Source organism: Streptomyces sp. DT2A-34, from assembly GCF_030499515.1.
Taxonomy (GTDB): Bacteria; Actinomycetota; Actinomycetes; order Streptomycetales; family Streptomycetaceae; genus Streptomyces.
This window is the reverse complement of sequence record NZ_JASTWJ010000001.1, coordinates 112,160-340,275: the sequence shown is the minus strand read 5'-3', so window position 1 is coordinate 340,275 and position 228,116 is coordinate 112,160. Positions and strand designations below refer to the sequence as shown.

The following is a 228,116-nucleotide window of genomic DNA, read 5'->3' as shown; positions in this document are numbered from 1 at the left end:
AGCACGCCGACCAGTGCCGCCACCCACCAGGCGGTCATGCCGCGCCAGTTCCAGCCGTGCGCGAACCAGTAACGGCCGCCGCGCTGACGGCGGTTGAAGACCTGCAGGGCGTCGGGGTCGTACCAGCCGCGCCGGGTCCAGTAGCCCAGCATCATCACGACCATCCACGGCGTGGTGCAGGTGATGATCATGGTGGCGAAGGTCGAGATCGACTGCACCAGGTCGAGTCCGAACCGCCCGACGAAGATGAACGCGATCGACAACGCGCCGACCAGCAGCGTCGCCTGCACCCGGGACAGCCGCGGGAACACCGAGGAGAAGTCGAGCCCGGTCCCGTACAGCGCGGTCGTCCCCGTCGCCATACCGCCGACCAGCGCCAGCAGACACACCGGCAGGAAGTACCAGCCCGGTGAGATCGCCAGCAGCCCGCCCACGAAGTCGGGCGCCGCCGGATCGACGTAGTCCGGGACCTTCGTGGCGATGATGCTCGCGGTCGCCAGGCCGAAGACGAACGGCAGCAGCGTCGCGAGCTGCGACAGGAACGCGGCGCCGATCACCTTGCGGCGCGGGGTGCTCGCCGGGATGTAGCGCGACCAGTCGCCGAGGAACGCCCCGAACGAGACGGGGTTGGACAGCACGATCAGGGCCGCGCCGATGAACGACGGCCAGAACAGCGACCGGGTGGCCGCGTCCGCGGAGTCCGTGAAGACGCCCGCGTACGACGGGTCGAAGTCGCCGGCGAACGCGATCGCGCCGACCAGGAAAAGCACGCTCGCCGAGGGCACGGCGATCTTGTTGACGAACAGCATGAAGCGGAAGCCGTACACGCACACCGCGAGGACCAGGCCCGCGAACAGGGCGTACGCCACGACGTACGACAGCGCACCGCGCTGCAGGCCGAAGAGCCGGTGTGCGCCGCCGACCAGGGCGTCGCCTGAGCTCCACACCGAGAGGGAGAAGAACGCGACCGCCGTCAGCAGGGACAGGAAGGAGCCGACCACGCGGCCGTGGACGCCGAGGTGCGCCGAGGACGAGACGGCGTTGTTGGTGCCGTTGACCGGTCCGAACACCGCCATCGGGCACAGGATCAGCGCGCCCGCGACGACCCCGAGGAGCGTGGCCGCGAGGCCCTGCCAGAAGGAGAGGCCGAACAGGATGGGGAAGGCGCCGAGCACGCAGGTGGAGAAGGTGTTGGCGCCGCCGAACGCGAGGCGGAACAGATCGAGCGGGGTCGCGGTGCGCTCGGCGTCCGGGATGCGGTCGACGCCGTGGGTCTCGACCTCGGTCAAGGAGGGAGTGGGGGAGGAGGGTTCGGAGAACGAAGCCTGGGGTGACTGCGGTGACTGCGGTGACTGCGGTGACTGCGGGGGCAAGGGGGCTCCAGCGTGGGCGGGGCGGTGGAGCGCGTTGTGGCGCGGCGGGGCCGACGGCCGGTGTCTGCCGCTGGGGTGTGCGGGCAGCGAGGATGCCGTCCTCTCGGGGGTCTGCAGACGGTATGGCGCAGCGCAGGATCCGCACCAGAGGACGGTTCATCCCTCTTCGGTGCTGTCAGTGGACGAATCCTCCATCAGTCGGTGTCCGTGGGTGTGCCCTCCCGCTCCGTGTCCGGCCCCTGTGCCCGCACCCGCTGGACGTTCTCCAGGGACTCGCGCAGCTCGGTGAGCCAGTCGTCCGTGTGCCGCTGGACCAGCCGTACGCACCAGGCGAGGGCGTCACTGCGGCTGCGGGCGACCCCGCCGGCGATCAGGGTGTCGAGGACTTGCCGTTCGGGCTGACGCAGCCGGGTCATCACCGGGGCGGCGATGTGGGTGAACAGGGCGCGCTCGCCGTCGCACTCCACTCCCCAGGAGACCTTCCGGCGGAACCGGTGCTCCGCCTCGCGGGCCACCCCGATCCGGGTCTCCCGGGTGCGCTCCCGGAACTCCTGGATCCGGCCCTCCACGGCCGCCTCCCGTTCGGCGGCCGAGACGTTCTCGGCCAGGTGGGGTGCGGGGATGCGGCCGATCACGGTGATCTCCTCGCGGTCGACCGTCACCTCGGCCAGGTCCTCGAAGAGGTCGTCGGGCAGACGGCCGGCGAACCAGCCGCGCAGCTTCTCTCGTTGTTCGTTGGTAATCATGTAATGACGATTACTCCGCCCGTCCACGAACACAAGGGACAGCGGCCGAGTAAGCCGAGAGCTCAACCGGAGGGCCCAACCGGAATGTTTCAGGCCTATTGCTGAGCGTGCGGTATCCGGCCACTCGGCGACTTGGAACGATCAAGAGCCGCCAAGTTCCGGCATTGGAACGTTCGAAGTCCGTTACTTCACGCCACTGATTCAATACGCAAGGTTACTGAAACCCGTGGTGTCGATGTGAGTTTCGGCGGCGGAGTCGGCAGACTCCCGCTCGTCGCTCCGGCACCGATCGCGCCGGAGCCGGCACACCCTCAACTCGAGCGGAAGGATGCACACAATGCGGAACACCGCGCGCTGGGCAGCGACCCTCGGCCTCACGGCCACCGCCGTCTGCGGACCCCTCACCGGGTCCGCCCTGGCCACCCCGGACGCCGCCCCCGCCTCGCTCTACGCACCCTCGGCCCTGGTGCTCACCGTGGCCCACGGTGACAGCGCCACCATGACCACCCCGGTGCGCGCGGTCACCCTGAGCTGTTCCCCGACGCCCTCGGGCACCCATCCCGACTCCGCCTCGGCCTGTGCCGAACTGCGCGGTGTGGGCGGGAACTTCGAGGCCCTGACGGCCCGGGACGGCATGCTGTGCACCAAGCAGTACGACCCCGTGATCGTCACCGTCGACGGTGTGTGGCAGGGCAAGCGGGTCTCCTATGAGCGCACCTTCGCCAACGAGTGCGTGAAGGGCTCGTACACCACGAGTCTCTTCGCGTTCTAAAGGACCGGGATCGCACGGTCCCCGTGCAGTTCGGCAAAGGCTCGCGGATGGGGAGTACGAGCCGTGCCGAGGGGCCCTCTGCGATCTCGCATCGGGGGTCGGCCGGGCGGAGTGGGGCCGCCCGGCCGACACCTCGGACCGCTACGAGGTCACCCGCTTTCCCCGGGGATCCGCGGCAAGGGCGCGAAACGGCCCAGCAGGCCCGCGCCGTGCAGCAGCCGCCGGATCCGCGGCGCGTCGGAGACGACCCGGAGACGGCCGCCACGGTCCCTGGCCCGCCTCTCGGCCCGGCACAGGACACGCAGTCCCGAGCAGTCGAGGAAGTCGACCCGCCGCAGATCGACCACCACGTCCGACTCCGGCCTCGCCGTCGCCGCGTCCAGATGCTCGGCGAGAAGCGCCGCCGTCGCCAGATCGATCTCACCCACGACCTCGACCACGGTGAACGGGCCGCATCTGCGCGTGCGGGCATGGGCGTTCGCCGGGGGCGGCACGGACCGGAAGGGGGCCGCGGCCATGTCCTCGGTCGGATGGGGGGCGCGGTCGTCGGCGTCCGGCGTCATGTCCGCTCCACCTCGGAAAAGGGCGCATTCGATCAGGGTTGTTACCCGGGGGCGAGGGTGGGCATCCCTGCGGCGCCACGCGCAAGATCTGGTTCACTCGACCTGGTGAATGTCACTTGCGGCGGTTGACTCTTCCCCTGTGTTGTCGATCGCGGATCGACGGCTTTGCTTGGCCACTATGAGTGACCAAGCGGGTACGGGGTACTCGGCGGTGCTGTGGAGGAACATCTTGTTTCGCCGGTCAACTCGCACAACGAGTGGGACCCGCTGGAGGAAATCGTCGTCGGGCGTCTCGACCGCGCGACGATCCCGTCCCGTCATCCGGTCGTGGCCTGCAACGTCCCGACATGGACGGGGCGGTTGCTGGGGCTGGCAGGCGGCTTCAGGTATCCGCGCGTGCTGATCGAGCGGGCACAGGACGAACTCGAACAGTTCATCGCTCTCCTGCGGTCCCTCGACGTCACGGTCAGGCGCCCCGACCCGGTCGACCACAGGCAACGCTTCGGTACCCCGCACTGGTCGTCGCGCGGTTTCTGCAACACCTGTCCGCGTGACAGCCTGCTCGTGATCGGCGACGAGATCATCGAGACCCCGATGGCATGGCCGTGCCGGTATTTCGAGACCCACTCCTATCGCCCGATCCTCAAGGACTACTTCCGGCGCGGCGCGCGCTGGACGGCGGCGCCGAAGCCGCAGCTCACCGACGAGCTGTTCGAGCCGGGTTTCCGTGCGCCCGAGCCCGGCGAGCCCATGCGCTACATCCTCACCGAGTTCGAGCCGGTCTTCGATGCCGCGGATTTCGTGCGCGCCGGTCGCGATCTGTTCGTCACGCGGAGCAATGTCACGAATCGGACGGGCATCGAGTGGTTGCGCCGCCATCTCGGGGCCGGCTACCGCATCCACGAGATCGAGAGCCGCTGCCGCACGCCCATGCACATCGACACGACCTTCGTCCTGCTCGCACCCGGCAAGGTGCTGGTCAATCCCGAGTACGTCGACGTCGACCGCCTGCCCGACGTCCTGAGGTCCTGGGACGTCCTGGTCGCTCCCGAGCCCGATCCGATCGACGACCGGGTGCTCAGGGTCACCTCGATGTGCGGCAAATGGCTCAGCATGAACGTGCTGATGGTCGACGAGAAACGAGTGATCGCCGAGCGCCACCACACCGGCATGCTGCGCGCGCTCGAACAGTGGGGCTTCGAGCCGATCCCGTGCGACCTGCTGCACTACGCGCCGTTCGGCGGCTCGTTCCACTGCGCGACGCTCGACATCCGGCGCCGCGGCACGCTCGAGTCGTACTTCGACTGACCGGCTCACTGATCGACCTGATCGACCGGCTCACCGATCCTTGGACCGGTCGCGGTGGCTGGTGTCGCACCACGGGTAGCGGCGGCTGCGGCGGCAGGTGCACAGGGCGACGCGGAAGCGGTCGGACGTGACGATCGTGCCGTCCTCCAGCTCCACCTCCACCGGGCCCTCCACCAAGAGGGGACCCTGGCGCTGGACCTTGATGCGGCGCGGTTCGTCAGACGGGGAGTTCGGCACGGACGACCACCAGTTCCTCCCTGTGGTCCGGGGCGCTCAGCAGGCCGCGCTCTCGCAGCCAGCTCTCCCGCGACCGCAGCACGGGGCCGAACGGGATCACCCGACGCCGCGTCACGGATGCCTTCAGCCCTGCCCCGCGCAGGTGCGTCAGGGTCCGGCCGGGGCAGCTGAGCGCCGAGTGCACGACGAGGAGAACGCCGCCGGGGCGCAGCAGGGCCGGGGCCTCCCGGCAGATCCGGTCGAGGAGGAGCCGTCCGTCCTGGCCCGCGTCCCAGGACCGGGCCGCACCGTGCGGGGCGCGTCCCGTGTCCGGCGCGGGTACGTACGGCGGATTGGCCAGGATGAGGTCGAACGACTGCCCCCGCACCGGGGCGAAGAGGTTGCCGTGCCGGATGCGGACATCGAGCCCGGCCAGCCGGGTGTTCAGCCGCGCCGCGCACACCGCCCGCCAGGACACGTCCACCGCGGTCACCTGCGTGCCGCGTCGAGCGGCTTCGATCGCCAGCGCGCCCGAACCGGTCCCCACGTCGAGGACGTGCGCACCGTCGGGCAGCGGCTCGTCGTGCAGGGCGCCGACGAGCAGGGCGGTGTCTTCCTGAGGGGCGTAGACGCCCGGAGGCACCAGTGTCTTCACCGGCCCCGGGTACCCCGGCATTCACAAAGTAAGGGGTATTTCGGACCGCGGGGGCGTGCGCAGCGACGACCGGCCCGCGCGCCAGGAGCCGAGCAGCCGGTCGGCGAGGCGGTCCTCCAGATATCCGGTGACGTCGATGCCGAAGGCGACGTCCGGGGCGAGGTGCGGCTCCTCGGCGAGCAGGCCGCCGATGACGTCATGGCGTACGACCTGCTCGTGCACCGCGTCCGCCTCGACATGCTCGTCGTAGAAGTGCTCGGCGGCGGGCCCGGCACCCGTGCGGCGCATCGCCTCGGCCAGGCGCCGTGAGGCCGGTGACGAGGTGATCTCGACCGCCGCGAAATGGCCGACGAGAGCTCCGCGCAGCGCCCGGTGCAGGCCGAGCAGGGACATCAGATTGACCGTGGCCAGGGCCTCCGCGGTCGCCGTGTCGAGATAGCGCCCGTATGTCGTGTCCAGGTCGAGGTCCGTCATCAGGTCGGCGAAGAGGCGCGCGTGGACGCGTTCGGGCCGGCCGCCGCCGTACTCGTCGAACTCCACCGCCGCCATGCCCGACTTGGCCCTGCCCCACAGCCGGGGCAGCACCCAGGCGTGCGGGTCCGCCTCCTTGAGGTGGTACAGGGAGCGCTGGGCCGCGTACTCGCGCACGTGCCACAACTCGCCCTCGGCGCACAGGAAGTGACTGACTCCCGTGCCGTCGACGGGTTCCACGAGGAGGTCGGCCAGCGCGTCCTCGACGCTGTCGTGAGCGGGCACGTCCGCGCGCAGCGCGGTCAGGAAGCGGTGTTCCAGCGCGGCGCGGACGCGCAGCAGGTCCGGGTCCCACTCGAGGGACTCGGGAACGCCGGCGAAACCGCGGTAGTGCAGTTCGTAGCAGAGGTAGAGGGCCAGCTGAAGGTCGTCGCCGTAGACGGCCGCGCCCGCGACATCCCGGTGCCGGGGCGGCGGGCCCGCACCCCGCAGATACTCCTCGACGGCAGCGGAGACGGGGCCCCGCGCCGTCGGCAGCGGGGGCCCTTCGCCGCCATGCGCCGGGCGGAGGTCGTGTGTCATGACCGCCGAGTACCCGTGGGGCGCCGGGCCACCCGCCCCGGTCACTCGCCCTCGGACTCCTCCTGGGCGCGCGTGTTGGGGGTGATGGCATCGCCGGCCTCGCCCCTGCGGCGGCGCTGCTCGGCGGAGTCCCGGGTGCGGTGCTCGGCGTCGGCGATCTCGTCGATGACCTCTTCGAACGCCGTCTCGGGGTGCTCCTCGTGCTCCTTGTGCTCCTTCTTGCCGTCGGTCACGGGGTCTCCTTCCGTCGTCGGGCGGTTGCGTGCCGTGGGCCCTTCGTGCGGTCAGCTGGTCGCGGGCGCGCTCGCGATCCGCAGGGGCACCGGGTCGGACGGAACGGCCTCGTCGTTGAGGCGGCTGATCTCCGCCCACCAGGACGCGCCGTCCTCGATGTGCCGCAGCATGATCCCTTCGCGGATCGCCCACGGACAGATCGTCACCGTACTGAGGCCGGTCAGCTTCATCGCCGTGTGCGCGACCACCGCGCCGGCCAGGCTCTGGGCGGCGCGCGGTGCGGAGATGCCGGGCAGCAGGGCGCGCTCGGCGGCGGGCAGCACGGCCAGGCGCCCGATGGCCTCACGCAGTTCCGAACGCGCCAACTGCCGTTCCATGAACGGCCCGTGCCGACCCGGTGCGGCCCCGCACAGGCGGCCCAGCTGCTGGAACGTACGCGAGGTGGCGGTCGCCGTGTGCGGCCCCTCCCAGCGGATCCGGGCCGCGACGTCCCGCAGCTGATGGCGGACCTTGCGGCGCAGCGCCCGCACCTGGCGCGTCGCCGGCGGGTCCTCGTCGGCGAAGAACTCATGGGTCAGCCGTGCCGCGCCGAGCGGCAGCGACGCCACGAAGTCCGGTAACCGGCCACGACCGAAGGCCACTTCGAGCGAGCCGCCGCCGATGTCCAGCAGGGCGAGCGGCCCCGACCGCCAGCCCATCCACCGCCGCGCCCCGAGGAAGGTGAGCTCGGCCTCGACCTCGCCCGGCAGGATGCACAGACTCACCCCCGTCCGCGTGCGCACGGTACGCACCACCTCCTGGCGGTTCGGCGCGCCGCGCACCACGGCGGTCGCGAAGGCCAGGGGAGCGGTGGCGCCCCATCTGGTCGCGGTCCGGCTCGCGGCGGCGACCGCGCCGACCAATTGCTCGACCGCCTCCTCGGGGATGCTGTCCCCGGGCCTGACCTGCTGGGACAGCCGCAGCCGCCATTTCTCGGTGTGAACGGGCAGCGGTACCCCGTCCTCCGCATCGGCCACCACCAGTCGGACCGTGTTCGAGCCTGCATCCACGACGCTGATTCGCATGCGTCGCCAGTACCCGTTTCAGGGCGGGAGCAATGGGGGCGCACAGGAGCGGGGCTTTACATTCCTTGACTGGAATATAACCGCAGAGGCATATTGGAGCCATGTCCGACGCCTCGCTCTGGAGCGCCCTCGCCGATCCCCACCGGCGGGCCATCGTCGCGCTCCTGCTGGAGCGGCCGCGGCCCGTCGGGGAGATCGTGGAGGCATGCGGGCTGAGCCAGCCGAGTACGTCGAAGCATCTGAAGGTGCTCCGGGAGGCGGGTCTGGTGCGGGTGCGGCAGGATGCCCAGCGCCGCGTCTACGCCCTCGATCCCGCCCCGATCGCCGAACTCGACGCCTGGCTGGCCCCGTACCGCGAGCTCTGGAACCGCAGCCTGGACGCCCTGGGCCGCCGACTCGACGAGATGTCGGACGACACGGCGCACACCCCGAGGAATCCACCACGAAGGACTGATCCACCATGACCGCCGACCTCACCGGCACCTTTCTGACCCTGGACGACGGCCGCCCGGCCGTCCGCTTCAGCCGTACCTACGACCATCCCGTCGAGCGCGTCTGGCGGTTCCTGACCGACGCCGACGAACTGGCCCACTGGTTCCCGTCCCGCGCCGAGATCGAGCTGCGCCCCGGCGGCACCATCAGGTTCAGCGGCGACCCGAACATGGAGGACTCCACGGGCCGGGTGATCGCCGTCGACGAGCCCCGGCACCTGTCCTTCGAGTGGGGCGGCGACGAACTGCACTTCGACCTGGAGGCCCTGGACGACGGGCGCACCCGCTTCACCCTCACCAACATCCTCGTCGCCGAGAACACCGCCGCCCGCAACAGCGCCGGCTGGGAGGTCTGCCTGGCCGCCCTCGACGCGCACGTGCGCGGGGAGCGCTTCGAGGGAGCGCACGCCGGGGCCGACGCGCCGTGGAAGGAGTTCTACGACGGCTATGTATCCGCCGACGTCCCCTCCGGCGCCCCGGTCCCGGGCTTGGACGCCTGAGCGCGATCAGTTCGTCCCGGCGGCTGCGCAACTGCTCCCGGCGCTCGGGATGCTCAGCTCCGTGAGGTAGTCGTCCACGGCGTCACGGGTGCAGTCGCTGCGCCGGTAGACGCTGTGTCCCGCGCCCTCGTACGGCAGCAGGACGGTCGTACCCCTGGTCTGCCGGTGGACATTGGCCGCCCATGTGAAGTGGTTCGCCGGGTCGTGCCGTGAGTGCAGCATGAGGATCTTGGGTGCCTTGGTGATGCGCAGACGGTGCTGCGGGTTGTTCACCTCGTCGGGCCAGCCGATGCACCCCGCCACCGCGGGGTGCACGCGCGGTGAACCGCGCATGTGCGGCGCGGCCGCCGACTCGGCCCGGGTCAGCTCGGCGTACTCCTGGTGGTCCTTCGCCCGGATGCGCCAGTCCTGGCAGAAGACCGCGTAGAACGGCTCCGCCGTCGTCTGCTGGTCCGCTTCCCGCGGCAGCGGCGACCGGTCCTGCCGGGGTTGCTCGGACCGCTGCCGTGCGTCCGGTTCCTGTGCGTCGAGGCCTGCCACATAGGTGGCCAGCTCGTCCCAGCGCGGGCCGTAGAACTTCATGAAGACGTCGAACGCGATCTTGTGCGCGGTCAGGAACCGCTCCGGACTCTCCGGATCGCGTATCTCCCCCCGGTCCGCCCTGGCGAGCAGGCGGTCCCATACGGCGGTGACGTCCCGGCCGTGCAGGGCGCAGGAGCTGGTGCGGTCGCACCACTTCACGAACTGGTGGAACGAGTCCTCGGCGGCGGCCGCGGAGGAGACGAGGAACTCGCGGGCGCCGAGGCTGTGGTCGATGTTCGCGGTGAGGGCCATGGTCCGGATGCGGTCGCCGTACTCCTCCGCGTACTGCTCGCCGATCAGCGTGCCGTAGGAGTGGCCGAAGTAGTTGATCTTCTCCTCGCCCAGCGCCCCACGGAGCGCGTCCATGTCCCGGACGACGCTCAAGGTGTCGGCGTGGTCGAAGAGCGGACCGGTGTGCCGCCGGCAGTCCTCGCGCAACGCGCGGTTGAACTCGGCGAGTCGATCGAACTCCGCCTGGTCGCGGGGGTAGACCGACGGCTGTTGGCGCAGCAGTTCGGTGGAGCACTTCACCGGATGGCTGGCGCCGACGCCCCGGGGGTCGAACCCGACGATGTCGAACCGCTCCTGGATGTCGGGACCGAAGTGGGACTTGGCGTCCGCCACGGCGAAGTTCACACCCGAGGCGCCCGGCCCGCCCGGGTTGACCAACAGCACCCCGACGCGGCGATCCGGATCGGTCGCCTTGCGACGGCCCACCGCGAGATCGAACGTCTCGCCCGACGGGCGTGCCCAGTCGACAGGCAGGCGCAGGGTCCCGCACTCCGCCGTGGCGTCCTGGGCGCATGGTTTCCAGTCGATCGCCTTCTGTGTTGTCGAGTTGCTGTCATGACTGCTGGAGTGCGCCGACGCCGCGCCCGGCATCGACACCCCGGCGAGTAATCCGGCGGTGAGCGCTGCGGTGAGCGCTCTGATGATCGGCCGCATGAAGTCCTTCCCGAGCGTCCTGCGAAACGGATCACGGGGGAGACCCGCAAGATCGAAGGTGGCAGTGATCCGACCGAGGTCACAACCGAACAGGACGGGAATCAGGGAAGGCACCGGGTCGCGGTCAGGGTCGGTCTCAGGGCCACGCCTCGGGGGTTGCCCCCCGAATCCCTGAGCCGACCCCGGACTTGATCCGGCGCCGCACGCACGCCATCCGGCACCGCACTCACGCCATCTGGCGTCGCACCAGCTCGTGCAGCCGTCCGTTCGTGTCCGCGAGGAGCTGCGCGGGCGGGCCCTGCTGAGCCACCTTGCCGTCCTCCATCACGATCACGCGGTCGGCGTCCAGCACCGTCGACAGGCGGTGCGCGATGACGATGCGGGTGGCGTTGAGGGCCTTGGTGGACTCGATGACCGTGCGCTGTGTCTCGTTGTCGAGGGCGCTGGTCGCCTCGTCGAAGAAGAGGATGCGCGGGCGGCGGATCAACGCCTGGGCGATCATCAGGCGCTGGCGCTGGCCGCCGGAGATCGCGCCGCTGCCCGAGACGATCGTGTGCAGCCCCATCGGCATCCGCTTGATGTCCTCGGCGAGCCCCGCCATCTCGGCCGCCGCCATAGCCTCCTCCGGCGTGTACGGCTCGGTACCGCAGATGACGTCCAGGATGGACCCGGTGAACGGCTGCGCGTGCTGGAGCACGACCCCGCACTGACGGCGCACGGCCGACTGGTCCAGCGCCGACAGGTCCTGGCCGTCGTAGAGCACGCTGCCGGACACCGGCTTGTCGAAGCCGATCAGCAGCCTGAGCAGCGTCGACTTGCCGCAGCCGCTGGGGCCGACGATCGCCACGAACTCGCCCGGGCGTACGTCGAAGGACACGTCGTCGAGGATCAGGGGACCGTCGTCGGAGTACCGGAAGGACAGCCGACGCGCCTCGATCGCCCCGGTCAGCGGGCCCGGGCGGGTGCTCGCCGTGCGCACCTCGGGCGTCGCGTCCAGCACCGGCTTGATCTCCTCGAACAGCGGCAGCGCGGCCACCACCGACACGAACGAGCCGGTCAGCTGGGTGACCGAGGTCAGCAGCATCGTCACCGAGGTGTTGAAGGTGAGGAACGCGGCCGCCGACATCGACCCGCGTGCCGGACCCGCCAGCAGCATGAACATCAGCAGCGTGCACACCGGCAGGTACACCGCGCCCATCACGGTGGTGAGGTTCTTGATCCGCCCCACCTTCTGCTGGAGCTCACGGCTGCGCGCGAACCGGTCCGCCCAGGCCGCGTACGCGTAGTTCTCGGCCGCCGCAACGCGCAGCTTCGGCAGCCCGCGCAGCGTCTGGAACGCCTGGTTGTTCAGCTTGTTGCTCAGCACCACCAGCCGTCGCTGCCAGCGCACCTGCCACAGCCCGAGCCCCAGGAACACGGCCGCGATGACGACGAGCATGCCGATCGCCGCCATCGCCATCGGCACGCTGTACCAGAACAGCAGCGCCAGGTTCATCGCGCCCACCGTCACCGACGACGCGACGACGGGGCCGACTCCCGCCATCAGCCGGCGGATCGCGCTGATGCCCATGGCCTGGCTCGCCAGTTCGCCGGTCGAGCGCTCGGTGAAGAACTTCGTGGGCAGCCGCAGCAGCCGGTCCCACAGGGCCGGTTGGAGCGTCGCCTCGATACGGCCCTCAAGGCGCAGGATCGTCAGGTTCTGCAGCAGCATGAACGCCGCCGCCACAACGCTGCTGATCATCACGGCCAGACAGAACTGCACGATCAGCCCGGTCTGGGCCTTCGGCACGAACTCGCCGAGAATCTTGCCCGTCGCGATCGGCACCAGCGCCCCGATCGCCACCGTCACCAGGCCGCTGATCAGCAGGTTCGTCAGGTCACCGCCGGTGCCTCGCATGCTGAACCGCAGGAGCCTGAGCGGGCTCGGCGCGCGGTCGGGCAGCGGCCGGTAGAACATCACGGCACGCGGCTCGAACTCCTCCGCGTTGGCCTTCTCGACCGGCGTCTCACGGCCGGTCGCCGGATGGACGGCGACATAGCCACCACGCCGCCACAGCAGTGCCACCGGCGCACCGGACAGCGCCCGGTGACCGACGAGCGGGCCGATGTTGTCCCGCCACCACCGCCCGTCCAGGCGTACGGCCCGGGCACGGACGCGCGACGCGATGGCCACCCGCTCGACCGGGTCGAGCCGGTCGCTCTCGGTGCCGCTCTGCGCGGGCTCGGCCAGCGTGATCCCGGCCGCCTCGGCGACCAGCTTGCAGGCCGCGTAGCTGGCGTCCGCGTCGGCGGCCGTCGTGCGCTTCTCGCCGCGCTTGCCGATGGACGCCAGCAGCGTCCGGTCGGCCTGGGCGCGCACCGCCTCGCCGGCCTTGATGCCCTCGGCCGTGCGCGTCTCGTGGGTGCGCTCCAGCTGCTCGATCCAGCGGTCGAGGGTGGTCAGCAGGCGGTACTGCTGGTCGACCATGGACTGCCAGACCGCCGGGTCCATCAGCAGGTCGGCGGCGGCTTCCGCGCCGTACAGCGAGCCGTACTGCACACTGCCGGGCGGCACCTGCATCCAGAAGACGTCGTCGTCGGTCACCTCGGCAGCGCGCTCGGTGGCCATCGGTGCCTGGAAGAGAATGGAGAGGCTGCGGCCGACGCCGAGCGCGAGGGCGTATTCCAGGGGGCTCGTCGTCGGCGGGACGTACTGCGGGTTGCCGTACTCGTCGTACGACCATGTCTGGGTGTTGGCGGGCTGGTACAGCTCGCGCAGCCCGATGCGGTGCACGACGCAGTCCCTGAGCGGGCGGGCCACCAGTGTGTGGTGCGGTCCCGGGACCGGGCCGAGCAGCAGCGAGCCCGCCTCCAGGCGGCCGAGGTGGTGCCAGTGGCCCTGCTGTCCGGCGTCGACCGCGAACAGGTCCACGGCGCCGGACGCGACCAGCCACAGCACCTGCGGGCCTTCGAGGTCGAGGCGGTTGAAGCCGGCGCAGTCGATGCGCGTGCCCATCTGACCGAGCGCGTGGAGAACGAGGTCGCCCTCGTGGACGGAGGTCATCTCACCGCTCCTTGACCAGTGCCGCGTACGCGCCGCCGCGCGCGACGAGGTCCTCGTGCCGCCCGCGTTCGACGATCGTGCCGTGCTGGAGTACGACGATCTCGTCGCTGTCGCGCACGGTGCTGAGCCGGTGGGCGATCACCACACAGGCACAGCCGCGCTTGCGCAGGTTGTCCATCACGACCTGCTCGGTCTCGGCGTCCAGCGCGCTGGTCACCTCGTCAAGGACCAGAATGCTGGGGCGACGAACCAAGGCCCGCGCGATCTCCAGGCGCTGGCGCTGGCCGCCGGAGAAGTTGCGGCCGTCCTGCTCGACCTTGCTGTGGATGCCCCCCGGGCGGCGCATGATCACGTCGTACAGGGCCGCGTCGCGCAGGGCGTCCACCACCGCGTCGTCCGGGATCGACGGGTCCCACAGCGCCACGTTGTCGCGGACCGTGCCCTCGAAGAGGAACACCTCCTGGTCGACGAAGGAGACGGAGGCGGCGAGCGCGCCGCGCGGGATGTCCTCGATGCGCTGGTCGTCGATGCGGATGACGCCCTCCCAGGGGGCGTACAGGCCCGAGATCAGCCGGGAGACCGTCGACTTGCCGCTGCCGGAGCCACCGACCAGGGCCACCTGCCGGCCCGGGCCGACCGTCAGGTCGAAGCCGGTGAGCAGGGGCTTGTCGAGCGGGCTGTAGCCGAAGGTGATGTTCTGCAGCTCGACGTGGCCGTTGAGCCGGCGCGTCGAGTCGCCGGCGCCGGGACGGCCGTAGAGCGGGTCCGCCTCGAAGTTCTCCACGTCCTTCAGGCGGGCCACGTCGGCGGCGAAGTCCTGGATGCGGCCCGCGACGCCGTTGAGACGGGTGATCGGGGCGGTGAAGCGGGTGACCAGGGCCTGGAAGGCGACCAGCAGGCCGACGGATATGCCGCCCTCGACCGCCCGCATACCGCCGATCCAGAGGATCAGCGCGCTGTTGAGCGTCGCGAGCGTGGGCGCCACCACGCCCAGCCAGGCGCTCGGCACGCCGAGGCGCTGCTGCTCCTCCAGCGTGGTGGCGTGCTGTCCGGCCCACTTGCGGAAGTAGCCGTCCTCGCCGCCGGTCGCCTTCATCGTCTCGATCAGCTGGAGGCCGGTGTAGGCGGTGTTGGTGAGCCGGGCGTTGTCCGCGCGCAGCTTGGCGGTGCGGGTGGCGCGCAGGCGGATGACGACTCGCATGGCGACGACGTTCAGCAGGGCGACGCCGATGCCGACGAAGGTGAGCTGGGGGTCGTAGGTGTAGAGGAGGAGCGCGTAGAGCACGACGACCACCGCGTCCACGCCCGCCGCCGCGAGGTCGCGGGCCAGGGTCTCGGCCACCGCGTCGTTCGACTGGAGGCGCTGCACCAGGTCGGCCGGGCTGCGCTGGGAGAAGAACGTCACCGGCAGCCGCAGCAGATGCCGCAGGAAGCGGGCGCTGGAGAGGGTGGAGGAGATGATGCGGCCGCGCAGCAGGTTCGCCTGTTGCAGCCAGGTCAGTACGAGGGTGAGCGCGACGCAGGTCCCCATGGACGCGAACAGCACGCTCAGCAGCGAGGTCTGGTTTCCGATCAGGAACTCGTCGATGTAGGTGCGGCTCAGTGCGGGCACCGCCGCGCCGACCACCACCAGCAGCAGGCTCGCCAGGACGGCGGCGGGCATCGTGCCCGCGGTGCCGCGCAGCCGGGCCGGCATCGCGCCGAGCACGCCCGGCTTGCGGCCGCCCTTGCTGAAGTCCTCGCCGGGCTCCATCACCAGGACGACGCCGGTGAAGCTGCCGTCGAAGTCCTCCATGGGCACGAAACGGCGGCCCTTGGCGGGGTCGTTGATGTACACGCCCCGGCGGCCGAAGCGGCGGCCCATGCCGTCGTAGACGACGTAGTGGTTGAACTCCCAGAACAGGACGGCCGGCGTCTTCACCTCGGCGAGGGCGGCCGTGTCCATCTGCATGCCCTTGGCGGTCAGCCCGTAGCTGCGGGCCGCCTTGAGCAGGTTGCTGGCGCGCGAGCCGTCGCGGGAGACGCCGCACGCGATGCGCAGCTCCTCCAGCGGGACGTGGCGGCCGTAGTGGCCCAGCACCATCGCGAGGGAGGCGGCGCCGCACTCCACGGCCTCCATCTGGAGCACGGTGGGCGTGCGGACGGTCTTCGAGCGCCCCTTGGGCACGGGGCGCTTCGGCGGGGCGGCGCGGCGCCTGCTGCGCGTCTCCTGTGCGGCGCTCACGGCAGCAGCCAGTCGACGGGGCGCTGGTCGGCCAGCCGGATCGAGGCCTCGGCCATGGTCATGGAGGTGAGGGAGAACGGCGGCCCGTCCGCGGACGACCACTTGTAGCCGCTCTTGGTGCTCGACTCCTTGTCCAGCGTCACCAGTACCGCGACCGGCCTGCCGTCCTTGGTGAACTGCTCGCCCAGCTGGTTGTCGCCGAGGAACGCGGCGATCTGCTGCGCCGACTGCGCGGAGCGGTCCACCGACTTCACATGGCCGCGCAGGACGCCGTACTCCTGGGTGGGCACCGAGGAGACGGTGAGGTCCACGGCGGCCTTGTCGGGAATGGAGGCCGCGTTCTCGGCGGGGACGTACACCGTGGCGTACAGCGGGTCCTTGGTGTGGGCGACCTTCTCCACGGCGGCGACGTTCGCGCCGGTCGAGATGATCTGGCCGATGGTGGCGGCGAGCGCGGTGACCCGGCCCGCGGCGACCGTACGCACCACCGTGTCGCCCTTGGCCGTACGGACCTTCAGTACGGGGGAGTTCGCCGGAAGCCGCTGGCCCTGCTCGGCGAGGACCGCGGTGACCTGGCCGGCGACCGGGCTCTGCAGGACGTAGCTGCCCTGCCCGTGGGTGAGGATGGCGGGCGCGCCGACCGTGGAGGCGACCGAACCGGTCACCGCCCACACGGACGCGGCGGCCATGACGACCACCGTCACGGAGAGCACCAGCCAGCCCTGGGGGCGGGCGAAGCGCACCGGAAGGTCGAGCTCCTCCGGCGACTGGAGCTTGGCGAGGGCCTGTTGGCGGAACTGCACGGGACTTTCCCTCACCTGAGGATGAGCGGAGACCGGCTCGCGAGGGCCGGTCGTGGTGCGGGTGGTGCCGGTCTTTGTTTACGGCACCCGAAGAGCCCGGAGCCGGGGAACGGCTCCGGGACTCAGCGGTACAAAAGGCGCGATCAGAGACCGGCGACCAGGCCCGAGACGGGGGCGGTGTTCAGGCCGGTGACACCCTCCACGGTGCCGACGACCGTGTCGACCAGGCCGGAGACCGGGGCGATGCCGTTGACAGCGTCGAGGGCACCGTTCACGGCGTTGACCTGCAGGCCGCCGGAGACGTTGTCGAGCTCGGCGTCGGAGATCTCGACGGTCGCAACCTGGGGGGTGGAGTTCATGATGGAACTTCCCTTCCTAATGGGTATTTCACAAGGGGGAGCGGCCCCCTCTGGGGACAGATGACGGCCGCGACCGCAGGCACCCGGCGCCCGTTTCCGAAAAGCCGTTCACGGCCCCTGCGGTGCGATGGATCAAAGCACGCTGCGGGTACGGGCTTCCAATCAAACTCCGGCCTCACCAGGGAACTTTGATCTAAGCGGTATCGATCCGTGCAGATGTGGGCACGTCTTGTCGGCGACTTCTTCACATGCGTCACAGCATCGGCTCGGGCGAGCTGTTGCGTCCGCCCCGCGACGGCCCGGCCGATGCCATGGTGAATCCGACACTCCCGCCCCAAGGGGGTGGCCGCCGGTAGCGCCTTGTGCAGAACCTCGGCGCCCGGTGACTTCGTTGAGTATTGAATGTGCAGATTCCCTGAAGCCGGGATTCCGATCGGTGTTCACGACAGACCGCTACCGACCGGTAGCGGATCGTGTCAGCCCATTAGTGCGTAGACCGTGCTCGCTCGGGCCGCGATGTTCCCCGACCCCTCGTCGGTCAGCGTGATGTCGGCGAACGCCATACGACGGCCCAGCTTGGTGACGACCGCTTCGATCAGGACATCCGAACCGATCACGGCGCGCTGGAAGGACGTCGACTGCTGCACCGTCGTCATCGGCCCGTACGCCCCGCGCGCCGCCGACACCGCGATCACGGTGGCGGTGTCGGCGGCGGCCATCAGCGCCTGCCCGGACAGCGCGCCGCCCTCCCGGGCCAGCCCGTCCGACCAGGGCATTCGCAGGATCGCGCGGCGCTCCTCCACCGCCTCGACGGACAGGCCCAGTTGAACCACCCAGGGGGCGAAGTTGGCGGAGAGGATCTTGTCGGCTTCGGCGGTGGTCATCGTCATATGGGGGATTGTTCCCGCCGCCGGTGCCGCGGGCGCGGTCCTTGGCCGATTCGGTGTTTCGAGCGGGGCGCGCGCAAACGGAGTTGAACGCCCCGTGCGACCCGTGCGTACCAACTGCCAACCAGGCGCCCCGAAAAGCCGCCGGAACGAACGGCGGCACAGACCCCGTCCCCCAGGAGGTCGAGAAGTTTGAGTCACAAGCGAATTCCGAAGCGCAAGGCCGCGATAGCCGCGGGCAGCGTGGTGGCGCTCGGAGCGGCCGCAATTCTGTTGCCGAACGCCAACGCGTCGCAGGACGGTGCGTCGGACGCGGCCGCGGCCCCCAAGACCCTGAAGGCGGCGGACGCCTCGGATCTCGCCTCGCAGCTCGCGGGCCTGCTCGGCGACGCCTTCGCCGGTTCGTACTACGACTCCGAGAGCCAGCAGCTCGTGGTCAACGTCATCCCCGGCGACAACAACAACGTGATCGTCCAGGCGAAGAAGGCCGGCGCGAAGATCCGCGAGGTCGAGAACAGCCTGTCCGAGCTCGAGTCCGGCGCGCAGACCCTGAAGTCCGAGGCGACCATCCCGGGCACGGCCTGGGCGGTCGACCCCAGAACGAACAAGATCCTCGTCACCGCCGACAGCACCGTCACCGGCGACAACTGGGACCAGCTGGAGTCGACCGTCGAGAGCCTCGGCTCGGGCATGGCGACCATCAAGAAGTCGGCCGGCACGTTCAAGACGTTCCTCTCCGGCGGCGACGCCATCTTCGCCGGCGGCTCACGCTGCTCCACGGGCTTCAACGTCACCGCGGGCGACGGTTCTCCCGCCTTCCTGACCGCCGGCCACTGCACGCTCGCCGGCAATGAATGGTCGGACGCCGAGGGCGGTCAGCCGATCGCCACCGTCGACCAGTCCACCTTCCCCGGCGACGGCGACTTCGCCCTGGTCAAGTACGACGACCCGGCGACCGAGGCGCCGAGCGAGGTCAACCTCGGCGACCAGACCCTCGCGATCAGCCAGGCCGCGGAGGCCGAGGTCGGCCTCCAGGTGTTCCGGATGGGCAGCACCACCGGGCTGAGCGACGGTCAGGTCCTCGGGCTCGACGCCACCGTGAACTACCCGGAGGGCACGGTCACCGGGCTCATCCAGACCGACGTCTGCGCCGAGCCCGGCGACAGCGGCGGCTCCCTGTTCACCCAGGACGGCCTGGCGATCGGCCTCACCTCCGGCGGCAGCGGTGACTGCACCGTCGGCGGTGAGACGTTCTTCCAGCCGGTGACCACCGCCCTGGAGGCGGTCGGCGCGACCCTCGGCGACGCCGCGGGCGGCGCGGGCGCTGGTGAGGGGGCTGGAGCCGGTGAAGAGGTCGGAGCCGGTGAGGAGGCCGGTGCCGGCGAGGAAGCGGGCGCGGGTGAGGAGGCCGGTGCCGGCGAGGAAGCGGGCGCGGGTGAGGAGGCCGGTGCCGGTGAGGAAGCGGGCGCCGGTGAAGAGGCCGGAGCCGGTGAAGAGGTCGGCGGTGAGGAAGCCGGTGCCGGTGAAGAGGTCGGCAACGGCAACGCCGACGGCACGGGCAACGGCCTCGGCGAGATCGTCGGCAACGGCGTGGGGAACTGACGCCCCGGCACCGACGCACGGATCCGAGTGATCCGGACGCGAACGTGGTCCGGCCCTCCGGCGGGAGGGCCGGACCGCTGCGTCTGCGGGCCGTCGGCCTCGCGCCCGCACCAGCCGGGTCGTCAGCCCCGCGCCCGCAACAGCAGCAGCGCCACGTCGTCGACCCGCTCCCGCACCGACGCGGCATGCTGGATCAGCAGATCGGCCAGCTCGTCCAAGGGCTGCTCCCCGGCCTCGGTGAGCACGTGGCCGAGATCGGCGAGCGCGTCCTCGATGTCGACGCCGGGGGACTCGATCAGTCCGTCGGTGTAGAGGACGAGCACACAGCCCGGCGCGAGGTCGACCTCCGTCGTCGGATAGGTGGGCGAGCCGTCGATGCCCAGCAGCGGGCCACCGGCGAGGTCGAGCACCCGCACCCGTCCGTCCGGCCGTCTCAGCAGCGGCGGCGGATGCCCGGCGCGGGCCATCACCGCCCGCCCGTGTTCCGGGTCGAGCCGCAGGTACAGGCAGCTGGCGAACAGGTCGGAACCGAGGTCGAGCAGCAGCCGGTTGGTGCTGCGCATGACCTCCTCGGGCACCTGACCGACGGTCGTGTACGCACGTACGGCGGTGCGGATCTGGCCCATCAGACCGGCGGCGGTGACGTTGTGGCCCTGCACGTCCCCGATCACCGCCGCCGCCGTCAGGCCCTGCTCCGTCGGCACCAGGTCGTAGAAGTCGCCGCCGATCTCCATGCCCTGCATGGCGGGCAGATAGCGCGCGGCCGCTTCGATGCCGGGCAGCGTCGGCAGCGAATGGGGGAGCAGGGCGGCCTGCAGGCCGTGCGCCAGCTGGTTCTTGGCGTCGTAGAGCTGGGCCCGCTCCAGCGCCTGCGCGATCAGCCCGCCCAGACTGGTCAGCACCGCCCGCTCGTCCGCCGGGAACGGATGCGGCTCGGCGTAGGCGAGCACACAGGTGCCGACCGGCCGGCCGGACGCGATCAGCGGCAGATACGCCCAGGCCGCGAAGCCGTCGGGAGTCGCGTGCCGCACCGGATACAGGCGCTCCAGCTGCTGCTGCGACTCGAAGAACGCGGGCACCCCGGTGCTCAGGGCGTGAGTGCCCGGGGTCTGCTGGGTCAGCGGCATTCCGTCGAACCGCTCCACGATCTGCGGATCCGGATAGCCGCGGTGACCGAGCACATGCAGCCGGCCCGCCCGCGAGCCCAGCACGACCAGCGCCTGGCTGCCGACGGCCGGCGCGATCTCGTCCGCGACCAGCTGCACCACGTCCTGCACGCCCGCCGCCTCGGTGAGCGCACCGGCCAGGTTCAGCACCTGGGTGATGGTCACCAGCCGGGCCGGCGCATCGCCGGGCTGTGGCCCGCTGCGGCCCATCTCGGCCACCGCGCGGGCCCTGCTGATCCGTATGCTCAGGCCGGTCGTGCTCGGATACATGCGGAAGGACAGCCAGTCGCCGGGCGGGCGCAGCGCCACGAACGACGTGGTCTGCTGGCTCATCAGCGCGGCCCGGTAACGGTCCTCGTACACGGGGTCGTTGAGCCAGGGCACCGAGGCCCACAGCTGGTTGCCGAGCAGCCGGTTGGCCGGGACGCCGATCAGCTCGGCCGCCGCCGGGTTGGCGAAGCTGATCCGGCCGTGCAGATCGAGCGAGCACAGCCCGTACGGCAGCCGCGACACCATCCGCGCCGCCTCGACCGTGCCGAGCGTGCCGGCCGCGCCGCCGAACGCCGGCCCGGCGAGCAGGTCGGGCTCGGGCAGCGGCGGGCGGCTGTCCTCCTTGGCGCGCTCCAGCCGCACCGCGAGGCGCCGGCAGGCCGCCGTCAGATGTTCCTGCTCCCGCTCCGACAGCTCCGGAGAATGCGAACCGGGCCAGGTCACGAAGATCGCGCCGTAGACCGTGGTCCCGGTGGCCACGGGCAGCGCGGCCAGCGCGAACGGATAGGGCAGCACCACGGCGATACGCGGATACCGGGCCGCCATGTCCTCCTCGCCCCCGACCCACACCAGCCGCCGCTCACGCACCGCCTCCGCGACCGGGATCGGCGCGCTCAGCCCGACCCGCTCCCACGGCGCCGCGAACGCCCGGGGCAGCCCCGCCATCACCGCCATCTCCAGTACGGGCTCGTCGGGCGCCGGCAGGTACACCGCACCGGAGTGCGCGTGCACCTCGTCCATCATCGACGCCAGCGCCAGGGACAGCAGCGGTCGGCCGACCCGCGTCCTCGCGGCCGCCGGCGCCTGGGCGGACGTCTGCCCGTCGGACACGCCGATCACCTCCTCGCACGGGCGCGCCCCGGAGGCGACCCGAGCCGCTCACGCGCGCCGGGCCCCAGGGCTCAAATCTCCTCCCTCGCGGCCCTTCGCGCACGGCGAGCGCCCGGCTGCCCCCCGGCGGCACCGGCGCGGGACCGTACACGGGCACACGGGTACCCCCGGCAGGGCGAGATCCGCCGCATACCCCCTCGGCCTTGGGGCATGCCCCGCAGTCGAAGCGCGGGGCAGCGGACGGGCGCCCCGCGTGCGCCCCCGCGCACCCTGATGGCCGGTTCTTCGTGCCCGGTGGTGGTGCCGAACACGAACAATGGGGCACGCGCTCCTCACCACGGAACCGGTGCACGGCGAGTTGAAGGGACGGGCAGTGATTCGGGTGCTTCTTGTGCACGACACGTGTCTGGTCAGATCGGTCCTGGCGGAGTGGCTGCGCAAAGAACCCGACCTCGGGGTGTTCGACACCTCGTGGCAGAGCGCACCCGGCCGTCTGCGGTCCCTGCGGCCGGACGTCTGCGCGGCCGACCTCGACTGCTCGGACGCCTACGGCATCCCGCCGCTGGGCGACCTCCGCACACGCGAGGCGGGCCGCACACCGCCCCCGCTCCTCGTGCTGGCCAGCGCGCACCGGCCGGGGCTGCTGAAGCGGGCCGCCGAGGCCGGGGCGCTCGGCTACGTGGACAAGGAGGGCTCGCCCGAGCAGCTCGTGCACGGGATCCGGAGGGTCGCGGAGGGAAAACGTTTCGTCGACGACTCGCTGGGCTTCGGTTTCCTCAAGGCCGCCGAGATGCCGCTGACCCGTCGGGAACTGAGCGTGTTATCCCTCGCCGCCGAGGGAGCCTCGGTGGCGGAGATCGCGGGGAGCCTGCATCTGTCCCACGGGACCGTGCGCAACTACATGGCGGCCATCACCCGCAAGACCGGGGCCCGCAATCGGATCGACGCGATCCGGATCTCGCAGGGCGAGGGATGGCTCTGACGGCTCGGGCGTCCAGCTGCCCACGAGAGCGCGGTACGACGCCGAGCGGCACACGAGTTCGTCGTGGGTGCCGTACGCCGTGTGCCGGCCGTCCATGACGAGTACGCGGTCGGCGCGGCGGGCCGAGCTGATGCGGTGCGCGACGACCACCAGGGTGCCGCCCGGCCGCTCGGCGAAGGCCCGTTCCGCGCGCTCCTCGGCCCGCGCGTCCAGGTGGCAGGTCGCCTCGTCGAGCAGGGCGAGCGGGGCGTGGGAGAGATAGGCCCTGGTCAGGGCGATGAGCTGCCGTTCGCCCGCGGAGAGCGCCGCCGGATCCACCGCCGCGGTGGGCCCGCCGAGCGCCTCGAACAGCGGCAGGAGCCCCACGGCCTCGGCCGCGGCGACCAACTCCGCCTCGGGCACGGGGTCCGGCCGCAGATGCCCGAGGTTCTCGGCGAGCGTGCCGGTGAACACGTACGCCTCCTGTGGGATGAGCACCCGCAGCGCGGCAGCCTCGGGCCCCGGCACCGGGTGCCCGCAGAGCCGGACGGTGCCACGACCCGGCTCCAGCAACCCGGCGACCAGCGCGGCGAGTGTGGACTTCCCGATACCGCTCGGTCCGACGACGGCCAGGTGAGCACCGGGCAGGAGGGTGAGGTCCAGATCGTCGATCACGGGGGTCGCGTCGGGGCCGTAGGCGAAGGTGACGGAGCGGAGGGAGAGGACGGGTGGGCCGGAGGGTGCTTCGGCGGGGTGGGTGGGGGGCGCGGTGGTTCCGTCGGCGGGGCGTGTACGGGGCGCCGAATCCGGGTCGGCCTCGGCCCTGGTCCCAGTCCCGGCCCCCGCTCCGGAGGAGGTTTCGCGGGTCAGGCGGCGCAGTACCACCGCCAGGCGTGAGCCGCTGGTGCCCAGGCCGTGGACCAGGTTGTGCAGGGCGGGCAGCAGGGACTGGGTGACGTAGGCGAGGGCGCCCACCAGGGCGCCGGGGGTGACGCCGTGGTCGAGGAGCCAGGGTGCGCAGGCGAGGAGCAGCACGATCGGGAGTTGGCCGCCGAGCGCGAGCGAGGCCACGCGCAGGACACCCCAGCGGGCGAGGGAGCGGGCGGCCCGGAACTCGGCGTCGACACGGCTTCCCGTGGCGGCGGCGACCCGTTCCTCCGCACCGGCCGCCGTGATGTCCCGCAGTCCCGGGCAGACGGCGCCGAGCCGGTCGGCCAGCGCCTCGTCGGCGACGAGGAACGCCTCCTGGCGGCGGGCCAGCGGTCGCAGCGTCGCCGCGAACAGGCCGAGACCCGCGGCGAGCGGAGGCCCGACGACCAGCAGGAGCAGCGGGTCGAGCGACACCAGTCCCGCGACGGCGCCGGCCGCGGTGAACACGAACGAACGCGACACCATCACCAGCCCGGCGAAGGTGTCCCGCGCGATCTCGACCTGCTGTGTCAGCCCGGACAGCGCCCCGGCGTCCGCCTCCCGCACGCCGCGTGAGACGACCCGTGCGACCAGCCGGTCCCGGAGCGGTTCGACCAGCGCGGCGACCGCGCCGTACACCCGTACGGTGCCGTACGCCCCGACGAGCACGCCGAGTCCGGCCACGCCCAGCCAGGCGAGCCCGATCCCGGGACGCCCGGCCAGAAACCCGTCGTCCAGGGCGCGGGCGAGCGCGTACCCGGTGAGGAAGGTCTGCCCGGTCTCCAGAACGGACCAGCCGGCCAGCCGCACCACGACCCGCCACCGGTCCCGCAGGAAGCGCAGGCCGCGCCGGTGGACGCCCTCGGTCATGGCCGCTCCCCATCCGCGAACTTCCCATCCGCGAACCCTCCGTTCGCGACCCCTCCGTTCGCGACCCCTCCGTCCGCGACCCCTCCGTCCGCGACCCCTCCGTCCGCGAACACCGCCCGGTACTCGGGGATCCGCCACAGCCGCTCGTGTGGCCCCACCGCCCGCACCCGCCCCCCGTCCAGCCAGGCCACCGCGTCCGCGCGGGCGGCCGTGGCGGCGCGGTGGGCGATCAGGAGCCGGGTGCCGGCGTGCGGGCCGCCGTCGACCAGGGCCGCGGTGATGCGCGCCTCGGTCACCGTGTCGAGGCTGGAGAGGGCGTCGTCGAGAATCAGCAGACGGCCGCCGTGGGCGAACGCCCGGGCGAGGCCGAGGCGTTGGGACTCCCCGCCGGAGCGCGGGGCGTCGGCGACGGCGGTGGCGTAACCCCGGGGGAGGCGGCGCACGAAGTCGTCCGCGTGGGCCGTACGGGACGCCTCCCGGATGCGGGCGGGGGAGGGGGACGACAGGGCGAGACCGATCTCCTCCTCGACCGTGCCGCCCAGCAGGGCGGGGCGCTCGAAGGCGTGACCGACGGCCCGGCGCAGTGCGCCGTGGGTGAGTGCGCGCAACGGCACCCCGTCGAGCAGCACCTCTCCGGCGTCCGGCTCGGCCAGCCGCCCGGCGACCGCGGCGAGCAGCGACTTGCCCGCGCCCGACCGGCCCACCACGGCGAGCGTCGTGCCGCCGGGCACCACGAGGTCGACGCCGTCGAGCACGGCACGCCCACCGCGCCGGGCGGTCACCCCGCGCAGTTCCAGCCGGCCCGGGCCGGGCGGGAGCGAGCGGTCTCCGTAGCCGGGAGCCGGTTCGGCGAGCACCTCGCCGAGGCGGGCGGTCGCCGCTCGGGCCCGCGCCAGGCCCGCGAGATGGCCGACCAGCACGCCGACGCCGGTGGCGAGGACCGCGTACCGGGAGGCCGCGAGCACCTCGCCCACCGTCAGCCGGTGGCCGGCGAGCAGGACCCCGGCCACGGCGACGACGCCGAGTTGGAGCAGCGGGGCCACGGCGACGGACCGGCCCGCGGCCCGCCCCTGCACCCGCCACATACGGTGCCCGGCGTCGGACAGTTCGGGCAACGGCCGCAGGATCCGTGCCGTCTCCCGGTCGGCCGTACCCGCCGCCTCGATGGTGCGATGGCCTCCGACGGCTTCCGAGAGGGCCTGCGCCATCCGGCCCTGGGCCTGCTGGTAGCGCGTCACGCATTCCCTGGTGTCGCGGGCGAAGGCGCGCAGCAGCAGGGCCAGCACCGGTGCTCCGGCCAGCAGCACGGCCGCGAGCCACGGGTCGATCAGAGCGAGGGCCACCACGGCCCCGACAGGTCCGGCGAGCGCGGCGAGCAGAGCGGCCCGGGCGGTCGGTGCCGTGCCGGCCTGGGCGGCGTTGCCGACGAGGCGGGCGACGAGGTCTCCGGGTCCGAAGCGTGCGGCGGCGCGCGGGCCGACGGCCAGGACATGCCCGGTCAGACGTCGGCGCAGCCAGGCGGTGGTGCGGGCGTCCACCGTGCCGCCCAGCACGGTCTCGCAGGCGTCGAGCAGGGCGAGCAGTACGACGATCGCGGCGCAGTACAGCACCCAGCGGGTCGCCGGGGCCCGCGTCAGCAGCAGGTCGAGGGTGTGCCCCAGCGCGGCGGGCAGCAGCAGACCGGCGCCGGTGGCGGCCGTGCTCACCAGGCACAGGACCAGACAGCGGGCGGGGGCCGGACCGAGCGGCCCGGGCAGCGTCCTGATGGCTTGTGTCATGGGGCTGCACCCCTCACCCCTCGGTGTGTGCAGAAACCGTGTGCAGAGCCGTGTGCAGAACGGTGTCCAGGACGGTGTGCAGGACCCCGGGCGGTCCTTCCCTCGCGGGAGCGGACCGCCCGGAGTCATGGGCGCACGGTGATCGTCAGAGACAGAGCGTCAGGCTCGCCGCGCTGACGCAGGACAGCAGACTGAGCGTGCTGGCGCCGCCGCCGCCCGTGTGCTCCTCGGACTCCATCGCCTGCAGGTCGAGAAGTGCCATGTCGCCTTCCTTCCTATCGGTGTCGTCCACTCGTGGGGACGGGGTTGGGTCACGGCTCCGTCAAGTCGCGGAACCGCGTATGTGGGGCCGCCCGAGCGGCGGCAGGAACGGCAGGTGAGCGGTGGCCGGATCGCCGGGGGCCGCGTGGGCCGCGCCGAGCGCGAGCAGGCACCCTGCCGTTCCGGTGCCCAGGTCCATCGACAGCCGCATCATCTGGTGGCCGGGGAAGGCCAGTTGGCCCTGGTAGTCCATCGAGAACCAGCCGAGCCCGTCGATCTGCTCGGCGAGCCGCTTCCCGCTCGCGCCGGGCGTGTCCGTGCGGGCGAGGTGCAGGATCATCCCGGCGCGGCCCTGGAAGAGGCCGGGCTGTACGTAGAAGCGGCTGGTGGCGGCGGTCAGTATCCCGGCGCGGGCCCGCTCGAATTCCCCGTCGGTGTCGGCGCCGTGGGCGAGGTAGTCGTCCAGGACCATCCCGATGCCCGCGCTCCCGTCACCGAGGTACGGCAGCGTCCGCCAGCCCTCGTCGACCTCCAGCGAGCCGGTCGGGTGCGTCATGCAGCAGTCCAGGTCCCGGCGCAGCGCCACTTCGGCGGCCTTCAACAGCAGGGGCTCACCGGTGCGTTCGTACTGCCGCAGCAGGAAGAGCGCGGGACCGCTCGCCCCTCGCAGCAGCCCGGCCCGGCGTCGCTTCGGGGTCTCCGGAAGGGGCTGCGCGAGTCGACTTACGAGGATGTCGGCGACCTCGGCGGCACGGCCGCGCAGCTCCGACTCGCCGGTCGTGCGGGCCAGTTCGCCGAGGACCAGCCCGAGTCCGGCCAGTCCGCCGTGCAGGTCGGAGGAGAGGTTCTGCCACCGTTCCGCGAGGACGCGCTCGACCAGGTCGAGGGCGCGCTGGCGGTGACCGAGCCGGTCCAGGACGTGGGCGACGCCCGCGAGACCGTCGTACAGCCCCAGCGGTGTGCCCGTCGGCGGCGGCGCGGTCCGGGCCAGCAGCCAGCGCTCGCCCTCCTCGTACCGCTCGGCGCCGACCGAGTCCAGCGCGTACAGCACCCCGGCCGCGCCGTGCGCGAGCCCGAGGCCGCCGCCGTCGTTGAACTGCGTGATGTCGCCGGGGAAGAGCCGGTCGTCGCGCTCCGGGGTCGCCGAGGCGAGCAGCGCCTTGACCATGGAGTCGCGGCTGTACGGCCAGTCGCCCGGTTCGACGAAGGAAGGCGCGCGCACGGCGGTGTCCCGGGTGATCTCCGCGACCGCCTCGTCGAGGAACTCCTTCGGTACGTCCGGGAACTGACGGAGGATCACCTCCGCCAGGTGGGCCGCCTTCCCCCGGTCCACCACGAACAACGTGGTGACCGGCAGGAACAGGGCGAGCCGCAGACAGGCCAGCGCGTAGCGGTCGACGTCGATGCCCTTGCGGTCCGGCGGGGCGAAGAAGCCGGGGTGGGCGACCACCTGCCGGCCGTTCTCCTCGACCGGCGCCGCCGCCTCGAAGTCGAGCAGGGACACCGACTCCTCGTCGGGGCCGACCATGATGTTGAAGACGTGCAGGTCGTTGAAGACGATCCCGCGCGCGTGCACCGCCTCCACCGCCCGCTCCACCGCCCCGTGGATGCGCACCGCCCACGCCGTGTACTCGGCCACCGCCTTCGGGTCGGGGTCCGGGGTGAGCAGCGGATGCCGCTCGGCGAAGAACGAGTTCAGCGGGCGCCCCTCCAGGAAGTCCATGACGAGGAACCGGTGGTCGCCGAGCGTGAACCAGTCCCGCACCTCCGGCACCACGCCCGTCCCCGCCACCTGCTCCAGGGCCGCCTTCTCCCGCTCCAGCCGCGCGATCGCGTCCGCCCCGTCGGCGGCCAGCCCCGCGTGCGGACGCCCCTCCTTCAACACGACCTTGCGCCCGTCCCGCGTGTCGGTGCCCGCGTACACCCCGCCGCCGTTGGAGAAGTGCAGCGCCTTCTCGATGCGGTACGGCAGCTCGCCCACCGTCGTGGTGTTGCGTGCCGTCAGATGCGGCTCCAGGAAGGCCGGCAGCGTCACCCACTCGGGCACCTGGAAGGACGGCGCCCGCCGGTCCGGCACCCGCTTGCCCTCGCCGTCCACCACCGCCGGCACGAGCGAGCCGCGCTCGTCGACGACGAAGGTGCGGGCGAAAGCGCCGTAGCGGACGTAGAGCGGGCCGTCGTACCACCGCAGATCGGTGAGGATGTACGGCCCCTCGAAGCCCTCCAGGAGCTTGCCGAGTTCGCGCAGCACGACGTGCAGCTGCTCCTCGTCGGCCGGGTAGATCGTGACGAACTTGCCGCTGGTGTCGCGGGCCGCGTACTTGGTGTTGCGCAGATGCAGCAGATGCGGACCGGGCACGAACTTGAACGGGATGCGCCGGGGCACGCAGTAGTCCCACACGATCGCGGCGACCCGCTCCGCGCCCGCCCGGGTGGCCGAGGCATGGATCTTCCAGCCCTGGGCCGGGCCCGGCACCGGCGCCCCGTCCGCGTCGAGCGGCGTGAGCGTCAGCCAGTCACCGATGCGCGCCGCGTCCCAGCCCTCCGGCACCTCGCGCCGGGCCGTCTCGTAGCCGAGCCCGGTGCCCGGCGTCTCCGCCGGCATGCGTTCAGGCGTCTCGTAGAAGTGCCGGTCGGCGAGCGCGTACACCTCGTACCGCTTGTCCATGCGTCCCCCTCCGTGGCCCGACGCCGAGACTTCCAGCGGCCGGGCGGGCACGGACAGTCATGCCTGTCACGAGATCACCGTGCGGAACGCATGCGTCAAGAACTGTTCGGAGGATTTCGAGCGCCGCCCTCGTCGACGCTTCATCGAACGGTCACAGGGGCTGCGCAGGTGTCTCATAAGCGCTGTAATGGCGGACGTGGTCAATGAGGGCGCCGCGGGACGCAGGACGAGGAGTCTGCGCGCCGAAGGTGCCCTGAAGGCGCTTGCCGTCGAGCCGGACTCGCCCGAGCGGCTGCGCCGGGTCCTGGAGCAGGCGCTCGTCTTCAGCGGGGCCGCCTTCGCCGCCGTGTACACGCCGAGCGAGGACGGCGAGCTGCTGTGCCTGATCGAGTCCGTGGGCGTGCCCCGGACCCTGTACGGACTGCGCGACGGCTACGCCCCGGCCGGACGGTCCCCGGTCGCCGACGCCCACCGCACCGGCCGCTCCGTCTGGCTCACCCCGGAGGAGGTCGCCGACTCCGCGGCGTCGCGACGGGCGCCGTCACGGGACTTCCACCTGGCCGTCCTGCCCGCTCACGGCGACGACGGCGGCGGCTGTGTGCTGGCCGTGAGCGAGAGCCCGGGCGGCTTCGACACCGAGGACCGCGTGTGCCTGGAGCTGGTCGCCGAGGCCGTCGCCTTTCCCGCCCTGCCCGCGGTCGCCGAGGGCGGCGAGCTGCAGGCCGGCGCGTTCAGCCTCGCCATGGACAGCGGCCGCGTCGAGGTCGGCGACGACATCCTGGAGCTGTTCGGCCTCGGCCCGGCGGACTTCGACGGCAAGGTCGAGACCCTGCTGGGCCTGACCGTCCCGGAGGACCTGCCGTCGCTGATGTCCGTCGTCGAGGCCGGCCACATGTCCATCGGAGAACGTGAGCTGGAGTTCCGGGTCCTGCAGCCCACCGGACCGCCCAAGTGGCTCAGGCTGCGCGGCCGGCTCCTGCCCGGCGGCGAGGGCAACCCGGCCCGCCTCGTCGGCACCGTCGCCGACACCTCCACCCTGCGCGCCGAGGTCACCGACGTGGCCCGCGTCCAGCGTCTGGCCGCCGCCCTCGCCACCGCGGGCACCGTCCGCGACGTCAGCCACGCCGTGGTCACCGCCCTGCGGAGGCCGCTGCGCGCCGACCGCATCGCACTCGCCGAGCTGGAGAACGACCGTCTCGTCGTCACCGTCCTGGACCCGCCCGAACCCGAGTCGTGGCCGGAGCTGTGGCGCCTGGAGTGGCGTGGCGAATGGCCCGACGCGCCCGTGCGCGCCATGCCCACCCTCGCCGCCGCCCTGCGCGAGGGCCGCGCCCAGATCTGGCCCGCCGGCAGCCCGCTGGAGCCCGCCCTCGCCGATGTCGGCCCGGGCGGCCTGGCCGTACTGCCGCTGCCCGCCGGGGGCCGCATGGCCGGCGCCTGTCTGATCGGCTGGGACGCCCCGCACGACTTCGGCCCCGACGAACGCGCCCTGCTCACCGCCTCCGCCGGCCTCGCCGGCCAGGCCCTGTCGCGCGCCCACGCCTTCGACGCCGAACACGAACTCGTCGGCATGCTCCAGCGCCAGCTGCTGCCGCGCCGCCTGCCCCGGCTGCCCGGCGCGGAGGCCGTCGCCCGCTATCTGCCGACGACGGCCGGCCTGGAGGTCGGCGGCGACTGGTACGACGTGATCCCACTGCCCGACAACCACGTGGCCCTCGTCATCGGCGACGTCCAGGGCCACAGCGCGGCCGCCGCCACCCTCATGGGCCAGATGCGCACCGCCCTGCGCGCCTACGCCGTCGAAGGGCACCCGCCGGACGTGGTGGTCCACCACGCCAACCGCCTCCTCATGGACATGGAGACCGACCTCTTCGCCACCTGCGCCTACGTCGACGTCGACCTGGAGGAGGGCTCCGCCTGGTGCGTGCGCGCCGGTCACCCACCGCCGGTGCTGCGCCACCCCGACGGCAGCACGGAGATCGCCGAGGCGGAGGGCGGACCCCCGCTCGGCGTGATGCGGCAGGCCGACTTCCCGATGAGCCCGCTCAGCCTCCGGCCCGGCACCGTGGTCGCCCTCACCACCGACGGCCTCGTCGAGTCCCCCGACACCGACATCGACGCCGGAATGGACCGGCTCGCACACGAACTCGCCCGCTCCGACCCCGCCCACCTCGGCCTCGTCGCCGACGCCCTGCTCCTGGGCGCGCGCCGCAGCGACGACATCGCCCTGCTCCTCATGCGCTACGACGGCATGGCCGTACGCCCGCTGCGCGAGAGCTGGACGGTCTGGCGTGTCCCGCAGGCCGTCGGCCACGCCCGCCGCTTCACCCGGCGCACCCTGCGCACCTGGGGCCTGCCGCCGCAGGACATGGACGCCGCTCTGCTCGTCGTCTCGGAACTCGTCACCAACGCACTCGTGCACACCGACGGCCGGGTCCGCCTCGACCTCACCCTCGTCAACCGCCGGCTGCGCGTGGCGGTCGCCGACGCCTCGCCGCGCACGCCGGTCAAACCGTCCGGCATCAGCTGGGAGGCCACCGGCGGCCGCGGCATCCTCCTGGTCGAGGCCATGTCGGCGACATGGGGAACGGTGCCGGTCAGTGGCGGAAAACAGGTGTGGAGCGAGATCGCCCTGGGCGGGTGAGGCCGGATTCCGGTACACGCCCGGCAGCCCGGCAGTTGCGAACAAGCCAACCCCGGCACCGTCAAATCGGCGGAATCGGGGCTAAGGTGAAGCAGATGAAGGCTCTCGTGCTGTCCGGTGGCGCCGGTACGCGCTTGAGGCCGATCACGCACACTTCGGCCAAACAGCTCGTGCCGGTGGCCAACAAGGCCGTGCTCTTCTACGGGCTGGAATCCATCGCCGCGTCCGGCATCACCGACGTCGGCCTGATCGTCGGTGACACCGCCGAGGAGATCCAGGACGCGGTCGGTGACGGTTCCAAGTTCGGTCTGGAGATCACCTACATCCCTCAGGAACGGCCGCTGGGACTGGCCCACGCCGTCCTCATCGCCCGCGACTACCTCGACGACGACGACTTCGTGATGTACCTCGGCGACAACTTCATCGTCGGTGGAATCACCGACCTCGTCGGGGAGTTCCGCACCCACCGCCCCGACGCCCAGATCCTGCTCACCCGCGTCCAGGACCCGCGCTCCTTCGGCGTCGCCGAACTCGACGACGCGGGACAGGTGATCGGCCTGGAGGAGAAACCGGAGCACCCCAAGAGCGACCTCGCCCTGGTCGGCGTCTATCTGTTCACGCCGGTGATCCATGACGCGGTCCGTGCCATCACGCCGTCCTGGCGCGGCGAGTTGGAGATCACCCACGCCATCCAGCACCTGATCGACGCCCGTGCCGACGTGCGCTGCACGGTCATCAAGGGCTACTGGAAGGACACCGGCAACGTCGCCGACATGCTGGAGGTCAACCGGACCGTCCTGGAGGGCCTCCCGCGCCGCATAGACGGTGACGTCGACGACGTGTCGGAGACCGTCGGACGCGTGGTCGTCGAGGAGGGCGCCCGCATCGTCAACTCGCGCATCGTCGGCCCCGCCGTCGTCGGCACCGGCACCGTCGTCGAGGACTCCTACGTCGGCCCCTTCACCTCCATCGCGGAGAACTGCCGTATCACCGACAGCGAGTTGGAGTTCTCCATCGTGCTGCGGGACTCCTCCATCGACGGGGTCGGCCGGATCGAGTCCTCCCTCATCGGCCGGCACGTCGAGGTCACCCCCGCGCCCAGCGTTCCCAGCGCCCACCGACTCGTCCTCGGAGACCACAGCAAGGTGCAGATCCACACATGAACCTTCTCGTCACCGGCGCCGCCGGCTTCATCGGCTCGACCTACGTCCGCACGCTGCTCGCCCGCGACGCCCCCGCCGCGCCCGACGCGCCCCGGATCACGGTGCTGGACAAGCTGACCTACGCCGGCACCCTGGACAACCTCGAACTCGACCACCCCCGGCTGGAGTTCGTGCACGGCGACATCCGGGACGCCGAGCTGGTCGACAAGCTGATGGCCGAGGCGGACGAGGTGGTGCACTTCGCCGCCGAGTCCCATGTGGACCGTTCGATCGCCGGCGCCGACGACTTCGTCCTCACCAACGTGGTCGGCACCCAGACCCTGCTGGACGCGGCCCTGCGCCACCGCGTCGAACCCTTCGTGCACATCTCGACGGACGAGGTCTACGGCTCCGTCGAGACGGGTTCGGCCACGGAGGAGGACCCCCTGCGCCCCAGCTCGCCGTACTCCGCCTCGAAGGCCTCCTCCGACCTGCTCGCCCTCGCCCACCACCGCACCCACGGCCTGGACGTGCGCGTCACCCGCTGCTCCAACAACTACGGACCGCACCAGTTCCCCGAGAAGGTCGTCCCGCTGTTCGTCACCAACCTCCTCGACGGCGAGCAGGTCCCGCTCTACGGCGAAGGCCTCAACGTCCGCGACTGGCTGCACGTCGACGACCACTGCCACGGCGTCGAACTCGTCCGCACCCAGGGCCGCCCCGGCGAGGTCTACAACATCGGCGGCGGCACCGAGTTGAGCAACAGGGATCTCACCGCCCTGCTGCTGAAGGCCTGCGGCGCCGACTGGGACCGGGTCGAGCACGTGGCGGACCGCAAGGGCCACGACCTGCGCTACTCCGTCGACTGGGCCAAGGCCCGCACCGAACTCGGCTACCGGCCCCGCCACGACTTCGCGTCGGGCCTCGCCGACACCGTCGCCTGGTACCGCGACCACCGCGCCTGGTGGGAACCGCTCAAGCGCCGCGCCGGTGAGGAGCACGGATGAGGTGGCTGGTCACCGGCGCCGGCGGCATGCTGGGCCGCGACGTGGTCGAGGAACTCCGCACGCGCGGTGAGCAGGTGACCGGCCTCGACCACCGTGCCCTCGACGTCACCAGCCCCGACGCCGTCGACCGCGCCCTCGCCGCGCACCGCCCCGACGTGGTCGTCAACTGCGCCGCCTACACATCCGTCGACGACGCCGAGAAGGACGAGGAACGGGCCCTGCGCGTCAACGGCGACGGCCCGGGCCTCCTGGCCCACACCTGCACCACGTACGAGGCCCGCCTGATCCAGGTCTCCACCGACTACGTCTTCGCCGGCGACGCCCGAACCCCCTACGCGGAGAACCATCCCACCGCCCCGAACACCGCCTACGGCCGCACCAAACTCGCAGGCGAGCGGGCCGTGCGGGACGAACTCCCCGGTGCGAGCGCCATCGTGCGCACCGCCTGGCTGTACGGCGTCCACGGCCGCAGTTTCGTCCGTACGATGATCGAGCTCGAGGCGAGCCGGGACACCGTCGACGTCGTGAACGACCAGCGCGGCCAGCCCACCTGGAGCGCCGACGTCGCCGCGCTCATCGCCGGCCTCGGCCCGCGCGTCGGCGTCGACGCCACCGGCATCGTCCACGCCACCAACTCCGGCGAGGCCACCTGGTACGACCTGGCCCGCGAGGTGTTCCGGCTCCTCGGCGCCGATCCCGACCGGGTGCGCCCCGTCACCGGCGAGGCCATTCCCAGGCCCGCGCCCCGCCCCGCGTACAGCGTCCTCGCGCAGGGTCGCCGACAGCGGCTCGGCCTCGCGCGAGCGCGCGACTGGCGCACCGCCCTGCACGAAGCACTGCCCCGGATCCGCAAGGAGACCCTTCGTGAAACGCCATGAGTTCCTGAAGGAGCTGCACAAGGTCAGCGGCAACCGCAACTACCTGGAGATCGGCGTCAACGACGGCCGCAGCCTCAGACTCTCCCGCGTTCCCACCATCGCCGTCGACCCCGCCTTCAAGGTCGTCACGGAGATCCGCTGCGACGTCCACCTGGTCAAGGCCACCAGCGACGACTTCTTCGCCCGTGACAACCCGCTGATCCACCTCAAGGGCGGCCGTCATCCCCTGCGCAACCTGGGCCGCGGGCGCAGTCCGCTGGGGTATTGGCGGCGTACCGTCCTCGACCTGTCGTTCATCGACGGCATGCACCTGTTCGAGTACGCGCTGCGGGACTTCATGAACGTCGAGCGGCACTCCGACTGGACCAGCGTGATCGTCTTCGACGACATGCTGCCGCGCAACGTCGACGAGGCGGCGCGGGACCGGCACACCGGGGCGTGGACCGGTGACGTGTACAAGATCGCCGAGGTTCTCGGGCGGTATCGCCCTGATCTGGTGACGGTTCTTGTGGACACCCGGCCGACCGGGCAGCTCGTGGTGTTCGGCGCGGATCCCCGCAACAGGGTGTTGCGTGATCGGTACGACGAGATCGTTGCCGAGTATGACGTTCCCGATCCGCAGAAGGTCCCCGAGACGATCCTGGACCGGGCGGGGGCGGTGGCGCCCGAGACGCTGGTCGGGGCGGGTTTCTGGCGGGCGCTGGCGCGGGCCCGCAGGTTGGGCGTGCGGCGTTCGCGGGGGTGGGAGCCGTTGCGTGCGGCGATTGAACGGGTTGCCGGCGGCAGCTGAACGGTTCGCCGGTAGTGCCGGGATCCGTCGTCGTTCGTCAGCGGCTGCGTCGTGGCTGGTCGCGCCCACGCGGCGGAGCCGCATGTGAGACAGCCCCGCGCCCCTGCAGGGCGCCGCAAGCCGCGTACGACGGCAGCAGCCCCGTCCTCTCCGCCTCGGCCAGCGTCGGCGCCTGTGCGTCCTTGGGGGACAGGACCGGCGGGATGTCCTCGGGCCAGGCGATGTCCAGCTCGGGGTCGAGCGGGTGGACGCCGTGCTCGCGCTCGGGGGCGTAGCCCGTCGAGCACAGATAGACCACGGTGGCGTCGTCGGTGAGTGCCATGAAGGCATGCCCGAGGCCCTCCGAGAGGAACACGGCGTGCCGACTGTCGTCGTCGAGGCGCACGGCCTCCCACCGGCCGAAGGCGGGGGAGCCGACGCGGATGTCGACCACCACGTCGAGGACGGCGCCGCGCACACAGGTGACGTACTTGGCCTGCCCGGGCGGCACGTCGGAGAAGTGGACCCCTCTCAGGACGCCCCGGCGGGAGACCGAGCAGTTGGCCTGCGCCAGGGACAGGTCGGAGCCGGTGGCCTCGCGGAACTCCTCGCCCCGGTACCACTCGTGGAAACTGCCCCGGACGTCCGGGAACACCTTGGGCTCTAGCGCCCAGGCGCCTTCGATGCCGAGGGGTCGCATGCCGTCCGTCACCTCCTGCGGGCCCTGACGCGGGCCGCCGCCCGTCGCAGGGCCGTACCGAGAGTGCGTCGTACCCTGCGGGCGAACCGTCGTACGGCACCCGGGCGTGGAGTCCGCACCACCTGGACGCCGTCGGCCCCGGCGCGCAGCGCGAACGGCAGCGTCAGGAACCGCGGCCCGGGAGCCCCGAGCGCCGTCCGCCAGGTCCTGCCCCGCAGATCGCCGACGGGCAGGACGGCCTCCAGCAGCGCCCCGGACCCCTGGGGGGACAGCGTGGCGGGGGCGTGGTGGGCGGCGCCGGACGAGGTGAGCCGGAGCGACACCTCGGTGCCGTGGTCGGGGACGTACAGCGGGAGCGGTGCGCGCAGCCGGTCGCCCGAGACCGTGACGTCGGCCGGAGCGAGGGCGCCGAGGCCGACGCGGTGGGTCGCGCGGTCCACGTCCAGGGCGAGGTTCGCGTGCGGTGCGGTCCAGTACGGCAGGACCACGTGGTCGCCGACGACACCGGCGTGCGGGGCGGGGCGGTCCCCGTGCGGGGCGGGGCCCAGGCGGCACTCCTTGGTCCAGCCGCCCAGCTTGACGCGGACGATGGCGTCCCACGGACCGTCGCCCGCGAGCGTGCCGGGATCGACGGCGGCGGTCGCGCGCAGCACCAGCCGGACCAGGCCGTCGTCGCCGGCCGGCACCTCTTCCCGGGTGAACTCCACCGGCTGGAAGTACTGGGCGCCACTGGAACGCTCGCGCAGCAGCAGGTCCGCGGTGGCCTTGCCGAACCGGGCCACGGTGTCGGCGCCCACCCGGGCGACGGCCGCCGCCAGGTCCCCGGGCGGGCCGTCGAGTGGCGTACGGGCCGGGTCGGCGGCGAAGGCCATCGGCTCACCGGCGGACGCGTACTCGGCCGAGAAACCGACCCGCAGCGTGCCGTCCTGCCACGCCACACGCTCGGGGACGGCCGTGAGGGCGATGCCGGCCTCCCACTCGGCGAAGGCCTCGACATCGTCGTACCGGTCCGCCACGATCAGCGCGGCGACGACCTGCTGCGTCGGCTGCAGCCCGGCCGCGACACCGGGACCGAAACGCTCCACGACGACCTGGCGGATCTCCTCGAACAGCTCCCGGCGGTAGTCCGCCGGCAGGGCGAGGAAGCGCCGCCCGCGCAGCCGCTCGACCATCTCCACCCGCAGCCAGCGGCGGAACAGCCGGTCGCGCGGCGGGCCCGGCTCGGTGTGGCGCTCGACGACGTCCAGGGCCTCCCGCAGGTTCTTGAAGTAGCCGTCCGGATCGAAGCGCTGGAAGCCGGCGTTCGAGGCGTCGTCCCGGCGGACGTGGTAGTAGCAGACGTAGTCGCTGAGCACGGAGACGTTGCTCGCGCGCAGGTAGGCCTCGGTGACGAAGACGTGGTCCTCGAGGCGCCTTCTGCCCTCGGGGAAGCGCAGGCCGATGTCGTCGAGGAAGGCGCGGCGGAACATCTTGTGCGGGGTGAGGCTGTCGATCAGTGGCGCGTTCTCGACGGTGGCGCGGGGGTGGTCCCGGCGGAACAGCTCCACCGGGACCGCGCGGCCCTTGCCGGCCATCTTGCCGACCACGACGTCGGCGCCGTTGGCGACGCCATAGGCGTACATCCGCTGCAGGGCCTCGTCGCCGAGGTGGTCGTCGTGGTCCACGAACATCACGTACTCGCCCCGGGCGGCGGCGATGCCGACGTTGCGGGGCTTGCCCGACCAGCCGGAGTTCGGCTGGTGAACGACGGTCACCCGGGGGTCCGCGGCGGCGAGCGCGTCGAGCCGGGCGGGGGTGTCGTCGGTGGAACCGTCGTCGACGAAGATCACTTCGTACTCGTCCGGCGGCAGCGACTGTCTGAGCAGCGAGGCGATACACTCCTCGACATAGACCCCGGGGTTGTACACGGGAACGACCACGCTGACCTTGACCGGCATCGGGCTCCGAGCCCCCCTGAGGGTCGCTGGGCGTTTGCGTCGGATTACGGCGCTCGTGGCCAAATGCTAACCCTGTCACTGGATTTGTCCACCGATCAACCACAACGACCACGCGTGCGGAACCGGCCAGAAGATCGCGTACGCCGGTAACCTGACGGTGTGCGCCTGCTGCTGATGTCCGACACCCACCTGCCCAAGCGCGCCAAGGCACTGCCCGATCCGCTGCTCGCCGAACTCCCGCGCGCCGACGTCGTGTTCCACGCCGGGGACTGGGTGGACGCGGCCACGCTCGACCTGCTGGAGAGCCGCTGCGCCCGGCTCGTCGGCGTGCACGGCAACAACGACGGACCGGATCTGCGCGCCAGGCTGCCCGAGGTGGCGTACGTCGAGCTCGGTGGCCTGCGCTTCGGCGTGGTCCACGAGACCGGCCCCGCGAAGGGCCGCGAGGTGCGCTGCGCCGCCCGCTTCCCCGACCTCGACGTCCTGGTCTTCGGGCACAGCCACATCCCCTGGGACACCACCGCACCGACCGGCCTGCGGCTGCTCAACCCCGGCTCGCCGACCGACCGCCGCCGCCGGCCCCACTGCACCTACATGACCGCCACCGTGGCCGAGGGCCGCCTCACGGACGTGGAACTGCACCGGCTGCCCCCGCGCTGACGGCCGACGTCAAAAGGGGCCGCGCCTCAAAAGGAGCCGCGCCTCAAAGAGAACCGGGCCGCTCCTGCTTGGGGGAGCGGCCCGGTGACTGCTATGCGCTGTCATGGACCTCCTTCCCGCTCAGAGGCGTTGTTCCGGGGGCACGTATGCCTCCGTTGTGCCGTGACTACCCCGTCGCGCCCGTTTTACACCTATTGGTTTCGAGCCATCTGCGTGGCTCGTGCGGTGCCCTGCCCCCGCGTCTCCCGGCCGCTCGCGACCAGCACCATGCGGCGCATGGCTGGCTTCCTTCCTCATGCTCCCCGCGGGCGGACTCGCGCCCCGTGCGGATGGATGGCGCCGGCGGTCGCCGTCAGCGGGGCGCCGCTGCCGCCCCAGCGCAGCGCGACGATCTCGGCGGCGACGGACACGGCGACCTCCTCGGGCGTACGGGCCCCGAGGTCGAGCCCGACCGGAGAGCGCAGCCGGGCCAACTCGCCCTCGCCGAGCCCGGCTTCGGCCAGCCGCCGCATCCGGTTGTCGTGCGTGCGGCGGCTGCCCATCGCCCCGATGTACGCGGCCGGGCGGCGCAGTGCCTCCTCCAGCAGCGGTACGTCGAACTTCGGGTCGTGGGTGAGCACGCAGATCACGGTGCGCTCGTCGGTGTCGGTGCCGCTCAGGTAGCGGTGCGGCCAGTCCACGATCACCTCGACGCCCTCCGGGAAGCGTTTCGGCGTGGCGAAGACCGGGCGCGCGTCGCAGACCGTGACCCGGTAGCCGAGGAAGTCGCCGATGCGGGCGACCGCGGCGGCGTAGTCGATCGCGCCGAAGACCAGCATGCGGGGCGGCGGCGCGAAGGAGTGCAGGAAGACGGTGACCGCGTCCTCGCGGCGCTCGCCGTGCGGGCCGTAGTGTCTGAGGCCCGTGGCGCCGAGAGCGAGTTCGCCGCGGGCGTCGGCGGTGACCGCCGTGTCCAGGCCGGACGTGCCGAGCGTCCCGGCGACCCGGTCCGGCCACACCGCGAGCGTCGCTCCGCGCGGCGCGGGTCCGTCGGTCACCGTCGCCACGGTCACCGGCCGGCCCGCCGCGACCGACTCCGCGACCTCGCCGAAGGACGGATCCGACACGGCCGTCACGGCACGGACCAGCAACGTGATCTCGCCGCCGCAGGTGAGCCCCACCGCGAACGCGTCCTCGTCGCTGTACCCGAAGGTCTCCAGCCGCGCCTCGCCGCCGGCCACGACCTCCTGCGCGAGTTCGAAGACGGCCCCCTCGACACAGCCGCCGGACACACTGCCCACCACCTCGTCGCCGGGGCCCACCGCCATGGCGGCCCCGGGATCGCGCGGGGCGCTGCGGCTGGTGGCGACCACCGTGGCGAGCCCGAACGGCGCCCGGGCCGCGTACCAGCCGCCGATCACCGGGAGAATGTCGCGCATACTCGCGGGTACCTCCTCGTGAGCTTGACGGGCGGGCCTCTGACCAGGGGTTCGGCTGGTCAGGGGAAGCGGTCGTGGCGGTACTGATGGCGCTGATGACGCCCGCCCACGAGGCCATCGTTATCAAGGCCGACAAGAGAGTGCTCGTCGATCATGCATCCACCGTGGCCCTCGCGGGACCAGCCGCACGACGTGGGGGACGGCCCGCCACCAGTGACGGACGCGCGCTGTCCGTAACCAGGAGGGGCGAGAGGCACATCACCCGTGCCGGGTTGACCGGCCTCTGAAATGGCCTGGTGAACAACTCCGCGGCCCGTGATCGTGGTACGGACCGCCGACTCCCCGGGCTCACACGGAGCCGAACAGAACGCGGGAGCCCGGCACACCGACGCGCATATCGTGCCTGTGCCTCGTCCTGAGCGACACGCCTGCCGAAACGCCTGCCAACACCTTCCCGCCGAGAGACCGACGCAGGCACCGCAAGCCTCGAACAGAACAGCATCGGCACCGGTCTGCGCCGGGCCCTCGTCCTCGCCGTGGCCACGCCCGTCGCCTCGGCCGCGCTGGTGGGTCCGGCCGCCTTCGCCGCCGACAAGGGCGTCGGGGCGGCGGCCGGGACCGACGCCCTGGACGCCGCCGACCAGCGGATGGCCACGGACCTGGAGACCCGCGTACTCGACCAGCGGCTGGGTTCGAACGTGAGCGGTGTGGTCCTCGACGCGGACTCGGACACCGCCATCTGGAACCACAACGCAGCCACCGCGCTGATGCCGGCGTCCAATGCCAAGCTGGCCACGCCGACCGCCGCGCTGACGGTGCTCGTCCCGCGCCACCGGTTCACCACCAAGGTCGTCTACGGCAACGGCACCCCGACCCTCGTCGGCGGCGGCGACCGCACCCTGACCACCGCCGACCTCGCCGACCTGGCGAAGACCGTGGTCGCCGGACTGGAGGCCGCGGGCCCGACCACGGTGAAGGTCGCCGTCGACGGCAGTCTCTTCCCCGAGCCGACCCTGGCCCACGGCTGGAACGACGGCTACTACCCCGACACGATCAGCCCGGTCCGTGCGCTGGTCGTCGATGGGCCCCGCGTCCAGGACACGTCGATCGACGCCGGGCAGGTCTTCGCCGAGCAGCTCGCCGCGAACGGTGTCGCGGTCACCGGGGAGGTCACCCGTGCCACCGCGAGCCGTAGGGACGTGCCGGTGGCACGCCACAGGTCGGCGCCGCTGTCGGACGTCGTCCACACGATGCTCAAGCACAGCGACAACAACATCGCCGAGACCCGGCGAGTGCTACGGCAGCTGTTTGTTGAGCGTTAATCCATTGCCTGAGCGGGGCTGGTCCTGCTGGACTGCCGGTCCCGACGTCACGCACAGAGGAGCAGCCATGCGCACTGCGTTCATGTCCCCCCAGGAAGGAACGACCCCCTCATCGAAGGACATGACGCTTCGTGCACTTGCTCAACCTCGGGATCCTCGCCCATGTCGACGCCGGTAAGACCAGCCTGACCGAACGCCTGCTGCACACCGCAGGCGTGATCGACGAGATCGGCAGCGTCGACGCCGGGAACACGCAGACCGATTCCCTCGCGCTGGAGCGGCAGCGCGGCATCACCATCAAGTCCGCCGTCGTCTCCTTCGCGCTGGACGACGTGACGTGCTGGTCGTCTCGGCCGTCGAGGGCGTGCAGCCGCAGACCCGCGTCCTGATGCGCACACTGCAACGGCTGCGCATCCCCACCCTCGTCTTCGTCAACAAGATCGACCGACGCGGCGCGCGGTACGACGCCGTCCTGCGGGCCGTCTCGCAACGGCTGACGGCAGCCGTCGTACCCATGGGCACGGCCTCCGCACTCGGCACCCGGGACGCGCGCTTCCTGCCCGGCCTCGGCCCGTCCGCGCTCGACGTCCTCGCCGACCTCGACGACGACCTGCTGACCGCCTACGTCGAGGACACGGTCTCCTACGACCGCCTCCACGCCGCCCTCGTCGACCGGACCCGGCAGGCCCTCGTCCATCCGGTGTACTTCGGCTCCGCCGTCACCGGCGCCGGCGTCGACGCGCTGATCGACGGCATCAGGGAGCTGCTGCCCGCCGCCGGCGGTGACCCCGACGGACCGGTCTCGGGGACCGTCTTCAAGGTGGAGCGGGGCCCGGCGGGGGAGAAGGTCGCGTACGCGCGGATGTTCTCGGGCACCCTGCGCGCCCGCGACCGGATCCGCTTCGGCGCGCCCGGCGAATCGAGCGACGCCGGCGACCTCGGCGACACCCGCGCCGAGGGCCGGATCACCGCGATCAGCGTCTTCGACCAGGGCACGGACGTCCGGGAGGATCTGGTGGCAGCGGGCCGGATCGCCAAGCTGTGGGGGCTGACCGACATCAAAATCGGCGACGTCATCGGCGAACCCCGCAAGTCGCACGGGCACTTCTTCGCCCCGCCCACCCTCGAAACCGTCGTCGTCCCGGGCCGCGGAGCGGACCGGCGGGCCCTGCACCGCGCACTCACCCGGCTCGCCGAACAGGACCCGCTGATCGACCTGCGCCACGACGAGGTACGGCAGGAGACGTTCGTCTCCCTCTACGGCGAGGTGCAGAAGGAGGTCATCCAGGCCACGCTCGCCGACGAGTTCGGCCTCGACGTCACCTTCCGCGAGACGACACCGCTGTGCGTCGAGCGGCCGGTCGGCTCGGGTGCGGCCGTCGAGTTCAACAAGAAGGACGGCAACCCCTTCCTCGCGACGATCGGCCTGCGCGTCGGCCCCGCCCCGGTCGGATCCGGCGTGTCCTTCCGGCTGGAGGTGGAGCTCGGCTCCATGCCGTACGCCTTCTTCAAGGCCGTCGAGGACACCGTCCGCGAGACACTCGGCCAGGGCCTGCACGGCTGGCAGGTCCCCGACTGCACCGTCACCATGACCCACTGCGGCTACTCGCCCCGGCAGAGCCACGCCCACCAGGGCTTCGACAAGAGCATGTCCAGCACCGGCTACGACTTCCGCGGCCTGACCCCGCTGGTCCTGACCGAGGCCCTGCGCCGGGCGGGCACCGAGGTGCACGAGCCGATGCACGGCTTCCGCATCGAGGCCCCGACCGACACCCTGGCCGCCCTGCTGCCGGTGCTGACCAGGCTGCGCGCGGTGCCGCAGAGCACGCGGACCCGCGGCGCCTTCTGCTCGCTGGAGGGCTCGGTGCCCGCGGCCCACGTGCACGAACTGGAGCAGCACCTACCGGGGCTCACGCGCGGTGAGGGCGAGCTGGAGAGCGCCTTCGACCACTACGCGCCCGCCCCACGCGGCACGCTCCCGGAGCGCCGCCGCACCGACCTTAACCCGCTGAACCGCAAGGAGTACCTGCTGAACCTGACGCGCAGGGTCGGGAGTTGAACAGCTGTCACGAGGGCGCGGCGCGCGGTGTCCGGTGGTGACGGCGACGCGCCGGCGGCGGCCGATCGGGGGCTCGACGCGGCGCGAGACCGTTCGATCCGCCCGGCGAGGGATGAGGCCGGCGTGATGGCCGAGACTGAACTTACTCCAGAGTCAGGGGTGTTGACTGTGTCCTGAAATCACCGGACTGTAGTGGACATGCCGAATATCCGGACGCGTCTGATCGTTGTCCTGGTCGTCCTCTTCGGATCCCTGACGGTGGCGGGCCCCACTCCCGCCACCGCCGCCACCCTCCCCGACTCCCTCTGGTTCGACGAAACGCCCCTCACCGTCCAGAACGGCCGCTTCACCGACGGAAACGGCCGCGAGGTGGTACTGCGCGGCTACAACGTCTCCGGCGAGACCAAGCTGGCCGAGAACAAGGGCCTGCCCTTCGCCTCGGTCGCCGACGCCAAGAAGTCCGCGACCGCGCTGCGCGCCCTCGGCGGCGGCAACTCGATCCGCTTCCTGCTGTCCTGGGCCTACGCGGAACCCGTACGCGGCCAGGTGGACACCACGTACCTGGCAGCCGCCACCGCCCAGATGCGCGCCTTCCTCGACGCGGGCATCCGCGTCTACCCCGACTTCCACCAGGACCTCTACTCCCGCCACCTGTTCGATCCGGACAGCTGGTACACGGGCGACGGCGCCCCCAAGTGGGCCGTGGACCTGGGGAACTATCCGGACGAGAACTGCGGGATCTGCCTGTTCTGGGGCCAGAACATCACCCAGAACGAGGCCGTGAAGCAGGCGTCGTACGACTTCTGGCACAACGAGTACGGCCTCCAGGACGCCTTCCTGGCCACCGCCCAGAAGACGATGGCGTACGTCAAACAGAACGTCTCCGCGGCCGAGTTCGCGGGTGTCGTCGGCTTCGACCCGTACAACGAACCGCACGCGGGCGTCTACGACTCCGGCCAGACCAGCCGCACCTGGGAACGCGACGTGCTGTGGCCGTTCTACGAGAGGTTCCGGTCCCGCATGGACGCGGCCGGCTGGCAGGACAAGCCGCTCTTCGCGGAGCCGAACCTCTTCTGGAACGCCAACATCGACTTCCAGAAGCAGGAAGGCGGACTGCTGGACTCGGGCACGCTAGGGCCGCGATACGTCTTCAACACCCACTTCTACGACCAGAAGGCCATCTCGGGGGTCTTCATGTGGGGCAAGGCGGCCGACGGCCAGTACGCCGGCGACTTCGGCACGGTCCGCGACCGCGCCTCGGCCACGAACACGCCCGCGATCATCAGCGAGTTCGGCCACCCATTGGCCGGGTCGGTCTCCGACAAGGCGCCGACCGTCCTCAAGGCGATGTACCAGGCCCTCGACTCCCGCGTCCCGGGCGCGAGTTGGTGGTCGAACCCGGCCGGATCCGGCCCGGTGCTCTCCGGTTCGCAGTGGCAGTGGGACATCTACAACGGGCGCCACCACGAGCTGATGAACGACAACCCCGACAAGGTCCTCACCGCCGGTGACGCCTGGAACGACGAGGACCTGTCCGCCGTACGCCTCGACGACTCGGGAACACCGGTGCTGCGGCAGGACGCCCGGCTGCTGGACCGCCTCTACCCGAGCGCCACGTCCGGGACCACGGTCGCCTTCACCTACGAGGACCGCTCGCGGGACGGCGACACGACCCTGACCTGGAACCCGGTGCCCAGCTCACTGCCGAACGTGGCGCAGCTGGTGGGATCGGGACAGTACGGACTGCTGCTGTGGCGCTCCAACAGCGGCACGGCGCCGACCGAGCTGCACCTCCCGGCGTCCTTCCCGACCGGGTCCACCACCGTGGTCTCCGACCTGGGCACGGCGTACGCGCCGCCGGCGTACACCTCGACGACCCCGATCGGCGTGGCCGCGGAACCGGGCGGCACGGGCAGCCGCCGTCTGCTGCTCACCGACTCGGATTCCGGCGCCCTGCACTACGCGCTGGTGACGAACGGGGCGAGCACTCCCTCGACCGCCCTGCTGAACGCCGCCCGGGCCGAGCTCTCCGCGTGGGCCGCGCGGACCGTCGGATAGGAGCCGTACAGGACACGCCGTTTGACCCTCCCCTTACGTCAGGCTGCACCCTGTAGCCCGACGAAAGGGCAGGTGAATGAGCTACTCCGTGGGGCAGGTCTCGGCCTTCGCCGGGGTGACCGTGCGCACGCTGCACCACTACGACCGGGCGGGACTGCTCTCGCCCAGTGGCCGCAGCGGCGCCGGTTACCGGCTGTACAGCGAGGCCGACCTGGCCCGACTCCAGCAGATCCTCTTCTACCGGGAACTCGGCTTCTCGCTCGACGAGATCCTCGCCGACCCGCAGGCGAACCCGCTGGAGCATCTCCAGGCACGGCTGCGGCAGTTGAGCGAGGAGATCGGCCGGCTCCAGCGGCTGGCCGAGGTCGCCGAGCAGGCCATCGAGGTCCAGCGGACGGGCGTGCAGCTGACCCCCGCCGAACGCTTCGAGGTCTTCGGCGAGATCGGCTTCGACCTGAGCTACGCCACCGAGGCGCAGCTCAAGTGGCAGGACTCGGCGGGGCAGAAGGAGTCGATGGCGCGCGCCGCCGCCCACACCAAGGAGGACTGGCGGCAGCTCATGGGCGAGGCCGCCGCCTGGCGCGGAGAGCTGCTCGCGGCCTTCGACGAAGGCGAGCCCAGCGACGGCGAGCGCGTCATGGACCTCGCGGAGGAGCACCGGCTGCACATCGCCCGCTGGTTCACCACCTGTCCGCCGGACATGCACCGGCGTATCGCGGACGACTTCGCCGCCGACCCGCGCGCCTTCGCGCTCGTCGTACCGCCGTCGCAGCAGCGGCCGGGCCTTGCCGCCTACCTCTGCAAGGCCGTCCACGCGAACGCGGCCCGCCGGGCGGACCGTGAGGAGGACAGATGAGGATCCTGATCACCGCCGCCGGATCACGCGGCGACGTCGCGCCGTACACCGGGCTGGGGGCAGGTCTGCGCGACGCCGGGCACGACGTCGCCCTCGCCACGACCGACGCCTTCGCGCCCCTGGTACGCGAGGCCGGCCTGGAGTTCAGGAGTCTGCCCACCCGCCCGCCATCCCCGGGCGGCGTCGAGAACAGACGCGAACTGCTGCGCACCGCGGCCGCGTTCGTCACCGAGCTCGGCCGGGGATTCGCCGACGTGGCGGACCAGGGCACGGACCTGCTCCTGCTGTCGGCCACCACCGCACCGCTGGGCCGGCACCTGGCCGAGGCCACGGGCATCCCGGCGGTCGGCGCCTACCTCCAACCCACCGCCCCGACCGGCGACTTCCCGCCCAACGTCATGGGAACCCGCTCCCTGGGCCGCCTCGGCAACCGCGCCGCCGGACGCTTCGCGCTGCGCATGGCCGACCGCGTCTACGCCGAGGCCGTCACCGAGTTGCGCCGCCGCCTCGACCTGCCCCCGCTCCGCCCCTCCGAGATGCGCCGACGGCAGGAGCGGGCGAACTGGCCCGTCCTGCACGGCTTCAGCACGTCGCTGGTGCCGCGTCCGTCCGACTGGCGCGCGGGACTCGACATCGTCGGCACGTGGTGGCCGTACGTCGGCCCGGACCGGCGACTGCCCCCGGATCTGGAGGAGTTCCTCGCGGCCGGGGCGCGCCCGGTGTTCATCGGCTTCGGCAGCATGGCGGGCGGCGACGGTGAGCGGCTGAGCGAGATCGCCGTCGAGGCGCTGCGCCGCGCCGGGCTGCGCGGGATCCTCCAGGCGGGCAACGCCGGACTCGCGGCTGCCGGCGACGACGTCCTGACGATCGGTGACGTACCGCACGAGCTGCTGTTCCCCAGGGTGGCCGCGGCGGTCCATCACGCCGGGGCGGGCACCGCGGCGGCGGCTCTGCGCGCCGGGGTCCCCGCCGTCCCCGTGCCGGTGACGGCGGACCAGCCGTTCTGGGCCGGGCGGCTGGCCGCGATCGGGGCGGCCACCGACCCGATCCCCTTCGCCTCCCTCACCGCCGAACGGCTCGCCGACGCGCTCGGTCGGGCCGTACGGCGGCAGACGTACACCCGGGCCGCCTCGGTCGCCGCGCGGCACATGGCGACCGAGGACGGGGTGGGTGCGGTGCTCAAGGTCCTGGGCTGATCTCGAAGGCGCCGGTTCCTGATCCGATCAGCCGGTCGGCGGGCTGGCCCAGTCGGCCGGTACATGGGCCAGCCGGACCCGCTGCGGGTGGTCGCCGACCGGTACGGACACCTGCTTCCTGCCGGTGGCGAAGTCGATGGCCGTGACCTGGTCGGTGCCGCTCTCGGAGACCACGCAGGACTTGCCGTCACCGCTGACGGTGGCCCAGTAGGGCTTGGAGGCGGTGACGAGCGGGCCCTCCTGGAGGGTGGTGCGGTTGACCACGGTCGCGTAGTCGTCCATCGTGCCCGCGACGCACAGCTTGCTGCCGTCGGGGCTCATCGAAAGGCCGTGGTGGCGCGAGTCGTTGACGAAGGTGGTGCGGTCGTCGCTGGTCGCCGGGTTCTTCGGCAGGGTCTTGGTACGGGTGATCTTGTCGGTGGCCAGGTCGTACTCGAAGAAGCCGTTGAAGAACGACACCTGGAAGTACAGCTTCGACTCGTCCGGCGAGAACACCGCCGGCCGGACCGCGTCGGAGTAGTCCGTCAGGCCGATCGCGTCCAGGGCCGGGCGCATGTCGATGACCTTGACCTGCTGGTACGTGGTCGCGTCGACGACGGTGACGCGCCGGTCGCCCTTCGTCCAGTCCAGCCACGGGGCGTCGGTCTGTGTGTTCACGTCGCCGATCGCCATGTTGTAGATGTACTTGCCGTCCTGGGTGAAGATGTTCTCGTGCGGTTTGTCGCCGGTGGCGAACTTGCCCAACTCCTTGCCGGAGTCGATGTCCAGCACGTGCACGGTGTTGGAGGTCGAGGCCGACACCGCGACCCGTTTGCCGTCGGGGGAGACCGCCATGTGGTCGGCGCGGTAACCGGACACGGCGAAGCGCCAGTTGATGTCACCGGTGGCCAGGTCGATGGAGACCACGTCGGCGAAGCTCGGCCGGGAGACGACCATCGACGTGCCGTCCGGCGTGGAGTACATGTCGTCGACGAACTGGTCATGGCCCTCGCCGACGCTGTTGCGGATCGCCATGAAGTAGATCCACTTGATCGGATCGGCGTTGATCTCCGCCATCCGCTCGTCCTTGTCGGGGATGACGTCGATACGGCCGATCCTCGCGAAGTCGCCGGAGGACTTGATGACATCGGCGGTGCCGTCCCAGTTGTTGCCGACGAACAGCACCTCCCGCAGGGCGGCGGAGTCGGCTGCGGCCGTTGCGGCGGTCGCGGGAGCGGTCACGGTCAGGGCGAGGGCGGCGGCTACGGAGCACAGGTGCCTGGGTCTGATGGCAGGCATGACTGCTCTCTTCCTCTGAGGTGGGCGTCCGGAGTGGGGCATGCCAAGAACGGGATGGTGAATCTGAACACAGGTGCTTTCAGAATCAACTTACTGAAAAGTAAGGAGGGGGTGCCCTTCTCCACAAGACTGCGTACACGACAAAATTGGCCGTCGGGTCGGCGAAGCGGTGGGAGGACAGCGTGGCGGGCAGGCTCAAGGCGCCCACCGGTCGCTACGGCGGCAAGTCGGCCGAGGAGCGGCAGGCCGAGCGGCGGCGCCGCTTCCTCGACGCCGCGCTCCAACTGTTCGGCGACAGCCCCGGTTACCGGGGCACCACGGTCGCGGCGCTGAGCGAGGCCGCGGGCCTGTCGACGCGTCAGTTCTACGAGGAGTTCCGCACGCTGGAGGACGTCCTGGCGGCCCTGCACCTCCAGGTCAACGCGTGGGCGGAGGAGGCCGTGCTGGCCGCGGTGGCCGGCGCGGGGAACCTGCCGCTCGCCGAACGCGCCACCGAGATCTTCCGCGCGTACGCCGCGAACGTCACCTCCGACCCGCGCCGCATCCGCATCACCTTCGTCGAGATCATCGGCGTCAGCCCCCGCCTGGAGGAACAGCGCCTCGCCCGGCGGGCCCGCTGGGTCGACCTCGTCTGCGCCGAGGCGGCGTCCGCCGTCACCCGAGGCGAGGCGGCGCCCCGCGACTACCGCCTCGCCGCGACCGCGTTCATCGGCAGCGTCAACGGGCTGCTGCACGACTGGACGGCGGGCTGGGTGGACGCGACCCTCGACGAGGTCGTCGACGAACTCGTCCGCCTCCTCCTCGGCATCCTCCAGCCGGCCGACGCACGGCTTGCCGGGCCCTGACGCGGGGTCTCGACGGCTTCGAGGTCCTTGGCGAGGTGGACGTCGGCCCGGCGCTCGCCCGGTCCGAGCGCGCTCAGCCCTGGAGGCGGTTCACCGCATCGAGGACCGGAGCCACGCCGTCCTCGGCGTCCAGTCGGTCGGCCAGGGCCCGGGCGCGACGGCCGTAGGACGGATCACCGGTCGCCTGCCGCAGGGCGGCCGCCAGCGCCTCGGCCGTGAAGTTCCGCAGCGGCACAGCGCGGGGCGCCACGCCGAGCGCGACCAGGCGAGCGGCCCAGAAGCCCTCGTCGAACTGGACCGGTACCGGAACGGCCGGCACCCCGGCGCGCAGCCCGGCGCCGGTCGTGCCCGCCCCGCAGTGGTGGACCACGGCGGCCATCCGCGGGAACAGCGCGGAGTGCGGCACCTCGCCGATGGTCAGTACGTCGTCCCCGGCGGCATCGAGGCCACCCCAGCCCCGCTGGATCACCCCGCGCAGCCCGGCCCCGCGCAGGGCGCCCACGACCTCGGCGCTCAGCCGCGCCGGATCCGGGACGGTCGCGCTGCCCAGGCCCACGAAGACGGGCGGCGGACCCGCGTCCAGGAAGTCCCGTAGCTCGGGCGGGAGTTGGGCCTCGCCGTCGTACGGCCACCAGTAACCCGCCACCTCCAGGTCCGGACGCCAGTCGCGCGGCCGGGGCACCACCAGGGGGCTGAAGCCGTGGAGCACGCGGCTCGCTCGGGTGCGGCGCGCCCTGTCGGGCGGGAGCCCCAGGCGTGCCCGTACGTCCGGTACGGCCGCCGAGAAGACCCGCTCGATGGCCAGGTTCACGCCGTGCCCGGCTACCCGGTTCCCGACGGCTCCCCAGGAGCGGCCCCCGAGCATCGGCGGACCGAACTCCCGGGTGCGGGCGAGTGGTTGCAGGGGGAGGTCGATGCTGGGCAGCGACAGGCCCTCGGCGATGGCCTGCCCGAGCGGTGCGGTGGAGCCCGCCAGGAGCAGGAGGTCGCTGGCCCGGGCGGCGGCCAGCAGGTCGTCCGTCATTCGATCGGCCAGGGTCCGCGCCATCCCCACCACGCGCACGAGCTTGCCGACGCCGGTCGCACTCCGATGCAGCCTCCGGCCACGCGCCGACTCCAACTCCGCCCGTGGATCCAGCGGCATCGGATGGAAGCGCACGCCCGACCCGGCGACCAGCCGCTCGAAGCAGCCGTGCGTGACCAGGGTGACCTCGTGTCCGGCCCGGGCCAGGGCGTGCCCGAGTCCGGTATAGGGGGCCACATCGCCCCGGGAGCCCGCCGTCATGATGGCTACGCGCACGTCGGCCAGTATGGCGGCGCCCGACGCGGCGGGGGAACGACCCGTGGGCGAGGGTGATTTGAGGTCCGTCCCATCCGTTGACTTCCCCCTCACCTGGCTCTACTTTCAGCGCGACGCGTTCGATCTTCCGACTGATATTCGGTATGTCGAACCTTCTGGGTGATCTTCCCGCGCTAAGGAGCCGCATGTACCCCCCGCCCCGAACCCATCTCGTCCGCCGCTGCAGATCCGCCGTCGCGCGCGTCCTCGTCCTGGCGCTCGCCGCCACGGCCGCGCTCCTGTTCGCCGGGACCGCACCCGCCCAAGCCGTGACGAGCCGTCAGATACCGGTGCCCACCGCCCCCATGGGCTGGGCGTCCTGGAACGCCTTCGCCGCGAAGGTCGACTACAACGTCATCAAGCAGCAGGTCGACGCGTTCGTGGCGGCGGGTCTGCCCGAGGCCGGCTACGAGTACATCAACATCGACGAGGGCTGGTGGCAGGGCACCCGCGACAGCGCCGGCAACATCACCGTCGACGAGGCGGAGTGGCCCGGCGGCATGAAGGCCATCGCCGACTACATCCACAGCAAGGGTCTGAAGGCCGGTATCTACACCGACGCCGGCAAGGACGGCTGCGGCTACTACTTCCCGACCGGCCGCCCCGCCGCGCCCGGCTCCGGCAGCGAGGGCCACTACGAGCAGGACATGCTGGCCTTCTCCCAGTGGGGCTTCGACTTCGTGAAGGTCGACTGGTGCGGCGGTGACGCCAAGGGCCTCGACCCGAAGACGACCTACCAGGCGATCAGCGACGCCGTCACCAGGGCGACCGCGACGACCGGCCGCCCGCTCGCCCTGTCCCTGTGCAACTGGGGCTACTCCAACCCCTGGAACTGGGCCCCCGGCATGGGCCCGATGTGGCGGACCAACACGGACATCTTCTTTCACGGCGGCACACCGTCGTACAGCAACGTCCTGACCGCCTTCGACCGCAACATCCACCCCACGGCCCAGCACACCGGCTACTACAACGACCCCGACATGATGGTCGTCGGCATGAACGGCCTGACCGCCGCCCAGAGCCGCTCCCACATGAACCTGTGGGCGATCTCCGGCGCCCCGCTGCTCGCCGGTCTCGACCTCACCACCCTCACCACCGAGACGACGAACATCCTCACCAACCCCAAGGTCATCGCCGTCGACCAGGACCCGCGCGGCCTCCAGGGTGTGAAGGTCGCCGAGGACACCTCCGGTCTCCAGGTGTACGGCAAGGTCCTCGCCGGCACCGGAAACCGTGCCGTCGTCCTCCTCAACCGCACGTCCACCACGCAGAACATGACCGTCCGCTGGTCCGACCTGGGCCTGACGAACGCCTCCGCGACCGTCCGTGACCTGTGGGCCCGCCAGAACGTCGCCACGACCGGCACGAGTTACACCACCAGCGTGCCGGCGAACAGCTCCGTCATGCTCACGGTCACCGGGGGCACCGAGCAGTCGGCGAGCACGTACAACGGCACGGCGAGCTTCTCCGGCGTGGTCGCCGGAAGCGCCGGTCTGAAGACGGTCGACGTCTCCTACACCAACAACACCTCCACCGCCCGGACCGCCACCCTCACCGTCAACGGCCAGACCTCCACCAAGGTCTCCTTCCCGCCGACCGGCTCCAGCGCCGGCAACATCTCCGTCAACGTCTCCCTCGTCAAGGGCAGCACCAACACGATCTCCTTCTCCGGCGCCCCGACCCTCGACGGCATCGTCGTACGGCCGCTGCCGGGCAAGAACGGCACCCTCGTCACCGGCACCCAGTCCGGCCGTTGCGCCGACATCAACGACAACACCATCACCAACGGCACCGACGCCCAGCTGTGGGACTGCACCGGCGGCCAGAACCAGGTCTGGCAGTACAGCAGCACCCGCAAGCAACTGGTGGTGTACGGCAACAAGTGCCTCGACGCCTACAACCGAGGTACCACCAACGGCACCCGGGTTGTCATCTGGGACTGCAACGGCCAGAGCAACCAGCAGTGGAACATCAACAGCGACGGCACCCTCACCAACGTCAACGCCGGGCTCTGCCTGGACGCGTACGGCGCGGCCACGGCCAACGGCGCGAAGCTGGTGCTCTGGGCATGCAACGGCCAGAGCAACCAGAAGTGGACGGTGTCGTAGCGCGGGCCTAGGCGAGGCACACGACGAGGGCACCGAAAGCCAAGGCGCAGGTCAGCAGCCAGCCGGCCAGCAGACGGCGCCGCAGGTCGCGGTATCTCGCCTCGTACTCGTCCCGCAGCCTTCCGGCACACGCCGCCGTGTGCTGCCAGGAGGCGCGGGCGAGTACGAGGTATTCCGCCTCGAATCGCCGCTCCAGCTCGGTCCGCTGACGGTCCGTCAGCCCCTGCAGCGGGGCGCTGAACCGTGCGGCAGCCGTACGGCCTTCCTCGCGGGTCGCGGCGAGCAGCAGATGCCCCTCGATGTCGTTCAGGAATTCGTCCGTGATGCTCACAGAGCCGTCAACTCCTTCTCCGGTGCGGGAGCGTGCCGCAGGTCGAACGCCGGGGATTCGGACCGAATACGGGGCAGCGTCAGGAAGTTGTGGCGCGGGGGAGGGCATGACGTCGCCCATTCCAACGAGCGGCCGTATCCCCACGGGTCGTCGGACTCGACCTTCTCGCCGTACTTCGCGGTCTTCCAGACGTTGTAGAAGAACGGCAGGAGCGACGCGCCGAGCACGAACGAGAAGACGGTCGACAGGGTGTTGAGCGTCGTGAGTCCTTCCACTGCCAGATAGTCGGGAATCCGGCGCTGCATTCCGTTCACGCCCAGCCAGTGCTGGACCAGGAAGGTGCCGTGGAAGCCGATGAACAGCGTCCAGAAGGTCACCTTGCCGAGGCGCTCGTCGAGCATCCTGCCGGTGAACTTCGGCCACCAGAAGTGGAACCCGGCGAACATCGCGAACACCACCGTGCCGAAGATGACGTAGTGGAAGTGCGCCACCACGAAATAGGTGTCGGACGTCGGGAAGTCCAGCGGCGGTGAGGCGAGCATGACGCCGGTCAGACCGCCGAAGACGAAGGTGACCAGGAATCCAAAGGCCCAGAGCATGGGTGTTTCAAAACTCAGGGAACCGTTCCACATGGTGCCGATCCAGTTGAAGAACTTCACGCCCGTTGGTACGGCGATGAGGAACGTCATGAAGGAGAAGAACGGCAGCAGCACACCGCCGGTGACGTACATGTGGTGCGCCCACACCGTCACGGACAGACCCGCGATCGCGATGGTCGCCGCGATCAGACCCATGTAGCCGAACATCGGCTTGCGGGAGAAGACCGGGATGACCTCGGAGATGATGCCGAAGAACGGCAGGGCGATGATGTACACCTCTGGATGGCCGAAGAACCAGAAGAGGTGTTGCCACAGCAACGCCCCGCCGTTGGCGGAGTCGAAGACGTGGGCGCCGAACTTGCGGTCCGCCTCCAGCGCGAACAGCGCGGCCGCCAGGACCGGGAAGGCCAGCAGGACCAGCACCGCGGTCAGCAGCACGTTCCACACGAAGATCGGCACGCGGAACATGGTCATGCCCGGTGCGCGCATGCAGATGATCGTGGTGATGAAGTTGACCGAGCCGAGGATGGTGCCGAAGCCGGAGAAGGCCAGACCCATGATCCACAAGTCGGCGCCGATACCCGGGCTGCGGACCGCGTCCGACAGCGGGGAGTAGGCGAACCAGCCGAAGTCGGCCGCACCCTGCGGGGTGAGGAAGCCGCCGACGGCGATGAGCGAGCCGAACAGGTACAGCCAGTAGGCGAACATGTTCAGCCGGGGGAACGCCACGTCCGGCGCGCCGATCTGCAGCGGCATGATCCAGTTCGCGAAGCCGGCGAACAGCGGCGTCGCGAACATCAGCAGCATGATCGTGCCGTGCATCGTGAACGCCTGGTTGAACTGCGTGTTCGACATGATCTGCAGGCCCGGACGGGCCAGCTCGGCGCGCATGAGCAGCGCCATCACGCCACCTACGCAGAAGAACGCGAACGACGTGACCAGATAGAGCGTTCCGATTGTTTTGTGATCGGTGGTCGTCAGCCACTTGAGGTGCCTCATGCCCCGCCTGTGTCCGCGCCCCGCCCGGCCGTCACACTTCAGGGACGCGACGAGCATCACGCAAACAGCTGTGACGATCCCCAGGGTGCCGGACACGAACGGAACATGAGCAACGACGACAACTTCGCCGCTGCCTATCGCGAGCACTACTGGGCGGTCAGCCGCTATGTCGCGCGGCGACTGGACGGGCGTACGAGCGACGTCGAGGAAGTGGTGGCGGAGGTGTTCACCGTCGCCTGGCGCCGCCGGGCCGACCTCCCGCCGGCACCGCTGCCCTGGCTGTACGGCGTGGCACGCAACTGCCTGGCCAACGCGGTACGCGGCCAGGGGCGCAGACGGCGGCTGGTCGACCGGCTGGGCAACGACGACACGGCACACGGGCGGCACATCGAGGCGGGCCCGGACGCGGAGGCCCCCGGCGCCTGGGTGCACGACGCGCTCGCCCGGCTCTCCCCGGCCGACCAGGAGGTGCTGCGGCTGACGGCATGGGAGGAACTCGGCATCGACGAGGTCGCCGTCGCCCTCGGCTGCGGCACGAGGGCGGCGTCGATGCGACTGCACCGGGCCCGGCGCCGACTGCGAGCCGAGATCGACCGTATGTGCCCTCCGACCGCGTCCAAGGAACGAAGCCATGGCTGACGAACTCGAACTGCTGCGCCGCGCCAACCCCGTACCGGTCGACGGTCCGCACTTCGGCGACGGCCCCCTCGACCAGCACGCCGAGCGGCGGCTCGACCGGCTGATGCGGGAGCGGAGCACCCGCCGCCCGCGGCCGGTCTGGGGACTGGCGGCCGTGGCCGTCGTCGCCGCGCTCGTGTCGGCTCTGCTGTTCACCGGCCGGACGACCGCCCCGGCGGTCGCCGCACCCCGCCCGCTGCTCGTGCAGGCCGACTCCACCCCCGTAACCCTGAAAACCCTGGCCGAGCGGGCACAGGCGGCGGCGGCCGGCGGTTCGCCGAAGCTCCGCAAGGGCACGCACGTGCAGTCGTGGAGCATGGGCATGAGCGACGACAAGCCGCCGATCACGCTTCCCGAGGAGCGCATCGTGCGGTGGAAGGCCGACGACAGCCACACGGAACTCGTCGTGGCGACCGACCCGCGGCACCCGGGCCGGCCGGTCCTCGGCGGCGACGGGCAACTCGTCGAGGACGGCCACGTCCTCAGCAGGCAGACATACCCGCCGAGTTGGAGCGACGCCCCGCCCGAGTCCCGGCCGCCGCACGACGCCGTACGGCTGCACGACTACCTCGAAGAAGCGGAGCGCGCCTACCTGTCGGACCACAGCAAGCCGCTGAACACCTCCGAACTCCTCGACGCCACGAAGATCCTGCTGGACCACTGGACCCTCGGCGCCCGCGAGTCCGCCGCGCTGGCCCGGCTCCTCGCGGACGCCGAGGGGCTGCGGCCCGTGGGGCAGGTGACGGACCGGCTCGGGCGGCGCGGACAGGCGTACGTGTACGACCGGTCCGCCACCCGCGAGATGCTGATCATGGACCCGGCCACCGGCGCCGTACTCGGGCTGGAGACCACCTTCACGAAGGCGGAGCCGGAGTACGGCGTCAAGGCCGGCGACGTGATGTCGTACAGCGCCTGGATGCGCTGACCGGGAGCAGCACACCCCCTTGAGGGAAGCGGTCCCTCAAGGGAAGCGGTTCGAGGCTGTCAGCCAGGCCAGGCGCCCGTCAGGCGGCGGGTGGCGGTGGCGCCCGCGCGGTCCACGGCGGCCTTGACGCCCGCGAAGATGGCGCCCTGGAGGGTCGCGGCCGTGAGGATCTCCTGCCAGGTGCGGTCCTCGTCGGTGGCGTCCGGGGCGTCCTTCTCGTGGCCGAGCATCTTCCAGGTCTGCTTGAAGGCCGCGCCGGCCAGCATGCCGCTGACGGCGCCGAGGGCGAGGCCCACGGGCTTGTATGCGATCTTGGAGGTCTTCATCGGTGGGCTCCCGCATGGCGACGGCGTGCCAGCAGGACGGCACCGCCCACAGCCGCCGTCCCGGCCAGCAGTGCCCCGCGGTGCTGCCGAGCGGTCCGCAGGCCGCGGTCGGTCCGCTGCCGTATCGGTTCGGGTGTCCTGTCCTGCACCATGTGGCCGGCCCTGCTCGCGGTGTCCCGGACGCGGTGCGCGGCCCGGTCGGCCGTGTCCTGTACCGGAGGCGGCACCTTCTCCCGGACGCGCCGTGCGACCTCGGCGGTCGCACGGCCGACCTGCTCCCTGGCCTCGTGGGCCCTGTCCTGGGCGCGGCTCTTGACGTCGGCCCGGGTGGCGAGCTCCTCCACGGTCCGGCCCAGTTCCTCGCGGGTCTGATCGATCTGCTCGCGCAGCTCGTCGGGACCCTTGCCGGAACCGGACGTCGCGTCACTGGTCATCGCTGTGCCCTTTCCTTGATCTCGGCCAGGTCGGCCCTGACGCTGTCCATGGTCTGCTCGGGGGCGGGCGGGGTGGCCGTGCGGACCTTCGCCCTGCCGACGGCCGCCATCAGCGCGGCGACGACGAGCAGGCCCCCGGTGATGATCAGCCCGGCGGCCCACACCGGCAGCGGCACGGCCAGGGCCGCGATCGCGGTGGCGACCATCGCCTGCAGGGCGAGGAAGCCGACCAGTCCGGCGCCGCCGAACATGCCGCCGCCCATGCCGAGGCGCTTGCCCTTCTGCGTCATCTCCGCCTGCGCCAGCCGCATCTCGGCCCGGACCAGGTCGCTCAGCTCCTGGGTGGCCTCCTGGACCAGTTCGCCGACCGAGGCGTCGGAGCGGGAGTGGTACCGCGGGTGCGTGGTGGTCACGAGGGTCACCTTCTTCCCCTGCGTTGCGGTTCGCGGATGGGACTGTGGCGCCGGGTACCCGGGCGTCGGCCTGACGTACCGCGGTTCGCCGTCATGGACCGCGCAGGCGTCGCCGGTCCTGTTCGTCCCATTTGCGGGTGTCACGTGGCGGTGTGTAGGGCTCCTCGTCGGGTGGGTGACCGCCGGCGATCGCGCGCTGCCGTACGGCCTCCGCGTCGAACTCCAGACCGAGCAGGATGGCCAGGTTGCCGACCCACAGCCAGATCAGGAAGACGATCACGCCCGCCATGGTGCCGTAGGTCCTGTTGTACGAGGCGAAGTTGGCGACGTAGAACGCGAAGCCCGCCGAGGCGATCATCCAGATCAGCAGGGCGAGGAAACTGCCCGGAGTGATCCACCGGAAGCCGCGCACCCTGGCGTTGGGAGCCGCCCAGTACAGGATCGCGATCATGGTGGTCACCAGAACGGCCAGGACGGGCCACTTGGCGATGGACCAGACCGTCAGGGCCGTGTCGCCGATGCCCAGCGTGGTGCCGACCTGGCGGGCCAGGGCGCCGGTGAAGACGACGATCAGCGCGCTGATCACGGCCAGCACCATGAGGGCGACGGTCAGCGCGAGCCGGATCGGGAGGATCTTCCACACCGGGCGCCCCTCGGGCATGTCGTAGACCGCGTTGGAGGTGCGGATGAAGGCCGCGACATAGCCGGAGGCCGACCACACCGCCAGGACGAGGCCGACGACGGCCATGAGGGAGCCGAGGCCGCCGTTGCCCTGCAACTGCTCGACCGCGGTGGTGAGGATGTCCCGGGCCGAGCCGGGTGCGAGCTGGTTGATGTTCTCCAGGACCTTGTCGGAGGCCGACCTGCCGACCAGCCCGAGCAGGGACACCAGCACCAGCAGGGCCGGGAAGAGGGAGAGCACGCTGTAGTAGGTCAGTGCCGCCGCGCGGTCTGTCAGCTCGTCGTCCTTGAACTCCCGCATGGTGCCCTTCAGCGCCGCCCCCCACGATCGACCGGTCAGCTCGGTCGGGGTGTCGGGCGCCTCCCGCTCCACCTGTGGATCGGGCCCGAAGTGCTCCTGGGAGGTGTCAGCGCCGGTTGCGCCCTGTCCTGCCCGGTCGGGGGCCGGTGGGGGAGGCGGACTGCGTCGCGCGCGGTGATCCTTGTGCCTGGATTTGAGAAGCCGAGTCATGCTCCCCCGGGTATCCCGGCCCGGCTCGGCTCAAGCGCCACCACGCAAGTGCGCAGCGAGGAAAACCCCGAGACGGCTCCGGTACCCACTGTTGCCGTCGCTGCTCCCGGCGGCCGGAAACGGACCGCCGGTGTGCGCTTCCTGCGTTGCTGGTCGGGCTCCGCACCACCGACCTCGACGAGGCCGGCCCTGACACCGAACAGCTGGACGCCTGGCGGGAGTTGGGCCTGCCCATGGCCGAGAAGGTCCAGGTCGGCAACGAACCGACCTGGACCTTCGGTGATTCCGTTCCGGCTCTTCTCCTACTCGTCCCACGCCTCGATCAGGATCTGCCGGGAGATCTTGCCGTCGCGCAACGTGATCATCGACTCGGACAGGACGCGCACCCCGTCCGCGTACTCACAGGACTCGCTGTAGGCCGCGCGGTCACCCTGGATCACGCATCCCTCCAGCTTGTGCGTCATGTCGCGGCTGTAGACGTCGCTCAGCATGTCGGCGATCTCGCCTCGGCCGTGCAGAACCTTGGGGCGGCTGGGCTGGGCGTTGCGGTTCACGACGCGCAGCTCCGCGTCGTCCGCGTACAGCGACAGAAGCGTCTCCGGGGTCTGTCCCTCTATGCCCCGGCGCAGAGTTTCGGTGTCGAACGACGGGCTGGCGGCTGTGCCCATGGTGGCCTCCTCCGAGGCCCGCGGCAGGACGAGGTGCGGACCGCGAGGGCCTCTCCCTCGAGACTCCTCCGCCCCGCCGGACTCGGCAAGCGCAGCCGCGGCGGTGCGCCTGACGGGTGAGCGGCGCCGGGCGGCCGTGTCCGGCGACGGCCCGTCGCGTTGCACAAGGCATGATCTCAACACGACGTATCGTCGCCGCCGTTGGCCTGGCCGCCGGTATCACCGGACTCACCGTGCCGATGGCGAACGCGGCCGACGTGAACGCCCCCAAGGCGGCCGCCCCCAAGGCCGGCTCGCTGAACCCGGTAGCCACGCTCGACTCGCTCGCCACGACCGGCATCCCCGAGGAGCACAAGCACCGGGTCCCGCGGGTCACCCAGCACCTGGGCCACCTCAACCACCTCAACGGCCTGAAGCAGCTCCCCTAGGTCACCCGACCCACAGCGAGGGCCGCCCGGAACGCGCCGGGCGGCCCTTGCTGTGCGCCGAGAGTGACGCGCCGACTACCCGGCGCTGTCCAGGAAGTGGAAGCCCGGCCTGGGGTGCATCAGGAAGTCGTGGTGGGAGATGTTCCAGGCGTAGGCCCCCGCCAGCGAGAACGCCACCCGGTCCCCGGCCCTCAGCCCGGGCGCGGGCACATGGCGGGCCAGCAGGTCCTTCGGCGTGCACAGCTGACCGGCGAGGGTGATCTGCTCGCCGTCGGCGGACGGACGCGGCCACGGGTGCGGCCAGGCGTCCACCGGCAGGACGGAACAGGGCTGGTCGTGGCCCTTCGTCGCGGGGGTCCGCAGATGATGCGTGCCGCCCCGCACCACGCCGAACTCCTCGCCGTGGCTGTGCTTCACGTCCAGCACCTCGGTGGCGTACCAGCCGCAGTACGCCGTCAGCGCCCGACCCGGCTCGATGCGCAGGGTCAGCCCCGGGTGCGCCTCGCTCAGCCGGGCGAGCCCCTTGCCGTACGCGGCCCAGTCGAACCGGCGCCGCGGGTCGGCGTAGTCGACGTGCATGCCGCCGCCCACGTTCACCTCGGCGAGCGGCGCGCCCAGGCCCGTCGCCCACGTCACGATCGACTCGGCCACCGCGATCTGCTCGGCCGCCTCCAGGCCGCTGGCCAAGTGGGCGTGGATGCCGCGCAGTTCGAGGTGCGGATACGTGCCGTCGGTGAGGGCGCGTACGACCTCGCCGGCCTGGGCGGGGTCCATCCCGAACGGTGTCGGACGCCCGCCCATGGCCAGCGAGCTGCCCGCCAACGACCCGTCCGCCACCGGCAGGTTGACCCGGGGCAGCACCGCCACCCGCCGGCCCGGCGCGTACGTCCGGGCCGACTCGGCCAGCATGCGCAGTTCGTACGCGCTCTCGACGTGGAAGCGCTCGACTCCCGTCTCCAGTGCGGCCGTCACCTCGGCCGGCGTCTTGCCGGGGCCGCCGAAGGCGAGCGGGCGGCCCGGCACCGCCTTCGCGACATGGGCGAGTTCGCCGCCCGAGGAGACCTCGTAGCCGTCGACATACGGACCGAGCGCGGCGAGGATCTCCGGCTCCGGGTTGGCCTTGGCCGCGTAGTACAGCTCCACCCGCTCGGGCAGGGCGTCCCGTACGGCGGCGGCATGCGCGCGCAGGGCCGCCAAGTCGTAGACGTAGGCGGGGAGTTCGCAGGACGGCAGGGACAGGACGCGGTCGCGGACCGCGGGCGTGGGCTCGGTCATCGGGCGGCACTCCCGTTCCTGTCGCGCAGGATGTCCTCGGCGAGGGGGGACGGCAACCGGACGTAACCGGCCTCGCGGTCGGCCTTGCGCTCCCAGCGGGTGAGCAGGTTGGCCTTGGCGGGCAACGGCACCCCGGCGAGCAGAGCGGCGAGACGGGGAGGGCAGCCGTCCCGGTCGGCGTACGTACGGAGCGTTTCGCGCACCCGTGCCCACAGGGCGGCCTCCGCCTCCGGGTGCAGGTCGGCGAGGGCGGCGAGCAGCTCGGCGATGTGGTTGACCAGCAGGCAGTAGACGACCCGGTCCCAGCCGCGCTGTGCGTCGTACGTCATCGGACCGGCGACCTCGGGCGGCAGCGCGGCGAGGGTCTCTCCGTGGTGGTCGGGGACGAGCTTGGTGCCCTCCAGGTCGCGGAAGAGGACCTGGGCCGGCATGCCGTCGCCGTCGACGCAGATCAGGACGTTCTGCAGGTGCGGCTCCAGGACCAGGCCGTGGTCGAAGTAGGCGGCCATGACCGGCGGGACGAGCAGGTTCAGGTACGCCGACCACCAGTCGAGGGCGGTACGGGAGTCCGCGCCCTGGAGGAGGCGGGAGATGTGCGCCGCGCCGGTCGGGTACTCGTCGGCCACCGCCGCCGCCAGCAGGGGAGTGGTGCCCGGCGCGAGGCGCTGCGGCAGGCCCTCGCGGACGATGACGCCGAAGCCCTCGAACAGCGCGCGGTCCGGCGTGCCGTCCGGGCCGGGAAGGGCGAGCGTACGGTAGGCGGGCTCGCGGAGCACCGCGCTGCCGGGGAAACGCTCGGCCAGGTCGGCGAGCGCCGGGGCCAGGACGCGGGTGAGGGCGACGGCGCCCGACAGCTCGTACGTGCTGTTCTTGCGCAGGCAGTTGGTGATCCGCACGTTCAGACTGAACTTCAGGAACGTCTCGCCGTCGTACAGGGTGCGGACCGAGGCGGTCGCGGCGAAGGGCCGTCCGCCCGGGCCGAGGTCGAGGACGTCGCCGCGGTCGAGGGCCGCGCGCAGCAACGGGTGCTCGCTGAGCGTCTCGTACTGCCAGGGGTGGGCGGGCAGCAGACGGTAGCCGTCGGGGATGTCGGTGCGCTGCCCGTCCAGCGGGGCGACGGCCGAGGCCTCGACGTACTCCTCGGCGATCAGGTCGGCGCGCACGGCGAGGTGGCGCAGCGGGAAGGCGGCCGCGACCTCCGGGGCGTACGCGGACCAGGCGCGCGGGTCGCCGGTGCGGGCCTTGGGCGTGGGGTGGAAGCGGTGGCCGAACAGGAGGGACTGCTCGGAGGCGAGATAGGCCGGGAGCGGGGCGAGCCGGTCGGCCGAGGGCGCTGCCGCTCGCCGGTCGGCCAGCGCGGTCGCCACGGCTTCGTGGCTGGAGGCGATCTGCTCCAGGAACTCCTCGTTGCGCACGCCCGTACGCAGCGACAGCTCGTCGTGCGTGTACTCGGCCAGACGCCGCCAGTCCACCTCCGTCCAGTCGCCGTCGCGCTGTTCGCTCACCGGGCCGGTGAAGCGGTGCGCCCCGAGGAGCGAGGACCGGCGCAGGGCGACGCGCAGGAGGACCCCGCGGCGGGGCAGGCGCAGCAGCAGGTCGCCGTCGGTGACGACCGTCTGGTGTTCGGGGCCGGACACCTCGCGCAGCAGGCAGTTGAGCAGGGTGTGGGTCACCGCTTCGTCGGCGGTGGGGAGTTCGGTGGTGGGGAGCGAGGCGGTGAGGGAGGGCATCAGCGGCTCCGGCGGGTGCGGTGGTTCAGTGTGGGGAGAAGGGTGGCGACGACGGTGAGGGCGGCAGCGGCGCCGCCGGTCAGCACGGGGGCGGTCGGTCCGAAGCGGGCGCTGCCCACCGCCGCGGCCACGCCGGCGGCGACCGCGCCGGCCTTGGAGAAGAACTCCAGCGACCCGAACATCCCGCCCGGCGCACGGCCCCTGGCGCAGTCGGCGGCCAGCACCGACAGACACACCAGACCGAGGGTGAGCCCCGCGCCCAGCAGCAGGCGTACGGCGATCAGCGTGGTCAGGGAACCGGCGACGCCGTGCCCGGCGAGCCCGAGCGCGATACAGGCGAAGCCGAGCGCGATCCCGGCCCGCGGCCGGTCGTGGAACGCGGCGTGCACCGCCAGCGCCGCCACCAGATAGACCAGGTGGGGCAGGGCGAACAGCACACCGGACAGCGCCGGCGAGGTCCCCGGCAGCCGGTCGTCGACGAGCGCGATCAGATAGGGGAAGGAGATGACGGTGGAGAACACGAAGGCGAACTCCAGCGCGTACAGCGCCCTGAGCGAGACCACCGAAGGCGTGTCGTCGGCCGTCTCCGGCTTGGTCCGAAGCTGCTCGACGGGCTGTGGTTCGGGCAGCGCCGCGAGCAACAGGGCGGCCGTGAGGGGCAGTACGGCGAGCAGGGCGTACTGCCGGTGCGGGGAGAGCCAGCCGGACAGCGAGCCGACCACGATCGGCGCGACCACCAGCGCGGCACGGGCGCTGCCCTGCATCAGGGTGAGCGCCCTGGACAGCGCCGGGCCCTGAAGAGCGGCGCCCAGATAGCCGTTGGACGCGGCGAACGTGCCGCCCAGGATGCCCTGGAGCACCAGCGCCACCGTGAACGTGGCCAGCGAGTCCGCCCAGCCCGCGAGCAGGAAGGACACGGCGAGCCCCAACTGGGCGCGCAGCAGCAGCCGTTTGCGGCCGAACCGGTCCGCGAGCCGCCCCCACAGCGGGGCGCCGAGCGCACCGAACACGGTCGGCACGATGTAGAGCACCCCCGCCCAGCGGGCACCGTGGTCCCCCAGCTCCGGCAGGATCTCGGTGAGATACGGCGGCAGGCCGAGCGCCGCGAACGACGCCACGAAGTAGCAGCCGGCCACCGCTTGCACATGCCCGCGTCCGAACCCGGTGCGCGGCATACGCAGAGCCTCCACGGTCATGCCGGACCACCGCCGGGCAGAAGGTAGTTGGGTCCGGTCGTGTAGTGCTTGTTGATGTCGGCGGCGCCCGAACGCTCCTTGGACAGCAGCGTCCCAGCCGTCACCATCGCCTTCACCGGCAGCCGCGGCGCGTCCAGCACGCGGGCCCGCAGGACGGCCCCGGCGTCGCCGCCGAGCCGGTCCACCGCCTCCGTCAGCCGGTCACGGATGAGGTCGAGGAGGGCCCGGCGGTGCTCGGTGAGCCCGAACGCGTAGGCGCCCGCGCACAGATGGACCGTGATGGTGGCGAACACGTCGGCGACCGGCCCGTCGTCCGTACCGAAGATCCGCGCGTCGTCGAAGCCCCACGGCCCGGGGAGCACGGCGGCCAGCCGCTCGGTGTTGATGCGCGGCCCGTCGTTGTCCTTGAACAGCAGCCGCAGATTCCCCGGCCGCAGCACCACCGAGATGTTCTGCTGGTGCGACTCCAGCGCGATGCCGTACCCGAACAACGTGGTCTGCCAGTCGAACAGCAGCGTGAGAAGGGCGTCCAGCAGGGCGAGCGGGTCGCCGCCGTAGAAGCGGTCGGAGAGATGGCCGACGACCGGCCGCCCGTCGGGCGCCTCGGCGAGCAGGGCCGCCAGCGGTACGACCACCGAGTCGTCGAGTCCGGCCGGGTAGCGGCGGCACAGGACCGCCAGCAGCTCGTGACCGGCGTGCGCGTACGTCGTCTCGTCGGCGTGCAGGATGGTCTCCCGGAAGCGGGGCTCACGGGCGATCACCGCTTCCAGGAGCCGCTGCCCCGCCGCGCCGTCGACCAGCGTGCCGGGCTTGACGGTCCGCTTGTTGCGCAGGCCCAACGTCGCGGTCGCCAGGGGGAGTTTGAGGTGCAGGGCGGGATCCCCGACCGTGGCGACGGTGCGCATCGACAGGGTCGGTACGACGTCCAGGTGGGCCCGGTCGGCGAGTACCGCGCCGTCCGGGAGGCCAGCGGCCGAGAGCGCGTCGACGGTCAACGGATGGACGGGCAGGGTCACATGGGTGTCCCGCATCTCGGGCAGTCCGAGTGTCTCCGGCGTGGGCCAGTCCTGCGGGAGGGCGCCGGCCAGGGTGACCGTCTCCCGGGGCACCGCGAGCCACCGCAGCGGGAAACGCGGATGGAACTCGGGGGCATAGGCTCGCAGTTGATCATCCGTCAGCCCGGAGCGGCCGCGCGCGGTCGGATAGACGGGATGGTCGAGGCGGGCGGCGAGGGTCTCGTACGCCAGCGAGCCGTCGAGGCCGGTCCCGTCCCCGAGCTTCGCCAGGACCTCCGTCCGTGTCGCCGCGTGCAGCCGCATCGTGGCCAGCGTCTGCCGGCACTCCTCGGCGAAGGCGTCGAAGCCGTCCTGGTCCTCCGGCTCGGCCAGCGCACGCAGCGCGCTCAGCACGGTGTCGTACGACGTCAGCTCGGCGCCGTCCGACTCACGCACGAGGAGCGGCAGCCGGGCGGCGTACTCGCACTGGTAGCCGTTCTCGGCGACGGGCAGCAACAGGGCGTCGTCGCGTCCGGCGGCCAGCCGTATCCAGGGGCCGTCCGGGCGCTGCGTCAGCGTGCCCTTCGTGCGCAGCCCGACCACGTCCTCGCGCAGCAGTGCGCTGAGCACCCGCGTCAGCAGCTCTGCCTCGCAGGTGTCCGTCAGGGGCGGTGCGCTCACGGCTGGATCTCCCAGCGCCGCTCGGCCAGGAAGTCGGCCACCATCCGGTCCACGGTCGGCTGGTCGGTGCCGGTGGCCCGCAGGACGCCGAGGTAGTCGCGGTTGGTCCCGTACAGCTCGTGCTCCTCGCCCACCGCACGCAGCGGACGGTACGTCAGATGTACGCCGTCGACGTCGAGATCCGTGGCCTCGGGGGCGCCGACCAGCGTGCCGGCGCGGTCGGCGCACGGGTACTCCAGACGGGCGGCGCCGTCGCGGCGGGCGGCCAGGTCGGCCGGGAGGGGCTCGCCGAGATGGGTGCGCAGGATGTGCTCGAAGAGCGGGATCTCCAGCAGCCGGGCCAGCAGCAGATCGCACTGGTCGCCGATGGCACGGTAGTTGACCTCGATGATCCGCGCCCGCCCGTCGTGCACCACGAACTCGGTGTGGCAGGCCCCGAACCCGACGCCCAGCGCGTCCAGTTGCTCCAGGACCTGCGCGACGACCGGCTCGGGGTGGGCGGGAACGAAGGCGAGGCGCTCCTCGATGAAGTACGGCGGCGGCGACAGCTCGGTGTGGAAGCCGCCCAGCACATGGCGGACGCTGCCGTCGCCGAGGGTCTCCAGGGTGAACAGGTCGCCCGGGAGGTACTCCTCGACGACCAGCACGGCACCCGGGCGGCGCTCCAGGATCTCCTTGGTGCGCGTCACCAGTTCCTCGGGGCCGCCGACGAGGACGACATCCTCGCTGGCCACGCCCTCACGCGGCTTGACCACACAGGGGTACGGCGCGTCGCCGGGCGCGGCCGGTTCGGTCAGCTCGGCCGACCACACGGTGTCCACGCCGGCCGCGGCGAGCCGGCGGCGCATCTCGGCCTTGTCCTTGCAACGCAGGGTGGCCCGCCAGTCCTTGCCGGGGAGGCCGAAGTAGGCGGCGGCCAGGGCGGCCTGGGTCTGGAGGTGGTCGCTGTTGGTGAAGACCGCGTCGGGGCGATGGTGCGTCGAGATCCGGGTGATCACGGCCCGGAAGTCTCGGACGTCGCACTCCATGATCTCGACGTCCGGGTAGACACGGCGGTGGGCCTCGGGCTGGTCCGTGAGGACGGTGACGTCCAGACCGAGCCGGGCCGCGGCGGGCAGGAAGCCCTCGGTGACGGAGTCGGTCGGATTGAGCGCGAGCAGGTACAGGCGCATGGCAGAGGAACAACTTCCGCTAGCGGGTGGGGGGTTGGGGCGGGCCGGGCCGGTCGGGCGCGGCCCGCCCCGAAGGTTCGGCGACCGGTTACTTCGCCGGGAGCTCCACGCCGGTGGCCTTCGCCACGTCCTTGAGCATCTCCTCGGCGGCCTGGACGCCGATGCCGGACATCCACGTCTCGTCCGGCACCTCGAAGACCTTGCCGTCCTTCACGGCCGGGAGGTCCTTCCACACCGGATTGGAGACGACCTGCTTCTTCTGGGTCTTGTCCTCGGCGTCGGCGGCCGTGACGAAGATCAGGTCGGCGTCGGCCTGGTCGATCTCCTCGGGGCTGACGTCCTTCATCGTGACCTCGGGGTCGCTGGAGATCTGCGACTTGGGCCGCTGGAAGCCGATGTCGTTCAGGACGACACCGCTGTAGGAGTTGGTCTGGTACAGACGGGTCGGACCGGCGATGAAGCGGACCACGGACACGGTCGGCATGGTGCCCCCGTCCTTCTTCTCGATGGCCGCACCGAGCGCCTTGGCCTGCGTCTCGTACTCCTTCAGCTTGGCCGCGGCCTCCTTCTCCAGACCCAGCGCCTCGGCGTGGACCTTCAGGTTCTCCTTCCAGACACCGCCGGTGGTCTCGGTGAAGACGGTCGGCGCGATGGCGCTGAGCTTGTCGTAGACCTTCTCGTGCCGGACCTTGGAGGACAGGATCAGATCGGGCTTCAGCGAGGCGATCTTCTCCAGGTTGGGCTCCAGGAGCGGGCCGACGTCGACGGTGTTCTTGAGCTCGCCGTCCAGGTAGGTCGGGAAGCCGCCCGAAGTCTTGAAGTGCGGGGCGACCGCACCGACCGGGTCGATGCCGAGCAGGGTGACGTCGTCCAGCTCACCGGTGTCGAGCACGACGACCCGCTTCGGCTGGGACGGGATCTTCACGTCGCCCATCACGGTCTTCAGCGTGCGCGGGAAGGCGGAGCTGTCATTGGCGGCCTTGGCCGTGCCGCTGTCCTTGGAGGAGTCCTCGCTGCCACAGGCGGCCAGGACGGCCGTGCCGAGCACGACGGAGAGCAGCACGGCGATCAGCCGGCCGATTCCGCGCAGGGGAGATCGCATGAACATGGGTCCTTCTGTGAGTGGGGACTGATCAGGCAGTGGCGGCGGAGTGCCGCACCGCGCTGCTCTTGGGGACGACCAGCGGGGTGCCGGTCTCCGGGTCGGGGATCACCCGGCAGTCCACGTCGAACACGGACTTGACCAGCTCCGCGTCGAGGATGTCGGCCGGGGCGCCGGCGGCGGCGAGGCGGCCGTCCTTGAGGACCACCATGTGGTCCGCGTAGCGGGCGGCCTGTCCGAGGTCGTGCAGCACCATCACCACGGTGCGGCCGGCCTCGGCGTGCAGGGCGGCGACCAGGTCGAGGACGTCGAGCTGGTGCCGCAGGTCGAGGAAGGTCGTCGGCTCGTCGAGCAGCAGCAGCTCGGTGTCCTGCGCCAACGCCAGCGCGATCCAGGCGCGTTGACGCTGACCGCCGGAGAGCTGGTCCACGGGGTGGTCGCGCAGGACCGCGGTGCCGGTACGCTCCAGGGCCTCGTCGACGGCCTTCTGGTCGGCGGCCGACCAGGGGCTCAGCAGCCGCTGATGGGGATAGCGGCCGAGCCGTACGAGCGCCTCGACGGTGATCGCCTCGGGGGTCACCGGCTGCTGCGGCAGCAGGCCCATGCGGCGGGCGAGGGAACGGGCGGACATGTGGTGGATGTCGGCGCCGTCGAGCGCCACGGTGCCGGCGGCCGGGGCGAGGAGTCGGCTGAGCCCCCTCAACAGGGTGGACTTACCGCAGGCGTTGGGGCCGACGATCGCCGTGACGGCGCCACCCGGCAGGGTCAGGTCGAGACCGCCGACCACGGTCCGGTCGCCGTAGCGCAGATCGAGGCCCTGCGTGGAGAGCTGGTTGGCGGGGGCGGGCATGTGCGGCTCCTGAAGACCGGTGGAGGGCGGCGGGGCGGGTTCGTGCCGGGCGCCGGTCATCGGTGACTCCTCTGGACGGGCGAGCTCTGGCGCAGCATCAGCACCAGCAGCCAGGGCGCGCCGAGCGTGGCGGTGACCGCGCCGACCGGCAGCCCCTCGATCGGCAGCAGGTGCTGCACGACCAGGTCGGAGGCGAGCAGCAGCACCGCCCCGGTGAGCCCGGCGAGGGCGAGGGACGCGGCGGTCGGCGGCCCGGTGACGAACCGCACGATGTGCGGCACGGCGAGCGCGACGAACGTCACCGGCCCGGCGAGCGCGGCCGCCAGCGACGCCAACGCGACGGCGACGAGCAGCAGTTGGAGGCGGGTCCTGGACGTGCGAAGACCGAGCGCGCCCGCCGAGTCGTCCCCGAGGTCGAGCACCGCCAGCTGCCGGTGCATCACCAGCGCGGCGGCGAGCGCGAGCAGCATGGCGCCGCCCGCTCCCCACACCTCCGTCCACGTCCGCCCGTACACCGAACCGGTCGTCCACTGCAGTGCCGACCCGGCGAGCTCGGCCGGGAAGCGCACGATCATCAGGTTCACGGCGGCGGCGAGGCCCGCCTGCACGGCGAGCCCGGTGAGCACCAGCCGGGTCACAGCGAGCCCCGAGCGCCAGGCGAACACGCCCAGCAGCAGCGCCGCGAGCAGCCCGCCGCCCAGCGCCCCGACCGGCATCAGCGCCTGCGAGGCCCCGGCGGCGATCAACGCCACCGCGCCCAGCGACGCCCCGCCCGTCACGCCCATGACGTCCGGAGACGCCAGCGGATTGCGGAACAGCCGCTGCAGCACCAGGCCCGCGGCGCCCAGCCCGGCACCGGCGACGATCGCCGCCACCGACCGCGGCGCCCGGAACTGCTGCACCACCAGCACATCGCCCGGATCCCCGAGCCCGACCAGCGCCCGCAGCGCCGTGCCCGCGGGCATCGGTATCTCACCCGTCGTCAGGGACACGGTGAGCAGCACGAACAGAAGGGCCAGGCCCGTCGTGGCGAACAGCAGGACGCGGCGCCGGACCCGGGCACGGGAGGCGGACTTCGTACGCACGGACACGACCGCGGCGCTCATCGGGCCACCCTCCGGGCCAGCAGCGCCAGCAGCGGCGCACCCAGGAACGCGGTCACGATGCCGACCTCCAGTTCCGAGGGGCGGATCACCATCCGGCCGAGCACATCGGCCGTGAGCAGCAGCAGTGGCCCCGCGATCAGACAGCCGGGCACCAGCAGTCGGTGGTCGCCGCCGAGCAGCGGCCGTACGAGATGGGGCGCGGCGAGCCCGATGAACGCGATCGGACCGGCCACCGCCACCGCCGATCCGGCGAGCAGGACGACCGCGATCCCGCCGGCCAGCCGGATCCGGGCCACCGGAACGCCGAGCGCCTGGGCCGAATCGTCGCCCAGGGCAAGGGCGTTGAGGGCGGGGGAGACCGCCAGCGCGACCACCAGGCCGAGCAGCAGGGTGGGCAGCACCGGCCAGAGCACGTCGAGGGTACGGCCGGACAGCGAACCGGCCAGCCAGAAGCGGGCCTCGTCCAGCGTGCGCTGGTTCATCAGCATGACTGCCGACGTCCAGGAGAGCAGGACGAGTTGGAGTACGGTGCCGCCCAACGCCAGCCGTACGGGGTCGATGTCTCCGGCGCGGCGGGCGAGGGCCTGCGCGAACAGGGCGGCGCCGGCCGCTCCGGCGAACGCGAACCACACGTACTGGGCAGGGCTGTTGAGCTTCAGCGCGAAGATGGCGACGACGACTGCGAAGCCGGCGCCCGCGTTGATGCCGAGCGTGGTCGGCGAGGCGAGCGGATTGCGGGTGATGCCCTGGGCGACGGCCCCGGCGACGCCGAGCGCGGCACCGACCGCGAGTCCGATGACGGTGCGGGGCAGGCGCAGCCCGGTCACCACCAGGGCTTCGCGTCCGTGAGCGCTTCCGAACAGCGCGTCGGCGACCGTGGACAAGGGCACGGAACGGGCGCCGAGGGCGAGACTCAGCGCGGTGCAGAGCGCCAGGGCGCCGAGGCCGGTGAGGAAGAGCGGTATGTGCCGGAAGGCACGGAAGGGCACACCGATGGGTGCGCCCCGTTGGGTCGCAGTCACAAGGCGTGAGCTTAGGTTAGGCTTGCTTTATAGTTCAACTGCTGTGAGATCACTGTGACATGCGCAATAGATGATCAGGCGCTCACGGTTCATCTGGTGTTTTCCCTTGATTACGTGTGTAAGGTAAGGCTTACCTAGTCTGTTTTTCGTTGAAACCTCGCACAGGAGCACCGATGTCCGTGGCCTCGACGCCTCCGTCGGCCGGCGCCGTCGCGCGTACGCTCGGTGATGTCTACGCGCGGCTGACCGACCTCTGCGACGTCCTGTCCGTGCGGGTCGCCGAGCCCGGCACGGCGGGCGCCCGAGGGGGAGTGTCGGCGGCGGAGCTGGTGAAGGACGAGGCCGTGCTCGACGCCTTCGTGGCGGCGGAGACGGCCCGGATCCACGACCGCTACGGGAGCGTTCCGCGTCGCCACGTCGCCGCCTCGCGTGCCCTGCACGACTACGCCTGGTCGGTCTCCCTGCTCATGAGCGGAGCCTGGTACCTCGAACGCCGCGTGCCGCGGATCCGGCCCGAGGACCTGCGCCTGGACCTCGACTCGGCCGAGTTCACCCTCACGCCCGGGAGCGACCTCGCCTGCCTGGCCGACGACCAGGCGGCCACCCTCCCCGGCGTGCTGACGGCCCCTCATGAAGAGGCCCTGCGCGTGGAGTTGCGTGCCGCCGTCGCCGATCACATGGGTCCGCTCCTGGACGCGATCGGCCCCGTCGCGCGACGCGGCTCACGCGCCCTGTGGGGCATGGTCGCCGACGACCTCGTCTCCGGTATCTGGTACCTCGGCCGGACGCTCGGCCGCGAGGACGAAGCCGTAGCGGCGGCCACCCGGCTGTTGCCTACCGCGGTGACCCCGTACCCCGGCGGCGCCGACTTCCGTCACCTGACGACCGACGACGGACGACGGCACCCGACACGCACCCGCACCGGCTGCTGCATGTACTACACGATCCGCCCCGACGAGGCGTGCGCCACCTGCCCCCGCACCTGCGACGCGGAACGGCTGCGCCGACTGCAGGGCTGAAACGAACCTGTCGGCAGCGCCCCGACAGGGGCGCGGGGCCGCATTCGACATGCGGCTCCGCCGCGCGGGGCGCGACCAGCCACGACGGCGCCGCAGACGAAAGACGACACATCGCGGCCCAACCCGCGGAGCGCTCAGTCGGACGTCGCCAGGAACTGCGTCGCCGCGAGCTCCGCGTAGAGCGGATCGGCCGCCACGAGTTCCCGGTGGGTGCCCACCGCGCGCACCCGGCCCGCGTCCATCACCACGATCCGGTCGGCCATCGTCACCGTCGACAGCCGGTGCGCCACGACCAGCACCGTGGTCGTGCGGGCGACGTCGGCGACCGTGTCGCGCAGCGCCGCCTCGTTCACCGCGTCGAGTTGCGAGGTGGCCTCGTCGAGGAGCAGCAGGCGGGGTCGGCGCAGCAGGGCGCGGGCGATGGCGACACGCTGGCGTTCGCCGCCGGAGAGCTTGGTGCCCCGGTGACCGACGAGCGTGTCGAGGCCGGCGGGCAGCCGGGCGACCAGGCCGTCCAGGCGCGTCGTCTTCAGGACCCGCGTGAGGGCGTCGTCGTCCGCGTCCGGGTTGCCCAGCAGCAGGTTGTCCCGCAGCGAACCGGACAGGACCGGGGCGTCCTGCTCCACATAGCCGATCGCGGAACGCAGTTGGGTCAGCTCCCACTCGGCGAGGTCCCGCCCGTCGAGCGAAATGGTCCCGCCCTCGGGGTCGTAGAACCGCTCGATGAGGGAGAACACGGTCGTCTTGCCCGCGCCGGACGGGCCGACGAAGGCCGTCATGCCCTGGGCGGGCACGGCGAACGTCACCCCGTGGTGGACGTACGGCAGATCGTCGGCGTACCGGAAGCGCACGTCCTCGAACGCGACCGCGGCCGGCTCCGCCCCGGCGGTGGGCAACGGCGCGGGCGCGGCGGCCGGTTCGGCGGGCAGCCGCAGCGCCTCCTGGATGCGGGCGAGCGCCGCCGAGCCCGTCTGGTACTGCGTGATCGCGCCGACCACCTGCTGGATCGGCGACATCAGATAGAAGACGTACAGCAGGAAGGCGACCAGTGTGCCGATGTCGATCGCCCCGGTCGCCACCCGGGCCCCGCCCACCGCGAGCACCGTGATGAACGCGATCTGCATGGAGAGCCCGGCCGTGTTGCCCGCCGCCGCCGACCACTTGGCGGCCCGTACGCTCTGCCGCCACGACTCCTCGGCGGCCTCGTGCAGCGTACGTTCCTCCCGGTGCTCGGCACCCGACGCCTTCACCGTGCGCAGCGCGCCGAGGATCCGCTCCAGCGAGGCCCCCATCACCCCGACCGCGTCCTGCGCCCGACGGCTGGCCCGGTTGATGCGCGGCACGATCACGCCCAGGATCGTGCCGGCGCCCAGGATCACGGCGAGCGTGACGGCCAGCAGCACCGGATCCACCAGGCCCATCATCACCACCGTCGCCACCAGCGTCAGCCCGCCGGTGCCGAGGCCGACCAGCGAGTCCGTCGTGACCTCGCGCAGCAGCGTCGTGTCCGAGGTGATGCGGGCCATCAGATCGCCCGGCTCGGTGCGGTCCACGGCGGCGATGCGCAACCGCAGCAGATACGACGACAGGGCGCGCCGCGCGCCGAGCACCACCGACTCGGCGGTGCGCCGCAGCACATACGAACCCAGCGCGCCCACCGCGGCGTTGCCGACCACCAGCCCGGACATGATCAGCAGCGCGCCGGTGATGGTCCGGTCGTGGGACAGGTCGTCGATCAACTCCCGCGCCACCAGCGGCAGCAGCAGCCCGGTGGCGCCCGTGACCAGCGAGAGCACGGCGCCCGCCAGCAGGGCCCACCGGTGCGGGCGTACGTAGCCCAGGAGCAGCCGCCAGGTGGGCGGGGCGGTCTCGGTCGCTGCGATGCTCAACGAGGCTCCTCAGGAGTCGTACGGAGCACTCAGGCTACGTCGGCCCCCTCCCGTGGAGCCTGCCAGTTCCGCGCCACGGCGACCGCCAGGGGCCGCCGGGCGCCGTCGGGCAGGCAGCCGGCGAGCATGCCGGTCAGGACGTCACCGGGGCCGAGCTCGACGCAGACCGTCACTCCGTCGCGGTGCAGTCGGCCGACCGCGTCCGCGAAACGGACCGGTGCGCGCATCGCCCGCGCCCAGAAGTCCGGCTCGGCCGCCTCGGCCCCGACCGGCTCGGCGGTGGTGTCGGAGAGCAGGGGCAGGGCGGGGCCCGCAGGACGAGCGACGCCAAGGCGCGGCGGTAGTCGTCCAGCAGGGCGTCGAAGTGGGGGGAGTGGGGCGCCACGTCCAGGCGGAGCTGATGCGTACGGCGACCCCGCGCCGCCCACTCCTCGCAGATCCGCCGCACCGCCGCACGGTCTCCCGACACGACCACCGACCGTGGCCCGTTGACCGCCGCGATCACCGCCCCCGGCCCAGGGCCGAGCTCTTCGGGGGACGCCTCCACGGCCGCCATGCACCCCGTCTTCGGCAGCCCGTCCGCGAGCCGGGCCAGCGTGCCGACCGCACGACACGCGTCCGGCAGGGACAGCACCCCCGCCGCGTGCGCGGCGGCCATGTGCCCGGCCGAGTAGCCGAACAGCACGTGCGGGCGCACACCCTGACTCTCCAGCAGCCGGTACTGCGCGATCTGCAGCGCGAAGATCGCCGGATACCCGAACGCGACCCGATCGAGCAGGGCGGCGGTGGGCGTACCCGCCTCGGCGAACATCACCTCCCGCAACGGCACGTCGACGTACGGGTCCAGCAGCGCGCACACCTCGTCGAGGGCGTCGGCGAACACCGGGGAGGAGCCATGGAGCGCCCGCCCCATGCCCGGCTGCTGCGAGCCGGCGGCCGAGAACAGGAACGCGACACGCCCCCGCGGCACCCGCACCGCGTCCGCCCCCCGCGCGGGCGCCTCGCGCGCCCGCGTCAGCCGTGCCACCACCTCCTCGACCGACGCGCACACGACGATCCGCTCCATGTCCCCGGGATGCAGGAAGCCCTCGTCCCGCGCGTGCTCCAGGAAGGACAGCAGGGGGCGGTAGAAACCGGACGGGTCGAGGAGCAGACACGGTTTGCGGTGGATCTGCAACTGCGCCCAGGACAGCACCTCCAGCAGTTCCTCCGCCGTGCCAAGCCCGCCCGGCAAGGCCACGAAGGCATCGCCCTCCGCGGCCATCCGCGCCTTGCGCTCATGGATGTCCCCGACCACGACGAGATCGGTGAGCCCCGTGTGGGTGATCTCGTACGGCAGCATCAGGCGCGGCACGACTCCGGTCACCGCCCCGCCGGCGCTCAGCGCCCCGTCCGCGACGGCGCCCATGAGGCCGGTGCGCGCACCGCCGTAGACCAGCCGCAGGCCCGCCCCGGCCAGGGCGCGGCCGAGTTCGGCGGCCGTGCGCACATGTGCGGGGCCGCGGCCGGGGGAGGCGCCGCAGAAGACGGTCACCGCGGTCATGTCCACAGGCCGTACCCCCTGGTCAGGACGCGGTACGGGTCGTACAGGTCCTTGGCGCGGACGAGACCGGGCCAGACGGGGCCGAAGTGGGCGCGCCAGTCCCCGGGCGACATCGGCAGCGCGCCGACCGGGTGGAGGACGCCGCCGACGGCCCTGGCCCGCTCGTACAGCGCCCGGTTGGCGGCGACCAGACGCCGTACGACGCCCGGGGCGGCGGGCGGTGCCGTGCGCATCAGGGCGAGCAGACAGAGGAGTTCGCCCGCGGGCCTGCGCAGCAGCGGGGTGTGCAGTGTGCGGCCCGACAGCGGGCGGAGCTGGACCGTGCCGCAGAAACGCAGGCCCTGCTGGGCGCCCTCGGCCAGCACGGCCGGGACGAAGGAGCCCGCCGCCTCCTCCGGCAGCAGCAGGGTGAGCCAGGGGTGCGGGCGGTCCCACTCGCCCGTGGCGCGCAGCAGCCGCTCGTCACGGTCCAGGCGGTGCGCGTACTCGGCGTACGACAGGTCCGCGATCTCCTCGGTGTCGCGGTCGTGGTCCAGGTCGCCGATCAACAGCTCGTCGTCGGCGGGCGGTCCGCCGTCGTGCGGCACGACCGCCTCGATCATGTAGCGCCAGTTCCCGCCGAGCGCGGGCCGCGCCTGGCCCGCGACATGGCTGAAGCGGCTGTCGCGGGCCAGCCGCCGCTGATCGGTGAGGTAGGTGGCCGGCGCGTCGTGATAGAGGCGGTAGCGGCGCACATGGGTCGGCGCGGGCACCAGGGCGAGGGTGGCGCTGAGGATCAGGGCGCACTGGCCGAGCCCCGCCAGCACCGCGCGGAAGAGGTCCGGCCGCCGGTCGGGGGCGCAGACCAGCCGTTCACCGGTGCCGGTGACGACCTCCAACTCCCGTACCCAGTCGGCCACCGGACCGTGCCGATGACTGGAGCCGCCGAAACCTCCGGTGCTCAGCAGCCCGCCGACGCTGCCGCCGAGGTGGTCGGGCAGCACCGGCGGGGTGAGCCCCGCGGCGAGCGCGGCCCGCACGACGTCGCGCCACAGCGCGCCGGCCCCGGCGGTCAGCGTCCGCTCGTCCGGCGCACAGCGCACGTCGTCGAGGGCGGCCATGTCGACGACGTAGCCGCCGTGCGCCTGCCCCTGCCCGTACACGGCCTGTCCCGCGCCGCGCGCGGAGACCGGCAGTCCGTGCGGCCCGGCGAAGGAGACGAGTTCCTGGACGTCGGCGGCGCAGCGGGCCGGGAGCACGCCGAGCGGACTGGAGCCGACGATATGGCCGAAATCGGTGGCGGCCTCCTTGACCCCCGACTTCGCCCCGGACGTGCCCGTCATGCCGCACGCTCCAGCATGCCGAAGTCGAATGCGGGGTCCGTCGTCGCGTTCTCGAAAATTTCGGTGAACACCCGGTGTTGGAGAATGCCGTGTTCCGCATGCCGCTCGGCGATGAGAGCGGCGATCCGATGCAGGATGCGTTCCGGGATTTCCTGTTTGTCGATGGTCCCCGCATCAAGTGAGTATTTGGCGCAGCATTCGAGCACCGCCTCGAATCCGTTGACGGACGCGGCCGGCCACCGCTGCCGCGGATCGTGCCAGAGCGCGGCCAGCTCCTGGAGCAGACCCGGGCCGCGGACGCCCGGCGTGAGCATCTCGCGGGCCCGGCGGGTCAGGTTGGCGAGATACACGTCGTACGCGGGAAGCGGGAGGAGACGGACCGTCAGTCGCCAGCCGAGCCGTGGTCGGCGGGCGCACAGCTCCCGCAGCAGCGAGATCGAGCCACCCTCGACGATCACCAGCCGGTGCCGGCCGGCGAGCCGCTCCACGAGCTCGACGAGCGCGTCCGTGGCCTCGGTCGCGGACAGGTCGCCGTCGGCGAACGTCCGGTCCCCGAGCCAGTGGCGACGCACGCCCGGCACGTCGGCCCCGGCGCGGGCGCTCGTGGTGGCGAGATCGGTGAAGCACTGCAAGCGGTCGGCGACGACGATCGGGGCGCCGGTGGCCGGCCAGCCCGGTGGCCGACGCACTCTTGCCGACGCCGGTCGGCCCCGCGATCAGATGGACGAACGGACGGACCGTGGAGGACGTTTCGTTCTCTGCCATGGCGGGATGTCCCCTTGCGCTTCGGGTACGGGAAAGACCACTGCCAAGTTACGCAGCACGGCTTGAACTGACACCCAGTGGAAAGCCTGGAGCGGGCAAAGAGACGGCCACATTCCTGTGAGCTTGTTAAAGGTTCAAGCGGGACCAGTTGGAGGGAGCGACTTCGGGGAATTCCCAACCATATGAGTGGCCGTCGCTTTTCTTCTTAACGTATTCATGACGCGTCACAGGAACCCGTCCCCAGGAGGACTCGCCGTGCACCCCGACATGCTGCAGGCCGTCGCCGAATCCCTGCCCGCCGCCCGCCCCGTCGGGCCGGCCGGGCGCGGCACCGTCCTTGTCGGCTACCGCGCCGTGGAGGAACTGGCGCGGTTCGCCACCGACCCGCGCTGGAGCGTCCACGTCCCCGGCCATCCGGACGAGGTACGCCATGCGATCGGGCGCGCCGTGCGGCGCGGCGAGCGGGCGTACGTGCATCTCTCCGGGGAGTCCAACACCGAAGCGCGCTGCCTGGCGGAGGGCTTCGAACTCGTCCGGGACGGGTTCGACGGCGTCGTCCTCGCGGTCGGCACCGCCCTCGACCCCGTGCTGCGCGCCACGGCCGGCCTCGACCTCGCCGTGCTCTACGCGGCCACCCTCCGCCCCTTCGACGAGGTCGGACTGCGCACGGCCGTACTGGCCGCCGACCACGCGGACGTCGTGCTCGTCGAGCCCGGACCGCCCGGCCTGTCGGCCCGGCATGTCGCCGAGACCCTGGTGCACGTACCGCACCGGCTGCTGCCCCTGGGCGGCGCGGACGGCCTGGACGAGGACGTCCTCGCCCGGGCCGTCCGGGACTTCCTCAGGTGACCGGCACCTCCCCGCGCTGAGCCAGGGTGGCCAGAGTCGCTTCGAGGTCCGCGGGGCGCGGGCGGTTGTGCGGGAGCTTCGACAGCAGGGCGGCCATGCCGCAGGTGTTGCTGAGCGCCGAGAAGACGAGGCCGCCCGCGACACCGGCGGACAGCAACTGCCAGGCGGGGTGCAGGAGTCCGAGCCCGAGACCGGTCAGGACGATCGCGCCCGCGGTGAAACGGACCTGGCGCTCCATGGACCACGTGGCGCGCGAGGCCACCGTCGGCCGGTGCAGCTCGTGCCCGCGCCGCGCCCAGCCCTGGGTGCCGCCCGTCAGGGTCATGGCCCGGACGCCGTGCTCGGCGAGGACGCGGCAGGCGTTCTCCGAGCGGGCCCCGGAGGCGCACACCACCAGGAGTTGCCCGCCGGGGATCCGGCGCAGGGTGGGCAGGGCGCTCTTGAGCCGGTCCAGGGGGATGTTCAGGGCGTCGGGCAGATGACCTGTGGCGTACTCGCCCGGCGTGCGGACGTCGAGGACGGTCAGGCCGGGCAGACGGGAGCGGGCCTCGTCGACGTCGAGGGCGAGGGGGCCGTGGGGTGCGGTCATGGGGAATGAGATCCTTTCCGAGGAGGAGGTAAAATACCCCCAAGGGTATGTAGCGGGGGAGGTAGGGGAGCGATCGTGGAGCTGCAGTTCGAGGGCGATGACCTCAAGTCGGTGCTGAACCGGCTGCGCCGGGCGCAGGGGCAGATCACCGGAGTGATCAAGATGATCGAGGAGGGCCGCGACTGCGAGGACGTCGTCACCCAGCTGGCCGCCGCCTCCCGCGCCCTCGACCGGGCCGGCTTCGCGATCATCGCGACCGGGCTGCAGCAGTGCCTCACCGACGCCGAGAAGGGCCGGAGCAACGGCGAGACGACGGAGCAGATGAAGGCACGGCTGGAGAAGCTGTTCCTGTCGCTGGCGTAGGGGGGCGCGGGCCCGGTTGCCAGGGGGACATCCGGGCCGGGGCCGGCGGGGCTGTTGTCGGACGCCCCGTCGTCATACGACGGCGTCGGCCAGCATCCACACGGCCACCGCCAGCAGGACGTACGCGAAGATCCGCTGAAGTGTGCCGCCCGAGACCTTCGCGGCGAGACGCTTGCCGTCCCACGCCCCGAGTATCGCGGCCGCGGCGAACGGCCCGACGGCGGTCCAGTCGAGGCTCACGGCCGAGCCGGCCCGGGCCGCCAGCGCGACCAGCGAGTTGACGGCGATGACCAGCAGACTGGTGCCCACGGCGGCCCGCATGCGCAGCCCCACCACGTTCACCAGCGCCGGCACGGCGAGGAAGCCGCCGCCCACCCCGAGCACCCCGGTCACCGCGCCGAGACCCACGCCGGCCCGGACGACCTGACCGCGACGCACCGGCACGTCGTGGTGCCGTACGGAGGCCGACGGCCGGAGCATGCGCAGCGCGGCGAGGGCGGCGATCACCGCGAACGCCGCGGTGAGCAGCCCGGGAGGCAGCCGCCCGGACACCGCACCGCCGACCGCCGCCGGCAGCAGGCCCGCCCCGGCGAACAGCGCTCCGGCCCGCCACCGCACCGTGCCCTCGCGGGCGTGCGCGGCGAGCGCGGTGGCGGAGGTGACGGCGACGACGACCAGACTCGCGGTGGCGGCCGCGGCGGGCGTGAAGCCGAGCAGGTACATCAACGCGGGCACGGCCAGCACACTGCCGCCACCCCCCAGCGCCCCGAGCGCCAGCCCGGTGACGCCACCGGCGAGCAGGCCGAGGACCAGGGCGCTCACCGGGGCCGGCCGGAGGTCCCCGCCCCCGACTCCGCCACCACGGGAAGCCCCGCCTCGGCCCAGGCCCGCATGCCGCCGATGACGTCCACGACGTCCGTGCCGCCGCGCGCGGTGAGCAGGGCCGCGGCCTCGCGGGAGCGCTTGCCGGAGCGGCAGATCGCGACGATCGGGCGGCCCTGCGCGGCCTTCGGCAGCAGCTCCCCGGCCGTGAGCGAGGAGAGCGGCGCGAGGACGGCGCCCGGGGCATGTCCCGCGGCCCACTCGTCGGGCTCGCGGACGTCCAGCAGGACGGCGTCCGAGCCCGCCCGCTCCTCGGCCTCGGCCGGGGTGATGCGCGCCATGGGCAGCCCGGCGTCGCGCGCCGCGGCGAACCCGTCGTCGACGGCGACCACGTCGCGTCCCGCCGCGTCGAGCAGCGAGGCGGCGATGGCGGCCCGCATACCGCCGGCGCAGTGCACCCACACGGTGCCCTCCGGTATCTCCGGGAGGCGGCCGCGCAGTTGGTGCAGCGGAATGTGCAGCGAGCCCTTGAGGTGGCCGGCCTCGCGCTCGGAGTCGCGCCGCACGTCGAGGACCACGACGGCGTCCTGTGCGGCTGGTCGGGCAGCGGCCGTGCGGGCAGCGGCCGTTCGGGCAGCGGCCGTTCGGGCCGCGGCCAGTTCGGCGAAGGTGCCGCGCGGGAAGGAGCGCGGCCGCTCGCCCTGCCGTATCCAGTCGGCGGGGGAGCCGGTCGCGGCCGCGACCGGTCGGTCGATGCCGACCCGGACGAGTTCCCGCTGCGCGTCGGCCAGTTGGGCCGGTGTCTCGGCGAGCAGGGTGACCGGCTTGCCCCAGGGCAGCAGCCAGGCCAGATAGGTGGCGAGCTGCCCCTCGGCCTCGAAGTTGAGCGACCCGGCGACATGCCCCTTCGCGAAGGCGACCCGGTTGCGCAGATCCACCACCCACTCCCCGGCGGCCAGCCGTGCCGCGATCTCCTCGGCGTCGGCCGGGCGGGGCGGCGTCAGGTCCACCGGAGCCGGGCCCTGTGCGTTCACCGGACCCATGTGCGCGTAGTACGCGGGAATGTCGTCCAACCCGGCGAGCAGGTCGGCGACGAACGCGTCGACGTCCTTCACCAGGGCCTCGTTCACAGCGCGCTCACGCCCGATCGTCGTCACCGCCCCGCCCGCGGCCTGCGCGGCGGAGCAGAAGCTGCCGAAGCCGTGCGTCGGCAGGACCGCCGTCCCGTCCGGCAACTCGGCGGCCAGCCGGTGCGCGGAGTCGTACTGCGCCCGCGCCAGCCGCGCCGTCAGCCCCGGCTCGACCAGGTCGGGCCGCCCCACGGTGCCGATGAGCAGGGAGCCGCCGGTGAAGACGGCCACGGAGTGACCCGCCTCTTCCAGGACGTACGACGTGTGGTGCGGGGTGTGTCCGGGAGTGGCCAGGGCACGCAGCACCAGGCCGTCGTCGATCCGCGTACGGTCCCCGTCGGCGACCGGCACCCGCTCGTACCCGACCCGCGCCGCGGCCGGCACGAGATAGGTGGCGCCGGTGATCCGGGCCAGTTCCAGGCCCCCGGTCACGTAGTCGTTGTGGACGTGGGTCTCCACGACGTGGGTGATGCGCACGCCCCGCCGCGCGGCGGCCGCGATCACCCGGTCGATGTCCCTGGGCGGATCGACCACCGCGGCGCTGTGCGCGCCGCCCGCCAGGTAGCCGCGGTTGCCCAGTCCCGGCACGTCGATGGTGTCGACGAAGTACACGGCAGCACTCCTCTCCTGGTGAAGCCTGCGAGATCCCGGTCGGGAGATTTACCCCCGGGGGTATATGAACCACAGCAGCAAGGTACCCCCGGGGGTATTTACGGAAGAGGGTCGGAAGCGGATGTGAAGGCCCTCGCTCCGTGCCTTTACCGATCAGTCACGTCTAGGGTCGGAGGTGGACGGAGAGCCGCCTAGCGAAGGGTTCAGCACCATGGCGCAGGAAGTACGGGGCGTGATCGCACCGGGCAAGGACGCGGGCGTGCGCGTGGAGGCGATCGTCGTGCCGGACCCGGGGCCGGGAGAAGCCGTCGTACAGGTGCAGGCCTGCGGGGTCTGTCACACCGACCTGCACTACAAACAGGGCGGCATCAGCGACGACTTCCCCTTCCTGCTGGGCCACGAGGCGGCCGGCGTGGTGGAGTCGGTCGGCGCCGGCGTCACGGAGGTCGCGCCCGGTGACTTCGTGATCCTCAACTGGCGTGCGGTCTGCGGGAAATGCCGGGCCTGTCTGCGCGGCCGGCCCTGGTACTGCTTCGACACCCACAACGCGACGCGGAAGATGACCCTGGCCTCGACCGGACAGGAACTCTCCCCGGCGCTCGGTATCGGCGCCTTCGCCGAGAAGACCCTCGTCGCGGCCGGGCAGTGCACCAAGGTCGACGCGGCGGTGGCCCCGCAGGTCGCCGGCCTGCTGGGCTGCGGCGTGATGGCCGGGATCGGCGCCGCGATCAACACCGGCAACGTCGGCCGGGGCGACACGGTCGCGGTGATCGGCTGCGGCGGTGTCGGGGACGCGGCGATCGCCGGATCGAACCTGGCGGGGGCGGCGAAGATCATCGCGGTCGACATCGACGACCGCAAGCTGGACAAGGCCCGCACGATGGGCGCCACCCACACGGTCAACTCCCGCGAGACCGACCCGGTGGAGGCGATCCGCGAGCTGACCGGCGGCTTCGGCGCGGACGTGGTGATCGAGGCGGTCGGCCGCCCGGAGACGTACAAGCAGGCCTTCTACGCCCGCGACCTGGCCGGCACGGTCGTCCTCGTCGGCGTGCCCACGCCGGAGATGAAACTGGAACTGCCGCTGCTGGACGTCTTCGGGCGCGGCGGCGCGCTGAAGTCGTCCTGGTACGGCGACTGTCTGCCCTCCCGGGACTTCCCGATGCTGATCGACCTGCATCTGCAGGGCCGCCTGGACCTGGAGGCGTTCGTGACCGAGACCATCCAACTCGACGAGGTGGAGAAGGCGTTCGAGCGGATGCACCACGGCGACGTCCTGCGCTCGGTGGTGATGCTCTGATGGCCGCCCGCATCGAACGCCTCGTCACCTCCGGGCAGTTCAGCCTTGACGGCGGCACCTGGGACGTCGACAACAACGTGTGGCTCGTCGGCGACGACCACGAGGTCATCGTCATCGACGCCGCCCATGACGCCGACGCCATCGCCGAGGCCGTCGGCGACCGACGCCTCACCGCGATCGTGTGCACACACGCCCACAACGACCACATCGACGCCGCGCCCGCCCTGGCGGACCGCACCGGCGCCACGATCTGGCTCCACCCCGACGACCTGCCGCTGTGGAAGCAGACCCATCCGGACCGCGACCCCGACGCCCACCTCGTGGACGGGCAGATCATCGAGGCGGCGGGCGCCGACCTCACGGTCCTGCACACGCCGGGCCACGCTCCGGGCGCGGTCTGCCTGCACGACGCCGGGCTGGGCGTCGTCTTCACCGGCGACACCCTCTTCCAGGGCGGCCCCGGCGCCACCGGCCGCTCCTACTCCCACTTCCCGACGATCATCGACTCGATCCGCGCCCGCCTCCTCACCCTCCCGCCCGAGACCAAGGTCCTCACCGGCCACGGCGACGCGACCACCATCGGAGCGGAGGTGCCGCATCTGCAGGAGTGGATCGACCGGGGCCACTGAGGCCGGAAGCCATGGCCGGGGGCCGGAAACCGGTGGTCGGGGGCCGGGAGAACCGGTGGTCGGGGGCCGGGAAAACCGATGGTCGGGGTTGAGCGCCGACCGTACGATCACGCCCCATGACCACCAACACGCTCGTGACCCTGCATGACGTACGCGTCCTGCGCTGCGCTCCCGACGGCCCGCCCCTGGACGGCGAGAGCGCGGCGCTCGATCTCATCGGCGACGCCTACGGGCAGGAGGCCGAGTTGGTCGCGGTGCCGGTGGAGCGGGTCGCAGACGAGTTCTTCCAACTCCGGTCAGGCGTCGCGGGCGCGGTCATGCAGAAGTTCGTGAACTACCGGGTGCGCCTCGCCGTCGTCGGCGACGTCTCCCACCACATCGCCGAGAGCACGGCCCTGCGCGACTTCGTCCACGAGACCAACAACGGCGGCCACATCTGGTTCCTGCCGACCTACGACGCACTCGACGCGCGACTGCGCCCGGCCGGGTGACCCCTCAGCAGGCCGAGTAAAAGACGACAGAAGATGTCCGGCTTCCCCGGCACCCTCGAAAGCGACATCGCTCGTACAGGGTCGGGAGGCCGTACATGTCACAGCCGCTCAAGGACAAGGTCGCACTCGTCGCGGGGGCGACACGGGGAGCCGGACGGGGCATCGCCGTCGAGCTCGGCGCGGCCGGCGCCACCGTCTACGTGACGGGACGCAGCACCCGCGCCCGGCGCTCGGAGTACGACCGCCCCGAGACGATCGAGGACACCGCCGACCTGGTCACCGAGGCCGGCGGCCACGGCATCGCCGTACCCACCGACCATCTCGACCCGGCACAGGTCCGCACCCTCGTGGACCGCGTCGCGGACGAACAGGGCCGCCTCGACATCCTCGTCAACGACATCTGGGGCGGCGAGAAGCTCTTCGCCTGGGACAGCCCGATCTGGGAGCACGACCTCGACAAGGGCCTCAGGCTGCTGCGGCTCGCGGTCGAGACCCACGCGATCACCAACCACCACGCCCTGCCCCTGCTCCTGCGCCACCCCGGCGGACTCGTGGTCGAGATGACCGACGGCACGGCCGACTACAACGGCGACCACTACCGCAGCTCCTTCTTCTACGACCTCGCCAAGTCATCCGTCCTGCGCATGGCCTTCTCCCTCGGCCACGAACTCGGACCGCGCGGCGCCACGGCCGTCGCGCTGACCCCGGGCTGGCTGCGCTCGGAGATGATGCTGGAGGCCTTCGGGGTGCGGGAGGACAACTGGCGCGACGCCCTCGAACGCGTCCCGCACTTCGCCATCTCCGAGACGCCGCGCTATGTCGGCCGCGCCGTCGCCGCCCTCGCCGCCGATCCCGACGTGTCCCGCTGGAACGGCGCGTCCCTCTCCAGCGGGCAGCTCGCGCAGGTCTACGGCTTCACCGACCTCGACGGCAGTCGCCCCGACGCGTGGCGGTATCTCGTCGAGGTCCAGGACGCGGGAAAGCCGGCGGACACTACGGGTTACCGCTGAGGCGGCACCGGGTCGCCCGTGCGGAGCGGCCAGCGCGCAGAGTGGCCCGGCGGCAGGCCGAGGTCCTCCCGCACCGCCGTGTAGTAGCCCTCACGTCCGGCGCGCTGCCGCTCCAGGAGTGCCCGCCAGGCCTCGGGATCCCTCCTGCTCTCGCGCACGAACCGCTCCATCTCCATCGCCGTGACGACCCACGCCCGTGCCTTCTCCACCACCTCGGGGCTGCCCAGCATGATCAGCGCTTCACCCGAGGGGTCCCGGCGGGTGGTGGCGTCGGCCAGCAGCGGCTTGGCTTCTTCGAGGGGCAGGGGATCCGGGTGCGGGTCGTTGCCGAGCTCGGCCGCGACCCGGTACGTCACGGTGACCGTCTTCTTCACCGACTGCGCGTAGTCGGCGTACACCGCGAGCCGCCGCTCCTCCCAACGCGCCGCCTGCTCCCGCCGGAACCTCACCTGGTCGCCCCGCACGACCACCAGATACGAGCCCAGCGCGCCGATGACGACGCCGATGAGCGCGGGGAGTTGCTGTATGAACGCGGACATGGCGGCACGCTATCCGCCCGGACGATCATCGCGGCAGTACGGTTCGGCGTCATGACGGACACAACACGCTTCGCAGGCCACGGAGTTCTCGTCACCGGCGCGGCTCGCGGCATCGGCGCCGCCACCGCCCGGCGGTTCGCGCAGGAGGGGGCCCGGGTGCTGGTGACCGACACGGACGGGCCCGAGGCCGAGAAGACCGCGGCGACGCTGCGGGAGGACGGCCTCGCGGCGCAGGCGCTCGTGTGCGACGTGGCGGACCGGGCGTCCGTCGAGGCGGCCGTCGCCCACGCCGTCGACACCTTCGGCTCCCTCGACGTCCTGGTCAACAGCGCGGCCTCCTGCACCCCCGACACCCCGCTCTTCGAGGACGGCGCGGACGAGGCGTGGGCCCGAGACCTCGACGTCACCCTGACCGGCACCTACCGCTGCTGCCGCGCCGCCCTCCCGCACCTGGCCGCCACCGGCCACGGCGCCATCGTGAACATCGGCTCCGTCAACGGCCTCCAGGACTTCGGCAACCACGCCTACAGTGCCGCCAAGGCCGGCCTCGGCTCCCTCACCCGCACCCTCGCCGGCCACGCCGCCGCCCGCGGCGTCCGCGTCAACCTGGTCACGCCCGGCACGGTGCGCACCTCGGCGTGGGAGGGGCGGGACGCGGAACTCGACGCGATCCGCCCGCTGTACCCCCTGGGGCGGGTCGGCGAACCCGAGGACATCGCCGCGGCCGTCGCCTTCCTGGCGTCCCGCGACGCGGCCTGGATCACCGGCACCACTCTCACCGTCGACGGCGGCCTGACGGCGGTCAACACCGGCTTCCACGCGGGGACACGGGGGCGGGCAGGCGCATGAGCGGCCCGCCGGACGGCTCCCCGCCGAGGTGGCGGGGAGCCGGGAACGCCGTACGGCGGTCGCGGTGACTACCGGGGTGCGACCGCGTCCTCGGTGCGGTCGCGCCGGCTCCGCTCCCGCACCAACGAGACCGCGATCACCAGCGCGGCGACGAGTACGGAGAGCAGGACCTGACTGCGGCCGCCGCCCTCGCTGTCGTCGGTGAGCATGTAGACGAGGACGAACGAGATCATCCCGATCGTCGCCCACGTCAGATACGGGAACAGCCACATACGGACCACGAGCTTCTCCGGGCTCTCGCGCAGGATGATCCCCCGCATCCGCAGTTGCGAGAAGCAGATGACCAGCCACACGAAGAGCGCGATCGCGCCCGAGGAGTTCAGCAGGAACTGGAAGACGGTGTCCTTCCACAGGTAGTTGAAGGCGACCGCGACGAAACCGAAGGCCACGGAGGCCAGGATGGCCGCCTGCGGCACGCCGCGGGAGTTCGTGCGGACGAAGGACCGCGGCGCGTCGCCACGCTGACCGAGGGAGAAGGCCATGCGGGAGGCGGTGTAGAGGCCGGAGTTGAGACAGGACAGCACGGCCGTCAGCACGACGACGTTCATGATCTGCCCGGCGTGCGGGATACCGATCGAGTCCAGGGCCGCCACGTACGAGCCGTGCTTGGCGATCGAGGGGTCGTTCCACGGCAGCAGCGCGACCACGACGAGGATCGAGCCGACGTAGAACACGCCGACCCGCCAGATGACACTCCTGGTGGCCTTGGCGACCGCCCGCCGCGCGTCCGGGGACTCACCGGCGGCGAGGGTGACGATCTCGCTGCCCATGAAGGAGAAGACGACCAGCAGGATGCCGGTGAGGATCGCACCCGGACCGTTGGGCAGGAAGCCGCCGTGCTCGGTGAGATTGGCGAAGCCGGTCGCGGTGTGGTCGGAGCCGGGCAGCACACCGAAGATCGCCAGGCCGCCGAGGACGATGAAGCCCGCGATGGCGACCACCTTGATGCCCGCGAACCAGAACTCGAACTCGCCGAACGAGCCGACCGAGGCCAGGTTCGTGGCCGTCAGCACCACCATCACGATCAGCGCCCAGGCCCACTGCGGTACGGCCGGCACCCACCCCTCCAGGATCACGGCACCCGCGGTCGCCTCCACGGCGAGCACGACGACCCAGAAGAACCAGTACAGCCAGCCGATCGAGAACCCGGCCCAACGCCCGAGTGCCCGGTCCGCGTAGGCGGAGAAGGAACCGGAGGTCGGATTGGCCGCGGCCATCTCGCCGAGCATCCGCATCACGAAGACGACCAGCGCGCCGACCAGTACGTACGACACCAGGATGCCGGGCCCGGCGGCGGCGATACCGGAGGCGGAGCCCACGAACAGGCCGGCGCCGATCACCCCGCCGATGGCGATCATCGACAAATGGCGGTTCTTGAGACCGGCCCGGAGCCCTTCCTGCTGCGGAGGCTGGGCGAGTGTGGGCGGTGTGGCGGGGGTGGCCGAGCCAGGGGGACGTGTAGTCATGTCGACATCCATTGAGTGATGGGGAGGGCCTTGCGGGGAGTGGGCGCCCGGAGAAAGCGATCACGGCGTGGAGCCTCGCTCCGTCTCCTCGTGGGAGGTGAGCCGTATCACTTGTGGAAATGGATTTGCGCAAGCGTACGAGGGGCCGGGGGGCGACGTGTTTGTGAAGGACGACCAAACTCGCCCTCAAGGCCTGTGCGAACGGCCAATGCGAAAGCGCTGTCAGGTGGTCGGCAGTGCCGTCAGATGGTCGGCAGCGCTGTCAGGGGGTCGGCGGCAGTCGCAGCTGGAGCATGGCCAGCAGACGCTGGTCCGGACGGCTCAGGTCCATGCCGGTGAGTTCCTCGGCCCGGCGGATGCGGTAGCGCAGCGTGTTGGGGTGCACATGCAGCTGGGCCGCGGCCGCCCGCACGTCACCGAAGGAGTTCAGATACGCCAGCAGGGACTCGGCCAGTCGGCCCTGGTGACGGCTGTCGTGCCGCACCAGGGCGGTCAGCCGTGGATCGCGTATCTCGGGATGGGCGGTGAGCAGCGTCAGCATCTCGCTGACCAGGACCTCCGCCTGGATGTCCGGCAGCGCGGCGACCGCGATGGGAAGGCCGGCGCCCATCATGGCGTCGAGGATGCGGTCGGACTCCCGGCGCGACTCGGGGACGTCACCGAGCCCGGGGACCAGGCAGCCGACCGAGCCGCACAGCGGCAGGCCCAGGTGGCGGCGGGCGGCGTCGGTGATCTCCTGGCACCAGCCGCGCAGGGTGTCCGTGCCGACGCTGCGGGGCAGCTGGGGCAGCAGCACATAGATACGGGGGTCGAGCTGGGTGACCAGCGCGCTGCGGTGCCGGGCGGCGATGTGCACCGAGATCAGGTTGGTGACCTCGGTGTGGGCCAGCTCCGGTGCGGCGCCGACATGGCTCGTCTCCGGCGCGGCGACGACCCCCGCGGTCCCGTACGAGAACCCCAGGACGGCGGCCGGGAGGCCGGCGTCGAATCCCAGGTGGGTGGCGAGCGGCTGCGGCCCGGTGCTCCCCTCCAGAAGTCCGGCCAGCAGGGTCCGGGTGAGCGTCAGGTCCTCGGAGAGCTCCCGGCGGCGGCGTACCAGGTGGTGCGCGGCGACCCGGGCGGCGCCCAGCAGCGCCTGCTCCGAGTGCTCGGACAGGGGCGCCGAGCCCTCCTGCACCCAGATGGTGCCCAGCTGCCGGTCCCCGGACCTGATGGCCACCGCGAGCCGGCGGCGGATCCCCAGCTCCGGGTGGCTGTCGATACCGATCACCTGGTCGCTGGAGCGCAGGTGCTGGAACACGCCCCACTCGCGCAGCTTCGCCAGGTACGCCTCCGGACCCTGCCAGCCGAGGATGGACCGCCGCCGCAGGTCGTCGATCTCGTCGGAGTCGGTGGAGCGCGAGTAGGCCAGCACCCGGTTGGCGGCGTCCTCGATGCTGACGATGCCGCTGGTGAGCACGGCGGTGGTCTGGGCGAGCGAGAAAAGGTCGCCCTCCTCGGCCCCTTCGCCGGGGCGGCCCGGAGGGGCGTCGTCGAGGGCGGCACGGGCCAACGCGTTCACCTGCTCCCAGCGCGCCTCACTGCGCAGCGAGAGCAGGGCCACCCCGGCCTCGGCGGCCGTCTCGCTGAGGGCCGCGGCCTGACCGGGACCGTCCAGTTTGACCACGACGGCGGTGGCTCCGTCGCGTGCGGCGGCCCGCAACGCGGGAAAGGCGGCGCGGCCCCGGGCACCGATGACGAGGACCAGCTCACCCGGCTGGGCAGTCGGAGGATCCTCCGGATCGAGCAGGGCGACGCCCCGGATCTCGACGTCGAGCCCGGCGGGAGCGGCCTGCACCTCCACCAGCGTGTCCCCCAGGGCCATCAGCAACTGACGCAGGCTGATGCTGGCTGAGGGCGGAGACACCGCGGCCGGATCCATGAACGGGGATCGTACTGGGACACGACCGCTGGCCTGCAAACGTCGCCCGGAGGATGGCCGCAGCGGCAGGCGGCGCAGCCGGTCCAGGCCGACGCCGAGCACGGCCGGCGCCTTGAGGACGGTGGAGCGGGCGCCGCCCGACAGCATGCCGCCGCGCTCGCCGAGCCATTTCCGGGCGACGGCGTACGTGCTCGTCAGCCCCGTCCCCGGTGAGCGCGGTCGGCGTCGCACCGCCGCGGGGTGCACAGCGGTAGCGGAGGCACAAATTTCACCGTTCGGTCACAGCCGCACGAGGCCCACAACCCACGACCCCGTAGATCTGTCTAGCTGGCAGAGAACGCACGAACCACATGGGGAGAGGCCTGGTCATGGCGGACATACGCAGACGGCGAGCAGTCGCGCTCGGCATCACCGGAGGACTGGTCGCACCGCTCACGCTCGCACTCGGCGCCGCGCCGGCGCAGGCCGCGAGCTGTACGACGCAGACCGGGCCGTACCAGAAGCAGGTGGAGAAGTTCCTCGGCCGACCGGTCGACGGCAAGCAGTCCGCCGCCGACTGCAAGGCCATCCAGGCCTTCCAGAACAAGCACGGCATCACCCCGAACGTGGGCTACGCCGGTCCCGTCACCTGGGGCGTGATGGACCTGATGAACAAGCAGAAGGCCGTCGGGAACAACCCCAACAAGGACGGCAAGTGCCCGACGAACAAGGGCCGCATCGCCTGCGTCAACCTCACGCTCCAGCTGAGCTGGATCCAGGACGGCAGCAGGCTGGTCTACGGCCCCGTACCGGTGCGCACCGGCCGCAACGGCTACGAGACCCGCACCGGCCTGAAGAAGATCTACTGGCGGGACATCGACCACGTGTCGAGCATCTACGACGTGCCGATGCCGTACTCCCAGTTCTTCGACGGCGGCCAGGCCTTCCACTCGGCCGGCGTCAGCATGTGGAACCCGCCGGGCTCGCACGGCTGCGTCAACATGACCAAGACCGTCGCCAAGAAGTACTGGTCGCTGTTGAAGAACGGCGACGACGTCTACGTGTACGGCCGCAAGCCGGGCACCTGATCGAGAACAGGCACCCGGCTCGCGCGGGAACGTCACGCCTCGGGGGCGTCTCCGAAGTCCGGGATCTCCAGCCTGACCCCGCCCTGCCGCGCCGACTCATGCGCGACGATGCCCGGCAGGGTGTAGCGGGCCGCGACCCACGCGTTCACGGACGGCAGGGTGCGCGTGTTGACGGCCGTCACGAAGTCGTCCACCAGGAAGTGGTGGCTGCCCTCATGGCCGTTGTGCAGATGGTCGAACTCCCGGGGCAGCCGGGAGCGGTCGTGCACCGGCGCCGAACCCGAGGTGAAAGCGGCCCGCAGATCCGGCGCGATGTGCTGGAGTGACGGGTCGTCAGGAGCCATGGTCGGCTTGGGCTCCAGCAGCTCGCTGATGTCCTGCACGCCCTTCTTGTCCTGCCACAGGGCAACCGTGGCGAGCTGCTCCATGCTCGCCTCGGTGCCGAAGAAGCGGAAGCGGGATTCCCGTATGTGGGACGGGTAGCCCACCCGCCGGAACTCGTTCGTACGGAACGAGCCGCCGCCCGCGACCTCGAACAGTGCGGTCGCGTTGGAGACGTCGTTGCCGAACTGGCTGACGGACTTGTCGAAGACGCCGTCGCCGCGGTCGTCCACGACCCCGATCGCCGACACGCTCACCGCGTGCGTCCGCCAGGCCCCGAGCACGCCGCCCACCGCGTGCGTCGGGTACAGCAGCGGGGGATAGCTGGCGGTCGCCTTCCAGTTCTCGCCGCCGCTGTACTGGTACGCCTCGTAGAACCCGAGGTCCATGTCGTGGACGTAGTCGCCCTCGGCGTAGAAGAGCCGCCCGAAGGCGCCCTCGGCGATCTGGTTGCGGGCGTGCACGGTCGCCGGGTTGTACTGACTGGTCTCACCCATCATGTACGTCAGCCCGGTCGCCTTGACCGCGTCGATGATCGCGGCGATCTCCTCCGCGGTGATCGCCATGGGGACGGCGGAGTAGACGTGCTTGCCCGCGTTCAGGCCCTGGAGGACCAGCGGGCCGTGGGTCCAGCGCTGGGTGAAGATCGCGACCGCGTCGACGGCCTTCGACTCCAGCATCGCCTCGTACGAGGGGAAGGGGCCGGCCAGTCCCTGCGCGTCGGCGAGCTGCTCGGCCCGCTCGGGCAGCAGATCGGTGACGTACACGTCGCTGACACCGGGGTGGGCCTGGAACAGCGTGGCGAACTGGCCGGAGAACTGGCCGGCGCCGACGATGCCGAGGGAGAACGTCATGGAGTGGGTGCCTTTCACTGGCCGAGGATGAGGTTGATCTGGTCGCTGGTCTGGTCGAGGCTGCTCACGGGCTTTCCGTTGCCGTAGATGTCCTCCATCGCGGGCGCCATGAGCGCCGTCATGTCCGCCGAGTAGCTGGCGATCGGGTAGGAGAAGGTCCTGAAGCGCTTCTTGTCGGCGACGGGTTCGGTGAACGCCGAGACGTCGATGCCCTTCTTGTCGTACGCGGCGACGGCGGCCCTGGTGCCGGCCGGGGTGGCGGGGAAGACGACGCCGTACTTGCCGACGACGGTCTGGCACTCGTCGGAGGCCAGGTACGCCACCCACTTGCGGGCGCCCTCCTTGTTCCTGGCGGCCTTGGTGATGGAGTCGGCGAGACCGTTCATCATGGTGGCGCGCTTGCCGGTCGGGCCGACCGGCGTGAGAGCGGTCCTGATGTCCGGGCCTTCGAAGCCCGCGTAGGTGGAGATCATCCAGGCACCGTCGAACGCGGCCGCGGCCTTCCCCGCGGCGACCTGGGTGTTCGCCTGGTTGGACTGGACGTTGTAGTCGGAGAGCGGGGGCATGTAGCCCTTCTTCGCCAGACCGAAGTACCACTTGATGACGGACTGGAAGGTCTTGCTGTCGTACTGGTACTTCGTGCCCCAGCGCGGCTTGTCCAGATAGCTCCAACCGGCGGAGGCCGCGAAGTTGCTCCACTGCGTCTGGCCGTCGCCGAAGCCGCCGCCGTTGCTGGCCAGGCCGTACACCTTGACGTGGTCCTTGTCGAAGCCCGGCTCGTCGCCGCGCTTGCCGTTCCTGTCGACGGTCAGGTGGGCGATGGCCTTCTCGAAGGTGCCGCCGTCCTTGGGGTTCCAGTCCAGGTTGTTCAGCTGGTCGGCGGTCAGCCCGGCGGCCCGGGCCATCTTCTGGTTGTAGAAGAGCGCGACCGTGTCCCAGTCCTTGGGAGCGCCGTACCGGTGGCCGTCCTGGCCGATCCAGTTGGCGGCGAGCCCCGGCTGGTAGTCGGAGTCCTTGATGCCGAGGTCGTCGAGCGGCTCGAGGACCTTCAGGTCGGCGAACTGGCCGAAGTTCTGGATGTGGTCGGTGAACACGTCCGGCTGGGTGCCCGCGATGAAGCCGGCGGTGAGTTTGGTCCAGTAGTCGCTCCAGCCCAACTGGGTGATCTTGACCTTGAGTCCGGGGTTCTCCTGCTCGAACCCCTTGGCGCAGGCCTGGTAGGCGGGCAGCTGGTTGGCGTCCCACAGCCAGTACGTCACCGTGTTCGCGGACGACCCTGCGGAGCCGCCGTTCGCACAGCCGGCCGCCAGGGACAGGGCCAGCGCTCCGGCGAGCGCCGTCAGCTTTCGAAGTCGCATGCGCGTTCCCTCACTTGATCCCGGTGAAGCCGATGGAGCTGACGATGCGGCGGGCGAAGCAGGCGAACAGCACCAGCATCGGCAGCGCGGCGATCAGCGTCGCCGCCATGAGCCCCGACCAGTCGACGCCGGTCGCCGGGGTCTGCGCCCGGAAGACCGCCAGCGCCACGGTGAGCACGCGCGAGCTGTCGCTGTAGGAGACCATCAACGGCCAGAAGTAGTCGTTCCAGGAGGTGATGTACGTCAGCACGCCCAGCGTGATGATCGGCGTGGACGCCATCGGCAGGACGACCCGGAAGAAGACCTTGACCTTCCCGGCGCCGTCGAGGAGGGCGGCCTCCTCGACCTCCCGGGGGATGTTCATGAAGAACTGCCGCAGGAAGAACACCGCGAACGGGGTCATGAAGACACTGGGCAGCGCGATGCCCAGGAGCGTGTCCACCAGGTGGAGTTGCTTGATGAGCACGAAGTTGGGCAGCAGCGTGAAGATGGTCGGCACCATCAGCCCGGCCAGGAACAGACCGAACACCTTGTCCCGGCCACGCCAGCGCAGCCGTGAGAAGGCGTACGCGGCCATCGCGGAGAAGAAGATCTGGCAGCCGGTGATCAGGGTCGAGACGATCACCGAGTTGAGCAGGTAGCGCCAGAAGTCGAGCCCGCCGCCCGCGCCGCCCTGCGCGACCGCCTCCTCGGCCGACTGCAGACCGAGGGCCCGCTGGAAGCCGGTGCCGGTGAGATCGACGGGCAGCGGATCGGTGGGGTCGGCGCTGAGACCCGCGTTCGTGGAGAGCGCGGTGCGCAGGATCCAGTAGAACGGCAGCAGGGTGATGAGGACGATGAGCCCCATCAAGGCCCAGGCGGCGGCCCGCCCCGGGGAGAACCTGCGCCTGACCGGCCGTACGGTCGTCGAGGTCGTTGTCACGGCAGCCATCTCGCGGTCTCCTTCCGTCAGCCGAGGTCGGTCTGGCCGGCCCGGGTGAGCCGGTACTGCAGGACGGTGATCGCGCTGAGCACGACCAGCAGGGCGACGGACATCGCCGAGGCGTAGCCGAACTGGAAGCGGCCGAAGGCGGAACCGTAGATGTAGTACTGGAGCACGTTCGTGGCGTTCGCCGGACCGCCCGCGGTCGTCACGGCGACCGTGTCGAACACCTGGAACGAACCGATCACCGTCATGATCAGAACGACCGCCAGGACCGGGCGCAGCAACGGCATCGTGATCCGCCAGAACATGCGCCACTCGCTCGCGCCGTCCACCTTCGCGGCCTCGTACATGTCGTTCGGGATCGCCTGAAGACCGGCGAAGAGCAACAGGGCGGTGTAGCCGACGTGCCGCCAGACGTTGATCAGGGCGATGGTGGGGATCGCCCAGGTCTCGTCGGCGAGGAACGGGATGCGGTCCACGCCGAGGGCGCTGACGATCTCGTTCCCGATGCCGAGCTGGGTGTCGAGGATCCACAGCCAGACCAGGCCGGCGACGACGTTCGACATCAGGTACGGGGTGAGCACGATGCCCCGCAGCAGCGCCGACTGGGTCAGCCGCTGGAGCAGGACGGCGATGGCCAGCGCCGCCACCGTCTGGACGCCGATGTTGATGAAGACGTACTCGACGGTGACCGTCAACGAGTTCCAGAAGATCGGGTCGTTGACCATCCGCACGTAGTTGTCGAGCCCCACCCACTCCGGCGGCGTGAGCAGGTTGAAGCGCGTGAAGCTCAGATAGACGCCCCGCAGCGTCGGCCAGAGCAGGAAGACCAGGAACCCAAGCAGCGCCGGAGCGATGAACACCGCGGCGAGCCGCCCGTCTCCCTGGTCCTCGCGGGAGCGGGCCCGCGTCCTCGACTTGATCCCTGCCCCCTCGGCGTCGCCCATAGGCAGACGCGACGGAGGGCTGCTGGACGCGATGGTCATCGGGAGACTCCCTCGTCTGCGGCTCGTCCTCGGCCACTTACTTTTGTGGCGAAAGAATCAAGCCGTCAAGAGCCGTGCCAACATCTTCACCAGGCCATGCCGACCGCCTTAGACTGGCGTGGTTGCTTTTGTGGAGAAAAAAATCATGTGGGAGCCTGACGACCATGACCGCAGCAGCCGCCAGCTGGCTTCCCCTCAGCCCCGGTGAGCGCTCGGTGGCGATCGAGGTGCTCCTCGGTGGCCCTGTGTCGCGCACCGAACTCGCCCGGCGGCTCGACCTGTCCGCCGGCAGCCTCACCCGGCTGACCAAACCGCTGATCGAGTCGGGCCTCCTCGTCGAGGTCCCCGAGGCGGGCGCCCCGGCGGAGGTGCGTCAGGGCCGCCCGTCCCAGCCGCTGGACGTCGTCGCCGAATCGCGCTCCTTCATCGGCTTCAAGATCACCGACGACATGGTCTACGGCGTCGTCACCACCCTCAGGAGCGAGATCGTCGCCCGCTACGACCGCCCCCTCACCACCCACGACCCCGCCGAGGTCGTGGACCTGCTGGGGAAGATGGCCGACGAGCTCGCCGCCGACCACCCCCGGCTGGCCGGCATCGGCATCGGCGTGGGCGGTCTCGTCGAGGACCGTGCCGTGGTCGGGGAGTCCCCGTTCCTGCACTGGAGCGACGTCCCGCTCGCCGAACTGGTCGAGGAACGCACAGGGCTGCCGGTCGTCGTGGAGAACGACGTGGCCGCCCTCGTCGAGGCGGAGACCTGGTTCGGCGCCGGACGCGGCCTCGACCGCTTCGTCGTCCTCACCATCGGCGCCGGCGTCGGCTACGGGCTGGTCCTGGGCGGCAAACGGGTGCCGTACGCCGAGGAGGACCGGGGCTTCGGGCGGCACTGGATCGTGAACCCCAACGGTCCGCTCACCCCCGACGGGGCACGCGGCAGCGCCGTCTCCCTGCTGACCATCCCCAACATCCGCTACCAGGTGCAGGCCGCCACCGGCCGCGACCACACCTACGAGGAGATCCTCGAGCTCGCCGCGGCGGGCGAACCCATGCCCTCCCGTGTCATCGGGGAGGCGGCCCATGCCCTCGGCACCCTGGTCGCCCAGATCGGCAACTTCGTGCTGCCGCGGAAGATCCTGCTCGCCGGAGAGGGGGTGGGCCTCATGGACGTCGCCGGCGAGACTGTGACGGAGGCCATCCGCGCTCAACGGCACCCACTGGCCGCCCCCCTCGTCCTGGAGACCAAGGTGTCCGACTTTCACGACTGGGCGCGTGGTGCCGCCGTTCTGGCGATCCAGGTGCTGGTGCTCGGGGCGGCGGACGCCTGAACTCCTCGATCCGCGTGGACAGATGGACGTGATCAGCAACACGGCCCGATATGTCCGTATTGTGCGAGCTTGCTCACAGTGCCTTCACCTCGGGAGCCGTATGCTTCACACCATGTCCACCACTGTTGAATTCGCCTCCGATCGCTCGGCTGACGAGGTCAACGAGGAGATCCGGGCGCTGTGGCGCCGGGCGGGCGGGACACTGAGTGTCGAGGAGCGCGAGGAGTACCAGCGCCTCGTCCTGGAGTGGGCCGCCGCGGTCCCGCGGCCGGCGAAGGCGGCCTGAGCACCAGCCTCAGCGGCCGCCCGAGCACCGTCCTCGGCGCGCCTCGCCCGGCATCGGAACACCCTCCCGGGGCACTCCTGACCGGATGGGTGCCTTTCTCGCACTGACCTCGGCCGTCTGTTACGGCATCGTCGACTTCGCCGGCGGCATGCTCTCCCGGCGCGCCCACTTCACCGCCGTCACCCTTCTCGGCCAGCTCGGCGGGCTGCTCCTCGCCCTCGCCGCCGCCCTCCTCGTCCCCGCCGGTGCCGTCCGCCCGGCGGATCTGCTGTGGGGAGCGCTGTCCGGCGTCGGCAGCGGGGCGGCGATGCACTTCCTCAACCGGGGCCTGAGCCGGGGCGCGATGAGCACGGTCGTTCCCGTGAGCGCCGTCACCTCCGTCGCGCTGTCCGTGCTGTGCGGGGTGCTCCTGCTCGGCGACCGGCCCGGGGCCCTGGCCTGGACCGGCTTCGCGGTCACCGTGCCCGCGCTGTGGCTCGTCGCGGACGACCGGGGCGGGCCGCGGCCGAGCGACGGCGAAAGGCATCGCAAGGGGCCGGTCGACAAAGCCGCGACCGGCCTCGACGCCGGGACTGCCCGGCGCCCGCAGCGCACCGGGAGCCCCCCTCGGCCGGGGCCGGCCCGCGGCGTGAGCGACGGGCTGCTCGCCAGCGCCGGTGTCGCCGTGCAGTACCTCGCGCTCGGCCAGGCCGGTGCGTCGAGCGGGCTGTGGCCGGTCGTCGCGGGCCGCGTCGCCGCCGTACTCGTGCTGCTGCCGGTCGCCGCCCGGCACCGCCGGGAACTGCGGCTGCCGGCACGGCGATGCGTCCAGGCGCTGCTGGTCGGAGCGGGAGCCGCGCTCGGCCTCAGCCTCTATCTGCTCGCCGCCCAGCGGCAGTTGCTGGCGGTCGCCGTGGTCCTCGCCTCTCTCTATCCGGCACTGCCCGTCGTGCTGGGGTTCGTCCTGCTGCGCGAACCCCTCACCGGGCGACGGGCGATCGGGCTGGCCGGCGCGGCGGCGGCCACCGTTCTGCTGACCCTGGGCTGACGAGCCGGCCCCGTCAGCTCCAGGTCGCCGAGTAGTAGCGCCGGTACGCCTTGCGGTCCTGCTCCGCGCGGATGAAGCGGGTCGCCACCAGCGCGACCATGCTTCCCGCGATGACCAGCAGTCCGGGTCCGACGTTCTTCGGGTCCGCGAGCCGCGACAGCAGGGTCGACGCATCGACGTCGATGATCGGGGTCGACGAGCCGGGCGACGCCGCACCGGGTGCGATCGCGCTCTGTGTGGCCGACGCGGACGGCGTCGGAGCGGGTGAGCCGCTCTGCTGCCCGGAGCCGCTCGGTGCCGCGACGATCAGCTTCATGCCCAGCGAGTCCAGCGCCTTCGTCACCGGCTGGAAGAAGGTCGTACCGCCCGCGTTGCAGTCGCCGCTGCCGCCCGACGTCACACCCAGCGCGATCCCCTCGGAGAACATCGGACCGCCGCTGTCCCCGGGTTCGGCGCACACGTTCGTCTCGATGAGCCCCGTGACCGTGCCCTCCGGGTAGTTGACCGTCGCGTCGACCGCGGTCACCTCACCGTCGCGCAGCCCGCTCGTGCTGCCGCTGCGGAACACCCGCTGCCCCACGGCCGGATCGGCCAGGCCCGTGATCCGCACACCCTTGCCGTCCCCGATGGACACGACCTCCGCGCCGGCGCCCGCGTCCCCGCTCGCATACTCCACCAGGGAGTAGTCGGCGCCGGGGAAGTTCTGCTTGACGGTCCGGCCGATCTGCTGAGTGCCCCGGTTGTCGGCGAACCACACGGAACCGTCCGGCCCGCAGTGCCCGGCCGTGAGAATGAAGTCGCGCTCTCCGTCGGTGACATTGAAGCCGGCCGAACAGCGCCCGGCGGTCGACAGCAGCGGCAGCGCGCCGTTGAGCCGCGTGGTGAACGTGCCCTCGGTGCGCTCCATGCGGACGAAGCCGCCCATGCCGTCCGCGAGCTTCGTCATCCGGGACCAGTCGGCGGCCGAGACGGTGCTGTCGCCCCGTACCACCACCTCGTTGGACCGGTAGTCCATGACCCATGCCGTGCCGGCCACCCGGGGCGCCGAACGCAGCGTCGACGTCGCCGACTTCAGCTCGTCCATGCTGTGGTCGACCATCTTCGCCTCGGCACCGGCCCGCCGTACCTCGGCCGCCGCCTCCTCATCGGTGACCGCGACGACCGGCTTGCCGTCGGACCCGATCCAGGTGCCCGCCGTACGGGAAGAGCCCAGCCGTGAGACCAGATCGGTGCCGGTGCCGGTGCCGGTGCCGGTGCCGGCGGACGAAGCGGCGTAGGTGCGTGGGTCGGTGGAGCCGTCGGGGGGTTCGCTCGCCACGGCGCGTGTGACCATCGTTCCTCCGAGGAGGAGTCCGCCGACGGCCGCCAGCCGTGTCACTCGCCGGACGAGACGTCGTCGTGCGTGCCTCATGCATGGCTCCCGAACCAGTACAGCGCGGCGGCAACGCCGCGGGGCCCTCCCGGAGTTGAGCACCCTCTCTCCATACGTGGCCCGGCCCGCCCGCGTTCACCGCACACGTGATCGTTCTCGCGCCGGCGCCCGCACCCGCCACCGACCGCTCCCCGTCCTCACTGTTCCCGGCCACCGCACAGGCCTCTATCTTTGGGCCCCATGACCAGGATCCCGTACGTAACGTCCGGTGAACCGAATCCCTTTCGCGCACTCACCCTCGACCGGCTCCGATGCCGTACGAGCATGAAGTGGCGCGCCTACCCCGACGACGTCCTGCCACTGTGGGTGGCCGAGATGGACGTACCGCTCGCCGAACCCGTCGTGCGGGCGCTCACCGACGCCCTCGCGCTGGGCGACACCGGCTACCCGGCGGGCACCGGCTACGCCGAGGCGCTGGCCGGATTCGCGGCCAAGCGGTGGGGCTGGGACGGGCTGGCCGTGGAGCGGACGGCGATCGTGCCGGACGTGATGCTCGGTGTGGTCGAAATGCTCAAACTGGTCACCTCGCCGGGCGATTCGGTCGTCGTGAACCCACCCGTGTATCCGCCGTTCTACCAGTTCGTCGAGCACATGGACCGACGGGTGCTCGAGGCCCCGCTGGGTGTGGACCTGCGCATCAACCTCGACGCTCTTGACGAAACGTTCCGGCGGGCGGTCGCCACCGGCCGGAGCGCCGCCTTCCTGCTGTGCAGCCCCCATAACCCGACCGGCACCCTGCACACCGCGGACGAACTCGCCGCCGTGGCCGCCCTCGCCGACCGCCATGGCGTGCGCGTCGTCGCCGACGAGATACACGCACCGATCACCGCCGACGGTGCCGGGTTCGTGCCGTACCTGAGCGTCCCGGGCGGCGAGCGAGGGCTGTCGCTGATGTCGGCGTCGAAGGCCTGGAACCTGGCCGGTCTCAAGGCGGCCCTGGCCGTCGCCGACCTGGCCCGCCTGCCCGAGGAGGTGGGCCACGGGCCCAGCCACCTCGGCGTCATAGCCCACACCGCCGCCCTGCGTGACGGCACCGGCTGGCTCGACGCCCTGCTGTCCGCACTCGACGACAACCGGCGCCTGCTCGCCGACCTCCTGGCCGAGCACCTCCCGGCGATCACCTACCGCCCCGGCGAGGCCACCTACCTCGCCTGGCTCGACTGCCGCGCCCTCGGCTTCGGCGACGGCGTCGACCCGGCCGACGTCTTCCTGCGCCGCGGCCGGGTGGCGCTCAACTCCGGGATCCCGTTCGGCACCGGAGGAGCCGGGCACGTACGGCTGAACCTGGCGACGTCGCCGGAGCTGATCAGGGAAGGCGTACGGCGGATGGCGGCGGCGCTCGACCGGGACGGCACGGGCCGGGACATGGGCGGTGACGGCAGGGGGTGAGGGCGCCGGTCGGCACCTCCACCCCACCTGCCTACACTTCCCGCCATGGACGACACGTCGCTGGAACAGCTCGGCGCGGGCACGTACCTGCTCATCACCAGCTACCGCAAGAACGGCACCGGTGTCGCCACGCCGGTCTGGGTGGTCCGCGACGCGGACGCACTCGGCGTGTGGACGGTCGCCGACTCCTGGAAGGTCAAGCGCATCCGCGCCCGCGGCGACGTCCTCGTCGGCCCCTGCGACCTGCGCGGCAGGCCCACCGGCGACCAGGTCCCCGCCACCGCCGAGATCTGCGACGAGGCGACCAGCGCCCGCTACCGCCGGCTCATCGCCCGCAAGTACGGGATCACCGGCCGCCTCACGCTGCTCGGCAGCCGACTGCGCCGCGGTGTCGACGGCACGGTCGGCATACGCATCACGCTGACGCCCTGACCTGTCGGCCCACGTCACCCGGGGCTCAGGTCCAGGCCCGGTAGGGCTCGTCGATCAGCTGGAACACCGGCTCGCCCCGGACCGGGTCCTTCGCCGTGGAGAGCCGGACCCGGTCCCCGCTGTGGATGCCGATGGGCGGGCCCATGACCCGGCCGCGCACGACGAACCCCTCGGCCATCTCGACGAGCGACACATTGCGCGCGGCGGGGGTGTTGCGGTGGACCACCGTCGAGTGGCGTACCGTCCCCACGCCCTCGCTGCGCTCCGTGCGCAGGTCGCTGCCCTGGCAGACCGGACACAGCAGCCGGTGGTACATCGCGGTGCCGCACCAGGTGCAGCGCTGGAAGAGGACGGCCTCCGTGGCCGGGGCCGCGGGGTCGAGTACGCCGGTCGCGGAACCGGCGGTCTGACGAGCAGCAACGCTTCCTGAGTGGTGGTACACGCTGGTCAACTCCCTGCGCTCGGCCGGAATCCCACGTGCGCGGGACACCCGTGCACGCACGTGCCCGGTTCGCCGTGCCACCGCGCACAGCGTCAGCGTATGGCACTCAGTGCCACAGGTAAAGGCACTCCGTACCCTGAATCTGTCCGGGATTTCGGATCAGTCGCGCCCGAGCGTGGCCTCGATCTCCTGGACGACCCGCCACAGCGGGGCGCCGCGCCGGGACACGACGACCACCACGTCGTCCGGCTGCTCGTCGTCGGCGGGGCGCGGGGGAGGGGCGGCGCCGAAGGCGGTCTGCACATACCCCAGGGCGTGGTCCACCGCGGCGCTCGCGTCGCCCTGGCCGTCCGAGCGCAGCCACGAGCGCAGCGCGTTGTTGTGCGCCGCGACCACGGCGGCGGCGATCACATCGGCCTGCAGGGTCCCGTCGCGCCGGCCGGCGAAGCGCTCGCGCAGATACTCGGCCAGGGCGCGCTCGTAGCGCCACACCACCGACAGCTCGTAGGCGCGCAGCCCCGGCACCTGCTTGGTGAGCCGGTAGCGCTGCACCGAGAAGGTCGGGTTCTCCGCGTACATGCGCAGCACCAGCCGGGCCGCGTCGCACACCCGGCGCACCGGCTCGTGCTCCTCGCCGCTCGCCGCGAGGAAGGCCGTCATGTCGGCCAGGCACCGTTCGTGGTCGGGGAAGACGACGTCCTCCTTCGACGGGAAGTAGCGGAAGAACGACCGCCGTCCGACACCGGCCAGTGCCACGATGTCGTCGACGGTCGTCTGCTCGTAGCCCCGCTCCAGGAATAGCTGGAAAGCGGCCGCGACCAGCGCTTCCCGCATCGGGGGCTTCGCCGCCCCGGCCTCCGTCTTCTCGTCGCGGCCGGGCGACGCGCTGCTGGTGCTCATGGACGGGAACGTAGCACCAGAGCCAGGCCCATGGCACTCAGTGCGCTGTTGGAAGGGTACTGAGTGCTGCCAGTTCCTCGTCCGACGCCGGTTCGCCCGAGTCGGGCAGCAGTTGGGGGATGCCGTCGATCACGGGATAGCGGCGGCGCAGGCGGGGGTTGTAGAGGGCGGAACCCGGTTCGTCCAGGACCAGCGGGCCCTTGTCGAGGGGGCAGACCAGGATCTTCAGCAGCGGGTCGTCGGGCTTCATGAGCGCTTCCCTTCGGGGGTGGGGCGGTGCGTGTCGTGTCGCGGCAGGGTGAGGACGACGGCCAGGGCGAGCGCGGTGCCGCCCAGGCGCAGGGTGAGCCGCAGCGGGTCCTGCGGGAGCGGCTCGCCGAACGCGACCGTGCCGCTCGCCACGCTGAACACGCAGGTGACGGTGGTGCACACGGGCACGATCAGCGAGGCCCGGCAGCGTTGCAGGGCGGTCTGCGAGAGCACGAGGCCGAAGGCCCCGGTGAGGAGCAGGAGGTAGGGGTAGGGGGAGGTGAGCAGGGCCGGTACGGCGGCGTCGAGACCGGCGGTGGTCAGCCGGCCCGAGACGCCCTTGATCGCGAGCGAGCTCACCCCGTACAGCAGCCCGATCGCCACGGCGTACCCCACGCCCGTCGTCGGCGTCCGATGGCGGCGCCGGGCCCGCCGTTCGGCCGTGCCGTACAGCCACAGGCCGAGGGCGAGCGCCGGTACGCACAGGGCGAGCAGGGTGCCGGTCGGGGCGGTGCGGGAGACCGACTCGGTGCTGTCGTGCAGCGACGCGACCGTCATCAGCAGCGCCAGTCCGATGACGGCGAGACCCCGTCGCTCCGCGGCCGTCAGCCGCTCGCCCAGCACCACCGAGGAGAGCAGGAGCAGCAGCACCAGCCCGGAGACGAACAGCCCTTGCGCCGCCGCGATCGGCAGGACCCGGTAGACGGCCAGCTGAGCGGCGAACCCCAGGGCCAGGGACAGCGCGCCGCCGATCCACAGCGGGCTCCCGGCGAGCAACCGCAGCGCCCGGCCCGGCCGTGCGGCGCGCAGCGGCGGCAGACCGGCCAGCGCCCGCTTCTCCAGCACGAACCCGGTGCTGTAGAGGACGTTCGCCAGCAGCGCCGCGACCACTCCCCAGACCACGGCGCTACCTCCTCCTGGCGTGCACGAGGAGGATCGAGGAGAGGGACGGCAGCCGGCAGGCCAGCCGGTCGAGTGGGCGCAGCGGACGTGGAACCCCGTGGAAGGGAGCGCCCTGAAGCCGTACGACGTCGAAGCCGGACGCGGTCACGAACTCCCGCAGCGCACGCGCCGTGAACAGCCGTAGATGGCCCACCACTTGGCTGCCCGGCCTGCCGTGGACGCGGCGCAGGCTCACCTCCGAGAAGACGGGCTGGACCCCGCCGAGCAGCAGTGCCCGGTTGTACCAGGCGGCGAGGTTCGGCGTGGAGAGCATCAGATGGCCGCCCGGCCGCAGCACCCGGCGCAGCTCGTCGAGGGCGCCGTCGGGGTCGACGAGGTGCTCGACGACCTCGCTGAACAGCACCGCGTCCGCACTGCCGGACGCGAACGGGAGCCCGCCGTCGGACAGTTGGCCGCGCACCACCAAGGGCAGCCGCCGCGCCGCCCGGCGCAGCGCGTCCTGCGACCAGTCGACGCCCACGATCCGGTGCCCGTCCAGGACACGCGCGGCGACGGCCGCCGCCGAGCCGTCCCCGCACCCCACGTCGAGCACGGTGGCGGGCGGGTGGCCCGGCCCCACCGGACCGAGCGCGCGGGCCAGCATCCGCGCCTGCCGCAGGCTGCGGTCCTCGCCGGAGGCGACCGGTACGGCCGGGTCCTCGTAGAAGTCCCGAAGTCCCGGGGTGGGAGCCGTAGCGGTCGGGGACGGGGGTGATGTGGTCATGGCGCGCTCCGAGGGCCGTACGTCAGCAAGAGGCACTCCTCGAAGAGACGGGCCAGGGCGGCGCCGGCCGTGTCGTCGAGGAGGTCGCGCGACCAGCGCAGCGTCATGTGCAGCCGTCCGCCGGTGGAGGCCGCCGCCAGGCTCAGTCCGCGGGGCAGGCGGGCGGGCGCGGAGAACCACACGGCACGGGCCCGCCCCGCCTCGCCGAAGTCCAGCGGATACGGCACCCGCCCGACGTTGCTGAGCAGCAGGGTCGACGTCCATGGGGCGGCGGCCCGGCGCACTCCACGCGTGAGCGCGCCGCGCACCCCGACCGGAAGGAGAGGGGCCGTCAGCAGGGCCGCCCCCGGTCCGAGTGGTGCGCGCGCTCGCGACTTCAGCGCCCGGGTGCGCTGGGCGGTGGTGTGCAGCAGCCGGGTCACGGCCGCCGGATCGGGATGCCGTGCCAGGAGCAGCGGTGCGTCGGACAGGTCCTCGGGGGTCATCGGCACCTCGGCGAGCCGTGTCCCGTTCCCCAGGGGCATCGTCAGGTCGCGCGGGCGGTCGTCCACGGGCATGGTGATCCGCACCGGGCGGCCGGGCCTGCCGTGCGACCGGTTCCAGCGGCTCGCCATCAAGGAGGCGGCGACCAGGAGCTGGTCGTTGACGGTCCACGGAGCGGCCGGGGCCGGTGGCGGCAGGGGCAGGTCCAGCAGGAGCATGCCGTTCGCCGCAGCACTTGCTCGCCTCCGTCGGCCGGCGGTGTCGGGGGCCAGCCGTGCCGGCCGGGTCCCCCGCATACGGCCGTCCCGATGCAGCCCGGCGGGCGCCCGGTGCACGGGCGCGATGGGTGTCGTGGCCGTGCCCTCCCCGCCGTGGAGCGCGCCGTCCCCGCCGTAGAACGCGGCCGTCGTGGCGAGCACCCGCAACCCGGACGGCGCGTCGAGCGCGGTGTGGTGGAGGGTGAGCAGCAGGACGGACCGTACGGCGTCCAGGGCGACCACCTCCAGGCGCACCGGCGGCGACTCGGACAGCGGCGGGCACAGCGCGAGCGACCGCGCGCGGGCCCGGGCCAGGGCATCGGGCCCCGGCCCGGCGAAACTCACCGGGTCCACGTCCGGCGTGCCGGTCAGCTCCCACTCGTAGGACCGCCGGTACCAGCGGTGCGGCGCCTGACGCACGAGGACCCGGGAGTGGACGAGCAGCGCCCGGCGGAACGCCTCCCACAACCGCCGCGCGTCCGGTCGGCCGGGCAGATGGACCTCGATGTGGACGGTCTCCGGCTCGTCGTCGCTGAGGCAGTGCCGGGACACCTCGTCGACGGTGGGGAACGCCAGCCGCGCCGGACCCCGGGCTCCGCCGCGCCCGGTGAGGGGACCGGTCCGGACCGCGGTCATCGCTCACCGCCTCTCCCGCCGCTCCCCGGCCTTCCCGCGCCGATCGTCACGACCGCCGCGCACAGGGCCACGAGCGCCAGCACCTGGGCCACCGCGCCGAAGGCGCCGCGATCGGCGGAGACCGGCGCGCCCGCCCCCGTCGCCGCGGCGATGCCCGCCCCGGTCATGGCGGCCGCCGCGACCGGGACCAGGGCGCCGGGCCGCAGCCGGGCGACCAGCGCGAGCGCCGGGACCACCAGGGCGAGCGGCCCCGCCACCAGTGCCACGACGGCGGTCAGCGCCACCGTTCCGAGGAGCAGCCCCGGCGCCGAGGGAACTTCCGTGTGTCCGGCCGAGGTTCGAGCGGTACGCCGCCTCCCCACGAAGGCGAGTGCCACGAGCGCGGCGACACCGACCGCCCCGCCGATCAGCGCGGTCCGGTACAGCCCCGCGGGCTCGTACTCCAGGTGCACGCTGCCGGACTTCCCGGCCGGGATCAGCCAGGCCTGCTGCCAGCCGTCGAGCCGGACCGGGGTGAGCTCCTCGCCGTCCAGTGTGGCCTTCCAGCCGTCGTTGACGTTCTCGTACGTCCGCAGGTACGACGCCTCGCCCGACCCGGCGGACACGGCGACCGTCCGGCTGTCGCCGGTCCACTTCCGTACGGTGACCTCGCGGCCCGCCGCAGCGGAGACGGCACGCGGCTCGCCCCGGGAGAGCGTGACGTCCGTGATCGCGAGCGGTCCGCTGTCGTCGGCCTCCACGCGGTGCCTGCCGAAGGCCAGCTCCAGGCCGGCGCCCTTCGCCTCGTCGCTCGCGCAGAGCTCCACCCTCACCGGCCGACGCTCCGTCAGGTCGCGGACCAGCCCGGACGCCTTCGTCGGGTGGAGCGTGCCGTCGACATCGAGTGCCGGGCCCTGTCCGCAGGGCAGCGAGAAGCGGGCGTCGGCCCTGGGCCGCGGTGCACGCAGGCCGGCCAGCGCGGGCACATGCACCTCGCTGAGGCCCACGGGCAGTTGGAGCCGTTCGTCGGCGACGGGGTTGTAGAGGGTCAGCGGGGCGGTCTTGGTGACCGTGATGTCGAGGCGGTCCGTGGTGATCGCGTCGAACCGCGCCAGCCCGTCGGAGTCCACGTCGGCCGTCGCCGTGCCGTGCGGCGAGCTGATCCGCACCCGCTCGGGGCGGGAGGACAGGCCGCCCGCCGCACCGAGGACGATCTCGTCGATCTTCTTCCTGCCCGGCCAGCTCAGATGGATCACGGGCCGGTCCCCGGCGATCCAGGCCGTCGTCAGGTCGCCGTCCACCAGGTTCCGCGCGCCGAGCGCGAGGCCGCCACGGCTGGTGGAGTCGGCGGACGCGGTGATCCGCTGCCGCTGCTGCGGCGCGACGCGGTCCAGCAGACGGTCCAGCGCGTCGCCGGGCACGGCCACTGCCCGCGCCGACACCTCGTACGCGCCCGTGTCCTCCCGGGTGTGGAACTGCCGGTGCAGTCCCGCTTCTGCCGCGGCCGGAGCGAGCCCGCCCGGGTCGGTGCCGCGGTGCAGCGAGTACACCTGCGCGTCGGCCTGGATGCGCTCGGCGTCGGTCGGCAGGGCCAGCAGCCGGGTCACCTTCACCCCCGGCACGGTCACCTCGGAGAACCCGGCGCCGGACAGCCCGGGGCGCGCCGACTCGGCGTCCAGGATCTCGATCTTCAGCCACTTCGCCCGGCCCTCGGGCGCGCGGACCGACTGCCGCGCACCGTCCGGCCGCAGCGTGCTGTCGACCGAACCCCGGTCCGTCTCGATCCGCACCCGGCTGGGAGCGGGCCGCGTGGCGTCCGCGGGGAGAGGAGCCAGCTGGAGCGACGCCGGCAGGTCGGTCGGTGCGGTGAAGTCCACGCGCAGCCACTGCCCGGTCGGCTCACCCGGACTGCCTTCGGCCCACGCGGTCCCCGGATCGCCGTCGAAGGCGTTCACCGGGTCGTACTGCGGCAGCTGGAACAGCCAGTTCCCACTGCTGGACGCGGTCACCGACGCCGCACCACGCAGTACGGCCGTCGTCTGGTGGCCGGCGCCCTGCGTGGGCAGGATCTGCTTCGGCTGCTCGCCCGGGTTCTGGAGACTGCCGGAGGGGTTCCGCTCGGTGGCGGTATACGTGTACGAGGTGTGGGAGTTGACCAGGCCGAAGCGGGTGTCGGCGCGGCGCAGTCCGTCGGCCTCGGCCTTGACCGCCGGCGTGTCGACGCCGGGGTGGGCGTCCCCCGCCAGCACGGCGGGACGGTCGCGCAGCGCCGGGTCGGCGGAGAGCTGGAGCAGTGCCTCGGGGCCCCCGCTCACCACGGCCGTGTCGGCGGCCGCGTCGACCCCGACGAGCCCCGGCCGATCGGCGGCACCCTCGGGCTCGTAGATCTCGACCGCCTGGAGGCGCGGGTAGAGGCCCTGCACCTGGACGGGGGTGTCGGCGGGGATGCGTCCGGCGGTCACGAGCGGGCCGAAGCCGGCGGCCTTGCGGTAGCCGGAGGCCTCCAGGGTCCGCCGGACCGTCTGCGGCGGTACGTAACCGATCTGGTCGGGGTCGAGGTCGTTGCGCACGACCACCTCGTGCAGCCCGGCCCGCGCCAAGTACGCCTTCAGGCCCGGCACTTCCGCCCCCGACATCAGCGCCTGCTCGACCGCGTCCAGCGCCCGGCGCGAACCCGCGGTGCCGAACGGCACGAAGTCCCGCTGTGCCCACCGGGTCCTCGCCAGCACGTCGAAGGGCTGGTCGATCGGGGAGCCCCAGGTGTAGGTGCCGTGCGCGGTGGCCGGTACGACGAGGGCCCGGCTGTCCGCCGCGTGCTCGTCCAGCCAGTCGGCGGCCTGCTCCCAGTGGGAGGGCAGCTTGGTGAACGCGCCCGGCTGGAGGATGCCGCCGTTCACGTACGGCCACGCCAGACCCGGCAGGACGAGCAGCGCGGCGACCACCGGGACGTAGCGGCGAGAGCGCGACGCCCGGGTGCCCCGGCGCTCGGCGAGCACCGCCGTCAGGTGTGCGAGGCCCAGGGCGAGTGCGAGGGCGAGCCCCGGCTGGAACTTGTAGATGTTGCGGAACGGCCTGAGCGGACCGTCGAGCCACCCCTGCACGGTCTCGTGGAAGGGCGCGCCGAGGGCGCCGCCGTAGCCGGCGAGGGCGATCAGTGCGACGGCCAGCACGGTCAGCAGCAGCCAGCGCCGCTCCGGGATGTCCCGGCGGGCCAGTCCCGCCAGGCCCAGGGCGGCGGCGAACGCCGAGCCGAGCACGGCGGTGACGGACGCGGCGACGGTCCAGCCCGCCGGCAGCCAGGCCTCACCGAAGTTCAGGTACGCCACCCAGTTGCCGGCGCCGCGCAGCAGCTCGGTCGCCGACATGGTGGCGGTGGTGGTGTCCGCCTGCTCGACGTACGGCATGAAGTCCTCGCCGTAGACGCGCAGAAGCAGCAGCGGCACCGTCCACCAGGCGGTCGCCAGCACCACACCGGGCAGCCACCAGGCGAGCAGGGCACGGCGGCGGAGGCCCTTCGGGCGGCTCAGCAGATACAGGCCAACTGGCAGCAGCGAGGCCAGAGTCGAGGCGGCGTTGACCCCGCCCATGAACGGGATGAGCAGTGCGGAGCGGGCGGCGGCGATCCGTGGGCTCAGCGTCGCGGAGGCCAGGGGCAGCAGCACCCAGGGCAGCAGGGCCCCGGGCAGCGCGGCGGCGGACGTCGAGCCGACGACGACGGTGAAGGTGGGCCACAGCGCGTACGCCACCGCGCCCAGCAGCCGGGTCCCGGACGAACCGACGCCCAGCCGCTCGGCCAGCCGCAGGGCACCCCAGAACGCCGTGGTCACGACGATCGACAGCCAGAGCCGCTCGGCCAGCCACACCGGCACGTGCAGCAGGTCCGTCAGGGCGTAGTACGGCAGCATCGGGAAGGCGTAACCGACGTACTGGTTGAAGATGCCGCCGAAGCCCGCCCGGTCGTGCCACAGCTGACCCAGGTCGCCGAGGAAGCGCAGTGGATCGGCGGCCACACCGAGCTTCGTCTCGAAGGTCATCCGTCCCGGGGACACCGCGATGAAGGCCGTCAGTACGGCCGCCCAGAACCCGAACAGCAGGCGTCGTCCGCGCCGTTGGACGGGCGGGGCCGTCGGCGCGGGTGCGGGGGTGGAGTGTGCGGGAGCCTGGACGGTGGTGCTCATGAACGTGCCTCGCTGGAACGTGCCTGGTTGCCGACGGGCGTCGCCTCGGATCCGGTGCGGCGCAGGATCAGCAGGAGATTCCAGGTCGCGATCTCTCTCAGTCCGGGGATCCGGGCGACGGCACCCGGGAGGAAGGGCCAGTAACGGGATCGGGCCGAGACGACGCGTACGTCCTCGCGTCCGCGCACATGCCGCAGGGTGGGGCCGATGTGGACCGGGAAGAGGTTCTCGCCGACGGTGTGCTTGGCCTCGCGTCCGGTGCGTCGCCGGTAGCGCTCGCGGGCCCGGCGCGCTCCGAGATAGTGCCAGGGCGCCGTCTCGTGGCCGCCCCACGGGGAGAGCCAGTTGGTGAACGACAGGTAGATCAGCCCGCCCGGCCGGGTCACCCGGACCATCTCGCTGAGGAAGGTCTCCGGGTCGGCCACATGCTCCAGGACGTTCGAGGAGAAGCACACGTCCGCGACACCGTCGGGCACCGGCAGCAGATAGCCGTCGGCGACCACCGCACCCTCCGGCGGGCGACCGCGCGAGCCCAACTCGCCGAGGTCGGGCTCGAAGAGGTAGCTGTGGGCGCCCCGGCGGCGGAACTCCTCGGTGAAGTGGCCGGGGCCGCCGCCCACGTCGAGGACGAGCCGGCCCCGCAGGTCGGTGTGGCGTGCCACCTGGGCGACCGCGTCGCGCGCCAGCAGCGAGTAGCAGGCCTCGGGATCGGTCTGCTCCCGCATGAAGGCCCGGAACAGGGTGAGCGACCGGCGCAGGGAGGGGTCCTTGAGGGGACGTTCGGCTACCTCAGTCATGTGCGGCCACCTCACGCGCCGTCGGAAAGTTCGGGGGCGACCGCTGACGGGGCGCTCGGTCCGGGCGCGATGCGGGGGAGGGGCACTCCGGGCGATGTGGGCGAGCCGCCCGGCGAGGGCCGTACCGTGCGACAGGCCTCCGCGGCCACCTCACGGAACTGGCGGACGGTGCTGCTCCACCGGAAGTTCTCGGCACGCGCCTCGGCGGCACGGCCCATGACCCTACGGCGCTCCGGGCTGAGCGCGAGAGTGCACCAGGCGGCGGCGAACGAGCTCTCGCCCCCGGCCAGCACGCCCGTCACGCCGTCCACGACGGAGTCCCGCAGACCGGGTATGTCGAAGCCGACGGCCGGGGTGCCCCGCGCGGCGGCCTCGGTGACCACCAGGCCCCAGCCCTCCACCAGGGACGGATGCAGCAGCAGCCATGCCTGGCACAGCAGCCGGTGCTTCTCCGCCTCCGAGACCCGGCCGGTGAACACCACGTCCGGCCCGGCCATGGCCTCGAGCCGCTCCCGCTCGGGGCCGTCGCCGACGATGACGAGCCGCCCGCCGGTGACCGGACGCACCCGCTCCCACAGCCGCAGCAGCAGATCGATGCGCTTGTACTCGACCAGCCGCCCGACCGCGACGAACAGCGGCTCGGAGGCCTTGGGCAGCAGCGGTCCGGGTGCGTCGACGCCGTTGTGGACCACCCTGATCCGGTCCGGCGGGACACCGATGGCGCGCAGGGCCGCGGCGGTGGAGTCGGACACGGCGACCGTCAGGCTGTCGCGGTGCGGGCCGGCCAGCGCCCAGTGCTCCAGCCTGCGGCCGAGCCGGGCCATGGGGCCCGGGTAGCGCATGTCCCACAGATCGGTGTGCACATGGTTCACCAGGCACAGGGTCGGCCCCGTGTGCCACAGCGGAGCCAGGTACGGCATGCCGTTGCACACCTCCACCAGCAGGTCGCAACCGCCGACCTGACGGGCGAACGCCCGCTTGGCGCGCAGGAAGTGACCGGCGTCGCCGCCCGCCGACACCACGCGATAGTCGCGGTACGCGGCCGGACCGCCGCACAGCAGCGTGACCTGGTGGCCCGCGGCGGTGAGTCCGTCGGCGACCCGGTCGACGAGGAGTTCGGAGCCGCCGGCGGCCGGGTTGTCCAGGTCGCGGCGGGCGAGGAAGACGATCCGGCGCGGAAACGGGGAAGAGCCGGAGGCGACTTCGGCGCCGGGAGTACGGCGGCCGACGGGGCGGGGATGAGCAGTGCGGGGATGAGCGGGGGCGATCTTCTCCTGGCCGGAAACCAGGGAGGAAGCGTGCTGGGGCATCGTTGCTCCAACTCGTCGGATGCGGGAGGGCAGAGAGAGGAGGGAGAGCCGGGCGTCCGGGGGAGACACGCTGGGCGGGGACGTTGGGTGACGGTTGGTCCGGTTCCGGGAGAACGCGGATGTACTGGTTAGTAACGTAAGTTTTCGGATTGGGTGTTCGATCTGGCTACGCACGTAGGTGACAATTTGTCCCTACTCACGCCCCCGGATCAGTCACCTGTGTGAGTCCTGTCGACCCTCTGTGAGGCCTCCGGTACGGCTCGGCGCCGCCTTTCACGGACCACGAACGCCAGCCCGGCAGCCGTGAGGACACCGCCCGCGACGGTGGCGAGCGTGGGCGCGGTCTCGCCCAGGACCGCCAGTCGCCGGCTGTCGCGCGCGGTCTCGGCCACCTGGGTGCGCCGGGTCGCCTCGGTGAACTCCACCCGGTCGCTCGCCAGCAGCGTGACCGCGTCGGACGGGGCGCCGGGTGCCCGGAGCGTGATCTTCGGGGCGATGCGCGCGTTCATGATCCGGCCGGTGCGCTGCTCCACCACCAGCTCGATCCCGGCGTTGGCGTACCACTCCTCGGCCGCCACCTGCCGCTGCTTCGGCCGTCCCACCAGCGATCCGGGCACCTCGCGGGTGACACCCGTGCGCCTGGCCTGCACGGCGCCGGTGAACCGGTAGCCCTCGTGCCCGAGCACCTTCTCGGTCCCGGAGAACTTCAGCGGTACGGCCCCGCCCAGCACGCCGTCCCACCACTGGTAGGTGCGTTTCTGCACGTCGAACGGGAACTTCAGATAGGCGTCGCCCCGGAACGACGGCTGCTCGCCGCAGCAGTGCACCGGCAGGTTGGACCGCCGGTCCGTGACCCAGCGCTCGGTGGTCCACTGAAACGACCTGCGCGGGTCCCGAAGCGGCAGTGTGGTGGGGGTGTCGATCTGCGTGGAGACGTTCCACACCGCGTTCCCGCTGCGCTCCGCGGCGGCCACGTCGCCCACGATCCGGCGGGTGATCGTGATCCGCTTCCCGTGCACGGTCTTCAAAACGCCGGTGTCGAAATAGCTGCCGGTCCCGGTGAGGACCGAGTCCGTCGCGACGTCCACCGGCGTGCGCTTGACCCGTGGCTCCACGTACCGGTCGAGCAGCTGGCCGAAAACCAGCGTGAAAACGCCCAAACCGAGCAGAATCAACGGCAGAACGGAAGCTGTACGGCGCATGAGGGCACTCCGGTGGCAGCGGAAAGATGCAGACTGTGCGACGGGGCGCGAGACAGTCCGGGTCACCCGGGGCGAATCTGGCCTACCGGGGAGTAAGTAGTTATGACCGGCGAAATTAAGCCGCTATTGACCCGGTGTCAACACTGACTTAATACTGATCGTGCCGGACCGGGCCGGAACGCTGGGTGACAACCTCATCAACCGAGAGGCTCCTCGCCCCATGTCCAGAATCGTCGCCGCCCTCCTGACGTGCGCACTCTCCGCCGCCCTGGCCGCCGGCGCCGCCTTCGGCCTCGTCACCGCCCTGACCGCCGCTCCCGAGCAGCCGAACGTACCGCTGGTCACCTTCCCCGACCCGGCGGGCGACCGGTCGGCTTCCGCGCCACGCACGCCGACCACTGATCGCTGATCGCCGATCGCTAGGAGATGGTGCCCGTGCCCGCGCCCCCCGCCTGGCACAAGGTGCCCCCGGAACAGGTACGGCGGTTCGCCGACCTGGCCATGGAGCAGGTGCCGGACATCGCGGGGGACATCCTGCGGACCATGCGCCAGGAGTTCCCGAACCTCGAGCTGACGACCGACGACCTGGGTGTGCCGAAGGCACTCCTGGCGATCCGGCTCGCACTGGAGAGCTTTGTGGCGCAGTTGACCACCGACATCGAACGACCCCGCGAACTCTCCGAGGTCTTCCGGGAGTTCGGACGCAATCAGGCACTCAAGGGGCGCCGGCTCGACTCCCTCCAGGCGATCTACCGGCTGAACGTACGGCTGGCCTGGCGCAGCCTCGCCGAGCTCGGGCAGAAGGTCGAGATTCCGCCACCGGCGATGTACGAACTCGCCGAGTCCGCGTTCGAGTACCTCGACGAGCTCGTGTCCCATTCCGTGCGCGGTTACGCCGAGGTCGCCGCCGGCCAGGCGGGGGAGCGGATCCGTCGCGAGCGCCTGCTGGTCGACCTCTTGCTCACCGAACACCGCACCGACCCGTCCGACGCCCTCGCCGAACGCGCCGCAGCCGTCGACTGGGCGCTGCCCGACGAGGTCGCCGTGGCCGTCCTGCTCCGCCCGGCCCAGCAACTCGTCACGCCCGCCCTGGGCGACGAGGTCCTGCTGGACATGGACGGCGAGCAGCCCCGGCTGGTGCTGGCGGAGCCCGACGCACCCGGCCGCGTCGAGCGGCTGCACCGCGCCATGGGTGGCTGGTCCGGAGCCATCGGCCCCGCCGTACCCGTGACGCAGGCGGCCACCTCACTGCACTGGGCGGCGGCGGCCGCGCGGATGATCCAGGACGGCCTGCTGCCGCAGGGCCGGCTCCTGCGTTGCAGCGAGCACGCCGAGGCTCTCGTCCTGCTCCCTGCCGAGAAACTCATCGACGACCTCGCGCGCCGCCAGCTGGCCCGGCTGACCGAGGCCGGACCGGAACAGGCCCGCCGCCTGGCCGAGACCCTCCTCGCCTGGCTGGAGACCCAGGGCGGCGCGCCCGAGGTGGCCGCCCGGCTCGGCGTCCATCCCCAGACGGTGCGCAACCGCCTGCGGCAGATCCGGGACCTGTGGGGCGAGGACCTGGACGACCCCGACCGCCGCTTCGAACTCGAACTGGTCCTGCGAACACGCCGGTTGCGTGGGGAACTCACCGACCCGAGCGGCTGAGTGGGTGCCTGAGTGAGCGCTTTGGTGATCGTATTGATCGCAAACGATCGATACGATTGTGGGCGCAGATCGTGGGCGTAGAGTGTCCAGCTCGGGATCACGCTTGGCGTGTGCCCGTGGATCGTTCGACCGTTTGGCCCAGGGGGAACCGATGCGACTGCACGTCGACCAGCGTCATGAGCGGGTACTCGAACTCGTCCGGGAGCGGGGCGGCCTCCGGGTCTCCGAACTCGCCGCCGAACTCGGCGTCTCGGCGGTCACCCTGAGGCGGGACGTGGAGGCACTCGCCGCGCGGGGCCGGGTGCAACGGCTGCACGGTGCGGTGGTGTGGCCCGGGGATACGGCCGCCGAGGTGCGGGAGCGGTCGGAGGGCGCCGAGGGCGTGGTGATCGGAATGATCGTCCCGACTACTGGCCACATCTTCTCGGACATCGTCCGCGGCGCCCGCGAGGCCGTGGCGGCACAAGGCGGCCGCCTGGTCCTGGGGGTGTCCGGATACGTCGACGCCGAGGACCCCGTCCAGGCCGAACACCTCCTCTCGGGCGGCGCGCAGGGACTGCTCGCCGCGCCCAGCTGGTTCGGCGGAGTCCCCGAGAACGGCCAGGAGAAGTGGCTGCTGGAGCACGACGTGCCCGCCGTCCTGGTCGAGCGTCTGGCCCCGCCCGGAAACCCCGCCGCGGTGCTCGACCGGGTGCGCACGGACCGTGCCCACGGCGCCGCCGTCGCCGTGGGCCATTTCGCGGGCCTCGGACACCGCAGGATCACCGCCGTCCTGCAGGAGGGCCCGCACGCCGCCCAGATCACCGCCGGCTACCAGGCGGCCGTGCGGGCACTGGGCCTCGACGTGGACAAGGGCGCCCCGACCGTGCGCGAACACGGGGACTACGAGGCCGGCGTCGACTACCTCGTCGAGGCGGTGAAGAAGCGGCGCGTCACCGCCGCGCTGGTGCACAGCGACGAGGACGCGATCGTGCTGGTGCCGCGGCTCCAGGCATGCGGCATCCGGGTCCCGGACGACCTCGCGCTGATCGCCTACGAGGACGAGGTGGCCGGCCTCTCCGACGTACCGCTCACCGCCGTCGCGCCCCCCACCCGCGCGGTGGGGGAACTGTCCGCCAGGCTCCTGCTGGAACGCCTCGCGGAACGCCGAAGCGGGCGCGAGCCGGGACCGCGTCAACACCTCGACCTCCTCCCGGAGTTGAGGATCCGTTCGTCCTGCGGCGGTGAACCGATCGCCGAATGAGCGATCGACGATCGTTCTGATTGTTCTGCCGCCGCAGCCGAGGAGCCCCGCATGCCGTCCGCCCGCCCCCGCATCCTGTACGTCACCGACCTGGCCTACCAGGCACGCGGGCGCCGTTACTGCGACGAGGACATCCACCTCAGCTCCCGCCTGCGCGAGGACTTCGACCTCGCCCTGTGCCACCCCCGGGACGCGGCCGGCCTCATGGACGCCTTCGACGCGGTCGTCGTCCGCAACAGCGGTCCGGTGATCGCATACCAGGACGCGTACGACGACTTCCGCCGCCGGGCGATCGCCGGCGGGACGCGCGTGTACAACCCGCTCTCCGGCAAGGCGGACATGGCGGGCAAGCAGTACCTGCTCGACCTGACCGCTGCCGGATATCCGGTCATCCCCACCGTGGACCGCGCCGAGCATCTGAACCTCCTGCCCGAGGCCGAGCGGTACGTCGTCAAGCCCAGGCTCGGCGCCGACTCCATCGGGCTGCGGACGGTGGAGGCGGCGGGCGTGCGCGAGCTGGTCGACGGGGACGTGCTCGTCCAGCCCTGCGTCGACTTCGCCTACGAGGTCTCCTTCTACTTCGTCGACCACGACTTCCAGTACGCCTTGTACGCGCCGCACACCGACCGGCGCTGGCAGCTCGAGCCGTACGAACCCACCGGCGGCGACCTGGAGTTCGCCCGGCGCTTCATCGAGTGGAACGGCATCGGCCACGGCATCCAGCGCGTCGACGCCTGCCGTGCGCCGGGCGGCGAGCTTTTGCTGGTCGAGCTAGAGGACCTCAACCCCTACCTGTCGCTGGACGCCTTGGACGACCCGCGACGGGACGCCTTCGTCGCCGCGATGAAGGCGTCCCTGCACCGTTTCCTCGCCGCGCGGTCCTGACGGAGGTCGGCCGTCCGCTCACCCCGGCCGGACGGTGATCTCGCGGTGCCGGTGCTTGCGGCGAGAAAGCCGCGGCGTTACCGACGAGCCGTCATGACGGCGCTTTCCAGCAGGGGGACGTCGCGCACCCACTGGCACCCGCTCGCGCCCGCTGAACCGCCGGGGCGGCGGCCCCGTATCACTCCTCGGGGAATGGCGGAGCCCGTGAAGACGGGACGGAAGGAGAGCGGCGTGTCCACACGGCCCGACGCCGAGCAGCCCGACGAAGGGCCGACCCTGGAACCGATCCGGGTCCTGCGGCCACGCCGCACCGACGCCCTGGCGGAGCTGTTCAAGGAGTTGGAGCAGGACCGCAACGGCTACGAGAGGGTGGCTGTTCCCGGGGCCCTGCCCGGCGCGGAGGACGCGACACAGGAACTCCCGCCCGTCGCCGCGGACACGTGGATCGCACCGCTCGGCAGCGGCGCCCGTCCCGCCCCGACCGTATCCGGCCCCGGATTTCGCCGCGCCGCCGTCACGGTCGCCGTGACGGCGGCGGCGGTCATCGGTTTCGGTGGGGCGCTGCTGCTCTCCGGCCGTGGTGACGGAGCGTCGGCCGGCGACGCGGCTCCGTCCGCGACCGCCTCCACATCGGCCGCCCCCACCGAGACCGCCCCGGGCGGATCCGGCGCCGGTGACGTCGACGGCCCTGCCGTCTGCACCGCGTCCTTCCGGACCGTCAACAGCTGGCAGGGCGGCTACCAGGGCGAGGTGACGGTGACCAACGCGCCCGACTCCTCCGTCTCCGGCTGGACCGCGACGGTCGTACCGGCCGACGGCGCCCGCCTGACCCAGGTCTGGGACGGCACCCTCACCACGACCCGGGACGGCTCGGCCACGGTCGCCAACGCGTCATGGAACGGGAGGCTGGAGCCCGGTGCGAGCGTCAAGTTCGGTTTCATCGCCGACGCCTCGGCCTCGACCGGTGCCCCCTCGGCGAAGGTCACCTGCGCGGCGACGAACGACGCGTCCTGACGCCCGGCGCGGCCTCGAGAGCTCTCGGCCGGCGCGCGGGGCCGGTCAGCGCCCGTGGTCGATCAGTGCCTGGGACACCGCGCGCACGCTGCGGGCGATGTGCTGAAGCTGCATGACCTCCGCCGCGTACAGCTTGATGGTGTGCTCGATGACCGACTCGGGCATGCCGAGCGCGGGCAGGTCGGCCCGTGCGGTCTGCAGTGCGGTGCGAGCGACCCGGATCTCGTTCTGGACCTGGATCTGCGCATGGCGGGCGAGCAGGACGGGGTGGCGGATCAGGGCCGGATAGCTGGCGTAGCGGGCCGGCACCAGCTCGCGCAGCCACTTGGCCGCCGAGCGCTCCCAGTCGTAGGAACCGGGGGTCTTGACCTGGCACGGCCAGTCCGAGCTGATGCGCGTGGTCGTCAGGGGCATGGTCATCGCTTCCGGGTGTGCGGCGTCGTTCGGGGTGTCCGACGGGGTCGGGGCGGCCCCGGCCTAGGGGATGACCGGGGCCGCCGCCACGGGCGCTCGCGCAGGCGATGCCCGACCGAACAGCCCGAGCGCCGACGCGGGTAGGAGACGGCGGCTTCGGCTGTTCGTTGAGGAGCCCTCAGAGACAGACGGCGTTCGCACGGCGGATGGGGTGACGTGCGCATGAGCGGACCGGCTGCTTCCTGCGGGCGGATGATGCGTGTGAAGTATTTATATATGCCGTCCGCTTTGCAAGAAGCATGAAAACATTCATGCGCGATTTGGGGTGAGTGGTGCCCATGCGGTGCGGTTTGTCTGGAGTGGGGAGTCGCCCGTGACGCCGGGGCGCGGCGAAGGACGGATCAGTCCCGGAGAAAGAACTGGTGCTGGTCGGAGATCTGCTCGTAGCCCTCGAGCCGCGCCTGTGTCCGCTCCGGGTCGGCGTCGGTCATGGCCTGCAGCAGGGCGGCGGCCATCACGCCGGGCGCGGCGTAGGAGTCGAAGACCAGCCGGGAGCCGGTGCCGGTGGCGAAGACGACGTCGGCCGTGTCGGCCACCGGCCCGAGCGCCAGGTCGGTGACCAGGGCGACCCGCAGCCCGGCGCTGCGCGCGACCCGTACGGCGGTGAGCGTCTCCTGGGCGTGCCGGGGCATGGAGAACGCCAGCACCCAGGTGCCGCCGGCCTCGCGCGACTGCAGCAACGCGTCGTAGGCGACGCTGCCGCCCCGCGTCACCGGCCGCACGTCCGGGTGGATGCGGCGTGCCGCGTAGGCGAAGTACTCGGCGAGGGAGGCCGAGATGCGCAGCCCGAGGATGGTCAGCGGGGTCGACTGCGACAGTTTGCGGCCGATGTCGATCACCTGGTCGGGGTCGGCGAAATCGCGCCGCAGGTTCTCCAGGTTCTCGATCTCGGCGTCCACCGCGGACTGCAGTTCGTTGGCGCCGTTCTCCTCGGCGGCCTCGGGGCCCTTCGCGAGGGTGCCCAGGGCGATCGACTGGAGCTTCTCCCGTAGCGCGGGGTAACCGCTGAAGCCGACCGCCGCGGCGAAACGCGTCACCGAGGGCTGGCTCACGCCGACCCGTTCCGCCAGATCGGTGATCGAAAGGAAGGCGGCCTCGGTGATGTGCTCGATCAGATACTGGGCGATGCGCCGCTGCCCGGGAGAGAGCCGGGGATGGTCGAAGAGGGTCCTGAGCTGGGAAGTCGGGGACGCTTCCACTTCCGGAGCGCTCTTGCCCGAGGTGATCGCGGATGCCTGTGCGCGTGCCTGCTGCGGCGATGGCAGGGAGGCGCCTCCTTTGTCTTCCACAGTGCTTCAACATAGCTCACACAACGTGGTGGCCAGGGCTGCTCCGAAAGCCCACGCTCACCGGCGATAGATCGTGATCGAATGACCGACCGTATCGATCGGACGACTGCTGTCGATCAATTCGGCCAGCCGCCCGGTCGCCTTGGCCACCGAGGAGTCCGACACGACCAGCAGCCCGCGCACTTCGCGCACGGGTACCTCGCGCGGATCGGCGCCGCGGATGCCGTAGAAGGACGGCACCCCGCTGCCCTTGTACACGAGCCAGATCCGCTCGCCCCGGTACCGCTCGCGCAGCCGGTCCGCGAGCCTGCCGAGGTCCTGACCCCAGTCCACGTTGGAGTCGTGCAACCGCAGATGGGTCTCCTCCGGGCCGCTGAACGCCTCGTTGGAGTACGGCAGATAGCAGGGGTACGCCCGCACCGAGCTGACCGCGACGAACAGCGCCAGCGACCCCACCGCGACCGGCGCCCACCGCCACCGCACCGCGAGCACACAGCCCGCCGCCACCGCCAGGAACATCGGAACGAACACGGCGTACCGCGTACCGAAGTCCCGGGAGCCCGTCATCGCGGCGGCCAGGAGTACGGCGGTGGGGACGAGCAGATAGGGCGCCGCGGGCCGCAGTCGCCGTACCGCCACGACCGCGACGGCACCCGCCGCCCCCAGCGCGAGCATGCCGAGCGGCGTCTTCACCAGCAGCGCGGCCGGCAGGTAGTACCAGAGCGACCCGGTGTAGAGCCGCCCGAACAGGAAGCCCTCCCACGGGTGGTTCTCGAAGCCGAACTGGATGCGCATCCCGTCCCGGTACGCCTCCGGGAAGGGCAGCAGCTCGACGACCAGCCCCCGCAGTCCGCGCAGGTCGGGCACGGGCTGCTGCGGCGACCAGCGCAGTCGTGGGTCGACCACCAGATACGAGACCCACACGACGGCGATCGCGGCCAGCGCCACGACACCCGCGCCCGCGAGCGCCCGCGCAAGCTTCCTGCGCAGCGGCTCCGAGGCCGCCGGCTCGGAGTCCGTCGGCTCGGAGTCCGTCGGCTCCGCGGCCGGCCGCGCGCACCAAACCGACAGCGCGGCGAGCCCCAGCAGCACCGGAACCGCCGCCAGCGTGCTCATCTTCGTGGCCAGGGCCGCGCCCAGCGCCACGCCGGCCGTCGGCAGGAAGAGACGAGGCCGTCGGCGGGCCCGCCACAACAGCCACGCCGACGTCAGCACGAACCCGGCCGCGGGCACGTCCAGGGTGGCCAGTGCGCCGTGCGCGATGAGGTCGGGGGAGAAGGCGTACAGACCGAGCGCGATCAAACCGCCCACCACGCCCACGAGTTCACGGGCGAAAGAGAAGACGATCAATCCGAACAGAAGCGTCAATACGATCATGGGCAGTCGGGAGAACAGCATCAGGTGCCACGGATCGTTCCCGGACTCGTACAGCAGATGCCGCCCCAGCCGGCCCTGATCACCGGTGAAGGACTCGTCGACATGCGGATCCGCCAGGGCCACTCCGACGGCGATGACCAGCTTCCCCAGCGGCGGATGCTCCGGGTTGTGGCGCAGGCGGTGCTCATGCAGATACTCGGCCGCCGTACCCACGTACACGGGCTCGTCGATCGTCGGCGTCTGCCGCACAGCGGTCGTCACCATCGCGACGGCCATCTGACCGAGCAGTACGACGACGATGAGCGGCACGAGCCACCGCCTGCGCGACGCCCACGAGGGCTGCGTGGGCTGCGCGCAGGGGAGCGCCTCCGCGGCCGGGACCGAGGCCGGGACCGGGGCCGAGTGCTGTTCGAGCGCCATCATCCGCTCCGCGGCGGCGTCGCCCCCGCGGCGGCGGGAGCTGATCCGGAGCCGGCCCATGGGCCTACTCTGCATCAGCTCCCGCCGGGAGACGGCGTTACCGCTTCAGGAGTCGTACCGACAGACCATCCGTCGTGTACACGGGTACGGCTCGCAGCGTGTCGGAGTTCAGCTCCACCCGGTCGAACTGACCACGCAGCTGCGACGCCTCGATGACGGGAACGGTGGTCCCGGCGACGGGCGGGCGTTCGGCGTCGAGGCGCAGCGACAGCACGCTGCCCCGGCCCAGCTGGACCCGGCGGGACACCTCGAGGGCGGGGCCGTGGTTCTTGCGGACCAGCAGCTCCAGCGTCGTGTCGCCCTGCTGGACGTAGGTACCGCGCACGCGCAGGACCTTGTCCGCGCGGAGCGTGCCGCCCACCACCCGCACATCTCCCTGCCCGAGGGCGCCCGGCGAGGCGGCGACGAGGACGCCGTCCTCGACCACGGTGCCGCCGTGGTACCGGTTGTGGCCCGTCAGGGTGAGCGTGCCGGTGCCGCGCTTGGTCAGACCGCCGTCGCCCGCGATGTCGTTGCGCCAGCTGTCCGCCGCGCCGAAGCCCCCGGCCGCCTTGTCGAGCGTGACGGTCACGTCGGAGTCGAAGGCGCCGTAACCGTCCGCCGCCGCGAACAGGTTCAGCCGCCCCCACTGCTCGAAGCCGTCCAGCAGGACGTACCCGGCGGGCAGTGCGGTCGTGCGCAGCACCTCGCGGCGCTGGGCCGCGGTCAGGTACGGCTGGCGCGTCTCCAGCAGCACCTCGGCGCCCTTCGGCACGGTCAGGGGCTCGTTGCCGCCCTGCCGGGTCAGCACGTACGTCAGCTTGGGCTTGACCGTCCGGGCGTTGGTGTCACGGTCGGCGTACGGGTCGGTGTCGGTGCCGGCCGAGTGGGCGTACGCGTACAGGGTGTCGGCCGTCGTGCCGGTCCGCTCCTCGAAGTACGCCAGGGCCTGGGCCCGGGCGGCGGCCTTGAGCTCCGCGTTGGCCGGGTCGGCGAGGGCGGCGGCGGCCAGGGCGGTGGCCATGACGCGGCCGCCGAGGACGTCGACCGTGGAGTGCATGCCCGCCACGATGCGGGTGTGGCTGAGCTCGAAGGCGCGGGTCACCATCTCCTGGAAACGCTCGGGCACGGCGTAGGCGTACGCCAGGGCCGCCAGGTGCAGGGCGTTGGTGTGTCCGCTGGGGAAGCCGCCGTCCTCGGCCGGGGTCTCGGCGCGCTGCCGCAGCAGCTGCGGGGCGACGACCACCGCCGAGTCGTAGACGGGGAAACCGAACTCGTCCTTCCTGCCGGTGTCGACGACCTCGCTGTCCTCGTTCATCCGCCACGGACGCGGGTACTGGAAGGCGAACTTGGCCGGGTTGCCGGAGGCGAAGGGGCCGCGCACGGTGTCGACGAGCTTGGCCACCTTGCCGAGCTCCGAGTCGTACGAACCGGCGCCGATCGCGGAACCGGCCGGGGCGTCGGCGGGCAGGGCGTCGCTGATCTTCCCGGCGGGGGTGCCGTCCGGCGCGCTGGTGATCGAGGTGACCGCCTTGGCGCCCGACTTGTACAACTCGGCCAGCGGACCGAGCCCGGCGATCACCGAGTAGCTCTGGTGCTGACGGTCGATGATGAACGCTTCCTTCGCCTGCGCGTCCGTGCGCACGGCGGTGACGCGGGCGCAGTAGCGCATGTTGGCGCGCAGCACCTCGGGCATCAGCGGTATGCCGGTGTTCCACGCGCCGCCGGTCTTCCAGACCTGCGCGAAGCCGCCGAGGATCCGGATCACCGCGTTGGTCTCGGGGGTCTGGTTCGCGACGACGTTCGTCTTGTAGTCGTCGACGAACGCGAGGGCGTTCGTGGCGGCCTTGGCGTCCGCGGTGGCCAGCCATGTGACGGCGGTGGGCGCGGCCAGCACACCGGCCGAGGCGCCCAGGGAGGTCTTGAGAAACCCCCGCCTGTTGACGGCGAGTCGACCGGCCTTCGAGGAGGAGCGGTGCCCGGCAGTTGACGGCATGCGTGTGCCTCTCTTCAGTTCTTCGGCCGTGCGGCCGGGGAGGAGATCGTGTGAGCAGAGATGTCCCGCGGGACGCATGAGATGTGCGAATCCGGTGCGTCCCGTGAAGCTTTGAGCGAAGATCTACGGCCAGGTCGTGTCCCGTCGGCGAGGGCCCGGCGACCGCGACGTGTCGTGTGCGTGAACGCGGGCCGGCCGGTTCACAGGATCGAACGGGCCAGCGCCACGGCACCCTCCACCGGCGCCGCGCACAGTGGCTGCGGACGGGCTCCGGGCACGGACCGGGCGAGCGCCGTCGCGAACGCGCCGTACAGCGAGGCCTGGGCGAGGACGGTGCTGCCCGCGACCACCACGTCGTCCACCACGACCCCCCGCGCGGCGAGCCGCTCCACGAGGGCCGCCAGCGAACGGCCGGCCTCGGTGATCACCGTACGGGCGAGCGGCGAGCCCGCCTCGGCGGCCGCGAACACGACCGGCGCATGCCGGCCCCATTCAGCGGAGACGTTCGTGGCGCTCTCCAAGGCGGCGCCGAGCGCCGGTACTTCGGAGACGTCGAAGGATGCGAGGAGACCCCGGGCCAGTTCGTCGGGTTCCTCCCCGCGGTCGTGCGCCGCCCACGCCGCCCGTGCGGCCTCGCGGACCAGACCGGCCGCGCCGCCCTCGTCGCCGAGCACCGCACCCCAGCCGCCGACCTGGAGGGAAGTGCCGTCGGCGAGCCGGCCCACCGCGACGGAACCGGTGCCGGCGACCAGGCCGACCCCCTTGTCCAGGCCCGCAGCGGGCACGAGCAGTTCGGCGTCGCCCACGACCAGCGCGGGTGCGTCGAAGTGCAGTTGCAGGGCGGTACGTATCTGGGCGCACTGGCGCGGAGTCTCGCAGGCGTGGCCGCCCACGGCGACGGCCGACGGGCGTGCGCCCTGCGGCAGCGCGTCGGCGACCAGCGCGGCCAGCCAGCCGGTGGCGGCCACGGGGTCGCGTGGCCGCCAGCCGCTGCTCGTCCGGACGTGGTCGGCGACCGGCTCCGTGCCGACGTAGGCACGCAGATGTGTCTTGGTGCCACCCGCGTCGATACCGACCACGAGGGGCGTGGAGTCCTGCACGGAACCTCTTTTCCGTCGTTGCGCTGCGCTGTGACGGTGGGCGAACCGTGCCTGGAATTATGGGAGTTGGTGAACTAGGGAAGCCCCGGGACGGGCTTCTGGCGGACACGGCAGGCGAGTACCGTGAAGTTCGTTAGGAAGTTAACTAACGAAGTACAGTGCGTCAAGAGGCATCGCGCGCTCGACCACTGAGCGGCCCGTGAACCGTGGGAGAACTGTGATACACGACGTGGCGGAAACCCCCCGCCTGACCGAGAGCGCAAGCGCGGTCTTCGCCGTGCTCGCCGAGGCGGGCAGCGCGACCCGGCCGCAGCTCGCGAGCCTGGCGGGCCTGTCCAAGCCCACCGTGTCCTCCGCGGTCGCGGAGCTGGAGAGCGCCCGGCTCGCCGCCCACTCCGGCACCGCCTCCGGCGGCACGGGCCGTTCCGCCGCCGTCTACGGTCTCGGGCCGGCCGCCGGGGCCGTGCTCGCCGTCGACCTCGGCCCCTCCCTGACCCGGGTGCGCGGCTGCGCCCTGGACGGCACCCTGCTCGCCCAGGCCACCGGGACCCGGGAGGAGGCCGCCGACGTGGTGCGCGAGGCCCTCGTCGCACTGCCCGCCGGCGCCCCGCTGCGCACCGTCGTCGTCGCCGTCGGTGACGTCACCGCACGCGAGAAGGAGGGCGCCCGCATGCGCCCCGCCACGGCCAAGGCCGGCCCCGTCTTCGACGCCATGGCCGTCGCCCTGCCGCCGGGCGTTCCCGTCCACCTCGAGAACAACGTCAACTGCGCCGCGCTCGCCGAACTGCACGAGGGCGCCGCGCGCGGCCGGCGCACCTTCGGCTACCTGCGCATCGGCGTCGGTATCGGCCTCGGCATCGTGGTCGGCGGGCAGGTGCTGCGCGGAGCCAACGGCGCCGCCGGTGAGCTGGCCCGGCTGCCCTACCCCTGGGACGACGGCCGTGAGCCGCGCCACGAGGCCCTGGAGGAGTACATCGGCGCCCGCTCGCTCCTGCGGCGGGCGGCCGCGGCCTGGCCGGAGGAGGACGGCACGTGCCCGCGCACCGCCGAGCAGCTCTTCGCCCTGGCCGGGGAGGGCCGGGCGGCGGCCCGCGCCGTGATCGGCCGCCATGCCACCGACGTCGGCCGTCTCGCCGCCGCCGTGACCGCCGTACTGGACCCGGGACTGATCGTGCTCGGCGGCAGCACCGGCGCGGACCCGCAGGTACTGCCCGGTGTGCGGGCCGAGCTCGCCCGGCTCAGCTGGCCCACCGAAGTGGTCAGCAGCACGGTCGGGGACCTCGGCACGGTCGTGGGCGCCGCCCGGCTCGCGGTCTCCCGAGGAGTCCAAACCGTGACCGAGGCCGCGGGGTCGAAGGATTGACGGCTTCCGACTCGATCTGCCAATGTCCGGACAAGCGCTTTCTGAGTCGGCCGGGACGCCGACTCCGGGTGAGCCTCCCGCCCGTACGCGAAGTACGGCAGCCGCACGAGGGCGTGCTTGTGCGACGACGGCCCTCATGGCCGGGGAGCCCACCCGTCAAGGCGACGCGGCCGGGCGAGGCCGCGCCCCCGGAAAGCAACCTTTCCTGCAAAATGCACCAGTGCCGCCTCGATCGGCGCCGTGCTCCGTCCCATACGACGAAAAGGGATCGAAGATGATCACTGTGGGTGTGCGGCGCTCCCGCCGACTCGGCCGCGGCGGTATGCGCCGCCTGGTTCCCCTCGCTGCCGTTGCCACGGCAGGTGGCCTGCTGCTCTCCGCCTGCGGCGGGGGATCCGACTCGGGCGGGACCTCCAAGTCGCTGACGTTCTGGATCTCCACGGTTCCGGGGCAGGACGCGGGCTGGAAGAAGATGGTGGCGCAGTACGAGAAGGAAACCGGCGTCAAGGTCAAGCTCGTCAACATCCCCTACGACGGCTACGACGCGAAGCTGCGCAACGCCGCGCAGGCGAACTCCCTGCCCGACGTGGCGGCAGTGCCGAAGCTGGACCCGATCTGGTCGAACAAGCTGATCGACCTCAAGGACATCGCCAACAACAAGAGCAACAAGATCAACGGCAACTTCGTCGCCAAGGACTCGTCCGGGAAGGTGCTGTCCATCCCCTCGGACGTCACCGCGTCCGGCATGTTCATCAACAAGTCGCTCTTCGAGAAGGCCGGCGTCTCCTACCCGACCTCGCCCCAGAAGACCTGGACCTGGACCGAGTTCATCAAGGCGGCGGACGAGGTCCGGGAGAAGACCAAGGCCAAGTACTCCCTGACCTTCGACCAGTCCCCGTCCAGGCTTCGCGCCATGGTGTACGAGATGGGCGGGAAGTACGTCCACGCCGACGACTCCGGCAAGTTCTCGGTGGACGCGGCGACCAAGAAAGCCGTGAAGTACTTCGTCGGACTGAACGACGACAAGACCATGCCGAAGTCGGTGTGGACCAGCGGCGCCGACCCGTCGGCCATGTTCCAGAGCGGTGACGTGGTCGCCTACTGGTCCGGCGTGTGGCAGGTTCCCGCCTTCGCGGAGAGCATCAAGAAGTTCGAGTGGGCGAGCGTCCCGACCCCCGCCCAGCCGGTGCAGGCCAGCGACGTCAACAGCGGCGGCATGACGGTGGGCTTCAACAACAACGCCGACGCGGCCGCCGCCGCGAAGAAGTTCCTGTCCTGGCTGTACGAGCCGGCCCACTACCAGGCGCTGTGTGAGGCGTCCGGGTTCCTGCCGGTCGAGAGCGGTCTGAACCCGAAGTACCCCTTCAAGTCCGAGGCGGCGCAGGCGGCGTTCAAGCTGTACAACGAGTCGATCCCGCTCTACGACCCGATCTCCGGCTACTTCAACAGCGCGCAGACGAACTGGGTGCTGAAGGGCAAGAGCCTCACCGAGGACCCGACCAAGGCGGAGCTCGGCAAGGCGATCAACGGCCAGCAGTCGGCCGACAAGGCCCTGCAGAACATCGTGGACGGCTACAACCAGCAGGTCGGCGGCTGAGCGTAGGCCGGCGGGCCGGGTGGCGGGGTCTCGACACCGCCACCCGGCCCGGGCGCCCACGCAAGGCCGGGCTCATGGTGTGAGCCCACCGGAACCCATTCCACCAGCACGGAGTCAGGAAGATGACAAAACGAGCCTCGGACGTGTCCGTGAGCCCGCCCAGGAGACGAAGCAAGTACACCGTCGCACCGCTCGTCCTCATCGCGGCCAATGTCGTGCTCTTCGCGCTGTTCTTCCTCTGGCCGGCGGTGATCGGGCTCGTCTACTCCTTCACGAACTACACGGGCGTGGGGGCGTTCCAGTTCGTCGGACTGGACAACTACAGCAACCTGTTCGGGGACTCCGCCTTCTACGACGCGATGACCCGCACGCTGCTGTACACCGTGCTCTTCGTCCCGCTGAACTTCGTGTTCTCGCTGCTCATCGCCAACGTGGTGGTGAGCAAGCACGCCAAGGGTGTCTCGGTCGCCCGCATCTTCTTCTTCATCCCGTGGCTGCTGTCGCCCATCGTCGTGGGTGTCCTGTGGCGGTGGCTGTTCGGTGAGAACTTCGGACTGGTCAACTACCTCATCGAGAAGGTCGGCGGAAGCGCCGTGCCGTGGCAGTCGAACGCGGACCTGTCACTGCTGGTGGTCGTGGTGGCGGCGTCCTGGGCCTGGACGGGCTTCTCCATGCTGCTGTTCATCGCGGCGATCAAGAACGTACCGACGTCGTACTACGAGGCGGCCGCGCTCGACGGCGCCGGTCCGTGGCGCCAGTTCGTCAGCATCACACTGCCGAGCATCGCGCCCACGTCCTTCATCGTCATCCTGCTCAACACGATCCACGCGATGAAGGAATACCCGCTGTTCGCCTCCCTCAACAACGGCGGACCCGGAACGTCGAACAACCTGTTTGTCCAGTACATCTACCAGACCGGATTCGACCGGGGCCAGATCGGCTACGCGAGCGCCGCGTCGTTCGTGCTCATGCTCATCCTGATGGCCGTCGCGATCATCCAGCTGATGGTCAACCGGCGGGTGGAGAACCGATGACAACCACAGACATGCCACGCAAGGTCGACTCCGAGGCCGGACGGGCTGTTCCCAGGAAGCGGCCCCGCGGCGCGGCCAGTGGTGGGCTTCGGCGCGCGGTGCCCGCGACGACACTGCTGTGGGTCCTCGCGGCCCTCTACGGGGTGCCGGTGCTGTGGTTCGTCCTCAGCTCCTTCAAGCCGGCGGGAGACCTGTTCTCCCTTCCGCTGACGCTGTTTCCGCAGAACCCCACGGTGTCGGGTTACGAGGCGGCGTGGGACAGCGCCAACTTCTCCCAGTACTTCATCAACACGACCATCGTGTGCGTGATCGCGACGATCCTCACGGTGGGAGTCAGCTGCTGCACGGGCTACGCGCTGGCCAAGTACGACAACAAATGGCTCAAGGTCTTCTTCGTCGGCATTCTGGCCACCACGATGCTGCCGTCCGAGGTCATGCTCGCCCCGCAGTTCCTGGTGGTCCGCGACCTCGGCCTCTACAACTCGCTCGCCGGCATCATCCTCCCGGCCGTGCTCACCGCGACCGGGTGCTTCATGTTCCGCCAGTTCTTCCTGACGGTCCCCGACGAGCTCATCGAGGCCGCCCGCATCGACGGCGCGCGTGAGCTGTCGATCTTCCTGAGGATCATGGTGCCGATCTCCCGGCCCATCATGCTGACGCTCGCCATCCTGTCGTTCCAGTGGCGGTGGAACGACTACATCTGGCCGCTGCTGATGCTCAACGACCCCGAGAAGTTCACCGTGCAGATCGGCATCCAGAGCCTCGTCGGGGCGCAGAACATCAACTGGTCGGTGCTGCTCGGCGGATCGGTCATCTCCATGGTTCCGCTGATCGTCGTCTTCCTGGTGTTCCAGCGTTACGTCATGAACGCCGACATCAATGCCGGACTGAAGGACTGACCTTGCCCACCCCGCTCGACCACGAGTTCGTCCGGTCGGCGGCCCGCGCCGCCGACCGGCTGGCCGCCCCGCTGGCGGCCGACCCCGACGAGGTACCCGCCGGTGTGCCGCACCGTGGTCTGGCGCGGCGGGTGAAGACCCTGGTCGCGGCATACCGTTCCCCGGACTCGGCACTGCACCGCAGCGGGCGGGCCGTGGCCGCCGCGATGACCCACCTCGGCGCCCTGCGGGCCGTGCAGACACCCACCGGCCTCTTCGCCGGCGGCGACAACGTGCAGTCACCGCCGGACTCCGCGTTCACCGTCAACGACGTGTGCGACGCGCACGTCCTCGCGGCCGGCGCGGGGCCGGAACTGCACGGCGTCACGGCCGCGCTCGCCGAGATCGCCGGCGCCGCCTCCGGCAGTCTCCTCGCCGGTGGGGTGCACACCCCGAACCACCGCTGGGAGCTGTGCGCGGCGCTGGCCCGGCTGCACCGGTCGTTCCCGGACGACCGGCTGCTCGACCGCGTCGAGGAGTGGCTCGCCGAGGGCGTCGACATCGACGCGGACGGCCTGTACTCGGAACGCAGCGCCAACTACGCGGCCCATGTGTCCAACCCGTCGCTGCTGCTGCTGGCCGAAGTGCTCGGCCGCGCCGACCTGCTGTACGCCGTCGAACGCAATCTCGCCGCGACCCTGGACCTGATCAGGCCGGACGGCACGGTGGAGACCGTCCACTCGCGACGGCAGGACCAAAGCCGCCCGTTCCCGCTGGCGCCCTACCTGCCGCACTACCGGCTGCTCGCGATCCGCACCGGCCGGGGCGACTTCGCCCGGGTGGCGCGGCTGGCGGCCGCCGGCGGTATCGACGACCCCGACCTGCTCGCCGAGACCCTCCTCACCCCGGACCTGTGCCGCGCCCTGCCGGCCCCGACTGCGGAGCCCCTTCCGCGCGACCGGTACCTCACCACCGCACGCCTCGGCGCACGCGCCTCGGCCACCGCGCACACGGTGGTGTACGGCGGCTCCGACGTGCCCGAGCACCGGCGCATCCGCTCGGGCCTCGCCTGCAACCCCACCTTCCTGCGCCTGTTCGCCGGCGACGCCGTACTCGACGCGGTCCGTCTGACGCGGGGGTTCTTCGACCTGGGCCCGTTCCGCGCCGCCGGCATGGAACAGCTCGCCGACAACCGGTACCGGCTCACCGAAACCCTCACGGCCGCCTACTACCAGCCGCTCCCGACGGACCAGAGGCGGGACGACGGCGTCTACCGGCTGGTGGACGAGGGACGCTTCTCGGCCGCGATGGCCTTCCCGGACCGGCCTCGGGACGAGGTCTCCCACACGACCCGCGTCGAGGTGGACCTGCGGGAGGACGGCGCCGACCTGCGGATCGACATCAGCGGACCACGGGTGCCCTGGGCCCTCGAACTGACCTTCCGGCCGGGCGGTGTGCCGGAGGGCGCCGTACCGATCGGCGACGGACGCTGGTGCCTGACGACCGGGCCGATGACCTACCGGGCCGGTGACGACGAGATCCGGGTCGAGACCGACGTCGAGGCGGGCGAACAGCTTGCCGGGCCGGACCGGAGCGACGTACTGCGGTACGACCCGGGTCAGGACTACACCGTGGTGGGCGGCACCGATGCGACGACCGGGAACCGCGTCTACATTGGTGGACTCGGCCCGCACACACTGACCGTCGCACTGCGCGCCCGCCGGCCCGCACCTGTCGTGTGACCCCGACGACCCACGCCACGGCCATCTCAGGCATGAAGGGCTGATCCTCGTGCACCTCACGTCCCCTCCCGTGCACCTCACGCACCAGCGCGGCCCGCTGCACGACCTGCCGGACAGCCCCGCGGCCTACGACGCCGTCCTCGCCGGTGTCGTGGAAGCGGCCCTGGCCCGGCTCACGCCGGAGGGCAACCTGGAACACCCGGACTGCGTCGACGACATCGGCGACACCTCCCTCGGCATCACGTCACTGCTCGCGCTGGCCTGGCAGCGCGGCAAGGACCCGAGGCTGCCGGAGGCGGTGCGCCGCAGCCTCGCCTTCCACCTGCGCGAGCGGGTGTACACCGAGGACAACCCCGGCTACCCGAACCTGAAGGTCCGCAACTCCGGTCTGCCGTACGCCCGTTACACCCTCGCCTCCGGCGCCCACCCCATCGGCGACTGGCCGAGCACCGCGTGGGCGCTGCTCCAGGCGGTCGACGTGCTGGACCTGGCGGAGGGCCTCGTCGACGACGAGCAGCGCGCCGGACTCGTCGAGGTGGCGCACGGCTACTGGCGCTGGCTGACCGAGGCGACCTTCTTCAACCCGCAGGAGGCCGGCAACCAGGCCATCGGCTGCGTCGTCGGCGGACTGATGCTGGCCCGCCATCTCCCGCCGGAGCGGGCCGAGCCGGTGCGGTCGCGCGCGATCGCCCTGTACGTCGACGAGATCCGCGCCCACCGCGTCGCGGACCGTGGCGCACTGCTGCCTCCCGAGCACGGCGGCGCCTACGACAACAACTACGGCCCGATCTCCCTGTCCTTCCTCGCCCAGGCCCACCGGGTCAGCGGCGAGGACATCTTCGCCGAGGACGGCGACGCGCTGGCCCGCTACATCGACGCCCGCCTGACCGGCGGCGGCTTCGACAACGGCGGCCCGCGCTACAGCGAGCAGCACAGCGGCTTCGAGTCGGTCCTGGGCCTGCGCTACTTCAGTGCCCGGATCGGCTCCGACCTCGGCCGCTACCGGGGCGACACCCGCTGGGGCCGGCACGCCGTCAAGGCGGACGGCAAAGTCGACGGCCACTTCGCGTGGATGCTGGTCTGGCAGATCCAGGACACCACCCGCTGGCACCGCACACCGTCCACCACTCCCGCCCGTCACCAACTGCGCGCGGGCACGGTCTCGGTGGCTTTCGACGACCACATGACCCCGTCGCTGGTCGAGGCCGCGGGCACCTACTACCTCGCCGCGGCAGTCAACCGGCAGCACGGCTTCGGCCCGGTGACGGACGGCTTCCTGCTCTGCCGTCCGATGGGCGAGGTCCGCGTCCGCGACCTCGACGCCGACGGCCTGACGGCGAAGCTGGTCACCAAGCCGGTCGTCGGCCGCGACCACGTCCTGCGCCACGTCCGGTCCCTGTACGTCACCGACGGCACCAGCCTGTGGACGACCGTCGCGGTGGAACGGCTCCCCGGTACGCCGTACCTGCTCGCCGGCCTGCCGTACGCCGCTGACGACGGCGACCGCGTACGCAGGACCGCGGACGGCGGGGTCACGGCGGCCGGTGAACTCCGTCTGACGCACCCGCACTCCGACGGCCTGGACCACTTCGACGCCCGCGCGGACCTGACCCAGGAACAGGCGGCCTTCGCCCTGGCGGCCGACCCCCGCGGCTACGGCAACCCCGACGAGGGCTGGAGCCACCTCGTCGGCTCCACGGCCCTGGAGGCCGAACCGGCCTCCGGCGCCCCGGAGGGCCTGCACGTCTTCGCCGTTCGCTACGGACCGGCGGGCCCGTTCGCGCCGACCTTCGCCCACGACGGTTCGGGACTGAGGGTGCGCACCGAGGCGTTCACCGCGGTGATCGGCGAGGCGGCGGGCGACAGCCACGGGGAGCCCGAGCTCACACTCAAGGCGTCATAGGGGCGCACCCCTCACCACGGCAGGCCGAGCAGCCCCCACCCGCGCTGCTCGGCCGCGCGGACGACCACCGCCCACTCGCGGAGCAGTACGGCGAAGCCGTCGAAGTCCTCGATCCATCCGCCCGGACGTGCGGCATGGACGTCGTACGCCGCACGCAGCCCTTCCAGTGACGGCTCGACGCCGGCCCAGCGGGCGGCCAGGGCCGATACCGTCTTCGGCGGGCAGGCGACGAGCAGGCCGGGCCGCCGTGGATCGTCGGCGTCATGGACGAGCCCGTCGAGCGGCGGCGTCACCGGGTCGTCGTGCCAGAACAGGTCCCGCAGGAACCCGTCGAGGCCCTCGCGGAGCCCGGGTTCGGCGAATTCCCGTACGTCGTCCCAGGCCTGCCCGGCCCAGAAGTGCGGCTTGTACGAGCCGCTGGTGCGGTGGAACACGTACCGGGCGCACCAGGGCAGATCCGGTGCCGCCGGGCACACCCACCCCCCCTCCGGCCCCGCGTCCCAGTCCAGCTCGATGTCGGGAAACGCGGCATCCTCCAGCAACTCCAGCCGCCGACCCACCGCGGTCGACTCCAACCGCTCCCAGTCCACCGCGAGAACGGTGATGTCCAGCCCCATGGAGGCTCAGGCCCTCGCGCGGGCGGCCGACGGCTCCCGGGGGAGGGAGAACGCCGTGCCCGGCACGATCAGGTCCGCCCTGTCCCGGGTCGCGGCGACCAGCTGCGCGTTGTGCTGGTCCGAGCCCAGCACCCACGCCACCGCCTGCTCGTGCGGCTTGCCGAACTCCTCGTGCCGGGCGACGAGCCGCCGGATCCGCTCCGGTTCGTCGAGCTCGCAGAACCACACCTCGTCCAGCTGCGACCGCACCCGCGCCCACGCCCCCGTCTCCAGCAGCAGGTAGTTGCCCTCGGTCACCACCAGCCGGGCCGTCGGCTCCACGGGAACGGCCCCCGCGATCGGCTGCTCCAGGACCCGCTCGAAGCCGGGGGCGTAGACGGTGTCGCCGCCGGCCTCCTCGTGCAGGCGGCGCAGCAGCGCCGCGTACCCCGCCGCGTCGAACGTGTCGGGCGCACCCTTGCGGTCCCGGCGCCCCAGCCGGTCCAGCTCGACGTCGGCGAGGTGGAAGCCGTCCATCGGCACATGCGTGACCCAGGGCTCCCCGGCACCGTTCAGCTCCCGCACGAGATGCTCGGCGAGCGTCGTCTTGCCCGCACCGGGGCTGCCCGCGATGCCGAGGACGGCACGGCGGCCGTCGCGGGGGAGGGACCGGGCGCGGGCGAGGAGATCGTCGAAGGTCAGAGCCACACAGCAGAGTGTGTCACCCGGCCGGCACGACCGACGCCCCGTCGGGAGACGACGGCCGGAGTGGACGTCGGTAGTGGACGGCGGACCGCGTCAGGCGCCTGGCCGAACATCGCGCTGCACGTTTGTTCCCAGCGGGTTAGTTTGTCCGTGTTTTCCCTGTTTCCTTGGCTCCCCGCTGTCCAACTCGCCTGGCTGCGGGGCTCAGAAACCCTACGACGCGTAGGGGGAGGGGCGGACGATGGCCCACGGCACGAAGCCCATGCTCGTGAGTACGGGGTGGCGCGACGACGCGCTCGTGGCCAACAGGTCGTGGCGGTCGGGCCGTGACGGTCTGCTCGCCGCGGTGGCGGGCCTCTTCAGCCTCACCCAACTCCTCCTCGTGCGGCCCTCGATGGGCCTCGGCTGGGACGAGGTGGTGTACGTCAGCCAGGTCGGCACCGAGGCGCCGGCCGCCTTCTTCAGCGCGCCACGCGCGCGTGGCGTCTCGCTGCTGGTGTGGCCCATCGCCTCCTGGTCGTCGTCCACGACACTGCTGCGCATCTTTCTCGCCGTCCTGTCCGGACTCGGCCTGTACCTCGCCCTGCGTGCCTGGCGCGGACTGTTCCCGGCCCGCGTCCTGGCCGGCGCGGGCGCCTGCTTCGCAACCCTGTGGGTGACCCTCTTCTACGGCCCGCAGGCCATGCCCAACCTCTGGGTCGCGTTCGGCGCCCTGCTCTGCGTCGGCTGCTTCCTGCGCACCCGCGCGGACCGCCTGCGCCGCCTCGACCGGCGGGCCCTGTGGGGCGTGGTGGCCGGTGCCGCGCTGATGGCGTGGATGCGGCCCACCGACGCCGTATGGGTCACGCTGCCGCTGCTCGTCCTCGCGCTGGTGGCACAGCACTGGCGACTCGGGGCCGCCCTCGTGGCAGGCCTGGCGGCCGGCGGCGTCCAGTGGGTGATCGAGGCGTACCTCAGCTACGGCGGCCTGCGCGAACGGCTGAACGAGGCCTCCCGCATCCAGGGCGACCTCGGCTGGAACCTCGCCGTCGACGACCAGCTGCGTAGCCTCGTCGGAAGCGCCCTGTGCCGGCCCTGCGACGGCGAGATGCCCCACCCGGTCGTCTTCGCCTGGTGGTTCGTCATCCCCCTGCTCGCCGCCTACGGTCTTGCGGTCGCGATCCGAGGCGTACGCACCACCCGCACCCTGGTCCCGCTGCTCTGCGCCGCGACGGCCGCCTTCCCCTACCTGTTCCTCATCGGATACGCGGCCCCCCGCTTCCTCCTGCCCGCCTACGCCCTCCTCGCCATCCCCGTGGCGGACGCCCTGCTCGACCTCGTCATCACGCCGTCCGGCCGGTGGCGCCCGGCTGTCGCCGTGGTGATCGCGCTCGGGCTGGCCGGACATCTGGCCGTGCAGTACGCCGTCCTGCACCGCACCGTGAACCGTACGACCGCGAGCCGCGACGCCTGGGCCCGCTCCGCCGCCGAACTCCATCGCCTCGGCGTACGCCCGCCCTGTCTGCTCACCGGGCACGAGGCCATTCCCGTCGGCTACTACACGGGCTGCTCCTCCGGGGCGACCCACGGCCACAACGCCAACACCACCGAGGCCGACATCCTGCGGACCGCCCGCGGCGTCCCGGTCGGCGCCCTCACCACCCCCGGCGGCAAGCCGCCCCGGTACGCCCGCGACTGGGAACTCCACCGCCTCGACCGCCTGGAGGTCCGCATCGCCCCTGCGCCGGGCGCGGGCGGCCCGCCGTAACACCGGAGCAGGCCCTCGCCGCGCCCCGGCGCGGACGTGCCTACCCGACACACCGCCCTCACGCTCGCCGCCCTGACGACCGTTCGCGTGGCCGGCCCGCTGCGAGCCAGGCGCGGGCGGGCCCTGGCGCCGTCGGCATCGTGGCCGGTCGGCGCAGGGCACTGGGCGCGCCAAAGGCGTTTCCCCGGCGGTGGGTTCAGGTAGGAGTCCGGTTGGCGGCCGGCCGGCGGTCCGGGTGGAGGAGGGGGAGCGTGATGGCGAGCAGTGAGCACGACGGGCGGTTGGGGGAGGAGTTCTTCACTCCGGGGACCTCGTCCTTCACCGAGTTCCTGGCCGCCCACCGTCCGGCCCTGTTGCCCACGCCGCCCCTTCCCCGACGGTGTCCGCGCCGCGGCCGACCGTTTCCCGCACGGCACCACGGTGCTGGCCCTGACCTACCGCGACGGCGTGCTGATCGCCGGCGACCGCAGGGCCACCATGGGCAACCTCATCGCCCAGCGCGACCTGGAGAAGGTCCACCCCGCGGACGACTACACCGCGGTCGCCTTCGCCGGCACCGTCGGACTCGCGCTGGACATGGTGAAGCTGTACCAGGTCGAGTTGAAGCACTTCGAGAAGATCGAGGGCATCCCGATGACCCTCAAGGCGAAGGCGACCCGGCTCGCGACCATGATCCGCCAGAACCTCGGCCAGGCCATGCAGGGCCTCGCCGTCGTTCCGCTCCTCGTCGGCTACGACTTCGGAGCCCCCGAGGGCGCGCGAGGACGCATCTTCGACTTCGAGGTGGTCGGCGGACCGTACGAGAAGTACGACTTCCACGCCGAGGGCTCCGGATCGCCGTACGCCCGCGGCGCTCTGAAGAAGCTGTACCGTCCGGGGATGTCCCGGCGCGAGGCGGTCCTGGCCGCGCTGCACGCGCTGTACGACGCGGCGGACGACGACTCCGCGACCGGCGGACCGGACATCAGCCGCCGGATCTTCCCCATCGTTTCGGTGATCACGCAGGACGGCTTCGAGCGGCTGCCCGAGTCCGAGACCGAGGAGCTGAGCCGCGAGATCGTGGAGCAGCGCCGCGGCCGTCCCGACGGCCCGAACGCCGCCCCCTGACGGGTCCGTTCGCCCTCGCCGCGAGTTCTCCCTCCCCCGTTCTCCTTTCCCGTTTTCCCTCTCCATGGCCAAGCGCTTTGGTTTCCATGGCCAAGAACTGCCACGGCCTTTACTGCACATGGTTTGCAAGTACTGGAGGATGGCTGCAGGCTGTACATCGCAGCCGCCCTCCCCAAGAAAGTCCTTCCCTCCCCGATGACGGCTGCCCCTGACTCCACTCCGACCCTCCCCGCCACGGCCCCCGCACAGCGCACGGCCTGGCACCGCGTCCGCACGTCCATGACGCGGCAGGAGTGGAGCAGGGTCGGCGGCATGGCCGCGTTCGTGCTGGCCCTGCATGTCATCGGCTGGTTCACTCTCGTCGCCGTCGTGGCGCCCGAGCACTACAGCATCGGCGCGCAGTCCTTCGGCATCGGTATCGGCGTCACCGCGTACACGCTCGGCATGCGGCACGCCTTCGACGCCGACCACATCGCGGCGATCGACAACACCACCCGCAAGCTGATGGGGGAGGGGCAGCGGCCGCTGTCGGTCGGCTTCTGGTTCTCGCTCGGCCACTCCAGCGTCGTCCTGGCGCTGGCGCTGCTGCTCTCCTTCGGTGTGAAGACCCTGGCCGGACCGGTCCGCGACGACGACTCCCGCCTCCACGACATCACCGGCCTGATCGGTACGACGGTCTCCGGGGCCTTCCTCTATCTGATCGCGGCGATCAACCTGGTCGCCCTCGCCGGCATCTGGAAGGTGTTCCGCCGGATGCGCTCGGGCCGCTACGACGAGGCGGCCCTGGAAGAGCAGCTGAACAGACGCGGCTTCATGAACCGGCTCCTCGGCCGGGTCACGGGGTCGGTCACCAAGCCCTGGCACATGTACCCGCTCGGCCTGCTCTTCGGCCTCGGCTTCGACACCGCGACCGAGGTCGCCCTGCTGGTCCTGGCCGGCTCGGGCGCGGCCTCCGGTCTGCCCTGGTACGCGATCGTCTGCCTGCCCGTCCTCTTCGCCGCCGGCATGTCGCTCCTGGACACGATCGACGGCACGTTCATGAACTTCGCCTACGGCTGGGCGTTCTCCCAGCCGGTCCGCAAGGTCTACTACAACCTCACCGTCACCGGCCTGTCCGTCGCGGTCGCCCTGCTCATCGGCACGGTCGAACTCCTCGCCCTCCTCGCCGACCGCCTAGCCCTGCACGGCCCGTTCTGGAGCTGGATCACCGGCCTCGACCTCAACACGGCCGGCTTCGTCGTCGTAGGCCTGTTCGCCGTGACCTGGATCGTCGCCCTCCTGGTGTGGCGGATCGGCCGGATCGAGGAGAGGTGGGCAGCCGGTCCGCGCGTCGAATCGCCCTGAGACGAGGACGAACCGTCACCCGCGCAGCACCATCTCCCCCCGCCACCGCACGAACTGCTTCTCCGGATCGCCGAGATACACCCACGGAGCCCGCGTGGCGCGGCGCCCCAGCATCCGGAACAGGGGCGCGGCGATGTCGTGGGCGCCCGCGTAACACGCGGCGTGCGTCAGGTAGTTGAGGTCGCGCAGCTCGCCGGGGGCCACGCTGTTGTCGGTGCGGCCCTTGATCCAGCGCTCCCAGGTGCGGCGTACGTCACTGACGGCGCCGTCGTGACTCCAGTGCTGGCCGAGGCCCACGGAGGCATGCTGTCCCTTGGCCGCGTCCAGGGCGTAGCGGAACTCCTCGACCCGGGCGTACTGCACGAGCACCGGCAGCGCGCAGCCGGGCGGCGCGACGCCGGCCGCGTCGCGGGCGAAGTCGTACATCTGGCCGTGGGTGCCGTGCCAGCGCGAGGAGTAGTAGTGCAGGACCTGGAGGTGGCCCTCCACGCTGTACGGGTCGCGCTGGTGCAACTCGTCCCACCACAGCCCCAGTTCCTGCCGCCGTACGCCCGACGGATACAGCCGGGCGACGGAGATCAGCGAGATCCACGGCGTCGGATCGTCCGGGTAGGCGTCGGCGGCCCTGAGGCACGACAGCACCGCGGTGTCGATGCGCTGCCGGTCGATCGGTACGCCCCGGCCCGCGGTGATGGCCAGATGGAACGCCCGGGCCGTCTCCGTCGCCGCCCGCAGCACCAGCGCGTCGGCGCTGTGCGGTTCGGCGGCCAGCCACGACTCCACCGTCGAACTGCCCGCACAGGCCTGGGCGAGCAGCCGGACCCGGTGCCCCCGCACCAGCCAGTCGGGGCCGGTGACCCGCAGCAGCTCCCGCAGTCCCTGCCAGCGGCCGATGACGATGTCCTGGCGGGCGCAGGTGAGGGGCGCGTCCCCGCAGTCTGGGTCGAAGTCGGGAGTGAGGTCGCGTTTCGAGGTGCCTCTCGACATGGCGGGTCCCCTCAGAAGTCGGTGGGAAGACCCTCGTGGACAAGGGAGTTCGTGCCGCCGGCGCCGGCCGGGACGTAGTCCGCCTCGACGGTCCGTGTGGCGTCCAGCTTGGCCGGCCGGTAGTAGTCGCTGCCCTGCCGCCAGTACCAGAGCATCGGGATGAGCCCGGCCGCGAGACCGCCGATGCCGATCGCGATCGCGGACGTGCTCAGCTCGCCCAGCGACTCGACGAAGATCCAGAACATGAACAGGGCCCCGAACAGCGGCCACAGACCACCGAGCACGAGGTTGCCCACCGACTTCAGCAGCATCTTGCGGTAGGCGACGACCACCGCGAGGCCCGTCAGCCCGTAGTAGACGGCGATCTGCAGGCCGATGGCCGAGATCGCGTCGGAGAGGATGTCGCCCACCGTGCCCAGCGCCACGACGCCGACCACCGCGACCGCCACCCACGGCGTGTTCCACCGGCGGTGCACCCGGCCCAGCGCGGACGGCATCGTACGGTCGCGGCCCATCGCGAACAGCGAGCGCGTGACCTGGATCAGCGTGGTCTCCAGGGTGGCGACGGTGGACAGCATCACCGCCACGATCAGCAACTTGCCGCCCCAGCCCGGCCACACCTCCTCCCCGAGCACCGCCAGCACGTTGGCGTCGTTCTCCTGGATCTGCTTCGAGGAGAGGATAACGTTCACCGCGATCGTGAACACCTCGAACAGCAGGAACACGATGCCGACCCCGATGAGCCCCGCGAGGCCCGTCGTACGGCGGCTGTTGCGGGTCTCCTCACTGAGGTTGCTGGTGACGTCCCAGCCCCAGTAGTAGAACGCGGCGATCAGCGCCCCCGAGGCGAATCCGCTCACCCCGTCGAAGTGCCCGAAGCCGAGCCAGGACCAGTCGAACGCCCGGGCACTTCCCGAGTGGAAGAGGGCCAGTACGACGAACAGGGCCAGGATGGCGAGCTCGACACCGGACATCACGAGCTGTGCCCGGACGGTGAGGCGAGCACCGCCCAGCACCACGCACAGCATGATCAGGAACCAGCCGGCGCCGACCAGCGTCGACAGCGCGGTGTTCCGGGCGAGTTCCTCGTCGAAGAGGGCGAGCGTCATCGACCCGGCCGGCAGGGAACCCGCCACCATGAAGATGGTCGCCGAGATCACCAGCGCCCAACCGCTGATGAAGCCCAGGAAGGGGTGCAGCGTACGCCCGACCCAGGAGTAACTGGCGCCCGCGTTCACGTCGATCCGGCTGAGGTAGCTGAAGGCCAGCGCGATGCCCAGCATGGGTATCGCGCAGTACAGCAGCGCGGCCGGGCTGGCCAGGCCCACCGTGCCGACGAGGACCGCCGTGGTCGCGGCGATCGAGTACGCCGGGGCACTGCCCGCGACCGCCATCACCACCGTGTCGAACGTACCGAGGACATTGGCCTGCAGCCCTCTGCCCCTGCTGTTGCTCATGGATGCGCTGCTTTCCGTTGTGCACGACGCGAGGGCGAACCGGCCCCGACGGCGTATGGGGGGTGGGGTGGTACAACGCCACGAACCGCTGAGGGATGGCCTCGGGGCAGGGGCGGCACAAAGGGGTGGCGGATACGGCACGTCGGCGCGTCGCCGTACGGTCACGCCGTGTGTGCGAGTGATGATATCTCCCCTCATTGAGCCTTCAAGGTCGGCTGGATCTTCCGGGGTTGGAGAGCGCGCAACGGGAAACGCGGTTCAGGACACGCACAGCGCACGACCAGCCGACGCACGCGAGTGAGGGAGGCGAGCATGGGCACGGGACACACGCCCTCCGAGCCGATGGCGGACGACGCCTACCAGCCCACCGGCAGCAACGAGGAACAGCAGGACGCGGCGCCGCTCGACCTGCAGGACGCCGTCGACGAGCGGACCTACGACGACATGCTCGACGAGGGCTACTCCCCGCCGGAGAAGCCGCTCGGGGTCACCAAGCACGGCACCACGGCCGCCGAACAGCACGAGGGCGAGACCCTCGACGAGCGGCTCACCCAGGAGGTCCCCGAGGTGTCCGAGCCCGCCGGTGACGGCGTGGGCGACCTGCCGGGCGGCGAGGGCGAACCCGTCGACCCCGAGGCGGGCGCCGACCGCGCGGGCCGCCTGCTCGCCCCGGACGAGGGCACCGGCCCCGACACCACGAAGGAGGAGATCGCCTTCGACCAGGGCGTCGACGGCGGAGCCGCCGGCGCGGAGGAGGCCGCGATGCACGTGGTCGAGGACGACGCCCGCCTGCCGGAGGGCGGCCAGGAGAGCTGATACGAGGGGCTCAGTCCCCGATCCGGTCGATCTGGCGCAGCCTGTTCGTGGCGTCCAGGGCGGCGACCTTGTACGACTCCGCGAGCGTCGGGTAGTTGAACACGGCATCGACCAGGTAGTCGACCGTCCCGCCGCACCCCATCACCGACTGCCCGATGTGGATGAGTTCCGTCGCCCCCGTACCGAAGCAGTGCACACCGAGGAGCGTGCGGTCCTCGGGGGAGACCAGCAGCTTCAGCATGCCGTGCGAGTCGCCGATGATCTGTCCGCGGGCCAGCTCCCGGTAGCGGGAGATGCCGACCTCGAACGGCACCCGGTCCTCCGTGAGCCGGTCCTCGGTCCGTCCCACGAAGCTGATCTCGGGGATGGTGTAGATGCCGATCGGCTGGAGGTTGTGCATCCGGCCGACCGGCTCCCCGAAGGCGTGGTACGCCGCCGCCCGCCCCTGCTCCATCGAGGTCGCGGCCAGCGCCGGGAAGCCGATGACGTCGCCGACGGCATAGATGTGCGGCACCTCGGTGCGGTAGTGCTCGTCGACCGTGATCCGGCCGCGCGGGTCCGCGGTCAGCCCCGCCTTGTCCAGGTCCAGCTCGTCGGTGAGCCCCTGCCGGCCCGCCGAGTACATCACCGCGTCGGCGGGGATCTTCTTGCCGCTCTCCAGGACGGTCAGCGTCCCGCGTGCATGCCGCTCCACCGCGGCGACGGTCTCCCCGAAGCGGAACGTCACGGCGAGGTCCCGCAGGTGGTACTTGAGCGACTCGATCACCTCGACGTCGCACATGTCGAGCATCCCCGCCCGCTTCTCCACCACGGTGATCTTGCTGCCGAGCGCGGCGAACATGCTGGCGTACTCCATGCCGATCACACCGGCACCCACGATGACCATGGAGCGCGGAACCCGCTCCAGCGCCAGGACGTTGTCCGAGTCCATGATCGTCCGACCGTCGAACTCCACACTGGTCGGCCGCGCGGGCCGGGTACCGGTGGCGATGACGACGTGCTCGGCGGTCAGCAGCCGCTCGTGGCCGGTGACCTCGCGCAGGGCGACGGTGTGCGGGTCGACGAACCGCCCCGTGCCGGCGTACAGCGCGACGTGGTTGCGGGAGAGCTGGCTGCGGATGACGTCCACCTCACGGCCGACCACGTGCTGGGTGCGGGCGGTCAGGTCGGCGACGGTGATGTCCTCCTTGAGCCGGTAGCTCTGGCCGTACAGATCACGCTGGGTGAGGCCGGTCAGGTACAGCACCGCCTCGCGCAGGGTCTTGGAGGGGATGGTCCCGGTGTGGATGGAGACGCCGCCGACCATGTCGGGGCGGTCGACGACGGCGACCCGGCGGCCCAGCTTGGCCGCGGCGATGGCGGCCTTCTGGCCGCCCGGTCCGGATCCGATGACGAGCATGTCGAAGTCGGGCACCCTCAGGAGTCTGACAGCCGCGAGACCCCTTTCGGAAGGGTGAGCCCGAAACCATTGCCGGTGTGAAGTAACAGGGAGGGAAAGGGAGTTGTGCCGCCCACCTGCCGATGCCGGAGCGCCCAGGCCCCCCGCCGGGGCTGCCGGGGTCGGTCACGACGGTCCGGCACGACATACACGTATGGGTCGATAATGCCGGTATGGCGCATCGACTCGCCGACATGAGCGCACCGGCCAGGCTGGCCGCCCCCGACGAAAGCATCGGCCGGGACGAACTGGCGCTCGCGACCCGCAACCACGGCCTGCCGCTCGAAGCCCTGCGCTACGACCTCACCCCGCCGGGCCTGCACTACGTCCTGACCCACTACGACATCCCGTACGTCCCCGACGACGCCCCCTGGCAGCTGACTTTCGGCGGCCGCGTCCGCCGCCCGCTGCGCCTGAACCTCGCCGACCTCCGGACGTTCCCGCAGGTCACCACCCGGGTCACCCTGGAGTGCGCGGGCAATGGCCGGGCCCTGCTGACGCCCCGGCCGGTGAGCCAGCCCTGGCTGGTCGAGGCGGTCGGCACCGCCGAGTGGACCGGCGTACCGCTGCGCCTGCTGCTCGCCGAGACCGGAGTCGAGGCCGACGCGGTTGACGTGGTCTTCACGGGCGCCGACCACGGGGTCGAGCGCGGCGTCGAGCAGGACTACCAGCGCGCCCTGCCGGTGGACGTCGCCACGGGCAGCGATCCCGAGGTGCTGGTGGCGTACGCCATGAACGGTGCCCCGCTGCCCCCGCAGCACGGCCGCCCGCTACGGCTGGTCGTGCCCGGCTGGTACGGCATGGCACACGTGAAGTGGCTGCGCGAGGTGACCGTCACCGACGTGCCCTTCACGGGGTTCCAGCAGGCCGTGGCCTACCGGCTGCGCCGGCACCCCGAGGACGTGGGCGAACCCGTCACCCGCGTCGCCCCTCGCGCCCTGCTCGTCCCCCCGGGCTTCCCCGACTTCATGTCCCGTTCCCGCGTGGTCCGGCCCGGCCCGGTGACCCTGGAGGGGCGTGCCTGGTCCGGGCGTGGGCCGGTGACGTGCGTCGAGGTCAGCACGGACGCGGGACGCAGCTGGCAGGAGGCCGAGCTGGAGCCGGACACCGGTCACCGGTGGGCGTGGCGCCGCTGGCGGCACAGCTGGACGGCGACGCCGGGCGCACACGTGCTGAGCGCACGGGCCACCGACGCCGGGGGCCACACCCAGCCACTGGTCCCGCCCTGGAACCGCGGGGGCTTCGCCAACAACCTCGTGCAGCGGGTGCCGGTGCTCTGTCCGCAGGAGGACGAGGGCGAGGGCGGGTGAGTCCGGCCGAGGCGGTGCGGCACGGCAGGCGCATACGCCGCCCGGGTGCCGACCCGCACCCGGGGGCGACCGTGCGGCTCGTGGCCCTCTCGGCTAGGGCAGCAGCTTGTCGAGGGCGGAGACACCCTCCGCCGCCAGCTTGCGCTTGGCCCATTCCAGGGTGCGCGGGGTGAGGTCCTTGCCTGAGGCAAGCACGATGTCCTCGGGAGACACATCGGTGCCGGTGCGGGCGTGGAGCAGGTCGTCCGGGGTGGCGCGCTCCCCGGACGGCCCGGAGGCTTCGGGCTGGGACGTCGGCATCATCTCTGCTCCTCGGATCCGGATCACTACTTCGGGCCCGGTGCGGTCATCGGGTCTGCTATCACCATTCAACGCCGGAGCGGACCCTGCATCCGGAGGCGCCGTGACTGACCCGCTGCGCACCGGTCGGCCCCTGGACACCCGGGGTACCTCTCCGCTCCCGCGCTGAAACCGACCGAGCCCGTGACCGGGCGCCCTCACGGGCCGCGTCAGCCCTCGAAGGGCGTGAGCGTCAGCCTGATCCCCGTCGGCGCCGTGTCCTGGATGTACGAGGCGAAGTCGGCCACGTCGTCGAAGGCGAAGCCGTACGCCTTGCCGTCCTCGGTGGCCGTGTGCATCGCCTTGGCGTAGTGGTTGGTCAGGCCGGTCCGGTAGAAGGCGGCGGCGTCGGTCGTCGGCTGGGCCGGGTGGCTGAGCAGCGTCGAGCGGTTGAACCCGGCACCGAGTACGGCGGCGACGGGGCCGGTCGTGCCGTCGTTGGGTGCGGCGAGATCGCCGTCGCAGAACAGCACGTCCCGGGTCGACGGCTTGGCGAAGGACACCTGAGCCGGCCCGCCGAAGGCGAACCGCTCACCGCGCACCCGTCCCGTGAACGTCCCCGCGTTGGTGGTGACGGTCAGGTCCCGCCCGGTGTACGTGCTCCACACCTCGTCGATGTACGGGGCGAAGTAGTCCTGCGCGAACAGACCGGCGTCCAGGCCGTGCCCCGGCGCGATGACGCGCGTGTCATCCACGACGAGCCGGGCGAACTCCTCGACCTGGCGCACCGCGGCGAAGGCGGCCGCCCGCCCGCCGGCCCGCAGTCTGCCCGTCGTCTGGTCCTTGGCGCCGGTCAGCCGAATGCTCAGCGGCACGCTGAACATGTCGACCATGGTGGTGTTGCAGAACATGCCGCCGGCGTTGTACGTGAACTCGGCGCAGTCGTGCAGCACCGGGTAGTTGGGGTCCGACGTCACCCAGCCCGCCGGGTACTGCAGGGCGGCGTTTCCGTTGCCGTCGGTGACCGCCTTGAACTTGAGCTTCTGGCCGAGCGACACATAGATCCGCCCGGACATGTGGGGGAGGGACAGCCGGGTCTCGCCGCTGCCGGCCAGGCCGATGGCGTAGTCGGTGAAGCCGTCGGGGCCGTTGTCCGACACCGCGATCGGCGCGAGGGTGCCGTCGGGCGTGACGCGCACCTGCCTGCCGTCCTGGTTGCCGACGATGTAGACGTGGACGTTGGCGTTGCCGAAGGAGCCGCTGTCATTGACGATCGTCAGCGGCAGTGGGCCCGCCGCGGCGGGCGTGACGCCGTCCGCGAGGGCGTACGGGGCCACGGCGGCGACGGTGGGGACGGCCACCGCCGTGCCGCCGAGGGCGAGGAGAAGCCTGCGACGACCGAGAGGGCGTTGATGGCGGGAAGTCATGTGGGGGGTCTCCCGGAGTACTTGTGGGGGTACTTGGGCAGGGGCGGCGACGTGCACCGTCCGTCCGGAGGCCGCTCTGAGAGCGCTCTCGAACCAGGCGCTGCCGCAGCCGGTGGGCCCCGATGCTACGCACGACCCCCGCATCGGCCAATGGGTCCGCAGGGCGCCCAAACTCCCCTCAGCTGTGGGAACGTGAAAGACCACGGAATGCCCACGACGGCTTAACCCTCTCCTAAGGCCCACTTAAGTCGCCCGGGCTCTTGAGAGCGCTCTCCTATGCTCGGTGGGGCGTCGCTCAGGACCCGCGAAAAACCCGTGGACGCACCCGATGAAGATCACGTACCGTGTGGATCCACGCCCTGAGACGAACGGAAGGAGGCGAGTGCCGTGCGGTTCACACCTTTCCAGCGCTCCCTTTTCCGTTGCCCCGGCGTGTGGCGTCAGATCTGACCGGGAGCGCTCCAAGCAGCCTTTTATCCCGGAGGAATCCGTGACCGATCTGGTCATCCGCGCGCTCTCCGCGAGCGACGCCCATCTCTTCGACGCACACCCCGACCCGCTGAATGCCCGTGAGGGCCACCCGCGGACCCGGTTCCGCCCCGAGTGGAAGCGAGTCGCCCTGCGCGACGGCGCGGTCGTCGCCCGCGGCGCCTGGTGGGGCGGCCCCGACGACTCGGAGCCCCTCAACATCAACTGGTTCGACGTGGCCGAGGGCGAGGAGGAGGCCGGCGCCGAACTCCTGCGCTCCGCCCCCTGGCAGGTCGAACTGGAGATCAACCTGCCTGGCGGCTGGCGGGACGCCCCCGACCTGAAAGCCGCCGCCGAGGCCCGCTTCACCGCCGCACGTGCGGCCGGCTACGAACTCCTGGTGGAACGCTTCCTGTACCGCTGGACCCCGGAGCACGGCCTGCCCGAGCGGCCCGGGCGCCTGCGCTTCCGCGCCGAACCCGACGATGCGGTCTTCTTCGACGCGCTGCGCCGCATCCACTCCGTCACCCTCGACGCCCACGCGCTGCGGGCCATCGAGGAGGGCGGCCTCGACCAGGCCGCCCGGGAGGAGCTGGACTTCTTCAACTGGTGCCCGTCTCCACGGGAGTGGTGGCAGGTCGCGCACACGCCTGAGGGCGACCTGGCGGGCATCCACATCCCGGCACACAATCCAGGCGGCCCGACCATCGGCTTCATCGGAGTCGTCCCGGAACAGCGCGGCCACGGCTACGCCTACGACCTCCTCGCCGAGTGCACCCACTTCCTCGTCGAGCAGGGCGCGGAGTTCATCAGCGGCGCGACGGACCAGGGCAACTTCCCCATGGCCGCGAACTTCGCCAAGGCGGGCTTCCCCGTCGTAAGGGAGCGCATCGACTTCCATGCGGCGGAGTCGGCGTAGCGAGGCGTAGAGCCGAGGAGCAGTAGCCGAGGAGCAGTAGCTGAGGGGCAGTAGCCGAGGGGCGGCCCGGTCCCGACTTCGGGTCCGGGCCGCCTGTCAGTGCCGGGTGGCATGCTGGCCGGCGGTCTGATCGACAGCGGGCGACGGAGGCGGCATGGGGTCCGACGGCGAGGTCTGGCAGGTCCGAAGCAGCGACGAGCCGGTCGGGGAGATCCTGATCGACGAGGCCGACTTCCCGTGGCTGTCGGGGCGCTTCACGCCCGGTCCGGGATACGACGCGGTACGCGACCTGTTCGCCCGTGAACCGGCCCTGCTGGAGCGGGACTACGACGAGGTCTGGGAGGCGTGGGAGGCGGCCTACGACGAGATCCGAAGACGCGTCTCACTGTCCTCGCCGGACGGCCCGGTCGCCGAGTTCCTGCTGCACATCGAGGGTGACAGAGCCTGGTTCCGGTGGAGCGACGAGCCGTTCGAAGAGCAGGGCCAGGTCCCGGCCCTCGCCGCGAGGACCGCGCTCGGCCGGGTCGGCGACCCCGACGACAGCGGCGCGATCATTGCCACAGAGTTCTCCGGGAGCAGCCGCTGGTCAGCGCCCGGAGCATCGAGGTATCGGGCGGCTGCGACCTCCCGGACCTGTCCCACCACGCCGTCACGCACCGCCGTTCAACAGTGCTTCGGCCGCCGCCAGAATCTCGGTGACCCGCAGACCGAACGCCGCGTCGCACGCATGAGCGCGCCCGGTTCGGGAGGCGGCCAGCAGGGCGTCCCCGGCACGGATCAGGGCGGACACCGCGCTGTCGGCGCTCTCCGGAAGCAGCGTCACACCGGCCGCGCCCCGCAGCTCCACCGCTGCCCCCGCCGCCGCGGGCGGCGCCGTGAGGCTCAGGGCGAGTGTGCTCGACGCGCCGCTGACGTGATCGAGGACCAGATGGACGGTGTCGCCGGGCCCGTGTGCGGCCGCCGTCACGCGCCGGGCGTCACCCAGGATCGGCAGCAGCACGGACAGGGCATGGGGGCCCACGTCCCACAGGGCGCCCTTCTCCCGTCGCCACGGTGAGGCCGCGAACGGGTTGCCGTCACCGCTGAAAACGGCGCCCAGCCACTGCGCACGGCCCGTGAACCAGCCGTCCACGGCCGCCTGTTCGGTGATCCACGCCTCCGTCTCCGACTGGAAACGGACGGTGAAGAACACGACCGAGGCCACACCGGCCTCCTCGACGGCCTCGACGACCGCCCGTCCCTCCCGCACCGTCAGCGCCAGCGGCTTGTCCAGCAGCAGATGACAGCCCGCCCGCGCGGCCCGCACCGCCAGGTCGGCCTGCACGGCCGGCGGCAGGGCGACGGCCACGGCGTCCACGTCGGCGAACAGCGCGTCCACGTCGTTGTAGGCACGCACGCCGTAGGTGTCGGCCAACTCCTTTGCGGCGGCCGTACGTCGGCCCCACACTCCGGCGAAGTCCAGTTCACGGTGCCGGCCCAGGGCGGGAGCGTAGGCCATCTGGGCCCACGGGCCGGTGCCGAGCAGTCCGATGCGCATGCCGCCGCCTCTCACTGTGCCGATCACTGTGCCGAAACCTCCGCGACCGACGCCGGGACGGTCGGCCGGCCGATACCCGATCGGCCGCTCGGTCGAGGGTGAGCGTGCCACACCAACCGGGAGGCCGCGCAAGCGGATGGGCGGACGGGCGGCCGAACTCGGCACCACGGATTCAGTGGCGCCGTCGCTGAATGCGTTCTCTTTCTTCTATTGGACCTCTCGCGTCCGGACAGCCACGCTGGAGTCGGTCCAAAACGGCCGTGATCCGCGGCCCACCCGCCGACGACAACGTTTCCCGCGCGACAGTCGAAAGAGGTCACGACCCCATGCACACCCGCCGCATCGGTGACGTCGAGGTCAGCGCGATCGGACTGGGCGCGATGCCCATGTCCATCGAGGGGCGCCCGGACGAGGCCCGTTCGCTCGCCACGATCCATGCCGCGCTCGACGCCGGCGCGACCCTGATCGACACCGCGGACGCCTACCACCGGGACGCCGACGAGGTCGGTCACAACGAGACCCTGATCGCCAAGGCCCTCGCCTCCCACGACCTGGGCAAGGACGTCCTGGTCGCCACGAAGGGCGGCCATCTGCGCCCCGGCGACGGGAGTTGGACGCTTGACGGCAGCCCCCGGCACCTCAAGGAAGCCTGTGAGGGCTCCCTGCGCCGGCTCGGCGTGGAGGCCATCGGGCTCTACCAGTTCCACCGCCCCGACCCGAGGGTGCCGTACGCCGAGTCCGTCGGCGCCGTACGCGAGCTGCTCGACGAGGGCAAGATCCGCATGGCCGGTATCTCCAACGCGAACCCGGACCAGATCAGGCAGGCGAACGACATCCTGGGCGGCAGGCTGGTCTCCGTGCAGAACCAGTTCTCCCCGGCGTTCCGCTCCAGCGAGCCGGAGCTGCGCCTGTGCGACGAACTCGGCATCGCGTTCCTGCCCTGGAGCCCCCTCGGTGGCATCTCCCGGGCGCGCGAACTGGGCTCCGCCTACGCCCCGTTCGCCCGGGTCGCCGAGGCGCACGGGGTGAGCCCGCAGCGCGTGTGCCTGGCCTGGATGCTCGCCAAGTCGCCGGTCGTCGTGCCGATCCCGGGCGCGAGCCGGCCGGAGACGATCCTGGACTCACTCGCCGCGACCGACCTCGTGCTCGGGGCCGAGGAGATCGCGGAGCTGGACGCCGCCGTCTGAACCTTCCGGGAGTCCGCTGAAACCTTCTGCCGGGAATCCGTGCGCGACCGGGCGTGTATTCCTCCCGAGAAGGGATGGGGAAGCGCTTGCTCTCATTCGGAACCCTGGGAAGGACAACGCCGATGGCGTCGTCACACGAGAGACCGCTCGACCACCGCTACCGCGGCGAACACCCCGTACGCACGCTGGCCTATCTGTTCCGCGCCGACCGCCACCGCCTCGCGGCGGCGGTCGGCATCTTCACGGTCAAGCACAGCCCGGTCTGGCTGCTGCCGCTGATCACCGCGTCCATCATCGACACCGTCGTCCAGCACCAGCCGATCAGCAAGCTGTGGCTGAGCACCGGCGTCATCATGTTCATCCTGCTGGTCAACTACCCCCTGCACGTGCTGTACGTACGCCTGCTGTACGGCAGCGTGCGCCGGATGGGCACCGGCCTGCGCTCCGCGCTGTGCACGCGCATGCAGCAGCTCTCCATCGGCTACCACTCGCGCGTCAGCGCCGGTGTGCTGCAGGCCAAGGTCGTGCGTGATGTGGAGACCGTCGAGCAGATGGTGCAGCAGACCGCGGAGACGGGGCTCGGCGCGGGCACCGTGCTCATCGGCGGCCTCGTCATCATCGCCGTACGCACACCGGAGTTCGTGCCCGTCTTCCTCGTCGTCGTGCCCGCCGCCGCACTCGTCGTCGCCCGTCTGCGGGCTCGTCTGCGCACCCACAACGAGCACTTCCGCCACGAGGTCGAGACCCTGTCCTCCCGGGTGACGGAGATGACCCGCCTCATCCCGGTCACCCGCGCCCACGGCCTGGAGGGCAAGGCGCTGCGCCGCATGGACAGCACCCTGCACCGGCTGCTCACCTCCGGCATGCGCCTCGACCTCGTCAACGGCCGCTTCGGCTCGCTCGCCTGGGTGGTGCTGAACGTCGTCGGCGTGCTGGTCCTCGCCGGCGCGGCGCTGATCTCGTACTACGGCGTCTGGGGCGTGACGGCCGGTGACGTCGTCATGCTGAGCGCCTTCCTGACCACCCTCACCAACTCCACGACAACGTTGGCAGGGCTGGCCCCGGTCATCACCAAGGGACTGGAGTCCGTCCGCTCCGTCGGCGAGGTCCTCCAGGCCCCCGAACTGGAGGACAACGAGGGCAAGGCCGAACTCACCTCGCTGCGCGGCGCCGTGACCTTCGAGGGCGTCGGATTCGCCTACGAGGACAGCGGCCACCCGGCCGTACGGGACTTCAGTCTCTCCGTCGCGCCGGGGGAGACCATCGCCCTCGTCGGCGCCTCCGGTGCGGGCAAGTCCACTGTGCTCAACCTCGTCATCGGCTTCATCCGCCCGACCTCCGGCCGCCTGCTGCTCGACGGCACGGACATGAACACCCTCGACCTGCGCACGTACCGTCGCTTCGTCTCGGTCGTGCCGCAGGAGTCGATCCTCTTCGACGGCACGATCCGCGAGAACGTCGCCTACGGCATGGACGACGCCGACGAGGAGACGGTGCGCGCGGCGTTGCGCGATGCCAACGCGCTGGAGTTCGTCGACCGGCTGCCGCAGGGCCTCGACACCCTGGTCGGTGAGCGCGGGGCACGCCTGTCCGGCGGACAGCGGCAGCGCCTGGCCATCGCCCGGGCCCTGATCCGGGACCCGAGGGTGCTCGTCCTCGACGAGGCGACCTCGGCCCTGGACACCCACTCGGAGACCCTCGTCCAGCAGGCCCTCGCCCGCCTCCTGCACGGCCGCACCACCTTCGTGGTGGCACACCGGCTGTCCACCGTGCGCGGTGCCGACCGGATCGTGGTGATGGACGACGGCCGAATCCGGGAGATCGGCACCCACGAGGAACTCCTGCACCGCAACGGGGCGTACACCGCACTGCACAGCGGACAGGTCGCCTGACGCTCGTCCACCTCGCACCCGGCCTCGTACCGACTCGGTACGAGGCCGGGTGCAGCGGGTGGACCGGTTGGAGCGGCCGGACTACGGCCGGTCCACGACCCGGCCCAGTTCGATGCGGTCGATGTTCGGTGCCCACGCCGTCGCGTTGCCGAACATCACCTTGTTAGCGCCCTTCTTCAGGTCGACGGGAACGCCCAGCGTCCAGTAGTCGTCCGAGCTCCAGGTGTTCTTGAAGGTGACCTTCACCGGCGCCGCGTTCCCCACGGTGATGTCCGCCGTACGGGACATGATGTCCGTGTTGTAGGCGTGGCCGTTGTCGCGCCGGTCGTTGTGCGCGTAGTGGACGACCAGCACATAGCGGCCGGAGCTGGGCGCCCGCACCGTGAACTCGGCGGTGCTGGAGGGGCTGTTGCCGAGCTTGCCGATGTAGGAACCGGCGGAGGCGTACGCCGAGTCGACGAGTTCGGCCCCGCCCGCGAGGGTGGCCGAGGCGGCCCCGTAGGAGAGCGTGCCGGACGTCGATCCGTCGCCCGACACGTCGAGGGAGCGGACCGAGGCGTGCCCCGCCGTCACCGCGACGCGGTTGTTGCCCGCCACCAGGTAGAGCCGCAGGGCGCGTCCGGGCGCCGCCGTCACCGTCTCGCCGTGCAGCGCGAGCCGCACCGGCGCCGAGGCCCGCGGCACCACCGTGTAGTAGCCGTCACGCGGGGCGTAGACGTCGAACACCGCCTTGTCCCCGAAGCGCAGGACGAGCGAGCCGGTGCCCACGCCGGCCGACGACGCGTAGTCGTACGACGGCTTCCCGCTGATGTCCGCCAGCGTGGCCTCGTACGACGCGGACGCCGCGCCCGCGCGGGCGGTCAGGTCGACGCGGTCGAGGGTGACCTCGGCGTCGCCCTTCGCGAGCGTGAGGACATGGGTGCCTGCGGACAGCCGCAGAGTGACGTCCTTCTTGGCGCGGTAGGTCCAGTTCTCCGTGGAGGGGTAGGTCACCGTGACCGGGGCCCCTCCGTCGACGGACAGCTTCTGCGTGGCGGGGGTGCCGGACTGGTTGCCGTACAGGATCGCCAGGTCGTACGCCCCCTCGCGCGGCACCGTGACCGTGAAGTCGACCTTGCTGGTGGCCTGGTTGAGGGAGCCGACGTCCTTCGTGCCGGAGGCGGCGTAGCCGTTGGCGTTCTGGACCGTGCCCTGGGTGTAGACCTTGCCGTCGGTGATGGCGGCCGCCTCGGCCTCGTACGACGCCGACCAGGGGACGGTGGCGGGGGAGGGGGTGCCCGTGCCGCCGGGGGTGAGGACGATCCGGTAGGCGGACATCTTGTGCATGCCGCGCAGCGGGACGGTCACCGAACCGTCGTCCGCCACCTTCACCTTCGTACGGGCGAGGACCTGCGGCGTCGCGTGCTGCCCCTCGTAGCCGGACCAGGCGGCCTCGGCGACGGTCGCGGTGACCGTACCCCCGAAGAGGGACCGGTCGACGCCCCGCACCACGACGTCGGAGTCGCCGGCGGAGCCGCCCAGCAGGACCTGCGCCTGGCGGCGGGAGGGGTCCAGCGAAGCCAGGCCCTGAAGGGTGTCGATCGTGTTGGGCTGCGGCGGGGTCACCTTGACCGTGTCACCGGTCAGCCCGGCGTACCAGCGGAAGAACCACCAGCCGCCGTTGGGGATGTTCGAGCGCACCACGTTGCCGTCCATGTTGCCGGCGGCATCCCAGTAGGCCTGGTTCGCGTACACCTTGTTCCGCTCGAACATCGAGACCCACTGGACGAGTTGCCCCGGCACGGACAGGTCACGGCGGTTGGCGTACTCGTCGATGTTGATCTTCAGCGGGGCGATGCCCGCCTCGCGCTCGAGCTTGCGATAGTCGTCGTAGTGCGCCTGGAAGTCGCGCAGCGAGCCGGAGCCCAGCTCGTGCCAGGTCATCACCTGCGGCAGGACGTCCTCCCGCTTGGCGAAGGCGAGGAAGTCCTTCAACAGGCGGGTGTGGTAGGCGGCTTCGTTCGGGCCCGCGATCCTCGCGTCCGGGTCGATCGCCCGGATGCGCTGGTACACGGTCTTCCAGTCCTTGAAGAACCGGTCCCGGTTGGCCTCGTACTGGGCCTGGTCGGCGACGCCGAGCTTGTACCAGATCTGGTCGGGCTCGTTGAACGGGATGTAGACGAACCGCTCGCTGTTGGGGTCGGCCGAGACCTCCTTGGCGATCTTGTCGACCTTGGGGAGGTAGTCGTCGATGCCGAGATCCTCGTACGGCCACTTGGCGTAGATGTCCTGCATCATCACGTTGATCTCGCCGCCGCCGTTGCGGAAGAACGACTTCGAGACGGTGAGCGCGTCGCCGTTGGGGTGCTGGGCGCCGCCCTCCGGCTTCTGCGAGATGCTGGTGATCTTCAGGGGTTCCAGCGCGGCGTCGCTGGGCACCCCGTCGTCGCTCAGCCCGTACAGCGCACCGTTGGCGCCGAGCATCACCGGCCCCTCGGAGGCGGACAGGTCGACGGTGAGGCGCTGCGGGTCGGCAGCGGCCGCGGGGCCCGCGGCGGGGAGAGTGGCTGCCATGGTGGCTGCTCCAAGTGCGGCTGATATCAAGGCGGTTCTGGCACGGAATCCGGTACCGGATCCCGTACGGAATCCGGTACGGAGTCGGGTACGGCTTCGTGCGCGGGCGGGGGTGATCACGCTGCTGGACCTCCGGTCATTTGACGGCTCCACTGGTGATTCCGGACACGATCTTTCGCTGGCCGACGAGGAACACGGCGACCATGGGCAGGCTCATCACCACGACGTACGCGAAGACGAGATGCCAGTTGTTGAGGTAGAGCTGGGCGCTGGCGACCTGGTAGAGGTTCAGCGGGAGGGTGGCCCGCTCGCCGCCGCCGAGGACGAAGAAGGCGTAGAAGATGTCGCTCCAGGCGTAGAGCATCACCATGATCGTCGCGGTGGCGATGACCGGGCGCAGCAGCGGCAGGATGATCCGCCAGAAGATCCGCGCCGGCGTCGCCCCGTCCATCCGGGCCGCCTCCTCCAGCTCCAGGGGGATGGCGCGGATGAAGCCCGTCATGAAGAAGATCGACGTCGACAGGTACATGCCGGTGTAGACGGCGATCATGCCGGGCCGGGTGTTCGACAGGCCCAGCTGCCGCAGCTCCATCACGATGGTGATGACCGCGGGCGGCAGCAGCAGCCCGCTGATGCAGAGCGCGTACGCCGCCGACACCAGCTTCGACCTGCGGCGGGCGAAGACCCAGGCGGCGCCCGCCCCGAGGAGCAGGACCAGGACGACCGAAGGCAGCACGACCAGCAGGGAGTTGAAGAAGCCGCGCAGCATCTCGCCCTGGCTGACGGCGTCCGCGTAGTTGTCGGCGGGCTGCCAGGCGCGCGGCAGGTCGAGGTTGGGCTTGATGGCCTCCGCCTGCGGCTTGGCGGAGGTGACGGCGACCAGCCACAGCGGTACGCCGACCGCGAGACCGGCGAGCAGCAGGACCAGCGCGGGGCGGCCGTACCGCCATGCGACGGACGGGTTCACAGCAGCTGCTCCCTTCGCCGCAAACCGACGACCAGCGGGATCGCCACCGCGACCACGACCAGGAAGAGGACGAGGCTCATCGCGGAGGCCTGGGCGTACAGGCCCTGCCCGAAGATCCGGAACATGTAGATGTTGAAGACCTCCGTGGAGGCCGCCGGGCCGCCGCCGGTCGTGGCCTGCACGATGTCGAAGGTGTTCATCGAACCGATCAGCGCGGTGGTGACGTTGAAGGTGACGGCCGGCGCGAGCATCGGCCAGCGCACCGACCAGAAGGTCCGCCAGGGTCCGGCGCCGTCCATCCGCGCGGCTTCGAGCATGTCGCCGGGGATGCCCTTGAGCCCGGCCAGATAGATCAGCATGGACAGCCCCATCCACTTCCAGCCGTGGATGAGGGTGACGACGACGAGGGTCCAGGTCGTCGAGCCCAGCCACGGAATGTCCGTGCCGAGCACGGAGTTGACGGCTCCGTCCTGGTCGAGCAGGGCCTGGAAGACGTAACCGGTGGCGAGCGCCGAGATCAGCACCGGCAGGAAGAAGACCGCGCGGAAGCACCGGTTGAAGCGGCTGTCGGCCTCCAGCAGCAGCGCCAGCACCAGCCCGAAGCCGTTCTGGAACAGCGCGGCCAGCAACGCGTACAGCAGGGTCGTGCGGATCGCGCGGAACAGCGAGCCGTCGTCGGCGATCGTCTTGAAGTTGTCGAGGCCGGTGAAGGCGATGTCCGCGTGGTAGGAGGACCAGTTGGTGAACGGGTAGTAGAAGTTGAGCAGGTTGGGCACCAGGAAGAAGCCCGCGAAGACGACGATCGCGGGGAGCGCGAACCACCAGGGGTGGTGGACGGCGGCGCGCGGCAGCCGCCCCACCTTCCTCGGCGCGCCCTTCACCGGCGTGGGCTTGGCACGTACGACCGTGTGAGTCATCGTCAGAAACCGGGCGCGCCCTGGGCCTTGGCCACCTGCGCGAACTGGTCCTGGATCGCCTGGGCGACCTGCCGCGGGTCCTTCTTGCCGAAGATCATGTCGGCGAGGTAGAGGTGCGTGTCCGGGGCCACGATCGCCTTGGCCTGGAAGACGCCGATGGCGGTGGACAGGGCCGCGACCTGGGCCTTGGACGTCTGCGGCAGACCGTCGGGCGTGGGCACGGACGGCTGCACGGACGGGATCTTCATCGCCTTGATGTAGTCGGCGTAGTCCGGGCCGAGCCAGAAGGCGAGGAACTGCCGGGCCGCGTTCTGCCGCTTGTCGTCACCGGTCTTGAAGGCCACCACACCGTTGGTCTGGTCGGGGGAGTACATGCCGGTGGCGGCGGAGTTGGCGATCGGGAACCAGCCGATCTTCTTGTCGATCTCGGCGGTGGAGTACTTGGCCTGCAACTGGCTCTGGAAGGAGGTGACGTTGAGGACCATGCCGGCCTCGCCCTTCCACAGCGCGTCGGCCTGCCCGGTGAAGGTGCCGGTGCGGTAGTTCTTCTGGGCGAGCCCGGCGTCGAGCAGCTTCTCCTTGTACTTCTTGATCGCGCCGACGACGACCGGGTCGGTCCACTTCTCCTCGTTCTTGTTGAGCCCGTCCCACCACTGCTGGTCGAGGTCGGTGAGCTGGACCTGCATCTGCCACTGCAGCGGCCACTTGTCGCCGCCGGCCTCGTAGAAGGCGGCGGCGTCGGTCTTGTCGACGACCTTGTGGCCGAGCGCCAGCAGCTCGTCGTACGACTTCGGGAAGTCCTTCTCACTCAGCCCGGCCCGCTCGAAGACGTCCTTGTTGTAGTAGACGCCGAGCATGGCGGGGCTGGTGACGATCGCCGCGTACCGCTTGCCGTCGATCATGCCGAGCGACTTCTCGGTGTCGCCGAGTTTGGCCTCCCACGGCTCACCGTCGAGGGTGAGCAGGTTCTGCTGCGGCTGGATGAACGGCAGCGTGGAGATGGACGGCTGCCAGAACATCAGGTCCGGGCGGTCGCCGGAGGCGAGCTTCGTCGGCACGTTCTGCTCGTACAGGTCCGGGATCGCCTGAGTCTGAACCGTCGCGCCGGTGGCCTTCTCGAAAGCCTCGATGACCTGCTTGGGGGCGTTGACCGTGTTCTGCGCGGTCCACATCGTCAGCTTCACGCCGTCCAGGCGGGCGGTCGGATCGACGGCGGCCTGCTTCCCCTCCGCGCCCGAGTCGCCGGAAGAGCCGGCCGTCGGATCGCTGCACGCGGTGGCGGCGAGGCCGAGGGCGCCTATCAGCGCCAGGGCGGAAAGAGCTCTTGTCTTCATCACGTGCCTTTCGCGAACGGGTGGTTCAGGAAGCAGGAATCAGAACAGCGGTGCTCGTGCGGCGGGTTCGGGGAGCGAGCGGCGCATTCGGGAACCGTGCGGCGCGCTCAGACGGTGGCGGACGGCGGCCCCGAACTCTCCCGGACCACCAGCTCCGGTACGGAGACGGGATGCGGGGCGATCTGCGCGGCCTCCTCCAGCACCCCGTGCAACAGGGCGAACGCGGCCCTTCCCAGACCGGTGAAGTCCAGGCGTACGGTCGTCAGCGACGGGGTCAGAAAGGCGGAGTGCGGGGCGTCGTCGAACCCGGCCACGCTGACGTCGCCGGGGACGGAACGGCCGGTCTCGTGCAGGGCGCGCAGCACGCCGAGCGCGAGATCGTCGTTGCCGCACAGGATGGCGGTGACGGCCGGGTCCCGCGCCAGCTTCAAGCCCGCCGCGTGGCCGCCCGCGGGGCCCCAACTGCCCTGCACGGGGCGGGGTTCGGGGGCCCCCGCCTCCTTCAGGGCCTGCCGCCAGCCGCTGGTGCGGGCGCTGGTGCGCCGCGTGCTGGACGGGATGGCGACGTAGTGCACCGTCTCGTGGCCCAGGGAGAGCAGGTGACGGGTCGCCTGGTAGGCGGCCTCGCGGTCGTCGGTCCACACCCAGGGACGGTCGCCGCCGGGCGGGCTCGCCGGGGTCTCGACCACGCCGACGACCGGGAGTTCGGCGGGGACGGCGCTCAGCGCCCGCACACCGGCCGGGTCGTAGGCGATCACGATCAGCCCGCCGCCCGCGTCCGCCGCCCGCTGCACCTCGGCAGCGACGGCCGCTTCGTCCGCGGACTCCAGTACGCCGATCCCCACCGCGTAGGAAGCCGCACGGGCGGACTCCTCGATGCCCTGGAGGATCGAGGCGTAGCCGTAGTGAGTGGTGTTCGCGGTGAGCACGGTCACGGCCCTGCTGCGTCCGCTGGCCAGGGCGAGCGCGGTGGCATTGCGCCGGAAGCCCAGTTCGCCGATGGCGGCGAGCACCCGGTCCCGGGTGGTCGGCTTGACGCTGGGATGGCCGTTGATCACCCGGGAGACGGTCTGGTACGAGACCCCGGCGGCGGTCGCGACATCCCTGATGCTCGCTGGGCGCCTTGTGTGACCGGTCACATTCATGCCAGGATTGTGACCGGTCACATGGGGGCCGTCAAGAGACCGTAACGAGGGATTCACAAAGGGGAGCGCCTTGACCGGTACGGCCGACGCGGATCTCAACGGCACGCGAGTCATGTTCACTTGGGGTCATGCGGCCCTGGCGGCCGAGTTCGCCACAGCACCTGACGGGACGCTGCGGCTGGTCCGGCTCGGTGACGCCGGGTCAGTGCCTGCCGTATCCGTCCACCCGGAATCCGCCCTCCCCCTCGTCGAGCTCACCGCCCTCGGGCACGGCAGCGGCTGGTCCGGCCCACGCTTCACCGGCACTGCCTTCGGTACGCGCCTGAAGTACCGGCACCACCGCACCGGCAGACGGGGCGATCAGGAGTGGCTGACCGTCGAACTCCACGACCCGGCCACCGGGTTGACGGCGTTCGTCGAGCTGACGTCCCCCGGCGGACTGCCGGTGCTCCGTTCCCGCGTGCGGCTGCGCAACGACGGCCCCGAACCCCTCGTCGTCCAGTCCGTCAGCAGCCTGCTCGTCGGCGGCCTGCCCGCACCGGACGCCCTCGACGTGCACCGGGCCCGCAACGACTGGCTCGCGGAGTGCCGTTGGTACGCCGAGCCGCTGCGGGACACCGTCGCCGACATCAACGTCGATGCCCATCAGCACGACAGCCGGGCCGCCCTCGTCCTCGCCGGGCGCGGCAGCTGGCCCACCGGCGGTCACCTGGCGATGGGGGCGCTGACGGACCGGGGGAGCGGCCGGACCTGGCTGTGGCAGATCGAGTCCCCGGCCGGCTGGCGCTGGGACCTGGGCGAACGCGCGCACGGCACGTACCTGGCGCTGAACGGCCCCACGGACGCGGAGCACCAGTGGCGGGTCCGGCTGGCCCCGGGCGCGGAGTTCACCACCGTGCCGGGGGTGCTGGCCCTCGGCTCCGGGTTCGACCAGGCCATGGCTGCGCTGACCTCGTACCGCCGCGCCGTGCGCCGCCCGCACCCCGACCACACGGTGCTCCCGGTCGTCTTCAACGACTACATGAACACGCTCATGGGCGACCCGACCACCGAGAAACTGCTGCCCCTGATCGACGCGGCGGCCGAGGCGGGCGCGGAGTACTTCTGCGTGGACTCCGGCTGGTACGACGACTCGGCGGAGGGCGGCTGGTGGGACAGCGTCGGCGAGTGGCTGCCCTCGACGCGCCGCTTCCCCGACGGCGGCATCGGGGCGGTCCTGGACCGGATCCGGGAGCGCGGCATGGTGCCCGGGCTGTGGCTGGAGCCGGAAGTCGTCGGCGTACGCAGCCCCGTCGCCGCCGCGCTCCCGCCGGACGCCTTCTTCCAACGCGACGGCGTACGTCTCATCGAGCAGGGCCGCCATCAGCTCGACCTGCGCCATCCGGCGGCCCGCGCGCACCTCGACAAGACGGTGGACCGGATCGTCGGCGACTGGGGCGTGGGCTATCTCAAGCTGGACTACAACATCGTGATCGATCCCGGCACCCTGGCCCCCGGGGACCTCGCACCGGGAGCCGGGCTGCTCGGGCACGCCCACGCCTACCTGGACTGGCTCTCCGAGGTGCTGGACCGGCATCCGCGGCTGGTGATCGAGAACTGCGCCTCGGGCGGGATGCGGATGGACGCGGCCACGCTGGCCGTGTCCCAGCTCCAGTCCACCAGCGACCAGCAGGACCCGCTGCGCTACCCGCCGATCGCCGCCGCCGCACCGACGGCCGTACCGCCCGAACAGGGCGCCGTCTGGGCGTACCCGCAGCCCGAGTACGACGACGACCTGATCACTTTCACCCTGGGCGGGGCACTGCTCGGGCGGATCCATCTGTCGGGCCATCTGGACCGGATGTCGCAGCGCCAGCTCACCCTCGTGCGGGAGGCGGTGAGCACGTACAAGTCGATCCGCCCGGACCTCGCAGGGGCCCTGCCGTTCTGGCCGCTGGGTCTGCCCGGGTGGACGGACGAGTGGCTGGCCCTGGGGATGCGGACGCCCGACGACCGCACGTCGTACATCACGGTCTGGCGGCGCGGCGGCGCGACCGAACTGCACCTTCCTGTACGGCACTTGGCGGGCCGGGAGGTCGGCGCGGAGGTCCTGCACCCCTCCTCCGCGCCGACCGGCTCCGTGGCCTGGGACGGGGACGGACTGCGGGTGTCGCTGCCGCGCACGCCCGGTGTGCTGTTGGTCCGTCTCACGTGACCGGGCAGGCAGGAAGGGAAGTGGGTCAGCGCGTCCTGCGGGAGTCGTAGTACAGGGCGCCGACCCCGTCGTAGACGGGCGTCTCGCGACCGCCGAAGTGGCGTAACACCTTCTCGGCTCCCGGCACTTGGCGGTGCTGGACGTAACCGCGCAACGGCGGTGACGGTGGGAGCCTGCGGCTCGTCCCCACCGGCTGGTCGTTCACGTGCACGATCCCTGTTCCGGACACGGCGAGCCACCGACGTGCGCTGCCGCTGGCTCGTCGCCCGGTGACCTGGCGGCGCAGCAGCCGGCCGGCCGTCACCCTTCGCTCCTCGGAATGGACACTGCAGCAAGGTCGCGCGGTCGATCGCCGCCCGTGGCCTCCGCCACGCGGGTCATGAGGGGCGGTCCGAAATCGCCAAATCCGGACCGGAAAGAGTCTGGACCTGCTCGGAGCCTTGAACGCCCGTGTCCGGGTCTGCTTGGGTGGCGGACCGATGGCCGCTGTCCGGCGGCCTCTAGGGGGAATGGTTTTTGTGCTGGGCCGGCAATGGGGGCAGGAACAGGCCGTGCGACAGCGGTGCGCACCGACGCACCGACAGCGGTCGGGGCCGTTGACCGGGCCTCGGACACCGCGGCATCGCTTCCCGCGCGGCGACCGCGACGGCCGCGACGGGCGACCGCACCGCGACCTGCCGTCAGCCCGGACCGCGCGCCGTCACTGAACAGGCGGGCCGGGCCTCCCGGGCCTCACCTCACTCACACCCTTCATGCAGACCAGAGGAAGGCGCATGAGGCATTTCCGCCTGCTCGTCGTGGGCAACGGCATCTCGGCGTACGGCAGCTACCTGAACATGGTGGCGCTCAACGTCTTCGTCTACGACGCCACGGGCAGCGCGCTGGCGGCCGGCCTCTTCATGGCCGTACGCCTGGCGACGAGCGTCGTGTCGGGCTGGGTGAGCGGGCGTCTGGTCTCGGCCCACGACCGCAAGCGCCTGATGGTCGGCGCCGACCTGTGCCAGGCCGTGGCGCTGCTGAGCCTGCTGCTCGCGCCCGAGGGCACGCGCCCCGGGCTGCTGTACGTCCTGGCCGTGGTCACCGGCGGCTGCTCGACGCTGTCCCAGGTCGCCCTGCGCAGCAGCATCCCGGAGATCGTCGGGGCGGAGCACCGCGTACGCGCCAACGGGCTGCTGGTGACCGGGCGTTCGCTCGCCATGATCGCCGGGTTCGCGTCGTCGGGTGTGGTGGTGGCCGAGCTCGGCTACTCCGCGGCGTTCGCGCTGGACGCCGCGACCTTCCTGGTCTCCGCGACGGTGCTGTTCCTGCTGCCCGTACGCACGAGGGCGGCCGAGGATGCCGTCGGCGGCGGCTCCGCGGAGTCCGTCGGCGCCGCCCGCTGGACGGCCCGGATGCTGCTGGGCACGGCCCCGCTGCTGATGGCGATGATCGCCGTGCGGGCGGTCGACGGGCTGGGCTCCTCGTCCCACAACGTCGCCCTGCCGATCTACTCCAGCGGCTTGGACCCCGACCATCCGGCCACGTTCATCAGCCAGTTCTGGGCCACTTGGGCCCTCGGCAACATCGTCGCCCAGCAGGTGATCGGCCGGGTCACCAAGAAGACCGGGCGCACACCGGGGGAGCGGGCGTTCGCGCTCGGCGCCTGTGTGATGTCGGCCGGGTTCATCGTGGTCTTCAGCGGACTGCCCACCGTGCCCGCCGTGATCGCCGCGCTCGTCGCCGGAGCCGCCGACGGATTCACCGAGATCGTCTACGTGTCGCGGCTGCAGACCGCCCCCGACGAGCAGCGCGGCCGCCTCTTCGGGCTCTCCGCCTCGGCCGAGAACACCGGCTTCGGCCTGGGCATGCTCGTCAGCGGCGCCCTGCTGGAGAGGTTCTCCCCGCTGCAGGTGGTGGCCTCCTTCCACGGCCTCGCGATCGGGCTCTGCGCGGCCCTGCTCCTGCTGCTCCTGAGCCGCGGCCGCACCCGCGACCCCGGCGCTGAGGAAACGGTTGGCCGGGACAGGACGACGGCGACGGAGGGACACGGCTGATGGCCACGAGCGAGTTCGACCCGCGGATGGCCGTCATCGGCATGGCCTTCCGGCTGCCCGGCGCCGACACCCCCGAGGAACTCTGGCGCATCGTCCGTGACGGCACGGACCGCATCACCCGATTCACCCAGGAGGAACTGGCCGCCGCCGGCGTCCCCGCCGAGGAGTACCGGGCGGCGGATTTCGTCGGCGCCTCCGGAGTGCTCGACGACATCGCCGGCTTCGACGCCCAGCACTTCGCGATGAGCCCCCGCGAGGCCCGGCTCACGGACCCCCAGCAACGCCTGTTCCTGGAGTGCGCCCAGCACGCATTGGAGAACGCCGGCTATCCGGACGAACGCGACGGCACCCGCGTCGGCGTGTACGCCAGCACGGGTTACCACCTGTACGCCCTGCAGAACTACCTCCTCAACAACGTCCTGCCCACCCGGCCCGCCACCGACTGGGCCGCGGGCATGCAGATCACGGTCGGCAACTACGCCGACTTCACGGCCACCCGCGTCGCCCACCGGCTCGGCCTCACCGGTCCCGCCGTCAACATCCAGACGGGCTGCTCCAGTTCCCTGGTCGCCGTGCAGTCGGCCGCGCAGTCGCTGCTCATGGGCGACTGCGACCTCGCCCTCGTCGGCGCCACCGCCGTCCATGTGCCGAGGGCCCTGGGCTACCGCTACGTCAAGGGCTCGATCCTCTCCAGGTCCGGCCGCCTGCGGGCCTTCGACGCCGGCGCCGACGGAACCGTGGGCGGCACGGGCGTCCTGGCCGTCGTACTGAAGCGGCTGGCCCGGGCCGTCGCCGACGGCGACACCATCCACGGCGTCATCCGCGGCTGGGGCGTCAACAACGACGGCGCGGACAAGTCCGCCTTCACCGCCCCCAGCGCACACGGCCAGCGCGCGGCCATCCGGCAGGCCCTGCGGCGCGCCGGTGTCGGCGCGGACACCATCGGCTACCTGGAGACCCACGGCACCGGCACGCTCAAGGGCGACCCGATCGAGTTCGACGGCGCCGCCCGCGCCTACCGCGAGGACACCGACCGCACCGGCTACTGCGCCCTCGGCTCGACCAAGGCCAATATCGGCCATCTCGACGCGGCCTCCGGACTGGCCGGCCTCGTCAAGACCCTGCTGGTCCTGCGGCACGGCGTCATCCCGCCGATGGCGAACTTCAGCGAGCCCAACCCCCGCCTCGACCTCGACCACAGCCCCTTCTACATACCGACGGCCGCCCGGCCCTGGCCCGAGAGCGACGTGCCCCGCCGCGCGGGCCTCACCTCACTCGGCGTGGGCGGCACCAACGTCCACCTGATCCTGGAACAGGCCCCCGACCCCGCGCCCCGCACCGGCGCCGCCGCCCCCGCGGACGTGCTCCTGGTATCCGCGAGCAGCGAGGCCGCCCTGGCGGACAACGCCCGAGCCCTGCGCGACCGGTTACGGCAGCCACCCGCGCCCCACGTGGCGGACCTCGTCACCACCGCCGCCCTCGGCCGCGCCCACGGCCGCCACCGGCTCGCGGCCCGCGGCTCCACCCCGGCCGCCCTCGCCGACACCCTCGACGCCTGGCTCGCCGGGACCGCAGGAGCGACGGTCACCACGGGCACGACCCCGCAGGAGGGCCCCGCGCGCGTCGCGTTCCAGTTCACCGGGCAGGGCAGCCAGTACCCGGGGATGGCCGACCACCTCCACGAGCGCTTCCCCGCCGTACGCGAAGTGCTCGACGCCTGCGAGCACCACTTCCGCGACCTCACCGGCGACTCGCTGCTCGCGGGGCCGTTCGACAACACGGACACCGCGCAGCCCGCCCTGTTCGCCCTGCAGTGCGCCCTCGTCCGGCTCTGGCGTGACCTCGGCATCGAACCGTACGCCGTGACCGGACACAGCGTCGGAGAGTACGCGGCGCTGCATGCGGCCGGAGCCCTGTCGCTCGACGACGGACTGCGCCTCACCATCGAGCGCGGCCGGCTGATGCGGCGGCGTTGCGTCCCCGGTGCGATGGTGGCGGCCGCACTCGACCGGGAGAGCGCCCTCGCCCTGGCAGCCGAGGTGCCCGGCCTGGAGGTCGCCGTGACCAACGGGGAGCGCGCACAGGTGCTCGCCGGGCCGGTCGAGGCCGTGGACCGGGCGTGCGCCCTGTTGGACGAGCGCGGCACACCGGGGCAGCGGCTGACGGTGACCCGCGCCTTCCACACCGCCCTGATGGAACCGATGCTGGAGGAGTTCCGCAAGATCCTCGACGACGTGGACTTCCGGCCGGTGCGCCTCCCCTTCGTCAGCGCCCTGGACGGGGTGACCCGCCCGCCCGGCTGGACCCCGGACGCCGACCACTTCGTACGGCACACCCGCGCACCCGTCCGCTTCGACGAGGCGTTGCGCGGCATCGGCGCACAACGGCCCGACGTACTCCTCGAGATCGGTCCGCACACCACCCTCAGCGGCCTGGCCCGCCGGGCGCTGCCCGAGGTGCGGTCGCTGCCGTCGCTGCGGCGCGGCACCGGGCTCGGCTCCCTCTGGGGTGCGGCGGCGGGGCTGCACTGCGCCGGAGCGGAGGTCGGCTGGCGGGTGCTGCTGGACGGCACCGGGGGCCGGCGCATCCCGCTGCCCGGATACCGGTTCCAGCACAAGGACTACTGGACAGGGCCGGAGTCGACCGCCCTGAGCACGGGAAGATCAGCGAGAGAGGAAGCGGAAGTGGTTCAGCAAGAGGCAGCGGTCGCGCGGGTACTCCACAGCATCGTCGAGGCGACCGCCCGGCACCTCGGCGAGGATCCGTCGGCGATCGTCGCGGACGCGTCCTTCTTCGACCTCGGCGCCGACTCGCTGCAGATGATCAGCGTGCTGCGGGAGCTGGAGCAGGAACACCAGGTCAAGGTGACGATGCGGCAGCTGTTCGAGGAGACGGGGACGCCACGGCGGCTCGCGGAGTTCATCGTCGCCCGCATGCCGGACGCGACGGGGACGGCGCCGGCTGAATCCACGGTGGAGCGGGCCGAGTCGGCGGCGCCCGTCACGCCCAGGATCACCGCACCCGAACCCGCACCCACACCAACACCCACACCCGCACCCGCACCAACACCCGCACCAGCGCCCACTCCCGAGCCCACCCCTGCCGCCACCGCATCCCCTTCCGCATCCGAGTACGCGACCCGCGAGGAGCTGGAGGACCTCGCCCACAAGATCCAGCAGATGTCACAGATACAGCTGCAGATGATGTCCCAGCTCTCCCAGTTGCTCGCCCTCCAGACGGCCTCGGTGACGGAGCGGCTCAACGGCAAGGCGGCCAAGTGACCGGGCTGAACGGCATATCCGCCGCACTCGACCGGGACCTGGCGGCGATGACCGAACTCTCGCGGCGCATCGCCGAGCAGATGGGCGCAGCCACCGCCCCGGTCCCGGAGCCGCCGCGCGTCCACGGCCCGCGGGTGACGGTCGCGAGGACCTCCGGCATGGTGCGGGACGCCTCCCCGCGCTCCCAGCAGGAGCACCTGGACGACCTCGTACGCCGCTACACCGCCAGGACCGCGACCTCCAGGCAAATCGCCCAGCGCTACCGCCGCGTCCTCGCCGACAGCCGTGCCGTCGTCGGCTTCCGCAGCGGCACCAAGGAGATGCTGTACCCCATCGCGGGCCGCCGGGCGAGCGGGGCGCGGCTCCAGGACGTCGACGGCAACGAGTACGTCGACATCACGATGGGCTTCGGCGTCCTCCTCTTCGGCCACGAACCGGACTTCGTCACCGAGGCCGTCCGCGAGCACCTGTCCCGCGGCATCCAGCTCGGCCCGCGCACCATGGAGACCGGCGAGGCGGCCGAGCTGCTGGCCGAACTGACCGGTCTGGAGCGGGTGGCGTTCGCGAACTCCGGTACGGAGGCGAACTCCGCGGCCATCCGCCTCGCCCGCGCCGCCACGGGCCGCGACAAGATCGTCACCTTCCTGGGCGCGTACCACGGCCACGCCGACAACGTCCTCGGCCGCCCCTCGGGCAGCGGCGCCGACCAGCTCACCGTGCCCGTCTCCCGAGGCGTCCCGCAGGCCGCCGTCTCCGATCTGCTGGTCCTCGACTACGGCAGCGACACCGCACTGGAGACGATCGCCCGGCACGCCGACGACATCGCCGCGGTCGTCGTGGAACCGGTGCAGAGCCGACACCCCTCCCTCCAACCGGTCGAGTTCGTGCGCAGGCTGCGCGAGCTCACCCGCCGCCACGGCATCGTGCTGCTCTTCGACGAGATGCTGACCGGCTTCCGCCCCGCCCCGCGCGGCGCGCAGGAGCTGTACGGCGTCACACCGGACCTCGCCACCTACGGCAAGCTCCTCGGCGGCGGCTTCCCCATCGGCGCCATCGCGGGCCGCGCCGACCTCATGGACGGCGTCGACGGCGGCTACTGGTCGTACGGCGACGACAGCTACCCGCCCGCCGACACCACCTTCTTCGGCGGTACGTACATCCAGCACCCCGTGTCGATGGTCGCCGCGCGCGCCGTACTGTCCCACCTCAAGGAGCACAGCCCGCACCTGCAGGAACGCCTCAACGCGCGGACCGCCGAACTGGCCGCGACGCTCAACGGCTTCTTCGAGACCGAGGAGTACCCGCTGCGGATGAGCCACTTCGGCTCCCAGTTCCGCTTCGAGCACCGCGCCGACATGGAGCTCCTCTACCACCACCTGATGCTGCGCGGCGTGCACGTCTGGGAGTGGCGCAACTTCTTCCTGTCCACCGCCCACTCGGACGGCGACCTCGAGTTCGTGGCGGACGCCGTACGGGACTCGCTGCGCGAGCTGCGGACGGCGGGCTTCTTCCCGGGCGGGCGGCCCGTGGCGCCGAAGACCGCGCCACCGAGACCGGCGCCGGCTGAACCGGCCTCGGCTGAACCGGACTCGGCGCCTGCCCCGGTGGCCGCCATGGCCTGGAACGCCGCCGCCGTCACCGAATCCCGGACGCGACCCGCGAGCGAACCCGCCGCGCGCACCACCGACTTCAGCGTCTACTTCTTCGGCGACTACCCCCAGGACGCGTCCTCACCGCGCCACGGCCAGTACGAACTCCTCATGGACATCGCCCGGTTCGCCGACCGGCACGGCTTCCATGCGCTGTGGATGCCCGAGCGCCACTTCCACTCCTTCGGCGGCCTCTTCCCCAACCCGGCGGTGCTCGCCGCCGCGCTGTCCCGCGAGACCGAGCGCATCCGGCTCAACGCAGGCTCCGTGGTCCTGCCGCTGCACGACCCGATCCGGGTCGCCGAGGAGTGGTCGATGGTCGACAACCTCTCCGGCGGGCGCGTCGGCATCGGTGTCGCCAGTGGCTGGAGCGCCAAGGACTTCGCCTTCTTCCCCGACCGTTTCGGCCGCCACAAGGAGCTGATGTACGAACAGCTGGAGGAGGTACGGAAGTTCTGGCGCGGGGACGCCGTGCGCCGCACGACCGGTGACGGCGAGGCAGAGCTACGCCTCTTCCCCCGACCGGTGCAGGACGCTCCGCCGCTCTACACCGCCGTGGTCGGCAACCCCGCCTCGTACGAACTCGCCGCCCGCCACGACCTGGGCGTCGTCACCAACCTGATGACCCAGACCGTCGAACAGCTCCAGGAGAACATCGCCCGCTACCGGCGCACCCGGGCCCGCCACGGCCTGGACCCGGACGCAGGGCGGGTGGCCGTCCTGCTGCACACCTATCTCGCCGAGGACCACGACACGGCGCGGACCGAGGCGTACGAACCGCTGTCCCGCTACCTGCGCGCGTCCCTGTCCCTGTTCAGCGGCGTCACCAACAGCCTCGGGCACAGCATCGACCTGTCCGCCCTGAGCGAGGACGATCTGGAGACGGTGTTCCGGCGTGCCTACGGCCGCTACTGCGACCAGCGTGCCCTGATCGGCACCGTGGACAGCGTGCGCCCGGTGGTGGACGCGGTGACCGGGGCCGGCGCCGACGAGATCGTGGCGCTCGTCGACTTCGGTGTCGCGGCGGACGAGCTGCGCGCGGGGCTGCCACGGCTGGACGCGCTGCGCCGCCGCTCCCGCCGGGGGCTCGCCGCCGGACCGCCACCCGCCGAACCCGCCCCCACGGACGCGCCCTTGTCGCCCGGCCAGGAACGGATCTGGTTCCTGGAGCGCCTCCTTCCCGGACGCACCGCCTACAACGAGGTCAAGGCGATCCGCCTGGACGGCCCTCTCGACGTACCCGTTCTGCACGCGGCCCTGCGCGGCCTCGTCGCCCGTCATGAGGGGCTGCGTACCGTCTTCCGGGAGACCGGGGACGGGCCACGCCAGATCGTGAGGGCGTTCGCGGAGCCCGACTTCGAGTGCGTGGACGGCACCGACAGCCCTCGACGCACGCTCCAGGACGTCCTGTCGGCCGAGAGCGCGCGCCGCTACGACCTGGCGAACGGCCCCCTGTTCGTCACCCGACTGGTCAATCTGGGCGAGGCGGAGCACGTCCTCGTGCTGTCCCTCCACCACATCGTGGTCGACGCGGCCTCCGCCACCGTCCTCGCCCGCGACCTCTCCGCGCTCTACCGCAGCGAACGCGACGGAGCCGCCCCCGACCTGCCCGCGCTCACCTGGAGCTACGCCGACCACGCCAGGCAACAGGCGGCGGCCGCCCACAGCCCCGAGGCCGACGAGGACCTCGCCCACTGGCGCCGCACCCTCGGCGGCGACCTGCCCGTCCTCGCCCTCCCCACCGACCGGCCCCGTCCGTCGACCATGACCTCCAACGGCCGGGCCGTCTTCCACACCCTCGACCCGGAACTCTCCCGACGCCTGCGCGAGTTGAGCCGTGCGCGCCGCAGCACCCTCTTCATGACCCTGCTCGCCGGATACGGGGCGATGCTGCACCGGGTCACCGGGCAGACGGACATCGTCGTCGGCACCCCGATCTCGGACCGGCCCGAGCGGGCCGAGCACCTGCTCGGGTTCTTCGTGAACACGCTCGCGCTGCGCCTCGACCTGTCCGGCGATCCCGCGTTCGGGACGCTGCTGGACCGGGTGCGCACGGTCGCCCTCGACGCGTACGACCACGCGCGTGTGCCCTTCGAAAGGGTGGTGCGCGGCCTCGCGCCGCCCCGGGCGGCCGACCGGACACCGGTGTTCCAGGCGTTCGCCGAGTTCCAGCGCGCCGAACCGTTCCGCTTCGCATTGCCCGGCGTCGAGGCCACACCGCTGGACGCGGGGCCCGACAAGTCCCTGACGGATCTCACCGTCTACTTCACCGACCAGCCGCACGGCATCCGCTGCCACCTGGAGTACAACACCGACCTGTTCGACGAGGACACCGTCGACCGGTTCTACGCCACCTTCAGGGACCTGCTCGCGGCGGCCGTCGACGCACCCGAGGCACCGCTGTCCCGGCTCGCCCCGGCCACCGCCGCCGACGGGGAACCCGTACCGCCGTCCTGGCAGCGCGGCCCGACCCGCCCGCTCACGGACACCACCGTCCACGACCTCGTCACCCGACAGGCCGCCGAGCTACCCGACCGCACCGCCGTGATCAGTGGCGACACGCAACTGACGTATCGTCAACTCAACGACCGGACAGATCGGTTGGCCGCGGCTCTGCGGGAGCAGCAGCCCGCCGGCGGTGAGGTGGCCCTGTGGCTGCCCCGCTCCGCCGACCTCGTCGTCGCCATGCTCGCCGCGCTCAAAGCGGGATGTGCCTATGTGCCGCTCGATCCGTCCCTCGGACGAGCGCGCGCCGAGCAGGTCATCGCCGAGTGCGGGGCCCGAATCGTGGTGTCGACGCACGACGATGCGGCCGCCCTGAAGCTGCCGACGGGAGTGACCGTCGTACGGCCCGACGCGACCGCACACCCCTCACCACGCGCCACGTCCGCCACCGACCACCAGTCCCCGTGCTGCGTCCTCTACACCTCGGGCAGCACCGGCACCCCCAAGGGCGTCGTGGTCACGCACCGCGGCGTCGTCGACCTGTGCGAGTGGCACCACCGGCGCTTCGCCTTCACCTCGGCCGACCGCAGCGCGGTCGTGTGCAGCCAGAGCTTCGACGCCTCGCTCCTGGAGATCTGGCCGGCGCTGACCGCGGGAGCGTCGGTCACGATCGCCGACGAGGAGCTCCGCAGGGATCCGCTCGCCCTGTCCCGGTGGTACGGCGAGCAGGGCGCCACCTTCTCCATCCTCCCCACCGCCCTGGGAGAACAGCTGCTGCGCCTGCCGGCGGGCGACCAGCCGCCGCTGCGCCATCTGCTGCTCGGCGGTGACGCGCTGCGCACCCGGCCGCGCCCCGAGGCGCGATACGAGACGGTGAACGTGTACGGGCCCACCGAGGTGACCGTCCTGTGCACCACCCAGACCGTGGCCGCGCAGAGCCCGGACCCCGCCCGCCCGATCCCGATCGGGCGCCCGGTCGACAACGTACGGCTGAGCGTGCTCGACCCATCCGGCAGCCCCGTGCCCGTCGGCACGGTGGGGGAGCTGTACGTCGGCGGCCCCGGCGTGACCCGCGGCTATCTGCACCGCCCCGAACTCACCGCGGAGCGCTTCCTGCCGGACCCGGACGGCGGTCCGGACGCCCGCAGGTACCGCACCGGCGATCTGGTCCGCTGGGGTGCCGACGGGACGTTGGAGTTCTGCGGCCGGGCCGACGACCAGGTGAAGATCCGTGGCTTCCGGGTCGAGCCGGAAGAGGTCTCCCGCGTGCTCAACGCCCTGGACGGTGTGCGTGAAGCGGCCGTGTCGGCGCGCCGCAACGACCGGGGTGAGGCCTACCTCGCGGCGTATGCCGTCCCCGCCGACCCGATCGGCGCGGCGGCCGACGACCGGCAGGCGTACGCCGACCTCCTGGCCGAGGAACTGGCGGCCCGGCTCCCGGAGTACCTCGTGCCGCGCGCCTGGCGGGTCCTGCCCGCCCTGCCCGTGACGGGCAACGGCAAGCTGGACCGATCCGCGCTGCCGGCCCCCGACCTCGTCACTTCCGCACCAGCCGACCGCAGACCGAGCACGGTCGCCGGGCAGACGGCGGAAGGCAACCGCGACGACGTCGAGCGACGGGTACGGCGGCTGTGGGCGGCCGAGTTCGGCGTCGACGCCGACGGCATCGCGGGCGACGCCTCGTTCTTCGAGCTGGGCGGTCACTCGATCACCGCGATGCGGCTGGTCAACCAGGTCCGGGAGGAATTCGGCACCGAGTACCCGATGCTGCGCTTCTACCAGGAGCCGACGCTACGGGCCATGACGGCCCAACTGGCCGCTGCGGCAGGCGAGATGACCGACCGGACGAGCGTGCCCTCCGAAGCCGACGACGGCCCCGGCACGGTGGAGCGCCGGGCGCCCGCCACCGCGCAACAGGCCCGCTTCGCCACGGTGCACGCCGACCACGACCTCCCACAGGTCTTCAACGTCGCCCTGCGGATCACCCTCTCCGGTGACCTGGACGTGGCGTCCCTGCACACCGCCCTGACCCGGCTCGTCGAGCGGCACGAGGGCCTGCGGACCCGCCTGGCCCGCAGCGGCGACGGCTGGGAGCAGCAGGTGCTGCGGCCCCGACCGGTGCGGCTGCCGGTCGAGGACCTCACCGCCCTGCCTGCCCAGGAGCGGCAGGCCGCCCTGGAACGAGCCGGCGCCGAGTCCGCCGAGACACCCCTCGACCCCACCGCCGGAACCCCGGTGGCGGTGCGCCTGTTGCGCACCGGCGAGAGCACCTGGGTCCTGCTCCTCGTCCTGCACCACTCCGCCTGCGACGGCTGGTCCGTCAGCCTGCTGCTGAAGGAACTGGCCGCGCTCTACGGCTCCGCCGTCACGGGCGACCCCCACACCCTGCCGCCCGTGCGGTGCCAGCCCGTGACGTACGCGCGATGGCAGCGGGAGCAGGCCGACGGGGCCGCCGACGAACGGAAACTGAAGTTCTGGCTCCGTGAGCTCGACGGAGTGCCGTTCACGGTCGGCCTGCCGCTGGACCGGCCCCGGCCGAAGCGGGCGAGCGGACGGGGCGGCGCCGCGATGTTCACGGTGCCGGCCGAGGTGCGGGCCGCCGTCGAGCGACTGGCGCGACAGCGGGGAACGACGCCCTTCGTGGTCACGGCCGCGGCCCTGGGCCGCATGCTCGCGCAGAAGTCCGCACAGGCCGACGTCGTGTTCAACATCTCCTACGCCAACCGCGAGCGCCGCGAGTTCGAATACCTGCTGGCCTGCACGATCACCGGCTTCGCGCTGCGCGTGCGGGACGGAGCGGCCGGTTCCTTCGCCGCCCTGACGGACCGCGTGGCCCGTACGGCGGTGGAGTGCATGGACCACGCCCTGCCGGTGCGCCGGATCGCCCCCGCGTTGCGGGAACGCACGGGCGTCGACGTGCCGGACCGGCTCGACGTCGGCTTCGCCTACCAGAGCACCCTGGACGCGGAGATCGAACTGCCCGGCCTGACCACGGCCGTCGAGGACCTCGCCCCCGCCGCGTCCCGGACCGAGCTCAGCTTCGGCCTGGTCCCGGCCGGGGACGAACTGAAGGGCTTCGTGGAGTACTCGGCCGACCTGTGGGACCGCACCACGATCGAGGGCTGGACCCGCGACTACGTCGCCCTCCTGCGCGAGGAGGTCGACCGGGCCCTCGGCCGCTGACCGTCGCGGACACTCACGCGGCGCTGCTGCTCCGCGGCATCCCGTGCCGGCAAGTCACATCGTGCTGACTGCCGAGGCTCGTCCACCAGCGCTCGCAGCACGCCGAGTCGAGTTCCGCACGGACGATCGCCTCGGCGGTGTCGCCGGTGCGCCCGGTCCGTGCGATCAGCTCCAGGAGCCACCGCCGCTGTTCGCCGATCACGGTCTCCCGTACGACGGCGATGACCGGCACGAGACTGGCGGCGGCGAACAGGCACGCCCCCCACACGGGGCCGTACCGGAAGGTGAGGACCGAGGTCCAGGCGAGCCCCGCGCTCGTGGCGATGTAGAGGACACAGAGGAGGCGGCTGGAGCAGTTCATGGGCGTACACCGTCCTTGGGGAGGATCGATACCCCTTGTCCAACTGCTGACGGCCCGCGTGGACTCGGGTGATTTATCCCACCGTGACTGAACAGGGCGAGCCACCGGTTATGACTGGGCGCCGACCGCGGCCTTCCCCTGGAACGCGGAGCGGTAGGCGAGCGGCGTGGTGCCGACCACCCGGCGGAAGCGCTCCCGGAACGCCGTGGGCGAACCGAACCCCGCCTGCCGTGCGATCCGTTCGATCGGGTGGTCGCTGTTCTCCAGCAGATACTGGGCCCGCCGCACCCGCGCCCGCAGCAGCCACTGCAGCGGAGTGGTGCCGGTCTGCTCACGGAACCGGCGGCTGAAGGTGCGCTCACTCATCCCCGAACGCTCCGCCATCGCCCCGAGGGTGATCTCGCCGGCCAGGTTGTCCTCGATCCACTCCAGCAGCGGTTCCAGCGCCGAACCCCGCGGTACGGGCGGGTGCTCGTGCACGATGAACTGCGCCTGCCCGCCCTCCCGTTCCAGCGGTACGACGGCCATGCGCGCGGTGTGCGCGGCGACGGCCGACCCCAGGTCCCGCCGGATCATGTGCAGGCACATGTCCAGTCCGGCGGCGGCTCCGGCGGAGGTGAGGACCTGCCCGTTGTCGACATACAGCACGTCCGGCTCCACCTGGACGCGCGGGAAGCGCCGCGCCAGCTCGTCGGTGGCCATCCAGTGCGTGGTGGCCCGCAGCCCGTCCAGCAGTCCGGCCTCGGCCAGCACGAAGGCGCCCACGCACACCGACGCGATCCGCGTGCCGGCCCGCGCCGCCTCCCGCAGGGCCGCCACCACCCGCGCGGAGGGCGGCCCCGTCTCGTCGCAGCCCGGCACGATGACCGTGTCCGCGTCCACCAGCCCGTCGAGCCCGCGGTCGATCCGCAGGGCGAAGCCCTCCGTGGGCACCTCCGGCGACTCGGCGCACAGCCGGACCCGGTAGGGGCGGCGACCGTCCGGCAACCGCGTCCAGCCGAACATCTGGAAGGGCGTCGCCATGTCGAACGGCACCACGTTGTCGAGAACCAGGATCGCCACGGTGTGCATGAACGCCACCCTAGGTGGATTCCCGCCAGACACATAAGTGCAGGTGGCACATGTGAGGTGCGGTGAAAGAGCGGGCAGAAGTGTTGGCGAGAACCCGTTGGAAGCTGTCATTTCAGCCTCTGTCCGATCGCCCGTGCGATCCCTAGCGTGGGGCGGGTGACCAAGATCCTCCTCACCCTTCACGTCCTGGCCGCCATCGTCGCCGTCGGCCCCGTCACCGTCGCGGCCAGCATGTTCCCGCCGGCCGCGCGCCGCGTCCCGGCGACGGACGGGGCGGTGGCGGTGGGCACCGTCCGGCTCCTGCACCGCATCTGCCGCGTCTACGGAGCCATCGGGGTGTCGGTCCCCGTGCTCGGCCTGGCCACCGCCCTGGCCATGGGCGTCCTGGGCAGCGGATGGCTCATCACGTCCATCGCCCTGACCGCCGCGGCCGCCGGAATCCTGGTCGCCTTCGTCCTGCCCCGCCAGGAGGAACTCCTCGAGCGACTGGGCGCCGAGCAGCCCGTCGAGCACGCGGCCACCGTTCAACTCGCCATGTTCACCGGCATCTTCAACCTCCTGTGGGCGACCGTCACCGTCCTGATGATCGTCCGTCCCGGCTCGACTACGGGTGCCTGACCCCGGCCGTCAAGTGCTCTGGCAGAATTCGCACTTCAGTGTGCGTCGGCGCCTAGACTCGACAGCCGTGCCCAAATGCACACAGGGCCACGACATGAAAGGCGCGTTGACGGGTGTTCCAGGATTCCCCCATTTACGACCGGCTCATCGCGGAGCGCGGCGACATCCCCCTGCAGGTGCGCCGGGAGGCCGAACGCGTCAGCAGAGAAGTGGAGTTCGCCATGCAGCCGCTGCTACGGTCCGGCGGCCACGCACCGGCTCCCGGACGCCCGGGACCCCCGGCCCCGACCTGGCAGCGCGGCGCCCTGCCGCCCGGCCCGCAGCAGCTCTGAGCGCGGTCAGGGAACCTGCGCGCTCGCACCGTGCACCTGCGACTGCCGCCACGAGGCGGGCCGGGCGAGCCACTCGGCGATGCCGAGGGCGATCGGCTGGCCCGTGTCCACCTCGATGAACCCGAACTGACCGGACTGGTTGCACTCCAGGAACCACCACGTCCCGTCGGCGTCCTCCACGAAGTCGAAAGCCCCGTAGGCGAGTTCGGCCTCCCGCATGTAGGCGCGGACGGCCTCGGCGACGCGCGGTGCGACCTCGGTGGGACGCCATGGCGCGTCCGACGCGTCGAAGCGGACGTCCACCTCGGCCTCGGGGTCGGTCGTCCTGCGGGCGGCCAGCAGCCGCTCGCCCACCACCGTGAGACGGATGTCGGCCCGCTTGGCGACGCGCCGTTGCAGCAGGGTGGGCCCGAACGCGACGGCGGAGAAGTCCGCGTCCGGGGACACCCTGCTGGTCGGCACCGCCCGCGGCGGATCCTGCGGATGCGTGCCGGAGACCGGCTTGACCACCAGATCCGGATAGCGGTCGGCGAAATCGCGGGCGGCCTGCGGAAAAGTCGTGATCAACGTGGCTGGCACGGGCAGCCCGCAGCGCTGGGCCACCCGCAGCTGCCACGGCTTGTAGCGGGCCCGGCGGGCCGCGTCGGGATGGTTCATCCAGCGGGCGTCACACCCGCGCAGCATGCCGTACAGCGCCTGCCCGGCCTCCTCCGCCAGCCAGGCGGAGGGCATGACCGCCCGGGCCGCCGCGGTCCCCGGCCGGCGCATCCAGACCGACCGCAGCCCGTCGATGCCCACCAGGCGTCCCGCGGACGACAGATGGCCACGGAAAGCGCCCTGCGCATACTCGCCCGACAGAGCGACCCCGCCGGTCAGGTCGGCGGGATCGATGCGGACCACCGGGACGCCGGACGCGTTCAGGTGCACGACCACCATGTCCGCCGTCACGTCTTCTTCGCTCGTCAGAATCAAGACGGTCATCGTCGCCGCCCTGTGTTCAGTCGTCGAAGTGGGTCTTCGAGCCCGCCGTGGACGTCGTGGTCCCCAGCTCCCGCAACAGAGCATGATCACGGGCGGCTATTCGCCCGTCACGGAGCACGTTCAACTGCAGACCGGAGTCGTAGACGTACGGAGCGGTGACCTCCAACTCCGCCGCCGGCCGTGCATAGTTGAGCGCGAACGGTTGCATCGTCTCTCCCTCACAGGTGCTGCTCCGATCGAGCCTGGTCACCCAGCGGCGCCCTTGGGTCCGAAGAGGCCCTTTGGTTTCCACCTACTTAAACGAATCGAACGAGTGATTGGTTTCCTTACTTTCTGTGACCAACGGCGTCCGGCGGTCCCGCATCGGGAGAACGGCGCAGGGTACGCAGTGCCAGCAAGAGCACGCCGATGTCGTCCAGATACACCGGATCCGGCACCAGATCGGCGGGCAGCACGAAGTACGCGACGGCACCCCAGAACACCCATCGCGGCCCGGTCGGCAGCCCGGCACGCCGCATGACGCGCCGGGTCCGCACCAGCCGCACCAGCACGCCGACGGCCACGGCGAGCACCAGGGCCGCCAGGGCCACGGCGACGACGATCACTGTGGTGGTCGACTCCACGGACCCTCCTCCTGCCGGCGGTGCGCACGACACACTGCTCGTCGGATTCCCCCTCGCGGCGTGCGCATTGCATGAGGGCGGTCACCTGGCGGCTCCCGTCACCCGTCAGGACGAAAGACGCGCGACCGGCCCCGGCACCTGCCTGGGCAGGAGCGGAGACCGCCCACCACGCGCACCGAAGGCAACCCGCCGGACGCAGTACGCGCCACCTACGACTCCTGCGCAGGCGGCGTACGCACCGCGAGGGGACGAGCGCCGCCGTTGTTGGCCTGCGCCTGTCGCCGGGCCCGAGCGCGCCCGCGGTCGCGTGGCCGTTCGAGGCGGACCAGCAGCGGACGGCTGCCGAACAGGCTCAGCTGCTGCACATGGACGGGTGCCAGGCCGAGCGACAGGGCATGGCCCAGTCCCCGCGCCTCGGGCAGCAGCACGATCGCCCGCCCCTCGTCGGTGAGGACGCGGGCGAGTTCGCGCCACCGTCGCTCCGGGTGCCCGGCGAGGCGCCCACCCGCGTCGACCTGTTCGCCCCAGGGCGGGTTGCACAGGACGCGGTCGATACTGCGATCGGCGACGGGCAGGGCGCCGGCGTCGCCGCGCTCCACGGTGACCGGGAGCGGCCCGGCGTTGAGCCGTGCCGCCCGCCGCGCGGCCGGATCGAGATCGAACCCGAGCAGGGTGGTGCCCGGCACCGTGTGGTGGGCCTCGATGAGCAGCGTCCCCGCGCCACAGCACGGATCCAGCACCCGCTGGCCCGGGCGCAGTTCGGCCGCCTGGGCCATGGCGGCGGCGACCGGCGGGTGCAGGGTGCCCGCAACGGTCGCGTCCTTGTAGGCGCGCCGGTGCGCCGGGCGCCGCCCGAGGCGCAGCAGCAGGGTGGCGTGGGCGCCGTCCAGCGTCAGCCGCCATCCGCTGTGGCCGGGCGGCGCGGGCTCGCCGTGCCGGCGCGCGTGGTACGGCACACCGGCGCGCTCGGCCAGTACCCGGCCGACGGCGTCCTCGATGTCGTACCGGTTGTACGTCCTGCGCCCCAGGAAGGACGCCGAGATCTCGATCCCGCCGAACCCGGCCGGCCCGCCGCGGGCCCGGCGTTCCCGCGCCAGCTCCTCCAGATCGACCGCACGGGCCATCTCGGCCAGCGCGGCCAGGTCGCTCTTGTGCGGGCCGACGTCGTCCTGGCGGCGGGCGAGCAGCAAGACGTCGTCGGCGGTCCGCAGCCGCACCCGGCCGTCGCCGTTACCGGAAGGGGTGTCGGTGCTGGTCCGGAAGCCCACCTCACGGTGGCCGATCCAGTCGATGGTCGCGGAACCCGTCCGCAGAATTTCCGTGCCGAGTGCGGGCTCCAGCCCGCGTACGCACCGCGCCACCATGCGCATGATGCCGTTCTCTCCCACGTCGCAGCCCGGGACGGCGGAGGACCGTCCCGCATCGCCGGCGCCGGGTCGAGCCGCGCAGTGCCGACGGAGCGGCTAGCGGAGGGGGAAGAAGTACGTCATGATCGAACACAGTGCCAGCGCGTCAACTTCCGTGAGAGCCTGCGGACATGGCCTTGATTCACCGCACCACCCTCAAACCGACCAAGCTGGAACTGCTCACCTCCTGGCTGCCCTCCCGCCCGTGGTACGGCGGCGCCGGTGACCCGAAGCTGGCCAAGGCCGGCGGCTTCCGGCTCGACGACCCGCAGGGCGAGGTCGGGATCGAGTTCATGGTGGCCACCGACACCGCCGGCGCCGAGCCGGTCAGCTACCTGGCGCCGCTGACCTATCGCGGCGCCCCTCTCGACGGAGCGGAGCACGCCCTCGTCGGGACCATGGAGCACGGCGTGCTGGGGCAGCGCTGGGCCTACGACGGCTGCCACGACCCGGTACTGGTCGCCCAGTTGTGGGCCCTGATCGAGGGCCGGGTCCAGGCTCAGGCACAGAGCATCACCGACACCGTCGACGAGGAGGTCACCCACTCCTACGCCGGTGCGGGCCTCACCTCGACGCAGATCGCGGCCCCTGCCACCGACGACGCGGACGGCACCAGGCTGACGGCACCGGACGGCTCGATTCTCCATCTGCACCGGGTTCTGCGGCCCGCCCCGAACGCCGCGTCGCTCCTTCCCGAAGGAGCCACCGGTCATGTCAGCGGCGCCTGGCAGCTCCCGGACGGCACCCGCGCCCACGGGCTGTTCGCCGCCCTACACGCAGGCGCCCGGAGCTAGCACCGGCTCTAGCGGTCCGAAGTCTCCGCCCGCTCCTCGACGGCCTTGCCCTCCTGCTCACCGTCCGCGCCGGACCCGGGCCTGCGCGCCCACGCGGGGACCTTGAGGCGCTCGAAGGTCCGGGTCAGCTGCTGGAGTGGGGAGGCCGAGGAGGCCGTCGGGGCGGCGTCCGGCTCGGGCCGTGTCTCGGGCACGGCCCCGGCGGACTCCCGGTAGGCCGCCAGCGCGGCGTGCGCCTGCTCGGCGGCCTCCCGGTACAGGTCGCGGGACTTCGTCATCGCCTCGAGCGCCTCGGCGTACATCGCCACGAGCTTGCGCTCACGGGCGAGTTCCTCCTCGAGCGTCAGCAGCCGCCAGTCCTCACGCAGCGCGGCGAGAGTCTCCTCGCCGCCCTCCGGCAACGGGCGCGGCAGCGCGGCGAACCGCGTCACGGCATGGATGAGCTCGGCCGGTTCCGAACCGTCGAGAAAGACGCTGCGTACGGCGAAGTCGTCGGCGTCGTAGCCGGACGAGGCCGCGGTCCCGGGCAGCACCACGGCACCACCGCGCGGCACCTGCACACCGAAGTCCCGCAAGGCCCAGTTCACGACGCGCAGCTGATGGGGCGCGGCACGATGCTCGACCACCCGGTGCCGCAGGCTCGGCGGCACCATCCCGGCCAGCGGCACGCGGCCGCGCTCGTCCGTGGACATGGCCTCGTGGACGACGACATGGATGCTCCAGCCGTCGCGCGCGCAGTCCCGCAACACGCGCCGTACGGCCTTGTCGTCCGAGGGGAGGGGGTTGATGTCCGTCAGGCGCAGGCCCGAGACCGCATCGTGGTCCCAGGTCCCGTCCGCACCCTGCGGCCAGAACATGGCGGCCGGCGACGGCCATCGCAGGTTCCACGGGGCCTCCGCCTCCGCGACCAGCGTCCACACCTGCCCCTCGGCGGAGCCGCGTTCGAGGGTCAGCCGGGCCCGGACGGTCACCGTCTCGGCGACCCGCCATCGCGCCTCGAAGATCCACTCCTGGGCGCCCTCGGCCTCGGGCACCTCCAGATGGTCGTCTATGACCCGGCTGTCCTTGAGCTGCCGCAGACTGAGCCGGAGTACGTCTTCCGCGGCGGGGCCGACGTGGCGGCCACGGGCCGACCACACCGAGGGCGGGGTCGTGGGGCGGGCGCTGGAGGAGCTGGGCATGGGGTCCATCTGTGAGCGGGGACACGTGCTCGTACCAGTATCGTCGCCGCCGACGGATGCCGGTCGGGCGGGGGTCCGCACACGGGGTGTGCACGAGGCGCACAGCCCGACCGCCGCTCACTCGTGGCCCGCGCCACGTCCGGTCATGACAATGACTCGGTGAGCAGGACCCGCCCACCATCCGCATGGGGGCGGGTCCTGCTCACGTGCGGCCCGCGAACGGTCAGCCGTGGTAGGTGATGTAGCCGTTCCCGTCCGGGTCGCTGCCGCTCTTGGTGTACGAGTGCGAGTCGGCGCCGGCGCCCGAGGGCTTGTACAGCTTGATGGTGTCCTTGTCGTTGTTCCACATGAAGTTGCAGTTGTCGCGGTACACGACGTTCTTGCTGTCGGAGTCGGTGCCGTTGCCGCCCCGGAGCTTCACGTAGTCACCGGGCTGCAGATAGTGGTTCGCGCTGAAGACGAACTTGTTGGTGGTACTGGCATCCCTCACGACGTAGCCCTTGAGGTTCACCGTCTTGCTCGACGAGTAGTTCTTGATCGTCAGGTATTCGTCGTCGGTGTTGCCGGTGGAGCAGTTGTTGGAGTCGCGGCCGGGGGCGTCGTACTGGATGCCCTTGATCTTCAGCGCGGACGAGTACTCGGTGGCCTGTGCCGGTACGGCGGACAGCGCGGCGAGCGCGCCGGTCGCGACGGCGGTTGTGGCGACCATGCGTATACCCATGGAGAAACATCCCCCCTATATGGAGCTTCTGTGAAGATCAGGAGTGTATGCAGTTCACGCGAGTGTCGTGGCGACTTCACCGAAATGTGAGACAGGGGCGCGTCAGTGCGGGTAGGCCCGCGGGGGCCGCTGCCCGGGGAGTTCGTCGCGGAAGTCGGCGATGGCCGAGCTGATCTGGCGCATGAGCGCGGTGTTCTCCAGCCGGTCGAGAGAGAGGTTGCGCCGGGCCAGGGCGGCGCGTCCACGCAGAAGTACAGGGCCATGAGCGGATTGACGAACAGCTCGCTGTCCCTGGTCCGTTCGGTGAACCGTACGTCGCCGAAGTCACCGCGCACCGCGGCCGCGACGGAGCCCTGGACGATGCTCGGGTGGTCCGGCGTGCACCGCTGGGCGTGCTCCACCGCGTCGAGGTAGAGGCTCCCCTCCCGGCTGTCGCGCGGCAGCGAGAACGTGCCGAGGTAGCCGCCCTCGCGGTCCAGCGCGGCGAGGTTCTCCAGCACCAGGCAGTGGTTCACGCCGTGATGGGCGTCCACCCCGAACCCGAGGCAGGCCACCAGCCGCACGGGAACCTCGTCGAGCCCGGCCGCGGCGGCCAGGCCGGCCATGTCCTCCTCCGGCGTGCCCAGCCCGTTCTCGTCGCCGCGCATCAGGATGTCGGTCCCGCCGTCCACCAGCACGATGGCGTCCACGCCGCCCAGATGCCGGGCAAGGGCGCGGTAGGCGGCCCTGAGCGGCTGGACGCCCGTGAGGGGGAGCGCGTACACCGTGTCGGGCAGGTCATGCCGGGCGAGCCAGGTGGCGAGCGTCCGCTCGGGGAAGTAGTCGCCGCGGACCGCGGTGTCCGGGCGTATCGCCGCGACGTCGTGGTCCACCCACACATCGCGGTTCAGCCCGTACAGATCCGAGAAGGACAGACTGGCCAGCTGGACCTCAGTGAGAACACCGGGGGAGCTAACAGGCGGCGATCACCGCGGAGAGCGTGAAAGCAGAGAGAGGGCCGGGCAATGAACCCCGGCCCTCTCCCTCTCTGTGCCTCAGTCTCTGTGTCTCTGTATGTGACTTACGCGCCGCTCTCCCGGAGCATGTCCTCGCGCTCGACGATCTTCACGCGCTCACGGCCCTCCGGCTCGCCCAGCGCCTTCTCGGCGGCGTCGAGCTTGTACCAGCCCTCCCAGGTGGTGAAGCGGATCTCGCGCTCGGCGAGGAACGCCTCCACGGCCTCCGGCTCGGGCGAATCCGGCGTCTGCAGACGGCCGTTCGCGAAGTCGTCCAGGAGGTTCGACACCGTCTCGTTGGCGTCACCCTTGGTGTGGCCGATCAGGCCCACCGGACCGCGCCGGATCCAGCCGGTGACGTACGTCGACTGCAGGTGCTCGCCGGACTCCTGTATGACGCGGCCGCCCTCGTCCGGGACCGTGCCCGAGTCGATGTCCCAGGGCAGCTTGGGGAGTTTGTCGGAGAGGTAGCCGACGGCGCGGTAGACCGCGGTGACGTCCCAGTCCTTGAACTCGCCGGTGCCCTTGACGTTGCCGGTGCCGTCGAGGGCGGTGCGCTCGGTGCGCAGGCCGACGACCTTGCCGTCCTCGCCGAGGATCTCCGTGGGCGACTCGAAGAAGTGCAGGAACAGCTTGTGCGGGCGGTCGCCGACGTCGCGGATCGCCCAGTTCTCCAGGGTCTTGGCGACCATGTCGGCCTGCTTGTTGCCGCGCCGGGTCTCGATCGAGCCCTCGTCGTAGTCGATGTCCTCGGGGTCGACGATGACCTCGATGTTGGGGGAGTGGTCCAGCTCGCGAAGCTCCATCGGGGAGAACTTCGCCTGCGCCGGCCCGCGGCGGCCGAAGACGTGGACCTCCAGCGCCTTGTTGGCCTTGAGGCCCTCGTGGACGTTCGGCGGGATCTCCGTCGGCAGCAGCTCGTCCGCCGTCTTGGCCAGGATGCGGGCCACGTCGAGCGCGACGTTGCCGACGCCGAGCACGGCGACCTTCTCCGCTTCGAGCGGCCAGGTGCGCGGCACGTCCGGGTGGCCGTCGTACCAGGAGACGAAGTCCGCGGCGCCGTACGACCCGTCGAGGTCGATGCCCGGGATCGGCAGCGCCCGGTCGGCCGTCGCACCCGTCGAGAAGATCACGGCGTCGTAGAACGCGCGCAGATCGTCCAGGCTGATGTCGGTCGGGTAGTCGACGTTGCCGAAGAGGCGGATCTGCGGCTTGTCGAGCACCTGGTGGAGGGCTGTGATGATGCCCTTGATGCGGGGGTGGTCGGGCGCGACGCCGTAACGGATCAGGCCGAACGGCGCCGGCATGCGCTCGAAGAGGTCGATGGACACGCCGGGTTCGGCGGCCACGTCGGACTTGAGCAGGGCGTCGGCGGCGTAGATCCCGGCGGGGCCGGCTCCGACGATGGCTACCCGCAGGGGGCGGGGCATGATCAGGGTCCCTTCGAGCGGTGGCAAGCGATCTCGTCGGGAAGCCTAAGCTAAGGCAAGCCTAAGTCGGTACGCGGGTCCGCTCTATGAGCTCATAAATCTACTTTATGAGGCTTCCGGGCCGTGCCGGTCACTGTCTCATGCCGGGCGAGGGGCGTGTACGGCGCGGTCCGGCGCCCCGTTTCCGGGGCGCCGGGTGGTGCTCAGCCGATGTGGTAACTGTCCCCGTACACCTTCCAGTCGAGCGGCGGATCGAGGTCGAGGTTGCCCTTGCGCAGGAAGACCCGCTGGGCCGTGTCGACCCGGCTGGTGTCGCGGTGGGCCTCCTCCTGCTTCATGGCCCACACCCGCGCGTCCAGGAAGGCGTGCAGGTAGGTGACTTCGTCGCCGCCCTGCGCCGGCGGCCGGGCCCGGTTCAGGGCGCGCCTGCGGATGTTGCGGAAGCTGGTGGGGTCGCTTCCGTCGCCGTGCATGACGATGGCGTCGTAGTACGCGAACTGGCCGAGCACCCGCAGGCCGTCGTTCTTGCCCTGCCGTACGGCCGGGTTGAAGTACACCCGGTCGCGCTCGTCGTTCTGCGCCTGCCGGAACGCCTGGTCCTGCGCGGCCCGGACCCAGTCGCGGGGGAAGTGCGGGTCGAGCCCGTCATGCGAGTCGGTGCCGTTCACCCGGCGCAGCGCCGGCAGGTACGGGGCGAGGACGTTGCCGGGGCGGCGGTCGGCGTACAACTCGACGAGTTCGAGCATGTCGCCCGTGCCCGAGCAGAAGCCGATGATGCCGGCGGTGTAGCCGCGGCCGTCGCCGATGTCCTCGATGTACTTGTACTGGGCCTTCCAGTCGAGCGAGGAGTTCTCCGCGCTCGACACCAGCCGCATGGCGATCTCCTTCTTCGCCGGGTCGTCGAGTCCCACCGCGGCGCGGACCGCGGCGGCCCGGGGGGAGTTGAGGAGCGGGGTCGATACCAAGGACGCACCGATCAGAGCGAGGAGTGTGCGGCGCGACGCTTGCGGGGGGTGCTGCACGGCGGCTCCAAGGGGTGGTGGGGGGTGGGGAGTTGACTGTAAACTGCCACTGATAGGAAAGTTTCCTACCAAATGTGGGGGGCGAGTGGCAGTCGTCGCGTCAAAGGTTCGTACCAATGCACAAACGGACGTGTACAAGCAGGCGGTGTACGGACCGGCGCCGGCTACGGCAGCGGCTGCTCCGCCCAGATCACCTTGCCCGTGGGCAGGTACCGCGTACCCCAGCGCTCGGCGAGCTGCGCCACCAGGAAAAGGCCGCGCCCGCCCTCGTCCGTCATGGCCGCGTAGCGCAAATGCGGCGAGGTGCTGCTGGCGTCGAAGACCTCGCAGATCAGCGTGCGGTCGCGCAACATACGCACGCGGATCGGGCCACCGCCGTACCGGATCGCGTTGGTGACCAGCTCACTCAGGATCAGCTCAGTGGTGAACGACAGCTCCTCCAGCCCCCACCTCTCCAGCGTCCCCGTCACATCGGAGCGCACCTGGGCGACGGCCGCCGGATCGGACGGGACCTGCCACTCGGCGACCAGGTCGGCGCCGAGCGCCCGCGTCCGCGCCACGATCAGCGCGATGTCGTCGCTCGGCCGGTCCGGCAGCTGGGTGTCCAGTACGGACTGGCAGGTCTCCTCCGGCGACCGGCCGGCCCGGGCCAGCGCGGCCCGCAGCAGCTCCAGACCTTCGTCGATGTCCCGCCCCCGGTCCTCCACGAGCCCGTCCGTGTAGAGCACCAGCCGGCTGTCCTGCGCCAGCTCCAGCTCGGCCGTCTCGAACGGCAGCCCGCCCAGGCCCAGCGGGGGACCGGCGGGCACGTCGGGGAACTCGACGGTGCCGTCCAGGCCGATCAGGGCCGGCGGCGGATGGCCGGCGCGGGCGATGGTGCACCGCCGGGAGACCGGGTCGTAGATCGCGTACAGACAGGTCGCGCCGGCCACCGGAGCGCTGTCGCCCTCCTCCGTCTCGTCCTGGTCGATCCGGGCGACCAGCTCGTCGAGAAGCGCGAGCAGCTCGTCGGGCGGCAGGTCCAGGGCGGAGAAGTTGTGCACGGCCGTACGCAGCCGTCCCATCGTGGCCGCCGCGTGCAGCCCGTGGCCGACGACGTCCCCCACCACCAGCGCCACCCGGGCACCGGACAGCGGCAGCACGTCGAACCAGTCGCCGCCCACCCCGGCCTGCGCCGGCAGATACCGGTAGGCGATGTCCAGCGCGTTCTGCTCGGGCAGGCGCCGCGGCAGCAGGCTGCGCTGCAGGGTCACCGCCATGCTGTGCTCGCGCGTGTACCGGCGGGCGTTGTCGATGGACACCGCCGCCCGCGCGACGAGCTCCTCGGCGAGCGCGACCTCGTCGGCGTCGAACGGCTCGCCCTTCTGCGACCGCCAGAAACTGACCACGCCCAGCACCAGGGACCCCGCCCTGAGCGGGACGGCGATCAGTGAGTGGATGCCGAACTCCACGACCTGCGCCGACCGCTCCAGGTCCTGGGCGCGCCAGCCCGGCGCCTGGAGAAGCCGCGGTTCGACGACGGCCTGGCCGTCGCTGAGCGCACGGGCCTGCGGCGAGGAGTCCACGAGCCGGATCTGCTCGCCCACGGGGTACAGCGGCGCGTCCTTGCGTATCCCGCTGGACGCCGTGCGCCTGAGCCGGGTCACCCCCTCCGGCTGCCCGCCGCCCAGCACCGCGTCGAACAGGTCGACGGTGGCGTAGTCCGCGAACCGGGGCACCGCGAGCTCCGCCAGTTCCTCGGCGGTACGGGTGACGTCCAGGCTGGTGCCGATGCCGACACCGGCGTCGTACAGCATGTTCAGGCGCTCGCGGGCCTCCTCGGCCCGGCCGGACAGGGCCCGCAGCTCCGTGGAGTCGCGGAGCGTGGCGACGCTGCCGGAGGGTCGGCCCCTGAGGTGGGTGGGACGTTGGTTGACGGCGAGGAGCCGGTCCTTGACCAGGTGCACCTCGTCCGTGGCCATCCGGCCCGAGTCCAGCAGTCCGGCGGTGTCGGGGGCGAGGCCGAGGTCGAGCACCCGGCGTCCCTCGGCGTGCTCGGGCAGGTCGAGCAGGCGGTGCGCCTCGTCGTTGGCGAGCAGCAGGCGCCCCTCGTCGCCGACGATGATCACGCCCTCCCGGACGGCGTGCAGGACGGCGTCGTGGTGCTCGTACATCCGGGTCATCTCGTCCGGCCCGAGGCCGTGCGTCTGCCGCAGCAGCCGCTTGCTGACCAGGGCCGTGCCCGCCGTGGACAGGGCGAGTGCCACCGCCGCGGCGGTCAGGACGAGCGGCAGCTGCCGGTCCGCGGTACCGCCCACGGTCTTCGTCGTGATCCCGGCCGACACCAGGCCCACGACCTTCCCGTCGGGATCCTTGACGGGGACCACCGCCTGCACGAGCGGACCGAGGGTCCCGGTGATGTGTTCGACCACGACCTTCCCGGCCAGCGCCGGTTCCAGGGTCCCGACGAACTTCTTGCCGATGCGGTCCGGCTTGGGGTGGGTGTAGCGGATGCCGTCGGTGTTCATGACGACGATGAAGTCCACGTCGGTCGCCTCGCGCGCCGCCTCGGCCCGCGGCTGCAGGACGGCGCTGGGATCCGGGCTGTCCAGCGCCTCCCGGGTGCCGGGCGCGTTCGCGAACGCCTCGGCGACCGCCACGGAGCGGTTGCGTGCCTCCTGTGTGGTGTCGTACCGCGTCTGCAGTACGAGTGCCACCACAGCGGCGACGACCAGCAGCAGCACGATCACCACTTGCAGCAGGAACACCTGCCCGGCGACGCTGCGCCCGCCCAGTGCCGACCGCACCCCGGCGAGCGGGCCCTTGCGCCGCCCCCCGGCCAGTGGATCGCGCGGCACTCCCCGCTCGGGTACCGCAAAATCGCGGTCGGGCGCACGTCGGGTGCGCAGACCGCTCGGACGACGGGCCGACCGGGCCCCGGATCGACCCGTTAGTCGGACCATGTGCCCATGTCTACACTGCCCGGCCTCAGGAGGCGAGAGACGTCACGGACCGTGACAGGACCTGCTTTCTCTCACACATCACGATCACAGAAGTGAGGGGGCGAATCCGGACAACTCCCGCCCCCGCAACAGGGTTACGGAGCCGGTGTCGTCGGCGCGCGCCCTCATTTCCGACGCGGTGGCGTGGCCCGCCGCGTGGCGAGCAGCAGCGCGATGTCGTCGGGGCGGTCCGCCGTGTGCCGGGCCGTCACGGTGAGCCGGTCGGCCACGCCCGCCAGCAAGCGGCCGCCCCGGCGGGCACCAGGGGCACCGGCCTTGGCCAGCGCCACCCGCAGCGCGCTGATGCCGTCGTCGATGTCGACACCGGGCCGCTCGACCAGCCCGTCCGTGTACAGGGCCAGTACGGCACCCGGCTCCATCCGCAGCTCCGCCACCGGATACTGGGCCTGCGGGTCCACGCCGAGCACGACCCCGCCGGGCAGGTCGACGACATGCGTACGGCCGTCGGGGCGGCGCAGCAGCGGCGGCAGGTGCCCGGCCACGGCCGCCTGGGCGACGCCGGTCGCGGGATCCAGCCGGATGTAGCAGCAGCTCGCGAACAGACCGGCGTCGAGGTCGATCAGCAGCCGGTTGGTGCCGCTCATGACCTCGTCGGGGGGCCGGTCGCCGAGGGCGAAAGCCCGCACGGCGCTGCGCAGCTGGCCCATGGTGGCCGCCGCCTGCACGCCATGCCCCTGCACATCGCCGATCACCAGGGCCAGACCGTCACCGGCCGCGACGACGTCGTACCAGTCGCCGCCCACCTCCATCCCCTGGGTGCCCGGCAGATACCGCCCGGTGGTCTCCACCAGCGGGTGCTGGGACAGCCGCCGGGGGAGCAGCGCCTGCTGCAGCCCACGGGCCAGCGCGGCCTCGCTCTCGTAGCGCTGTGCCTTCTCCATGGCGTGCGCGATCAGCCCGGCCATGGCGGTGAGCACCGTGCGTTCCTCGGTGCTGAAGCTGCGCGGCCGGTCGAAGCCGAGGATGCACGAGCCGACGGCACGCCCGGAGGCGATCAGGGGAAGGAAGGCGCGGGCTCCCTCGGTCGCGTCCAGCGCGATGCCCGGATAGGCGTCGGCGAGCTGCTGCATCGAGTCGAAGAACAGCGGGCGGCCACTGGTCAGCGTCTCGACGCCGGGCAGTCGCTCGTCCAGCCCCACTCCCTCGAACGGGGCGAGGAACCCCTTGGGGAAGCCGGTCTCCCAGGCCAGGTACAGATGCCGCTCCTGCAGCAGGTAGATGGCCAGCCGACGGCCGCCGAAGGCGGGCAGCAGCTCCCGCATCACCACGGCCGACACCTGACGGGCGGTGACCGCTTCCGTCAGCGCGATGGCGAGGACGATCGGGCGGTACAGGGGAGAGAGCGAAGGCGCACCGGCCGGCTCCGGCGGACCGTGCGCTTCCGGGAGGCCGGCCGGGACGTCCGCCATGCGGTGCCCCAGCCGCAGCGTGCACGTCAGCAGATCCCGGCCGGGATAGACGGACATCGCGAGCACGTCGCCCTCGACGGAGTCGGCGGCGGGCTCACGACTATGGGCGGACGGTCTGCGGACATGAAAGTGCATCGGCTCCGGAGACAGCAGGGCTCCGCGCAGATGATCCTCGACGGCGGGCTGGTTCAGCCACGGCACGCCCTCCCACAGAGTGCGGCCCAGCAACTCGGTGCGCGGCCGGCGCAGCAACCGCGCCGCATGCGGATTCGCGTAGACGACCGTGCCCACCCGGTCCAGGCAGAACACACCGTCCGGCAGCAGATCGGCCGCCGCGTCCGCCACCGCGCCCGGCCCCGGGTCGAGGACGACACCCCGTACCGTCGCCGCACCGAACGGCGCCGAGTCGTCGTGCGGCCCCCAGACCTCGACCAGCCGCAGCGCACCGTCCGGCGCACGCACATACAGCGGCAGGGCCGGCGGCCGGCCACCCGCCGCCTCCCGCAGCGCCGCCAGAATCCGCTCCGCATCCCCTGGTGCGACGGCCTCCGCGAACGCCTCCCCGGTGCCGTCGGCTTCCCCCGCGGTCGCGTCCAGTACGACGTTCAGCCGCTCGTCCGCCGTCACGAGGCCCGTCGCCGGATCCCAGGCGAACCGTCCGACGCGCCCCGTGGGCGGACGGCCGGACGGCGGCCGGACACACAGCGGCCCGCCGTCCCAGGACACCGCCGACGCGTCCCCGTCCTCCAGGGCCCCCAGCGCCGACCCCAGCTCCTCGGCCACCTGGGCCATGCGCTCGCGCGCGGGCAGCAGCTCCGTGGCGTCCGCCGCCGAGGGCCGCAGCACGGTCAGCACCCCGTACACGGCCGACCTGCCCGCCACGGGGACATGCAGGGACCCGAACTGGAACGGCAGACCGGCCGCGAACTGCGGATAGCGGCGCATCGTCTCCGTGGCGTTCGGCAGCACCACCTCCAGGCCGAGCCGATAGGCGTCCGCGACGGGAAACGGCCGGTCCGCATGCAGCCGCCACCACGGCCGGAACAGCGGCCCCGGCAGCCCCTCCAGCACCGCCAGACGAAGCAGTCCGGGCGTGCCGGAGCGCAGGTAGACCCCACCCGCGTGGCCACCGGCCGCGCTGATCGCCTCCGCCGAGGCATCGATCAGCAGCGCCGCCAGCCTGCCGGGCGTCCGCTCTGCGCCCTCGGCGCTCCCAGTCATCGGCCCTACCTCGTCCGTACGCCCATCACGCGCGCGACACAGCAAGAATGCGCCACGACGCACCCTGCCCGCACCTGGGCGGAGCAAGCGGGGCTGTGCGGTCTGTCCGACCGGGCCTCGCCGCAGCTGCCGGGCAGGGCACCCCCGGACATGCCCGACCCCGCAACCGGGCATCACGCCCACCCGTTGTCGGAGCGGGACCCGGCCCGGGAACAACCTGGCGGGCGCAGCACAGGCAGGAGACAGACGATGGAGTACTACGACCTCGGCACCTACACCCGACCCGTGACCACGTCCTCAGCCCAGGCCCAGCTCTGGTTCGACCGCGGCCTGAGGTGGACGTACGCCTTCCACCACGAGGAGGCCGTCGCCTGCTTCGAGGCCGCGGCCGCGGCCGACCCCGACTGCGCCATGGCCCACTGGGGCATCGCCTACGCGCTCGGCCCGAACTACAACAAACCCTGGGAGTTCTTCGACGACCGGGACCTGGCCCGCACCGTCGACCGCACCCACGCCGCCGTGGAACTGGCCCATGCGAAAGCGGACACCGCCACCCCCGTCGAACAGGCCCTGATCGGCGCACTGCGCGCCCGCTACCCGCAGGCGAAGGCCGTGGCGGACTGCTCCGTCTGGAACGCTCCCTACGCCGACAGCATGCGCGCGGCCTACGAACTCGCCCCCGGCGACCCGGACGTCGCCACCCTGTACGCCGACGCCCTGATGAACCTCACCCCCTGGCAGCTGTGGGACCTGAGGACCGGCGCACCGGCCGTGGGCGCGCGCACGCTCGATGCCAAGGCCGCCCTCGACCGTGCCCTCGCCACCGACGCGGGACGCGACCACCCCGGCGTGGTCCACATGTACATCCACCTGATGGAGATGTCCCCGACCCCCGAGGCGGCCCTCCGCGTCGCGGACCGGCTGCGCGGCCTCATGCCCGACGCCGGGCATCTGCTGCACATGCCCTCGCACCTGGAGGTGCTGTGCGGCGACTACCGGCGGGTCGTCTCCGACAACACCGCGGCCATCGAGGCCGACGAGAAGTACCGCTCCCGAGCCGGGGCGATGAACTTCTACACCCTGTACCGCACGCACAACTACCACTTCAAGATCTACGGCGCGATGTTCCTCGGCCAGTGCGAGGTCGCCCTCCGGACCGTCGCGGAGCTCGAAGCATCCATCCCGACGGACCTGCTGCGCGTGCCGAGCCCGCCCATGGCCGACTGGCTGGAGGGCTTCCTCGCCATGCGGGTCCACGCCCTGATCCGCTTCGGCCGCTGGGACGACATCCTGGAACTGCCCCTGCCCGCCGACCCCGAGCTGTACTGCGTGACAACCGCGATGCTCCACTACGCCCGCGGCGTCGCGTACTCCTCGACCCACCGCGTCCCGCAGGCCGAGGCGGAACGCCGGCTCTTCCACGAGGCCGTCGCCCGTGTCCCCGAGACCCGCATGCTCTTCAACAACACCTGCGCCGACATCCTCACGATCGCCTCGGCGATGCTCGACGGCGAACTGGAGTACCGCAAGGGCGACTTCGACGCCGCCTTCGCCGCCCTGGAACACTCCATCGAACTGGACGACAACCTCCCCTACGACGAACCGTGGGGCTGGATGCAGCCCACCCGGCACGCCTACGGCGCCCTCCTCCTCGAACAGGGGCGTGTGGAGGAGGCCGAGGCGGTCTACCGGGCCGACCTCGGCCTCGACGGCACGCTCCCGCGCGCCCTGCAGCATCCCGGCAACGTCTGGTCCCTGCACGGCCTCCACGAGTGCCTGACGCGCCTGGGCAGGACCGCGCAGGCACAGATGGTGGCCCAGCAGTTGCGTCTCGCGGCCGCGATGGCGGACGTACCGATCGAGGCGTCCTGCTTCTGCCGACTCGACACCACCGGCCGAGACACCATCGAGGACGGTTGCTGCGCCGACTGAGGCCCCCGCGGGCGCGGTGGCCGCCGCGCCCGCCCGGACCAGTCTCCGGCTCACGGCAACTCGGCCCGCGCAGGGTCGTCGTCGAGGAAGCCGCCCGACTGGTGCTCCCAGAGCTTGGCGTAGGCGCCCTGCGCCGCGAGCAGTTCGTGGTGGCTGCCCTGCTCGACGATCCGCCCGTGGTCGAGGACGACGAGTCGGTCCATGGTGGCGACCGTGCTCAGCCGGTGCGCCACGACGAGCGCCGTCCGCCCGTCCATCAGCCGCCACAGCGCCTCCTGGACGAGGATCTCGCTCTCGGAGTCCAGAGCGCTGGTCGCCTCGTCGAGCAGCAGGATCGGCGCGTCGCGCAGGATCGCCCGGGCGAGGGCGACCCGCTGGCGCTGACCGCCGGACAGTTTGACGCCACGCTCGCCCACCATGGTGTCGAAGCCGTTCGGCAGCGCGTCGGCGAACTCCGTGACGTGTGCCGCCTCGGCCGCGCGTCGGATCTCGGCGTCGGTGGCGTCCGGCCGGGCGAACGCGATGTTCTCCCGCAGGGTGCGGTGGAACATCGCCGGGTCCTGCGGCACATAGGCGATCAGGCCGCGCAGGTCGGCCTGACGCATCCGGCTGATGTCCTGACCGCCGATCAGGATCCGGCCGCCGTCGATGTCCGTCATCCGTAACAGCAGCCGGGTGAGCGTGGTCTTGCCGCCGCCGGACCGGCCCACGAGGCCGACCTTCGCCCCGGCGGGCACGGCCAGATCGAGGCCCTCGAACAGTGACCGACCGCCGGAGTGCGCGAAGGTCACCTGCTCGAAGCGGACGTCGGCGGCCCCGGGCAACAGCGGCTCGGGCGACGGCGGGTCGAGCACGGTCGGCGGTGTCAGCAGCAGTTCGGTGAACTGCGCGGCCTCCGTCATCGAGCTCTCCAGCCGACGGTAGATCTGATTGAACTCGAACATGATCCGCGTCGCGTTGCTGTAGTAGGTGAAGGCGACCACGACCGCCTCCACCCCGTGCGCGCCCCCACCGAGCGTGACCGCGAGCAGCAGCCCCAGCGCGTTGGTCAGCACCGACATCGGTGCGACCAGCGTGTCGATGCGCAGATTGCCGTAGTCCCACGACCGCAGGGTGAGCGCCCGCGACACCGCCACCCGCGAGCGGTGCTCGGCGGCCTCGCGCCCCTCGGCGGCGAACGCCCGCACCGTGTCCATGTTCATCAGGCTGTCGGCGACATGGCCCGAAACCCGGGCGATCGCCTCCTCACGCTCGTCCACCAGCGCCTGACGGCGCCGGATGAGGGGCACCACACACAGCGCCGTCACCGCGATCATCGTCAACAGCCCTACGACGAGCAGCGGTTCGTAGCGCCACAGCACCACCGCCCCGAACACCAGCGGCACGAAACTGCCCACGATCTGGAACGTCAGCGTGTCGACGAACTGCTCGAAACGGGAGGCGAAGCTCAGCACGCGCTTGGTCAACGACCCGGCGAAGTTGTCGTGGAAGAACGCGGCGTCCTTGGCGAACAGCTCGTCCATCCCGATCACGTACAGGTGCTCGATACCCAGGGCGTCCAGGCGGTTCAGGCAGTGCAGAGCGACGCGCCACAACGCCTCGGCGAACAGCAGCACACCGACGAAACCGAGGACGTATGGCAGCGTCGAGTTGAGGGTGACGTCCGTGTCGCCCGCGATGTCGCCGACGAGCTTGGCGACGATCAGCGGCGCGATGTAGTTGATCCCGATGTTGCCGAGTGCCGACAGCAGCATCGCCGGGACCGTCATCCACCGTAGACGGGCCAATTCCCGTCCGTAGTAACGAAGTGCGAGGAGCACCGAGCGTTTGCCCGGCAGGACCCTGCGCGATTCAGGCGTACCCATCCCACCCCTGTGATGATTACGTGGAGTCATTGGTTGAGTACGTAGTGTCCCGCGACGGCTGCCGCGCAGTCCAAGCGTTTTCCGGCTGGCGGTGACGGGGGCGGTTGCGGAGCCGCGATTTCCCCCTACCACAAGTAACATGATCAACTTCTCTGTCAGGTACGCGGCGCGGTCCCGTTCGGCACCCGCCCCGCCACCTCCACCCCCCCCCACCGCCGTCGATTCCGAGGACTTCGATGCCGTCTCAAGGCGATGCCCTGCAGCAGACCCGTACCGACTACGAACACCACATGCAGACCTGCCGGCAGTGCCATGTCGACACCGTGCCGTGCGCGGTCGCGAAGCACCTGCTGCGCCTGTACAACAATGCCCGCAGAAGCAGCGCCCAGCAGGGCGTCGGAGTCCGCTGACCGCACGCTCCCGGCCGGCCTCGGTGCTCTCCGCGCCGGGGCCGGCACGCTATGCAGGGGTACCTCAGGCTCAACTCCCCTGGCCTGCGGAGGACTTCGTGCGACTCCTGCCCCGCTCCCTGTCCGGCTGGACCATGGCCGTGTTCGGCGTCCTCGCCGGCGTGTGGTCCCCTTCCGCCTGCTGGCCCGCGCGGTCTTCACACTCGCCGTGATCAGCGGCCGCGCCCCGTCCGGGTTCCTCGGCGTGGGCCTGTGGGAGGGGCTGGGTGCGCTGGTCACGGGTGCGGCCCTGTGCCATGAGGGACGGTCCGCCCGCGCCCTCACCGGCGCGTGACGGCGCGGGCCCTGGTCACTTCAGGACCGCCTCCCACGTGTCCACGGCGTAATGGACGGCCATGCCGTGGCGGGCGTACAGAGCGGGAGCCCCCGTGGTGTTGGCGGTGTCCACGCCGAGCCCCACCGTCTCCCGCCCGCGCGCGGCGAAGGCGGCGAACGCGTTGCGCAGCATCAGGCCACCCAGACCCAGACCGCGGGCTTCTCGCACCACACCGATGCTCCGGATCCAGCCCATCGCCTCCCGGTCGTCGCGGGCGAGGAGGAACCCGGCGTCCCCCGGCTCCCCGGTACCGACGATCCACACCAGGGACCAGTCGAGCGTGTCGGCGTCGACGTCGCCCAGCCACTGGTCGTAGGTACGCGGCTGGAAGTCGAAGTGCTCGGCGAAGCTCGACTGATACAGCGCGTGGACACGCGCACGGTCCGCCTCGTCGGCGCACGACCGCAGCCGTACGCCGGACGGTATCTCCGGCATGAGGTCCGCGGCCGCGTCCAGCGACCGTTGCAGCACGTGATAGCGCCGTACGACGTACCAGCCCCGCTTCTCGATCAGCCCCGTGTCGAGCGTGGGCTCCGTGTTGAGGTGCAGATGGACCACTGCCCTGTCCGCACCGTTCTCGCGTGCCTTGTCCAGAGCCCGGGCCTGCATCGGCTCCAGAATCAGCTCCCCGGCCTGCTGGTGCTCGGGCAGCACGTAGTGGTCGATGTCGACGCGCTCACCCCCCGAGTCGTCCCACAGCAGGCCGTACGCCACCAGCCGGTCACCGTGGAACGCCAGCCAGGAGTCGCGCTCCAGATGGATGTCGGGCCGCTTCAGGTCGGCCTCGACGGCATGCAGGTCGGTCTCGGGCCGGCCGATCTCGATCCGGTCGACCTCGTTGAGCAGTTCGGTGATGGCGGTCGCGTCGGTGAGGCCGGCGGGACGAAGAAGGTAGGACATGGGCTCAGGGTCCGGGGGAGGGGAGCGCAGCCGCAACGCATTTTCGGCGGCGCACCTCTTCCGCGTCTTCCCCGCCGCGCGGCAACCGAGGAAGCCACAGGCTCGTCTTTCGGATCATGGTCACCACAAGCATCACAGGCCCGCTGGCCGCGTCGTTGCGCCAGCTGCTCGACTTCGCGTGGATACAGACACGGTCCTGCGCCTTCGCCTTCGCCCTGATGTCCGGCGTGGCGGCATCGACCCTGCTGCCCGGCCTCCCCGTGGCCCGCTACGACCTGCTCGTCGTCTACGGGGTGCTGCTGACGCTGCTGTTCTGGCTGCGCGGCTGGGAGAACGGGCGGGACGTCGTCGTCATCGCCGTCTGCCACGTCATCGGCCTGGCCTTCGAGGTCGTGAAGGTGTCCCTCGGCTCGTGGACCTATCCGGAACCGGCCGTACTGAAGTTCGCGGGCGTGCCGCTGTACGGAGGTTTCCTCTACGCCGCTGTCGGCAGCTACGTCTGCCGCGCCTGGCGCCTCTTCGACCTGGAGCTGGTCCGCTACCGCCCGCGCTCGACGGCCGTCGTCGCCGCGGCCATCTACGCCAACTTCTTCAGCCACCACTGGCTCCCCGACGCCCGCTGGCTCCTGGCCGCACTGCTCCTGGCCGTCAACGCGGGCACCTCCGTGCGCTACACGGTGCGTGGTGTACGCCGACGGATGCCGCTCGCGCTGTCGTTCGTCCTGATCGGCTTCTTCCTCTGGGTCGCGGAGAACCTCGCCACCTACCTGGGTGCCTGGCGCTACCCGTACCAACTCGATGGCTGGCAGCCCGTGGGAGTGGAGAAGTTCGGCGCCTGGTCCCTGCTGATCAGCGTCACCTTCGTCCTGGCGGCCATGGTCGCCCGAACGCACCCCGAGCCCGAGGGCACCGGCACACCGCCGAGGTCATGAAGCCCGGGCCTGCACCAGCTTGCGGGTGAAGCGGTGCATATGGGGGTCCATCGAGTCGAGCGCCTCGGCGAGCACCTGATCGGGAGTCAGCCATCGGATCGCCGAGAACTCCGCTTCGTCCCAGGAGAGGACGGTTTCCGCGTCCGCGCTGATGACGTACCAGAGCGAGACGTCGGTGTGTTCCCCCTGTCCCCGGGTTCGGGTGACGGTGAGGAAGAGCGGGTGCTCGCCCGTGACGTCCGAAGCGACGGCCGGGATACCCAGCTCCTCCCGGCACTCCCGCTCCACCGCGGCCCACGGGTCCTCGCCCGGCTCCACATGCCCGCGCGGGAAAGCAGGCGGGTTCGCGAATTTCTGGCCGCTCAGTCGCGGGAACCTGCGCGTTGGTGGGCGGCAGGGCGCTCTGCACGGACGAGTTCAGTAGGTGTTTGTGATCCTCAGGCTTGGCAAGGAATCGGGTCATCCCGTGGGCGTGGCGAGGTCACCCACGGGATGTGCTCACGGTCATGCTGTCAGACGCCAGAGGGACGTGGTCTCGGCGCTTCGTGCTGTGTGGAGTGGGTCGGTGGCGTCCTTGGAGCGTGGGTGCCGGGCTTGGTGTCGATCTTGTCCACAACGCGGAGGCTTGCTGCCTGGATGGCGTCGAGCAGTTGCTGACGTGTCCGGGCATGCGGTGCAGCCGGAAGACATCTCCGGCGAGCAGATAGTACTGGACCACGCCCCGGTAAGCGGCTCCAAAGGTCGCAACGATGGCATGGTCGCTGCTGTTGATCAGAGCCGTTCTCTTCACGGGTTTGCCGTGAATCAGGTAGGGGGCGCACTTTGCTTTGATGACGTCCTTCGGGACGCGGAGAGCGACCTGGCCGTTGACGCGTCGGTAACGGCCGGTCTTCTTCGTGTCGTTGTGCTGGACGACGATCTCGTATCCGAGGAACCGGGCGGCCCGGGTACGGGCATGGGTGATCAGCGTCTTGTCCTGGGACAGTTCCAACTTGAGTTCATCACGCAGGAATTGAGCCAGGCGCTGCTTGATCTGCTCGGCCTCGGATTTCGGTCCGGCGAAGCCCAGGAGGTGATCGTCTGCATAGCGGATGTAGCGCAGCCTCCGATAGCCCGGATCGTTTGGATCCGCGCTCGGCAGGCTGGTCATCCGCTGGCGCAGCGTGCGGGCCTGGGCCCGGTCGCCGCGCCGGCGGGATTTCGCCAGCAGTTTCTGCAACTCCAGATACGCCGGGTTGCGGGCCCGGCGCTCTCCTCGGGTGTACTCCGGGATCAGAACGGTCTCGACGAACTCATCCAGCTTGTGCAGGTAGATGTTGGACAGGATCGGCGAGGCCACCCCGTCTTGCGGAGCGCCCGACAGGGTGGCTCCCCCTTTCCAGGCCTCCAGGTATCCGGCCGTGAGCATGTTGCGCACCAGCCGTAGAAACCGCTGGTCATGGATCTGCTCACCGAGGATCGCCAGCAGGACCTGGTGGTCCAGGCTGCCGAAGCAGTCGGCGATGTCGCCCTCGATGAACCAGGCTGTCCCGGCCCAGGTGTGAGCCACCTCCCGCAGCGCGGTATGGCAGCCGCGCCGGGGGCGAAATCCATGCGAGCGGTCGGAGAACGTCGGCTCGTAGTACGCCTCTGATAAGAGACGGACCACCTCGCCGACGAGCTTGTCCGACCAGGTGGGCAGTCCCAGCGGGCGGGTCTTCCCGTTCTTCTTCGGGATATGGACGCGCCGGACTGGCTTAAGGATCAAGGTCCGGCCGGGGCAGCGCCTGTGGTCACCCGGGGCATACCGGCTCCAGGTTCCGCCAGCCTCGGTGACCAGGCGGGTGGCTGTCTCGTCGTGGTAGCCGGGCGCCTTCGCGATGACGGGGGCTGGGGCTTGGAGGACGAGTTGGCGGATCGCGGAGGTCCTGCCGCGCTGTGGCGGGACGCCGATCTTTCGCAGGTGGACTTGGAGGCTGACCGGATTCATGGGCTGTCCGGGCTGGCGACCGGGGAAGAGCCACTGTTAGCTTCTCCTGCTGGCGTAGGGCAGGTGCTGGCGGGACTGGACGTATGCCCGCATGAGGTCAGCGACGAGTTCCGGAAGCGGGGACGGCGGGTCTCCCAGCCGGACGGTGAGGGTAGCCCCGTCGTCGATGACGTCGTCGACGGTGAGGCGGACGATGCAGGTGACGGGTTGCGCGTAGAGGAGAACGAGCGCGGCCGCGACCCGGGCCCGCAGGGGCAAGGAGTCGTCGTTGCGGGTCCGCCGGAGAATGGCGAGTCGGCGGTACTGGTGCAGCGGCGCTTGGTCCTGGTTGATGACTTGGGGTGGCAGGGTGAGGCGAGGCATCCGGCTCGTCTTCATGCACCAGCGCAGGAACGTCTGGGCCGGGCGCCGGGTGGCCGGCTTCTCCGTGTGCCAGGCGTCGACGTCGGCCTGGTGGCAGTGTTCGAGGGTGCGGCCTCGGTCGGCGAGCCAGGAGAGGAAGCTGAACACGCTCGCCGCTTTGAGAATCTCGTTCGCCCGCCTGAACTCGGCGTTTGCCTTGCGGAGTTGCTTCAGTTCCTCGTGTTCGGCGGTCGACAGCCGGTCGTCCCGCTCGTCGCGGTCGACCTCGGCCTGGCGGACCGAGCCGCGCGGAACTCGTGTCCGTGCGGCTCAGGACGGCTCAGATCTCCTGGGGCTTGTAGGAACTGGGGTCGCGCAGCATGACGCGGCGCAGCAGGTCGACGGTTTTGGTGACGCCCTCGACGGGGGCCACGAGAACGTCCTCGTGCTCGATGCTCAGGACGTCGTCGTAACCGGCTCGGCGCAGGGCGAGGCAGAAAGCGCGCCAGAACGCGTCGTCGTGGCCGTAGCCGAGGGTGACGTAGTTCCAGGAGCGGTCCTTGGCGGCCATGACCGGCAGCGTCTCCAGCCTGCTGGTCAGGGCTTGGCGGGAGGGTTCCAGCCGGGTGTCCTTGGCGTGTACGTGGTAGATCGCCTCGCCCAGGGTCTCGATGGCGGCGAGAGGGTCGGCGCCCATCCACATCAGGTGGCTGGGGTCGAAGTTGGCTCCGACCACGGGCCCGACCTCCTCGCGCAGGCGCAGGAGGGTGGGGACGTTGTAGACCACCTGGTGGGCGTGCATCTCCAGAGCGAGCTTGGGTACGCCCCGGTCACGGGAGTGGGCGACGAGGTCTCGCCAGTACGGGATGACGACCTCGGTCCATTGCCAGTCGAGGATCTGTGTGGTCTCCGGCGGCCAGGAGACCGTGATCCAGTTGGGGTTGGCGTCGCCCGGCCCGCCCGGCAGCCCGGACATCATCACCACGCGGTCGATGCCGAGGAGCGGGGCGAGAGCGATCGTCCTGCGCGCGACCTGGTCGTGCTCGCGGCCGCTGGGCCCGGGGTGCAGGGGGTTGCCCGAGCAGGTGAGGGCGCTGATCGTGAGCCCTCGGTCGGCGACCTTGGCCAGCAGTTCGCGGCGCGCGCCGTCGCTGTCGAGAAGCCGGTCGATGTCGATGTGCGGGGCGGTGGACCAGGCGCCGGTGGCGAACTCCACGTGGTCCAGGCCGAGTTCGGCGGCCAGGTCCAGGGTCTCGTCGAGCGTGAGGTGCCCGACGCTGTCGGTGTTCAGACCGATCTTCATGATGCGTCCCGTCTGCGGTGTGGTCGGGCGGGGAGGGGTCGTTCCCCGCTGGTTCGGTGTGCCGGCGGTGGGGGTCAGATGTAGAGGGCTGGGCGGTCGGCGAGTTCCACCTCGACGCGGTGGCCCTCGGTCTGGGCGCGGATGCCCGCCTCGCAGACCGCGGCCACGGCGTAGCCGTCCCAGGCGCTGGGGCCGGTGACCTCGCCGCGCCGGGTGGCGTCGACCCATGCCTGGACCTCGCGGTCGTACGCTTCCTCGAACCGCTCGACGAAGCCGGGGGTGACCGTGCCGCCCCAGCGTCCGCCGGTGCTGACGAGCATGTCGTGCCGGTCGCCGATGCGGGCGGTGCCGTGCTCGCACACCGCCTCGGCCTGGACCTGGTAGCCGTAGCGGGCGTTGACGTAGATCTCGACGTCGACCAGGGCGCCGCCGTCGGTTTCGAAGACGACGAACTGCGGATCGGCCAGCCCTTCGGGCGCGTTGCCGGAGGGCCGCGGCCGCATGACGGTGACGGCGGTGATCTCCTGGCCGAGCAGCCAGCGGGTGATGTCCATCTCGTGGGTCACGGAGTCGTTGATGAGCATGGCGCTGGTGAAGTCCGGCGGACAGGACGGGTTGCGATGCCGGTTGTGCAGCATCAGCGGCCGGCCCAGTTCCCCGCTGTCCAGCAGCGCTTTGAGCTTGATGTACTCGTGGTCGTAACGGCGCATGAAGCCCACCTGCACCCGGCGGTGCCCGAGCCGCTGCTCGGCCTCCAGCACGCGCAGGGCGGAGGCGGCGTCGGGGGTGAGGGGCTTCTCGCACAGGACGGGCAGGTCGTGCTCGAACGCGGTGAGCAGTGCCGCCTCGTGGGCGACGCCCGGGGAGGCGAGCAGCACCGCGTCGACGTCGGGTGAGGCCATCGCTTCGGCGACGTCGCCGTAGGCCGCGCATCCGTCGACGTCGGCGGCGACCGTCTTGGCGCGATCGATGTCGACGTCGACGACGGCGGCCACATGGGCGCCGCTGGTCACCTCGCTGATCCGGCGTACGTGGTCGGCTCCCATGCGGCCGGCGCCGATCACGGCGACTCCGAGGGAGGTGCGGTAGGTCATGTGGTTCCTTGACTTGAGGGTGGGCGATGGCGGTGACGGTCAGCAGAGGGCCGGCCGAACCCACACGGGTCCGGCCGTGACCCGGGTCGTACGCGTCACCGTGTTCCCTTGGCGGCGAACGTGGCGACGGCCTCGACGTTGGACTTGTCGACGAAGGCCGGGCCGGTCAGCACGGGCGCCACGCCACCGCCGCTGTAGTTGCCGTTGGTCTTGTAGAGCCAGAGGGAGTCGACCGCCAGGTAGCCCTGCAGATAAGGCTGCTGGTCGACGGCGAACTCGATGCTGCCGCCCTGGATCGCCTTCACGAGTTCCTTGTTGAGGTCGAAGGTGGCGACCTTGGCCTTGCTGCCGCCGTCGGACACCGCCTGCGTGGCGGTCAGCGCGACCGGGGCGGCGAGGGTGACGACGTAGTCGATGGAGGGGTCCTGCTTGAGCTTGGCGGTGATGGTCGACTGCACGGACGGCATGTCGGCGCCGTTGACGAACAGGTTTTCCGTCGTGCCCGAGAAGCCCTTCTTCACGCCCGCGCAGCGTGCCTCGAGGGCGACCTGGCCCTGTTCCTGGATGACACAGGCGACCTTCTTGGCACCGAGGGAACTCAGCTTCTTGCCGACCGCCTCGCCCGCGACGGTCTCGTCCTGTCCGAAGTACTGGAGCAGGCCCTGCTTCTTCCAGTCGTCCACACCGGAGTTGAAGCCGACCACGGGTATACCGGCCTGCACCGCCTTGGCCACGGTGCCCTTCATGGCGTCGGGCTTGGCGAGGGTGACGGCGATGCCGTCGACCTTCTGGTCGATCGCGTTCTGCACCAGGTTGGCCTGGTTGCCTCCGTTCGGGTCGGAGGAGTAGATCAGCTTGACGTTGTCCTTGGCGGCCGCGGCCTGGGCGCCCTTGCGGATGGTGTCCCAGAACGTGTCACCGGGGACGGCGTGGGTGATCATCGCGATGGTCATGCGGGGCGTGGTGGCCTTGCCGGCAGAGACGCCACCGGCGCTCTCCTCCGACTTCTTGCCGCCCGAGCTGCTGGAGCAGCCGGCGAGTGCCAGGACTGTACTGGCGGCCATGGCCACCAAGACGGTGAATCTGCGGGAGCGGGAGGGAAGCGAGCGGTTCATTTCGGCACCTCACTGTGCTGACTTGCGGGAAGGGGTGATCCACCGGCGGGACGCAACACATCCCGTTGTGGGTCGGGCGGGGAGCTATTGGGTGGCCTGCTGTGCGACTCGGGGTGGGATCAGAGGGTGAACGCGGCGCGGAACCGCTCCATGGCGGTGTGACTGTCGCCGGAGGGCCATGCCTCCAGGGCGACCGTGCCGTCGTAGCCGAGGTCGGTGAGGGCGCGGGCGACGGCCGGATAGTTGATCTCTCCGGTGCCGGGTTCGCAGCGGCCGGGCACGTCGGCGACCTGGATCTCTCCGATCAGCCCCGCGCCATGCGCGCGGCGGACGAGCTCGATGAGGTTTCCCTCGCCGATCTGGGCGTGGTAGAGGTCCAGATTCATCCGCAGACCGGGCCGATCGACTGCCGCGACCAGGGCGTAGGTGTCGGCGGCCCGCGCGAACGGGACGCCGGGGTGGTCGACGGCGGTGTTGAGGTTCTCCAAGGTGAAGGTGACGCCCGCGCTTTCGCCCAGTTCGGCCAGGCGGGTGAGCGTGCGGTGGGCGGTGATCCACATGTCGCCGGTGGCCTCGCCGGTCACCGGCACCACGGGCAGGCCCTCGCCGTCCAGGCCGGTGCCGTGCAGGTTGAGCCGGGGGCAGCCGAGACGCTCGGCGGCCTTGATCGACTCCTCGGCTGTGCGCAGGAGTTCGGCTGCGCCGTCCGGGTCGGTCAGGGTGCCGCGGATGTAGCCGGTCATTGAGGAGAACTCGGCGGGGGTCTGGGCCAGTGCGTTCAGGTCGTGCCGGGTCCAGTCCCAGATCTCCACCTGGAAGCCGGCCTCGTGGATGCGCCGGGCCCGCTCCTCGATCGGCAGGTCGCGGTAGACCATCTCGGCACAGACCGCCAACGTGTACATCGCAGCTCCAGACTTATAACGTTCTAAGAGAACAGGAGCAGTACGCCAGGCGCCGGGCAGCCTGTCAAGGGTTTGTGCGGACATTTGATTTATAACGTTGTAACAACGTTGACCAGTGCATGTCCTGCTTGGCCCGGTCTACGATCACCTCGGAGAAGACCCTCGATCAGGAAGGCCGACGGTGCCATCGCGCTCTGCCGTCCCGGACGGAAAGCGGCCGACGCTCAGCGACCTCGCGGCGCGGGCAGGTGTCTCCGTGCCGCTTGCCTCCATGGTCATGCGCGGTGCCAAGGGGCCCAGCGCGGCAAGTCGCGAGCGGGTGCTGCGGGCCGCGCAGGAGATCGGCTACCGGCCGGACAGCAGGGCCCGCCTCCTGCGCAGCAGCCGCTCGCACCTGGTGGGAGTGCAGTTCGACCTGCGACAGCCCTTCCACGCCGACATGGTTGAGGCGCTCTACGCCGCGGCGGGGGCGGCCGGCTATCAGATCGCGCTCAGCGCCGTCACCGCGAGCCGCAGCGAACAGGAGGCGGTGGAGGCGCTGCTCGCCGACCGCTGCGAGGCGTTGATCCTGCTCAGCCCCCATGCCCCGGCGGCCCGGCTGGCAGAACTCGCGGCACAGCTGCCCGTCGTCTCCGTGGCCCGCCGGCTGCGTCCGCTCACCGACGGCGTCGACGTCGTCCGCGCGGCCGACGACGAGGGCGCCCGCCAGGCGGTCGACCACCTCGTGGCACTGGGCCATCGCGACATCGTCCACATCGACGGGGGCAGGGCGCCGGGCGCTGCCGATCGGCGCCGCGGCTACAAGTCGGCCATGAAGCACCACGGCCTCACCGACCGCGTCCGCCTCGTGCCGGGCGGGCTGACCGAGGACCACGGTGCGGCAGCCGCACGAACACTCCTCGCCGAGGCTGCCCGCCCCACTGCCGTCCTCGCCTTCAACGACCACTGCGCCATCGGCGTCCTCGACACCTTCCTGCGCGCCCGTATCCCTGTGCCCGACGAGATCTCGGTCGTCGGCTTCGACGACAGCCACCTCGCCCGCCTCGCCCACGTCCAACTCACCACGGTCGGGCAAGAAGCCCGCCAGCTGGCGCGCCGGGCCGTGAGCCGGGCCGTCGCCCGGCTGGAGGGTGGGGCGGCGGACGACGAACGAGAAGTCGTCGTCACACCACACCTCGTCATACGAAGCACCACCAGGGCGCCTTGCCGCTCCTGACCCGCGCTGCTCCGGTCCCGGCCCGATCCGGTCGACGTTCCACCGCGGCCCCAAAGGACCACCCGCGGCTGTCCGCCGAGGAACCCGCCTCCATCCAGGCGGACGCGCGAGCCAAGGAGGCAGGCAAGCGGGCGAACGCGAGCCACTGCCTTGGATCGCGCTGTTCAGACACCGCACCACCTGGGGCATGGAACGGATTGGCATGAAGCGGATCGGTCGGCCGCCTGAGGCCAGTGATCGGTGAGCTGCATGACGGCGCCGTGAGCCGCAGGCCAAGAATGCGCACTGCTGTCCCACGGGAATCCGGGTCCGGTTCGCCTACCGGTCGCGGGCGGCGCTCCGGAGGACGTCACCACTCACGCCTCGATCCGCAAGGTCTGGGTCGACGGCGGCTGTCGCAGGCATTTCGTCGAGCACGCCTCCACCCTCGGCATCGACATGCAAATCGTCCAACGCACCCCGGGGCCAGGGGCTTCACCCGATCCCGAAGCGGTGGACGGTCGAGCGGACCTACGGCTGGCTGATGCTGCACCGCCGCCTGGCGCGAGACTACGAGACCCTCCTTGTTCTTGGCACCCGGTGGCCGTCCGGGGCCAGCTCCTCGGGGTTTGGGAACACGGGCCGGGCAGGCGAGGTGAGCGCGGATGTTCCTGAACCCTCGACGGACCCGGGCCGGGGTGAGCCGGTCGAAGGTGATGGGTTTCTCCCAGGGCCGGCGGAGGTCCGCGGCGAGGGGCCGGGTGAGCCGGAGCTGGGTGTGGGCGGCGATCAGGATCCAGGTCCAGCGGTCCGCGGCTTCGGGAGTGCGGAGTCCATCCGAGGGTCTGCTTCGCGAAGTGGAACGGCCCAAACCCGGTCGACGGCGGTAAATCCGGCAGCAAGCTGCACGTGTTGTCCGAGGCTCAGGGCGTCCCGCTGGTGGTCGGCACCTCCGGCGCGGACACCAACGACAGCCTGGCCCTCAAGCCTCTGGTGACAGGGGTACCGGCCGTGCGGTCCCGGCGTGGACCGCGCCGCAAGCAGCCCGCCAAACTCCGCGCCGACAAGGCTTACCACTCCGCCGACATCCTTTCCTGGCTGCGGGAACGCGACATCGTCGCCCGGATCGCCCGGCCGGGCATCGAGTCCTCCGAACGGCTCGGGCGGCACCGCTGGAAGATCGAGCGGTCTCCTGGCTGTTCGGCTACCGCCGCCTCACCATCCGGTACGAACGAAAAGGCAGCCACCTCCTCGCCTTCCTCGGCCTCGCCGCCGCCCTGACCTGCTACAAGAAACGTGCCGAACTCACCACCTGAGATATCGCCTCATTGCTGGTGGACCCGTTTTCAGGCAGAGGTGCCCGTGACCGCGGTGCCGGACCTGGTCAACGTGTACGTCAAGATCGCCCCGCTCCAGAAGTGGAAGGTGAGGGTCACGGTGGTGTTGTCGGTGACACCGTCGAAGAACGCGGTCGGCAAGGTGATCGTGCCTGCGGTGTAGTCCGGTGTGAAGGCCACATTGAACTGCTGGTACGTCGTCCAGGACTGCGGACCGGCGGCGGTGCCGTCGGCGTAGACGGCTTCCATGGTCGCCAACTTGTCGCCGTTGAACGCGGCGGGTATCACCAGCGAGGTCGTCGTACCCGTCGCGCTCGTCAGTACCGGCTTGTCATAGGTGATGACGTTGACGGCCCAAGGAATTCCTTCCGTGAACCGGAGGGACAGGACGGCATTCGTGCCGTACTCCTGTGATGCGGTCAGCCGGCTGAGCGTCGCCGCTGCGATCGTCAGCGTGTTGCCGCTGACGGTGTAGTCCACGCCCCGGATCAGGGGGCGGGTGCCGACATCGATCCTCAGCAGCCTGGTGCCGTTGAGGTTCAGCGTGATCGTCGCGTCCGTCGGGGTCTTGCCCTTGGGCACGAAGAGCTGATCGGTGGACGCGGTGCCGGAGCGCCCGGTCCAGCTCGACCGTATCTGCGCATAGAGGCTCGGGTCGTTCCATTGCAGGGTGCGGCGGTTGAAGCGACTGCCGTTGTCCCACAGCATCGTGGTCAAGCCCCGGTAGCGCGCGTAGTAGCCGAGATACTCGAGGTACTTGAGCGTCTCGCCCTGTTCGACCGTGCCGGGGCCGGAGTCCCAGCCGAGCAGCCCGTACTCACCGACGACGACCGGGATCCCCTTGGCCACGAAGGCCCTGTGCAGCAGGTCGAACGTGTCGGTCAGGTCCTGCTGGGTGGCCGCGTTGAAGGTCGTGTAGCCGGCGAGGTTCACGCTGAAGGGCCAGAAGCTGTAGTAGTGGACCGAGGCCACGAGGTTGGGGTCGTCGAGCGCGGAGAAGGTGGCGAGCAGGGTGTCGATCTTGGGCTGATCCGGGGTGTCCCCGAGGGTCGGCATGACGAGCAGGCGGTCGGCATTGCCTCCGCCGGTCGCGCGCACGACGGAGTGGAAGGTCGTGTTGAGCTCGTTCATCAGAACGGCGTTCTGCTGATCGCCGGAGCTGCCGGTGAAGAAGGGCTCGTTGATGCTCTCGAAGAGCAGTCGGCGCGATGCGTCCCGGAAGGTGGCCGCGATCTGCTGCCAGGTGGCCGTGTACTGGGCCAGGACCGCGTCATGCTGGGTCGGCATGTTCGGCACCCACTGCCACGCGTCGCCGTGCATGTTGATCAGAACGTAGAAGCCCTCGGCCAGGGCCCAGTCGACCACCTGCTTGATCCTGGCCAGGAACACCTGGTCGAGGGTGTAGGTGGGAGCGGGGCCCTCGTGCTGACCCCAAGTCACCGGTATCCGGATGCTTTTGAATCCCTGCGCCTTCACCCTGCGCAAGAACGCCTGGGTCACCCGCGGGTTGCCCCACGCCGTCTCGTCGGCGCCGATGGCCTCGAAGCTGTTGCCCAGATTCCAGCCGGGCTGCATGTGTGCGACGACATCCATCGCGGACGCCGACGCGGCGGAACCGGTGGACCGGGCGGCGGCCTGGGCGGCCGTCGGGATGGACAACGCCGTGACGGCGAGGGCCGCGGAGGTCGTCATGACCTGGCGACGAGTGAAACCGGTTGAACTCGGCATGGAACTCTCCATCGAGTCGAAGGTCCTTCCCCCATGTCGAAGGCGTCATCGTCGAAGCGCTTCGACACGTTGCGGGAGCCTAGCGCAACCTGACGACGGAGAGAACGGGCTAATCCGCATGGAACCTCAATCGAGTTCGAAAGGTTGCGTGTCGAAGCGCTTCTCCCCATGGGGCGTCAGGCGCGGCGTCACGCAAGCTCGTCGGGGTTCCCTGCTCATCTGCCGTCGATGCCGACCGGGCGGCGGGCGGTCACCCAGCGGGGGATCTCACGCCTTCTCTGCACCCGGCCCGCGAGCAGCGGACCGGAAAGTCCCGACAAGCCACTGGCCATCGAGGCGCTTCCAGCGGCCGTTCCTTCACGCAACGTTGCTCGACACCTCGAAGCGTGAAGAACGGCCGCCCTGTTGTCCCGGGAATGAACCAAGATCAGAGGGTCAGGTGAACGGCCGAGGTTGAACACCAAGCTCAGCTTGACTCTGTCGGGGATCTTGGATGGTCGGGCTCAGCTGCCGAGGGTTCGCCAGGATTGTGACCCGGGGGACCTCGTTCTGGTCGAGGAAGGTCTGGAAAGCGGTCGGCGGTCTCGGCGAAGAGGCTTCCTCGGTCGCTGGCTGACCGCTGAGGCGTTCGATGTTTCACGGCGATGGCCGTGAGGACGTGTTGCAGGTGGGCTTTCGGCTGTCCTCGGTAGCGGCAGTGGCGCATGCCGTGTCCGTGGGCGAACTCGTTGATGGTGCCCTCGACTCCGGAGCGGACCGCGTAGCGGGTCTTCCAGTCGAGGGTCTGCTGTTCGGCGCGGACGCGGAGTTGCAGGTCGCGGAGTTCTCGTGGGGGAAAGCCCACGTTCCGGGCGCTGTCGGCGGTGGTGGTGCAAGCGGGTACGGGCCGGGCAGGGGCGGCACTGGCTCTTGGTGAACCGGGCCACGATCAGCGGGGCGGCGGTGGGCGAGGAGGTCGGGTAGGGGCCGTGCCAGCCCGCGCTGACCTGGCCCTGGGGGCAGGTGACCTGGCGGCGGTCGAAGTCGATGTGGAAGTCGTCCCGGTCGAAGCCTTCGTTCCTGCGGTGCTGGCGGGTGGGGTTGGCCGGCAGGGGGCCGCTGACGGTGATCTGGTGTTCGCGCTCGGCTCGTTCCAGGTGGACCAGGGAGGTGTAGCCGCCGTCGACCAGGTGCTCGGCGGGCAGCAGCCCGCGACGCGCCAGACGGGCATGGATACCGGGCAGGGCCTGGCCGTCGTTGGTGGCGGCCGAGGTGGTCGCCACGTCCGTGATCACGTTGACGCTGCCGGAGGCACACGTCTCGGTGACATGCGCGGCGAACGCCTTCCAGCTGATGATGTGCCCGTGCCGGACGTAGCGCGCCGTGGTGTCGTAGGGCGAGAGGATCGCCGAGGAGGAGGGCGCCAGGCCGTCGTCGTCGGGGGTGCGCCAGTGCAGGCGGCCTGCCGCGTCACGGTAGTAGCCGTCGACGTGGCGGGGCGTCAGCCGCCACGGCACGACACCGTAGTGGTCGCACACCTGAACCCGCCCGTACTCCAGTTGGGAGCCACAGGCCGGCTTTGCGGTGCGCGACGAGCAGCAGTTCCCCGGCGCTTGTCGTCCAGTACGACGACGTAGCTCACGAGGTGCGTCTTCGGGACGTCAGGCTTACGGATCCTGTACACCGGGGCACCGCTGCGGAGCCACTCGCCGGCCGTGCGCAAGTGGGCCCGCTCCAGGTTCGTCCCAAGGGGCGATGCCCTCGACCAGTGTCACCAACTGGGCCCGAAGACGTCCGTCAGGGGAACCGGGGAGGCTGTGAGAGGACGACATCCCCGCATTCTGGCATCGGACGCGATCGGGGCCGAGCGACGGCGGGGGCGAAGCCCCCGCCAGTGACCGCTGCGCGCTACTCGCCCTTCGGCCCCGCCTGCTGCACGACCTCGAAGGACCACAAAGTGGACCCGCTGGCCGCCGGCTTGGGGCGCTCTCCGCCTTCCGCCCCGCCGCCCTGGTGGGCCGACTTCATGGGGCCCTCCATCCAGGCCTGGAAGGACTCCTCGTCACGCCAGCGCGTGTACACGAGGTAGGTGTCGGTGCCCTCGACCGGCCGCAGGAGTTCGAACCACTCGAACCCGTCGGAGCTCTCCACGGCGTGCGCACGGGAGGCGAAGCGCTTCTCCAGCGTCTCGCGCTGCTCGGCGGGGACGGTCAGTACGTTGATCTTGACTACGCTCATGGTGCTCATCCTGCCGCACGGCCGCAGCCGGACGCGCCGCGGGCCCCGCGGCGCGACGCCGTACAACCCTCCGGGCAGGTGACTGGTCTCAACCACCGTACGAACCAATCCGACCGTCCAGCACATCTCGTTCCAACGGGGGAACACATGAGCCTGGTCCGCAATCAGCACCGCAACCGCAACCGCACTCGTCGCGCCGTGACCGCGGGCGTCACCCTTCTGACGGCGGCCGTCCTCGGTGCGGCGGGCGCAGGAGCGTCCAGCGCCGGCGCCGCGGCACCGCAGACGCGGCAGATCGCCTCGTCCGTCCTCGGCAGCGACTACAAGGTCACGCTGACCGCCCTGCGGTCGACGCAGGACGAGAACGCCGCCTCGGTGCGGCTGCAGGTCTACACCCAGAGCGGTGGCGCGTGGAAGGAGTCCGACCGGGTCACCGTGGGAGACGTCGACGGGTGGTTCTGGTACCCGCTGACGGGCAGTGGTGCCGTCTGCGAGTTCTCCACCGCGAGCACGGACCCCGCGCCGCTCACCGTGAGCCTGCTGATCACACCTTCCATCGGCTGCTCGGAGCCCACGCACTACGAGGTCAAGGAAGGCAGGGTGTTCGCCGGCTGACCCGCGGTCCCGTCGGCGCAACAGGCTCTGTCGTCGCTCTCGTCCGTGGTGCCTCACCGCTTCGACCAATTCAGGACGAGTAGCCGCGCCCTGGCTGGGAACCAGCGGGGTGGAAGCAGTACGACGAGTCACCGCGGCCGCCGGGCGAACGGGCCGAAGAAGGTGTGATGGCTACCGAATCGCGTGGGGGCGGCAAACCGTCCTCCGAAGAGATCGAGGACTGGGAGGTCGGGTTTGACGGGGGATTCGGTGATGTGACGAGAGCCCGCCAGTGCGCGGAGGAGTTCCTGGCCACGCTGGCGCGGTCCTCACCGCCGGCGGCGCCCGAGTACCGGGACGACATCCTGCTGGTCGTCAGCGAGCTCGCCGCCAACGCCATCCAGTACGCTCCGGGGCCGTTCGAGCTGACGCTGCGCAGGGCGCTCGACGGTGTGCACGTGACGCTCGGCGACACGAGCACCACTCCGCCTGCGCCGCGTCCCTTCCACCCCGGCAAGGGCGGTGGCGGCGGTATCGGCTGGTACCTGATCCACACACTGTGCGATCAGGTCAGCGTGGTGGTGCGTGCGGACGGCAAGGACGTGCACGCGTTCCTGCCCTGGTGAAGGACGTACACGCGTTCCTGCCCTGGTCTCTCATGTCAGCGGCACCAGCACGCCGACCGTCTTGCCGCCCTCCCGGCGGCGCTCGATGAGGATCTCCCGGGAGAGACGGATGATCAGCGGCCATCCGTATCCGCTGCCCTCGTGCGATTGGGGCAAGGTGCCCGGCCCGTAGGCGGCGGAGGGGACGGCGTCGCTGTAGTCGTGCACGCTCAGCCTCACCCCCTCGGGAAGCAAGGCCACCTCGAACCCCGCGAGGCCGCCGCCGTGCCGGATGGCGTTGGTGACCAGTTCCGACACGACCAGCAGGAGGTCCATGACGGCTCTCTCGCTCGCGGCGCCGGACGGCGCACGCCAGTGCTCGTCCACGACCGACCGCACATACCTACGTGCCGTCGCCGCGCTGGTGATCGGGACCGACCGGCCACGCGCCGTCCCGCTGTCCCCGGCCGGACGGCGCTCCGCCGGCTTCACGGTTGCTCGTTCGCTGCCCGCGGGACGCTCGTCTTGCCCCGAGCATCGCAGGCGCGCACCAAGGGGGCTGCGGCTTGTGTCACTTCACTCCTCGCACGCTGTCGTCTCCGCTCATCGTCGTCCGTCCACGTCCATGTGGCTCGGCTACCCGTTCGCGCCCGAACCATGGGGCAGAGCGGCGTAGTACGCACCGACGGCGGACAGGTACGCGGGATCGAGGGTCTCGCGGTCGGTCTCGAATCGGGGAGCCGCCTTGGCCTCCGCCCGGGTACACCCCACGGTGACCACCCGGGTCCTCATGTCCACGCCGGTGACCGTGCCCGCGGGTATCAGCAGGCTTCTGCCGAACACCCACGCGCCCGTGTCGACGATCAAATGCCGCAGGGGTGTGTCGTCGGCCTGGCGGTCCACATGGCCGACGATCCCGTCGGTCGCCTCGACGGTGAACCCCGTGAGCGTCCGCCCCTCCTGGTGGCCGCTGCCGGGAGGGTACGACCAGATTCTGTCGTTGCTCACATCGTTTCCTCCTCCGTGTCGTTGCCGCCTTCTTCGTCACCGGGCCCCGCCGCCTCAGTGCTCCGGCCCCGACCCCGGGTCGAGGGCCTCGTCCCGTACCCGCGCGCAGCACCGGCTGATGATGCGGGAGACATGCATCTGGGAGATGCCCAGGCGGTCGGCGATGCGGCTTTGCGTCATGTCCTCGAAGAAGCGCATGTACAAGATGGCGCGCTCGCGCTCGGGCAGCCGCCGCAGTCCCTCCTTCGCCGCCTCCCGGTCGACGACGACGTCGTACGCCTCGTCGCAGGAGCCGATCGTGTCGGCGAGGCTGAAGCCGTCGTCGCTCGAGGACATCTCGGCGTCGAGGGAGAGCGTGCTGAAGCTCTCCAGGGCCTCCAGCCCCGCGTTGGCCTCGTCCTCGGTGAGCCCCGCGTGGGCGGCGATCTCGGCGACCGACGGCATGGCGCCGCCCGCCCTCTCGGCGAGGTCGCGGCGCGCGAACCGCACCTTGTTGCGCAGCTCCTGGACCCGGCGGGGGACCCGCAGGGCCCACATCCGGTCGCGGAAGTGCCGCTTGATCTCTCCGGTGACGGTGGGCACGGCATAGCTCTCGAAGGCCCCTCGTCCGGGCTCGAACCGGTCTATCGCCTTCACCAGTCCGAGGGCCGCGACCTGGCGCAGATCCTCCAGCGACTCCCCGCGGTTGCGGAATCGGCCGGCGATGCGGTGGGCCATGGGCAGCCACGCCTTGGTGAGTTCGTCGCGTACCGCGTCTCGTTCGGGCCCTTCGGGCAGAGCGGCCAGGCGGGCGAAGTCGGCAGCGGTGTCGGGGGCGTCGTCGTAGACGCGTCCACCGGACACTCGGGGACGGGCGGCAGCGGGGTCGGAACCATGAGCGGACGTCTCAACCAGCATGGGGAACAGCTCCTGAACGGCGTTCTCAGGGAATCTCCGTGGGAAACGGTGCACGGGGCACGAAAGCCCCGGAGCGGTCACACCTCTAGCACCGGTGCGCCTCTGGTCCGAAGCACGAAATCCCGCATGCCCCACGACCGACCACGCAAACTGCCCCGGACGAACGAGGGGCGACAAAGGGGCCGGCCTCGGCCGGGGACTTCCGAGGACGGCGTGTCCGGAATCGTCCGCGTCCAGGGGCGACTTCACGCCAGAACTCACCGCCGTGCCGTGTTTCCGGCGTCCGAAGGGGAGTGAGCCGCGCCAGCCAGGGCACGCGGGGATAGGCAACTGGTTCCGGCGATGAGGAGGGCGGCATGGCAGCCGTGACGGTGGCGCAGGCAACGGCCACGGCACAGGAGACGGCCACGACGGACGGGGCGGCGCTGCCGCTGATCGAGGATCCGACGAGGGTGAGGCCCCAGGACGCACGCGAGTTGTCGCGTCAGTTCTTCGACCGCCTGGCCATGCTGGACGAAGGTACGCACGAACACCAGTACGTACGCAACACGTTGATCGAGATCAACCTGTCGCTCGTGCGGTACGCCGCGTCGCGCTTCCGCGCCCGTGGGGACTCGCTGGAGGACGTCGTCCAGGTCGGGACCATCGGGCTGATCAAGGCCATCGACCGCTTCGAGGTGTCCCGGGAGGTCGAGTTCACGACGTTCGCCGTCCCGTACATCGTCGGCGAGATCAAGCGCTTCTTCCGCGACACGAGCTGGGCGGTCCATGTGCCACGCCGCCTGCAGGAGGCGCGCGTGGAGCTGACCAGGGCGACGGAGGAACTCCGCTCCCGGCTGGGCCGCACGCCGACCACCCCCGAGCTCGCACAGCTGATGTCGCTGTCGGAGGAAGAGGTGATCGAGGCCCGCAAGGCCGCCAACGGCTACCAGTCCGCCTCCCTCGACGCGGCCGTCACCTCCGACGCCGGGAACGGCGAGTCCGTCCTGGCCGACCTCCTCGGTGAGGAGGATCCGTCGCTGGAACTCGTCGAGGACTTCCACTCGTTGGCGCCTCTGATCGCCGGTCTCGACGAGCGTGAGCGCCGGATCATCCATCTGCGTTTCGTCGAGGAGCTCACCCAGGCGCAGATCGCCGACCACATCGGCGTCTCCCAGATGCACGTCTCACGGCTCATCAGCCGCATCATCAAGCAGCTGCGCGCCGGGCTGTTGGAGCCCGGGGTCGCCTGAGTAAGCGGTTCCGGCCGAGGGCTGGCGTCGGCCGACGACTGGTGTCGGCCGAAGTGGGCCGTGGCCGAGCCGCGGCCCAGGTGCCGTCAGCCCACCTCGACTCCACCCGGCGGACCGTCCGGCCGTCCGGCACCCGGTCAGCTTCCGCCGACCGGGTGCCGGCACTGTGCCGACAGGGGAATCACGGCGGTGACGCACTTGCCGCCGGCCGGGAGATCCGACACCAGCACGGTCCGGGACAGCCTGCACACGATGGGCCAGCCGCGGCCTCCGCAGCGGTGCCGTCCCTGACGGTCGACCGGGTCCACGGTCACCGGCCGGCGCCGCTCCCGGTCACTGACGGACAGGTACAGGTGCTGGCCGACGACCTCGGCGTCGAAGCCGGTGACGCCGCCGCCGTGCAGCATCGCGTTGGTCGTCAGTTCCGATGCCACCAGCAACGCGTCCGAGAGCGCGTCCGGCCCGCACGCGGTGCCTCGCGTACGTGACTGTTCGGACAGGACCCGCCGCACGGCTCCGCGTGCCTCGGCCGGACTCAGCGGTCCGTGGCGCGCACGGCCCGCGTCCGCAGGGCTCCTGGTGGCGCCGATCCGGTACTTCTCACTCATCCTTCCGCTCCCTGACCGAGGCGAGGGGTTCTCCTCTTCGCGTGACCCGTCCGCCAGATGCCAAACCGCTCTTCGGGCAGTGTGCCGGGGGGATTCGGGGGTAGGCGGGCGAACGCATCGACGGCCGGTCGACAGCGCGCCGAGCCGGCAGGACGGAAGTGCCGATCCGTGATGCATCAAATCCGTCCGTCGGGGCACCCGTCCCGATCGTCAACGCCTATGGGAGGTACTTGTGTCCGTTGCCCAGAATCCCTTGTCGATCAAGGTGGAAGTGCCACGCGAAGATGCCGTGCTGCTCACGGTCGAGGGCGACCTGGACATGGACACAGCGACCGAGTTGCAGCACCATCTCGCCAACCAGCTCCACCACGGCCGACGTCACTTCCTCCTCGACATCGCCGACGTTCCCTTCATGGACTCGTCCGGCATGAACATCATCCTGCGGGCCTATCAGGAGGTGCGGGAGATTCCCGGCGGTGTGTACGTCATCTCCCCGGCGCCCGCCGTCCGCCGGATCCTGGATCTCACCGGTGTCAGCATCACCGTCCCGATCGTGGGGAGTGCCGAGGAGGCGCTGGCCGCCGTGGACGCCGGGCCGGCGGACCCCGAGCCGCCGGCCGCGAAGGAGGGGTGAAGGACGCTTCCGGAAAAGGCAGTTCATCGATCGCGAGAAGCACCGAAAGTGCCAATAGTTGTCGTTTGACAACTGTGGCTATGAGGCAACAGAGTGAGCGAGTCAAGCGCGGGAGGGGTGTGGAACGTGCCGATCAGCAACGACGACTTCCCGCGTCGCCTGCGGGATTCAGGCGCTCCTGACACCGGAGGCTTCGTCGCCCTCGTGGACCTCCGCGGACGCCGCGGCGCAGAACGCCTCCAGACCCTCCAGCAGAGCGGTCCGCTTCGTGACCGGCATCTGCTCCAGCACGGACCGCAGAGCGGCTTCGCGTCGTCCGCGCAGCCCTGCCAGGAACGACCGTCCGCGACGGCTCAGCCGCAGTCGCAGCTCGCGGCGGCTGGAGGCGCTGGGCCCGCGTTCGACGAAGCCGACCGCCTGGAGGCGGTCGCACAGCCGGCTGGTCGACGGCGGAGTGGAGCCGAGGGCCTCGGCGAGCATGCGCAGGTTGATGCCGTCGGTGTGTTCCAGGACGAACAGCACGCGGATCTGGGAGGCGGACACCGGTGCTGTCGAAGCCCGGCCCCACAAGACCTCCAGCAACTCGGCGGCCTCGGAGGCCACATGCGCCACCTCGTCCGGCCGCGGATGCGAGTGGGAGGAAGTCACGCTTCCACTCTTTCAGTCTTCTTGGGCACTGTCAGCCCGCCGGTTCGGCCCATACGTACAGAGCGCTAGATACGGACGACAAGGACCGATGGACGGCCTCCCCGACAGCGCGGCTCCGACGCCGTCACCGTGACGAGAATGGCGTATCCGACATCGTGAGCAGATTCGTGGCAGCCGAGCCGGCGAAGACCGTCCAGCCCTTCCTGGCCGGCCCCGGCCTCACCACGCTTCAGCCCGTCCCCCGGCTCCGAGCGCGCCCGCGTCCGTGCCGACGCACGTCGAACTCGAGGCGCAACTCCCGCCGGCCGTGTTCGAGAGACGGTATGGCGCACGCACGCCGGCCCGGGCCATCGTGTCCATCAGCCTGCCGCGCACGGCCGACGTCCCCGGCGCCGCCCTGAGGGAACTGTCCGGATCACCGCGGCACGCCCGTGGCCGACGACGACTCGATGGTGTTCCGCCTCGACCGGCTGGGGCCGCGGCAGGCGCCTTGACCGTATTGTCCGGCGCTCCCCCGCAGGATCGGGGCGGCGCACACCGTATGAGGAGGGAAGTACGTGCCGGAGCAGCAAGCGGCAGACGATCAGACCAACCCCGCGGAGGAGGTCGGGGCCTTCCTGAGGGAGCGCCGGGAGCAGATCGCCCAGCGCTGGGCCGACGCGGCGCTGCTGCGCACCGTGTTCACCGTCTCCCGGGACGAGGCGGTGGAGGCCGGCCGGACCGTCGTGGAGGCGCTGGCCGCGGTGGCCGCCTCGGGACGCGTCGAGGATGCCGAGGCGGACGGATTCGCGGTCGTCCGCGAGCAGTTGGTGCGTACGGCACAGTCCCGGGCCCGCGCCGGCGCCAGCATCGCGCAGATCTCGGCGGAGATGGACGCGTTGCGCCCGGCCGTCACCGAGCTGCTGCTCGAGGAGCTCTCCGACGCGCCCGCCGAGCACCTGCGCAAGTGCGCGACGGCGCTGACCGTGCTGATGGGCACCCTGCGCCTGGTCATGCTGGAGGCGACGATGAACGCCGGGGAGGACCTCATCAACCGCCAGCGGCTCGAACTGCTCGAAATCGCCACGCCGGTGATCAAACTGTGGGAAGGCATCGTCGCCGTACCGCTGATCGGCACCCTCGACAGCGCCCGCAGCCAGGTGGTGATGGAGACGCTCCTGGACGCCGTCGTCGAACAGCACGCCCGCTTCGCGATCCTCGACATCACCGGAGTGCCGACCGTCGACTCCCTGGTGGCACAGCACCTGATGAAGACCGTGGCGGCGGCGCGGCTGATGGGAGCGGAGTGCATAGTGTCCGGGATCAGGCCGGCCATCGCGCAGACCATCGTCCACCTCGGCATCGACCTGAGCTCGGTGCTCACCCGCGCCAGCCTCGCGGACGCCCTGGCCTACGCCCTGCGCCAGCAGGGCGCGCACATCGTCCCGAACCCCGACTCGGACCTGGAGTCCACCAGGTGACCGGCGCGTCCACCTTCCCGTACGAAGGACACGTGCCCGTGCTCAGGCTCGGCGGGGTCCTCCTCGTCACCCTCCAGGGCGACCTGTACGACAGCACGGCGGAACAACTTAGGCAGGACATCGGCGAGACCGTCTCCGACAGCGCGGTCACCGGTGTGGTCATCGACCTCTCCGGCGTCGAGATCGTCGACTCCTTCATGGGCCGCGTGCTCAGTGACGTCGCGGCCATGACCCGGCTGCTGGCCGCCCAGACCGTGGTGGCGGGGATGCGCCCGGCGGTGGCCATCACCCTGGTGGAACTCGGCCTGACCCTGCCGGGACTGCGCACCGCTCTCAACACCGAGGACGCCCTGCACCTGCTCGGTTCCGAGGTGTCGGCCCTGCCGCGCGCCGGGCGCCCACGCCGGGAGCGCCCGTGACCCACAGCCCCGGCAGCGTCTCCGCCTGCCTGCCGATCCACTCGGACCTCGATCTGGTACGGGTGCGGCAGCATGTGCGGCAGATGACCGCCCACCTCGGGTTCGGTCTGGTCGAGCAGACCAAACTCGTCACCGCGGCCAGCGAGCTGGCGCGCAACGCCCTCGTCCACGGCGGCGGGGGCCGGATGGAGTGCAGCCCGGTGACCCGCGGCGGGACACCGGGGCTGCGTCTCGTCTTCAGCGACGAGGGCCCCGGCATCGCGGACCTGGACCAGGCCCTGTCCGACGGCTACACCTCCGGCGAGGGGTTGGGGATGGGCCTGGGCGGCGCCCGGCGCCTGGTCCACGAGTTCTCCGTCGACAGCCGCCGCGGCGCCGGCACCACAGTGACGGTGACGTCCTGGATCTCCGGGCCGCCCCGGCCGCGCGAGGCGCGCTGATGCCGCGCGTCTGGGAGGTGCCGGTGCACGACTCGACCCGCGTACGCGACGCCCGCGTGGCGGCCGGAGCCGCCGCCCGCCGTGCCGGGCTCGGCGAGGACAGGACCGCCGCCGCCGAACTCGTGGCCACCGAACTCGCCACCAATCTGCTCAAGCACGCCGGCGGCGGACGCATACTCCTCGAACTCGTGGGCCCACCCGTTCCGGCCTACGGCGACGAGAGGAACGCCAGGGTGCAGATCATGGCCGTCGACCACGGACCCGGCATGCGCGACACCGCCGCGGCGCTGCGCGACGGCTACTCGACCACCGCCTCCCTGGGCGCCGGCCTCGGCACCTGCCTGCGCACGGCCGACGACTTCGGCCTGCACAGCACACCCGGACGGGGCACGGTCGCCCTGGCCAGGATCGCTTCGCGCCCGAACCGCGACACCACTGGCCCGCGTCCCGTCCCGCTCCCGGTGCGCGCCGGCGGAATCAACGTCCCCCTCGCGGGCGCGGAGTTCTCCGGCGACGCCTGGGCATGCGTCCGGACGGCCGACCGCGTGACGCTGATGCTGGCCGACGGCCTCGGCCACGGCCCGTTGGCGGCCCGTGCCTCCTCCGCCGCCGTGGAGACGGTGCGGTGCGCGCCGCACCTGCCACCGCCGGACCTGCTACGGCGGCTCAACGGCGCCCTGCGCGACACCAGGGGAGCGGCCGTGGCCGTGGCCCAACTCGACGTCCCGGCCGGGAAGTTGTACTTCACCGGGGTGGGCAACGCAGGGGCCCGGCTGCGCCGCGGCGACAGCTGGCAGGGGCTGGTCTCGCGCCCCGGCATCGTCGGCGCCCACCTCCCCACGCACCTGCCGCAACAACAGCTGACCTGGACGGACGACTGCCTGCTGGTCCTGCACAGCGACGGCCTGCCGAGCCGCTGGAGCCCCGGCCCGGCCGCTCATGACCGGTCGCCCGTCGACCCCGCCGTGATCGCCGCATCGATCCTGCGGGACGCCGGCAGCCCCGCCCGGCCGGTACGCGACGACACCGCCGTCGTCGTGCTGAGCCCCTGCCCCTCGGACCCCTCCTCATGACCCGCACCTGGCACGTCCGCACCATCACCGACGCCGCGCAGGCCCGCATCGCCACGGCGCGGCTGGCCGCCGCGTGCGGAGTGACCACCGTCGAGCGCACCCGTCTGGTGGCCGCCCTCACCGCACAGCTGCGCCAGTGCCTCACCAAGGGAGGCGAGTGGCGGGTCGGCGTGGCAGCGACCCTGGCGCCCGGTGGGGGAGACTTCAGCGTCGAGGTGGCCGCGGCCAAGCGCCGCCCCGACGACCGGCAGCCCCCGTGGCGCGCTTCGGTCCCCTGCGCCGAGGACGCCGACGTCTCCGGTGCCGACCATGCCGCCGACGACCCGGTGACGCTGGCAGAGGCCCTGTTCGGCGCCGACGAGGACGCGGCCCTGCTGCTGGAGCGGCTCGACGAGCAGGAGGGGCTGGTCGCCTTCCACCGCGAGGAACTCCACCAGACCAACCAGGGCGTACTGGCGCTCCACGCCGAGCTGGACGCCGCCGGCCGGGCTCAGCGCGAGCTCTTCGACGCCGAGCAGAAGGCCCGCAAGGAAGCGGAGAACGCCCGCGGCCGACTGACCTTCCTGGCCGATGCCAGCGCCGCCCTGACCGCCTCCCTCAACCACGAGGCCATCGTGCGGCTGCTGCCCGCCCTGCTGGTGCCGCGATACGCGCGCACCGTCGACGTCTGGCTGTTCGACGACGTGGACGACGCGCTGCGCGGCGGCCCGCATCCGGCCGCCGCCGTCCTCGCGGCCCGCCGCGGCCGCCCGCAGTACGCCGCCGACCACCCCGGCAATCTGCCCGGCGTCGACGACCAGCCCCCCTCGGCCCTCGACCCCGGCAGACCCCTGTTGTGCATCCCCCTGCTCACCCGCCGGGCATCGCAGGGCGTCCTCACCCTGTCACCGCCCGACGAGCGCTGGGACGCGGACGACGCCGTCATGCTGATCGAGCTGACCCGACGGGCCAGCATCGCCCTGGAGAACGCCCGGCGCTTCGAGCGCAACCGGGACATCGCCGAGACCCTGCAACGCGCCCTGCTCACCGAACTGCCCACGACACCCGGCCTCACCCTGGCCGCACGCTACCTCCCGGCCACCCGGGGTCTGAACATCGGCGGGGACTGGTACGACGCCTTCCGCCAGCCCGACGGCAGCCTGATCACCGTCATCGGCGACGTCACCGGGCACGGCCTGCACGCCGCCGTGATGATGAGCCAGCTACGCACCGCCCTGCGCGCCTACGCCGTCGACGGCAGCAGCCCCGGCCAACTCCTGACGCGGCTGCACGTGTTCCTGCACCGCCTGCGCCTCGACCTCTACGCCACCGCGGTCATCGCCCGCTTCCACCCGGACGACCCCACGCTCACCTGGGCCGCCGCCGGCCATCCGCCACCGGTGCTGCGCACCCCCGACGGCCAGGTGCACACCCTGGACGCCAAACCCGGTGCCATGCTGGGCATCCCACTGAAACAGCAGATCCACGACCACACGGTGCCGCTTGCGCCCGGATCGACGCTGGCCCTCTACACCGACGGCCTGGTGGAACGCCGCTCCCGCGGGATCGACCCCGGTATCCAGCGCCTCGCCGAGGAACTGGGCGGCTTTGGCCCGACCGAACTCGAGCAGGACCTGGAGGCGTCGGCCGACCGGCTCCTGCACCCCTTGCTGCACGACTCCGAACACGACGACGACGTATGCCTGTTGCTGTGCCACGTCCACAGTCACGGGCACCGGCGGCCGGCACCGGAGTCCTGACTCGACCGGGGGTCCACGTGGATCTTCGGGCCGGGTCCGGCGCCCTGCGGCCGTTCACCCGCGAGTACCGCGCCGACCTCGTCGAGGCCCACCGTGGCGGCGACGAGGGGCCTGGGGTCGACCGCTCCGGACGCGTACGCCCGGATGGTGGCCCCCAGGCCGGGAGAGGCGGACAGGATGCCCACCGCGGTCACGTCCTTCAGCACGAGCGCGCGGGTGTCGATCCCGCTCGGCTCACCTGCCAGCCCGATGTACACGACGCGGCCGGCCGGCTCGACCAACTCCAGTGCCCTCCCCGGCAGACGGGCGGCGTTCGAGGCGTCGACGACCGCGTCGAAGGGCAGGTCCGGAAGGGAGCGCTCGTCCCACACGTGCTCGAAGCCCAACGCGTGGGCGAACGTGGGCGAGCCGTCGGCACGGTCCAGCAGGTGGACTTCCGCACCCCACGCCCGCAGGAACATCGCGACCAGCAGACCGATGGTCCCGGGGCCCACCACGAGAGCACGGTCCCCGGCGCGCAGGTCCGCCGCCCGCGCCGCGCGCAGCGCATTGCCGCCCGGCTCCACCAGCGCGCCGAGTACGGCGTCGACCGAGTCGGGAAGGGCGTGCAACGAGGATGCCGGTACCGCGAGTCGCTCCGCCAGGGCACCGGCCCGCGCCCCGCGTATACCGACCTCCTGGCGCTTCTCGCACACGTGCTGACGGCCCCGCAGACAGCGGCGGCAACCGCCGCAGCCGAGCATCGTGTCCCCCATGACGCGGCGGCCGACCCAGCCCGCGTCGACGCCCTCGCCGACCGCCGCCACGCGCCCGGCCCACTCGTGCCCCGGCCGCATCGGGTAGGTGGAGTGTCCCTGGTGGAGGTAGGCCATGGCGCCCGTGAAGAACTCCACGTCGGTGCCGCACACGCCGACCCGCTCGACGTCGACGACGACTTCACCGGGTGCCGCCATCGGCGCAGGGAGCTCCTGGACCTCGTACGCGCCGGGCGCGGTCAGGACGAACGCACGCATGAGACGGCGGCTCCAGAGCGGGTGGTGAGGGGCGGGGCACGTCAGCAGTGGGGCTCGACGCGGGCTGTCGATCCGTCGTACGTCTGCGTATGCTCCATGGCGTTCCAGACTGTAGGCCTCCGTACCGACTGCCGGAAGAGGTCCCATGGTGAGGCTGCGCAGCGCACAGTGGTACGAGGGACAGGACCGCAACGCCTACATCCACCGGGCGTGGATGCGCAGGGGCGTGCCCGGTGACGCCTTCACCGGCCGACCGCAGATCGCCATCGCCAACACGGCCTCGGACCTGACCCCCTGCAACGCCCACCTGGACGAGGTCGCCTCCTCGGTGCGCGACGGCGTGTACGAGGCGGGCGGCATCCCGCTGGACCTGCCCGTGGTGTCGCTCGGCGAGACGAACGTGCGGCCCACCGCCATGCTCTGGCGCAACATGGCCGCGATGGCCACGGAGGAGATGCTGCGGGCCAACCCTGTCGACGGCGTCGTCCTGCTGGGCGGCTGCGACAAGACGATCCCGTCGCTGCTCATGGCCGCCGCGTCGGTGGACCTGCCCGCCGTCGTCGTACCCGGCGGTCCGATGCTCACCGGCACCTTCCGAGGTACACCGCTGGGCTGCGGCACCGACGTGTGGCGGCTCTCGGAGGAGGTGCGGGCGGGCACGCTCTCGCAGGAGCAGTTCACCCGCTCCGAGTCGGCGATGATCCGCAGTCGCGGCCACTGCAACACCATGGGCACCGCCTCCACGATGGCCCTGGTCGCCGAGGCCCTCGGCACGGTCGTCCCGGGCGTGGCCGGAACCCCGGCCCCCGACAGCCGGCTGCTGCAGGCCGCGCACCACACCGGCCGCCTGGCGGTGGACATGATCGGCGCCGACCGCCGGCCCGCATCGATCCTCACCAAGGCGTCCTTCCACAACGCGATCGTCGCGCTCGCCGCCATCGGCGGCTCGACCAACGCCGTCGTCCACCTCCTGGCCATCGCGGGCCGCCTGGGCACCGACCTGACCCTCGACGACTTCGACCGCATCGGCTCCCGCGTGCCGGTCCTGGTGGACCTCCAGCCGGCCGGCCGCTTCCTCATGGAGGACTTCCACCGCGCCGGAGGCCTGCTCGCCGTCCTGCGCGAGGTCCGCGACCTGCTGGACCCCGACGCCCTCACCGTCACCGGCAAGCCCTTGGCCGACGCACTCGACGACGCCCCGATCTGGGACACCGAGGTCATCCGCACCCGCGCCGAACCACTCGTCGCCGAGGGCGGCATCGCCGTCCTGCGCGGCAACCTCGCACCCGACGGCGCGCTCATCAAACCGGCCGCAGCCTCCCCGCACCTGCTGCGCCACCGCGGCCGGGCCGTCGTCTTCGACTCCATCGAGGACTTCCACGCCCGTATCGACGACCCGGACCTGGATGTCGACGCCGACTCGGTCCTCGTGCTGCGCGGCTGCGGCCCCAAGGGCTACCCGGGCATGCCCGAGGTCTCCAACATGCCTCTGCCGAAGAAGCTTCTCGAACAGGGCGTCCGCGACATGGTCCGCGTCTGCGACGGCCGGATGAGCGGCACGGCGTACGGCACGGTCGTCCTGCACGTCGCCCCCGAAGCCGCGGCCGGCGGCCCCCTCGTACGGGTGCGCACGGGGGACTTCATCACCCTGGACGTCGAGGCCCGCCGCATCGACGTCGACGTACCCGCCGACGAACTCGCCCGCAGAAACCCCGGCAAGGCCGCCGTCGCCGGCTTCGCCGATCCCCGGCGCGGCTGGGAACGCCTCTACATCGACCACGTCCTCCAGGCCGACACCGGTGCGGATCTGGACTTCCTCGTAGGGTCCAGCGGCTCGGAGGTGAGCCGCGAATCACACTGACCGCGGCGGCGACGGGGCAGGTCCGTCAGGACCCGCCCCCCTGCACAAGGTCGTCAGGCGACGACGCCGCAGTCGTCGACGACGATCTCCTTGGCCGTCGCGCCCGAGCGGCTGCCGAGGCCCTCGATCGCCTTGACGACGTCCTCGCCCTCGACGACCTCGCCGAAGACGACGTGCTTGCCGTCCAGCCACGGCGTCACCACGGTGGTGATGAAGAACTGCGAGCCGTTGGTGCCCGGACCCGCGTTGGCCATGCTCAGCAGGAACGGCCTGTCGTGCTTGAGCTGGAAGTTCTCGTCCGCGAACTTCTCACCGTAGATGCTCTTGCCGCCGGTGCCGTTGCCGTGGGTGAAGTCACCGCCCTGCAGCATGAACTCCGGGATGACCCGGTGGAAGGGCGAACCCTTGTAGCCGAACCCGTGCTGGCCCGTCGCCAGCTCACGGAAGTTGCGCGCGGTCTTGGGCACCACGTCGTCGAACAGTCGGAAGACGATGCGGCCGAGGTCCTCGCCACCGGCCGAAACCTTGAAAAACACGTTCTCGCTCATGGCCATGATTCTCCACAACAGACGGGCAGAGATCGAATCGGCCGCGCGCGACGGTGCGGGCGGCACCCATGACGGTGATCCGACGCACACGCACTGTGACGAACTCGCCGCACTCGGTGCCGGTCCGAGTGAAACGCGCCGAGCTGGGGACTTGGCGGTCAGGCCGGGCTCAGCGGCGTTCCCCTTGGGGGCTGGTCCGGCCAGGCTCCTCTGGTTCAGACCAGAGCCGGGGGAGCCGCCCTGCGCGCGACCTCGCGGAGCCTGATGTTGTTCTCCTGCGAGTGGCGGCCTTCTGGACGACTGGCTAGCCGTGCAGCTCCCGGTAGGCGACAACCGCCCCGGGATGCAGAGGCACGACGCCGGTGGAGATCAGGCTGCGGACGTCGAGGAACTGGGTACCGAGCGCCGTGCCGGGGACGAGCCGGGTGGCGCGGCGCACCAGGACGTGGGTGAGGGCGGCGGCGATGGGCGCGGGCAGGTCGGGGCGGCACAGGAGCAGGTTGGCCACGCCGATGGTGGTCACCTCGGGCGTTCCGCGATACGCCCCGGCCGGCACCGTCACCGCCTCGAGACCCGATCCGGGGCGTTCCGTACCGGCGCGCAGGCGGGGCAGGAGGCCGCCCAGCGGCAGGAGCCGGATGCCGGGCCTGACGTCGAGGCCGGACAGCACCGGCAGCGGTACACCGCCCGCGACCAGCAGGGCGTCGACGGCGCCGTCCCGCATCGCACGCGCCGCCTGCGGCATCAGCAGGTGGCGTACGCGCACGTCGGTCCCCGGGGTCAGTCCGGCCGCGCGCAGCAGACGGTCGCCGAGCACGGCCCCGCCGGACGCGGGCGCACCCAGCGAGACGGTGCGCCCCGCCAGGTCGGCGACGGTGTGGATGGGTGCGTCGGCGCGCACGGCCAGCTGCACGTAGTTCTCGTAGACCCGGCCGATCGCCCGCAGCGGGACACGGCGGCCGAACGGTGCCGAGCCGCCGTACGCGGCCCACGCGATATCGGCCAGGGCCAGCGCCACCTCGGCCCGCCCCGCCTGCAGCAGCCGTACGTTGGCCACGCTGGCCTCGCTGTGGATCACCTCGCAGGACAGCCGGGGGTACGCCACCGTCACCTGCTCGGCGAGCAGCCGGCCGAAGGCCGCGTAGAAGCCGTCGGTCTCGCCGGTCGCGATCCGCAGCCTCCCCTGCGGGCCACGGTCCGCGCGCCGGGCGTCGGCCGTCCCGGCGGCTGCGAGCAGCCCCGTGCACGCCGTACCGAGGACGGAGCGCAGCGCGGTGCGGCGGCCGGTTCCGGTCATGCGGTCCGCCCCTGCGGACAGGACACCCCGTGCTCGGCACGAGGCAGCACCACTCTGACCCGCAGGCCGTGCGGCACGGCCGCCGCGAACTCGATGCGTCCGCCCCGCCCGGTCACCAACTGCGCGGCGATCGCCAG

At 71.5% G+C, this 228,116-nt stretch carries 191 protein-coding genes and 10 pseudogenes (2 of these 201 running past the window's edge); 80 read left to right on the top strand and 121 right to left on the bottom strand.

Annotated features, from left to right (window positions below):
- Together QQM39_RS01605 and QQM39_RS01600 are read right to left on the bottom strand one after the other, a co-directional pair.
- Nucleotides 1-1,289, bottom strand: partial view of a cytosine permease gene (locus tag QQM39_RS01605; protein WP_301994766.1) — the 5' portion only. The gene continues 265 nt to the left of window position 1, outside the view; the window shows 1,289 of its 1,554 coding nt (coding positions 1-1,289); the start codon lies at nt 1,287-1,289; its stop codon lies off the left edge, out of view.
- Nucleotides 1,290-1,567: 278 nt separating this feature from the next.
- Nucleotides 1,568-2,119, bottom strand: a complete 552-nt coding sequence (locus QQM39_RS01600; RefSeq protein ID WP_301994765.1) for a hypothetical protein — start codon at nt 2,117-2,119, stop codon at nt 1,568-1,570.
- 337 nt (nt 2,120-2,456) lie between these two features.
- On the opposite strand from QQM39_RS01600, the gene QQM39_RS01595 reads away from it, so the two are divergent.
- A complete protein-coding gene (locus QQM39_RS01595; protein WP_301994764.1) occupies nt 2,457-2,891 on the top strand; it encodes a protease inhibitor in 435 nt (144 codons plus the stop codon).
- A gap of 149 nt (nt 2,892-3,040) precedes the next feature.
- On the opposite strand, the gene QQM39_RS01590 is transcribed toward QQM39_RS01595, so the two are convergent.
- Nucleotides 3,041-3,409, bottom strand: coding sequence for an STAS domain-containing protein (locus QQM39_RS01590; RefSeq protein WP_302003441.1), 369 nt, complete (start codon nt 3,407-3,409; stop codon nt 3,041-3,043).
- A 261-nt stretch (nt 3,410-3,670) separates the two neighbouring features.
- Here QQM39_RS01590 and QQM39_RS01585 point away from each other — a divergent pair, with 261 nt between their 5' ends.
- On the top strand, nt 3,671-4,762 hold the full coding sequence (locus QQM39_RS01585) for an amidinotransferase (protein ID WP_301994763.1): 1,092 nt from the start codon (nt 3,671-3,673) through the stop codon (nt 4,760-4,762).
- Between the two features lie 30 nt (nt 4,763-4,792).
- On the opposite strand, the gene QQM39_RS01580 is transcribed toward QQM39_RS01585, so the two are convergent.
- The 5 genes from QQM39_RS01580 to QQM39_RS01560 are packed head-to-tail and all read right to left on the bottom strand — an operon-like array spanning nt 4,793 to nt 7,984.
- Nucleotides 4,793-4,999 carry a CDGSH iron-sulfur domain-containing protein gene (locus QQM39_RS01580; RefSeq protein WP_301994762.1) on the bottom strand — a complete coding sequence of 69 codons (207 nt, stop codon included), beginning with the start codon at nt 4,997-4,999 and terminating at the stop codon, nt 4,793-4,795.
- A complete protein-coding gene (locus QQM39_RS01575) occupies nt 4,980-5,654 on the bottom strand; it encodes a HemK2/MTQ2 family protein methyltransferase (protein WP_301994761.1) in 675 nt (224 codons plus the stop codon). Before QQM39_RS01575 ends, QQM39_RS01580 begins: the two co-directional genes overlap by 20 nt.
- Complete coding sequence (locus QQM39_RS01570) at nt 5,655-6,686, bottom strand: iron-containing redox enzyme family protein (RefSeq protein ID WP_301994760.1); 1,032 nt, start codon at nt 6,684-6,686, stop codon at nt 5,655-5,657.
- Between the two features lie 41 nt (nt 6,687-6,727).
- Nucleotides 6,728-6,919 carry a hypothetical protein gene (locus QQM39_RS01565; RefSeq protein ID WP_301994759.1) on the bottom strand — a complete coding sequence of 64 codons (192 nt, stop codon included), beginning with the start codon at nt 6,917-6,919 and terminating at the stop codon, nt 6,728-6,730.
- Between the two features lie 51 nt (nt 6,920-6,970).
- The gene (locus QQM39_RS01560) at nt 6,971-7,984 is read right to left on the bottom strand and encodes a Ppx/GppA family phosphatase (protein WP_301994758.1); all 1,014 of its coding nucleotides are present in this window, start codon (nt 7,982-7,984) and stop codon (nt 6,971-6,973) included.
- A gap of 101 nt (nt 7,985-8,085) precedes the next feature.
- On the opposite strand from QQM39_RS01560, the gene QQM39_RS01555 reads away from it, so the two are divergent.
- Together QQM39_RS01555 and QQM39_RS01550 are read left to right on the top strand one after the other, a co-directional pair.
- On the top strand, nt 8,086-8,448 hold the full coding sequence (locus QQM39_RS01555; RefSeq protein ID WP_301994757.1) for a helix-turn-helix transcriptional regulator: 363 nt from the start codon (nt 8,086-8,088) through the stop codon (nt 8,446-8,448).
- A complete protein-coding gene (locus tag QQM39_RS01550; protein ID WP_301994756.1) occupies nt 8,445-8,975 on the top strand; it encodes an SRPBCC family protein in 531 nt (176 codons plus the stop codon). The genes QQM39_RS01555 and QQM39_RS01550 overlap by 4 nt, the downstream gene beginning before the upstream one ends.
- Before the next feature lie 6 nt (nt 8,976-8,981).
- On the opposite strand, the gene QQM39_RS01545 is transcribed toward QQM39_RS01550, so the two are convergent.
- The 6 genes from QQM39_RS01545 to QQM39_RS01520 all read right to left on the bottom strand — a co-directional run bounded on the left by QQM39_RS01545 (nt 8,982) and on the right by QQM39_RS01520 (nt 17,821).
- Nucleotides 8,982-10,502: an alpha/beta fold hydrolase gene (locus tag QQM39_RS01545; RefSeq protein ID WP_301994755.1), complete on the bottom strand. Its 1,521-nt coding sequence runs from the start codon at nt 10,500-10,502 to the stop codon at nt 8,982-8,984.
- A gap of 226 nt (nt 10,503-10,728) precedes the next feature.
- A complete protein-coding gene (locus QQM39_RS01540) occupies nt 10,729-13,545 on the bottom strand; it encodes an NHLP bacteriocin export ABC transporter permease/ATPase subunit (protein WP_301994754.1) in 2,817 nt (938 codons plus the stop codon).
- 1 nt (nt 13,546) lies between these two features.
- On the bottom strand, nt 13,547-15,769 hold the full coding sequence (locus tag QQM39_RS01535) for an NHLP family bacteriocin export ABC transporter peptidase/permease/ATPase subunit (protein ID WP_301994753.1): 2,223 nt from the start codon (nt 15,767-15,769) through the stop codon (nt 13,547-13,549).
- Entirely contained in the window at nt 15,766-16,572 is an 807-nt protein-coding gene (locus QQM39_RS01530; RefSeq protein WP_301994752.1) for an HlyD family efflux transporter periplasmic adaptor subunit, read from the bottom strand. The genes QQM39_RS01535 and QQM39_RS01530 overlap by 4 nt, the downstream gene beginning before the upstream one ends.
- A gap of 143 nt (nt 16,573-16,715) precedes the next feature.
- Nucleotides 16,716-16,931 (bottom strand): hypothetical protein, encoded by a 216-nt coding sequence (locus QQM39_RS01525; protein WP_030052098.1) that lies wholly within the window; start codon nt 16,929-16,931, stop codon nt 16,716-16,718.
- Nucleotides 16,932-17,407: 476 nt separating this feature from the next.
- A complete protein-coding gene (locus QQM39_RS01520; RefSeq protein WP_301994751.1) occupies nt 17,408-17,821 on the bottom strand; it encodes a PaaI family thioesterase in 414 nt (137 codons plus the stop codon).
- A gap of 189 nt (nt 17,822-18,010) precedes the next feature.
- On the opposite strand from QQM39_RS01520, the gene QQM39_RS01515 reads away from it, so the two are divergent.
- Nucleotides 18,011-19,420, top strand: coding sequence for a S1 family peptidase (locus tag QQM39_RS01515; RefSeq protein ID WP_301994750.1), 1,410 nt, complete (start codon nt 18,011-18,013; stop codon nt 19,418-19,420).
- A gap of 122 nt (nt 19,421-19,542) precedes the next feature.
- Here QQM39_RS01515 and QQM39_RS01510 read toward each other — a convergent pair whose 3' ends face one another.
- A complete protein-coding gene (locus QQM39_RS01510) occupies nt 19,543-21,696 on the bottom strand; it encodes a SpoIIE family protein phosphatase (RefSeq protein ID WP_301994749.1) in 2,154 nt (717 codons plus the stop codon).
- Nucleotides 21,697-22,060: 364 nt separating this feature from the next.
- On the opposite strand from QQM39_RS01510, the gene QQM39_RS01505 reads away from it, so the two are divergent.
- A complete protein-coding gene (locus QQM39_RS01505; protein WP_302003440.1) occupies nt 22,061-22,669 on the top strand; it encodes a response regulator transcription factor in 609 nt (202 codons plus the stop codon).
- Between the two features lie 279 nt (nt 22,670-22,948).
- On the opposite strand, the pseudogene QQM39_RS01500 reads toward QQM39_RS01505, so the two are convergent.
- The 4 genes and pseudogenes from QQM39_RS01500 to lanKC all read right to left on the bottom strand — a co-directional run.
- A pseudogene (locus QQM39_RS01500) lies at nt 22,949-24,043 on the bottom strand (ATP-binding cassette domain-containing protein); the annotation flags it as partial.
- A gap of 380 nt (nt 24,044-24,423) precedes the next feature.
- Complete coding sequence (locus QQM39_RS01495) at nt 24,424-26,205, bottom strand: ABC transporter ATP-binding protein (RefSeq protein WP_301994748.1); 1,782 nt, start codon at nt 26,203-26,205, stop codon at nt 24,424-24,426.
- Nucleotides 26,206-26,350: 145 nt separating this feature from the next.
- Entirely contained in the window at nt 26,351-26,467 is a 117-nt protein-coding gene (locus QQM39_RS01490; protein WP_301994747.1) for a SapB/AmfS family lanthipeptide, read from the bottom strand.
- Between the two features lie 60 nt (nt 26,468-26,527).
- Complete coding sequence (gene lanKC, locus QQM39_RS01485) at nt 26,528-29,134, bottom strand: class III lanthionine synthetase LanKC (protein WP_301994746.1); 2,607 nt, start codon at nt 29,132-29,134, stop codon at nt 26,528-26,530.
- Between the two features lie 187 nt (nt 29,135-29,321).
- On the opposite strand from lanKC, the gene QQM39_RS01480 reads away from it, so the two are divergent.
- From QQM39_RS01480 to QQM39_RS01460, 5 genes are all read left to right on the top strand, one after another.
- Nucleotides 29,322-31,778, top strand: a complete 2,457-nt coding sequence (locus tag QQM39_RS01480; RefSeq protein WP_301994745.1) for a SpoIIE family protein phosphatase — start codon at nt 29,322-29,324, stop codon at nt 31,776-31,778.
- Nucleotides 31,779-31,873: 95 nt separating this feature from the next.
- Nucleotides 31,874-32,941 carry a glucose-1-phosphate thymidylyltransferase gene (locus QQM39_RS01475; protein WP_301994744.1) on the top strand — a complete coding sequence of 356 codons (1,068 nt, stop codon included), beginning with the start codon at nt 31,874-31,876 and terminating at the stop codon, nt 32,939-32,941.
- Entirely contained in the window at nt 32,938-33,927 is a 990-nt protein-coding gene (rfbB, locus tag QQM39_RS01470; RefSeq protein WP_301994743.1) for a dTDP-glucose 4,6-dehydratase, read from the top strand. Before QQM39_RS01475 ends, rfbB begins: the two co-directional genes overlap by 4 nt.
- The gene (rfbD, locus tag QQM39_RS01465; RefSeq protein ID WP_301994742.1) at nt 33,924-34,805 is read left to right on the top strand and encodes a dTDP-4-dehydrorhamnose reductase; all 882 of its coding nucleotides are present in this window, start codon (nt 33,924-33,926) and stop codon (nt 34,803-34,805) included. The genes rfbB and rfbD overlap by 4 nt, the downstream gene beginning before the upstream one ends.
- Nucleotides 34,792-35,595: a class I SAM-dependent methyltransferase gene (locus QQM39_RS01460; RefSeq protein WP_301994741.1), complete on the top strand. Its 804-nt coding sequence runs from the start codon at nt 34,792-34,794 to the stop codon at nt 35,593-35,595. Before rfbD ends, QQM39_RS01460 begins: the two co-directional genes overlap by 14 nt.
- Before the next feature lie 37 nt (nt 35,596-35,632).
- On the opposite strand, the gene rfbC is transcribed toward QQM39_RS01460, so the two are convergent.
- The gene (gene rfbC, locus QQM39_RS01455) at nt 35,633-36,274 is read right to left on the bottom strand and encodes a dTDP-4-dehydrorhamnose 3,5-epimerase (RefSeq protein ID WP_301994740.1); all 642 of its coding nucleotides are present in this window, start codon (nt 36,272-36,274) and stop codon (nt 35,633-35,635) included.
- Nucleotides 36,275-36,282: 8 nt separating this feature from the next.
- Entirely contained in the window at nt 36,283-38,211 is a 1,929-nt protein-coding gene (locus QQM39_RS01450) for a glycosyltransferase family A protein (RefSeq protein ID WP_301994739.1), read from the bottom strand.
- Nucleotides 38,212-38,370: 159 nt separating this feature from the next.
- On the opposite strand from QQM39_RS01450, the gene QQM39_RS01445 reads away from it, so the two are divergent.
- Nucleotides 38,371-38,871: a metallophosphoesterase gene (locus tag QQM39_RS01445; RefSeq protein WP_301994738.1), complete on the top strand. Its 501-nt coding sequence runs from the start codon at nt 38,371-38,373 to the stop codon at nt 38,869-38,871.
- A gap of 293 nt (nt 38,872-39,164) precedes the next feature.
- Here QQM39_RS01445 and QQM39_RS01440 read toward each other — a convergent pair whose 3' ends face one another.
- A complete protein-coding gene (locus tag QQM39_RS01440) occupies nt 39,165-40,289 on the bottom strand; it encodes an XdhC/CoxI family protein (protein WP_301994737.1) in 1,125 nt (374 codons plus the stop codon).
- Nucleotides 40,290-40,825: 536 nt separating this feature from the next.
- Here QQM39_RS01440 and QQM39_RS01435 point away from each other — a divergent pair.
- The 5 genes and pseudogenes from QQM39_RS01435 (at nt 40,826) to QQM39_RS01415 (ending at nt 47,780) form a co-directional block, all read left to right on the top strand.
- Nucleotides 40,826-41,611 carry a D-alanyl-D-alanine carboxypeptidase gene (locus QQM39_RS01435; RefSeq protein ID WP_367668848.1) on the top strand — a complete coding sequence of 262 codons (786 nt, stop codon included), beginning with the start codon at nt 40,826-40,828 and terminating at the stop codon, nt 41,609-41,611.
- A gap of 131 nt (nt 41,612-41,742) precedes the next feature.
- Nucleotides 41,743-43,670 (top strand): annotated as a pseudogene (locus tag QQM39_RS01430) (GTP-binding protein).
- Between the two features lie 198 nt (nt 43,671-43,868).
- Nucleotides 43,869-45,728, top strand: coding sequence for a cellulase family glycosylhydrolase (locus QQM39_RS01425; RefSeq protein ID WP_301994736.1), 1,860 nt, complete (start codon nt 43,869-43,871; stop codon nt 45,726-45,728).
- Nucleotides 45,729-45,804: 76 nt separating this feature from the next.
- Nucleotides 45,805-46,584, top strand: a complete 780-nt coding sequence (locus tag QQM39_RS01420) for a MerR family transcriptional regulator (RefSeq protein ID WP_301994735.1) — start codon at nt 45,805-45,807, stop codon at nt 46,582-46,584.
- A complete protein-coding gene (locus QQM39_RS01415) occupies nt 46,581-47,780 on the top strand; it encodes a glycosyltransferase (protein WP_301994734.1) in 1,200 nt (399 codons plus the stop codon). The genes QQM39_RS01420 and QQM39_RS01415 overlap by 4 nt, the downstream gene beginning before the upstream one ends.
- Before the next feature lie 27 nt (nt 47,781-47,807).
- Here QQM39_RS01415 and QQM39_RS01410 read toward each other — a convergent pair whose 3' ends face one another.
- Nucleotides 47,808-49,058, bottom strand: coding sequence for a YncE family protein (locus tag QQM39_RS01410; protein ID WP_301994733.1), 1,251 nt, complete (start codon nt 49,056-49,058; stop codon nt 47,808-47,810).
- A 182-nt stretch (nt 49,059-49,240) separates the two neighbouring features.
- Between QQM39_RS01410 and QQM39_RS01405 the strand changes: the two genes are divergently transcribed.
- The gene (locus QQM39_RS01405; protein WP_301994732.1) at nt 49,241-49,903 is read left to right on the top strand and encodes a TetR/AcrR family transcriptional regulator; all 663 of its coding nucleotides are present in this window, start codon (nt 49,241-49,243) and stop codon (nt 49,901-49,903) included.
- A gap of 73 nt (nt 49,904-49,976) precedes the next feature.
- Here the strand turns inward: QQM39_RS01405 and QQM39_RS01400 are convergent, their stop codons facing one another.
- Nucleotides 49,977-51,188, bottom strand: a complete 1,212-nt coding sequence (locus tag QQM39_RS01400) for a glycosyltransferase (RefSeq protein WP_302003439.1) — start codon at nt 51,186-51,188, stop codon at nt 49,977-49,979.
- A 200-nt stretch (nt 51,189-51,388) separates the two neighbouring features.
- On the opposite strand from QQM39_RS01400, the gene QQM39_RS01395 reads away from it, so the two are divergent.
- A complete protein-coding gene (locus QQM39_RS01395; RefSeq protein WP_301994731.1) occupies nt 51,389-53,350 on the top strand; it encodes a ricin-type beta-trefoil lectin domain protein in 1,962 nt (653 codons plus the stop codon).
- A gap of 7 nt (nt 53,351-53,357) precedes the next feature.
- Here the strand turns inward: QQM39_RS01395 and QQM39_RS01390 are convergent, their stop codons facing one another.
- A complete protein-coding gene (locus tag QQM39_RS01390; RefSeq protein WP_301994730.1) occupies nt 53,358-53,681 on the bottom strand; it encodes a hypothetical protein in 324 nt (107 codons plus the stop codon).
- A complete protein-coding gene (gene ctaD / locus QQM39_RS01385) occupies nt 53,678-55,279 on the bottom strand; it encodes a cytochrome c oxidase subunit I (protein ID WP_301994729.1) in 1,602 nt (533 codons plus the stop codon). The genes QQM39_RS01390 and ctaD overlap by 4 nt, the downstream gene beginning before the upstream one ends.
- A gap of 105 nt (nt 55,280-55,384) precedes the next feature.
- Here ctaD and QQM39_RS01380 point away from each other — a divergent pair, with 105 nt between their 5' ends.
- A complete protein-coding gene (locus QQM39_RS01380) occupies nt 55,385-55,918 on the top strand; it encodes an RNA polymerase sigma factor (RefSeq protein WP_301994728.1) in 534 nt (177 codons plus the stop codon).
- On the top strand, nt 55,911-56,882 hold the full coding sequence (locus QQM39_RS01375; RefSeq protein ID WP_301994727.1) for a CU044_5270 family protein: 972 nt from the start codon (nt 55,911-55,913) through the stop codon (nt 56,880-56,882). The genes QQM39_RS01380 and QQM39_RS01375 overlap by 8 nt, the downstream gene beginning before the upstream one ends.
- A gap of 59 nt (nt 56,883-56,941) precedes the next feature.
- Here QQM39_RS01375 and QQM39_RS01370 read toward each other — a convergent pair whose 3' ends face one another.
- The 5 genes from QQM39_RS01370 to QQM39_RS01350 form a co-directional block, all read right to left on the bottom strand.
- A complete protein-coding gene (locus tag QQM39_RS01370) occupies nt 56,942-57,208 on the bottom strand; it encodes a DUF4235 domain-containing protein (protein WP_301994726.1) in 267 nt (88 codons plus the stop codon).
- On the bottom strand, nt 57,205-57,642 hold the full coding sequence (locus QQM39_RS01365) for a DUF3618 domain-containing protein (RefSeq protein ID WP_301994725.1): 438 nt from the start codon (nt 57,640-57,642) through the stop codon (nt 57,205-57,207). The genes QQM39_RS01370 and QQM39_RS01365 overlap by 4 nt, the downstream gene beginning before the upstream one ends.
- A complete protein-coding gene (locus QQM39_RS01360; protein ID WP_301994724.1) occupies nt 57,639-58,064 on the bottom strand; it encodes a phage holin family protein in 426 nt (141 codons plus the stop codon). Before QQM39_RS01360 ends, QQM39_RS01365 begins: the two co-directional genes overlap by 4 nt.
- Nucleotides 58,065-58,146: 82 nt before the next feature.
- Entirely contained in the window at nt 58,147-59,247 is a 1,101-nt protein-coding gene (locus QQM39_RS01355) for a YihY/virulence factor BrkB family protein (protein WP_301994723.1), read from the bottom strand.
- Nucleotides 59,248-59,549: 302 nt separating this feature from the next.
- Nucleotides 59,550-59,915, bottom strand: coding sequence for a nuclear transport factor 2 family protein (locus QQM39_RS01350; RefSeq protein ID WP_301994722.1), 366 nt, complete (start codon nt 59,913-59,915; stop codon nt 59,550-59,552).
- 170 nt (nt 59,916-60,085) lie between these two features.
- Between QQM39_RS01350 and QQM39_RS01345 the strand changes: the two genes are divergently transcribed.
- The gene (locus QQM39_RS01345; protein ID WP_301994721.1) at nt 60,086-60,343 is read left to right on the top strand and encodes a hypothetical protein; all 258 of its coding nucleotides are present in this window, start codon (nt 60,086-60,088) and stop codon (nt 60,341-60,343) included.
- Nucleotides 60,344-60,418: 75 nt separating this feature from the next.
- Here QQM39_RS01345 and QQM39_RS01340 read toward each other — a convergent pair whose 3' ends face one another.
- From QQM39_RS01340 to QQM39_RS01300, 9 genes are all read right to left on the bottom strand, one after another.
- Nucleotides 60,419-61,618 carry a type III PLP-dependent enzyme gene (locus QQM39_RS01340; RefSeq protein WP_301994720.1) on the bottom strand — a complete coding sequence of 400 codons (1,200 nt, stop codon included), beginning with the start codon at nt 61,616-61,618 and terminating at the stop codon, nt 60,419-60,421.
- The gene (locus tag QQM39_RS01335; protein WP_301994719.1) at nt 61,615-63,348 is read right to left on the bottom strand and encodes an IucA/IucC family siderophore biosynthesis protein; all 1,734 of its coding nucleotides are present in this window, start codon (nt 63,346-63,348) and stop codon (nt 61,615-61,617) included. The genes QQM39_RS01340 and QQM39_RS01335 overlap by 4 nt, the downstream gene beginning before the upstream one ends.
- Nucleotides 63,348-64,544 carry an MFS transporter gene (locus tag QQM39_RS01330; RefSeq protein ID WP_301994718.1) on the bottom strand — a complete coding sequence of 399 codons (1,197 nt, stop codon included), beginning with the start codon at nt 64,542-64,544 and terminating at the stop codon, nt 63,348-63,350. The genes QQM39_RS01335 and QQM39_RS01330 overlap by 1 nt, the downstream gene beginning before the upstream one ends.
- Nucleotides 64,541-66,220 carry an IucA/IucC family protein gene (locus QQM39_RS01325; protein ID WP_301994717.1) on the bottom strand — a complete coding sequence of 560 codons (1,680 nt, stop codon included), beginning with the start codon at nt 66,218-66,220 and terminating at the stop codon, nt 64,541-64,543. Before QQM39_RS01325 ends, QQM39_RS01330 begins: the two co-directional genes overlap by 4 nt.
- A complete protein-coding gene (locus QQM39_RS01320; protein ID WP_301994716.1) occupies nt 66,217-67,392 on the bottom strand; it encodes an acetyl-CoA carboxylase biotin carboxylase subunit family protein in 1,176 nt (391 codons plus the stop codon). Before QQM39_RS01320 ends, QQM39_RS01325 begins: the two co-directional genes overlap by 4 nt.
- 88 nt (nt 67,393-67,480) lie before the next feature.
- Nucleotides 67,481-68,500: an ABC transporter substrate-binding protein gene (locus QQM39_RS01315; RefSeq protein ID WP_301994715.1), complete on the bottom strand. Its 1,020-nt coding sequence runs from the start codon at nt 68,498-68,500 to the stop codon at nt 67,481-67,483.
- 25 nt (nt 68,501-68,525) lie between these two features.
- Nucleotides 68,526-69,344 (bottom strand): ABC transporter ATP-binding protein, encoded by an 819-nt coding sequence (locus tag QQM39_RS01310; protein ID WP_302003437.1) that lies wholly within the window; start codon nt 69,342-69,344, stop codon nt 68,526-68,528.
- A gap of 56 nt (nt 69,345-69,400) precedes the next feature.
- Complete coding sequence (locus QQM39_RS01305; RefSeq protein WP_301994714.1) at nt 69,401-70,450, bottom strand: iron chelate uptake ABC transporter family permease subunit; 1,050 nt, start codon at nt 70,448-70,450, stop codon at nt 69,401-69,403.
- Nucleotides 70,447-71,439 carry an iron ABC transporter permease gene (locus QQM39_RS01300; RefSeq protein WP_302003436.1) on the bottom strand — a complete coding sequence of 331 codons (993 nt, stop codon included), beginning with the start codon at nt 71,437-71,439 and terminating at the stop codon, nt 70,447-70,449. The genes QQM39_RS01305 and QQM39_RS01300 overlap by 4 nt, the downstream gene beginning before the upstream one ends.
- Nucleotides 71,440-71,645: 206 nt before the next feature.
- Here QQM39_RS01300 and QQM39_RS01295 point away from each other — a divergent pair, with 206 nt between their 5' ends.
- Nucleotides 71,646-72,491, top strand: coding sequence for a (2Fe-2S)-binding protein (locus QQM39_RS01295; RefSeq protein ID WP_301994713.1), 846 nt, complete (start codon nt 71,646-71,648; stop codon nt 72,489-72,491).
- A 134-nt stretch (nt 72,492-72,625) separates the two neighbouring features.
- On the opposite strand, the gene QQM39_RS01290 is transcribed toward QQM39_RS01295, so the two are convergent.
- From QQM39_RS01290 to QQM39_RS01270, 5 genes are read right to left on the bottom strand one after another with little or no spacing between them, the layout of a single operon-like run.
- A complete protein-coding gene (locus tag QQM39_RS01290; RefSeq protein WP_301994712.1) occupies nt 72,626-74,380 on the bottom strand; it encodes an ABC transporter ATP-binding protein in 1,755 nt (584 codons plus the stop codon).
- A gap of 29 nt (nt 74,381-74,409) precedes the next feature.
- Nucleotides 74,410-74,553: a hypothetical protein gene (locus tag QQM39_RS01285; protein WP_301994711.1), complete on the bottom strand. Its 144-nt coding sequence runs from the start codon at nt 74,551-74,553 to the stop codon at nt 74,410-74,412.
- Entirely contained in the window at nt 74,550-75,923 is a 1,374-nt protein-coding gene (locus QQM39_RS01280) for a TIGR00730 family Rossman fold protein (protein ID WP_301994710.1), read from the bottom strand. The genes QQM39_RS01285 and QQM39_RS01280 overlap by 4 nt, the downstream gene beginning before the upstream one ends.
- Nucleotides 75,920-77,245, bottom strand: coding sequence for an FAD-binding protein (locus QQM39_RS01275; protein WP_301994709.1), 1,326 nt, complete (start codon nt 77,243-77,245; stop codon nt 75,920-75,922). Before QQM39_RS01275 ends, QQM39_RS01280 begins: the two co-directional genes overlap by 4 nt.
- Nucleotides 77,242-77,934, bottom strand: coding sequence for an isopentenyl transferase family protein (locus QQM39_RS01270; protein WP_301994708.1), 693 nt, complete (start codon nt 77,932-77,934; stop codon nt 77,242-77,244). The genes QQM39_RS01275 and QQM39_RS01270 overlap by 4 nt, the downstream gene beginning before the upstream one ends.
- Before the next feature lie 292 nt (nt 77,935-78,226).
- On the opposite strand from QQM39_RS01270, the gene QQM39_RS01265 reads away from it, so the two are divergent.
- Nucleotides 78,227-78,859 carry a transketolase gene (locus QQM39_RS01265; RefSeq protein WP_301994707.1) on the top strand — a complete coding sequence of 211 codons (633 nt, stop codon included), beginning with the start codon at nt 78,227-78,229 and terminating at the stop codon, nt 78,857-78,859.
- On the opposite strand, the gene QQM39_RS01260 is transcribed toward QQM39_RS01265, so the two are convergent.
- Complete coding sequence (locus QQM39_RS01260; RefSeq protein ID WP_301994706.1) at nt 78,852-79,448, bottom strand: rhodanese-like domain-containing protein; 597 nt, start codon at nt 79,446-79,448, stop codon at nt 78,852-78,854. The genes QQM39_RS01265 and QQM39_RS01260 overlap by 8 nt on opposite strands.
- A 75-nt stretch (nt 79,449-79,523) precedes the next feature.
- On the opposite strand from QQM39_RS01260, the gene QQM39_RS01255 reads away from it, so the two are divergent.
- A complete protein-coding gene (locus tag QQM39_RS01255) occupies nt 79,524-79,811 on the top strand; it encodes a metal-sensitive transcriptional regulator (protein ID WP_301994705.1) in 288 nt (95 codons plus the stop codon).
- Between the two features lie 72 nt (nt 79,812-79,883).
- Here QQM39_RS01255 and QQM39_RS01250 read toward each other — a convergent pair whose 3' ends face one another.
- Together QQM39_RS01250 and QQM39_RS01245 are read right to left on the bottom strand one after the other, a co-directional pair.
- Complete coding sequence (locus QQM39_RS01250; RefSeq protein ID WP_301994704.1) at nt 79,884-80,633, bottom strand: sulfite exporter TauE/SafE family protein; 750 nt, start codon at nt 80,631-80,633, stop codon at nt 79,884-79,886.
- Nucleotides 80,630-82,375, bottom strand: coding sequence for a rhodanese-like domain-containing protein (locus QQM39_RS01245; RefSeq protein WP_301994703.1), 1,746 nt, complete (start codon nt 82,373-82,375; stop codon nt 80,630-80,632). The genes QQM39_RS01250 and QQM39_RS01245 overlap by 4 nt, the downstream gene beginning before the upstream one ends.
- Before the next feature lie 211 nt (nt 82,376-82,586).
- Here QQM39_RS01245 and QQM39_RS01240 point away from each other — a divergent pair, with 211 nt between their 5' ends.
- The 4 genes from QQM39_RS01240 (at nt 82,587) to QQM39_RS01225 (ending at nt 85,805) form a co-directional block, all read left to right on the top strand.
- Nucleotides 82,587-83,675, top strand: a complete 1,089-nt coding sequence (locus tag QQM39_RS01240; protein ID WP_301994702.1) for an S-(hydroxymethyl)mycothiol dehydrogenase — start codon at nt 82,587-82,589, stop codon at nt 83,673-83,675.
- Nucleotides 83,675-84,304, top strand: a complete 630-nt coding sequence (locus QQM39_RS01235; RefSeq protein ID WP_301994701.1) for an MBL fold metallo-hydrolase — start codon at nt 83,675-83,677, stop codon at nt 84,302-84,304. Before QQM39_RS01240 ends, QQM39_RS01235 begins: the two co-directional genes overlap by 1 nt.
- A gap of 116 nt (nt 84,305-84,420) precedes the next feature.
- The gene (locus QQM39_RS01230; protein ID WP_301994700.1) at nt 84,421-84,795 is read left to right on the top strand and encodes a DUF4180 domain-containing protein; all 375 of its coding nucleotides are present in this window, start codon (nt 84,421-84,423) and stop codon (nt 84,793-84,795) included.
- A gap of 95 nt (nt 84,796-84,890) precedes the next feature.
- Nucleotides 84,891-85,805, top strand: a complete 915-nt coding sequence (locus QQM39_RS01225) for an SDR family oxidoreductase (RefSeq protein ID WP_301994699.1) — start codon at nt 84,891-84,893, stop codon at nt 85,803-85,805.
- On the opposite strand, the gene QQM39_RS01220 is transcribed toward QQM39_RS01225, so the two are convergent.
- On the bottom strand, nt 85,796-86,344 hold the full coding sequence (locus QQM39_RS01220) for a hypothetical protein (protein WP_301994698.1): 549 nt from the start codon (nt 86,342-86,344) through the stop codon (nt 85,796-85,798). The genes QQM39_RS01225 and QQM39_RS01220 overlap by 10 nt on opposite strands.
- A 51-nt stretch (nt 86,345-86,395) precedes the next feature.
- On the opposite strand from QQM39_RS01220, the gene QQM39_RS01215 reads away from it, so the two are divergent.
- A complete protein-coding gene (locus QQM39_RS01215) occupies nt 86,396-87,193 on the top strand; it encodes an SDR family NAD(P)-dependent oxidoreductase (protein WP_301994697.1) in 798 nt (265 codons plus the stop codon).
- Between the two features lie 68 nt (nt 87,194-87,261).
- Here QQM39_RS01215 and QQM39_RS01210 read toward each other — a convergent pair whose 3' ends face one another.
- Together QQM39_RS01210 and QQM39_RS01205 are read right to left on the bottom strand one after the other, a co-directional pair.
- The gene (locus QQM39_RS01210; RefSeq protein WP_301994696.1) at nt 87,262-88,719 is read right to left on the bottom strand and encodes an amino acid permease; all 1,458 of its coding nucleotides are present in this window, start codon (nt 88,717-88,719) and stop codon (nt 87,262-87,264) included.
- Between the two features lie 262 nt (nt 88,720-88,981).
- The gene (locus QQM39_RS01205) at nt 88,982-90,871 is read right to left on the bottom strand and encodes a PucR family transcriptional regulator (protein WP_367668844.1); all 1,890 of its coding nucleotides are present in this window, start codon (nt 90,869-90,871) and stop codon (nt 88,982-88,984) included.
- A 137-nt stretch (nt 90,872-91,008) separates the two neighbouring features.
- Between QQM39_RS01205 and QQM39_RS01200 the strand changes: the two genes are divergently transcribed.
- Entirely contained in the window at nt 91,009-91,707 is a 699-nt protein-coding gene (locus QQM39_RS01200; RefSeq protein ID WP_301994695.1) for a L,D-transpeptidase, read from the top strand.
- Between the two features lie 32 nt (nt 91,708-91,739).
- Here QQM39_RS01200 and QQM39_RS01195 read toward each other — a convergent pair whose 3' ends face one another.
- The 4 genes from QQM39_RS01195 to QQM39_RS01180 are packed head-to-tail and all read right to left on the bottom strand — an operon-like array spanning nt 91,740 to nt 96,211.
- Nucleotides 91,740-92,942 (bottom strand): Gfo/Idh/MocA family protein, encoded by a 1,203-nt coding sequence (locus QQM39_RS01195; RefSeq protein ID WP_301994694.1) that lies wholly within the window; start codon nt 92,940-92,942, stop codon nt 91,740-91,742.
- A 14-nt stretch (nt 92,943-92,956) separates the two neighbouring features.
- Nucleotides 92,957-94,300 (bottom strand): sugar ABC transporter substrate-binding protein, encoded by a 1,344-nt coding sequence (locus tag QQM39_RS01190; protein WP_301994693.1) that lies wholly within the window; start codon nt 94,298-94,300, stop codon nt 92,957-92,959.
- Nucleotides 94,301-94,310: 10 nt separating this feature from the next.
- Complete coding sequence (locus QQM39_RS01185; RefSeq protein ID WP_301994692.1) at nt 94,311-95,231, bottom strand: carbohydrate ABC transporter permease; 921 nt, start codon at nt 95,229-95,231, stop codon at nt 94,311-94,313.
- Nucleotides 95,232-95,248: 17 nt separating this feature from the next.
- Nucleotides 95,249-96,211 (bottom strand): carbohydrate ABC transporter permease, encoded by a 963-nt coding sequence (locus QQM39_RS01180; RefSeq protein WP_301994691.1) that lies wholly within the window; start codon nt 96,209-96,211, stop codon nt 95,249-95,251.
- Nucleotides 96,212-96,375: 164 nt separating this feature from the next.
- Between QQM39_RS01180 and QQM39_RS01175 the strand changes: the two genes are divergently transcribed.
- The 3 genes from QQM39_RS01175 to QQM39_RS01165 all read left to right on the top strand — a co-directional run bounded on the left by QQM39_RS01175 (nt 96,376) and on the right by QQM39_RS01165 (nt 98,849).
- Entirely contained in the window at nt 96,376-97,536 is a 1,161-nt protein-coding gene (locus QQM39_RS01175) for an ROK family transcriptional regulator (RefSeq protein ID WP_301994690.1), read from the top strand.
- 100 nt (nt 97,537-97,636) lie between these two features.
- Nucleotides 97,637-97,822, top strand: coding sequence for a hypothetical protein (locus QQM39_RS01170; protein WP_301994689.1), 186 nt, complete (start codon nt 97,637-97,639; stop codon nt 97,820-97,822).
- An 85-nt stretch (nt 97,823-97,907) separates the two neighbouring features.
- Nucleotides 97,908-98,849 carry an EamA family transporter gene (locus tag QQM39_RS01165; protein ID WP_301994688.1) on the top strand — a complete coding sequence of 314 codons (942 nt, stop codon included), beginning with the start codon at nt 97,908-97,910 and terminating at the stop codon, nt 98,847-98,849.
- Nucleotides 98,850-98,862: 13 nt separating this feature from the next.
- Here the strand turns inward: QQM39_RS01165 and QQM39_RS01160 are convergent, their stop codons facing one another.
- Nucleotides 98,863-100,260, bottom strand: a complete 1,398-nt coding sequence (locus QQM39_RS01160; protein ID WP_301994686.1) for a S1 family peptidase — start codon at nt 100,258-100,260, stop codon at nt 98,863-98,865.
- A gap of 201 nt (nt 100,261-100,461) precedes the next feature.
- Between QQM39_RS01160 and QQM39_RS01155 the strand changes: the two genes are divergently transcribed.
- Both QQM39_RS01155 and QQM39_RS01150 read left to right on the top strand, forming a co-directional pair.
- A complete protein-coding gene (locus QQM39_RS01155; RefSeq protein WP_301994685.1) occupies nt 100,462-101,670 on the top strand; it encodes a MalY/PatB family protein in 1,209 nt (402 codons plus the stop codon).
- 45 nt (nt 101,671-101,715) lie between these two features.
- The gene (locus tag QQM39_RS01150) at nt 101,716-102,102 is read left to right on the top strand and encodes a PPOX class F420-dependent oxidoreductase (RefSeq protein WP_301994684.1); all 387 of its coding nucleotides are present in this window, start codon (nt 101,716-101,718) and stop codon (nt 102,100-102,102) included.
- Nucleotides 102,103-102,127: 25 nt separating this feature from the next.
- Here the strand turns inward: QQM39_RS01150 and QQM39_RS01145 are convergent, their stop codons facing one another.
- The 10 genes from QQM39_RS01145 to QQM39_RS01100 form a co-directional block, all read right to left on the bottom strand.
- Nucleotides 102,128-102,544: a Zn-ribbon domain-containing OB-fold protein gene (locus QQM39_RS01145; protein ID WP_302003434.1), complete on the bottom strand. Its 417-nt coding sequence runs from the start codon at nt 102,542-102,544 to the stop codon at nt 102,128-102,130.
- A gap of 159 nt (nt 102,545-102,703) precedes the next feature.
- Nucleotides 102,704-103,444: a TetR family transcriptional regulator gene (locus tag QQM39_RS01140; protein WP_301994683.1), complete on the bottom strand. Its 741-nt coding sequence runs from the start codon at nt 103,442-103,444 to the stop codon at nt 102,704-102,706.
- 37 nt (nt 103,445-103,481) lie between these two features.
- Entirely contained in the window at nt 103,482-103,694 is a 213-nt protein-coding gene (locus QQM39_RS01135) for a Trm112 family protein (RefSeq protein ID WP_301994682.1), read from the bottom strand.
- Nucleotides 103,691-104,596, bottom strand: coding sequence for a DMT family transporter (locus QQM39_RS01130; protein ID WP_301994681.1), 906 nt, complete (start codon nt 104,594-104,596; stop codon nt 103,691-103,693). The genes QQM39_RS01135 and QQM39_RS01130 overlap by 4 nt, the downstream gene beginning before the upstream one ends.
- 4 nt (nt 104,597-104,600) lie before the next feature.
- On the bottom strand, nt 104,601-105,359 hold the full coding sequence (locus tag QQM39_RS01125; RefSeq protein WP_301994680.1) for a bifunctional 2-polyprenyl-6-hydroxyphenol methylase/3-demethylubiquinol 3-O-methyltransferase UbiG: 759 nt from the start codon (nt 105,357-105,359) through the stop codon (nt 104,601-104,603).
- Nucleotides 105,356-106,735, bottom strand: a complete 1,380-nt coding sequence (locus QQM39_RS01120) for a condensation protein (RefSeq protein WP_301994679.1) — start codon at nt 106,733-106,735, stop codon at nt 105,356-105,358. The genes QQM39_RS01125 and QQM39_RS01120 overlap by 4 nt, the downstream gene beginning before the upstream one ends.
- Entirely contained in the window at nt 106,732-110,892 is a 4,161-nt protein-coding gene (locus QQM39_RS01115; RefSeq protein ID WP_301994678.1) for an alpha-(1->3)-arabinofuranosyltransferase family protein, read from the bottom strand. The genes QQM39_RS01120 and QQM39_RS01115 overlap by 4 nt, the downstream gene beginning before the upstream one ends.
- Nucleotides 110,889-111,689 carry a class I SAM-dependent methyltransferase gene (locus QQM39_RS01110; protein WP_301994677.1) on the bottom strand — a complete coding sequence of 267 codons (801 nt, stop codon included), beginning with the start codon at nt 111,687-111,689 and terminating at the stop codon, nt 110,889-110,891. Before QQM39_RS01110 ends, QQM39_RS01115 begins: the two co-directional genes overlap by 4 nt.
- A gap of 11 nt (nt 111,690-111,700) precedes the next feature.
- Nucleotides 111,701-112,999 carry a glycosyltransferase family 4 protein gene (locus QQM39_RS01105; RefSeq protein WP_301994676.1) on the bottom strand — a complete coding sequence of 433 codons (1,299 nt, stop codon included), beginning with the start codon at nt 112,997-112,999 and terminating at the stop codon, nt 111,701-111,703.
- A 209-nt stretch (nt 113,000-113,208) separates the two neighbouring features.
- Entirely contained in the window at nt 113,209-114,201 is a 993-nt protein-coding gene (locus QQM39_RS01100; RefSeq protein WP_301994675.1) for a DUF3068 domain-containing protein, read from the bottom strand.
- A 220-nt stretch (nt 114,202-114,421) separates the two neighbouring features.
- Here QQM39_RS01100 and QQM39_RS01095 point away from each other — a divergent pair, with 220 nt between their 5' ends.
- From QQM39_RS01095 to QQM39_RS46035, 5 genes are all read left to right on the top strand, one after another.
- Nucleotides 114,422-114,610: a hypothetical protein gene (locus QQM39_RS01095; protein ID WP_301994674.1), complete on the top strand. Its 189-nt coding sequence runs from the start codon at nt 114,422-114,424 to the stop codon at nt 114,608-114,610.
- Between the two features lie 26 nt (nt 114,611-114,636).
- A complete protein-coding gene (locus QQM39_RS01090) occupies nt 114,637-115,848 on the top strand; it encodes a helix-turn-helix domain-containing protein (RefSeq protein ID WP_301994673.1) in 1,212 nt (403 codons plus the stop codon).
- A 151-nt stretch (nt 115,849-115,999) separates the two neighbouring features.
- On the top strand, nt 116,000-117,091 hold the full coding sequence (locus QQM39_RS01085; protein ID WP_301994672.1) for a substrate-binding domain-containing protein: 1,092 nt from the start codon (nt 116,000-116,002) through the stop codon (nt 117,089-117,091).
- A 51-nt stretch (nt 117,092-117,142) separates the two neighbouring features.
- Nucleotides 117,143-117,976, top strand: coding sequence for a hypothetical protein (locus tag QQM39_RS01080; protein ID WP_301994671.1), 834 nt, complete (start codon nt 117,143-117,145; stop codon nt 117,974-117,976).
- A 231-nt stretch (nt 117,977-118,207) separates the two neighbouring features.
- On the top strand, nt 118,208-118,990 hold the full coding sequence (locus QQM39_RS46035) for a cellulose binding domain-containing protein (RefSeq protein ID WP_367668841.1): 783 nt from the start codon (nt 118,208-118,210) through the stop codon (nt 118,988-118,990).
- A 45-nt stretch (nt 118,991-119,035) separates the two neighbouring features.
- Here QQM39_RS46035 and QQM39_RS01070 read toward each other — a convergent pair whose 3' ends face one another.
- The 5 genes from QQM39_RS01070 to QQM39_RS01050 form a co-directional block, all read right to left on the bottom strand.
- Complete coding sequence (locus QQM39_RS01070) at nt 119,036-119,410, bottom strand: hypothetical protein (RefSeq protein WP_031487273.1); 375 nt, start codon at nt 119,408-119,410, stop codon at nt 119,036-119,038.
- Between the two features lie 395 nt (nt 119,411-119,805).
- Nucleotides 119,806-120,729, bottom strand: a complete 924-nt coding sequence (locus QQM39_RS01065; protein WP_302003432.1) for a MurR/RpiR family transcriptional regulator — start codon at nt 120,727-120,729, stop codon at nt 119,806-119,808.
- Nucleotides 120,730-120,810: 81 nt separating this feature from the next.
- Nucleotides 120,811-122,406 carry a glycosyltransferase family 39 protein gene (locus tag QQM39_RS01060; protein ID WP_302003431.1) on the bottom strand — a complete coding sequence of 532 codons (1,596 nt, stop codon included), beginning with the start codon at nt 122,404-122,406 and terminating at the stop codon, nt 120,811-120,813.
- A 241-nt stretch (nt 122,407-122,647) separates the two neighbouring features.
- Nucleotides 122,648-124,585: a phosphatase PAP2 family protein gene (locus QQM39_RS01055; protein WP_301994670.1), complete on the bottom strand. Its 1,938-nt coding sequence runs from the start codon at nt 124,583-124,585 to the stop codon at nt 122,648-122,650.
- 200 nt (nt 124,586-124,785) lie between these two features.
- Entirely contained in the window at nt 124,786-125,685 is a 900-nt protein-coding gene (locus tag QQM39_RS01050) for an N-acetylglucosamine kinase (protein WP_301994669.1), read from the bottom strand.
- 229 nt (nt 125,686-125,914) lie between these two features.
- On the opposite strand from QQM39_RS01050, the gene QQM39_RS01045 reads away from it, so the two are divergent.
- From QQM39_RS01045 to QQM39_RS01020, 6 genes are all read left to right on the top strand, one after another.
- Complete coding sequence (locus QQM39_RS01045) at nt 125,915-127,048, top strand: ROK family transcriptional regulator (RefSeq protein WP_301994668.1); 1,134 nt, start codon at nt 125,915-125,917, stop codon at nt 127,046-127,048.
- Between the two features lie 274 nt (nt 127,049-127,322).
- Complete coding sequence (locus QQM39_RS01040; RefSeq protein WP_301994667.1) at nt 127,323-128,645, top strand: extracellular solute-binding protein; 1,323 nt, start codon at nt 127,323-127,325, stop codon at nt 128,643-128,645.
- Nucleotides 128,646-128,767: 122 nt separating this feature from the next.
- The gene (locus QQM39_RS01035; RefSeq protein ID WP_301994666.1) at nt 128,768-129,679 is read left to right on the top strand and encodes a carbohydrate ABC transporter permease; all 912 of its coding nucleotides are present in this window, start codon (nt 128,768-128,770) and stop codon (nt 129,677-129,679) included.
- Complete coding sequence (locus QQM39_RS01030; protein ID WP_301994665.1) at nt 129,676-130,578, top strand: carbohydrate ABC transporter permease; 903 nt, start codon at nt 129,676-129,678, stop codon at nt 130,576-130,578. The genes QQM39_RS01035 and QQM39_RS01030 overlap by 4 nt, the downstream gene beginning before the upstream one ends.
- Before the next feature lie 2 nt (nt 130,579-130,580).
- Nucleotides 130,581-132,299 carry a hypothetical protein gene (locus QQM39_RS01025; RefSeq protein WP_301994664.1) on the top strand — a complete coding sequence of 573 codons (1,719 nt, stop codon included), beginning with the start codon at nt 130,581-130,583 and terminating at the stop codon, nt 132,297-132,299.
- A 70-nt stretch (nt 132,300-132,369) separates the two neighbouring features.
- Complete coding sequence (locus QQM39_RS01020; protein WP_301994663.1) at nt 132,370-134,202, top strand: hypothetical protein; 1,833 nt, start codon at nt 132,370-132,372, stop codon at nt 134,200-134,202.
- Nucleotides 134,203-134,213: 11 nt separating this feature from the next.
- On the opposite strand, the gene QQM39_RS01015 is transcribed toward QQM39_RS01020, so the two are convergent.
- Both QQM39_RS01015 and QQM39_RS01010 read right to left on the bottom strand, forming a co-directional pair.
- Nucleotides 134,214-134,819, bottom strand: a complete 606-nt coding sequence (locus tag QQM39_RS01015; RefSeq protein ID WP_301994662.1) for a hypothetical protein — start codon at nt 134,817-134,819, stop codon at nt 134,214-134,216.
- Nucleotides 134,820-134,825: 6 nt separating this feature from the next.
- Complete coding sequence (locus QQM39_RS01010; RefSeq protein ID WP_301994661.1) at nt 134,826-135,506, bottom strand: nucleoside/nucleotide kinase family protein; 681 nt, start codon at nt 135,504-135,506, stop codon at nt 134,826-134,828.
- 391 nt (nt 135,507-135,897) lie between these two features.
- On the opposite strand from QQM39_RS01010, the gene QQM39_RS01005 reads away from it, so the two are divergent.
- The 3 genes and pseudogenes from QQM39_RS01005 to QQM39_RS00995 all read left to right on the top strand — a co-directional run bounded on the left by QQM39_RS01005 (nt 135,898) and on the right by QQM39_RS00995 (nt 139,701).
- Entirely contained in the window at nt 135,898-137,250 is a 1,353-nt protein-coding gene (locus QQM39_RS01005; RefSeq protein ID WP_302003430.1) for a hypothetical protein, read from the top strand.
- A gap of 254 nt (nt 137,251-137,504) precedes the next feature.
- A pseudogene (prcB, locus tag QQM39_RS01000) lies at nt 137,505-138,357 on the top strand (proteasome subunit beta).
- 195 nt (nt 138,358-138,552) lie between these two features.
- A complete protein-coding gene (locus QQM39_RS00995; protein WP_301994660.1) occupies nt 138,553-139,701 on the top strand; it encodes a HoxN/HupN/NixA family nickel/cobalt transporter in 1,149 nt (382 codons plus the stop codon).
- Between the two features lie 15 nt (nt 139,702-139,716).
- On the opposite strand, the gene QQM39_RS00990 is transcribed toward QQM39_RS00995, so the two are convergent.
- Nucleotides 139,717-140,688, bottom strand: coding sequence for a hypothetical protein (locus tag QQM39_RS00990; RefSeq protein WP_301994659.1), 972 nt, complete (start codon nt 140,686-140,688; stop codon nt 139,717-139,719).
- 11 nt (nt 140,689-140,699) lie between these two features.
- Nucleotides 140,700-142,145, bottom strand: a complete 1,446-nt coding sequence (locus QQM39_RS00985; protein ID WP_301994658.1) for an APC family permease — start codon at nt 142,143-142,145, stop codon at nt 140,700-140,702.
- Nucleotides 142,146-142,457: 312 nt separating this feature from the next.
- On the opposite strand from QQM39_RS00985, the gene QQM39_RS00980 reads away from it, so the two are divergent.
- Entirely contained in the window at nt 142,458-142,961 is a 504-nt protein-coding gene (locus QQM39_RS00980; protein ID WP_301994657.1) for a DUF5709 domain-containing protein, read from the top strand.
- A 10-nt stretch (nt 142,962-142,971) separates the two neighbouring features.
- Here the strand turns inward: QQM39_RS00980 and sthA are convergent, their stop codons facing one another.
- Nucleotides 142,972-144,375 carry a Si-specific NAD(P)(+) transhydrogenase gene (sthA, locus tag QQM39_RS00975; RefSeq protein WP_301994656.1) on the bottom strand — a complete coding sequence of 468 codons (1,404 nt, stop codon included), beginning with the start codon at nt 144,373-144,375 and terminating at the stop codon, nt 142,972-142,974.
- Between the two features lie 197 nt (nt 144,376-144,572).
- On the opposite strand from sthA, the gene QQM39_RS00970 reads away from it, so the two are divergent.
- Nucleotides 144,573-145,709 (top strand): sulfite oxidase, encoded by a 1,137-nt coding sequence (locus tag QQM39_RS00970; protein WP_301994655.1) that lies wholly within the window; start codon nt 144,573-144,575, stop codon nt 145,707-145,709.
- Between the two features lie 93 nt (nt 145,710-145,802).
- Here QQM39_RS00970 and QQM39_RS00965 read toward each other — a convergent pair whose 3' ends face one another.
- Together QQM39_RS00965 and QQM39_RS00960 are read right to left on the bottom strand one after the other, a co-directional pair.
- Nucleotides 145,803-146,009, bottom strand: a complete 207-nt coding sequence (locus QQM39_RS00965; protein WP_302003429.1) for a hypothetical protein — start codon at nt 146,007-146,009, stop codon at nt 145,803-145,805.
- Nucleotides 146,010-146,218: 209 nt separating this feature from the next.
- Nucleotides 146,219-147,415, bottom strand: coding sequence for a beta-1,3-glucanase family protein (locus tag QQM39_RS00960; protein ID WP_301994654.1), 1,197 nt, complete (start codon nt 147,413-147,415; stop codon nt 146,219-146,221).
- 490 nt (nt 147,416-147,905) lie between these two features.
- Here QQM39_RS00960 and QQM39_RS00955 point away from each other — a divergent pair, with 490 nt between their 5' ends.
- Nucleotides 147,906-148,802: a GNAT family N-acetyltransferase gene (locus QQM39_RS00955; RefSeq protein WP_301994653.1), complete on the top strand. Its 897-nt coding sequence runs from the start codon at nt 147,906-147,908 to the stop codon at nt 148,800-148,802.
- 154 nt (nt 148,803-148,956) lie between these two features.
- Nucleotides 148,957-149,280, top strand: a pseudogene (locus QQM39_RS00950) (hypothetical protein); the annotation flags it as partial.
- A 171-nt stretch (nt 149,281-149,451) separates the two neighbouring features.
- Here the strand turns inward: QQM39_RS00950 and QQM39_RS00945 are convergent.
- The gene (locus tag QQM39_RS00945) at nt 149,452-150,339 is read right to left on the bottom strand and encodes a Gfo/Idh/MocA family protein (protein WP_301994652.1); all 888 of its coding nucleotides are present in this window, start codon (nt 150,337-150,339) and stop codon (nt 149,452-149,454) included.
- Nucleotides 150,340-150,665: 326 nt separating this feature from the next.
- Here QQM39_RS00945 and QQM39_RS00940 point away from each other — a divergent pair, with 326 nt between their 5' ends.
- Nucleotides 150,666-151,526, top strand: a complete 861-nt coding sequence (locus tag QQM39_RS00940; RefSeq protein WP_301994651.1) for an aldo/keto reductase — start codon at nt 150,666-150,668, stop codon at nt 151,524-151,526.
- A gap of 122 nt (nt 151,527-151,648) precedes the next feature.
- A complete protein-coding gene (locus QQM39_RS00935; protein WP_301994650.1) occupies nt 151,649-153,418 on the top strand; it encodes an ABC transporter ATP-binding protein in 1,770 nt (589 codons plus the stop codon).
- An 81-nt stretch (nt 153,419-153,499) separates the two neighbouring features.
- Here QQM39_RS00935 and QQM39_RS00930 read toward each other — a convergent pair whose 3' ends face one another.
- The 5 genes from QQM39_RS00930 to QQM39_RS00910 form a co-directional block, all read right to left on the bottom strand.
- On the bottom strand, nt 153,500-155,971 hold the full coding sequence (locus QQM39_RS00930; protein ID WP_301994649.1) for a CBM35 domain-containing protein: 2,472 nt from the start codon (nt 155,969-155,971) through the stop codon (nt 153,500-153,502).
- Nucleotides 155,972-156,107: 136 nt separating this feature from the next.
- Nucleotides 156,108-156,938, bottom strand: a complete 831-nt coding sequence (locus QQM39_RS00925) for a carbohydrate ABC transporter permease (protein WP_301994648.1) — start codon at nt 156,936-156,938, stop codon at nt 156,108-156,110.
- Nucleotides 156,935-157,855 (bottom strand): carbohydrate ABC transporter permease, encoded by a 921-nt coding sequence (locus QQM39_RS00920; protein ID WP_301994647.1) that lies wholly within the window; start codon nt 157,853-157,855, stop codon nt 156,935-156,937. Before QQM39_RS00920 ends, QQM39_RS00925 begins: the two co-directional genes overlap by 4 nt.
- A 2-nt stretch (nt 157,856-157,857) precedes the next feature.
- Nucleotides 157,858-159,189 carry an ABC transporter substrate-binding protein gene (locus QQM39_RS00915; protein ID WP_302003428.1) on the bottom strand — a complete coding sequence of 444 codons (1,332 nt, stop codon included), beginning with the start codon at nt 159,187-159,189 and terminating at the stop codon, nt 157,858-157,860.
- A gap of 107 nt (nt 159,190-159,296) precedes the next feature.
- Nucleotides 159,297-160,334 (bottom strand): LacI family DNA-binding transcriptional regulator, encoded by a 1,038-nt coding sequence (locus tag QQM39_RS00910; protein WP_301994645.1) that lies wholly within the window; start codon nt 160,332-160,334, stop codon nt 159,297-159,299.
- 112 nt (nt 160,335-160,446) lie between these two features.
- On the opposite strand from QQM39_RS00910, the gene QQM39_RS00905 reads away from it, so the two are divergent.
- Nucleotides 160,447-162,528 carry an alpha-galactosidase gene (locus tag QQM39_RS00905; protein ID WP_302003427.1) on the top strand — a complete coding sequence of 694 codons (2,082 nt, stop codon included), beginning with the start codon at nt 160,447-160,449 and terminating at the stop codon, nt 162,526-162,528.
- Between the two features lie 25 nt (nt 162,529-162,553).
- Here the strand turns inward: QQM39_RS00905 and QQM39_RS00900 are convergent, their stop codons facing one another.
- Nucleotides 162,554-162,832: a hypothetical protein gene (locus QQM39_RS00900; RefSeq protein WP_301994644.1), complete on the bottom strand. Its 279-nt coding sequence runs from the start codon at nt 162,830-162,832 to the stop codon at nt 162,554-162,556.
- 469 nt (nt 162,833-163,301) lie between these two features.
- Here QQM39_RS00900 and QQM39_RS00895 point away from each other — a divergent pair, with 469 nt between their 5' ends.
- The 3 genes from QQM39_RS00895 to QQM39_RS00885 are packed head-to-tail and all read left to right on the top strand — an operon-like array spanning nt 163,302 to nt 175,119.
- Entirely contained in the window at nt 163,302-164,561 is a 1,260-nt protein-coding gene (locus QQM39_RS00895; protein ID WP_301994643.1) for an MFS transporter, read from the top strand.
- Entirely contained in the window at nt 164,561-167,842 is a 3,282-nt protein-coding gene (locus QQM39_RS00890; RefSeq protein WP_301994642.1) for a type I polyketide synthase, read from the top strand. The genes QQM39_RS00895 and QQM39_RS00890 overlap by 1 nt, the downstream gene beginning before the upstream one ends.
- Entirely contained in the window at nt 167,839-175,119 is a 7,281-nt protein-coding gene (locus QQM39_RS00885; RefSeq protein WP_301994641.1) for a MupA/Atu3671 family FMN-dependent luciferase-like monooxygenase, read from the top strand. The genes QQM39_RS00890 and QQM39_RS00885 overlap by 4 nt, the downstream gene beginning before the upstream one ends.
- 13 nt (nt 175,120-175,132) lie before the next feature.
- On the opposite strand, the gene QQM39_RS00880 is transcribed toward QQM39_RS00885, so the two are convergent.
- Together QQM39_RS00880 and QQM39_RS00875 are read right to left on the bottom strand one after the other, a co-directional pair.
- Complete coding sequence (locus QQM39_RS00880; protein ID WP_301994640.1) at nt 175,133-175,480, bottom strand: hypothetical protein; 348 nt, start codon at nt 175,478-175,480, stop codon at nt 175,133-175,135.
- Nucleotides 175,481-175,588: 108 nt separating this feature from the next.
- The gene (locus QQM39_RS00875; RefSeq protein ID WP_301994639.1) at nt 175,589-176,551 is read right to left on the bottom strand and encodes a GlxA family transcriptional regulator; all 963 of its coding nucleotides are present in this window, start codon (nt 176,549-176,551) and stop codon (nt 175,589-175,591) included.
- Nucleotides 176,552-176,707: 156 nt separating this feature from the next.
- Between QQM39_RS00875 and QQM39_RS00870 the strand changes: the two genes are divergently transcribed.
- Together QQM39_RS00870 and QQM39_RS00865 are read left to right on the top strand one after the other, a co-directional pair.
- On the top strand, nt 176,708-177,169 hold the full coding sequence (locus QQM39_RS00870) for a DUF2269 family protein (protein ID WP_301994638.1): 462 nt from the start codon (nt 176,708-176,710) through the stop codon (nt 177,167-177,169).
- A gap of 113 nt (nt 177,170-177,282) precedes the next feature.
- Complete coding sequence (locus QQM39_RS00865) at nt 177,283-177,501, top strand: hypothetical protein (RefSeq protein ID WP_301994637.1); 219 nt, start codon at nt 177,283-177,285, stop codon at nt 177,499-177,501.
- Between the two features lie 6 nt (nt 177,502-177,507).
- On the opposite strand, the gene tgmB is transcribed toward QQM39_RS00865, so the two are convergent.
- The 4 genes from tgmB to QQM39_RS00845 all read right to left on the bottom strand — a co-directional run bounded on the left by tgmB (nt 177,508) and on the right by QQM39_RS00845 (nt 180,475).
- On the bottom strand, nt 177,508-178,482 hold the full coding sequence (gene tgmB / locus QQM39_RS00860; RefSeq protein ID WP_301994636.1) for an ATP-grasp ribosomal peptide maturase: 975 nt from the start codon (nt 178,480-178,482) through the stop codon (nt 177,508-177,510).
- Between the two features lie 16 nt (nt 178,483-178,498).
- On the bottom strand, nt 178,499-178,690 hold the full coding sequence (tgmA, locus tag QQM39_RS00855) for a putative ATP-grasp-modified RiPP (RefSeq protein ID WP_301994635.1): 192 nt from the start codon (nt 178,688-178,690) through the stop codon (nt 178,499-178,501).
- Nucleotides 178,691-178,808: 118 nt separating this feature from the next.
- The gene (locus QQM39_RS00850; protein WP_301994633.1) at nt 178,809-179,105 is read right to left on the bottom strand and encodes a YkvA family protein; all 297 of its coding nucleotides are present in this window, start codon (nt 179,103-179,105) and stop codon (nt 178,809-178,811) included.
- 209 nt (nt 179,106-179,314) lie between these two features.
- Nucleotides 179,315-180,475 (bottom strand): methyltransferase domain-containing protein, encoded by a 1,161-nt coding sequence (locus QQM39_RS00845; RefSeq protein ID WP_301994632.1) that lies wholly within the window; start codon nt 180,473-180,475, stop codon nt 179,315-179,317.
- 167 nt (nt 180,476-180,642) lie between these two features.
- Here QQM39_RS00845 and QQM39_RS00840 point away from each other — a divergent pair, with 167 nt between their 5' ends.
- On the top strand, nt 180,643-181,305 hold the full coding sequence (locus QQM39_RS00840) for a 1,4-alpha-glucan branching protein (RefSeq protein WP_301994631.1): 663 nt from the start codon (nt 180,643-180,645) through the stop codon (nt 181,303-181,305).
- Nucleotides 181,306-181,313: 8 nt separating this feature from the next.
- Here the strand turns inward: QQM39_RS00840 and QQM39_RS00835 are convergent, their stop codons facing one another.
- The 7 genes and pseudogenes from QQM39_RS00835 to QQM39_RS00805 form a co-directional block, all read right to left on the bottom strand.
- Nucleotides 181,314-182,486, bottom strand: coding sequence for a hypothetical protein (locus QQM39_RS00835; RefSeq protein ID WP_301994630.1), 1,173 nt, complete (start codon nt 182,484-182,486; stop codon nt 181,314-181,316).
- A gap of 223 nt (nt 182,487-182,709) precedes the next feature.
- Entirely contained in the window at nt 182,710-183,207 is a 498-nt protein-coding gene (locus QQM39_RS00830) for a lamin tail domain-containing protein (protein WP_301994629.1), read from the bottom strand.
- 102 nt (nt 183,208-183,309) lie between these two features.
- Nucleotides 183,310-184,139 (bottom strand): annotated as a pseudogene (locus QQM39_RS00825) (DUF1152 domain-containing protein); the annotation flags it as partial.
- 128 nt (nt 184,140-184,267) lie between these two features.
- Nucleotides 184,268-185,632 carry an FAD-dependent oxidoreductase gene (locus QQM39_RS00820; protein WP_301994628.1) on the bottom strand — a complete coding sequence of 455 codons (1,365 nt, stop codon included), beginning with the start codon at nt 185,630-185,632 and terminating at the stop codon, nt 184,268-184,270.
- 203 nt (nt 185,633-185,835) lie between these two features.
- On the bottom strand, nt 185,836-186,654 hold the full coding sequence (locus QQM39_RS00815) for a chitosanase (RefSeq protein WP_301994627.1): 819 nt from the start codon (nt 186,652-186,654) through the stop codon (nt 185,836-185,838).
- A 164-nt stretch (nt 186,655-186,818) separates the two neighbouring features.
- Nucleotides 186,819-189,596 carry a SpoIIE family protein phosphatase/ATP-binding protein gene (locus QQM39_RS00810; RefSeq protein WP_301994626.1) on the bottom strand — a complete coding sequence of 926 codons (2,778 nt, stop codon included), beginning with the start codon at nt 189,594-189,596 and terminating at the stop codon, nt 186,819-186,821.
- 164 nt (nt 189,597-189,760) lie between these two features.
- Nucleotides 189,761-192,286 carry a SpoIIE family protein phosphatase gene (locus QQM39_RS00805; protein ID WP_301994625.1) on the bottom strand — a complete coding sequence of 842 codons (2,526 nt, stop codon included), beginning with the start codon at nt 192,284-192,286 and terminating at the stop codon, nt 189,761-189,763.
- Between the two features lie 249 nt (nt 192,287-192,535).
- Here QQM39_RS00805 and QQM39_RS00800 point away from each other — a divergent pair, with 249 nt between their 5' ends.
- Nucleotides 192,536-194,218, top strand: a complete 1,683-nt coding sequence (locus QQM39_RS00800; RefSeq protein WP_301994624.1) for a hypothetical protein — start codon at nt 192,536-192,538, stop codon at nt 194,216-194,218.
- 50 nt (nt 194,219-194,268) lie between these two features.
- Here QQM39_RS00800 and QQM39_RS00795 read toward each other — a convergent pair whose 3' ends face one another.
- Entirely contained in the window at nt 194,269-196,083 is a 1,815-nt protein-coding gene (locus QQM39_RS00795; protein ID WP_301994623.1) for an ABC transporter ATP-binding protein, read from the bottom strand.
- A 236-nt stretch (nt 196,084-196,319) separates the two neighbouring features.
- On the opposite strand from QQM39_RS00795, the gene QQM39_RS00790 reads away from it, so the two are divergent.
- Both QQM39_RS00790 and QQM39_RS00785 read left to right on the top strand, forming a co-directional pair.
- Nucleotides 196,320-196,493, top strand: a complete 174-nt coding sequence (locus QQM39_RS00790; protein WP_301994622.1) for a hypothetical protein — start codon at nt 196,320-196,322, stop codon at nt 196,491-196,493.
- Nucleotides 196,494-196,656: 163 nt separating this feature from the next.
- Nucleotides 196,657-196,827 carry a hypothetical protein gene (locus QQM39_RS00785; protein ID WP_301994621.1) on the top strand — a complete coding sequence of 57 codons (171 nt, stop codon included), beginning with the start codon at nt 196,657-196,659 and terminating at the stop codon, nt 196,825-196,827.
- A gap of 15 nt (nt 196,828-196,842) precedes the next feature.
- On the opposite strand, the gene QQM39_RS00780 is transcribed toward QQM39_RS00785, so the two are convergent.
- The gene (locus QQM39_RS00780) at nt 196,843-197,769 is read right to left on the bottom strand and encodes a GNAT family N-acetyltransferase (protein ID WP_301994620.1); all 927 of its coding nucleotides are present in this window, start codon (nt 197,767-197,769) and stop codon (nt 196,843-196,845) included.
- Between the two features lie 116 nt (nt 197,770-197,885).
- On the opposite strand from QQM39_RS00780, the gene QQM39_RS00775 reads away from it, so the two are divergent.
- Nucleotides 197,886-198,701, top strand: a complete 816-nt coding sequence (locus QQM39_RS00775) for a DUF817 domain-containing protein (protein ID WP_301994619.1) — start codon at nt 197,886-197,888, stop codon at nt 198,699-198,701.
- On the opposite strand, the gene QQM39_RS00770 is transcribed toward QQM39_RS00775, so the two are convergent.
- From QQM39_RS00770 to QQM39_RS00735, 8 genes and pseudogenes are all read right to left on the bottom strand, one after another.
- Nucleotides 198,696-199,067: an NUDIX domain-containing protein gene (locus QQM39_RS00770; protein ID WP_302003426.1), complete on the bottom strand. Its 372-nt coding sequence runs from the start codon at nt 199,065-199,067 to the stop codon at nt 198,696-198,698. The genes QQM39_RS00775 and QQM39_RS00770 overlap by 6 nt on opposite strands.
- 301 nt (nt 199,068-199,368) lie before the next feature.
- Nucleotides 199,369-200,670, bottom strand: a pseudogene (locus QQM39_RS00765) (reverse transcriptase/maturase family protein); the annotation flags it as partial.
- 36 nt (nt 200,671-200,706) lie between these two features.
- On the bottom strand, nt 200,707-201,180 hold the full coding sequence (locus QQM39_RS00760) for a hypothetical protein (protein WP_301994617.1): 474 nt from the start codon (nt 201,178-201,180) through the stop codon (nt 200,707-200,709).
- A pseudogene (locus QQM39_RS00755) lies at nt 201,181-201,312 on the bottom strand (IS3 family transposase); the annotation flags it as partial.
- A gap of 40 nt (nt 201,313-201,352) precedes the next feature.
- Nucleotides 201,353-202,315 (bottom strand): sugar phosphate isomerase/epimerase, encoded by a 963-nt coding sequence (locus QQM39_RS00750; protein ID WP_301994616.1) that lies wholly within the window; start codon nt 202,313-202,315, stop codon nt 201,353-201,355.
- Nucleotides 202,316-202,389: 74 nt separating this feature from the next.
- Nucleotides 202,390-203,409: a Gfo/Idh/MocA family protein gene (locus tag QQM39_RS00745; protein WP_301994615.1), complete on the bottom strand. Its 1,020-nt coding sequence runs from the start codon at nt 203,407-203,409 to the stop codon at nt 202,390-202,392.
- A gap of 95 nt (nt 203,410-203,504) precedes the next feature.
- A complete protein-coding gene (locus QQM39_RS00740; protein WP_301994614.1) occupies nt 203,505-204,524 on the bottom strand; it encodes a sugar ABC transporter substrate-binding protein in 1,020 nt (339 codons plus the stop codon).
- A gap of 119 nt (nt 204,525-204,643) precedes the next feature.
- Complete coding sequence (locus QQM39_RS00735) at nt 204,644-205,426, bottom strand: TIM barrel protein (RefSeq protein WP_301994613.1); 783 nt, start codon at nt 205,424-205,426, stop codon at nt 204,644-204,646.
- A 181-nt stretch (nt 205,427-205,607) separates the two neighbouring features.
- On the opposite strand from QQM39_RS00735, the gene QQM39_RS00730 reads away from it, so the two are divergent.
- Together QQM39_RS00730 and QQM39_RS00725 are read left to right on the top strand one after the other, a co-directional pair.
- The gene (locus QQM39_RS00730; RefSeq protein WP_301994612.1) at nt 205,608-206,642 is read left to right on the top strand and encodes a LacI family DNA-binding transcriptional regulator; all 1,035 of its coding nucleotides are present in this window, start codon (nt 205,608-205,610) and stop codon (nt 206,640-206,642) included.
- Nucleotides 206,643-207,008: 366 nt separating this feature from the next.
- Nucleotides 207,009-207,201: pseudogene (locus QQM39_RS00725) on the top strand (IS5/IS1182 family transposase); the annotation flags it as partial.
- Between the two features lie 6 nt (nt 207,202-207,207).
- Here QQM39_RS00725 and QQM39_RS00720 read toward each other — a convergent pair.
- Nucleotides 207,208-207,471: pseudogene (locus QQM39_RS00720) on the bottom strand (transposase); the annotation flags it as partial.
- Nucleotides 207,472-207,512: 41 nt separating this feature from the next.
- On the opposite strand from QQM39_RS00720, the pseudogene QQM39_RS00715 reads away from it, so the two are divergent.
- Nucleotides 207,513-207,902: pseudogene (locus QQM39_RS00715) on the top strand (transposase); the annotation flags it as partial.
- A 65-nt stretch (nt 207,903-207,967) separates the two neighbouring features.
- Here the strand turns inward: QQM39_RS00715 and QQM39_RS00710 are convergent.
- The 3 genes from QQM39_RS00710 to QQM39_RS00700 all read right to left on the bottom strand — a co-directional run bounded on the left by QQM39_RS00710 (nt 207,968) and on the right by QQM39_RS00700 (nt 211,903).
- On the bottom strand, nt 207,968-209,686 hold the full coding sequence (locus QQM39_RS00710) for a cellulase family glycosylhydrolase (RefSeq protein ID WP_301994611.1): 1,719 nt from the start codon (nt 209,684-209,686) through the stop codon (nt 207,968-207,970).
- Between the two features lie 466 nt (nt 209,687-210,152).
- Entirely contained in the window at nt 210,153-210,530 is a 378-nt protein-coding gene (locus tag QQM39_RS00705; RefSeq protein ID WP_301994610.1) for a transposase, read from the bottom strand.
- Nucleotides 210,531-211,573: 1,043 nt separating this feature from the next.
- A complete protein-coding gene (locus QQM39_RS00700) occupies nt 211,574-211,903 on the bottom strand; it encodes an antibiotic biosynthesis monooxygenase (protein ID WP_301994609.1) in 330 nt (109 codons plus the stop codon).
- Between the two features lie 147 nt (nt 211,904-212,050).
- On the opposite strand from QQM39_RS00700, the gene QQM39_RS00695 reads away from it, so the two are divergent.
- Nucleotides 212,051-212,518 (top strand): hypothetical protein, encoded by a 468-nt coding sequence (locus tag QQM39_RS00695; protein ID WP_301994608.1) that lies wholly within the window; start codon nt 212,051-212,053, stop codon nt 212,516-212,518.
- 167 nt (nt 212,519-212,685) lie between these two features.
- Nucleotides 212,686-213,123, top strand: coding sequence for an ATP-binding protein (locus QQM39_RS00690; protein WP_301994607.1), 438 nt, complete (start codon nt 212,686-212,688; stop codon nt 213,121-213,123).
- A gap of 30 nt (nt 213,124-213,153) precedes the next feature.
- Here the strand turns inward: QQM39_RS00690 and QQM39_RS00685 are convergent, their stop codons facing one another.
- From QQM39_RS00685 to QQM39_RS00675, 3 genes are all read right to left on the bottom strand, one after another.
- Entirely contained in the window at nt 213,154-213,594 is a 441-nt protein-coding gene (locus QQM39_RS00685) for an ATP-binding protein (protein ID WP_301994606.1), read from the bottom strand.
- A 144-nt stretch (nt 213,595-213,738) separates the two neighbouring features.
- Complete coding sequence (locus tag QQM39_RS00680; RefSeq protein ID WP_301994605.1) at nt 213,739-214,110, bottom strand: PRC-barrel domain containing protein; 372 nt, start codon at nt 214,108-214,110, stop codon at nt 213,739-213,741.
- Nucleotides 214,111-214,164: 54 nt separating this feature from the next.
- On the bottom strand, nt 214,165-215,007 hold the full coding sequence (locus QQM39_RS00675) for a SigB/SigF/SigG family RNA polymerase sigma factor (RefSeq protein WP_301994604.1): 843 nt from the start codon (nt 215,005-215,007) through the stop codon (nt 214,165-214,167).
- Nucleotides 215,008-215,363: 356 nt separating this feature from the next.
- Between QQM39_RS00675 and QQM39_RS00670 the strand changes: the two genes are divergently transcribed.
- Nucleotides 215,364-216,239, top strand: a complete 876-nt coding sequence (locus tag QQM39_RS00670) for an RNA polymerase sigma factor SigF (RefSeq protein WP_301994603.1) — start codon at nt 215,364-215,366, stop codon at nt 216,237-216,239.
- A gap of 137 nt (nt 216,240-216,376) precedes the next feature.
- Here QQM39_RS00670 and QQM39_RS00665 read toward each other — a convergent pair whose 3' ends face one another.
- The gene (locus tag QQM39_RS00665; protein WP_301994602.1) at nt 216,377-216,847 is read right to left on the bottom strand and encodes an ATP-binding protein; all 471 of its coding nucleotides are present in this window, start codon (nt 216,845-216,847) and stop codon (nt 216,377-216,379) included.
- 232 nt (nt 216,848-217,079) lie between these two features.
- Between QQM39_RS00665 and QQM39_RS00660 the strand changes: the two genes are divergently transcribed.
- Nucleotides 217,080-217,481, top strand: coding sequence for an STAS domain-containing protein (locus tag QQM39_RS00660; protein WP_301994601.1), 402 nt, complete (start codon nt 217,080-217,082; stop codon nt 217,479-217,481).
- A 168-nt stretch (nt 217,482-217,649) separates the two neighbouring features.
- On the opposite strand, the gene QQM39_RS00655 is transcribed toward QQM39_RS00660, so the two are convergent.
- Nucleotides 217,650-218,129 carry a MarR family winged helix-turn-helix transcriptional regulator gene (locus QQM39_RS00655; protein ID WP_301994600.1) on the bottom strand — a complete coding sequence of 160 codons (480 nt, stop codon included), beginning with the start codon at nt 218,127-218,129 and terminating at the stop codon, nt 217,650-217,652.
- 557 nt (nt 218,130-218,686) lie between these two features.
- Between QQM39_RS00655 and QQM39_RS00650 the strand changes: the two genes are divergently transcribed.
- Genes QQM39_RS00650 through QQM39_RS00630 form a run of 5 tightly spaced genes read left to right on the top strand, consistent with a single transcriptional unit; the run spans nt 218,687 to nt 223,260 of the window.
- On the top strand, nt 218,687-219,589 hold the full coding sequence (locus QQM39_RS00650; protein WP_301994599.1) for an STAS domain-containing protein: 903 nt from the start codon (nt 218,687-218,689) through the stop codon (nt 219,587-219,589).
- On the top strand, nt 219,586-220,008 hold the full coding sequence (locus tag QQM39_RS00645) for an STAS domain-containing protein (RefSeq protein WP_301994598.1): 423 nt from the start codon (nt 219,586-219,588) through the stop codon (nt 220,006-220,008). Before QQM39_RS00650 ends, QQM39_RS00645 begins: the two co-directional genes overlap by 4 nt.
- The gene (locus QQM39_RS00640; protein ID WP_301994597.1) at nt 220,005-220,448 is read left to right on the top strand and encodes an anti-sigma regulatory factor; all 444 of its coding nucleotides are present in this window, start codon (nt 220,005-220,007) and stop codon (nt 220,446-220,448) included. Before QQM39_RS00645 ends, QQM39_RS00640 begins: the two co-directional genes overlap by 4 nt.
- Entirely contained in the window at nt 220,448-221,521 is a 1,074-nt protein-coding gene (locus tag QQM39_RS00635) for an ATP-binding SpoIIE family protein phosphatase (protein ID WP_301994596.1), read from the top strand. The genes QQM39_RS00640 and QQM39_RS00635 overlap by 1 nt, the downstream gene beginning before the upstream one ends.
- Entirely contained in the window at nt 221,518-223,260 is a 1,743-nt protein-coding gene (locus QQM39_RS00630; RefSeq protein ID WP_301994595.1) for a PP2C family protein-serine/threonine phosphatase, read from the top strand. The genes QQM39_RS00635 and QQM39_RS00630 overlap by 4 nt, the downstream gene beginning before the upstream one ends.
- Here the strand turns inward: QQM39_RS00630 and QQM39_RS00625 are convergent.
- A complete protein-coding gene (locus QQM39_RS00625) occupies nt 223,227-224,273 on the bottom strand; it encodes a zinc-binding dehydrogenase (protein ID WP_301994594.1) in 1,047 nt (348 codons plus the stop codon). The genes QQM39_RS00630 and QQM39_RS00625 overlap by 34 nt on opposite strands.
- 145 nt (nt 224,274-224,418) lie before the next feature.
- On the opposite strand from QQM39_RS00625, the gene QQM39_RS00620 reads away from it, so the two are divergent.
- Nucleotides 224,419-226,134, top strand: coding sequence for an IlvD/Edd family dehydratase (locus QQM39_RS00620; protein ID WP_301994593.1), 1,716 nt, complete (start codon nt 224,419-224,421; stop codon nt 226,132-226,134).
- 53 nt (nt 226,135-226,187) lie between these two features.
- Here QQM39_RS00620 and QQM39_RS00615 read toward each other — a convergent pair whose 3' ends face one another.
- From QQM39_RS00615 to QQM39_RS00605, 3 genes are all read right to left on the bottom strand, one after another.
- Nucleotides 226,188-226,682, bottom strand: a complete 495-nt coding sequence (locus QQM39_RS00615) for a peptidylprolyl isomerase (protein ID WP_301994592.1) — start codon at nt 226,680-226,682, stop codon at nt 226,188-226,190.
- Nucleotides 226,683-226,986: 304 nt separating this feature from the next.
- On the bottom strand, nt 226,987-227,979 hold the full coding sequence (locus QQM39_RS00610) for a TAXI family TRAP transporter solute-binding subunit (RefSeq protein ID WP_301994591.1): 993 nt from the start codon (nt 227,977-227,979) through the stop codon (nt 226,987-226,989).
- A protein-coding gene (locus tag QQM39_RS00605; protein ID WP_301994590.1) for a HAMP domain-containing sensor histidine kinase crosses the window boundary here: on the bottom strand, nt 227,976-228,116 show its final stretch. It continues 1,278 nt past the right edge of the window; only the last 141 of its 1,419 coding nucleotides appear in the window; its start codon lies beyond the right edge, outside the window; the stop codon is at nt 227,976-227,978. The genes QQM39_RS00610 and QQM39_RS00605 overlap by 4 nt, the downstream gene beginning before the upstream one ends.

What these genes read in the sequence shown, in the direction of transcription:
- QQM39_RS01305 (WP_301994714.1), bottom strand. Translation starts at nt 70,450, where the DNA reads ATGAGCGCCGCGGTCGTGTCCGTGCGTACGAAGTCCGCCTCCCGTGCC.
- QQM39_RS00980 (WP_301994657.1), top strand. Translation starts at nt 142,458, where the DNA reads ATGGGCACGGGACACACGCCCTCCGAGCCGATGGCGGACGACGCCTAC.
- QQM39_RS00970 (WP_301994655.1), top strand. Translation starts at nt 144,573, where the DNA reads ATGGCGCATCGACTCGCCGACATGAGCGCACCGGCCAGGCTGGCCGCC.
- QQM39_RS01410 (WP_301994733.1), bottom strand. Translation starts at nt 49,058, where the DNA reads ATGCCTGCCATCAGACCCAGGCACCTGTGCTCCGTAGCCGCCGCCCTC.
- tgmB (WP_301994636.1), bottom strand. Translation starts at nt 178,482, where the DNA reads ATGACCGTCTTGATTCTGACGAGCGAAGAAGACGTGACGGCGGACATG.
- QQM39_RS01095 (WP_301994674.1), top strand. Translation starts at nt 114,422, where the DNA reads ATGTCCAGAATCGTCGCCGCCCTCCTGACGTGCGCACTCTCCGCCGCC.
- tgmA (WP_301994635.1), bottom strand. Translation starts at nt 178,690, where the DNA reads ATGCAACCGTTCGCGCTCAACTATGCACGGCCGGCGGCGGAGTTGGAG.
- QQM39_RS01520 (WP_301994751.1), bottom strand. Translation starts at nt 17,821, where the DNA reads ATGACGATGACCACCGCCGAAGCCGACAAGATCCTCTCCGCCAACTTC.
- QQM39_RS01275 (WP_301994709.1), bottom strand. Translation starts at nt 77,245, where the DNA reads ATGACGGGCACGTCCGGGGCGAAGTCGGGGGTCAAGGAGGCCGCCACC.
- QQM39_RS00985 (WP_301994658.1), bottom strand. Translation starts at nt 142,145, where the DNA reads ATGAGCAACAGCAGGGGCAGAGGGCTGCAGGCCAATGTCCTCGGTACG.
- QQM39_RS01440 (WP_301994737.1), bottom strand. Translation starts at nt 40,289, where the DNA reads ATGCGCGACATTCTCCCGGTGATCGGCGGCTGGTACGCGGCCCGGGCG.
- QQM39_RS00800 (WP_301994624.1), top strand. Translation starts at nt 192,536, where the DNA reads ATGGAGTACTACGACCTCGGCACCTACACCCGACCCGTGACCACGTCC.
- QQM39_RS00740 (WP_301994614.1), bottom strand. Translation starts at nt 204,524, where the DNA reads ATGAACCGCTCGCTTCCCTCCCGCTCCCGCAGATTCACCGTCTTGGTG.
- QQM39_RS01135 (WP_301994682.1), bottom strand. Translation starts at nt 103,694, where the DNA reads ATGAAGCCCGACGACCCGCTGCTGAAGATCCTGGTCTGCCCCCTCGAC.
- QQM39_RS01380 (WP_301994728.1), top strand. Translation starts at nt 55,385, where the DNA reads ATGAGCAACGACGACAACTTCGCCGCTGCCTATCGCGAGCACTACTGG.
- QQM39_RS00890 (WP_301994642.1), top strand. Translation starts at nt 164,561, where the DNA reads ATGGCCACGAGCGAGTTCGACCCGCGGATGGCCGTCATCGGCATGGCC.
- QQM39_RS00735 (WP_301994613.1), bottom strand. Translation starts at nt 205,426, where the DNA reads ATGTACACGTTGGCGGTCTGTGCCGAGATGGTCTACCGCGACCTGCCG.
- QQM39_RS01170 (WP_301994689.1), top strand. Translation starts at nt 97,637, where the DNA reads ATGCTTCACACCATGTCCACCACTGTTGAATTCGCCTCCGATCGCTCG.
- QQM39_RS01575 (WP_301994761.1), bottom strand. Translation starts at nt 5,654, where the DNA reads ATGCCGGGGTACCCGGGGCCGGTGAAGACACTGGTGCCTCCGGGCGTC.
- QQM39_RS01490 (WP_301994747.1), bottom strand. Translation starts at nt 26,467, where the DNA reads ATGGCACTTCTCGACCTGCAGGCGATGGAGTCCGAGGAGCACACGGGC.
- QQM39_RS00875 (WP_301994639.1), bottom strand. Translation starts at nt 176,551, where the DNA reads ATGCACACCGTGGCGATCCTGGTTCTCGACAACGTGGTGCCGTTCGAC.
- QQM39_RS01140 (WP_301994683.1), bottom strand. Translation starts at nt 103,444, where the DNA reads ATGAGCACCAGCAGCGCGTCGCCCGGCCGCGACGAGAAGACGGAGGCC.
- QQM39_RS01260 (WP_301994706.1), bottom strand. Translation starts at nt 79,448, where the DNA reads ATGACCGCACCCCACGGCCCCCTCGCCCTCGACGTCGACGAGGCCCGC.
- QQM39_RS00805 (WP_301994625.1), bottom strand. Translation starts at nt 192,286, where the DNA reads ATGACTGGGAGCGCCGAGGGCGCAGAGCGGACGCCCGGCAGGCTGGCG.
- QQM39_RS00990 (WP_301994659.1), bottom strand. Translation starts at nt 140,688, where the DNA reads ATGTCGAGAGGCACCTCGAAACGCGACCTCACTCCCGACTTCGACCCA.
- QQM39_RS00775 (WP_301994619.1), top strand. Translation starts at nt 197,886, where the DNA reads ATGGTCACCACAAGCATCACAGGCCCGCTGGCCGCGTCGTTGCGCCAG.
- QQM39_RS00615 (WP_301994592.1), bottom strand. Translation starts at nt 226,682, where the DNA reads ATGAGCGAGAACGTGTTTTTCAAGGTTTCGGCCGGTGGCGAGGACCTC.
- QQM39_RS00710 (WP_301994611.1), bottom strand. Translation starts at nt 209,686, where the DNA reads ATGCCGAGTTCAACCGGTTTCACTCGTCGCCAGGTCATGACGACCTCC.
- QQM39_RS00840 (WP_301994631.1), top strand. Translation starts at nt 180,643, where the DNA reads ATGGCCTTGATTCACCGCACCACCCTCAAACCGACCAAGCTGGAACTG.
- QQM39_RS01100 (WP_301994675.1), bottom strand. Translation starts at nt 114,201, where the DNA reads ATGCGCCGTACAGCTTCCGTTCTGCCGTTGATTCTGCTCGGTTTGGGC.
- rfbB (WP_301994743.1), top strand. Translation starts at nt 32,938, where the DNA reads ATGAACCTTCTCGTCACCGGCGCCGCCGGCTTCATCGGCTCGACCTAC.
- QQM39_RS01560 (WP_301994758.1), bottom strand. Translation starts at nt 7,984, where the DNA reads ATGCGAATCAGCGTCGTGGATGCAGGCTCGAACACGGTCCGACTGGTG.
- QQM39_RS00930 (WP_301994649.1), bottom strand. Translation starts at nt 155,971, where the DNA reads ATGGCAGCCACTCTCCCCGCCGCGGGCCCCGCGGCCGCTGCCGACCCG.
- QQM39_RS00695 (WP_301994608.1), top strand. Translation starts at nt 212,051, where the DNA reads ATGAGCCTGGTCCGCAATCAGCACCGCAACCGCAACCGCACTCGTCGC.
- QQM39_RS01315 (WP_301994715.1), bottom strand. Translation starts at nt 68,500, where the DNA reads ATGTTCATGCGATCTCCCCTGCGCGGAATCGGCCGGCTGATCGCCGTG.
- QQM39_RS01550 (WP_301994756.1), top strand. Translation starts at nt 8,445, where the DNA reads ATGACCGCCGACCTCACCGGCACCTTTCTGACCCTGGACGACGGCCGC.
- QQM39_RS01370 (WP_301994726.1), bottom strand. Translation starts at nt 57,208, where the DNA reads ATGAAGACCTCCAAGATCGCATACAAGCCCGTGGGCCTCGCCCTCGGC.
- QQM39_RS01345 (WP_301994721.1), top strand. Translation starts at nt 60,086, where the DNA reads ATGATCTCAACACGACGTATCGTCGCCGCCGTTGGCCTGGCCGCCGGT.
- QQM39_RS01480 (WP_301994745.1), top strand. Translation starts at nt 29,322, where the DNA reads ATGGCGGACGTGGTCAATGAGGGCGCCGCGGGACGCAGGACGAGGAGT.
- QQM39_RS01375 (WP_301994727.1), top strand. Translation starts at nt 55,911, where the DNA reads ATGGCTGACGAACTCGAACTGCTGCGCCGCGCCAACCCCGTACCGGTC.
- lanKC (WP_301994746.1), bottom strand. Translation starts at nt 29,134, where the DNA reads ATGGACAAGCGGTACGAGGTGTACGCGCTCGCCGACCGGCACTTCTAC.
- QQM39_RS00935 (WP_301994650.1), top strand. Translation starts at nt 151,649, where the DNA reads ATGGCGTCGTCACACGAGAGACCGCTCGACCACCGCTACCGCGGCGAA.
- QQM39_RS01040 (WP_301994667.1), top strand. Translation starts at nt 127,323, where the DNA reads ATGATCACTGTGGGTGTGCGGCGCTCCCGCCGACTCGGCCGCGGCGGT.
- QQM39_RS00810 (WP_301994626.1), bottom strand. Translation starts at nt 189,596, where the DNA reads ATGGTCCGACTAACGGGTCGATCCGGGGCCCGGTCGGCCCGTCGTCCG.
- QQM39_RS01350 (WP_301994722.1), bottom strand. Translation starts at nt 59,915, where the DNA reads ATGGGCACAGCCGCCAGCCCGTCGTTCGACACCGAAACTCTGCGCCGG.
- QQM39_RS00790 (WP_301994622.1), top strand. Translation starts at nt 196,320, where the DNA reads ATGCCGTCTCAAGGCGATGCCCTGCAGCAGACCCGTACCGACTACGAA.
- QQM39_RS00940 (WP_301994651.1), top strand. Translation starts at nt 150,666, where the DNA reads ATGCACACCCGCCGCATCGGTGACGTCGAGGTCAGCGCGATCGGACTG.
- QQM39_RS00780 (WP_301994620.1), bottom strand. Translation starts at nt 197,769, where the DNA reads ATGTCCTACCTTCTTCGTCCCGCCGGCCTCACCGACGCGACCGCCATC.
- QQM39_RS01060 (WP_302003431.1), bottom strand. Translation starts at nt 122,406, where the DNA reads ATGGCCGTCGCGATGGTGACGACCGCTGTGCGGCAGACGCCGACGATC.
- QQM39_RS01180 (WP_301994691.1), bottom strand. Translation starts at nt 96,211, where the DNA reads ATGACCATCGCGTCCAGCAGCCCTCCGTCGCGTCTGCCTATGGGCGAC.
- QQM39_RS00995 (WP_301994660.1), top strand. Translation starts at nt 138,553, where the DNA reads ATGACGGCTGCCCCTGACTCCACTCCGACCCTCCCCGCCACGGCCCCC.
- QQM39_RS00750 (WP_301994616.1), bottom strand. Translation starts at nt 202,315, where the DNA reads ATGAAGATCGGTCTGAACACCGACAGCGTCGGGCACCTCACGCTCGAC.
- QQM39_RS00665 (WP_301994602.1), bottom strand. Translation starts at nt 216,847, where the DNA reads ATGAGTGAGAAGTACCGGATCGGCGCCACCAGGAGCCCTGCGGACGCG.
- QQM39_RS01335 (WP_301994719.1), bottom strand. Translation starts at nt 63,348, where the DNA reads ATGCCCTCCCTCACCGCCTCGCTCCCCACCACCGAACTCCCCACCGCC.
- QQM39_RS00690 (WP_301994607.1), top strand. Translation starts at nt 212,686, where the DNA reads ATGGCTACCGAATCGCGTGGGGGCGGCAAACCGTCCTCCGAAGAGATC.
- QQM39_RS01070 (WP_031487273.1), bottom strand. Translation starts at nt 119,410, where the DNA reads ATGACCATGCCCCTGACGACCACGCGCATCAGCTCGGACTGGCCGTGC.
- QQM39_RS01365 (WP_301994725.1), bottom strand. Translation starts at nt 57,642, where the DNA reads ATGACCAGTGACGCGACGTCCGGTTCCGGCAAGGGTCCCGACGAGCTG.
- QQM39_RS00745 (WP_301994615.1), bottom strand. Translation starts at nt 203,409, where the DNA reads ATGACCTACCGCACCTCCCTCGGAGTCGCCGTGATCGGCGCCGGCCGC.
- QQM39_RS00625 (WP_301994594.1), bottom strand. Translation starts at nt 224,273, where the DNA reads ATGCGTGCGTTCGTCCTGACCGCGCCCGGCGCGTACGAGGTCCAGGAG.
- ctaD (WP_301994729.1), bottom strand. Translation starts at nt 55,279, where the DNA reads ATGAGGCACCTCAAGTGGCTGACGACCACCGATCACAAAACAATCGGA.
- QQM39_RS00635 (WP_301994596.1), top strand. Translation starts at nt 220,448, where the DNA reads ATGCCGCGCGTCTGGGAGGTGCCGGTGCACGACTCGACCCGCGTACGC.
- QQM39_RS01400 (WP_302003439.1), bottom strand. Translation starts at nt 51,188, where the DNA reads ATGACGGCGGGCTCCCGGGGCGATGTGGCCCCCTATACCGGACTCGGG.
- QQM39_RS01280 (WP_301994710.1), bottom strand. Translation starts at nt 75,923, where the DNA reads ATGACCGCGGTGACCGTCTTCTGCGGCGCCTCCCCCGGCCGCGGCCCC.
- QQM39_RS00915 (WP_302003428.1), bottom strand. Translation starts at nt 159,189, where the DNA reads ATGAAGACAAGAGCTCTTTCCGCCCTGGCGCTGATAGGCGCCCTCGGC.
- rfbC (WP_301994740.1), bottom strand. Translation starts at nt 36,274, where the DNA reads ATGCGACCCCTCGGCATCGAAGGCGCCTGGGCGCTAGAGCCCAAGGTG.
- QQM39_RS00700 (WP_301994609.1), bottom strand. Translation starts at nt 211,903, where the DNA reads ATGAGCGTAGTCAAGATCAACGTACTGACCGTCCCCGCCGAGCAGCGC.
- QQM39_RS00830 (WP_301994629.1), bottom strand. Translation starts at nt 183,207, where the DNA reads ATGGGTATACGCATGGTCGCCACAACCGCCGTCGCGACCGGCGCGCTC.
- QQM39_RS01125 (WP_301994680.1), bottom strand. Translation starts at nt 105,359, where the DNA reads ATGACCACATCACCCCCGTCCCCGACCGCTACGGCTCCCACCCCGGGA.
- QQM39_RS01005 (WP_302003430.1), top strand. Translation starts at nt 135,898, where the DNA reads ATGGGCCTCGGCTGGGACGAGGTGGTGTACGTCAGCCAGGTCGGCACC.
- QQM39_RS00920 (WP_301994647.1), bottom strand. Translation starts at nt 157,855, where the DNA reads ATGACTCACACGGTCGTACGTGCCAAGCCCACGCCGGTGAAGGGCGCG.
- QQM39_RS00675 (WP_301994604.1), bottom strand. Translation starts at nt 215,007, where the DNA reads ATGCTGGTTGAGACGTCCGCTCATGGTTCCGACCCCGCTGCCGCCCGT.
- QQM39_RS00905 (WP_302003427.1), top strand. Translation starts at nt 160,447, where the DNA reads ATGTTCACTTGGGGTCATGCGGCCCTGGCGGCCGAGTTCGCCACAGCA.
- QQM39_RS01310 (WP_302003437.1), bottom strand. Translation starts at nt 69,344, where the DNA reads ATGCCCGCCCCCGCCAACCAGCTCTCCACGCAGGGCCTCGATCTGCGC.
- QQM39_RS01185 (WP_301994692.1), bottom strand. Translation starts at nt 95,231, where the DNA reads ATGGCTGCCGTGACAACGACCTCGACGACCGTACGGCCGGTCAGGCGC.
- QQM39_RS01110 (WP_301994677.1), bottom strand. Translation starts at nt 111,689, where the DNA reads ATGACTGAGGTAGCCGAACGTCCCCTCAAGGACCCCTCCCTGCGCCGG.
- QQM39_RS01555 (WP_301994757.1), top strand. Translation starts at nt 8,086, where the DNA reads ATGTCCGACGCCTCGCTCTGGAGCGCCCTCGCCGATCCCCACCGGCGG.
- QQM39_RS01230 (WP_301994700.1), top strand. Translation starts at nt 84,421, where the DNA reads ATGACCACCAACACGCTCGTGACCCTGCATGACGTACGCGTCCTGCGC.
- QQM39_RS01225 (WP_301994699.1), top strand. Translation starts at nt 84,891, where the DNA reads ATGTCACAGCCGCTCAAGGACAAGGTCGCACTCGTCGCGGGGGCGACA.
- QQM39_RS01080 (WP_301994671.1), top strand. Translation starts at nt 117,143, where the DNA reads ATGCCGTCCGCCCGCCCCCGCATCCTGTACGTCACCGACCTGGCCTAC.
- QQM39_RS01150 (WP_301994684.1), top strand. Translation starts at nt 101,716, where the DNA reads ATGGACGACACGTCGCTGGAACAGCTCGGCGCGGGCACGTACCTGCTC.
- QQM39_RS00880 (WP_301994640.1), bottom strand. Translation starts at nt 175,480, where the DNA reads ATGAACTGCTCCAGCCGCCTCCTCTGTGTCCTCTACATCGCCACGAGC.
- QQM39_RS01155 (WP_301994685.1), top strand. Translation starts at nt 100,462, where the DNA reads ATGACCAGGATCCCGTACGTAACGTCCGGTGAACCGAATCCCTTTCGC.
- QQM39_RS01425 (WP_301994736.1), top strand. Translation starts at nt 43,869, where the DNA reads ATGCCGAATATCCGGACGCGTCTGATCGTTGTCCTGGTCGTCCTCTTC.
- QQM39_RS01525 (WP_030052098.1), bottom strand. Translation starts at nt 16,931, where the DNA reads ATGAACTCCACCCCCCAGGTTGCGACCGTCGAGATCTCCGACGCCGAG.
- QQM39_RS01200 (WP_301994695.1), top strand. Translation starts at nt 91,009, where the DNA reads ATGGCGGACATACGCAGACGGCGAGCAGTCGCGCTCGGCATCACCGGA.
- QQM39_RS01085 (WP_301994672.1), top strand. Translation starts at nt 116,000, where the DNA reads ATGCGACTGCACGTCGACCAGCGTCATGAGCGGGTACTCGAACTCGTC.
- QQM39_RS00945 (WP_301994652.1), bottom strand. Translation starts at nt 150,339, where the DNA reads ATGCGCATCGGACTGCTCGGCACCGGCCCGTGGGCCCAGATGGCCTAC.
- QQM39_RS01165 (WP_301994688.1), top strand. Translation starts at nt 97,908, where the DNA reads ATGGGTGCCTTTCTCGCACTGACCTCGGCCGTCTGTTACGGCATCGTC.
- QQM39_RS01055 (WP_301994670.1), bottom strand. Translation starts at nt 124,585, where the DNA reads ATGCCGTCAACTGCCGGGCACCGCTCCTCCTCGAAGGCCGGTCGACTC.
- QQM39_RS01415 (WP_301994734.1), top strand. Translation starts at nt 46,581, where the DNA reads ATGAGGATCCTGATCACCGCCGCCGGATCACGCGGCGACGTCGCGCCG.
- QQM39_RS01190 (WP_301994693.1), bottom strand. Translation starts at nt 94,300, where the DNA reads ATGCGACTTCGAAAGCTGACGGCGCTCGCCGGAGCGCTGGCCCTGTCC.
- QQM39_RS01115 (WP_301994678.1), bottom strand. Translation starts at nt 110,892, where the DNA reads ATGAGCACCACCGTCCAGGCTCCCGCACACTCCACCCCCGCACCCGCG.
- rfbD (WP_301994742.1), top strand. Translation starts at nt 33,924, where the DNA reads ATGAGGTGGCTGGTCACCGGCGCCGGCGGCATGCTGGGCCGCGACGTG.
- QQM39_RS01420 (WP_301994735.1), top strand. Translation starts at nt 45,805, where the DNA reads ATGAGCTACTCCGTGGGGCAGGTCTCGGCCTTCGCCGGGGTGACCGTG.
- QQM39_RS01240 (WP_301994702.1), top strand. Translation starts at nt 82,587, where the DNA reads ATGGCGCAGGAAGTACGGGGCGTGATCGCACCGGGCAAGGACGCGGGC.
- QQM39_RS01395 (WP_301994731.1), top strand. Translation starts at nt 51,389, where the DNA reads ATGTACCCCCCGCCCCGAACCCATCTCGTCCGCCGCTGCAGATCCGCC.
- QQM39_RS01295 (WP_301994713.1), top strand. Translation starts at nt 71,646, where the DNA reads ATGTCCGTGGCCTCGACGCCTCCGTCGGCCGGCGCCGTCGCGCGTACG.
- QQM39_RS00965 (WP_302003429.1), bottom strand. Translation starts at nt 146,009, where the DNA reads ATGCCGACGTCCCAGCCCGAAGCCTCCGGGCCGTCCGGGGAGCGCGCC.
- QQM39_RS01320 (WP_301994716.1), bottom strand. Translation starts at nt 67,392, where the DNA reads ATGCGCCTGTACCTGCTCGCGCTCAATCCGACCGACTCCGTCACCGAG.
- QQM39_RS01265 (WP_301994707.1), top strand. Translation starts at nt 78,227, where the DNA reads ATGACGCGTCACAGGAACCCGTCCCCAGGAGGACTCGCCGTGCACCCC.
- QQM39_RS01105 (WP_301994676.1), bottom strand. Translation starts at nt 112,999, where the DNA reads ATGCCCCAGCACGCTTCCTCCCTGGTTTCCGGCCAGGAGAAGATCGCC.
- QQM39_RS01160 (WP_301994686.1), bottom strand. Translation starts at nt 100,260, where the DNA reads ATGAGGCACGCACGACGACGTCTCGTCCGGCGAGTGACACGGCTGGCG.
- QQM39_RS01015 (WP_301994662.1), bottom strand. Translation starts at nt 134,819, where the DNA reads ATGGGGCTGGACATCACCGTTCTCGCGGTGGACTGGGAGCGGTTGGAG.
- QQM39_RS01235 (WP_301994701.1), top strand. Translation starts at nt 83,675, where the DNA reads ATGGCCGCCCGCATCGAACGCCTCGTCACCTCCGGGCAGTTCAGCCTT.
- QQM39_RS00960 (WP_301994654.1), bottom strand. Translation starts at nt 147,415, where the DNA reads ATGACTTCCCGCCATCAACGCCCTCTCGGTCGTCGCAGGCTTCTCCTC.
- QQM39_RS00795 (WP_301994623.1), bottom strand. Translation starts at nt 196,083, where the DNA reads ATGGGTACGCCTGAATCGCGCAGGGTCCTGCCGGGCAAACGCTCGGTG.
- QQM39_RS00910 (WP_301994645.1), bottom strand. Translation starts at nt 160,334, where the DNA reads ATGAATGTGACCGGTCACACAAGGCGCCCAGCGAGCATCAGGGATGTC.
- QQM39_RS01120 (WP_301994679.1), bottom strand. Translation starts at nt 106,735, where the DNA reads ATGACCGCGGTCCGGACCGGTCCCCTCACCGGGCGCGGCGGAGCCCGG.
- QQM39_RS00835 (WP_301994630.1), bottom strand. Translation starts at nt 182,486, where the DNA reads ATGCCCAGCTCCTCCAGCGCCCGCCCCACGACCCCGCCCTCGGTGTGG.
- QQM39_RS01035 (WP_301994666.1), top strand. Translation starts at nt 128,768, where the DNA reads ATGACAAAACGAGCCTCGGACGTGTCCGTGAGCCCGCCCAGGAGACGA.
- QQM39_RS01195 (WP_301994694.1), bottom strand. Translation starts at nt 92,942, where the DNA reads ATGACGTTCTCCCTCGGCATCGTCGGCGCCGGCCAGTTCTCCGGCCAG.
- QQM39_RS01355 (WP_301994723.1), bottom strand. Translation starts at nt 59,247, where the DNA reads ATGACTCGGCTTCTCAAATCCAGGCACAAGGATCACCGCGCGCGACGC.
- QQM39_RS01210 (WP_301994696.1), bottom strand. Translation starts at nt 88,719, where the DNA reads ATGACTACACGTCCCCCTGGCTCGGCCACCCCCGCCACACCGCCCACA.
- QQM39_RS01175 (WP_301994690.1), top strand. Translation starts at nt 96,376, where the DNA reads ATGACCGCAGCAGCCGCCAGCTGGCTTCCCCTCAGCCCCGGTGAGCGC.
- QQM39_RS01590 (WP_302003441.1), bottom strand. Translation starts at nt 3,409, where the DNA reads ATGGCCGCGGCCCCCTTCCGGTCCGTGCCGCCCCCGGCGAACGCCCAT.
- QQM39_RS01540 (WP_301994754.1), bottom strand. Translation starts at nt 13,545, where the DNA reads ATGACCTCCGTCCACGAGGGCGACCTCGTTCTCCACGCGCTCGGTCAG.
- QQM39_RS01340 (WP_301994720.1), bottom strand. Translation starts at nt 61,618, where the DNA reads ATGACCGAGCCCACGCCCGCGGTCCGCGACCGCGTCCTGTCCCTGCCG.
- QQM39_RS00845 (WP_301994632.1), bottom strand. Translation starts at nt 180,475, where the DNA reads ATGCGCATGGTGGCGCGGTGCGTACGCGGGCTGGAGCCCGCACTCGGC.
- QQM39_RS00620 (WP_301994593.1), top strand. Translation starts at nt 224,419, where the DNA reads ATGGTGAGGCTGCGCAGCGCACAGTGGTACGAGGGACAGGACCGCAAC.
- QQM39_RS01570 (WP_301994760.1), bottom strand. Translation starts at nt 6,686, where the DNA reads ATGACACACGACCTCCGCCCGGCGCATGGCGGCGAAGGGCCCCCGCTG.
- QQM39_RS00630 (WP_301994595.1), top strand. Translation starts at nt 221,518, where the DNA reads ATGACCCGCACCTGGCACGTCCGCACCATCACCGACGCCGCGCAGGCC.
- QQM39_RS00820 (WP_301994628.1), bottom strand. Translation starts at nt 185,632, where the DNA reads ATGCCCCGCCCCCTGCGGGTAGCCATCGTCGGAGCCGGCCCCGCCGGG.
- QQM39_RS01220 (WP_301994698.1), bottom strand. Translation starts at nt 86,344, where the DNA reads ATGTCCGCGTTCATACAGCAACTCCCCGCGCTCATCGGCGTCGTCATC.
- QQM39_RS01495 (WP_301994748.1), bottom strand. Translation starts at nt 26,205, where the DNA reads ATGACACAAGCCATCAGGACGCTGCCCGGGCCGCTCGGTCCGGCCCCC.
- QQM39_RS01215 (WP_301994697.1), top strand. Translation starts at nt 86,396, where the DNA reads ATGACGGACACAACACGCTTCGCAGGCCACGGAGTTCTCGTCACCGGC.
- QQM39_RS01545 (WP_301994755.1), bottom strand. Translation starts at nt 10,502, where the DNA reads ATGCGGCCGATCATCAGAGCGCTCACCGCAGCGCTCACCGCCGGATTA.
- QQM39_RS01030 (WP_301994665.1), top strand. Translation starts at nt 129,676, where the DNA reads ATGACAACCACAGACATGCCACGCAAGGTCGACTCCGAGGCCGGACGG.
- QQM39_RS01600 (WP_301994765.1), bottom strand. Translation starts at nt 2,119, where the DNA reads ATGATTACCAACGAACAACGAGAGAAGCTGCGCGGCTGGTTCGCCGGC.
- QQM39_RS01475 (WP_301994744.1), top strand. Translation starts at nt 31,874, where the DNA reads ATGAAGGCTCTCGTGCTGTCCGGTGGCGCCGGTACGCGCTTGAGGCCG.
- QQM39_RS01330 (WP_301994718.1), bottom strand. Translation starts at nt 64,544, where the DNA reads ATGACCGTGGAGGCTCTGCGTATGCCGCGCACCGGGTTCGGACGCGGG.
- QQM39_RS00895 (WP_301994643.1), top strand. Translation starts at nt 163,302, where the DNA reads ATGAGGCATTTCCGCCTGCTCGTCGTGGGCAACGGCATCTCGGCGTAC.
- QQM39_RS00610 (WP_301994591.1), bottom strand. Translation starts at nt 227,979, where the DNA reads ATGACCGGAACCGGCCGCCGCACCGCGCTGCGCTCCGTCCTCGGTACG.
- QQM39_RS01595 (WP_301994764.1), top strand. Translation starts at nt 2,457, where the DNA reads ATGCGGAACACCGCGCGCTGGGCAGCGACCCTCGGCCTCACGGCCACC.
- QQM39_RS01450 (WP_301994739.1), bottom strand. Translation starts at nt 38,211, where the DNA reads ATGCCGGTCAAGGTCAGCGTGGTCGTTCCCGTGTACAACCCCGGGGTC.
- QQM39_RS00670 (WP_301994603.1), top strand. Translation starts at nt 215,364, where the DNA reads ATGGCAGCCGTGACGGTGGCGCAGGCAACGGCCACGGCACAGGAGACG.